The 224,779-nt window shown below is 34.6% G+C and carries 181 protein-coding genes, 1 tRNA gene and 1 pseudogene (1 of these 183 only partly in view); 75 read left to right on the plus strand and 108 right to left on the minus strand.

Features of this window, described 5'->3' with window-relative positions:
- Nucleotides 1–1,322, plus strand: partial view of a phosphoethanolamine transferase gene (locus BMY39_RS11890; protein WP_092579904.1) — the 3' portion only. It extends 226 nt beyond the left edge of the window; 1,322 of the gene's 1,548 nt are visible here — the last part of the coding sequence; its start codon lies off the left edge, out of view; its stop codon occupies nt 1,320–1,322.
- A complete protein-coding gene (locus BMY39_RS11895; protein ID WP_092579906.1) occupies nt 1,315–2,382 on the plus strand; it encodes a glycosyltransferase in 1,068 nt (355 codons plus the stop codon). Before BMY39_RS11890 ends, BMY39_RS11895 begins: the two co-directional genes overlap by 8 nt.
- Here BMY39_RS11895 and BMY39_RS11900 read toward each other — a convergent pair.
- Nucleotides 2,379–3,326 carry a glycosyltransferase family 2 protein gene (locus BMY39_RS11900; protein ID WP_092579908.1) on the minus strand — a complete coding sequence of 316 codons (948 nt, stop codon included), beginning with the start codon at nt 3,324–3,326 and terminating at the stop codon, nt 2,379–2,381. The genes BMY39_RS11895 and BMY39_RS11900 overlap by 4 nt on opposite strands.
- 801 nt (nt 3,327–4,127) lie before the next feature.
- On the opposite strand from BMY39_RS11900, the gene BMY39_RS11905 reads away from it, so the two are divergent.
- Nucleotides 4,128–4,871, plus strand: coding sequence for a glycosyltransferase (locus BMY39_RS11905; RefSeq protein WP_177176600.1), 744 nt, complete (start codon nt 4,128–4,130; stop codon nt 4,869–4,871).
- A 168-nt stretch (nt 4,872–5,039) separates the two neighbouring features.
- Here BMY39_RS11905 and BMY39_RS11910 read toward each other — a convergent pair whose 3' ends face one another.
- A complete protein-coding gene (locus BMY39_RS11910; RefSeq protein ID WP_092579912.1) occupies nt 5,040–5,723 on the minus strand; it encodes a cell division ATP-binding protein FtsE in 684 nt (227 codons plus the stop codon).
- 224 nt (nt 5,724–5,947) lie between these two features.
- Here BMY39_RS11910 and BMY39_RS11915 point away from each other — a divergent pair, with 224 nt between their 5' ends.
- Both BMY39_RS11915 and BMY39_RS11920 read left to right on the plus strand, forming a co-directional pair.
- Nucleotides 5,948–8,983, plus strand: a complete 3,036-nt coding sequence (locus BMY39_RS11915; RefSeq protein WP_092579914.1) for a tetratricopeptide repeat protein — start codon at nt 5,948–5,950, stop codon at nt 8,981–8,983.
- A 127-nt stretch (nt 8,984–9,110) separates the two neighbouring features.
- Nucleotides 9,111–10,841, plus strand: coding sequence for a TonB-dependent receptor (locus BMY39_RS11920; protein WP_092579916.1), 1,731 nt, complete (start codon nt 9,111–9,113; stop codon nt 10,839–10,841).
- A gap of 453 nt (nt 10,842–11,294) precedes the next feature.
- On the opposite strand, the gene BMY39_RS11925 is transcribed toward BMY39_RS11920, so the two are convergent.
- From BMY39_RS11925 to BMY39_RS11970, 10 genes are all read right to left on the minus strand, one after another.
- Nucleotides 11,295–12,587 carry an alginate lyase family protein gene (locus tag BMY39_RS11925; RefSeq protein ID WP_092579918.1) on the minus strand — a complete coding sequence of 431 codons (1,293 nt, stop codon included), beginning with the start codon at nt 12,585–12,587 and terminating at the stop codon, nt 11,295–11,297.
- Entirely contained in the window at nt 12,584–13,471 is an 888-nt protein-coding gene (locus BMY39_RS11930) for a VOC family protein (RefSeq protein ID WP_092579920.1), read from the minus strand. The genes BMY39_RS11925 and BMY39_RS11930 overlap by 4 nt, the downstream gene beginning before the upstream one ends.
- Nucleotides 13,472–13,867: 396 nt before the next feature.
- On the minus strand, nt 13,868–14,569 hold the full coding sequence (locus BMY39_RS11935; protein WP_092579922.1) for a class I SAM-dependent methyltransferase: 702 nt from the start codon (nt 14,567–14,569) through the stop codon (nt 13,868–13,870).
- Between the two features lie 72 nt (nt 14,570–14,641).
- Complete coding sequence (locus tag BMY39_RS11940) at nt 14,642–15,583, minus strand: LysR substrate-binding domain-containing protein (protein ID WP_092579924.1); 942 nt, start codon at nt 15,581–15,583, stop codon at nt 14,642–14,644.
- Between the two features lie 211 nt (nt 15,584–15,794).
- Nucleotides 15,795–16,226 (minus strand): DUF2141 domain-containing protein, encoded by a 432-nt coding sequence (locus tag BMY39_RS11945; RefSeq protein ID WP_092579926.1) that lies wholly within the window; start codon nt 16,224–16,226, stop codon nt 15,795–15,797.
- Nucleotides 16,227–16,478: 252 nt separating this feature from the next.
- Entirely contained in the window at nt 16,479–17,810 is a 1,332-nt protein-coding gene (locus tag BMY39_RS11950; RefSeq protein ID WP_177176601.1) for a DUF58 domain-containing protein, read from the minus strand.
- A 72-nt stretch (nt 17,811–17,882) separates the two neighbouring features.
- Nucleotides 17,883–18,962, minus strand: coding sequence for an AAA family ATPase (locus BMY39_RS11955; RefSeq protein ID WP_092579930.1), 1,080 nt, complete (start codon nt 18,960–18,962; stop codon nt 17,883–17,885).
- 2 nt (nt 18,963–18,964) lie between these two features.
- Complete coding sequence (locus BMY39_RS11960) at nt 18,965–20,170, minus strand: DUF4350 domain-containing protein (protein ID WP_092579932.1); 1,206 nt, start codon at nt 20,168–20,170, stop codon at nt 18,965–18,967.
- Complete coding sequence (locus BMY39_RS11965) at nt 20,170–20,895, minus strand: hypothetical protein (protein WP_092579934.1); 726 nt, start codon at nt 20,893–20,895, stop codon at nt 20,170–20,172. The genes BMY39_RS11960 and BMY39_RS11965 overlap by 1 nt, the downstream gene beginning before the upstream one ends.
- Nucleotides 20,895–21,878 (minus strand): stage II sporulation protein M, encoded by a 984-nt coding sequence (locus tag BMY39_RS11970; protein WP_092579936.1) that lies wholly within the window; start codon nt 21,876–21,878, stop codon nt 20,895–20,897. The genes BMY39_RS11965 and BMY39_RS11970 overlap by 1 nt, the downstream gene beginning before the upstream one ends.
- Nucleotides 21,879–21,902: 24 nt before the next feature.
- Here BMY39_RS11970 and BMY39_RS11975 point away from each other — a divergent pair, with 24 nt between their 5' ends.
- Both BMY39_RS11975 and BMY39_RS11980 read left to right on the plus strand, forming a co-directional pair.
- On the plus strand, nt 21,903–22,622 hold the full coding sequence (locus BMY39_RS11975; protein WP_092579938.1) for an RDD family protein: 720 nt from the start codon (nt 21,903–21,905) through the stop codon (nt 22,620–22,622).
- A 231-nt stretch (nt 22,623–22,853) separates the two neighbouring features.
- Nucleotides 22,854–23,456 carry a trimeric intracellular cation channel family protein gene (locus tag BMY39_RS11980; protein WP_092579940.1) on the plus strand — a complete coding sequence of 201 codons (603 nt, stop codon included), beginning with the start codon at nt 22,854–22,856 and terminating at the stop codon, nt 23,454–23,456.
- A 9-nt stretch (nt 23,457–23,465) separates the two neighbouring features.
- Here the strand turns inward: BMY39_RS11980 and BMY39_RS11985 are convergent, their stop codons facing one another.
- Nucleotides 23,466–24,176: a peptidylprolyl isomerase gene (locus BMY39_RS11985; RefSeq protein WP_092579942.1), complete on the minus strand. Its 711-nt coding sequence runs from the start codon at nt 24,174–24,176 to the stop codon at nt 23,466–23,468.
- A 5-nt stretch (nt 24,177–24,181) separates the two neighbouring features.
- Here BMY39_RS11985 and BMY39_RS11990 point away from each other — a divergent pair, with 5 nt between their 5' ends.
- Together BMY39_RS11990 and BMY39_RS11995 are read left to right on the plus strand one after the other, a co-directional pair.
- Entirely contained in the window at nt 24,182–24,823 is a 642-nt protein-coding gene (locus tag BMY39_RS11990; protein ID WP_092579944.1) for an NUDIX hydrolase, read from the plus strand.
- Nucleotides 24,824–24,872: 49 nt separating this feature from the next.
- Entirely contained in the window at nt 24,873–25,682 is an 810-nt protein-coding gene (locus BMY39_RS11995) for a lysophospholipid acyltransferase family protein (RefSeq protein ID WP_092579946.1), read from the plus strand.
- A 194-nt stretch (nt 25,683–25,876) separates the two neighbouring features.
- On the opposite strand, the gene BMY39_RS12000 is transcribed toward BMY39_RS11995, so the two are convergent.
- On the minus strand, nt 25,877–27,367 hold the full coding sequence (locus BMY39_RS12000) for a S10 family peptidase (RefSeq protein WP_092579948.1): 1,491 nt from the start codon (nt 27,365–27,367) through the stop codon (nt 25,877–25,879).
- Nucleotides 27,368–27,407: 40 nt separating this feature from the next.
- On the minus strand, nt 27,408–28,172 hold the full coding sequence (locus BMY39_RS12005; RefSeq protein ID WP_092579950.1) for a TIGR02757 family protein: 765 nt from the start codon (nt 28,170–28,172) through the stop codon (nt 27,408–27,410).
- Nucleotides 28,173–28,363: 191 nt separating this feature from the next.
- Here BMY39_RS12005 and BMY39_RS12010 point away from each other — a divergent pair, with 191 nt between their 5' ends.
- Complete coding sequence (locus tag BMY39_RS12010; RefSeq protein WP_143064774.1) at nt 28,364–29,173, plus strand: hypothetical protein; 810 nt, start codon at nt 28,364–28,366, stop codon at nt 29,171–29,173.
- A 41-nt stretch (nt 29,174–29,214) separates the two neighbouring features.
- Here the strand turns inward: BMY39_RS12010 and BMY39_RS12015 are convergent, their stop codons facing one another.
- Both BMY39_RS12015 and BMY39_RS12020 read right to left on the minus strand, forming a co-directional pair.
- Complete coding sequence (locus tag BMY39_RS12015) at nt 29,215–29,880, minus strand: ABC transporter ATP-binding protein (RefSeq protein WP_092579954.1); 666 nt, start codon at nt 29,878–29,880, stop codon at nt 29,215–29,217.
- A gap of 72 nt (nt 29,881–29,952) precedes the next feature.
- On the minus strand, nt 29,953–32,439 hold the full coding sequence (locus BMY39_RS12020; RefSeq protein ID WP_092579956.1) for a DUF5916 domain-containing protein: 2,487 nt from the start codon (nt 32,437–32,439) through the stop codon (nt 29,953–29,955).
- Between the two features lie 134 nt (nt 32,440–32,573).
- On the opposite strand from BMY39_RS12020, the gene folE reads away from it, so the two are divergent.
- Together folE and BMY39_RS12030 are read left to right on the plus strand one after the other, a co-directional pair.
- Nucleotides 32,574–33,161 (plus strand): GTP cyclohydrolase I FolE, encoded by a 588-nt coding sequence (folE, locus tag BMY39_RS12025; RefSeq protein ID WP_092579959.1) that lies wholly within the window; start codon nt 32,574–32,576, stop codon nt 33,159–33,161.
- A gap of 43 nt (nt 33,162–33,204) precedes the next feature.
- On the plus strand, nt 33,205–33,486 hold the full coding sequence (locus BMY39_RS12030; RefSeq protein ID WP_092579961.1) for a hypothetical protein: 282 nt from the start codon (nt 33,205–33,207) through the stop codon (nt 33,484–33,486).
- Nucleotides 33,487–33,551: 65 nt separating this feature from the next.
- Here BMY39_RS12030 and BMY39_RS12035 read toward each other — a convergent pair whose 3' ends face one another.
- The 8 genes from BMY39_RS12035 to BMY39_RS12075 form a co-directional block, all read right to left on the minus strand.
- Complete coding sequence (locus BMY39_RS12035; protein ID WP_092579963.1) at nt 33,552–34,115, minus strand: type 1 periplasmic binding fold superfamily protein; 564 nt, start codon at nt 34,113–34,115, stop codon at nt 33,552–33,554.
- Nucleotides 34,116–34,127: 12 nt separating this feature from the next.
- Complete coding sequence (locus BMY39_RS12040) at nt 34,128–36,563, minus strand: TonB-dependent receptor (protein ID WP_092579965.1); 2,436 nt, start codon at nt 36,561–36,563, stop codon at nt 34,128–34,130.
- Between the two features lie 362 nt (nt 36,564–36,925).
- Complete coding sequence (locus tag BMY39_RS12050; RefSeq protein WP_092579969.1) at nt 36,926–37,228, minus strand: DUF6787 family protein; 303 nt, start codon at nt 37,226–37,228, stop codon at nt 36,926–36,928.
- Nucleotides 37,229–37,263: 35 nt separating this feature from the next.
- Entirely contained in the window at nt 37,264–37,707 is a 444-nt protein-coding gene (locus BMY39_RS12055; protein WP_092579971.1) for a DUF6146 family protein, read from the minus strand.
- Nucleotides 37,708–37,926: 219 nt separating this feature from the next.
- Nucleotides 37,927–38,562, minus strand: a complete 636-nt coding sequence (locus BMY39_RS12060; protein WP_092579973.1) for a DUF937 domain-containing protein — start codon at nt 38,560–38,562, stop codon at nt 37,927–37,929.
- Nucleotides 38,563–38,678: 116 nt separating this feature from the next.
- Nucleotides 38,679–39,629 carry a D-2-hydroxyacid dehydrogenase gene (locus BMY39_RS12065; protein ID WP_092579975.1) on the minus strand — a complete coding sequence of 317 codons (951 nt, stop codon included), beginning with the start codon at nt 39,627–39,629 and terminating at the stop codon, nt 38,679–38,681.
- Nucleotides 39,630–39,756: 127 nt separating this feature from the next.
- A complete protein-coding gene (serC, locus tag BMY39_RS12070; protein ID WP_092579977.1) occupies nt 39,757–40,821 on the minus strand; it encodes a 3-phosphoserine/phosphohydroxythreonine transaminase in 1,065 nt (354 codons plus the stop codon).
- Between the two features lie 77 nt (nt 40,822–40,898).
- Nucleotides 40,899–41,957 (minus strand): acyl-CoA reductase, encoded by a 1,059-nt coding sequence (locus tag BMY39_RS12075; RefSeq protein WP_092579979.1) that lies wholly within the window; start codon nt 41,955–41,957, stop codon nt 40,899–40,901.
- Between the two features lie 68 nt (nt 41,958–42,025).
- Between BMY39_RS12075 and BMY39_RS12080 the strand changes: the two genes are divergently transcribed.
- Both BMY39_RS12080 and BMY39_RS12085 read left to right on the plus strand, forming a co-directional pair.
- Entirely contained in the window at nt 42,026–42,379 is a 354-nt protein-coding gene (locus tag BMY39_RS12080) for a 4Fe-4S dicluster domain-containing protein (RefSeq protein WP_092579981.1), read from the plus strand.
- 285 nt (nt 42,380–42,664) lie between these two features.
- A complete protein-coding gene (locus tag BMY39_RS12085) occupies nt 42,665–44,278 on the plus strand; it encodes a pyruvate kinase (RefSeq protein ID WP_092579983.1) in 1,614 nt (537 codons plus the stop codon).
- A 35-nt stretch (nt 44,279–44,313) separates the two neighbouring features.
- Here BMY39_RS12085 and BMY39_RS12090 read toward each other — a convergent pair whose 3' ends face one another.
- Complete coding sequence (locus tag BMY39_RS12090; protein ID WP_092579985.1) at nt 44,314–45,783, minus strand: carboxypeptidase-like regulatory domain-containing protein; 1,470 nt, start codon at nt 45,781–45,783, stop codon at nt 44,314–44,316.
- A 172-nt stretch (nt 45,784–45,955) separates the two neighbouring features.
- On the opposite strand from BMY39_RS12090, the gene ychF reads away from it, so the two are divergent.
- From ychF to BMY39_RS12110, 4 genes are all read left to right on the plus strand, one after another.
- Entirely contained in the window at nt 45,956–47,050 is a 1,095-nt protein-coding gene (ychF, locus tag BMY39_RS12095) for a redox-regulated ATPase YchF (protein WP_092579987.1), read from the plus strand.
- A 155-nt stretch (nt 47,051–47,205) separates the two neighbouring features.
- On the plus strand, nt 47,206–49,056 hold the full coding sequence (locus BMY39_RS12100) for a DNA topoisomerase IV subunit B (RefSeq protein WP_092579989.1): 1,851 nt from the start codon (nt 47,206–47,208) through the stop codon (nt 49,054–49,056).
- A gap of 244 nt (nt 49,057–49,300) precedes the next feature.
- Nucleotides 49,301–51,958 (plus strand): DNA gyrase/topoisomerase IV subunit A, encoded by a 2,658-nt coding sequence (locus tag BMY39_RS12105; protein WP_092579991.1) that lies wholly within the window; start codon nt 49,301–49,303, stop codon nt 51,956–51,958.
- Between the two features lie 31 nt (nt 51,959–51,989).
- Nucleotides 51,990–53,012 (plus strand): endonuclease/exonuclease/phosphatase family protein, encoded by a 1,023-nt coding sequence (locus BMY39_RS12110; RefSeq protein ID WP_092579993.1) that lies wholly within the window; start codon nt 51,990–51,992, stop codon nt 53,010–53,012.
- Nucleotides 53,013–53,024: 12 nt separating this feature from the next.
- On the opposite strand, the gene argE is transcribed toward BMY39_RS12110, so the two are convergent.
- The 7 genes from argE to BMY39_RS12145 all read right to left on the minus strand — a co-directional run bounded on the left by argE (nt 53,025) and on the right by BMY39_RS12145 (nt 60,241).
- Complete coding sequence (gene argE, locus BMY39_RS12115) at nt 53,025–54,200, minus strand: acetylornithine deacetylase (protein ID WP_092579995.1); 1,176 nt, start codon at nt 54,198–54,200, stop codon at nt 53,025–53,027.
- Nucleotides 54,197–55,111, minus strand: coding sequence for a tRNA (adenosine(37)-N6)-dimethylallyltransferase MiaA (miaA, locus tag BMY39_RS12120; protein ID WP_092580281.1), 915 nt, complete (start codon nt 55,109–55,111; stop codon nt 54,197–54,199). The genes argE and miaA overlap by 4 nt, the downstream gene beginning before the upstream one ends.
- 192 nt (nt 55,112–55,303) lie before the next feature.
- Nucleotides 55,304–56,152, minus strand: coding sequence for an ion transporter (locus tag BMY39_RS12125; protein WP_092579997.1), 849 nt, complete (start codon nt 56,150–56,152; stop codon nt 55,304–55,306).
- A gap of 26 nt (nt 56,153–56,178) precedes the next feature.
- Nucleotides 56,179–57,546 carry an exonuclease domain-containing protein gene (locus BMY39_RS12130; RefSeq protein ID WP_092579999.1) on the minus strand — a complete coding sequence of 456 codons (1,368 nt, stop codon included), beginning with the start codon at nt 57,544–57,546 and terminating at the stop codon, nt 56,179–56,181.
- 5 nt (nt 57,547–57,551) lie between these two features.
- The gene (locus tag BMY39_RS12135; RefSeq protein WP_092580001.1) at nt 57,552–58,223 is read right to left on the minus strand and encodes a YggS family pyridoxal phosphate-dependent enzyme; all 672 of its coding nucleotides are present in this window, start codon (nt 58,221–58,223) and stop codon (nt 57,552–57,554) included.
- A 69-nt stretch (nt 58,224–58,292) separates the two neighbouring features.
- Complete coding sequence (locus tag BMY39_RS12140; protein WP_092580003.1) at nt 58,293–59,183, minus strand: 3-hydroxyacyl-CoA dehydrogenase family protein; 891 nt, start codon at nt 59,181–59,183, stop codon at nt 58,293–58,295.
- A gap of 98 nt (nt 59,184–59,281) precedes the next feature.
- Nucleotides 59,282–60,241 carry a Gfo/Idh/MocA family protein gene (locus tag BMY39_RS12145; RefSeq protein WP_092580005.1) on the minus strand — a complete coding sequence of 320 codons (960 nt, stop codon included), beginning with the start codon at nt 60,239–60,241 and terminating at the stop codon, nt 59,282–59,284.
- A 175-nt stretch (nt 60,242–60,416) separates the two neighbouring features.
- Between BMY39_RS12145 and BMY39_RS12150 the strand changes: the two genes are divergently transcribed.
- Together BMY39_RS12150 and BMY39_RS12155 are read left to right on the plus strand one after the other, a co-directional pair.
- Nucleotides 60,417–61,061, plus strand: a complete 645-nt coding sequence (locus BMY39_RS12150) for a protein-L-isoaspartate(D-aspartate) O-methyltransferase (RefSeq protein WP_092580007.1) — start codon at nt 60,417–60,419, stop codon at nt 61,059–61,061.
- Nucleotides 61,062–61,080: 19 nt separating this feature from the next.
- A complete protein-coding gene (locus BMY39_RS12155; protein ID WP_092580009.1) occupies nt 61,081–61,608 on the plus strand; it encodes a hypothetical protein in 528 nt (175 codons plus the stop codon).
- A 27-nt stretch (nt 61,609–61,635) separates the two neighbouring features.
- Here the strand turns inward: BMY39_RS12155 and BMY39_RS12160 are convergent, their stop codons facing one another.
- The 5 genes from BMY39_RS12160 to smpB form a co-directional block, all read right to left on the minus strand.
- Nucleotides 61,636–62,241: a methyltransferase domain-containing protein gene (locus BMY39_RS12160; RefSeq protein WP_092580011.1), complete on the minus strand. Its 606-nt coding sequence runs from the start codon at nt 62,239–62,241 to the stop codon at nt 61,636–61,638.
- Nucleotides 62,242–62,790 carry a pyridoxamine 5'-phosphate oxidase family protein gene (locus BMY39_RS12165; protein ID WP_092580013.1) on the minus strand — a complete coding sequence of 183 codons (549 nt, stop codon included), beginning with the start codon at nt 62,788–62,790 and terminating at the stop codon, nt 62,242–62,244.
- 30 nt (nt 62,791–62,820) lie between these two features.
- The gene (locus BMY39_RS12170; protein WP_092580015.1) at nt 62,821–64,638 is read right to left on the minus strand and encodes a Xaa-Pro dipeptidyl-peptidase; all 1,818 of its coding nucleotides are present in this window, start codon (nt 64,636–64,638) and stop codon (nt 62,821–62,823) included.
- A gap of 1 nt (nt 64,639) precedes the next feature.
- Complete coding sequence (locus BMY39_RS12175; RefSeq protein ID WP_092580017.1) at nt 64,640–65,200, minus strand: hypothetical protein; 561 nt, start codon at nt 65,198–65,200, stop codon at nt 64,640–64,642.
- 69 nt (nt 65,201–65,269) lie between these two features.
- Nucleotides 65,270–65,728 carry an SsrA-binding protein SmpB gene (smpB, locus tag BMY39_RS12180; RefSeq protein ID WP_092580019.1) on the minus strand — a complete coding sequence of 153 codons (459 nt, stop codon included), beginning with the start codon at nt 65,726–65,728 and terminating at the stop codon, nt 65,270–65,272.
- 150 nt (nt 65,729–65,878) lie between these two features.
- On the opposite strand from smpB, the gene BMY39_RS12185 reads away from it, so the two are divergent.
- Nucleotides 65,879–67,477 carry a S41 family peptidase gene (locus BMY39_RS12185; protein ID WP_092580021.1) on the plus strand — a complete coding sequence of 533 codons (1,599 nt, stop codon included), beginning with the start codon at nt 65,879–65,881 and terminating at the stop codon, nt 67,475–67,477.
- A gap of 170 nt (nt 67,478–67,647) precedes the next feature.
- On the opposite strand, the gene BMY39_RS12190 is transcribed toward BMY39_RS12185, so the two are convergent.
- A complete protein-coding gene (locus tag BMY39_RS12190) occupies nt 67,648–70,023 on the minus strand; it encodes a heavy metal translocating P-type ATPase (protein WP_092580023.1) in 2,376 nt (791 codons plus the stop codon).
- Nucleotides 70,024–70,127: 104 nt separating this feature from the next.
- Here BMY39_RS12190 and BMY39_RS12195 point away from each other — a divergent pair, with 104 nt between their 5' ends.
- From BMY39_RS12195 to BMY39_RS12220, 6 genes are all read left to right on the plus strand, one after another.
- The gene (locus BMY39_RS12195) at nt 70,128–70,805 is read left to right on the plus strand and encodes a Crp/Fnr family transcriptional regulator (RefSeq protein WP_092580025.1); all 678 of its coding nucleotides are present in this window, start codon (nt 70,128–70,130) and stop codon (nt 70,803–70,805) included.
- Between the two features lie 88 nt (nt 70,806–70,893).
- Nucleotides 70,894–72,021: a vWA domain-containing protein gene (locus BMY39_RS12200; protein ID WP_092580027.1), complete on the plus strand. Its 1,128-nt coding sequence runs from the start codon at nt 70,894–70,896 to the stop codon at nt 72,019–72,021.
- Between the two features lie 96 nt (nt 72,022–72,117).
- Nucleotides 72,118–73,578 carry a magnesium chelatase gene (locus BMY39_RS12205; protein ID WP_092580029.1) on the plus strand — a complete coding sequence of 487 codons (1,461 nt, stop codon included), beginning with the start codon at nt 72,118–72,120 and terminating at the stop codon, nt 73,576–73,578.
- A gap of 260 nt (nt 73,579–73,838) precedes the next feature.
- Entirely contained in the window at nt 73,839–75,926 is a 2,088-nt protein-coding gene (locus BMY39_RS12210; RefSeq protein ID WP_092580031.1) for an HAD-IIB family hydrolase, read from the plus strand.
- A gap of 16 nt (nt 75,927–75,942) precedes the next feature.
- Nucleotides 75,943–77,217: a glycosyltransferase gene (locus tag BMY39_RS12215; RefSeq protein WP_092580033.1), complete on the plus strand. Its 1,275-nt coding sequence runs from the start codon at nt 75,943–75,945 to the stop codon at nt 77,215–77,217.
- A gap of 12 nt (nt 77,218–77,229) precedes the next feature.
- Nucleotides 77,230–78,114: a carbohydrate kinase family protein gene (locus tag BMY39_RS12220; protein ID WP_092580035.1), complete on the plus strand. Its 885-nt coding sequence runs from the start codon at nt 77,230–77,232 to the stop codon at nt 78,112–78,114.
- Between the two features lie 5 nt (nt 78,115–78,119).
- Here BMY39_RS12220 and BMY39_RS12225 read toward each other — a convergent pair whose 3' ends face one another.
- From BMY39_RS12225 to BMY39_RS12270, 10 genes are all read right to left on the minus strand, one after another.
- Entirely contained in the window at nt 78,120–78,611 is a 492-nt protein-coding gene (locus BMY39_RS12225; protein WP_245738272.1) for a YdeI/OmpD-associated family protein, read from the minus strand.
- Nucleotides 78,612–79,178, minus strand: a complete 567-nt coding sequence (locus tag BMY39_RS12230) for a YdeI/OmpD-associated family protein (RefSeq protein ID WP_092580037.1) — start codon at nt 79,176–79,178, stop codon at nt 78,612–78,614.
- A 2-nt stretch (nt 79,179–79,180) separates the two neighbouring features.
- Nucleotides 79,181–80,824, minus strand: coding sequence for a M1 family metallopeptidase (locus tag BMY39_RS12235; RefSeq protein WP_092580285.1), 1,644 nt, complete (start codon nt 80,822–80,824; stop codon nt 79,181–79,183).
- Between the two features lie 16 nt (nt 80,825–80,840).
- Nucleotides 80,841–82,172, minus strand: coding sequence for a M28 family metallopeptidase (locus BMY39_RS12240; protein WP_092580287.1), 1,332 nt, complete (start codon nt 82,170–82,172; stop codon nt 80,841–80,843).
- Nucleotides 82,173–82,274: 102 nt separating this feature from the next.
- Nucleotides 82,275–84,086, minus strand: a complete 1,812-nt coding sequence (locus BMY39_RS12245; protein WP_092580039.1) for an acyl-CoA dehydrogenase family protein — start codon at nt 84,084–84,086, stop codon at nt 82,275–82,277.
- A gap of 24 nt (nt 84,087–84,110) precedes the next feature.
- A complete protein-coding gene (locus BMY39_RS12250) occupies nt 84,111–85,301 on the minus strand; it encodes an acetyl-CoA C-acyltransferase (RefSeq protein ID WP_092580040.1) in 1,191 nt (396 codons plus the stop codon).
- Between the two features lie 132 nt (nt 85,302–85,433).
- Nucleotides 85,434–87,842 (minus strand): 3-hydroxyacyl-CoA dehydrogenase/enoyl-CoA hydratase family protein, encoded by a 2,409-nt coding sequence (locus BMY39_RS12255; protein WP_092580041.1) that lies wholly within the window; start codon nt 87,840–87,842, stop codon nt 85,434–85,436.
- An 18-nt stretch (nt 87,843–87,860) separates the two neighbouring features.
- Nucleotides 87,861–88,301, minus strand: coding sequence for a MarR family winged helix-turn-helix transcriptional regulator (locus BMY39_RS12260; RefSeq protein ID WP_092580043.1), 441 nt, complete (start codon nt 88,299–88,301; stop codon nt 87,861–87,863).
- A gap of 137 nt (nt 88,302–88,438) precedes the next feature.
- Complete coding sequence (locus BMY39_RS12265) at nt 88,439–88,831, minus strand: DUF1761 family protein (protein ID WP_143064775.1); 393 nt, start codon at nt 88,829–88,831, stop codon at nt 88,439–88,441.
- A gap of 125 nt (nt 88,832–88,956) precedes the next feature.
- A complete protein-coding gene (locus tag BMY39_RS12270; protein ID WP_092580047.1) occupies nt 88,957–90,732 on the minus strand; it encodes an AMP-dependent synthetase/ligase in 1,776 nt (591 codons plus the stop codon).
- 368 nt (nt 90,733–91,100) lie between these two features.
- Between BMY39_RS12270 and pflB the strand changes: the two genes are divergently transcribed.
- From pflB to ppdK, 4 genes are all read left to right on the plus strand, one after another.
- Entirely contained in the window at nt 91,101–93,326 is a 2,226-nt protein-coding gene (pflB, locus tag BMY39_RS12275; RefSeq protein WP_092580049.1) for a formate C-acetyltransferase, read from the plus strand.
- A 64-nt stretch (nt 93,327–93,390) separates the two neighbouring features.
- Nucleotides 93,391–94,164 carry a pyruvate formate-lyase-activating protein gene (gene pflA, locus BMY39_RS12280; protein ID WP_092580051.1) on the plus strand — a complete coding sequence of 258 codons (774 nt, stop codon included), beginning with the start codon at nt 93,391–93,393 and terminating at the stop codon, nt 94,162–94,164.
- 37 nt (nt 94,165–94,201) lie between these two features.
- Nucleotides 94,202–95,473 (plus strand): L-lactate MFS transporter, encoded by a 1,272-nt coding sequence (locus tag BMY39_RS12285; RefSeq protein WP_092580053.1) that lies wholly within the window; start codon nt 94,202–94,204, stop codon nt 95,471–95,473.
- A 254-nt stretch (nt 95,474–95,727) separates the two neighbouring features.
- A complete protein-coding gene (gene ppdK, locus BMY39_RS12290; protein WP_092580055.1) occupies nt 95,728–98,457 on the plus strand; it encodes a pyruvate, phosphate dikinase in 2,730 nt (909 codons plus the stop codon).
- Nucleotides 98,458–98,535: 78 nt separating this feature from the next.
- On the opposite strand, the gene BMY39_RS15375 is transcribed toward ppdK, so the two are convergent.
- The 3 genes from BMY39_RS15375 to htpG form a co-directional block, all read right to left on the minus strand.
- Nucleotides 98,536–98,706, minus strand: coding sequence for a T9SS type A sorting domain-containing protein (locus BMY39_RS15375; RefSeq protein ID WP_092580289.1), 171 nt, complete (start codon nt 98,704–98,706; stop codon nt 98,536–98,538).
- A gap of 122 nt (nt 98,707–98,828) precedes the next feature.
- The gene (locus tag BMY39_RS12300; RefSeq protein ID WP_092580057.1) at nt 98,829–99,287 is read right to left on the minus strand and encodes an FKBP-type peptidyl-prolyl cis-trans isomerase; all 459 of its coding nucleotides are present in this window, start codon (nt 99,285–99,287) and stop codon (nt 98,829–98,831) included.
- A 117-nt stretch (nt 99,288–99,404) separates the two neighbouring features.
- Nucleotides 99,405–101,315, minus strand: a complete 1,911-nt coding sequence (gene htpG, locus BMY39_RS12305) for a molecular chaperone HtpG (RefSeq protein WP_092580059.1) — start codon at nt 101,313–101,315, stop codon at nt 99,405–99,407.
- Between the two features lie 220 nt (nt 101,316–101,535).
- Here htpG and BMY39_RS12310 point away from each other — a divergent pair, with 220 nt between their 5' ends.
- A complete protein-coding gene (locus tag BMY39_RS12310) occupies nt 101,536–102,543 on the plus strand; it encodes a 3-oxoacyl-ACP synthase III family protein (RefSeq protein WP_092580061.1) in 1,008 nt (335 codons plus the stop codon).
- 483 nt (nt 102,544–103,026) lie between these two features.
- On the opposite strand, the gene BMY39_RS12315 is transcribed toward BMY39_RS12310, so the two are convergent.
- Nucleotides 103,027–105,516, minus strand: coding sequence for a TonB-dependent receptor (locus BMY39_RS12315; protein WP_092580063.1), 2,490 nt, complete (start codon nt 105,514–105,516; stop codon nt 103,027–103,029).
- A 105-nt stretch (nt 105,517–105,621) separates the two neighbouring features.
- On the opposite strand from BMY39_RS12315, the gene BMY39_RS12320 reads away from it, so the two are divergent.
- A complete protein-coding gene (locus BMY39_RS12320) occupies nt 105,622–105,984 on the plus strand; it encodes a CoA-binding protein (RefSeq protein WP_092580065.1) in 363 nt (120 codons plus the stop codon).
- Here BMY39_RS12320 and BMY39_RS12325 read toward each other — a convergent pair.
- Nucleotides 105,955–107,415, minus strand: a complete 1,461-nt coding sequence (locus BMY39_RS12325) for a sodium:solute symporter (RefSeq protein ID WP_092580067.1) — start codon at nt 107,413–107,415, stop codon at nt 105,955–105,957. The genes BMY39_RS12320 and BMY39_RS12325 overlap by 30 nt on opposite strands.
- Before the next feature lie 127 nt (nt 107,416–107,542).
- On the opposite strand from BMY39_RS12325, the gene recR reads away from it, so the two are divergent.
- The 4 genes from recR (at nt 107,543) to BMY39_RS12345 (ending at nt 111,544) form a co-directional block, all read left to right on the plus strand.
- Nucleotides 107,543–108,160 (plus strand): recombination mediator RecR, encoded by a 618-nt coding sequence (gene recR / locus BMY39_RS12330; RefSeq protein WP_092580069.1) that lies wholly within the window; start codon nt 107,543–107,545, stop codon nt 108,158–108,160.
- An 8-nt stretch (nt 108,161–108,168) separates the two neighbouring features.
- Complete coding sequence (locus BMY39_RS12335) at nt 108,169–109,266, plus strand: glycosyltransferase family 2 protein (protein WP_092580071.1); 1,098 nt, start codon at nt 108,169–108,171, stop codon at nt 109,264–109,266.
- A gap of 89 nt (nt 109,267–109,355) precedes the next feature.
- A complete protein-coding gene (locus tag BMY39_RS12340) occupies nt 109,356–110,684 on the plus strand; it encodes a dihydrolipoamide acetyltransferase family protein (protein WP_092580073.1) in 1,329 nt (442 codons plus the stop codon).
- A gap of 86 nt (nt 110,685–110,770) precedes the next feature.
- Nucleotides 110,771–111,544: a 3'-5' exonuclease gene (locus BMY39_RS12345; protein WP_092580075.1), complete on the plus strand. Its 774-nt coding sequence runs from the start codon at nt 110,771–110,773 to the stop codon at nt 111,542–111,544.
- 93 nt (nt 111,545–111,637) lie between these two features.
- On the opposite strand, the gene fahA is transcribed toward BMY39_RS12345, so the two are convergent.
- The gene (gene fahA / locus BMY39_RS12350) at nt 111,638–112,921 is read right to left on the minus strand and encodes a fumarylacetoacetase (RefSeq protein ID WP_092580077.1); all 1,284 of its coding nucleotides are present in this window, start codon (nt 112,919–112,921) and stop codon (nt 111,638–111,640) included.
- 193 nt (nt 112,922–113,114) lie between these two features.
- Here fahA and glyA point away from each other — a divergent pair, with 193 nt between their 5' ends.
- The 3 genes from glyA to BMY39_RS12365 all read left to right on the plus strand — a co-directional run bounded on the left by glyA (nt 113,115) and on the right by BMY39_RS12365 (nt 116,796).
- Nucleotides 113,115–114,386: a serine hydroxymethyltransferase gene (gene glyA, locus BMY39_RS12355; protein ID WP_092580079.1), complete on the plus strand. Its 1,272-nt coding sequence runs from the start codon at nt 113,115–113,117 to the stop codon at nt 114,384–114,386.
- 417 nt (nt 114,387–114,803) lie between these two features.
- On the plus strand, nt 114,804–116,210 hold the full coding sequence (locus tag BMY39_RS12360) for a M20/M25/M40 family metallo-hydrolase (RefSeq protein WP_092580081.1): 1,407 nt from the start codon (nt 114,804–114,806) through the stop codon (nt 116,208–116,210).
- A 31-nt stretch (nt 116,211–116,241) separates the two neighbouring features.
- Nucleotides 116,242–116,796, plus strand: a complete 555-nt coding sequence (locus BMY39_RS12365) for a hypothetical protein (protein WP_092580083.1) — start codon at nt 116,242–116,244, stop codon at nt 116,794–116,796.
- A 59-nt stretch (nt 116,797–116,855) separates the two neighbouring features.
- Here the strand turns inward: BMY39_RS12365 and BMY39_RS15115 are convergent, their stop codons facing one another.
- The 9 genes from BMY39_RS15115 to lysA form a co-directional block, all read right to left on the minus strand.
- Entirely contained in the window at nt 116,856–117,650 is a 795-nt protein-coding gene (locus BMY39_RS15115) for an ester cyclase (RefSeq protein WP_218141010.1), read from the minus strand.
- 184 nt (nt 117,651–117,834) lie between these two features.
- Complete coding sequence (locus BMY39_RS12375) at nt 117,835–118,563, minus strand: hypothetical protein (RefSeq protein WP_143064776.1); 729 nt, start codon at nt 118,561–118,563, stop codon at nt 117,835–117,837.
- 240 nt (nt 118,564–118,803) lie between these two features.
- Nucleotides 118,804–120,222, minus strand: a complete 1,419-nt coding sequence (locus BMY39_RS12380) for an amidohydrolase family protein (RefSeq protein ID WP_092580087.1) — start codon at nt 120,220–120,222, stop codon at nt 118,804–118,806.
- Nucleotides 120,223–120,235: 13 nt separating this feature from the next.
- Nucleotides 120,236–121,417 carry an acetyltransferase domain-containing protein gene (locus BMY39_RS12385; RefSeq protein WP_092580089.1) on the minus strand — a complete coding sequence of 394 codons (1,182 nt, stop codon included), beginning with the start codon at nt 121,415–121,417 and terminating at the stop codon, nt 120,236–120,238.
- Nucleotides 121,418–121,626: 209 nt separating this feature from the next.
- Nucleotides 121,627–122,985 (minus strand): MFS transporter, encoded by a 1,359-nt coding sequence (locus BMY39_RS12390; protein WP_092580091.1) that lies wholly within the window; start codon nt 122,983–122,985, stop codon nt 121,627–121,629.
- Between the two features lie 228 nt (nt 122,986–123,213).
- On the minus strand, nt 123,214–123,945 hold the full coding sequence (locus tag BMY39_RS12395) for a hypothetical protein (RefSeq protein WP_092580093.1): 732 nt from the start codon (nt 123,943–123,945) through the stop codon (nt 123,214–123,216).
- Between the two features lie 167 nt (nt 123,946–124,112).
- Nucleotides 124,113–124,856 carry a LytR/AlgR family response regulator transcription factor gene (locus BMY39_RS12400; RefSeq protein WP_092580095.1) on the minus strand — a complete coding sequence of 248 codons (744 nt, stop codon included), beginning with the start codon at nt 124,854–124,856 and terminating at the stop codon, nt 124,113–124,115.
- Complete coding sequence (locus tag BMY39_RS12405) at nt 124,856–126,745, minus strand: tetratricopeptide repeat-containing sensor histidine kinase (RefSeq protein WP_092580097.1); 1,890 nt, start codon at nt 126,743–126,745, stop codon at nt 124,856–124,858. The genes BMY39_RS12400 and BMY39_RS12405 overlap by 1 nt, the downstream gene beginning before the upstream one ends.
- A gap of 92 nt (nt 126,746–126,837) precedes the next feature.
- Complete coding sequence (gene lysA / locus BMY39_RS12410) at nt 126,838–128,073, minus strand: diaminopimelate decarboxylase (protein ID WP_092580099.1); 1,236 nt, start codon at nt 128,071–128,073, stop codon at nt 126,838–126,840.
- A 209-nt stretch (nt 128,074–128,282) separates the two neighbouring features.
- Here lysA and sucC point away from each other — a divergent pair, with 209 nt between their 5' ends.
- Nucleotides 128,283–129,473, plus strand: a complete 1,191-nt coding sequence (sucC, locus tag BMY39_RS12415) for an ADP-forming succinate--CoA ligase subunit beta (RefSeq protein ID WP_092580101.1) — start codon at nt 128,283–128,285, stop codon at nt 129,471–129,473.
- Nucleotides 129,474–129,537: 64 nt separating this feature from the next.
- Here sucC and BMY39_RS12420 read toward each other — a convergent pair whose 3' ends face one another.
- The gene (locus BMY39_RS12420) at nt 129,538–129,816 is read right to left on the minus strand and encodes a DUF1456 family protein (RefSeq protein ID WP_092580103.1); all 279 of its coding nucleotides are present in this window, start codon (nt 129,814–129,816) and stop codon (nt 129,538–129,540) included.
- Nucleotides 129,817–130,185: 369 nt separating this feature from the next.
- Between BMY39_RS12420 and BMY39_RS12425 the strand changes: the two genes are divergently transcribed.
- Nucleotides 130,186–130,599 (plus strand): hypothetical protein, encoded by a 414-nt coding sequence (locus tag BMY39_RS12425; protein ID WP_092580105.1) that lies wholly within the window; start codon nt 130,186–130,188, stop codon nt 130,597–130,599.
- 56 nt (nt 130,600–130,655) lie between these two features.
- Here BMY39_RS12425 and uvrB read toward each other — a convergent pair whose 3' ends face one another.
- The 8 genes from uvrB to BMY39_RS12465 all read right to left on the minus strand — a co-directional run bounded on the left by uvrB (nt 130,656) and on the right by BMY39_RS12465 (nt 156,281).
- On the minus strand, nt 130,656–132,659 hold the full coding sequence (uvrB, locus tag BMY39_RS12430; protein WP_092580107.1) for an excinuclease ABC subunit UvrB: 2,004 nt from the start codon (nt 132,657–132,659) through the stop codon (nt 130,656–130,658).
- A gap of 26 nt (nt 132,660–132,685) precedes the next feature.
- Nucleotides 132,686–138,409: a T9SS type B sorting domain-containing protein gene (locus BMY39_RS12435; RefSeq protein ID WP_092580109.1), complete on the minus strand. Its 5,724-nt coding sequence runs from the start codon at nt 138,407–138,409 to the stop codon at nt 132,686–132,688.
- Between the two features lie 145 nt (nt 138,410–138,554).
- The gene (locus tag BMY39_RS12440) at nt 138,555–144,227 is read right to left on the minus strand and encodes a T9SS type B sorting domain-containing protein (RefSeq protein WP_092580111.1); all 5,673 of its coding nucleotides are present in this window, start codon (nt 144,225–144,227) and stop codon (nt 138,555–138,557) included.
- A gap of 144 nt (nt 144,228–144,371) precedes the next feature.
- The gene (locus tag BMY39_RS12445) at nt 144,372–149,216 is read right to left on the minus strand and encodes a T9SS type B sorting domain-containing protein (RefSeq protein ID WP_245738273.1); all 4,845 of its coding nucleotides are present in this window, start codon (nt 149,214–149,216) and stop codon (nt 144,372–144,374) included.
- Nucleotides 149,217–149,335: 119 nt separating this feature from the next.
- Nucleotides 149,336–151,792: a T9SS type B sorting domain-containing protein gene (locus BMY39_RS12450; RefSeq protein WP_245738274.1), complete on the minus strand. Its 2,457-nt coding sequence runs from the start codon at nt 151,790–151,792 to the stop codon at nt 149,336–149,338.
- A 4-nt stretch (nt 151,793–151,796) separates the two neighbouring features.
- Nucleotides 151,797–154,517 (minus strand): T9SS type B sorting domain-containing protein, encoded by a 2,721-nt coding sequence (locus BMY39_RS12455; protein ID WP_092580115.1) that lies wholly within the window; start codon nt 154,515–154,517, stop codon nt 151,797–151,799.
- 29 nt (nt 154,518–154,546) lie between these two features.
- Nucleotides 154,547–155,374 (minus strand): ABC transporter permease, encoded by an 828-nt coding sequence (locus BMY39_RS12460; RefSeq protein WP_092580117.1) that lies wholly within the window; start codon nt 155,372–155,374, stop codon nt 154,547–154,549.
- A gap of 10 nt (nt 155,375–155,384) precedes the next feature.
- The gene (locus BMY39_RS12465; RefSeq protein WP_092580119.1) at nt 155,385–156,281 is read right to left on the minus strand and encodes an ABC transporter ATP-binding protein; all 897 of its coding nucleotides are present in this window, start codon (nt 156,279–156,281) and stop codon (nt 155,385–155,387) included.
- A gap of 190 nt (nt 156,282–156,471) precedes the next feature.
- Here BMY39_RS12465 and BMY39_RS12470 point away from each other — a divergent pair, with 190 nt between their 5' ends.
- The gene (locus tag BMY39_RS12470) at nt 156,472–157,545 is read left to right on the plus strand and encodes a hypothetical protein (RefSeq protein ID WP_092580121.1); all 1,074 of its coding nucleotides are present in this window, start codon (nt 156,472–156,474) and stop codon (nt 157,543–157,545) included.
- Here BMY39_RS12470 and BMY39_RS12475 read toward each other — a convergent pair.
- Nucleotides 157,542–158,054 carry an IS1096 element passenger TnpR family protein gene (locus BMY39_RS12475; RefSeq protein ID WP_092580123.1) on the minus strand — a complete coding sequence of 171 codons (513 nt, stop codon included), beginning with the start codon at nt 158,052–158,054 and terminating at the stop codon, nt 157,542–157,544. The two genes, BMY39_RS12470 and BMY39_RS12475, sit on opposite strands and share 4 nt — an antisense overlap.
- 135 nt (nt 158,055–158,189) lie before the next feature.
- Nucleotides 158,190–159,803, minus strand: coding sequence for a transcription termination factor Rho (gene rho / locus BMY39_RS12480; RefSeq protein WP_092580125.1), 1,614 nt, complete (start codon nt 159,801–159,803; stop codon nt 158,190–158,192).
- A 200-nt stretch (nt 159,804–160,003) separates the two neighbouring features.
- Between rho and BMY39_RS12485 the strand changes: the two genes are divergently transcribed.
- Entirely contained in the window at nt 160,004–160,414 is a 411-nt protein-coding gene (locus BMY39_RS12485; RefSeq protein ID WP_092580127.1) for a DUF4293 domain-containing protein, read from the plus strand.
- Between the two features lie 125 nt (nt 160,415–160,539).
- On the opposite strand, the gene BMY39_RS12490 is transcribed toward BMY39_RS12485, so the two are convergent.
- Nucleotides 160,540–160,968, minus strand: coding sequence for an FKBP-type peptidyl-prolyl cis-trans isomerase (locus tag BMY39_RS12490; RefSeq protein ID WP_092580129.1), 429 nt, complete (start codon nt 160,966–160,968; stop codon nt 160,540–160,542).
- A gap of 192 nt (nt 160,969–161,160) precedes the next feature.
- Complete coding sequence (locus tag BMY39_RS12495; RefSeq protein WP_092580131.1) at nt 161,161–161,655, minus strand: metallophosphoesterase family protein; 495 nt, start codon at nt 161,653–161,655, stop codon at nt 161,161–161,163.
- A 149-nt stretch (nt 161,656–161,804) separates the two neighbouring features.
- Between BMY39_RS12495 and BMY39_RS12500 the strand changes: the two genes are divergently transcribed.
- From BMY39_RS12500 to BMY39_RS12515, 6 genes and pseudogenes are all read left to right on the plus strand, one after another.
- Nucleotides 161,805–162,608, plus strand: coding sequence for a helix-turn-helix domain-containing protein (locus tag BMY39_RS12500; protein WP_092580133.1), 804 nt, complete (start codon nt 161,805–161,807; stop codon nt 162,606–162,608).
- An 84-nt stretch (nt 162,609–162,692) separates the two neighbouring features.
- A complete protein-coding gene (locus BMY39_RS15270; RefSeq protein ID WP_245738276.1) occupies nt 162,693–163,001 on the plus strand; it encodes a hypothetical protein in 309 nt (102 codons plus the stop codon).
- Nucleotides 162,986–163,075 (plus strand): annotated as a pseudogene (locus BMY39_RS15275) (cupin domain-containing protein); the annotation flags it as partial. The gene BMY39_RS15270 and the pseudogene BMY39_RS15275, both read left to right, overlap by 16 nt.
- Nucleotides 163,076–163,108: 33 nt before the next feature.
- The gene (locus BMY39_RS15325; RefSeq protein WP_262490333.1) at nt 163,109–163,237 is read left to right on the plus strand and encodes a hypothetical protein; all 129 of its coding nucleotides are present in this window, start codon (nt 163,109–163,111) and stop codon (nt 163,235–163,237) included.
- A gap of 147 nt (nt 163,238–163,384) precedes the next feature.
- Complete coding sequence (gene truA / locus BMY39_RS12510) at nt 163,385–164,128, plus strand: tRNA pseudouridine(38-40) synthase TruA (protein WP_092580135.1); 744 nt, start codon at nt 163,385–163,387, stop codon at nt 164,126–164,128.
- Nucleotides 164,129–165,898, plus strand: coding sequence for an ABC transporter ATP-binding protein (locus BMY39_RS12515; protein WP_092580137.1), 1,770 nt, complete (start codon nt 164,129–164,131; stop codon nt 165,896–165,898).
- Here BMY39_RS12515 and BMY39_RS12520 read toward each other — a convergent pair.
- The 4 genes from BMY39_RS12520 to folP all read right to left on the minus strand — a co-directional run bounded on the left by BMY39_RS12520 (nt 165,895) and on the right by folP (nt 169,072).
- Nucleotides 165,895–166,620 carry a DUF3667 domain-containing protein gene (locus BMY39_RS12520; RefSeq protein WP_218141011.1) on the minus strand — a complete coding sequence of 242 codons (726 nt, stop codon included), beginning with the start codon at nt 166,618–166,620 and terminating at the stop codon, nt 165,895–165,897. The two genes, BMY39_RS12515 and BMY39_RS12520, sit on opposite strands and share 4 nt — an antisense overlap.
- 98 nt (nt 166,621–166,718) lie before the next feature.
- On the minus strand, nt 166,719–167,504 hold the full coding sequence (locus BMY39_RS12525) for a diadenylate cyclase (protein ID WP_092580141.1): 786 nt from the start codon (nt 167,502–167,504) through the stop codon (nt 166,719–166,721).
- A gap of 36 nt (nt 167,505–167,540) precedes the next feature.
- Nucleotides 167,541–168,227 (minus strand): hypothetical protein, encoded by a 687-nt coding sequence (locus BMY39_RS12530; RefSeq protein WP_092580144.1) that lies wholly within the window; start codon nt 168,225–168,227, stop codon nt 167,541–167,543.
- A 20-nt stretch (nt 168,228–168,247) separates the two neighbouring features.
- Nucleotides 168,248–169,072: a dihydropteroate synthase gene (gene folP / locus BMY39_RS12535; RefSeq protein ID WP_092580146.1), complete on the minus strand. Its 825-nt coding sequence runs from the start codon at nt 169,070–169,072 to the stop codon at nt 168,248–168,250.
- A gap of 105 nt (nt 169,073–169,177) precedes the next feature.
- Here folP and BMY39_RS12540 point away from each other — a divergent pair, with 105 nt between their 5' ends.
- From BMY39_RS12540 to BMY39_RS12575, 8 genes are all read left to right on the plus strand, one after another.
- Nucleotides 169,178–169,717: a DUF1599 domain-containing protein gene (locus BMY39_RS12540; RefSeq protein WP_092580295.1), complete on the plus strand. Its 540-nt coding sequence runs from the start codon at nt 169,178–169,180 to the stop codon at nt 169,715–169,717.
- A 37-nt stretch (nt 169,718–169,754) separates the two neighbouring features.
- On the plus strand, nt 169,755–170,114 hold the full coding sequence (locus tag BMY39_RS12545) for a four helix bundle protein (RefSeq protein ID WP_092580148.1): 360 nt from the start codon (nt 169,755–169,757) through the stop codon (nt 170,112–170,114).
- A 166-nt stretch (nt 170,115–170,280) separates the two neighbouring features.
- Nucleotides 170,281–171,630 (plus strand): BT_3928 family protein, encoded by a 1,350-nt coding sequence (locus BMY39_RS12550; RefSeq protein WP_092580150.1) that lies wholly within the window; start codon nt 170,281–170,283, stop codon nt 171,628–171,630.
- Between the two features lie 10 nt (nt 171,631–171,640).
- Complete coding sequence (locus BMY39_RS12555; RefSeq protein WP_092580152.1) at nt 171,641–172,717, plus strand: ABC transporter permease; 1,077 nt, start codon at nt 171,641–171,643, stop codon at nt 172,715–172,717.
- A 7-nt stretch (nt 172,718–172,724) separates the two neighbouring features.
- On the plus strand, nt 172,725–173,213 hold the full coding sequence (locus tag BMY39_RS12560) for a TlpA family protein disulfide reductase (protein WP_092580154.1): 489 nt from the start codon (nt 172,725–172,727) through the stop codon (nt 173,211–173,213).
- Nucleotides 173,214–173,277: 64 nt separating this feature from the next.
- The gene (tpiA, locus tag BMY39_RS12565) at nt 173,278–174,030 is read left to right on the plus strand and encodes a triose-phosphate isomerase (protein ID WP_092580156.1); all 753 of its coding nucleotides are present in this window, start codon (nt 173,278–173,280) and stop codon (nt 174,028–174,030) included.
- Between the two features lie 133 nt (nt 174,031–174,163).
- The gene (gene prmA / locus BMY39_RS12570; protein ID WP_092580158.1) at nt 174,164–175,000 is read left to right on the plus strand and encodes a 50S ribosomal protein L11 methyltransferase; all 837 of its coding nucleotides are present in this window, start codon (nt 174,164–174,166) and stop codon (nt 174,998–175,000) included.
- A 30-nt stretch (nt 175,001–175,030) separates the two neighbouring features.
- Complete coding sequence (locus BMY39_RS12575; protein ID WP_092580160.1) at nt 175,031–175,306, plus strand: ATP-dependent Clp protease adaptor ClpS; 276 nt, start codon at nt 175,031–175,033, stop codon at nt 175,304–175,306.
- 55 nt (nt 175,307–175,361) lie between these two features.
- Here the strand turns inward: BMY39_RS12575 and BMY39_RS12580 are convergent, their stop codons facing one another.
- The 12 genes from BMY39_RS12580 to BMY39_RS12635 form a co-directional block, all read right to left on the minus strand.
- Nucleotides 175,362–175,631, minus strand: a complete 270-nt coding sequence (locus tag BMY39_RS12580; RefSeq protein WP_092580162.1) for a heavy-metal-associated domain-containing protein — start codon at nt 175,629–175,631, stop codon at nt 175,362–175,364.
- 3 nt (nt 175,632–175,634) lie between these two features.
- Nucleotides 175,635–177,047 (minus strand): MBL fold metallo-hydrolase, encoded by a 1,413-nt coding sequence (locus BMY39_RS12585; RefSeq protein WP_092580164.1) that lies wholly within the window; start codon nt 177,045–177,047, stop codon nt 175,635–175,637.
- Between the two features lie 68 nt (nt 177,048–177,115).
- Nucleotides 177,116–177,907, minus strand: a complete 792-nt coding sequence (locus BMY39_RS12590) for a sulfite exporter TauE/SafE family protein (protein ID WP_092580166.1) — start codon at nt 177,905–177,907, stop codon at nt 177,116–177,118.
- Nucleotides 177,908–178,321, minus strand: coding sequence for a DUF6691 family protein (locus BMY39_RS12595; RefSeq protein ID WP_092580168.1), 414 nt, complete (start codon nt 178,319–178,321; stop codon nt 177,908–177,910).
- 3 nt (nt 178,322–178,324) lie between these two features.
- On the minus strand, nt 178,325–178,882 hold the full coding sequence (locus BMY39_RS12600; RefSeq protein WP_092580170.1) for a YeeE/YedE family protein: 558 nt from the start codon (nt 178,880–178,882) through the stop codon (nt 178,325–178,327).
- A 105-nt stretch (nt 178,883–178,987) separates the two neighbouring features.
- Nucleotides 178,988–179,620: a Crp/Fnr family transcriptional regulator gene (locus BMY39_RS12605; protein ID WP_092580172.1), complete on the minus strand. Its 633-nt coding sequence runs from the start codon at nt 179,618–179,620 to the stop codon at nt 178,988–178,990.
- A gap of 80 nt (nt 179,621–179,700) precedes the next feature.
- The gene (locus tag BMY39_RS12610; RefSeq protein WP_092580174.1) at nt 179,701–179,886 is read right to left on the minus strand and encodes a YgaP family membrane protein; all 186 of its coding nucleotides are present in this window, start codon (nt 179,884–179,886) and stop codon (nt 179,701–179,703) included.
- A 19-nt stretch (nt 179,887–179,905) separates the two neighbouring features.
- Nucleotides 179,906–180,211: a hypothetical protein gene (locus tag BMY39_RS12615; RefSeq protein ID WP_092580176.1), complete on the minus strand. Its 306-nt coding sequence runs from the start codon at nt 180,209–180,211 to the stop codon at nt 179,906–179,908.
- A 6-nt stretch (nt 180,212–180,217) separates the two neighbouring features.
- Nucleotides 180,218–183,412 (minus strand): efflux RND transporter permease subunit, encoded by a 3,195-nt coding sequence (locus BMY39_RS12620; protein ID WP_092580178.1) that lies wholly within the window; start codon nt 183,410–183,412, stop codon nt 180,218–180,220.
- A gap of 50 nt (nt 183,413–183,462) precedes the next feature.
- Nucleotides 183,463–184,599: an efflux RND transporter periplasmic adaptor subunit gene (locus BMY39_RS12625; protein WP_092580180.1), complete on the minus strand. Its 1,137-nt coding sequence runs from the start codon at nt 184,597–184,599 to the stop codon at nt 183,463–183,465.
- A gap of 112 nt (nt 184,600–184,711) precedes the next feature.
- Nucleotides 184,712–186,022 (minus strand): TolC family protein, encoded by a 1,311-nt coding sequence (locus BMY39_RS12630; RefSeq protein WP_092580182.1) that lies wholly within the window; start codon nt 186,020–186,022, stop codon nt 184,712–184,714.
- A 141-nt stretch (nt 186,023–186,163) separates the two neighbouring features.
- Complete coding sequence (locus BMY39_RS12635) at nt 186,164–186,808, minus strand: DUF2202 domain-containing protein (RefSeq protein WP_092580184.1); 645 nt, start codon at nt 186,806–186,808, stop codon at nt 186,164–186,166.
- 190 nt (nt 186,809–186,998) lie between these two features.
- Between BMY39_RS12635 and BMY39_RS12640 the strand changes: the two genes are divergently transcribed.
- Both BMY39_RS12640 and BMY39_RS12645 read left to right on the plus strand, forming a co-directional pair.
- Nucleotides 186,999–187,376, plus strand: a complete 378-nt coding sequence (locus tag BMY39_RS12640; RefSeq protein WP_092580186.1) for a hypothetical protein — start codon at nt 186,999–187,001, stop codon at nt 187,374–187,376.
- 66 nt (nt 187,377–187,442) lie between these two features.
- Entirely contained in the window at nt 187,443–189,545 is a 2,103-nt protein-coding gene (locus BMY39_RS12645; protein ID WP_092580188.1) for a TonB-dependent receptor domain-containing protein, read from the plus strand.
- Nucleotides 189,546–189,617: 72 nt separating this feature from the next.
- Here the strand turns inward: BMY39_RS12645 and BMY39_RS15120 are convergent, their stop codons facing one another.
- Nucleotides 189,618–189,767: a hypothetical protein gene (locus tag BMY39_RS15120; RefSeq protein WP_177176603.1), complete on the minus strand. Its 150-nt coding sequence runs from the start codon at nt 189,765–189,767 to the stop codon at nt 189,618–189,620.
- 121 nt (nt 189,768–189,888) lie between these two features.
- Nucleotides 189,889–190,893 (minus strand): c-type heme family protein, encoded by a 1,005-nt coding sequence (locus BMY39_RS12650; RefSeq protein ID WP_092580190.1) that lies wholly within the window; start codon nt 190,891–190,893, stop codon nt 189,889–189,891.
- Between the two features lie 171 nt (nt 190,894–191,064).
- Here BMY39_RS12650 and BMY39_RS12655 point away from each other — a divergent pair.
- Nucleotides 191,065–191,138, plus strand: a tRNA-Arg gene (locus BMY39_RS12655).
- A gap of 42 nt (nt 191,139–191,180) precedes the next feature.
- Here the strand turns inward: BMY39_RS12655 and BMY39_RS12660 are convergent.
- From BMY39_RS12660 to BMY39_RS12670, 3 genes are all read right to left on the minus strand, one after another.
- Nucleotides 191,181–191,333 carry an SsrA-binding protein gene (locus tag BMY39_RS12660; RefSeq protein ID WP_092580297.1) on the minus strand — a complete coding sequence of 51 codons (153 nt, stop codon included), beginning with the start codon at nt 191,331–191,333 and terminating at the stop codon, nt 191,181–191,183.
- 492 nt (nt 191,334–191,825) lie between these two features.
- Nucleotides 191,826–193,520 carry a M56 family metallopeptidase gene (locus BMY39_RS12665; RefSeq protein ID WP_092580192.1) on the minus strand — a complete coding sequence of 565 codons (1,695 nt, stop codon included), beginning with the start codon at nt 193,518–193,520 and terminating at the stop codon, nt 191,826–191,828.
- Between the two features lie 2 nt (nt 193,521–193,522).
- Nucleotides 193,523–193,882 carry a BlaI/MecI/CopY family transcriptional regulator gene (locus BMY39_RS12670; protein WP_092580194.1) on the minus strand — a complete coding sequence of 120 codons (360 nt, stop codon included), beginning with the start codon at nt 193,880–193,882 and terminating at the stop codon, nt 193,523–193,525.
- A gap of 161 nt (nt 193,883–194,043) precedes the next feature.
- On the opposite strand from BMY39_RS12670, the gene BMY39_RS12675 reads away from it, so the two are divergent.
- Nucleotides 194,044–194,994 (plus strand): calcium/sodium antiporter, encoded by a 951-nt coding sequence (locus BMY39_RS12675; RefSeq protein ID WP_092580196.1) that lies wholly within the window; start codon nt 194,044–194,046, stop codon nt 194,992–194,994.
- Nucleotides 194,995–195,041: 47 nt separating this feature from the next.
- The gene (locus BMY39_RS12680; protein WP_245738278.1) at nt 195,042–195,782 is read left to right on the plus strand and encodes a DUF6503 family protein; all 741 of its coding nucleotides are present in this window, start codon (nt 195,042–195,044) and stop codon (nt 195,780–195,782) included.
- A 71-nt stretch (nt 195,783–195,853) separates the two neighbouring features.
- Here the strand turns inward: BMY39_RS12680 and BMY39_RS12685 are convergent, their stop codons facing one another.
- From BMY39_RS12685 to BMY39_RS12700, 4 genes are read right to left on the minus strand one after another with little or no spacing between them, the layout of a single operon-like run.
- Complete coding sequence (locus BMY39_RS12685; RefSeq protein WP_092580200.1) at nt 195,854–197,128, minus strand: adenylosuccinate synthase; 1,275 nt, start codon at nt 197,126–197,128, stop codon at nt 195,854–195,856.
- Between the two features lie 15 nt (nt 197,129–197,143).
- A complete protein-coding gene (locus tag BMY39_RS12690) occupies nt 197,144–197,611 on the minus strand; it encodes a Fur family transcriptional regulator (protein ID WP_092580202.1) in 468 nt (155 codons plus the stop codon).
- Between the two features lie 22 nt (nt 197,612–197,633).
- Nucleotides 197,634–199,853, minus strand: coding sequence for a RelA/SpoT family protein (locus BMY39_RS12695; protein ID WP_092580204.1), 2,220 nt, complete (start codon nt 199,851–199,853; stop codon nt 197,634–197,636).
- A 45-nt stretch (nt 199,854–199,898) separates the two neighbouring features.
- Nucleotides 199,899–200,486 (minus strand): non-canonical purine NTP diphosphatase, encoded by a 588-nt coding sequence (locus BMY39_RS12700; RefSeq protein WP_092580299.1) that lies wholly within the window; start codon nt 200,484–200,486, stop codon nt 199,899–199,901.
- 442 nt (nt 200,487–200,928) lie between these two features.
- Here BMY39_RS12700 and BMY39_RS12705 point away from each other — a divergent pair, with 442 nt between their 5' ends.
- Entirely contained in the window at nt 200,929–202,503 is a 1,575-nt protein-coding gene (locus BMY39_RS12705; protein WP_092580206.1) for a tetratricopeptide repeat protein, read from the plus strand.
- Here the strand turns inward: BMY39_RS12705 and BMY39_RS12710 are convergent.
- Nucleotides 202,500–202,883, minus strand: a complete 384-nt coding sequence (locus BMY39_RS12710) for a thiol-disulfide oxidoreductase DCC family protein (protein ID WP_092580208.1) — start codon at nt 202,881–202,883, stop codon at nt 202,500–202,502. The genes BMY39_RS12705 and BMY39_RS12710 overlap by 4 nt on opposite strands.
- Nucleotides 202,884–203,035: 152 nt before the next feature.
- On the opposite strand from BMY39_RS12710, the gene hpf reads away from it, so the two are divergent.
- Nucleotides 203,036–203,335 carry a ribosome hibernation-promoting factor, HPF/YfiA family gene (gene hpf / locus BMY39_RS12715; RefSeq protein WP_092580210.1) on the plus strand — a complete coding sequence of 100 codons (300 nt, stop codon included), beginning with the start codon at nt 203,036–203,038 and terminating at the stop codon, nt 203,333–203,335.
- Here the strand turns inward: hpf and rlmH are convergent, their stop codons facing one another.
- The gene (rlmH, locus tag BMY39_RS12720) at nt 203,336–203,809 is read right to left on the minus strand and encodes a 23S rRNA (pseudouridine(1915)-N(3))-methyltransferase RlmH (protein ID WP_092580212.1); all 474 of its coding nucleotides are present in this window, start codon (nt 203,807–203,809) and stop codon (nt 203,336–203,338) included. It lies immediately after the preceding gene.
- 110 nt (nt 203,810–203,919) lie between these two features.
- Here rlmH and nadC point away from each other — a divergent pair, with 110 nt between their 5' ends.
- The 4 genes from nadC to priA all read left to right on the plus strand — a co-directional run bounded on the left by nadC (nt 203,920) and on the right by priA (nt 208,723).
- Entirely contained in the window at nt 203,920–204,780 is an 861-nt protein-coding gene (gene nadC / locus BMY39_RS12725; protein WP_092580214.1) for a carboxylating nicotinate-nucleotide diphosphorylase, read from the plus strand.
- A 100-nt stretch (nt 204,781–204,880) separates the two neighbouring features.
- Nucleotides 204,881–205,834, plus strand: a complete 954-nt coding sequence (locus tag BMY39_RS12730) for a YihY/virulence factor BrkB family protein (protein ID WP_092580216.1) — start codon at nt 204,881–204,883, stop codon at nt 205,832–205,834.
- Complete coding sequence (locus BMY39_RS12735; RefSeq protein WP_092580218.1) at nt 205,824–206,252, plus strand: DUF2147 domain-containing protein; 429 nt, start codon at nt 205,824–205,826, stop codon at nt 206,250–206,252. Before BMY39_RS12730 ends, BMY39_RS12735 begins: the two co-directional genes overlap by 11 nt.
- A gap of 20 nt (nt 206,253–206,272) precedes the next feature.
- A complete protein-coding gene (gene priA / locus BMY39_RS12740) occupies nt 206,273–208,723 on the plus strand; it encodes a replication restart helicase PriA (RefSeq protein WP_092580220.1) in 2,451 nt (816 codons plus the stop codon).
- Between the two features lies 1 nt (nt 208,724).
- Here priA and BMY39_RS12745 read toward each other — a convergent pair whose 3' ends face one another.
- Entirely contained in the window at nt 208,725–209,420 is a 696-nt protein-coding gene (locus tag BMY39_RS12745) for a LytR/AlgR family response regulator transcription factor (RefSeq protein WP_092580221.1), read from the minus strand.
- Between the two features lie 200 nt (nt 209,421–209,620).
- Between BMY39_RS12745 and rpsF the strand changes: the two genes are divergently transcribed.
- The 6 genes from rpsF to hisS all read left to right on the plus strand — a co-directional run bounded on the left by rpsF (nt 209,621) and on the right by hisS (nt 213,727).
- Nucleotides 209,621–209,959, plus strand: coding sequence for a 30S ribosomal protein S6 (gene rpsF / locus BMY39_RS12750; protein WP_092580223.1), 339 nt, complete (start codon nt 209,621–209,623; stop codon nt 209,957–209,959).
- Nucleotides 209,960–209,961: 2 nt separating this feature from the next.
- Nucleotides 209,962–210,258, plus strand: a complete 297-nt coding sequence (rpsR, locus tag BMY39_RS12755; RefSeq protein ID WP_092580225.1) for a 30S ribosomal protein S18 — start codon at nt 209,962–209,964, stop codon at nt 210,256–210,258.
- Between the two features lie 13 nt (nt 210,259–210,271).
- Entirely contained in the window at nt 210,272–210,733 is a 462-nt protein-coding gene (rplI, locus tag BMY39_RS12760; protein WP_092580230.1) for a 50S ribosomal protein L9, read from the plus strand.
- 70 nt (nt 210,734–210,803) lie between these two features.
- Nucleotides 210,804–211,691, plus strand: coding sequence for a glycerophosphodiester phosphodiesterase family protein (locus tag BMY39_RS12765; RefSeq protein WP_092580231.1), 888 nt, complete (start codon nt 210,804–210,806; stop codon nt 211,689–211,691).
- Between the two features lie 59 nt (nt 211,692–211,750).
- A complete protein-coding gene (locus BMY39_RS12770; RefSeq protein ID WP_092580233.1) occupies nt 211,751–212,221 on the plus strand; it encodes a DUF6495 family protein in 471 nt (156 codons plus the stop codon).
- 126 nt (nt 212,222–212,347) lie between these two features.
- Complete coding sequence (hisS, locus tag BMY39_RS12775; RefSeq protein ID WP_092580235.1) at nt 212,348–213,727, plus strand: histidine--tRNA ligase; 1,380 nt, start codon at nt 212,348–212,350, stop codon at nt 213,725–213,727.
- 56 nt (nt 213,728–213,783) lie between these two features.
- Here hisS and BMY39_RS12780 read toward each other — a convergent pair whose 3' ends face one another.
- The 3 genes from BMY39_RS12780 to BMY39_RS12790 form a co-directional block, all read right to left on the minus strand.
- Nucleotides 213,784–216,987 (minus strand): LamG-like jellyroll fold domain-containing protein, encoded by a 3,204-nt coding sequence (locus tag BMY39_RS12780; RefSeq protein ID WP_092580237.1) that lies wholly within the window; start codon nt 216,985–216,987, stop codon nt 213,784–213,786.
- Between the two features lie 196 nt (nt 216,988–217,183).
- Entirely contained in the window at nt 217,184–223,828 is a 6,645-nt protein-coding gene (locus BMY39_RS12785) for a choice-of-anchor D domain-containing protein (protein ID WP_092580239.1), read from the minus strand.
- 222 nt (nt 223,829–224,050) lie between these two features.
- Nucleotides 224,051–224,779, minus strand: a 729-nt coding sequence (locus BMY39_RS12790; protein ID WP_143064777.1) for a MopE-related protein, incomplete at its 5' end; no start/stop codon positions are given.

The following is a 224,779-nucleotide window of genomic DNA, read 5'->3' on the forward strand; positions in this document are numbered from 1 at the left end:
CCACATCTTATATGGCGGTATCATCAAATTTTTCATCGTCATTTATGTATTTATTGTTAGAATCAAATCGTGATGAATTCAGGGAGTTTTCTTCATCTTACATAAACTTTCCTATTGTTCTATTTGTAATGGTAATGATAATTATGTTTTTTAAGATTAGAAAACTAAGCTTCAAAAGCTATTTTAAATATCGCAATATAATTGCGGTTTTAGGAGTTGTATTTATTGTTTTTACCTTAAAGGTTACTGGTCTTATCGAAAGTAATGCATACCATAATATTGTTAGAGGAACGTATGGCTATATAGATTTACAAAGCAGTATGAAATTTAGCAATGTTATTAAAAAGGAAGATATTCTAATAACATCCAATAACGAGATTCTTGTTGTTGTTTTAGGAGAATCTACTGCGAGAGGACATATGCAGATTTATGGATATCATAGAGAGACTACACCGAAGCTAAATACTATAAAAAACAATTTATACGCCTATAACAACGTCATTTCAACTGATGTTTTTACTTTAAAAGCAGTTCCAAAAATTATCACATCAATTGATATTGAATCAAATAACGAATCTGATATTCATTTAGTAGAATTATTTAATACAGCAGGCTATGACACCTATTGGTTATCTAATCAGAGACCAATAAGTTATCATGATAACGCTATTAGCAAAATAGCATCAGCTTCAAAATGGTTTAAGTTTTATAATCATCTAATAGACAAACATTCATCAGTACTAGATGAGACTTTACTGCCTGATTATAAAAATATTTTAGAAAAACCAGGTAATAAGGTAATCTTCGTTAGGCTAATGGGGACACATTTTGATTACAATAAACGCTATCCAGAGGCATACAATAAATTTGCATTGGATGATAAGGAAACTTCTAAAAAAGAAACTCTAAATAATCAATATGATAATGCAGTTCTATACAACGATTATATAATTTATAGATTAATAGAGTTACTAAATGAACAGCAACAAAAAAGTGCATTATTATATCTTTCTGATCATGGTGAAAATATTTATGATGGTACTGATTTTTTTGGACGTTCAGAAGAAGTACTCACTAAAAGCATGTTTGAAATCCCGTTTTTATTATGGACGTCAAAAGATTTTAATTACCCTGAGGATTTTGTTTATGAACCAAACCGTAAATTTATGGCAGACCATACTTTTGAAAGCATAGGTCATGTATTCGGTATTCAACATAAGGATATGGATTTAGGAAGAAGTATTTTTAGTAAAACCTTTGCGCCTCGCAAAAGAAAGGTTTTGGGGACTATTGATTTTGATACTTACTTTATCGATGAATAATAAAAAAATCTGCGTGCTGACCACCAGTTTAAGTTCTGGCGGTGCTGAAAAAATGGCGGCAAATATGTCTATATCTTTATGCAATAGGGGATATGATGTTGTTGTAGTGTCTATGAAAGATGAGATAGATTATGACTTTTCAGGGAAACTCTACAATTTTGGAAAAGTAAAAGCACAATACAGTAGATTGCAGGCTTTTTTTAAATTCCAGAGATTTTTTAAGAAGCACCAGTTTGATGTGATTATTGATCATAGGGTACGAGATAAATTTGTTAAGGAGTTTCTGTTCTCAAAGTTAGTTTTTGGTGGCTCCAAAGTAGTTTATTGTGTGCATCATTATATGTTGGGATTATATTTTTCTATGCAAAATATTCCCATGTTGTCAAGGTTAACACTGGTAAAGAATAGAAAGATCGTTGTTGTTAGTAAAGTTGCTAAACAGAAGATTAAGCAACAACTCCAGCTTGAAAGTAAGGTAATCTATAATTATACTTTAGAAAATAAAGAGGTAAAGGGCTTTAATTCAGTTAATACATATATTCTTGCAGTAGGTCGTCTAGAGAAAATTAAGCAATTTGACGTATTGATAAAAGCGTTTAGTAAATCCCAACTGCCCAAAAACAATATTAAACTCCTAATTTTAGGTAAAGGTATTGAACAGGCAAGTTTATCTCAACTTATTTTGAAATTAAACTTGAAGAACCATGTTGAGATCGTTGAATTTAAAAAAAATGTAGATGCCTATATAAAACAGTCTAAAGCATTGGTCATGTCGAGTGCATCAGAGGGGTTTCCCATGGTATTGATTGAAGCCTTGGCCTTAAAAACCCCAGTGATTTCTTTTGATTGTAAAAGTGGTCCCAATGAAATTATCCAGAGTGAGGTTAATGGACTTTTGGTGGAAGACCAAAATAGTGTAAAATTAACTGAAGCTTTAGACAGGTTGATTTTAAATGATGTATTTTATAACAAAATTAAAGGCAACCTAGAAAGGATGACTAATCCCTTTTCGGAAAAGCGTATTATTGAGCACTGGGTAAATCTCTTGGAAAATTTTTAATGTTCTTTTTTTGGTCTAAAAACCCTCAATGCATTCAATTTCAATTTAGTCTTCACGAAAAATAAAAATTTAACAATACTATTAGGTAATCTAATTAATAAACGTTGAAGATTATTTAGATTTTTAAAGTCCACATCCGCAATAAGCTGTTTAGCAAGGGTGTCATTTGAAGAGAGCTTAAAATAGATGATGGTCGAAAAACGGTTGTAATCTAAATAAGTTTTTAAGTGAGAGTTCTTAGCTTCCAAATGTTTATAAGTATATAATAGCTTTGGGATAGCTCTTTTTTGCGAAAAGTTAGACATGTTGTCGTCCATGGTTCTATTGTATATGGAACTTATAGAGGTGTTGTCTAGTGCCACATCATATTTAAGGGCAACTTTTATATACATGTCAGTATCTTGTTCAGAAAAGATGTCAAGATCAAAATACCCTACGTCATCCAAAACGTTCTTAGGGAAACAAACCGAGCCAACCCAAGCGATACAATTTTGTAAAGAATGCTTAAAAAAGTTGGGTACGATACCTCTAAAGTTATCAGGAAGACCATTGAATTTTGCTCTGTGGTAAATATGTTCAGATTTTTTTAAGGTATAACCAGTGGAATACAGGCCCGCATTTGGAAAGTCGATTATTAAATTATGGAGTTGTTTCAAGTGGTGGGGTAACCAAAAATCATCAGCGTCAATCAAAGCAATATAGTTTCCTGAAGCATTTTTTATGCCAGCATTTCTTGCTCTTGACAAACCTTGATTTTCTTGATCGATTAACTTAATTCTGCTATCAGAAAAATGGGTAACTACCTCACGGCTATTATCGGTACTACCATCATTAATAATTATTATTTCAAAATCATTAAAAGTTTGATTAACGATAGTTTGCAAAGTGGCTTTGATATAGTTCCCCTTGTTGTACAAGGGAATAACAACTGAAAAAAAAGGCATTATTTTTAGTTTAGAGTGATTGAGATGTTCTGTTTTAAACAGTGTTTAATATGGTTTTCATGAGTTTTTTTAGTGCTTCTTCTAAAGTCGTGTTATGTTTCCATCCTGATTTTTTGAGTTTATTAGGTCTCAAAAATAGTTAAAACTATACACTTTAGTGCATCTCTCTTTAGCTCCTCAAATTTTTATCCTTAGTTTGTGTGGAATCAAGGATTAGTCGGTTACAAAGTTTCAAGGTTTATTGTTCATGCAGTTTGAAGTACAAAATATAGGTATTCACTTTTAGAAGTTGATGTTCAGTGCAAATACATAAAAATTCTAATACAAGTTTGTGATGCATAAGGTATTAATATTTTGAAAGGCGTAGTAAGAAAGATCCATGTTTATATATATAGAATATCACCCATCACTTGGTATAAGTAGTATAGTTAAGAAATTGAAAGGGAGAAGATCAACATGATTACAATAGGGTATGACTAAATTGCACAAGAGATACTGGAGGCGTCATTTTTGGATGTTGGGGTGCTGGTAATATTACAGATGGTAAATGATGTTTAGAGCATCATCGCAAATGAAATATAAAACGCTAAAAAAAATCTACTTTTACTGGGAATTATGGTTGAGGCCTAAGATCTTCAATATTTTTCATAATATCTTTATATATTGCTCAACATAATTTCTTAAAATATTAATAGCACCGTATGTGATTTTAGACTGATTGTAATTCAGGCTAATATATGTTTTTTAATACATTGAAGGACCCTTTTTTAAACAAAACCAATTAACTTAAATCGAACATTTTTGAAGATATCCATAATTATACCCTCCTTTAATCAACTACAACTACTTGATGAATGTTTATCGGCACTTTCTATGCAGACCTTTACTTCTTTTGAAATTATTGTTGTGGATGGAGGGTCAAAGAACCTTGACCATTTTAGTTTAAGACAAAATTTCAAAACTGTTAAAATTATTTCTGAGCCTGATAAAAATGTTTACGATGCAATGAATAAAGGGATTGCTTTGTCCGAAGGTGATTGGCTCTATTTTATGGGGGTGGACGATAATTTTTGTGACTTTAATATTTTAAAATCTGTGGCGCCCTTTCTTGACGAAAAAAAAATCAAGATATTATCAGGACAAATAGTTTATAAGTTTAATGATGAAGATTCGTTCCTTATTAGAAGGGACAATGGTTTGGTTAAGCCAGTTTGGTCTTCTAAAATTTGGTTTAAAAATACGTTGCCTCACCAGGGTATGTTTTACCATAAGACTATTTTTTTAAAGCACCGATATGATATTAAATATGACGTTTTAGCAGATTACGCCTTGAACCTAAAACTATGGAAAAGCCGAACTCCCATATTAATTTTGGACAAAAAAATTGCTTTTTGTGGCACAAAAGGTTTATCAAAAAATTTCAATCTAAAATTGTATAAGGAAGAAATAGCCTTAAAAACTGAGGTGACTTCAATGTTATTAAAGCCATTTTTCACCATACTTGCCATGTTCAAATTTTGTTTGAAAAACTTTAGGATAGGCTAATACTCCGTACATTTGAGTGTGCAGAAATATGATTCAAAAGGAAATGCTATACTGTTTTTTAAGTTGTGAAAAGCCATATGAAGCAGAACTAGGATTTCATCTATTTATAAATTTGGTACAAGTTTTAGAAAAATTGCCAGACCTTTTATTACAACTGCACTATTATATCTAACCCTTACGTTGCACCACCTCATAAACCTGATTCTCATCGCACTTTAAAGTCTTACTTGGATACTTTAAAAGCAAAGCGTAATCATGTGTAGCCATTAGTATAGTGTTGCCATTTTTATTAATATCCTGCAATACTTCCATAACCTCTACACTTGTTTGAGGGTCTAAATTTCCAGTGGGTTCGTCAGCTAAAATTAATTCAGGATTATTTAATAAGGCTCTTGCAATCGCCACACGTTGCTGTTCTCCACCAGACAACTCATGTGGAAATTTAAAACCTTTGGTTTTCATACCTACTTTCGTGAGCACTTCTTCCACACGGGCATTCATTTTATCTTTGTCTTTCCAACCTGTAGCTTTTAAAACAAACAATAAATTATCATTTACGGTTCTGTCGATTAGCAACTTGAAATCTTGAAATACTACACCTAGTTTTCGCCTTAAAAAAGGAATATCCTTTTCCTTTAGTGTTTTTAAGTTGTAATCAACAATTGCTCCTTCGCCTTCTTTTAAGGGTAAATCCCCATAAAGCGTTTTCATAAAACTGCTTTTTCCGGTACCGGTTTTACCAATTAAATACACAAACTCTCCTTTGCTTATTTCAACATTAACATTGGAAAGCACCAAGCTTTCACCTTGATAAATAGAAGCATCTTTAAGTTGTAAAATGGTTTCAGGCATATAAAACGTATTTTAGTTTACAAGTTTAAAGTTTAAAGTTCAACGGCGCAAACCAATAACAAAATTTCTTTGGCTTTATTACTTTTCTTTGATCATTTTTAGCTCGTCTGTCATCGTTTTTTTTAACATTTAATAACTCCGTTTATAATTCTAGCACGATTGTTGCGTTATGGATATGATATTAAATTATCTTTGAATTTCATCAAACAAAAACTAAATACTAAATGAATCTCAAGCATAGTATTTCAATCCTTGTGTTTTGCTTCACGATGCACCTTTTTTCACAACAATCGGCTATTTATACCTATAGTTTGGCGGATTATCAAAAGGCATTGAGTCTTTACAATAATCAGCAATACCAAGCGGCTAAATCCCTGTTTTCTCAAATTAAAAAGTCTACAGAAAAAGAGAGTTTAAAAGGGGAGTGCGCATATTATATCGCTAATTGTGCGGTACGCTTAAATCAGCAAAATGCAGACCAATTAATTACAGATTTTGTGGAGGAATATCCAACAAGCACAAAACGGAATACAGCTTTTGTTGATGTGGCAGATTATTACTTCATAAATGGAAAATATGCCCATGCCCGCAAATGGTATAGTAAAGTGGACGAAAGTGCGTTATCACGAAAAGAGCGACAAAAATTTTACTTTAATAATGGTTACACAGCTTTTGTAACCAAACAATATAAAGATGCCAAAAAGTATCTGGGTAGGGTAGAAAGCTCACCAGAATACGGTTCTCAAGCCAAGTATTACATTGGTTTTATGGCATATGAAGGAGATGATTACGATAGGGCAAACGAATATTTCGAGCAGGTAGAAGACCAAGAACGTTACAAGGAAAAATTGTCCTATTATCAAGCGGATTTAAACTTTAAACTGGGAAAATTCGAAAAAGCCATAGAATTAGCAAAAGCGAGACTAGCTTCTAGTGATGACGATGAGGTTTCAGAATTATCAAAAATTATAGGGGAGAGTTATTTCAATTTAGAGCAGTATGCCGAGGCTATTCCATTTTTACAAGCTTATAAAGGAAAAAAGGGAAAACGCGATAATACTGGTAGATGGAATAATACCGATTTTTATCAGTTGGGGTATGCACATTACAAACAAGGCGATTACCAGAGTGCCATTTCAGAGTTTAATAAAATTATAGATGGCCGTAATAGCATTGCCCAAAATGCCTATTATCATTTGGGTGAAAGTTATATTAGTTTAGATAAAAAACAAGAAGCATTAAATGCCTTTAGAAATGCATCTCAAATGGATTTCGATTTAAAAATTCAAGAAGATGCGTGGTTAAATTATGCTAAAATTAGTTACGAGATAGGAAACCCTTATCAATCAGTACCACAAGTATTGGCAAGTTATTTAGATAAATATCCTAAAACGCAATATAAGGAAGAGGTTGAAACGCTTTTAATCGATTCCTATATCACTTCAAAAAATTATGAAGAGGCACTTCTTCTTTTAGAAAAGAAAAAAAGTTTTGAAAACAAGGCAGCATATCAAAAAGTGGCGTTTTATAGAGGCTTAGAGTTGTATAATGAAAACCAGTATTTAGAAGCTGAAAATTTGTTCGACAAATCTTTAAGTGAATCTATAGACGACAATTTTACGGCAAGAGCCACATTTTGGAAGGCTGAAGCTGATTATAATTTAACCAATTACGAAGATGCCTTGGTGGGCTTTAAGCAGTTCATCCAACAATCAACCGGGATGGATTTGCCAGAGCAAAATAATATTGATTACAATTTGGCTTATACCTATTTTAAGTTGAAGAATTACAATCAGGCGTCAAACTACTTCAATCAATTCATTTCAAAACGGAGCAGTGATAACCTACGTTTGAATGATGCGTATTTGCGTTTGGGTGATGGTTATTTTGTTACTAGTAATTACACACAAGCCATTAAGGCGTATGATAATGCGATTAGGCTGAATGAAGTAGAATCTGATTATGCGTTTTTTCAAAAAGCAATAAGTACTGGTTATGCTGGAAATGCCTCAAAAAAAATAACGGAACTGGAAACTTTTATTGATGAATATCCAAAATCAAAACTACGTGATGATGCATTGTACGAATTAGGAAATTCATATGTAAAAGCAAACCAAACTAATAAGGCAATGTCAAAATACGACCAATTGAACTCAGAATATAGGATGAGTTCTTTCGTGCCTAAATCGTTGTTGCGTCAAGGGTTAATTCATTATAACGCCAGTGAAAATGAAGCGGCATTAAGCAAATTTAAGAATGTTGCTAGTAATTATCCTGGTACGCCCGAAGCCGTACAAGCGGTTTCCACTGCACGATTGATTTATATTGATTTGGGTCGTGTTAATGAATACGCCGCTTGGGTAAAACAATTAGACTATGTTGAGGTTACCGATGCCGATTTAGATAATACATCTTACGAAGCCGCCGAAAAACAATATTTAGAAGGCAATACAGATGCAGCCATAAAGCAATTTAATAGCTATTTAAATAGTTTTCCTAATGGCATACATAGCTTGTCATCACATTTTTATTTGGCACAATTATATTACAAAAAGGATTTAATTGCGAATGCGGCGCCACATTATAAATTTGTAGTAGAAGCATCGCAAAGTGAGTTTACAGAGGAAGCACTATCAAGGTTAGCGCAATACCATTTAGAAAACAAAAGTTGGAATCAAGCCATTCCACTCTTAAAGCGCTTAGAGGTAGAGGCCAATTATCCTCAGAATATAGTTTTTGCGCAGTCTAATCTTATGAAGGCGAATTATCAACTAGAGAATTATGATGATGCCGTTACCTATGCTGAAAAAGTATTAGAGAGCTCTAAAATTGATAATAAAATTAAAAGTGATGCGCATATTATTATAGCACGATCTGCTATTAATACTGGCGATGAAGCCAAAGCAAAATCAGCATATAAACAAGTACAAAAAGTAGCCACAGGAGAAATGGCTGCAGAGGCACTGTATTACGATGCCTACTTTAAAAACAAAGAAGGTAATTACGAGGCATCCAATACATCAGCGCAGAAATTAGCTAAAGATTATTCGGGTTACAAATACTATGGTGCCAAAGGATTGGTAGTTATGGCAAAAAACTTTTATGCTTTAAAAGATGCATATCAAGCCACTTATATTTTAGAAAGTGTTATTGAAAATTTTGGTCAGTTTGATGATGTTATAGACGAAGCGCAAACCGAATTAAATCGTATAAAACAGGAAGAGTCTAAAACCAATGCCTCAATAATACCACAGGATTAAAGATAAGTATGGGATCTCAGTTAAAGTTTTCAGCAGTAAATTATTGTTATGCTGAGCGCAGTCGAAGCATATTATTTATAAAATTGGAAATCATCAATCATCAATAAAACATTTAAAATTTAAGTCCATGCGAAAGCACATTAAACATATTTTCTTAGTAATTGTTACACTAAATATCACACTATCATTTGCTCAAAAGAAAAAGAATGATACCATTAATACGGGCGTGATAGACGTTGTAAAGCCTTATACGCCATCTATATCTGATGCATTTAAAGTAAAAGAAACACCTTCAACAGATAATGACGAAGCCATTAAGAAAAAAGACATTAAATACAATATTTTTTCGTTTCCAGTAGCATCTACATTCACGCCAGCTAAGGGAAAAGCAGCCACGGTAGAAAAAGCAAAACCTGTAAAATTATTTGATAATTATGCTACCGTTGGCGTGGGAACTTACACTACATTTTTAGGTGAAGTATATTTAAATCACGCCATTAGTAGAACAGAAAGCGTCGGAGGATATTTTAGTCATAACTCCTCTGGAGGCGGTATTGAAGGTGTACAGTTCGACGATAATTTCTCTACCACAAAATTAAATGCCAATTATTCATCACAATTGCGTGATTTGGCGTGGACTGTAGAGGCAGGTTTTCAGCACCAGCGTTTCAATTGGTATGGCGTACCACAGTCTCAAATTACCGCTGCCCAAATTGATGGGATGAATCCAGAGCATACGTTTTCAAACGCACACTTTGGTGGCGATTTATCGTTTGAGAATACCTACATTAATTCTGGGAGTTTCTTTTTCAGACGATTTTTTGATGACCAAGGTTCTGGAGAAAACCGTTTTGTGGCAAAAGCTACCATTGATATCCCCGTGGATAGGGAAGAGATTTCAACAGATATTACACTTGATTATTTAGGTGGTACTTTTGATAGAAGCTATACGGCTACTAGCGAAGTTGAATATGGTAATTTTGTTGTTGGTTTATCGCCATCGTACCAATTAAGGCAGGATGATTTAACCGTAAATCTCGGGGTATCTCTTAATTATTTAAACGATAGGGCATCGGGTGATAACAAAATATACATCTACCCAAACGTAACGGCAACATACAGATTGGTAAGCGATATACTTATTGCTTTTGGGGGTATTAAAGGTGGATTGACTCAGAATTCTTATTACGATTTTGCTTCCGAAAATCCATTCGTGTCTCCAACACTTTTTATCATCCCCACCGATCAGCAATATAACGCATATGTGGGACTAAAAGGAAAGTTGTCCAGCAATATGAGCTATAGCGTTAACGGTTTGTATAAGGCAGATAGAAACCGAGCATTGTTTAGAAATAATGATATTACGCTAATGGCAGACCAACCATACTCTTATGGTAACTCTTACGGTATTGTGTACGATGATGTAAATACCTTTGGTGTTGCAGGAGAATTAAATGTTGATGTAAACAGAAACTTTACTTTAGGCATTAAAGCAGAATATTTTACGTATAACACCGATGATGAAGCCGAAGCATGGAATTTACCAGACATTTTAGGCTCGTTATTCTTAGATTATCAAATAAGCGAACACTGGTTTGCTGGTGCCAACTTAATTTACACAGGAGAGCGTAAAGACCGTTTCTTTTTAAACGATGGTATAACGGCAACCACGCCATTTACTGTAACCTTAGATAGCTTTTTTGATGCCAATGCACATGTGGGCTACCACATTAACGACCAAATTTCGGTATTTGCCAAAGCAAATAATATTGCCAATAATGCATACCAACGCTGGCAAAATTTCCCTGTACAAGGCATTCAATTTTTAGCAGGTGCTACGTTTAAGTTTGATTTTTAAATAAGGTTTTGGCATCCCTGTGAGGGTGGTAATCTTGTTGTGTTTTAATGTGTTTTATGATTTTATGAATTTGGGCGTTCCCCTATCGGGTCAGGCTTTCCGTTTCAAGTCCTCGCACCTCCTCTGTCGGGCTGTGGGCTTTCCACTACAATCCTTAACGCACATCCTTGCTAGTAAAATTTGTATTAAAAGTGAATTTATTTTCTGGAGGTTCGTTTACCTTTTCTTGTATAACCGTCAGTTACGGGTTCGTATGCGTTAGTTTTAGGTTCAGCACCTACTTTAGTAATTCCGAGCGGATTCGGACGTAGTCGAATCCACCATAATTGTTGCTATATTGTTAGCAGCTTTTTTTATTTTGTCGAAATAAATCCCATTACTTATACATCCTCAATGATATCAATATTTTCAGAAATAGGGTGGGCTAAAAGCACGACGAGCCATTCGCATTCCTCAAAATGAGCGTTTCGGATGCTTTAGCTGAAAGACTGATTCTCTGAAAACAGAGAAATGCGAAACAATCGCTTCGTATGCCTCATCTTGATATCCTATGCTCGCCATACGAAATGCGGGAGCGAGAATCTCTGGCAAAAAGGGAACAATTTGCTTGTAGTGCCAGAAACGAGGAGGCCAGCCTTCGGGCACTTTTTCAACATAAGGAACAAGAAACTCCAACGCTTGCCGGATGCTGCGCCCATCTACTGTCTCGTAGGTCCATAAATCCACCCCAACCCACTCGCCAAGAGTCGCTAGCTCCGTGAGCCCTGTCAAATTCATTACAGAGTAGTTGAACGACTTGGTACGGCGCAGCTCCATTGGCTGTGCGCCGTCCGGTTCTATTTGACGAGCGATACGGTTTTCTTTCACCGACTCTAACTTTTCACGAGCTAGATCTTGCTTGCCCAATGCGAGCGCTAAGCGCACAACTCTTGCGTCGAACATAGTGCCATGATTTTGTCGCATCTGTACCTCTTCGAGACCATATTCGCTATTCATAAACCAATCCAAGAAGTCTACTATCCAGATTTCTAAGGCTGCTCGATCATCTTCGTTCCAATACTTCGATCCATCTAATAAACCTGCCGCGTCCACCGCTTGAACCACGCCACCTGCCTCAATCATTCCAATATATCGCCCTTGGTTTTTACCAGGTACAGCCTGGGCATATTGTAGGTGCGGGTTCATTCGTGTCGCTGGGTCAGTAAACCAAACCCGGAGGCAACGAGCTGCATGGGCAGCGTAAGATTCCTCACCCGAAAGGTAATAAGCGAGAGCGAGTGTTTCCACCAAGTAGCCAATTTCTTTACCGCGCGAATAGTCCACAAAATCGGGGTTTCTAGATTCAGGATTGATAACGCCGTCCTTTGGCAGGTAGGGTAGACCGTCTGACTTCGAAGGATTAGGCCAAAGGTAGGGAGCTTGTGTGTAGTAGTCATTCAGATTGCCGGTGACGGGATGCCTTTTTTTGTCGGTTACTGTTGGGGGTTTTGTCGCTAAGGCTTTCTCCGCCGCCTTCAAGAGTGCATTGTAGGCTGGCATAAGCGAGGGCTCACCTAAGGCAATGCCTTGCTTCACCATTGGCAAGGCTCCGCGTCTAGCACCAAAGAAATTAGGACTCACTTTTCCAGCCCAATCATCAGCGGACTCGTTTTGTGCAAAACCCGCTTGCGGTAGAACAAATAGACTCACCACTAAAAACTGGATTCCCAGCAGATAAAAACGAGATGGTATTATTATATTCATCATTTAGTCACTGCTTCTTTTGATTCCATTAATTCACAACGTGTACCATCGAGATCGTGCACATTACACACCCAGCGATTGTTGCGGGCAATCAAGGGCTCGTAACGTTCAAGATCAGGCAAGGCATTAAATAACATATCGCGATGCGCTTTTCGAATATCATCAGTCAAAAGGCACATATGATGCATTGTTCCCATTTGTTTTCTATTCAGTTTCATATCGTTTATGAGAATATATTCTATATAGTCGCCCCTATCTCCTGGCGTCTGCATATTCACCCAAGCATCTATACCACCATCCTCACGCGATCCGCGCCAGATCTCCCGAAATCCTAAAGCGTCTCGATACAGTGCGTTGGCCACTTCTTCGTCTGCAATTGTGATGCCCACATGTAGCAAACGATCGGAAACCCGTCTAGACCCTAGATGCTTACCTCGCGCCAACGCCTGCTTGGAACCAGAAGTATATTCAACAAAAATCAAGTTATGTCCGTTCGGATCTACAAGAATACTAGCCATTGTGCCATCCGACCTTTTTTCCATAGGTGTCGGATCTAGCCCTCTTTCTCGGAGCATCTCAATAGTAGTTTCGATGTCCGAAACCTGAAATGCGACTTCCTCTAACCGATTGTCATCCGTCCCCTCCGGCTTTGAGATTAACTTCAAGAATTGGTCGTCGTTGATTTTCAAATACCAGGACTCTCGATTTTCATATGCCGCAAAGGCGAATTCGAATCCATAGAAAGCCGTATAGAAAGCACGTGATTGCTCTAAACTTGAGACTTGAAATGCTACATGGGCTATTCCTAGGATGGGAAGTGCTTTTTCAGCTTTCTTTCCCATTGATAAACAAGATAGTATTAGAATTAAAACGACTACTTTCTTCATGTTTTTTTGTTTACATTGCGATTAAAAATTTACAATAATTAAGTTAATTTACTAAATAATATTTAGATCTGTAGTAATGATTTAATTATTTCCATTCGCTTCTCCCTTTTTTTATAAAAATTGATTATTGCAAATTCGTTTGCAGTTCTTTCATCTTTAGAATATAATTACTCTAAAAGCAGTTAAATTTCATGTCTTGAAGGTAAAAGAACTAAAGAAGAGAAAATTAAAGTGTGTATAGTAGATCGTGTTATTTGAAGTGGTAATTGCTACTAACTGAGTCGGCGGATATACGTCGTTTTTAAATAAGATATATCCGATGGTAAACGAAGGTAGCGGAAAATTACTATAAAATCAAGTTTAGATATTTGGTAGTAATTTAAAAATATGTTCGAATTATTTGGATGTCAACCGCGCCAAATAATCAAAATGTTCGCCTTCCATAACCAATTCACAATCTAAACCAACAGTTTCGCAAGCGAAATGTAAAGTGTTAAAATCTAAATACAACCATTTCATAGGGAGTTCTTTTTCACCTTTATAACTTATGAAATAATCGAGTTCCCCGTAATAATTGGCATTGGTATCTATCCAATACCCGCCATCCTCATCTTCGTACATATATTTAATATCAGAGGAATCAATGAGAATTTGTCCATTAGGACGTAACAAGCGTTTTAAATGTCTTAAATATTTCACAACCTGCGATAGTTCCTGAAAAATGCCTGTACCATTCATCAACAACAAAATGGTATCAAACCTTTCGGTTTCATCTAGAATATTTAAAACTTCGGTATTCAAAACACCGCGTTTTTGCGCAACTTCAATAGCACCATTAGAAATATCAATTGCTTTAACATTAAAGTTCTTCTGCTGTAAATACAAGCTGTGGCTTCCTGTACCACAACCCACATCTAAAACCTTTCCTTTAGCCAATTGCAATGCCTTTTGTTCTAGTCTAGGCATCTCTTTAAAATCTCGAAATAAATAGGGAAGTGGCAGTACGTCTTCATCTGATATATTTGTAGAGGATATAATGTCTTCAATGTAATTACCGCTGTGATAATCTATTACTGCTTTTCCAATAATGTCCTTCATTACATATCATGTTTCATTGACTCTAAATCATGCGTTGTTTTGGGGTATGCGCATATGATAGGGTAGTTGCCTTTACTTTTTGGGTAACGGACTAATAATCTTTACATCTTGAAATTTAATGGCACCGCGTATAATTCCAGAAATAACCGTTTGCATCGCCTCAATAATTTGCATTTTCAATTCACTTTTATGATAGATAATACTTACTTCTCTTGCAGGTGATGGTTCCTCAAAATAATGTAGGTTTTCTTTAGCAGTATTATTCAAATCTAAAGTATGCAGATAGGGTAGAAGCGTCATGCCTAAACCTTCGTTAGACAACTTAATTAAAGTTTCTATACTACCGCTTTCCAGTTGAAATTTGTCGTCCTCATGATTTTTAAAGGCTTTGCACAAGTTAATCACACCATCCCTAAAGCAATGCCCATCCTCTAGAAGCAACATATCCTCTATAACCAAATCGTCAACTTTAATTTTACCCATTGTATGCATTTTATGTCCTTTTGGAATATAGGCAACAAAGGGTTCAAAATATAAAACGCGTTCTTTAATATTTTCGTTTTCCAACGGAGTTGCAGCTATAGCAGCATCTAAATGGCCTTCGTTAATACGGTTGATGATTTCTTCGGTATTAAGCTCTTCTATCTTTAATTTTATTTTTGGGTATTTTTTTATAAACGTTTTTAAGAACATTGGTAGAAGCGTAGGCATAATGGTTGGTATAATACCCAATTTAAACTCCCCGCCAATAAAACCTTTTTGCTGATCTACAATATCCTGTATGCGATAGGATTCGTTAACTATATTTTTTGCTTGGGTTACAATTTTTCTTCCAACGTCGGTAAGTTCGATAGGTTTTTTACTGCGGTCAAAAATTAAAATATCGAGCTCGTCTTCTAATTTTTGAATCTGCATACTCAAAGTAGGCTGCGTTACAAAACATTTTTCTGCTGCTTTTGTAAAATTTTGGTGCTCTGCAACCGCAAGAACATAGTATAACTGGGTGATTGTCATTTATATAGGTTTAGACTATAAAAATATAAAAACTATCAATTATATTTATTGAAATTTAGGAATATTATAAAGTAATTTTAAAAAGCAGAAACTTCAGAAAAGTAAGTTTGTTCACCTTTTTGAAGGAAATGTAGTTTGTTTAAGTTTAGTTTAGTTAAAAGAAAAAAAAGACGATCGCTCGGTCGTCTTTTTTGTTTCTAATTAATTAGGTTTAAAACCTGATGTCCATGGCTAAGTCTTCATAAGCAACATTAAACTTGGCTGTTGCAAATTGTGGAGGACCATAGCTCATTGGGTTGTTTGATATTCCGTAAGACTCTGTAGGCATGCCACTGTCGTCAAAATCCATAGCATTGTTATTATTTTCGTCATGTAAAGCCATAATAGCGTAAGTACCTGGAGTTACATTTTCAAACGTTACTTTAATTTTTCCGTCTACTATTTCGCTTTTAGCATTTTTTATTCCAGGTCCTCTCATAAAGGTTTCTTCGGTATGAAGCGCCAGTACAACACTTCCGCTGTTGTTTGTAATGTTTTCTATACTTACAGTTATTAAGTTTCCAGCGACTTCTGTTTCTGCTTGTGCATTAGTGGTGTTAACTGATAAAACTAACGCGATGAATAAAGTTGATAAAGTTCTCATGATTTATGGTTTTTAAGTGTTATTTGTTATTGAACACTCCAAAGATGCATCACGGGCAAAGGATTTTATAATGTAACCGACCGAATTGTAAAATTTTTATGATGAATTGTAGTTTTTCGTAAAAATTCGAGTTTTACTAATAATTTTTTGGGCGTTACCCACAATACTTCGACAAGCTCAGTGCAGGTGGGTCGGCTTTCCTCTGCAATCCCTAACGCGGGCAAGTTTGCTAACAAAGTGCTTGCCCAATTATTATAACAATCCTCTAGCTTTAATCTCTAAATACTTGTTAATAGTATCCACCGTTAAATTTTCAGGAGTCGTCAAAATAGAATAGATACCAAACTTTTTAAGTTCATTTACAATAAGGCGTTTTTCAAAATCAAACTTTTCAGCAATAACTTTATCGTACACCTGCTGAACAGTTTCCGCTTTGTTATTAATTAGTTTGTCAATTTCTGTATTCTTGAAGAAAATAACCACTAGTAAATGACTTTTAGCAATCGCTTTTAAATAGGGGAGTTGCCTGTTTAAACCATCTAAAGTTTCAAAATTAGTATACATTAAAAGTAAACTCCTGTGGGTTACATGTCGTTTTATATTGGCATACAGTCTCCCAAAATCGCTTTCAAAAAAATCGGTATTCACATTGTAAAGTGCTTCAAGAATCAATTGCATTTGTCCGCTTCTTCGTTCTGCAACAACTACATTATCAATCTTTTTTGAAAAGGATAACATGCCTGCCTTATCATGCTTTTTTAATACAATGTTGCTAATAACCAAAGTGGCATTGATAGCATAGTCTAGCAAGCTTAAACCATCAAAAGGCATTTTCATGATACGCCCTTTATCAATAATAGCATATACAGGTTGTGACTTTTCGTCTTGAAACTGATTTACCATTAACTGGTTTTTCTTGGCAGTAGCTTTCCAGTTTATGGTACGCAAATCATCACCTAAAACATAATCCTTTATTTGCTCAAATTCCATGGTGTGACCCAGTCGGCGGACTTTTTTAAGTCCATAATCCATTGCACTTTTATTGATATTTAAGAGTTCAAATTTCTTTAATTGTTTAAAACTAGGATAGGTAGGCACCATAACTTCGTTTTCAAACATAAAGCGTTTTGCCACGAGTTTTAAAGCAGAAGAGGCATAAATATTTAAACAACCAAAATGGTATTCGCCGCGTTCTTTCGGGGTTAAATTGTAGGTAATGGTTTTTTCTTTTCGTGGCTTTATGGCATCTTTTATCTTAAAATCTCTAATTTGAAATTGCTCTGGGATTTCATCAATAATTTCTAAATATGAGATAAAAGGATAATTGTTTCTAATTTGTATCTCAATTTGATTCTTATCACCATTTGAAAACTTGTCAGGAACAATGCGTTTGGCTTTAATTTTTTGAGTGCCGACAAAAATAATTATAACATCTAATAGAAAAAAGGCAACTAAAACCAAAATACATAGCTGTGCGATGTTGAATAGCAGGGGCACGAAGTAACTTAACGCAAAAAGCACTACTATACCAATGCCAGCATAAAAAAATCGAGGTTGTATGTAAAAGGGTTTAAGGAGTTTCAATAATTTCGTTATTCGTTATTCGTTATTCGTTATGCGTGAGCACTGCTTACTGCCACTGAAAACTGCGATTTATTATCGTGGAATCTCCACTGTTTCAATAATCTGATTAATAATTTGTTTACTCGTCACACCTTCCATTTCACGTTCTGGTGTTACAATTACCCTGTGGTGAAGCACAGGAACCACGGCGCGCTTAATATCTTCAGGTGTTACAAAATCACGTCCAGCCATGGCAGCAAAGGCTTTACTGGCTTTTAACACTGAAATTGAGGCTCTTGGTGAGGCGCCTAAATACAAAAAGCGGTTGCTCCTGGTAGCAACAATTAATTCTGCAATGTACTTTAGTAAATGTTGTTCAACAATCACTTTGCTTACCAAGCTTTGATAGTTTGCAATTTGTTTTGCCGTTAAAAAAGAGGTGATTTGTGCTGTTTTTGTGTTCTCCTTTAGCTCATGCTCTCTGGATAAAATTTCAATTTCTTCATCTAAATTTGGGTAATCCACGTCAATCTTAAACAAGAATCTATCCAACTGTGCTTCGGGCAAACGGTAGGTGCCTTCTTGTTCTACAGGGTTTTGTGTGGCCAACACCATAAACGGCGCATCTAGAATATACTTATGGCCATCTATAGTAATTTGCTGCTCTTCCATAACTTCAAACAATGCTGCTTGGGTTTTGGCTGGTGCGCGGTTTATTTCATCTATTAAGACCATATTCGAAAAAATAGGCCCTTTTTTAAAATCAAACTCCGTACTTTTTAAATTAAAAACCGATGTTCCCAAAATATCACTAGGCATTAAATCTGGCGTAAACTGAATTCTGCTAAAGTCCACACTTAAAGATTTTGCTAATAGTTTAGCGGTTACTGTTTTTGCAACCCCAGGCACACCTTCAATTAATGAATGTCCTTTTGCCAAAAGCGACGCAATGAGCATCTCTACCATATCTTTTTGGCCCACAATAACTTTACCTACTTCAGCTTTAATCTGCGCAACACTTTGTTGTAATTCCGATAAATCCAAGCGATTTTTAAATTCCAAATTCTTGGTATCATCACTCAAAGTGCCATCATCAATGGATGATACAACATCTTGTTTTGGCTTAGGTAAAAATTCCTCGTGGTTGGTAGTATGTTCTTTATTTTCGTCCATAATTATTGTGAATAAAACGCTTCTATAAATGTATTTAATTTTAAGAGACTTTCTTCGGAAAGTTCATCTTTGGTGCGTAACCATTTTATATAAGTAATTAATTGGGTAACGTCCTTATTTTTTTTACCAGCTTTTCTTGCTAATTTTTTTATGAAGGCATCATCAAGTGTAGATGTATCCATATTAAAATCGGTTCTCACTTTTTCTAAAAAATAGGTTATTTTCTTGTCTATCAGGTTTTTATAATCGTTTGTTTCAATGTATAAATTAGATATGGTTTTAACGAAAGCTAAGGTAGTGTTCTGCAAAGGTTTTATAATACGAATAATGCGTTGCCTGCGTTTCGCATTAAAAATCATAAACAATAACAAGAAAATTAAAGCGGTATACCACGCCCATCGAAATGATAATTGTTCTAAAAACCAACTTAAGTTAGATTCTTCTTCGGCATCGCCATATGCGGTTTGCCGTTTTGCATAAGAATCAAAGTATACATCATCGTCTGGTATGTACGAGAGCACATCTTCAACATAGCGATATCTGTTTCCTTTTAAAATATGATAATTTGTAAACGCTTTTGGTTCGGTATGCAGCAAAATTTGCCCATTTCCGAAGGGAATTTTTATAAAGTTAACCCGTTTTTTATCAGTTTCTGCATAGCCTAAAATAGTATGGTTGATACTATCAAAACGGGAAAAATAGTAATCGCCTTCATTTTTGTCAATGTTTACGGTGTTCAAATTTTTATTTTGAAAAGACAATGAGGTAATGCTGTCGTTTTTCAGATTGTATTCAAAATCTACATCAACACCTAGCGTATCATGAAGCCTTTGTGCATAGTAATAATCTGAGATAAATAAAGTGTTTCCAGCATCTACAAACCCTAAAAGTTTATCAACAGAAAACTCGGAGAGATAATCGGAATTTCCAATGATAATATAGTTGCCTTTCGCTTCATGATCGCCATATCCATACTCTGAATTTGCAGTGAGATAACTTGAAGGTTGGTGGTAAACCGTACGTACTTTATAGTTTTTGAAAAGATTAGGGAGTTCTTTGTAAAAAACGCTAGTGCCGTAAGGTTTGTTGCTTTTTTCGTTGAAGGACTCTTCCCAATCTACGGTTTTGGTACGTTTTATGCCAAACGTTAGTGCCGCTACTACAATGAGTGCAACTATAACTACTATTACAGGTAAAAGTTTCTTCATTAATTTACCTGTTTTAGAAGTGTGATGAAATTATTTTTGGCTTTCGCATATTGAGAAGCTTCTAACTCAAACCTGCCGTACCATATATAATTATACAAATACGAAACATATGAAAATGCACCGTTGAATGGTGTTTCACGGAGTTCATTTAAGTATTCTGTATTGGTTTTATCGTCTTCAAATTTTATGTAATTTTTTAAACTTAAAGTCTTTAAAACGAGTAGGTAATAATAGCGAATGGCGAGCCTGTAATCGTTATCATTTTCCGCTTGATTAATTAAGGTATGGATATCTGTGTTTTCAATATTTTCGGCTGTAATAGCGTCGTGTCTCTCAATGTTTTTGTTTTTGCTAGATGTAAATAGGCCTGTACCGCCTTCATTAAGTAAAGCGTATGCCAAATACACTACTGCCATGGCTAAAATGATATAAAACACAAATCTAAATGGCCCAAGATTTATAATAACTTCATCACCGTTGTTTTGTTCCTTTGTTCGGGCCTCCTTACTGTTATAGTCTTCATATTCACCAGAACCGCTTTTACTTCTATTAACCACTTTTTTTCCTTCATAATCAAATATGTCGCTTGAATAACGTTCCTTAAAACTACTATCAAAAACACGATTTACCTCTGGTTCTTGAACAGGTTCAGTTGCATCACACAAATGAGGATTCAATAACAAAAGCATAAAAACTAAAAGTATATGTTGTGGCTTTTTTATCATTAAGCAGCGATAGCTAGTGGGGTTTGGGTAATTTGTTTATGAACTTTATACGGATAGACTAAATAGTAGTAACTTATAATGGCCAAAGTGATTAATATGATACCAACTGATAACCAATTGGGCATGATGTTAGAATACCTTGTGATAAAGCCTTCTAAAAATCCTGCCGAAAACGTAAATGGGAAGGTGCTAATCAAAATTTTAATCCCCGTTTTTGCACCTTGCTTAAATGAAGTATACCTAGAATGTGTTGCTGGAAATAAGATGCTGGCGCCTAAAATTAAACCTGCTGCACATTCTATAACAATTGCAAAAATTTCCATAGCGCCGTGAATCCAAATACCACGAACGCTTTCCCAAAATACATCTTTCTCGTAAAAAAAATATTGGAAGGAACCTAACATGATACAGTTTTTAAACATCACATATAGCGTACCGATGCCTAAAAAAACACCTAATACAAAAGCTATAATCCCAACACGTAAATTATTAATGGTTATACCAATAAAACTCCCCCAATTGCTACCGCTTTTATATACTGCAACAGGGTCGCCCACTTCAATATTCGCAATAGTTTGGTCTACATAGCTATCACCTACAACCGACCGTAAAAATTCTGCATTATTAGCTGCTGAAACAACGCCAATTAACGTGAATACTGTAAAGATCACAAATGCCACATAAATAAATTTTCGATACTGATAACAAATTAGAGGGACCTCGGTCTTCCAAAAACTTATAATTCTGTTGGTGTCCTGTCGTTTGGTTTTATAAATCTTTTGAAATGCCTTGGCTGCAAGCTGATTAAGGTAGGCAATTACCTTACTTTTAGGGTAATAGGTTTGTGCGTAAGCCAGATCGTTTATAAGCTGAATATAATTTGAAGCCAGTTCATCAGGATCCTTAAAATCATTATTAAAAATAGCATTCTCAAAACTCAGCCATTTTTCTTTATTTTGCTTAATAAATGCAACTTCTCTCATACACGAGATAAATTAAAATATAAAATGTCAGAGTTACAAATTAACACGACGCAAAATGTAAAAATAAAGTTCACCGCTGCTGGCGTTGGGGAACGTTTAGTTGCATTTGTTATAGATACAGCTATTAAAATAGGTTATTTATTGATTTTAAATAAGGTATTTGGTGTATTTGAAGGTATGGACGAATGGTCTCAAATTGGCATAAATACCGTATTGAGCTTTCCTGTAATGTTCTATACATTAGCTTTAGAAACGTTTTTAGACGGACAAACTTTGGGTAAAAAGGCATTAAAGATTCGGGTTGTAAAAATTGATGGGTTTCAGGCAACGTTTTCAGATTATGTGGTACGTTGGTTTTTTAGAATTGTGGATGTTTGGATATTCGGTATTGGTTTTTTTGTGATTATTTTCAGCAAAAAACTACAGCGATTGGGCGATATGGCTGCCGGTACGGGTGTGATAAGCTTAAAGGATAAGGTGAGTATCAATCATACTATTTTGGAGCAACTAAAAACCGATTATAAACCTACCTATCCTAATGTGATAAAACTATCGGATAATGATGCGCGTATTATAAAAGAAACGTATACTAGAGCTAGGGCTTCAAAAGATTATGCAACATTAATAAAGTTAAGAAATAAACTAATTGAAGTAGTAGGAATTAAGGAAGTGAAACAAAGCAGCGATATAGAATTTATTGATGTTATTTTAAAAGATTATAATTTTTACACACAAGATATGTAAACAGAGAGCCGTATTTCAAGCCAACAAAGTTGGCTTGAAATACGTGCGAATTGCTTATCCCGTCGCAGGCGGGATCTCTAAGAAAAAAATTAACAAAAATTGAAGTTAGTTTAGTAAAATACTGATGCTAACAAACACATGCGTTAGGGATTGAGGCATTTGTTGAAGCTCCTCGCAGAGAGCGACTGCCGAAAGCCCGACCCAAAGGGGAACGCCATAAAAAAGATAAAAATGTTTTACACAATAGATATTTTAGGAACGATAGCCTTTGCCATTTCTGGTGTACTAGTTGCTTTTAATAAGAAAATGGATTTATTTGGTATTCTTATCATTGCCTTTGTAACAGCAGTTGGAGGCGGTACACTTCGCGATTTGCTTATTGGAAACACACCTGTGAGTTGGATGACCGATATGACTTATTCGTATGTTATTCTTGGGTCGGCTATTTTTGCAATTATTTTTAGGAGCAAAATAAATTATTTGCGTACCTCACTGTTTTTGTTCGATACTATTGGTATTGGCTTATATACTGTTGTAGGCATAGAAAAAGGCTTACAGGAAGAATTGCACCCTATAATTTGTATTGCTCTTGGTACTATGACTGCAAGTTTTGGAGGTGTAATTCGAGATATTTTGTGTAACGAAATTCCTGTGATTTTTAGAAAGGAAATATACGCTACAGCCTGCATTTTGGGTGGTGTGACTTATTTTGTTTTAAATGAATTCCCAATTAAGACCGATTATGTTTTTGTAATTTCGGGCGCTGTGGTAATTACGGTACGTTTACTCGCAGTAAAGTTTAAAATAGCGTTGCCAAATATTTACTCAGATTAAGTGTATGGTCTAATTTAAGATTTCAACCTTTCTTATATAAATATTTTTAAGAGGCCAGTCGGCTTCATCTGTTTTAACCGCAGCAATTTTGTCTACAACGTCCATACCTTTTATTACTTTACCAAAAACAGTGTAATCTCCATTTAAATGATGGGCGCCTCCTTTTTGTTGTACTATAAAAAATTGATAGGGAGATGCTAATTTATGCGGGTTTTCTATATCGCTACTGGGCATAGAAACAGTACCACGATCATGTTTAAAACCACGGTTAGTATCTCTAGGCAGCAAGTATTTACCAATTTTTCTGCGTTTAATGGCAGTAGCCATATCATCACCATTACCGCCTTGTATCATAAAATTATTGATAACTCTAAAGAATTGTGTACCGTTAAAATACTTACGTTTAGTTAAATAAATAAAGTTACAACGATGAAATTTGGTTTCATCGAATAGTAAGATGTCAATGTCTCCAAAATCAGTGGTGATTCTAACTTTATTTTCTTTGTGATGCTTATCATATTCTAAGTAGAATTCCATGGCGGTTGGACTATCCAAAATAGGAAATTCAGATGTAATATCCTTAATGGTGTCCTCTGGCTTTTCAACCTTTTTTACGACAGTAATAGTGTCTTTAGTTTTTAAGCTGTTCTTTTTATTAGAATGTTTATCTTCACAACTAAGAAACAGAAAAAAAATACTTAAAAACAATACAACACGCATAGATAATGGGTTTTGATGAATTTGTAAACTTGGTTTCAAAAATAAAAAATATAGAGTTACCTGCCGAATCATCTCATTTTAAAATGGTGCCCCCAACGCGAAAAGCTTTCGCTCAATATTCTGAAGCGCAATTGAAGCGTGCCAAACGTGCAGGTGTTTTGGCATTATTCTATCCAAATCAACACAAGCAAACACAATTGGTGCTCATATTGAGAAAAACTTATAAAGGGGTACATTCTGCACAAATATCTTTTCCTGGTGGAAAGATTGAACCAAATGACAAAAACTTAGAGGAAACTGCTGTAAGGGAAACTTTTGAGGAAATAGGGGTGCCAATTAATACTATAAGCGTAGAAAAAAAACTATCTCAAGTGTATATTCCTCCGAGTAATTTTTGTGTGCAGCCCTATTTAGGTATTTTAAGAGCGCCACCTAAATTTAACAAACAAGACAGCGAAGTAGAGCAAATTATAGAGGTAAAGTTAACCGATTTGATAGATGATGATAATCTTGTGAATAAAGAAGTTAAAACATCCTACAGTGTTGGTATAGAGGTGCCTGCATTTAAACTTAATGGATTTGCAGTATGGGGAGCAACTGCAATGATATTGAGTGAGGTGAAAGATATTATAAAGCAATTGGCATAGATAATAGATTTATTACCTTTGTGACCCAACCAAAACAAATTATAAAAATATGGGATTGTTTAAAACAAATCCATTCGGACATATACTTTTTATAAAAAAATGGCTCATTCGTATTTTAGGAGCGATGACGCACAGGCGTTTTCGTGGGTTTAATGAATTGCAGATAGACGGTTCAGAAATTATCAAGGATCTTCCTGATAAAAACGTGCTGTTTATTTCAAACCACCAAACTTATTTTGCAGATGTTGTTGCCATGTTTCATGTATTTAATGCTAGCCTAAGCGGGCGTACAGATTCTATAAAAAACATTGGGTATTTATGGAATCCGAAGCTAAATATATACTATGTGGCTGCCAAGGAAACCATGAAGGCAGGCTTGCTTCCAAAAATTCTTGCATACGTGGGTTCGGTAAGTATAGAGCGTACATGGAGGGCAGAAGGTAAAGATGTAAAAAGGCAAGTGCGTATGAGCGATATTTCCAATATAGGCACAGCGTTAAATGATGGTTGGGTGATTACTTTTCCACAGGGAACTACAACGCCATTTAAGCCTATACGAAAAGGTACCGCACACATTATAAAACGTTACAAGCCCGTTGTTGTTCCTATCGTTATCGATGGTTTTAGACGCTCTTTTGATAAAAAAGGACTGCGTGTTAAAAAGAAAAATATTCTTCAATCTATGGAGATAAAAAAACCTCTAGACATTGATTACGAGAATGAAACTACTGACGAAATTGTAAAAAAGATAGAATACGCGATAGAACAGCATCCTTCATTCTTAAAAGTTATTCCAGAAGCCGAACTTAAAGCGCAAGCAGAGCTTGATAAGTTGCGTCAATGGAAAATCAATGATTAATGCATTTTATTTTTTTTAATCTACATTTTTTTTGAGGTGCTTTTATGTTCCTCAGTTACTTGCTGTTCTTTCATGGCTTATATATGGTAGTCTACCTTAGAAAAAAACATACATTACCATTTAAAAGCGTTCTAGAAACAGTGATTACTAATTATTTTCTAGATTTTCAAAAAGAAAGCTAAAACTATTACATCTTAGTATTTAGCCGACTTACCATTGGATAAAGACGTTTTTATAAACGCTCGCAGATCATCATTGGCCTTAATTAAATCTTCGTTACGCAGATACATCATATGCCCGCTACGATACCCCTTAAATGTAAACCTATCTTTTAGTTTTCCGCTAGGATCTACCTGCCACATGGTATATTTAGCACCAAAATATGTGGTAGCACCATCGTAGTAACCAGATTGTATCAACACTTTTAGATACGGGTTTTGTGCCATAGCCTGTCGTAACCCTTCTCGAACATTATCATTGCGCCTGTCCCAAGGGTGTACGTCACCAAACATGCTATATTTTACATCTGTTTTAAAGTTAAGATGTTCTCTCAAGTAATAATTAATAGCAGGTGTAAATGAGTGCATCCATGAGGTTAATTCTGGATTGTAGTCTGGTCTCTCGCCACTTTCTTTTTTGTCAATCCCCAAATATCTAGAATCTAGACGACCAATAATTTGTCCAGTCTTATCCCGTAATAAATCCTTCCAGAAAAAACTTGTCGGTACATCAAGATTATTTTGTAAAATGGACTTTTTGCTCAACCCTGAATAGTATGCCATTTTTTCGGCAACGGCTTGCTTTTCATTATCTGAAACAAAACCGCCCTTAGCTAGAGTTGGCATTAAGGTATTTATGGCAAAATCTTCTGCTTCTGGTAAAATATCGAGTAAATCTTTTTGCTGTAAAGCGTTTGGAAGTGCTTTTTGGTACCAAGCAGCTGCCGTAAAATAAGGTAAATTTAGCGCGGAATATACAGGCTGATTCGTATTGTATAATTTGTAATCCGCAGGACTAACTAAAATCACACCATTTAAGTACATCCATTGATTATCTTGTAATTCTTTCGCGAGCCCCATCACACGAGTACCACCATAGCTTTCACCGATGATGTATTTAGGGGATTCCCAACGGTTTTTCCGGGTTACAAACGTATTTATCCATTCAGCCAAATATTTTATATCAGCATTAATACCAAAAAATGTTTTTCGCTCTGGCAATTTACCTTCTTTATCTTCAATCATTCTAGAGTAACCCGTATTCACAGGGTTTACGTACACAATATCTGCTACATCTAAAATAGAGTTTGGGTTATCTTTTATACCATATGGTTGAACTGGGTAACCTTCATCATCAATGTTTAAAACCTTAGGTCCTGTATAGGCTATATGCATCCACACAGAAGCCGAACCTGGGCCGCCATTAAAGGAAATCACTAAAGGTCTTTCAGCTTTATTTTTAATATTGTTACGTTCATAATATGTATAAAACAAGGTTGCAATGGGATCTCCTTTTGTGTTCCAAACGGGTTGTGTTCCTGTTGTGGCTTTATAAGAAATTTGCTCTCCTTTTATAGATACAGTATGAGTTGTAATTACGGTAGTATCAACCGGTATTTTTCTTGTTTGTGCAATTACGGTTATTGTCGCTAGTGAAAATAAAAGTAGAACTGTTAGTCTTTTCATGAGGTATTTTATTTTTGCATAAAGATAAAGAAAACAAAGATTAAAATCCTTCAAAAACGCCAAGACCGAAAAGTGCGAAATCGTACTTCACTGGATCGGTAGCATCTAGTTTTCTTAGGTTTTTATCTAATTGAGTTAAAGCTTTACCGTCGTTTTGATTTCGCTTGAGCAAGCCTAGTTTTCTAGCAACATTTCCAGAATGTACGTCAAGCGGACAGGATAATTGGCTAGGGGAGAGTTGCTTCCAAATTCCAAAATCTACGCCAGAGTTATCGTTACGTACCATCCAACGTAAATACATGTTTATACGTTTTGCTGCTGAATTTTTTAAAGGATCGCTAACATGTTTTTCGGTTCTTTTGAGATGTTCGATTTCGAAAAAAGTAGATTTAAATTTTGAAATAGAAGTTTGAAGCGAGTTTTTATCTGCATGTTTAGTAAATAAATCTTCTAAACCACCATAATTCGTATATATATGTTGTAGCGATTTTATAAACTGAATACAATCGTCTCCATTAAATGTTCGATGCACGAACGGCTGTAATTTTTCTAAATCTATATCTTGATGATTCGTAACAAAATCGAAAGGTGCATTATCTAGTAATTGCATTAAGCGGTTGGCATTGTTAATGATGCTTTTACGATTGCCCCAAGCAATTGTTGCCGTTAAAAATCCAGAAATTTCAATATCTTCTTTTTTTGAAAATTGGTGAGGTATTTGGATAGGATCGCTTTCAATAAATTTCGGGTTATTGTATTCATGGACTTTAGTATCCAAAAAGTCTTTTAATTCGGATTGTTTCAAATTAGAAAAAGTGTAAAAGTTTACGCTTAAATATCAGCAAAAATAATGTTTTATAACTTCGTATTTGAATTTTATATTGGTTAAAAAATCGACGAAACGCTTAAAAAAACTTTAAAATGTAATATTTTGTTCGTTTAGATAATAATAATCGGGCAAAAACCGTTATTTCGTGTATATTAAATATGATTATAATGAAAAAAATTTTAGTCCCAATCCTCTTTATTTTGTTAATGGGCTGTCAAGGAGACCAAACTAGCCAAGATACAAATCCCGTAACTGCTTTGGAAGCTATGACTGAGTATGTAACTATTAATAAGATATTTCAGGATGTTGGTAATAATAGTGGAGATGCTATTTTGGAATCAGAAAATTCAGCGTCAACTTCAAAATCAAATGCTATTAAAGGAGATTCCCCATTGATTACTGTAGATCCGTTAGACTTTACCACATTCCCTAAAACAATAACAATTGATTATCAATCTGGTGTGCTTTGTAAAGATGGTATTACTAGAAAGGGTATCGTAACAGTTGTTTCAACAGATTGGTATGGACAATCTGGTAGCGAACATACTACTACTTTTAATAACTATTATCATGAAGGTTATAAAGTGGAAGGAACCCACTATGTGAAAAATTTAGGCAAGAATGAGAATGAAAATTTAGAGTATAGTGTAACTATAGAAAATGGGAAAATTACTGCTAGTAATGGTAATAGTATTTTTTATTCAGAAAATTCGACTAGAACTTGGATCGCAGGTTCTAGCACACCTCTTAATATTTGGGATGATGAATATCTTTTGGATGGTACCCAAACTGGCGTTAGTTCAAAAGGTGTAACTTATAGTTTAAATGTTTTGGACCCATTACATTTTGTACTGCTTCCAAGAAATATAAAATCTGGAATTTTAGATGTTGAGATCGCTTCTTTTAGAGATATAGAATTGAATTATGCTAATAGGACCATTACGGTTTTTGGTAAATCTTATCCTTTTCGTAATTAGAATTTAAACGGAAAACACTTGCTGTTAACCACTAAGTTCGTTTAATTATTGGTGATATTCCCATCAACCATTACTAGTTTTCGGTCTGCCATATTCGCTAGTTCCTCGTTGTGCGTAACAATTACGAAGGTTTGTCCAAATTCATCTCTTAGTTGAAAAAATAGATTATGGAGGTTTTCGGCAGATTCGCTATCTAAATTACCAGAAGGTTCATCAGCAAAAATTAGGTCAGGTTTGTTTACCAAAGCTCTGGCTACAGCTACACGCTGTTGTTCGCCTCCTGAAAGTTCATTTGGTTTATGGTTATAGCGATGGGATAGCCCTAAAAAATCAAGCAAATCTTTAGCCCGTTTTTCCGCATCTGCTTTTTTAGTACCTTTTATAAACGCAGGTAAGCATACATTTTCTATTGCGGTAAATTCAGGTAACAATTGATGAAATTGAAAAATAAATCCAATATGCTCATTTCTAAATTTGGCCAAAGCTTTATCGTTTAAGCTTTTAATTTCAGCATCGTTTATTAAAAGGCTGTAGTCTTCTGTTTTAGAGGCTTTGTCTAGAGTGCCTAATATTTGTAATAGCGTTGTTTTTCCTGCACCTGAAGCTCCAACAATAGAAACCACTTCGCCTTTTTTTACCTCGATATTTACACCTTTTAATACATGTAAATCATCGTAATATTTATGTATGTTTTTTGCTTTTATCATAGGAAGCCGGTAAGAAACCGGAAATTTACTGTTTTAAGAACTATTGCGCAATTAATAATAGCTTAGTTGGACTTAAATGACTTGTTTTACAGTTTTCTTTAGATTGTTGTAATCTATAAAGTATTGAATTCTTAAAGAAAACGTATGTTGTATAGGTTGAGCAAATAAATTGTTTAAAGTATCAGAGAAACCTAATTCTGATGCATCATCTACATTAAACAATTGATTTCTATAAAGAGCCGTTAAAAAACTACCCGGTGCAAATTGCAATGAGTAGTTTAAATCTAAATTCCAAGTGCTAAAATTAATGTTGGGGTCGGTATCTAGATTTGAAATTAGAATACCACGTTCTTGAGTTAATCTGCCATTTTCTTGGAGGGTAAACATGGGGTCATCGTACTCTACATTAGACCAATAATGCCTAAACGTAAGCGTTAGTGCATTGAATGGGTTAAAATTGTAGCGGCCCGTTATTCTATTAATAACGGTAACCCTATCACGCTCACCAAAGATGCTTTCATCATTTAGTTTTGTAGCATATCCTCTGTCGTTTTTTCGTTTTTCTCTTTCAAAAGTATATCTAATTAGAAACTTGTCAGTAACTCTTACTCTAGGCGCTAGTTTAAAACCAAAATCTTTAGAATCCCTACCATCTTCAAAAAAAGTTCTGCCTTGTATCTCAGCATCAAAAGCAAATACGTTATTGTAATTTGTAGATAAAGATATCTCACCACGCAATCTATTTTCATAAATAAAAAACCTATTTTCTTGCCTTGGTTCAAAATAATCATATTGCTTACCGAAGTTAAAGTTTACAGAGCCTCCAAAATTGTGAAGTTTTTTAGTTGTAGCTCTATAGCTTATACCAGTATTGCCTCCTGTATATACATTTGGACTTGCCAATTTTCTAATGTTAAACCAAGAATTTATACGATAATTATTTAGTTTTTTTGTTGGTTCGAATATTCTGTAGGATACATCGATGTCAAAATTGTTAAAATTATTCCGGAGCAATAGCCCCATATCGTTTATATCATATTTTGTATCAGTATAACGGTGTTGCGCTCCATACCTAAAATTCCCATGTGTTTTTTCTATACTAGCCTCTGTACTATATCCTGTGGTTGCAGTACCATCTGTATTCGAAATATGGCTCATTTTTATCTGGCCTTCAATATTGTAGGTGTTTCTTTTGTTGGTAATATCAGCTAGCAAACCGGTAACGTTGGCATCCCTAAAAATGCCAGATCTACTCACATTGGTATTGACTAAGCTTACTGATGAGTTTTGGTTGAATTGTTTATCAATTACAACGATATTATAATTAGAAAATGGTTCAACAACTTCTTCTCTTAGTTTACCAGTTATAGTGTCTCTTAAACTGGCTGTTGTACGTTCAGTAAAAGCATTAAACACCCCTACGCCTAAACCTTTTTTTGTTCTGCCTGAAACTTTTACAGCATTTAATACTTTTACTACGTTCGGATCGTTTGTAATTATTTCATTTTCATTTGTATTCGCAGTTTCAGCAGGAGCATTTCCTATACGGCGAGAGAAAAATAGGTTTCCTTTATTAAAAAGATCTACACCTTCAGTGAAAAATTGACGTTGTTCAGAGAAAGTAAGTTCAAACGGTCCTAAATTAAGTTCTAAGTTATCAAAACCTGCTTGACTAAAATCAGGAATCAACGTAGCATCTAAAGTGAAATTTTCAGTAATTCCGTATTTTACATCTAATCCCAAAGTTAAGTTAGTATCGGTTTCACCATCAAAGCTATTTAATAGGCCAGTCGTAAATGGGTAAAAAATTAGTCGAGTAGGAGGGTTAATACCTTTTAAACCTTTAAGTTCTCCATGATACAAGCTAGAGTTTCCAACGGTAACGTCAATAGGGTTCCAAGAGTACTGAGAGCGGTATCTTCTATACTGCCTTTGAAATTGTAGCCCCCAAGTTTGTACTTTTCTATTTGAAAAGCGCAGTGTTCTATAAGGTATTCGCATTTCTACAACCCAACCATCGTCTTTAATTTTTACGGCGCTATCCCAAACAGCATTCCAACTAAAGTCGTTGTTTCCAGAACTAGCTAAAGCATCGGCTTGATTTCCAGAGCTAAAAACAATGAATTTCGTATCGTTAATGCCATCGTTATTAGGATTTAAAACAACTTCAAAAAAATCAGCTTGTCCAAAATTATCCCGTGTATTGAATTGACGCATGATAAGTTTTGGGTCGTCATAAAGGTAGGCAGCCACGTAGATGGCTTTGTTGTCGTAACTCATTTTAACTTCAGTACGCTCATTGTAAGGTACAGTATTGCCAATATCTGGTCTATACTGAATAAATCCAGTAGCTATTTGTGTATTTTTCCAGACTTCATCGTTTAAAACCCCATCAATAATAGGCGGTTTTGCTGTTCTGACTATTTCGTATGATTTTTTATTTTGTGCTGCAATAGTGGATAAAAAACATAAAAGTAACCCTAAAGTAATAGTATGTTTTATACTATTAGTATAGTTATCAGCCTTGTTTTTTAATAACGAAATTATACTTTGATACATAACGTTTTGCAAAAATAAATGCGTATTCGGGTTTTAAGTGCCAATAAAAAGTTAAAAATGCTTACATCTTTGTTTGTTATAAAGGGAATACATTAAAAATTAGTTAACTTTAAAACTTTAGAGGATAATACATTATGCCATATAAAAATTTAGAAGAATATAGTACAGAAGTAACTAAAGACATACAGGAACGCTATAAAGATATTATAGAAGACCTGGGCGAGGATACGAACCGCGATGGTTTATTAAAAACACCTGAACGTGCAGCTAAAGCAATGCAATTTTTAACACAGGGCTATGAACAAGACCCCGTTGAAATATTAACTGGAGCTATGTTTAAAGAGTCTTACGATGAAATGGTAATTGTTAAGGATATAGAGCTGTATTCTCTATGCGAGCATCATATATTACCTTTCTTTGGAAAGGTGCATATAGCCTATATACCTAATGGCTATATTGTCGGCTTAAGCAAGTTACCGCGTATCGTTGATGTTTTTGCAAGGCGCCTACAAGTGCAAGAGCGGTTAACAGAACAGATTTTAGATTGTATAAATAATACGTTAAAACCCCAAGGTGTTGCCGTTGTTATTGAAGCGTCTCATATGTGCATGATGATGCGTGGTGTACAAAAACAAAATTCAGTTACAACAACTTCTGGGTTTAGAGGTCAGTTTGAAAAAATTGAAACACGAAACGAGTTTTTAAAGCTAATTGGGAAATAAAATTTGGTATGTTTTTTGCAACTATACTGGTAAACGAATAACTATGACATTAGAAAATTTAAGTAAGAATAAAAAGTTGGCATTAAGTATTTTATTTGATGCTATAGGTATGATAACCTTTGTAGATATTATTTGGGCGCCGGCATCTGCATATTTAATGAGTAAGATGTACAAGGGTAATAAAGGAAAAATTGCTGGATTTGTTTCTTTTATAGAAGAAATTATTCCAGGATTTGACATTATACCAACATTTACAATTATGTGGTTTTTAACTTATGTGTTTCAAAAAGAAGAAAAACCAATTACAGTAGAAGTAGAGTCTTAAAATCTATAATTAAAAATCCCTTTCAAAACCTGAAAGGGATTTTTTATAGTGTATTACAGCAATGGTTATTGCACCACCACATTAAATGTTTGTGCTATATCTTCTTCACCACCAGCATTAGTAATATCGCCAGAACTAACGCCGTTTGCGTCTTTCATTGGTTCATGAATTAAAGTTACAGTAACGGTTCCAGTTCCTGCAGCTCCTGTTGTAAGTGTAAAGCTTAACCCAACAGGGTTGCCATTACCATCTTCATCATTATAAGCAAATGTTGCTATAGAATTTGTAGCAGAGAAAAAGAATTGATGTTCATCATCCTTTTCTTCAACCTCTTCAGTAATATCTTCAGCAGGAGATTCTAGCTCGTTTAATAACTCAATGCTTGCATTGTATGTAGTATTCGCTGCTAAGTTTACTGGGTTTGTAACAACAGGTGGATTAGGGCCATCACCATCAGTATCTCTAGTCTGCATAATTATTGGGGTACCACCGCCATTAGGAATTAAGGTGATTGTCATGGTTGTTACTACTTCTTCCTCAACGATTACTACTGGGTTGTCATCATCTGAACAAGAGGTAATTAAAACTAACGACATTACTAAAATTGATAATTCTTTTAAATATTTCATTTTTATAAATTTTTAATAGTTTAACTTTATTTGTAACATAACATTCCTTCCCAAATCATCGGCAAAATATCTTAATCGGTTTAAGTATTCTCTGTAGGAAGTGTTGAGTATGTTTGAGACATTAAGTCCAATATTCATATTTGTTTTATCTGATAACGACACCGTAATATCGCTCCTAAAATGTAATAAATGATATGCCTGCGGCGGGGTGCTTATATCTACTACAACCATTTGCTGTGTTGTAGGGTTTAAGGTTTCAAAATTAAAATCTGGAAAATCATTTTGCCTAAAAACCCATTCACTCTCTAAATTGGCATTAAAATTCAACCAGCTTTTATTAGTATAACCTATAACATTTGTGGTTCTAAACGAAGGTATGTCTATTAATGCTGTTTTAGCTTTTAAATCTCTACCTTTAATAAATGCAGACGTATTATTGATGTTCCAGTGTTTATTAATTTCATAACCAACATTAAGATCAACTCCAAATAGCAGTGCATTAGTTTGTGCATAATTCCAAACCGGGAAGGCCCCTCTAATGGTTTGCTCTGTTCCAAAAGGTGTTATTTGAATAAAATCCTTGATGTGGTTTAAAAAACCCTCTGCATTTAGCTTTAGCTTATTTGAATTTAATTGATATGTAACTCCAAATCTATTAGATGTTTCCTGATTCATCCTTAAATCACCCAATTCTATTCTGGCGGCAGAATGATGTAAACCATCACTAAACAATTCGGACGGATTTGGAGACCGTTGCGACAATGCATAATTGGCAAGAATGGACTGTGCTTTACTTATTTTATGAGATATCCCTGCAGAAATTGAAATGTTATGAAAATTATACACAGGATTTGTTAATAATTGAGATGCATTAAAATCTACAACACCATATTGAATGTCCTTGCCAAAAACAGAAGCTATAATGAGATTATTAAACCCGTCATCATAATTTCGCTCTAACCACCTAGAAGTGAGATAAAATTTCTGTGCATCAACTCTGTTATAATCATAACGCAAACCAAAATCAATATTGGTTTTATCCCCCCATTTGAAATTCGAAATGGCAAAAACACCAATATCATATCGGTCATAATCTGGAATTAATCGTCTCACACCAGTTTCAGGATTGGAACGATTATTCTGATACCTTGTATGAATGCCGAACGTATAAATACTGTTTGTATTCGCATCTAATTTCAATTCTGTTCTAAGAGCATGTGTATTTAAACTTAAATCTATGGCAGGTTTGCTATTATCAGTTCTTCTAACATCATATTCAAAACGTTGATTATTTTGAAAGTCGTACTGAATAAGAAACCTACCAAAGCGTTTAAAGCGTTTGTAAAATTCAGCTTTAAAGATTTGATGCGTTACTTCTTGACGTGGTGCATTGATGTCATAACTAAAATCTTCAATCACAACAGGATTGCCATTATTAATTGCATTAACTAAATCGTTAATACTACCAATATGCGCTGCTCTTAAAATACCAATGTCATTGCTTAAGTAACTGTAGTTAATGTTGAAACCTTTTTCGAAAGTCTTAAAACCAAGATTTAAATTCAACCCTTTAGAGTCCAAGCCAGTATTGGTTAAAGTGTAATCTGGTGCTTCAAAATCACCAAAACGTTTCATGGAGGCTTGCCCATTTACAAACCAGCCTTCTTTCCAAGTTTTTGTAAGCGAAGAAGCCATGTTATAACCTCTTCCGTTAGTTTGACCACCAAGAATGGTTTTTCCATAAAGTGAATCATTCAAACTAATTCTTTCTGGTTTTAAAACAACTACACCGCCAATAGCATCTCCACTGTAAGCTAAAGCGTTAGCCCCTTTAATAACATTTACAGTCCCTGCGGCATTCAAGTCGATATTAGGCGCATGTTCTATACCCCATTCTTGGTCTTGCAACAAAACACCATTTGTAATCACTGATATTCTACTACTATGCAACCCGTTTATCACAGGTTTTACAATAGAATTTCCTGTATTTATGGATGAAACACCACTTACTTCCTTAAGTGCATCACCAAGATTTAAGGCGCTAAATCGCTCAAGTGTTTCAGTATTTAATTGTGTTTCTTGGGCAGTTTTGGTAAGGCTTTTAGGCGCACTTCCTGATACTTTAACTTCATGAAGTTCTTCAATATGGTGCTCCATATCAATTTCCTTGAATGTGTCTCCGTTAATATCTACCTCAATGCGCTGAGTTTCACAACCAATGTGAGATATGACTAATACAAGCTTACCGTCACAAATATCTTTAATGGTGAATTTACCATTAATATCTGCCGTCGTATAAGTATTTAGCGTTTCAATATAAACGGTAGCTCCAGACATTGGGGTGCCGTCATGAAAATCCTTTATTTCTCCAATAAGAGTATGTGAACAGTTTTGAGTATGAACACTGTTTAATAAACAAATGGCCACAATCAACATATAATATTTCATTACATTGTATTTTAGTTTAAAAATGAGATTTTAAACTAAAACAGGTGGCCCTCTTAAAGAAAAAGATAATTGCCGATGATTATTAAGGAAATTATATGTTACTGTTGGAATTTGATAATAATGTGAAATATGAAAGTCACTATTATTTTCATCAGGTAATAAAAAGTGTGTATTTAATTGAAATTTGTAAAATTCACAATCTAGATCGACTTTGTGAATATGCGTTGAATGATCGTTAATACATACAATGTGCTGGTGATGCTCAAAAATATGAACAAACTTAGAGGCTGTTGGAGCAAAAAGTGACGCAACTAGTAAAAGCGTAAATAACCTAAAGGCGATATGTTGTTTTATGTTTTCCACTATTCTACAAAACGTCCTAGACCTAATCTTGAAAGCATTTTCTTTTCAAAAGCCCAAAAGAATTTAAATTGACCAAAAACCCAACCGAAAAACACTAATAAGAACTGGTACATTATAAATAGAATTAGAATTCTAACCACCCAATATCCAAATGTACTAAAAGATTCAGGCGTTATATCTAGGAAAGAAAGTATTGGTTTTCCTATATAAGAGGCAGTTGAACCCGTTACAGCAAATACAATAAGTATTAAAACGATTTGCAAATTAGATTCTATACCCCAACGTTCTTTTAACTTTTTCACATGTACAATTTACATGCAAAAATATTAATATAAAATTAAATTCGAGGAACGAAAGGGCCTAATCTTTGTTTATATTTTAATTGGAAATAAATAAAGTAGTTGTATAACATGTAATTTACTTCATAACCATAATTAATATTTGGTTCGTAATCAATCTGTAATTCATATAATTGCGGATTGAAACGCTGTGGTTGCAGCACGCGCTGGTTCCATTCTATAACATAAATTCTGTTTCTGTTTTCCATATATTGTTGCGAGTAAAACCCTCTTGGTCTTGCAGTGGCGGTTAACCAAAAGTTAAAGCCAGGATCAATGATAATTATTTCGTACTCTAACTCGTCATTTGTAATTCTTATGGTGTCGTTTTCTGTATTCGCAATTTCATTTAGGTCTTTTTTAGAAGTAGGAGTTTTTGATGTATTACAATTAAAAAGGAAAATGCTTAGCAATACGTATAAAATGTAAATACAATTTTTCATGGTTTAATATTTTAATGATGCCTCAAAAGTATGTTCAATAAACAACATAAAAAATTTAGAATGAGCAAACGCCGTATTTCAGTTAGTGTATTATCTCTTTTTTGTACTATGTTTAAAAATACAAAAATCATTCCGCAAGAATTTGTATTTATCTATTTTTAACAAAAAATGCCAAATCAACTGATTTGGCATTTAAATATGTATTTGTTGTGGAAAAACTTATTTCCCAAACAGCCCACCTAGCAAGCCTCCAAGCCCACCTTTTTTCTTACTACCTCCTAAAACCATACCCGCAACATCATCAACAATACTGCCATCACCATCTGCATCAAGTATAGATTCTAAGAAACTTTGTTCATTTTTTGCAGAACTTCCGCCCAATAAACCACCTAATAAGCCGCCTAGATCGTTTTGTGAACTTACATTATTTTGGCGTGCCTGTTTGCCTAAGACACCCATTAATATAGGTGCCGCTACTTTTAAAATGTTCGCAACAGAACCAGCATCAAGTCCAGATTTTTGACCTATAATTTGCTCTACACCCTGCCTTTTTTGTCCAAGTACGTGCCCGAGAATTTTATCACCGTCGGTTTTTACATTCTCGTCTACACCGCCACTAAACAATCCACCAAGATTGTCTAAAATGCTACCATCATGTTTACTGTTTAGTGCACCCATTAAGCCTTGTGCTCCTTGAGGTGTTGCTGCATTACGCTCCATAGCTTTCATCAAAACGGGAAGAGCCATTGTAAGTACGCTGCTTGTTTTGTTTTGATCTGTTCCTGCAGAGCCTGAAACACCGCTGATAATGGTCTTACCTAGGTCGCTGTTTAATAAATCTAAAATTCCTGACATTATAATATATTTTTTAATTAATAAGAGTTAAAATTTGGCAGTTGAATGTACAAAAAAAGTCCCAACCTTTAAAGTTAGGACTCAAATAATCTATCTAGGTCACAATTTATTAGATACTATCCAAGTATGTTTATAATCTGTGACGCTAATTCTGTACCAATTCTATCTTGTGCTTCATTTGTTGCAGCACCTGTATGAGGTGTTAATGATAATGAGGAATTCATCAACAGTTGAATTTCTGGTTTAGGTTCTTTTTCAAAAACATCAAGTGCTGCTCTTGCTACTTTACCACTTTCAATAGCTTTTACTAGTGCAACTTCATTTACCACACCTCCGCGAGCAGCATTAGCTAAAATTACACCATCTTTCATCATATTGAATTCAGCTTCATCTATCACGTAGTCTTTTTGGGCTGGAACGTGTAATGTGATAAAATCAGATTGTTTTAAAACATCTTCTTTAGAAATAGTTTCAATAGCAAAGTTTACTTTTTGTCCGTCAAAAAACTCTAATTCTAAATTGGCCTTTTCTAAGAAAGGATCAAATGCAACTACTTTCATTCCTGCACCAAGTGCTACTTTAGCTGTAGCCTGACCTATACGACCAAAACCTAGAACACCTAAAGTTTTCCCTTTTAACTCTGTACCTTTAGAATACGCTTTCTTTAATCCTTTAAAGTTGCTATCTCCTTCCAAAGGCATTTCTCTGTTAGAGTTATGCAGAAAACGGGCTAATCCATATAAATGGCCAAATACCAATTCTGCTACAGAATGAGATGATGCAGCAGGTGTATTTATAACATGTAATCCCTTTTCACGAGCGTATTCAACATCAATATTGTCCATACCTACACCACCACGACCGATAATTTTTAAATTTGGACATGCATCAATTAAATCTTTACGCACAGTTGTTGCACTTCTTACTAATAATACTGTAATATCTTTTTCGTTAATGTAATTTGCAAGTTGCTCTTGTGCTACAGTTGTTGTACTTACTTCGTAGCCTGCTTTTTCTAATGCATCGATACCAGTTTGAGAGATACCATCATTTGCTAATACTTTCATGATTAAGTTTAAAGTTATAAGTTTAAAGTTTCAAGTTGTTTCACTCATCCACTCTAAGCTTTCTGATTTTTTTTATTTTAAGGTTTCAGCAATTACTGTAAACTGTGGCTGTTTACTGCCTACTGAACTAAGCTTTACTTTCCAATTCACTCATTACTTCTACCAAGGCCTTCACGCTATCTATAGGTAATGCGTTGTACATAGATGCTCTATAACCACCAACACTTCTGTGTCCGTTCACTGCACTTATACCTGCTTCTTTTAGCATGGTCTCAAATGTTTCCTTTAGGTTTTCGTTCTCTAAAGTAAACGTAGCATTCATTAAAGAACGATCTTCTTTAGCGGCAAAACCTTTAAATAAAGGGTTTAAATCTATCTCAGAATACATCAAACGTGCTTTCTTTTCATTTTCTTTTTCAATTGCAGCAATTCCACCTTGTCCTTTCAACCACTCTAAGGTTAGCATAGACGTATAAACCGCGAAAACCGGAGGAGTATTAAACATACTTCCTTTTTCGATATGTAATTTATAATCCATCATCGATGGTATTTTGCGAGATACTTTTCCTAAAATATCCTCTTTTACCACAACTAATGTAGTTCCAGCGGGTCCCATATTTTTTTGTGCGCCTGCGTAGATTATTCCAAATTTTGAAAAATCTAAAGTTCGAGAAAAAATATCACTACTCATATCACAAACCATTGGTATAGGCGAGTTAGGGAACTCCTTCATTTGTGTACCATAAATGGTATTGTTTGAAGTACAATGGAAATAATCGTAATCCTCTGGAATTTCGTAACCTTTAGGAATGTAGTTATAGTTAGCATTTTTAGAAGAACCTACTTCATAAATGTCATCATAAATCTTAGCTTCTTTAATCGCTTTAGCAGCCCATGAACCTGAATTTAAATATCCTGCTCTTTTCTCCAATAAATTAAGGGCAACCATTAAAAACTGTGTACTGGCACCTCCTTGTAAAAACAAAGCTTTGTAACCTTTGCCTTCAAGCCCTAGCAACTCTAAAGCCAGTGCTCTCGCATTCTCCATAATGTCAACAAAAGCTTTACTTCTGTGTGATATTTCTAGAACAGATAATCCGCTTCCATCCAAATCTACCACACCTTGTGATGCTTTTAGTAATACTTCTGGGGGTAAAATACTTGGTCCTGCGCTAAAGTTGTGTTTTTTCATTTTTTGTAGTCAAATTTAAAGCTGCAAAGTTGCTAATTTATAAGCTAAATTTTATTAAGAATTCAATAATTTTTTCGTCAAATTGATAATAAAAATTTAACAGAATCTACACTATCCGCATAATCCCAAAGTTTGGGCTTTTGGGTTTGTCCAAAGTCAACTTCGTTTTCAATAAATCCGTTGGAAACTATACATTGAATTTGGTCACTATCCGTTTTTAATTGTTCCTTTAAAGCAGCACTATCTTCGTAGTATTCATAAAATGCCGTAGCAATGGGCGATGCGTAGCTTTTATCTTCTTTTATCATGAAAAAACCATTCTCCAAAATATCAAATTCGCTCATCAGGTAAACCGCCTTGTTATAATCGTAATTATTGGCATATTTTGCCTTTTCTATGATGGGGTGCCAGTGGTACATGGCCTCAAAAAACGAATTAAAATCATAACCATTAGGAACAAATAGTTTCGAAACGTTTCTACACCCAAGTCCGTAATATCTAAATATATCTTCAGATAGCTGTTTTAAATCTTCTTCAGATTCGTGCCCAGTTAAAACGGCGACTGAATTTCTATTATTTCTTATGATGGAAGGTTTGCCTTTAAAATAATACTCAAAATAGCGTGCTGTATTGTTGCTGCCTGTAGCTATAACGGCGTCAAAACCTTCTAATTTTTTATCAGTAAAATTTATTTTTCCTTTGAATTCAGGTGCAACATACTCCAGATATTTTGATAAAAAGGGTAAGATGTGTTTATCGTTTGAAGACTGTTTTACCAATACATCATGCCCTGTTATTAATACCGATAAAAAATCGTGAAAACCCACAAGCGGAATATTGCCAGCCATAATAACGGCAACCTGTTTTGGTTTTACAGATGCTATGTTATAAGGTTTTAACCATATTGAAATATTGCTAAGCGTTAACGCCTCTGACCATGAGTTTAGGGCAAACCTTATGTTTTCTGGCGTAAACCACCCATTGTACTCTTCGGCTAATTTTAGTTGATGCTTAAAGCCATCAAAAAAGATATCGTTATGTTCAACTTTATCATTTTTTTGGATAGCTTCGTTAGAAAATTGCCTGATAAAATCTCCTAATTTTACAAAAGCGTTAATTCTTTCTTGTAATTGCATCCTTAATTTGGTTATGAATGGTTTTGGCTTTATTTTTGCAACCGCAAAGTTAGAAAGAAAAAAACGCTATGGCAATTATAATAACAGACGAATGTATAAACTGTGGTGCTTGTGAACCTGAGTGCCCAAATACAGCGATATACGAAGGGGCCGACGATTGGCGCTATAAAGATGGTACTAGCTTAGAAGGTAAGGTTGTACTTACTAATGGTATGGAAGTTGACGCAGATGAAGCGCAAGAACCAATTAGCGATGAGCTATACTACATTGTACCAGATAAGTGTACCGAGTGCAAAGGGTTTCATGATGAGCCACAATGTGCTGCGGTATGTCCAGTAGATTGTTGTGTGCCAGATGAGGATGTTGTAGAGACCGAAGAGGAATTATTAGCGAAGCAAAAATTTATGCATCCCGATGGATAGTTGATTTATCGGATGTAAAATATATGGAAACCCTGAGTTTATGCTCGGGGTTTTTTGTTCAATGGCATAAATAATTAAATATTATTACGCCTTGGTATATTAATTTAAAATGCAAATTCTTCTTATTCATTTATACATTTTATTAAAATACGACTATATATAACAAGTAACTTTAATCCAGTTTATCTTCATAAAGTGTGATTTGTTCCATACAATTCGCAGTTGAAGCTACTTATAATATTTCATTATATGAGAATATAGACCCTTCTGTTTAAAGCGCCATAAATGCTACATTTTAGAACGCTTTATGAATGGAATAGCTTAAATTTGTCCTTACTTTCAGAAAGTAAGAAGACTAGGGTAATATTTAATGAATTGGTTGAAATGAAACAAGCAAAAGTTGAGCACGAACTCACAAATATTTTAAAGCATATAATTGAAAGTGAGCCAATTATTGAATCTAAGATTTCTGAAACTCACAACGACTATCACCCTAGTGCAAAAAATCTGTACCGTTATTTAATTCTAAGGAGTTTTGATTTGAGAGGATACCACGATACATTATCTGATTTGGGTATCTCCTCGATAAGAACTGGGGAAGGATATGTTTTTAGTAACCTTTACAACGTTGTGCGAAACCTTAGCCTTGTTCAGGGTAATGCGTTTAAAATGGATACCGATATTGAACTTATTGGCTACAAAAAGAGTAAGGCTTTATTAAAAAAACATGCCAATAGTTTGTTTAACGATGTTAAAAAACCACATTTTACCGAAATAATGGTTACCATACCTGAAGAAGCTGCTGAAAATGAGCAAATTATTAGAGATATGGTCATCCAAGGTATGGAAGTGGCAAGAATTAATTTAAGCCATGGCGATATTGCAATGTGGCAAAAAATGATTCGGACAATCCATAAAGTGAGGCAGGAATTGAATGAGGATGTGAAAATATATATGGATTTGTCAGGGCCAAAGATAAGGACAGCTCAAATTAAGATTAAAGGAAAAAAAGGGAATTTTAAAAAGGGTATTCCCGTTAGAAAAGGGGAGCGCATTATACTCACGAAAAACGAGACAAACGGGAGAAAATCTATTTTTAATAAAAATAATCAGCAAATCGCACTAGCTGAAATTGGGGTATTATTGCCTCAAATCATCGACGATGTTTCCATTGGAGAAGTGGTGCTTTTTGATGATGGTATGATAACTTCAGAAGTAATTGCAAAAAGAGACGATGAGGTAGAAGTAGTGGTTACAAATTGTTACAAGCAAAAATTATCTTCGTTTAAAGGTATTAATCTTCCTGATACGGTACTTAACCTACCAGCCTTAACAGAAAGGGATATTGAGCTGCTGCCATTTATATGTGAAAATGCTGATATAGTTGGTTATTCTTTTGTGAGAACTGCAAAGGATGTAAAATGCCTTTATAGCGAACTAGATAAGTACAATGCCAAAGATATAGGTGTGGTGTTTAAAATAGAAAACCGTGAGGCTTTTGAGAATTTACCAGAGATATTACTTGAAGGAATGAAACGCAATAAAATTGGGGTAATGATAGCTAGGGGTGATTTGGCAGTAGAAATTGGGTTTGATAGAATTTCAGAAGTTCAAAATCAAATTTTGTGGTTGTGTGAAGCAGCGCATGTACCTGTAATATGGGCAACGCAGGTATTAGAAAACCTTGCGAAAACAGGTATTCCAACACGAGCAGAAATTAGTGATGCTGCACAGGCAACCCAAGCAGAATGTGTTATGCTAAACAAAGGCCCACATATTAACGAGGCCATAAAAACTCTTAAGGAGGTCCTAACAAGAATGCAAGGTCATTTGTTTAAGAAAAAGAATGAGTTAAGGCCACTAAATGTAGCCAAAACATTTGTTAAGGAAAATGTATAATTGGGGTTTTTCCCACTATAGCAGAAACATCGCCGCTACTCCTCACTCGTAAATTGTTTCATTTCTAACGAAGGTTCTAAAACGCCTTCACTATCCCAAATAGTTTTTTCGTATTTAGCAAGTTTTATTACAGGCGCTTTTTCTGCTTGTCGTTCTGCCTGAAAATCTAAAAAGGTAAGGGGGTTATGTCCTGTAATTAAAAGTTCCTCTTTATTCGTGTTGTCGCCTTCAATCTTAAATTCAAAACTTACCTTGTAACGGTTACTACTGTTTTCAATAAATTTAAGCGGTCTACTTACATAAAAATAACTTCCAGAAGTGCGCTTTACATATTTGGGATGATACGAGTTACTGCTATCTTTTTCAAAAATAATGGTACCATTACTCACATTTTCAATGAATTTCACGCCTAGAAGTAAACGCAGGTTAACTTTCTGTCCGTGGCGTTTTTTATAATAACTGTAATCTGCCCGTGTAATGGCATAGGTGTCGTCGGCAACATAAAGTTTACCGGTATATTTAGCTTTTCCCTTGCGTGGTAAAAAGGAAATTACATAAGTAAGTTCTCCATTATTATAGCCAACATCTTCAAAAGTATAATCGTAGAAATCAGAATTTAAAATTTTGCTCAAAAAAGAGTTTTCATAAAATAGGGAGCGTCGTAATATCGATTTGGTTTCGTTATTTAAATGCGAAACACTATATTCATTCTTATTATTATCCTTAAAATCATCGTCATTTAAGGATAGAGAATCTTCAATTTTAAACAACCCTGTTTTTAGCTTATAGGTTTTTGTGGTATCTAAATACTGCAAAATAATATGTTGCATTTTCTCTTGAATATTGTCAATAGAAAAATCGTTTTTAGCATCCAGAAGTTCGGTGGCTTTTTCAACTTCAAGTTTTATACTGTCCTTATTTAGGGTGTAAACCTTTCCCTTAAAATCTGTAAACTGTACCATGTTGCTATGTTTTACCTGGTTTACCAAGGCGGTTAAGCTGTTATTCACCCCTTCAAGTTGTTTCTTTTTTACATGCGACGCTTTATCAATTTCAAACTCTAAACTTTTAAAATCCACATGGTCTGTAATGCGGTGGAAGATGTTGTATTGGTTTAAATCGTAATTATAATTGTTATCAAGGTTTGCCTTTACTCTAGCAATTATACTATCTACATTTGGCGCGCTGTTACTAACGTATACCTCATCAAGTTGGTTAATAGCTTGTTCTAGGGCAATCACTAAATTAAGGGATTTCATATCCTTTATGCTAAGGGTTTTATCTTTATATCCCATACAAGAAATGGTAATGGTTTTCACTTCACTTTTCGATGCAATCGTAAAATAACCTTCATCATTCGAAATAGTACCAGAATAGGCACCAGTTTTAATATTCGCGTACGGAATAGGTGCATTGGTAGTTTCATCTATAAGTTTTACAGTAATGCTTTGTGAAAGCACCGAAAAACTAACTAAAAACAATAAAAAGGTAATTTTTGATTTCATGAAATGATGATTGAAGATTTTGTACTTTAAACGAACCAAGGTAAATAATGTTACAGTTTGTAATTATGTTGCAAGTACGATTTAACGTTTATTTATCTGTTTTTGCCAAAACAATCTTAAAATCTTTAGGCTAAAAATAAGTACATTTGCACTCGCAAAAATCATTATAACTATGAAAGCTGGAATTGTAGGGTTGCCAAATGTTGGAAAATCAACATTATTCAATTGTTTGTCTAATGCAAAAGCACAAAGTGCGAACTTTCCGTTTTGTACTATTGAGCCCAATATTGGTGTGGTAAATGTACCAGATCCACGTTTAGAGAAATTAGAAAGTCTGGTAAATCCAGAACGCGTAATACCAGCAACTGTAGAGATTGTAGATATTGCAGGTTTGGTAAAAGGCGCAAGTAAAGGCGAAGGTCTAGGCAACCAGTTTTTAGGAAATATTCGCGAAACTGATGCTATTTTACATGTGTTGCGATGTTTTGATAATGATAATATTGTGCATGTTGATGGGAGTGTAGACCCTATCCGGGATAAGGAAACCATCGATATGGAGTTACAGTTAAAGGATTTAGAAACTGTAGAGAAAAAGCTGGACAAAGTAAAACGCGCAGCTAAAACAGGAAATAAAGAAGCCCAAAAAGAAGAAGCCGCTTTGCTTAAACTAAAAGAGGGTTTAGAATCTGGAACATCGGTTAGGGCAATTGAAGTTGGTGAAGACGATTATGACGAATTCGTAAAACCATTACAGCTAATTACCGATAAACCTGTTATGTACGTTTGCAATGTAGATGAAGGTTCGGCAGTGTCAGGAAACACCTACGTGGAGAACGTTAAGGAAGCCGTTAAAGATGAAAATGCTGAGGTTTTAGTGTTGGCTGTTGGTACAGAAGCTGATATCAACGAGTTGGACGATTACGAAGAACGTCAAATGTTTTTACAAGATATTGGTTTAGACGAACCAGGTTCGGCGAAATTAATTCGAGGTGCCTACAAACTGTTAAATCAACAAACTTATTTTACGGCAGGCGTTAAGGAAGTTCGTGCGTGGACTGTGGATATTGGTGCCACTGCCCCACAAGCTGCAGGTGTTATACATACCGATTTTGAAAAGGGCTTTATACGTGCTGAAGTAATTGCGTATGACGATTACGTATCCTACGGTAGCGAAGCCAAAGTAAAGGAAGCTGGTAAAATGAGAGTTGAGGGTAAAAACTACATTGTGAAAGATGGTGATGTAATGCACTTCTTGTTTAATGTTTAAATAACAGTCTTTTTGTTTTTTTCTTCTAAAAACTTAGGTAGCTAAGGTTCTCAACAACTTTGTGTTTTCTTTGTTAATTACTTTGTGTGCCTGTGGTTTCATATTTTGGTATGATGTGCTATATTAGCGTGCTATCACGAAATTCACCCTTATTTATGGCAGAACAAACCAAATACACTGAAGATAATATACGTTCATTAGATTGGAAGGAGCATATTCGTATGCGCCCAGGAATGTATATTGGCAAACTTGGTGATGGCTCTTCACCTGATGATGGTATTTATATTCTATTAAAAGAGGTTTTAGATAACTCCATTGATGAGTTTGTAATGGGGGCTGGTAAAACTATTGAAATTTCCATTCAAGGTACAAAAGTGATAGTTCGAGATTACGGACGTGGTATTCCTCTCGGAAAAGTTGTAGATGTAGTCTCTAAAATGAATACGGGTGGAAAGTACGATTCTAAAGCATTTAAAAAATCTGTCGGACTCAATGGAGTAGGTACAAAGGCAGTCAATGCACTTTCAAACTATTTTAGAGTAGAGTCCAATAGAGACGGTAAATCTGCTGCAGCTGAATTTGAGCAAGGGAACTTAATTAATCAAGAATTACTGGATGATACTACAAGGAGAAAAGGTACCAAAGTATCATTTGTGCCAGATGAAACTATATTTAAAAACTACAAATACCGAAGTGAATATGTAGTGAAGATGCTTAAGAACTATGTGTATCTTAATCCTGGATTAACCATAGTTTTTAACGGTGAAAAATATTTTAGCGAAAATGGATTAAAGGATTTGCTAGCTGAAAAGATTGCCGAATCAGATTTGTTATATCCAATAATTCACTTACGCGGTGATGATATAGAAATAGCACTAACACATAGCAAGACACAGTATAGTGAAGAGTATAACAGTTTTGTAAACGGACAAAATACTACACAAGGCGGAACACATTTAAATGCATTTAGAGAAGCCCTTGTTAAAACTATTCGAGAATTTTATGGTAAAAACTATGATGCTTCTGATGTTCGTAAATCTGTAGTAAGTGCTATTGCGATAAAAGTGATGGAGCCTGTTTTTGAAAGTCAAACAAAAACAAAGCTAGGGTCTACAGATATGGGTGGAGATTATCCAACCGTGAGAACCTATATTAACGATTTTGTAAAAACAAACCTTGACAATTATCTGCATAAAAATCCTGATGCAGCAGAGAAAATTCAACGTAAAATACTTCAGGCTGAACGGGAACGTAAAGAGCTGTCTGGAATTAGAAAATTAGCTAGAGATCGTGCGAAAAAGGCAAGTCTTCATAATAAGAAATTAAGAGATTGTCGCGTGCATTTTGGAGATACTAAAAACGAACGAAATTTAGAAACTACCTTGTTTATAACAGAGGGAGATTCAGCTTCTGGAAGTATCACAAAATCACGTGACGTAAATACGCAAGCGGTATTTAGCCTTAAAGGGAAACCTTTAAATTCTTACGGCTTGAGTAAAAAAATAGTTTACGAAAATGAAGAATTCAATTTATTGCAAGCCGCTTTAAATATCGAGGAATCTTTGGAGGATTTACGTTATAACAATGTGGTAATAGCAACCGATGCTGATGTTGATGGAATGCATATTAGACTGCTGCTAATTACATTTTTTCTACAATTTTTTCCTGAAATAATTAAAGAAGGGCATTTGTATATTTTGCAAACACCATTGTTTAGGGTTCGAAATAAAAAGGAAACCATTTATTGTTATTCAGAGCAAGAACGAATTGATGCCATCGAAAAATTAAAACCAAAACCAGAAATAACACGATTTAAAGGACTTGGTGAGATTTCCCCAGATGAGTTTAAACATTTTATTGGAGATGATATTCGATTAGATCCTGTGATGCTGGACGATAATATGTCTATTGAAGAATTATTATCCTTTTATATGGGTAAGAACACTCCAACCCGACAAGAATTTATTATTGATAATTTAAAGGTTGAATTGGATGTCATCGAATAATACTAATTTAAACCCGTTTGTATTTGTTTGAACCACGTAAGATTTTTAATTTTAATGGTGAATTTGAAATTGTAAAAACAACCAATAAACTATAAAGATGTTATATAATAAAAATAAGGAAGACAAAAAGAAAAAACGATCCTACAGCTATTTACATATTCATACAAGCAAAGAGCAAGTGCATAGATTGCAAAAGAAAGGTAGAGTGATGCTTAATGGAAAGCCTAAAAATTAAAGCTAATTAATGACTGAGGAAAACGACGATTTAACCAACGCCCATAACGACGAGCCCCAAGAAACCATTACCCGAGTTACGGGTATGTACAAAGATTGGTTTTTAGACTATGCTTCTTACGTAATTCTAGAACGTGCTGTACCAGCTATTGAGGATGGTTTTAAGCCCGTGCAGCGTCGTATCATGCACTCTATGAAAGATTTGGATGATGGGCGCTACAATAAAGTAGCAAATATAGTTGGACATACCATGCAGTACCACCCTCATGGTGACGCAAGTATTGCCGATGCTATGGTGCAAATCGGTCAAAAAGATTTGTTAATCGATACTCAAGGAAACTGGGGAAATATTTTAACAGGAGATAGTGCAGCTGCTTCTCGATATATAGAGGCGCGATTATCTAAGTTTGCCTTGGATGTTGTTTACAATCCTAAAATTACAGAATGGCAAGCTAGTTATGATGGACGAAGAAAAGAGCCAGTAAATTTGCCAGTAATGTTTCCATTACTCTTAGCTCAAGGCGGAGAAGGTATCGCCGTAGGACTGTCTACCAAAATACTACCACATAATTTTATTGAACTCATTGATGCTTCCATAAAGCATTTACAAGGCAAACGCTTCACCATTTTACCCGATTTTCCAACTGGAGGAATCGCTGATTTTTCAAATTATAACGACGGTAATCGAGGAGGAAAAGTACGTATTCGCGCAAAAATATCACAGTTAGACAAAAATACACTCGTCATTACCGAGTTGCCTTTTGGCACAACCACATCCTCTTTAATAGATTCTATTTTAAAAGCGAATGATAAGGGGAAAATTAAAGTTAAAAAAATAGAGGATAATACTGCTGCTGAGGTTGAAATTTTGGTGCATCTACCTTCAGGATTGTCTCCTGATAAAACTATTGATGCTTTGTTTGCTTTTACAAGTTGCGAATCGTCCATTTCTCCTTTAGGATGTGTCATTGAAGACAATAGGCCTTTATTTATTGGAGTGTCTGAAATGTTGCGTCGCTCAACTGATAATACCGTTCAGCTGTTAAAGCAAGAACTCGAAATTAAACTCAACGAACTTGAAGAGCAGTGGCATTTTGCATCCTTAGAGCGTATTTTCATTGAAAACAGAATTTATCGAGATATTGAAGAAGAAGAAACCTGGGAAGGTGTAATTTCTGCCATAGATAAAGGGCTGCAACCACATATTAAACATTTAAAGCGCGCAATAACCGAAGATGATATTGTACGTTTAACAGAAATAAGAATTAAGCGCATCTCTAAATTTGATATAGATAAGGCGCAACAAAAAATTGATGCTCTAGAAGCGCAAATAGCTGAAGTAAAACACCATTTAGCGCATTTAATTGATTATGCGATAGCTTTCTTTGCACGACTTAAAAAAGAATACGGAGAAGGGCGCGAGCGTAAAACAGAAATTAGAACCTTTGATGATGTAGATGCTACTAAGGTTGTTATTCGAAACACAAAACTTTATGTAAATCGCGAAGAAGGCTTTGTGGGAACATCATTGCGAAGAGACGAGTATGTTTGCGATTGTAGTGATATAGATGATATTATTGTGTTTACCAAAGAAGGTAAAATGATGGTTACTAAAGTAGATTCCAAAACTTTTATTGGTAAAGATATTATCCATGTCGCTGTATTTAAAAAGAAGGATAAGCGCACCATTTATAATATGATTTATCGTGATGGAAAAAAAGGACCATCATACATTAAACGATTTGCTGTTACCAGTATTACAAGAGACAGGGAGTACGATTTAACCAATGGTAATAAAGGATCTGTTGTCTTGTATTTTTCTGCTAATCCTAATGGTGAAGCCGAAATAGTTACCATTAATTTGAGACAAGCAGGCAGTATTAAAAAGCTAAAATGGGATATTGATTTTGCTGATATATTGATTAAGGGGCGCGCCTCAAAAGGAAATTTGGTAACAAAATTTCCCGTAAAGCGTGTAGAACTTAAAGAAAAAGGTGTTTCTACTCTAAAACCACGAAAAATATGGTTTGATGATACAGTGCAACGTTTGAATGTTGATGGTAGAGGCGAATTAATTGGTGAGTTCAGGGGAGAGGATAAATTACTAATAATTAATCAATCAGGAATACTTAAAACAGTCACTCCCGAGGTAACCATGCATTTTGATAATGACATGATTGTATTAGAAAAGTGGGTGCCTAAAAAACCTATTTCCGCCATTTATTACAATGGTGAAAAAGACCTCTACTATGTAAAGCGCTTTTTAATAGAAAACGAAGGCAAGGAGGAATCCTTTATTTCAGAACACCTTAATTCTCAGTTGGAAATAGTGACTACCGATTGGAGACCTATGGCAGAAGTGGTTTTTGCAAAGGAGCGAGGGAAAGACAGACGTGATAATCTTGAAATAAACCTCGAGGAATTCATTGACATCAAAGGTATAAATGCTCAAGGAAACCAACTTACTAAATACAAGGTGAATCAAATTAATCTGTTAGATGCCTTGCCTTACGAAGCGCCCGAAGAAGTGCATGCGGACGATTTAGAGGTTATTGACGAAAAAGAGGTGTCTTCTGAAGAGCCCAATACTGAAAACAGTTCAGGGTCAAACGATGCTTCCAAAAAGAATTTAGGTAAGGATGATGAAGGACAGATCACGTTGTTTTAGCTATTATAATATTTAAAATTATCAATGTTTAATGTTTTTAAATAAAATAATTTTATATGATAAATTTTGGTTAATTATTTCATATGCTTTTTCAGCACTTTTACTTGTAGGCTGTTTTATCTCTTATTATAAGTCAAACATATTTTCTTTTTTCTTTTCAGTAACAATTCCAATTTTATTTATTATAAATATTTTTATAGTGTTTTATTGGTTGCTGAAACGTAAAAAACATATTTATATCAGCTTATTATCTGTATGCATTCATTTTGTGTTTTTTACCACTCCTTTGCAATTAAATGGTAAAAGTGAAATTTTAGATGATGAAGATGTATTTAGTTTTATGACTTTTAATGCTAGAGATTTTGGTGTCTTAAATAACATAAGAAATATTGAAAGAACTAAAAAAATCATAGATTTTATTGAAAATAAAAATCCTGATATAACTTGTTTTCAAGAATTTTCAAAATTTGAGTTTCAAAGTTTTTCATATTACCCTCATACATTTGTTGGCTATAGACCTAATTTTGAAAAAACGCTACAAGTGATTTATTCTAAATATCCAATTATAAATAAAGGATTTGTAGATTTTCCTGATACCAGAAATCAAACTATTTATGCTGACATTAATATTAATGGTTCTATTGTAAGAGTATATAATATTCATTTGCAATCTTACAGATTAAGATTTGTTAAATCAATTTTAACATTTGATGGGGCTGAGATTATTATAAACAAGATTGCGGAAGCTCAAAAAAAGCAAGAGGTTCAAGTTGAAATTATCCTAAAACACGCAAGTGATTTCAAAGGTAAAATAATTTTTTGTGGTGATTTTAACAGTACAAATTATACTGAAAATTATAAAAAATTAAGCCAAAATAAAAAAGACACGTTTGTGAGTGCAGGATTTGGTTTTGGTATAACTTATTATTTATTAAAGTATCCCTTAAGACTAGATTATATATTAATAGATAAGGAAATAGACGTCTTATCTCACGAAAATTTTAATGTAAGTATTTCAGACCATGAACCTGTGTTAGCTAAATTAAAATTCTAGTTTATAATTTTTTTAAAATGCTTTATTCACTTTTTCAGAAGATAATAATTTAACTAATTTTTCAAGTATTTTACAGTAGTCTTTCAATTCATCTTTAGCAATAAACTCGTTGGCTCTATGTGCTTGTTCAATTGAACCAGGACCACATATAATGCTTTGAAAGCCCGCTTCATTGAATTGTCCAGCTTCTGATGCATAGGCTACTGTTGCAATATTTTTATTCTCGTTTATTTGAGCCATTAGCTTCACAATGGCACTATTTACATCACTGTCAAAAGGAGCTACTGGCGGATGTATTTCTGTGGTGTCTATTGTAAATTCTGGAAATATTGGCCTTAATTCGCACATGCGCTTTTCACAATGTTGCTCAAACTCCTTTACAATTTCTGAGAGGTTATCACTTGGAATCATTCTCGCATCCCATGAAAAATAAACGGTGTCAGCAATAACATTGGCCGCAATACCACCATGGATAATGCCTGTGTGCAATGAAGAATGCGGTGGTGAAAATCGCTCATCGGTATTTCCAGAATCGACTAAAAGTTTCATCTTGTTTTCTAACCATAAAACTAACCTTGCAGCTTCGTTAATGGCACTAACTTCTTGCAATATTCTACTACTATGGCCAGCAGAACCATTTACTGTTGTGGTATACAAACAAATACCTTTGTGTCCAATAATAGGCTGCAGTAAAGAAGGTTCACCAATAATGGCATATTTTGGCGTTTCAGGATAATGACCTTTTAGATGTTCTATTAATTCTGGAGCAGATAAACAGCCAATTTCTTCATCATATGAAAATGCAAAATATATTGGTTTTTTAAGATTTACATTTACTAAACTAGGAAGTGCATTTAAACAGCATGCCAAAAACCCTTTCATATCGCAAGCACCACGACCGTAAAGCTTTCCATCACCTTTATCAGTAAGAATAAAAGGGTCTGTATCCCAGTGCTGACCTTTTACCGGCACAACATCGGTATGTCCAGATAAAATGATACCACCATCAACCGAAGGGCCAATACGGCAATGCAATGATGCTTTTGTGCCTTCTTTATTTGGAACCAAAGTACACGTAATTCCAAAATCTTCAATATAATCTTTAATCCAGTGAATTATAGAAAGGTTAGACTCGCCACCTAAAACGGGAAATGCTACTAATTTTGAAAGTATGGTTTCAGTCGTCATTTAAGTTTATGTTCTATGGCATTAATAATTGTTGCAATATATTCCTGGTAATCGAACCAATGTATAGTTTCATCTTTTCTAAACCACGTTAATTGTCGTTTTGCAAAGCGTCTTGTATTCTTTTTTATTTCTGAAATAGCAAAATCTAGTGTCCATTTACCCTCTAAATAGTTAAATAACTCTTTGTAGCCAACGGTGTTTAAGGCGTTTAGATTTTTGTGCGGAAGCAATCCCTTTACTTCCTTAAGTAAACCATCTTCTATCATTAAATCAACACGTTGGTTAATTCGTGAATAAATTGTTGCTCTTTCTGCAGTTAGCCCAATGGTGATAGTTTTAAAATTGCGTTTAACTTTAGGTTTGTTTAAAAAAGTCGAGTAAGGTTTGCCGGTACCAATGCAAATTTCTAATGCTCTAATAACCCGATGAGGATTATCGATAGCGATGGTATTGTAGCTTTTTATATCTAACTTTTTAAGTTGTTTTTGTAATTCTTCTAGACCTTGTTGTTCTAATGTTTTATTAAGGTTTTCCCTAATTGATACATCTACATCAGGAAAATCATCCAATCCTTTAGTAACAGCATCCACATATAAACCTGAACCGCCTACCATAATTACGACGTTATATTTTTGAAATAAGGCATCTAGTGTGGCGATAGCATCTTTTTCGAATGCACCTACGCTATAATGGTCTTTTATGGATTTATGATGAATAAAATGATGTGGGACTGTATGTAACTCTTCTTGGGTTGGTGCCGCTGTGCCGATTTGCATTTCTTTAAAAAACTGACGAGAGTCTGCCGAAACAATTTCAGTGTTAAAATATTTTGCCAGTGCAATACTTAATGCTGTTTTACCTATTGCCGTTGGGCCAACGATGGAAATGAGATATGTATTTGAGGTTTTTATGGATGAATTTTTTAGAAAAAGTAAAGGTACTGTGAAAAAAGAAGAGACCAAAGTATGGTTTTAAAATAGTGATGGCAGAAAGGTGCGCAAGGGATTGAACGGTATGTGGAGCTCCCGACTTTTGGAGGAGCGACTAGTGAAAGCCCGACCTCCAGCCCTGAGGCTCTCGAAGGGTGTGGTTGCGCCCGAAACCTAAATATGTAATTTTTCGCCGCAATTATAGCAAAAATCGGCTTTGTCTCTATGGTCTTCGGCAAGACAGTTTTCGCAGGATTTTGAATTAAGTCTTAATCTATCTTCGGGCTTAACGTACTCTTTTTTGCCTTGGGCTGTGTACTCCGCTGATACAATACCCGTAGGTACGGCAATGATACCGTAACCTAAAATCATGATAAGTGCCGCAATAAATTGACCAAGAGGCGTTACAGGAGCAATGTCTCCAAAACCAACCGTAGTAAGGGTAACGATACACCAATAAACGCTTACAGGGATACTTTTAAAGCCGCTCTCCTCTCCTTCAACAAGGTACATTAACGTTCCGAAAATAACACATAGAATAAGCACCGCGAAAAGGAATACCAAAATTTTAGCACGACTCGCTTTAATAGCGGAGGTTAGTACTTTTGATGCACCTAAGTATCGCGCAAGTTTTAAAATTCGGAATATACGTAGTAATCGCAATGCACGAAGTGCCGCCAAGGCATGAACGCCCCCAAATAATAACGAAATATACTTTGGAAGTGTTGATAGCAAATCGATAATACCATAAAAACTAAAAATATATTTATATGGTTTTTTTACCGTAATGATGCGCGCAATATATTCTATAGAGAACAAAATGGTAATAATCCATTCTGAAATATTTAAAAAATTATGATACTTTTCATCGAAACTCTTTATACTTTCTAGCATTACAAAAATAATACTGGCTAGAATGGCTATTAGGAGAATAACGTCAAATATCTTACCCGCACGTGTATCGGCTTCATAAATGATATCATGAAGTTTTTTCCGCCAGTACCTATCTTTTTTAGTATTCATTCTTTAAATGTAATAAAAAGAAGCGGTTAGTTTTCAATGTGCAACGTTTTTACTTTCTTATTACGCCTTAAATAACTTTGAATAATATGTTGGGTATCTCTGTTATTTTGCATGGGAGTGATGATCGATTCCAAAACCTTTAAATTATTAATTTGGTAATTTAGGTTAAAAAAACCTAAGCCTTTAAATGCCCCATCTTTTATAAGGATGGCGCTTCTTTCATCTATATCGCGCCCTTTATCAATAACCACCATGTTTTTGTTGGCGTAACTATTTTTATCTATTAAGGCTGTTACGCGTTTATTATATTGTTCAGGCAATTCTTCGCCTATACAAGCACCATTACATTCCTTGATATCATAATTAAAGCAACTAGTTTTTGTTTTATATTCACCAGTTAGTTTTTGGCATAAACCGTAATCGACAATTGCTCTAGAAATAAAGCTTTTACCGCTTTGTAGATTATTGAATGTTGTAATAGGTTTTTTTCTATGATCCACCTTTCCAACACTTAAGTTTAAGTAGTTGTTTTCGTCGGTAAAGCTATAGAGGGCGTGCGAAAAACTATTGCGCTTTAAGGCACGGTTAAAAACGGGCTTGTTGCGTTTTATCTCTTCACTTTCTTTCAACAATGCAACTAGCTCACTTCCGGTAGCTTCGTAGGTAACAGCCGTAACCAAAGACTGTATTTTTTTTGATTTAGGATTTGTATTTGTAAAATGCTGGTTTATCCGCTTTTTTATATTATTACTTTTACCAATATAGATAATTTCCCCATCGTCTTTATGGATATAATATACACCGGTAATTGAGGGTAATTCTGCAATAATATCTAAATGTCGCGGTTCTAGTTGGTGTTTCGGATTGAGACGAACTGCATCTTTTATGATGTTTTTTTCAGTATCCTTATCCAAAAGCATTTTAAACAATTTAACAGTAGCTTGTGCATCTCCAGAAGCGCGGTGTCTGTCGGCCACAGGAATCCCAAGGGAACGTACTAGTTTCCCTAAACTATAAGAAGGCTGGTCTGGAATAAGATATTTTGAAAGTTCAACAGTGCAGAGCGATTTCCGTTCGTATTCAAAACCTAACCTCCTAAATTCAGTACAAAGAATGCGATAATCAAATTGGGCATTGTGGGCTACAAGAATACAGCCATCTGTAATTTCTACAATGCGTTTGGCGACTTCATAGAATTTAGGCGCATTTCGTAGCATATTACTATTAATTCCGGTAAGGTTAACCACGAAAGGTTGAATTTCTCGCTCAGGATTAACGAGACTAATAAATTGGTCTACAATTTTATGGCCATCAAATTTATAGATAGCTATTTCGGTAATACCCTCCTCATTGTACTTGCCACCCGTAGTTTCTATGTCTAATACTGCGTAAATATTGTTTAATTTGAATAATTTCTAGCTCCAAAAATACTGCTGCCAACGCGAATCATGGTGCTGCCACAATCAATCGCTAGTTTGTAATCACCACTCATGCCCATGCTAATAATTTCAGGTTTAAAGTTAAACTTTTCGTACGATTTTAAACTATCAAAAGTACTTTTTAAGGTGTTAAATTCTTTTTTTATTTGAGTTTCATTATCGGTAAAAGTAGCCATACCCATTACACCGGTAATGTTAATGTTTTTTAATGCTGAAAATGCTTCTGAAAATAAAATTTTTGAAGCGTCTTCGGCCGACATCCCAAATTTAGAATCTTCTTCGGCAATTTTTATTTGTAATAAGCAATCTATTATTCTGTTGTGCTTTTTAGCTTGTTTATTTATTTCCTTCAGTAATTTAAAATTATCTACACCGTGAATTAAACTCACAAAGCTTGCCATATATTTTACTTTGTTGCGCTGTACATGGCCAATCATATGCCATAAGATGTCTTTTGGCATTTGCTCATATTTCTCTACCATATCTTGGACTTTGTTTTCTCCAAAAATTTTATGTCCAGCATTATAAGCTTCCATAATATCGCTCACTGGTTTTGTTTTTGAAACAGCCACAAGCGTAATGTGTTCTGGTATAGAGGATTTTATGGTTTGAAGGTTTTGTTTTATACTCATGGTTTAAAATATATTACTGAAGGTCTTGGTATAATTTGAGAAAGATTAACTTTTAAATAGGATATTTGATTAATTCAAAAACTGTTTAGAAACGTTTTCAGCTTTTTTGTTTTCAGAATAATCATAGAAGCCTTCTCCAGATTTTACTCCTAATTTACCAGCATTTACCATGTTAACCAATAACGGGCAAGGTGCATATTTTGGATTTTTAAAGCCATTGTACATCACATTTAAAATAGAAAGGCATACATCTAAGCCTATAAAATCTGCCAGTTGTAAAGGCCCCATGGGGTGTACCATTCCTAATTTCATTACAGTATCAATTTCTTCAACGCCTGCCACACCATTGTAAAGCGTTTCAATTGATTCATTCAGCATTGGCATTAAAATGCGGTTTGCTACAAAACCAGGGTAATCGTTAACTTCAACAGGAATCTTGCCTAATGTTTTTGATAGTTGCATGATGGTTTTAGTAATAGCATCGCTAGTGTTGTAACCGCGAATAATTTCTACCAATTTCATGATAGGCACAGGATTCATAAAATGCATTCCAATAACACGTTCTGGTGCAGAAGTTACTGCAGCTATTTGCGTAATAGAAATAGAGGAGGTGTTGGTAGCCAAAATTGTTGAGTGTGCACAAGTGCTATCCAACTCTTTAAAAATTTTAAGTTTTAAATCTAGATTTTCTGTTGCTGCTTCAACCACTAAAGATGTGTCTTCAACCCCTTCTTTTATAGCTGTGAAGATTGAAATATTACCGAGTGTTTCATCTTTCTTTTCAGTAGAGATTTTTTCCTTTGCCACCATGCGGTCTAAATTATTGGTAATAGTTTGTAAACCTCTCTTTAGGGCTAATTCGTTAACGTCAATTAATTTAACTTTAAATCCGTTTTGTGCAAAAACATGGGCAATACCGTTTCCCATGGTGCCCGCTCCAATTACTGCTATATTTTTCATGCGTCTAATTTTATTATAAATTTTAACTTCTATACCCTAAGTTTTCAGGGTATGAGTAAAATTCCTCTCCTTCGGGTAGGTTAGGAGGGGCTTTTTTTCTAAAACTGATTGATAACCATATTTGCAACCCGTAGTGCTTCTGTACCATCATGTAAAGTTACAACTGGTGTTGTATCATTATTTATGGCATCAGCAAAGGTTTCTAGTTCCATTAGAATAGAATTTACATCTGAAATTTTTGGGTTATCAAAGTAGATTTGCTTTTTAATACCCTCTGCATTTTGTAAAATCATATCGAAATCGCCAGGGTTTTCTGGAGCATCTTTCATTTTAACCACTTCACAGTTCTTCTCTAAAAAGTCAACGGAAATATAGGCATCTTTTTGAAAGAATCTGGCCTTTCGCATCTTCTTCAAAGAAATTCTACTAGCTGTTAAATTGGCTACACAACCGTTTTTAAATTCAATACGCGCATTGGCAATATCTGGTGTGTCGCTAATTACGGCAACACCGCTGGCTGAAATATGCTTAACCTCAGATTTTACGATACTTAAAATAATATCAATGTCATGAATCATTAAATCCAATACCACAGGGACATCGGTTCCACGCGGATTAAACTCTGCCAAACGATGCGTTTCAATAAACATTGGTGTCTTAATATCTTCTTTAACCGCTAAAAACGCAGGATTAAACCGCTCTACATGTCCTACTTGTCCTTTTACTTTATGCAATGCAACCAAAGCTCTAATGTCCTCAGCCTCTGCAACTGTATTGGTAATAGGTTTTTCTATGAAAATATGTTTGCCTTTGGTAATGGCTCTTATAGCACAATCGTGATGTGAAAGTGTAGGTGTTACAATGTCTACAACATCAACAGCATTTATAAGTTCATCTATAGAATCGAACAATTTATACCCAAACTCATCTGCTACTTTTTGCGCGGTAGAGGTATCGGCATCGTAGAAGCCAAGAAGCTCATATTTTTCAGATTGTTTTAAAAGACGTAAATGAATTTTTCCCAAGTGGCCAGCACCAAGAACTCCAGCTTTTAGCATAATTTTAATTTTTCAACGAAGCTATTATTAGTTAAATAGTGTAAATGTAAGGTACGTTTTTAATACAAAACTGACCAAAATTTCAAAGCTTAAAGATACTAAATTTAAATTCTGTAAAAATTGTTTTTAGGTTAAAAATGTTTGAGTAAATTGTGCAGAAATAACCTCCCAAACATTGAAAGATACATTTAAACATCAAGGTTTACGCCAACAATTAGTTAACATCGTTAAAGCTAAAGGTATACAAGATGAAAAAGTTTTGAATGCCATAGGTAAAATACCGCGGCATTTATTTATGGATTCTGGATTTTTAGATCATGCTTATCAAGATAAGGCTTTCCCTATTGCAGCAGATCAAACAATTTCACAACCCTATACTGTGGCATTTCAAACAGAACTATTGCAGGTGTCGCCTGGAGATAAAGTATTAGAAATAGGTACAGGAAGCGGATACCAAACTGCTGTGTTGTGTGAGTTAGGTGCCAAAGTGTATAGTATTGAACGTCAGCAGGAATTGTTTAAAAAAACCAGTAAGTTTTTACCAAAATTGGGATATCGCGCCAAAAAACTCATTTTTGGTGATGGCTATAAAGGACTGCCTGAAGAGGCTCCTTTTGATAGTATTATCGTTACTGCTGGTGCGCCTTTTGTGCCAAAACCCTTATTGAGTCAGTTGAAGTTAGATGGCGGACGCCTAGTGATCCCCATTGGTGATGATGTACAGGTCATGAACTTGTTCATCAGGAAAGGACAGAAAGAATTTGAACAACATGAGTTGGGAGAGTTTCGTTTTGTGCCACTTTTGGAGGATAAGAATTAGGCTTTTATAGAGGTAGGTTATGGAAAAAGCAATTTTTCTTCTTTTCATTTTATTTTTAGGTTGTTCAAGAAATGATTTCTCGGAGACTAAATTTAATATTGAAACTGATAAAGAAACTTATTCTATTGGAGATAAATTTCAATTTAAACTTATCATTTCTCCATTTAAAGAAGAGCAAACTATTCGATTTTACAAAACTTTTAGTAATGTTGATTTTTCCTTTGTAATAACGGATTTAGAATATAATTCTAGTCAAGAATTAAAAAAATATTTTATAGAAGGTCCTAGTTTATTTGAAGATAACGATGAGTATATAGATGAATATACTATTACGACAGAAGAGCCATTTAAAAAAACGTTTTATGGAACGATTTCTGAACTTGAAAATAAAATTGTTTTTGAAATACCTGAATTGAAATTACGCAACCAAATAGAAAAATATCTTTTAAAAGAAAATGATGTAATTACTATTGAAGGAAGCTGCAGAACTGTTTATGGGTCAGGGGAAAAGGCTTTTACAAAAAAAGTTAGACTTTTATTAGAATAAAATTGTCTGATGCAGAATACTAAATAATTATAGCCATTTTTTAGGTTTCTCAAAAACCCCATACAGCTCATTGCCCATTCTAGGTGCAATAGAATTGTAACAGTTTTCAAAAGTTTTAATATTGAAATAAGGCTCAAAATAGCTGAGATATTCTTCTTTTGAACCACCAAACGGGGGGTTTTCCATGTCATTAGTTAAAGGAAAATTAAACCATAAACCTACGAGTTTACCATTCTCACGCAGTAATTTATGCGTTTTTATGGCATACTGTTTACGGGTTTCTGGTAATGGTGGAAAGGAACAGAAAAAGGTCTGTTCCAAAATTAAGTCATAGGTGCCCCGATGTTCAAAAAAATCATCGTCAATAATCTGTTCTGAAGGAAAATTGGGTACTCGTTTTTGAAATGCTTCTAAAGGGGCTTTAGCAATATCTAAAACATAAACATTTTTAAACCCTTTGTTAAATAGATATTCAGCTTCATAAGAATTACCAGCACCTGGAATTAGAATTTTTAAAGATTTATTTTCTAATTGATCGATGTAAACTTTTAAAGGTTTAGATGGTTCACCAATATCCCAACCAGTATTCTTCTCTTTGTAACGTTTGGACCAATAGGTTTTATTATCACTCATTTAATCTTCAAAAATATTGGTTTCCAATCCATCAATACTCTTGGTGTTTTTCTCCATCCAGTAGTTTTTAATATGTTCCTTACCTTGTTTTTCTGCCCAAGCATTCAATTGTTGACGCTCTTCTTTAAAATCCATAAAGGGTACGGCATAACCGCAAGAGGTTTGCACGCTTTCAATAATCATGTCCACAATTTGTCGCGTTCCTGGAATTTCAGGAAACAAATGTTTGTTATTTTGAAATTCTATATCTCTTTCATGGTACACTTTAGCGTTTCCGTAGAGTCTTAATATTAGTGGCTTGCCTTCAAATGAACAAAACATAATGGTCATTCTATCATTCTGTAAAATATGTGCCGCTGTTTCGTTACCACTTCCAGTTAAATTTAACCACAACACTCTATTTTTGTCAACTATTCTAAACGTATCTGCTAACCCTTTGGGTGATAGGTTTATTCTACCTTCAGTAGCAGCGGTAGCAACAAAAAATATGTGTTGTCCTTCGATAAAGGTTTTAAGTGCTGGTGTTATTTCGTTAAAAAAATTAGCCATTTTAGTACTAAATAATGTGAAGTTTGTTTATTAGAATTTTTCAATGCCACCAACAATAGGTAAAATCAGTTCTGTCTTGTTTAAATCTATGGTTAATTCAGTGCCAGGTTTTGGGTGTAGGGTGTAATCCTTATCACTTGAAAAAATCATCAGGCCAATTTGCTGACCCGCTTTAATAATTTGGTCGTCTGGTTGTAAATCAAAACTAAATGTATAGAATTTACCTGGTTTTAGTGGCTCACTTTCAGATAATGACGCGTGATTCTGTGGATCTGCCCAACCGCGGGTAATAATGTTATCTGTTGTTTTAGCTCTTCTGCTTTCATTCCACGGTAATGACACTAGCCACACCGATAAATTGGCAGCAGGTTTACTGCTTGCAAGTGATACCGTAATTCTAGGAACACCTGAAATGTGTAAGTCTTCTTTAAGTATTGGGCTAACGTAAAGTAACCTATGTTGTGTGATTTCAGCTTTGGCCAAGGCCTCACCGCTAAACGAGTAATTATCTACAAGTATTTCGTTTTTTTGTTTGTTAGGTTTAGACAGAACTAAACCGCCAGTTTCAGGGGCTCCACCCGTAAGATATAGTGATACGTCTTTAGATTTAGGATTTGGATAGTCTTTATAGGCAGTCGGTTTTTGCATGTCATCGCCTTCACGAACAATAAACGCTTTGTTGGTTTCTTTCTCGATGCCATTGTCTATACCATGCAAATAGTGCGTAAACCATTTGTTCATCATTGCTACTGGAGGCGGGCCACCATGCCCAAACTGATGATAATAAATAGCGGTTTCCAGTCCCATTTCCTTGGCTTTTTTATATATTCTATAACTGTGCTCAGGCATAACGTTCCAGTCGTTAAATCCATGAGACATTAGCAATGCAGCTGTCATGGGTTTCATGTCATTAAGGTAGTCTCTGCCGGCCCAAAAATCGTTATAATCTCCAGTAATTCTATCCATACCGTTTTTCATTTCGGTATCTCTTACTCTTTTATTATTTGTGGCACGTTTGGTTTCGTCTCCACTGTGAATATAATCATATAATACATCAATATCTTCACCAAGATAGCCCCCTGGAGACCGTACTAAACCGTTACTTCTGTAGTAATGATAGTAGGACGTATTTGGAGCAATAGGAATAATAACTTCCAAACCCTTAACACCAGTTGTTGCAGCGGCTAGCGGTATAGTACCATTATACGAGGTGCCAGTCATTCCTACTTTTCCGGTGGACCAGAATGCCTTAACCTCTTTTCCTCCATAGGGTTCGGTATATGCTCTCGTACGACCATTTAGCCAATCTATAACTGCTTTTGGTGCAAGGGATTCATTATCTCCACCAACGGTAGGTGAACCTTGAGATAACCCAGTTCCGGGAGATGATGAATGTACTACTATATAACCTCTAGGTACCCAGGTTTTAATTTGGGAATTTGAAATTATTGGCCGTTCACCAAGGCGAGCAACATCTGGGTGCACGCGTTCTGGTCCCATTTCTCCTAATTCGTGCTTCACATCCCAAAAAACGCCTTTAACATTTGGTGCAACACCCGCGTAGTACGGGCTAGACTCATAAATTACAGGTAGTTTTAATCCCTCGGTTTCGGTTTGGTAAGGTCGAGTAATATCGGCATGCATTCTGTCTAATTTTCCATCACCGTCAGAGTCAAACTCGGTTTCCACAAACACATCGTGTCTAATCCATTTTTCAGGCGTATTAAATGCTTCAACTACTTGTGCTTCTCCGTTTTCAAAAATTGGTTTTGCTTCATTTTGACTGCATAAACTGTACGATACCACCAAAGCTATGAGAACGTATATCTTTTTTAAAGTGCTCTTCATTTTACTTGTTTTTTCGAGGTAAGTGGGCTTTAGGAATTGGTTGTTCTTCGGTTTCTTGTGCCCAAAAAATATTTACTATCCACCATCTATCTTCATCATAAATTAATTGAATACTGTTGATGCCTCTCATAAACGGTTTTTCATCTTTCTTACTGTAAAAACTTTCATAAGTACTAAAAACATGAGCGATGTTTCCAAACGTATTTACGGTTCTATAAATTTCTTTTTCAATAAAACCATTCATTTTCAACCACTTTTGAGAGTTTTTAATATATTCTTGAGGCGTTAGATATTTAGCCTTATATACGTAGTCTTGATTCATCCCGGTTGGAATTAACTTTGCATCTGGATAGAACAAAAACTTAAATTGTTTCCAATTACGCTCTTCTTCTTTTTCAGCAGAAATAACGTCGTATAAGGTTTTAATAGTTTTGTCTAGAGTTAGCACTTTAGTGCTATCAACAACAAATTCTTTTTTCTCTGAGTTTTCCTCTTTTTTTTTGGCTTCCTGGGCATGAATTGCTATGGTGAAGCAGCTTAATAGAAATACTAATTTTTTCATATATACTAATGTAAACTAGGATGCAAAATAATGAATTAGTAACCTACCAACGGTTAATAACATCATAAATTATTTGTAGATTTTTTTAATTCTATCTAGATGGCGTTTATTGTCGCGATCTTTAATAGTTTCACGCTTATCGAAAAGTTTTTTACCTTTTGCTAGTGCAATATCTAGTTTTGCGTAACCTTTATCATTAATAAATAAACGAAGTGGAATAATTGTAAGCCCCGTATTTTGAACTTCTTTATTTAGTTTTTTAAGTTCTCTTTTGTTTAGTAGTAATTTACGCGTTGCTTTGGGCTTATGGTTGTAGTAAGTACCATAAAGGTATTCTTCAATTGTCATGTTTACCACAAACAACTCACCTTTCTCATTAAACTCGCAAAAACTTTCAGAAATAGATGCTTTACTATTTCTGATAGATTTTATTTCAGTACCAGTTAACACAATACCAGCAGTGTACTTATCCAATATCTCGTATTGAAAACGTGCCTTTTTATTTTGTATGTTAATGGTTTTTTGCATGGTTGCAAAACTACATAAATTTCCTTGATACCAATAGTTATAGGTACGAGAATATAGTTGAAAAATACTCCTTATTAAACGTTAAATAATGATTAATAGGTTTTAAGATATATGAAATACACCTATTTTAGCTTTCGAAATTTTCATGTTATGAAGCGATTTTTCTTCGGGATTATTAGTGCATTATTTTTGATTTCGTGCGGCAGTGTAAAAAAACATAATGAAAACATATCCAAATTACATTCGGTGGATGATCTTAGGAATGATGTAGATAAGCTATACCATCAACTAAAGAAGCATCACCCAAAGCTTTATCAATATACATCACAAGAGATTATGGAATTTAAGTTTGATAGCTTAAAACAATCCATAAGAACTCCAATGGACTCTCGTGATTTTTATAAAAAAGTAGCTCCGGTATTAACAAGTGTGCGGCAGGGGCACGTATCCATTCGCCCTTTAGGTAAGCGCTTCAAAAGAAAAGAAAGAAAAGCTCTAAAAGAAAAAAAATTCGAGTTTTACGATTTGGATTTTCAATACATTGACGGCAAACTTATAGTAGAGCGTACTATAGGAAAAGATTCCTCTTTTGTAGGTGCAGAAGTAGTAAGTATTGCAGGAGAATCTGCCTCTGAATTATTAGAGGTTTACAAAACCCGTTTTGCTTCCGATGGTTACAACGTAACATTGTATGACAGGTTTGTTAGTAAAGGTTTTAAATCTTTCTATGTAAGGGATAAAGGTTTTTTAGATAGTTTGAAGGTTACTTTTAAGGCCAATGATTCGGTGTTTTCTAAAACGTTCAAGCGTGTTCCTAAGAAAGAAAAAAAGCGTACCGATTCTGCCAAAGTTAAAAACGACAGTATTAAAAAGGTAAAGCGAAAAAAACTAACAAAACAAGAAAGAGATAGTATAAAAATAGCGGCAAAAAAGCGAAAAAAATACAATAGAAAACACGGTTATATTCCAAGAACTAAGTCGTACACGCGTAATTTTAGTTTTATTGGTAATGATAGTACAGTAGCTTACATGAAAATTAGAGGTTTTTCAAACGGCAACTATAAAAAGTTCTATGAAGAAAGTTTTAAGAAAATAGACTCTGCAAAATCAAAATACTTTATTCTAGATTTAAGAGATAATGGTGGCGGACGTATTGCCGAAATAGAACGCTTGTATTCCTATTTAACCGATAAAGAATTTCAGTTTATTACTGAAAGTGAGGTAAATAGTAGAATTCCCATTTTAAAATCTATAATGAGTAATACCACGCCTACGGGACTAAAAATTCTGTCTGGAATATTATCACCAATTTTGATTGTTCAAAATGTACTAAGAATAAAAAAGAAAGACGGAAAATTGTATTATAAGTTCAAATATGTAAAGCCAGAAGTACCAAATCCTTTAAATTTTAAAGGTAAGGTCTATGTGCTCATAAACGGCAACTCTTTTTCGGCGTCATCGATAATTTCTACCAATTTGCAGGCTACCAAACGTGCCACTTTTGTTGGTGAGGAAACCGGTGGTGCATATAACGGCACTGTGGCAGGGTTTTACAAGTTGTATCAACTACCCAATTCAAAATTAATTACCAGAATTGGTCTCATGCAAATTGAGGCCCCTTATAAACAAGAGCCCGACGGTTTTGGTGTGAAGCCCGATATTGAGATTGTACCCACGATTAAGGATATACAACAGCAAAAAGATCCAGAGTTAGAATGGATTTTAAACGATATCGATACGACAAACTAAGTAATAATTAGTGTTTTAAGGTATTGCTGTCGGGTCGCGCTCTCCACTAGATTTTTTTTAAAGCTTCGCTTTGGTGACTTCAACCAAAATATATTTTGGTCTTGATAGTCTCAAAAAAAGATACCGTTGCAATTCCTAACGCACTCATCCGCTAAATTCTGATTTAGTTCCTATTTCAGTTTTCGTCCTACAAGGTTGGTGCAAACTGTTGTAAATACCACAATACTAATAGAGCTTAATGGCATTAAAATGGCTGCTACCACAGGAGCTAATTGACCCGTAACAGCAAAATAAAGCCCAATGGTATTATAAATAAACGAAAGTACAAAACTCCATTTGATAATTGATATAGCTGATTTTGAAGCTTTTATGAAGTTGTTTAGCTTATTAAATTTCGAGGCATCTAAAATAGCGTCACAAGCAGGCGAAAATACGTTTACATCTTCTGAAATGGCTATACCAACATTGCTTTGTGCTAAGGCGCCGGCATCGTTCAACCCATCACCAATCATTAAAACCTTTGCACCAGAATCTTGATGGTGCTTTATGTATTCTAACTTGTCCTCTGGTTTCTGGTTAAAAAATAGTTTCGTTTTCGCAGGTAATAATTTAGTTAAGTTTTCTTTTTCACCAGCATTATCACCCGATAAAATCACTAAATCATAGTCTTTTTTAAGTGAATTGAATAATTTGGATAGTCCTTTTCTATACTTATTGTAAAAAGTAAATTTCCCTTTGTACTGGTTATTTGTACTTACATGAACTGCAGTATTTAAAGTTGTTGTTTCTGAAGCATAACCCACAAAAGGTGCGGAGCCTATTTTTATCGAATTAGTATTGTGTTTTGCTGCAATGCCTTTACCAACATGCTCTTGGTAGTCATCTAAAGTCACTATGGCATTGTCCTCTAACAGTGTATATAACGAACGACTTAAAGGATGGTTTGAATTTCGTAACGAACTTTTTAATAGCATTTCTTCAGCTTCTGAAAGCTTAGTACCTTCATAAGCTATAGCTGTTTCCTTATTGGCCGTTATGGTACCTGTTTTATCGAAGATTATAGTGTTTATAGCTGCTAGCTGTTCAATTACTGATGCATTTTTTACGTAAAATTTCAACTTGCCAAAAATGCGCAATAAATTTCCAAAAGTAAAAGGTGCAGCTAACGCAATTGCGCACGGGCAAGCTATAATTAAAACAGCGGTAAACACATTTAAAGCTTTTGAAGCATCAATAAATAACCAATATGAGGTAGCTACAACAGCTATGGTTAATAATGTTATGGTAAATTTTTTGCTAATAGCATTAGTAAGGTTGGTAAAACCATCTTCCTTGTTTTTGTTAAAAACATCATTGCTCCACAATTGCGTTAGGTAACTTTGCTCCACGGTATTTAAAACATCAACTTCAATACTGCCATTTAATTGCTTGCCACCAGCAAATAGTTTGTCGCCAGACTGTTTTGAAACCGCATCCGATTCTCCTGTTACGAAACTATAATCAATTCTGGCATTACCTTTTATCAAGATACAATCAACAGGAATTAACTCTTCATTTCTAATTAATAACCGATCGCCCTTTTTAATATCGTATACTTGTATAGACTCTTCGTTGCCTTCAGAAGTTATTTTTGTAATTCCAATAGGAAAGTACGATTTATAATCACGTTCAAACGATAAGAAATTGTAGGTTTTCTGCTGAAAAAATTTCCCAAGTAGTAAGAAGAATACAAGTCCTGATAAACTGTCGAAAAAACCTGTGCCTATATCAAAAACAATTTCTGCTGTACTTCTTAAAAATAATACCGTTACTCCTAGTGCAATCGGTACGTCAATATTTAACAGATTTGATTTTAAACCCTTATATGCAGAAATAAAATAATCTTGTGAACAATAGAACACCACAGGAAGCGAAAATGTAAACATGAGCCATCTAAAGGTATGTTTAAATTGTTCTAACCAATATTCACCCACTTCAAAATATTCTGGAAATGATAAAAACATAATGTTTCCAAAGGCAAAACCAGCAATTCCTAGTTTGTAAATTAGCGAGCGATCTACATTTTTTTTACCAACGCTGTAGTCATCCAAACTTATAAATGGTTCGTAACCAATACTGCTTAAAAGACGCACCAATGCCTTTAGCGAAAAATTCTCACTGTTGTAATTAACTCTAACGGTTTTCTTTCCAAAATTAACGACAGATGCGCTAATGGATGCATTTAGTTTATTTAAATTTTCTAAAATCCAAATGCACGAACTACAATGTATATGCGGAATATAAAGTGTAACTATTTGTGTTTTATCATCATTAAACTCCAGTAAGCTTTCAACAATCTTTTCGTTATCTAAAAAGTTGTATTTACCTTCAACTTCCTTTGGAGTAGCCCCGGGAGCTTGTTGTAAATCATAGTAACAAGTTAAATCGTTAGCAGAAAATATCTCGTACACAGTTTTGCAACCGTTACAACAAAACGACTTATTATCAAAGATGATTTCAGAAGATGTGGCGTCTAGCCCACAGTGGAAACATGTTTTTGCTCCCATAATATTTGCTCATTTATACCTGCTACAAATGTTGAAAGTTAAGTATAATTAAAATATGATATTAATCATGATTTATTTATTTTTACCTAATTATTAAATAAGGTATGAGTAAATGTGAACAATGTATCATTAAGCAATTTAACGCGCTTAAGTCTTTGACTAAGGATGAGTTAATTAGAATTTCTGGATGCAAAACCTCCAAAACAATTAAAAAAGGTGAAATTATTTTTGAAGAAGGTGATGCTATAAATGGTGTATATTGTATTAAGGATGGTATATGTAAATTATCAAAATTAAGTGAAAACGGAAAGGACCAAGTTGTAAAGATGGTAGTGAAAGGGCAGTTGATTGGACAACGATCTTTGGTCTCAAATGAAAGTTCTAATTTACAAGCCACGGCACTAAACGATATGGAGGTATGTTTTATTCCAAAAAGCGAAATTATTGCTGATTTAGAACGAAATCCAAAATTCACTTTAGATATGCTAAAGGATATGGCCCATGATTTAAAGGAGGCAGACGATGTAATAGTAGATATGGCTCAAAAATCTGTAAAGCAACGTTTAGCTGAAACATTAATTTATGTAGAAAAAAACTTTGGTACTAATCCTGACGGTACTATAAGCCTTGTGTTATCTCGTGAAGATTATGCAAATATTGTTGGTACAGCTACAGAATCCGCAATAAGGGTATTATCCCAATTTAAAAAAGAGGGCTTAATTTCTTTGGTAGGTAAGCAAATTAAAATAGAAGATTCTAACGGATTGCGACGTGTGGAATAGTTCGTATTGCATTTTCATGTTAAAGAATAGATAAATCTGATTGTTGTCCTAATAGTTTTATTTTGAAATGTAGTATTTTTATACTGCGATGAAAGAGAATAAAATTTTTAGAAAAGGGTTTGTTTTTAATACTTACGAAGCACCCTATAAATCACCTTTCGATACACTATTTGAGGTCTTCAAAGAATTAATAATACATACTTCAGGAGATTTTGACGAAGCTATTAGTTGGCTTAGGGAGCTGGATAAAGAGTATAAGCTTACCACGCCAGAATATACGATAGACGATTTTATTGAAGACTTAAAAAAGAAGGGCTATTTACGTGAGGAAATTGATCCTGATGGTAATGGTTTCTTGGCTATAACGGCTAAGACTGAAAGGGCCATTCGACAACAAGCCTTAGATCAAATTTTTGGAAAAATAAAACGTAGTGGTCAAGGTAATCATAAAAGTAAAAGCCCTGGTATTGGCGATGAACATACTGGAGATTTTAGAGGTTATCAATTTGGGGATGCCTTGGACAAAGTATCGATGACGGAAAGTTTAAAGAATGCCCAAATTAATCATGGAATTTCTGATTTTACATTATCGGAAGAGGATTTAGTAGTTGAGGAGACTTTGCATAAATCACAAATGAGTACAGTGTTGATGATAGACATCAGTCATAGTATGATTTTGTATGGTGAAGACCGTATTACCCCAGCAAAGCGTGTAGCCATGGCATTAGCAGAGTTAATCACAACAAGATATCCAAAAGACACCTTAGATATTATAGTGTTTGGAAATGATGCTTGGCGTATTGAGATTAAGGATTTACCATATTTAAAAGTAGGGCCTTATCACACAAATACCGTGGCCGGTTTAGAATTGGCTATGGATTTATTAAGGCGAAAACGAAATACCAACAAACAGATTTTTATGATTACCGATGGTAAACCAAGTTGTTTACGCTTGCCCGATGGTCAGTATTATAAAAATAGTATGGGCTTAGATACACATATCATTAATAAATGCTATATGATGGCACAACAAGCAAGACGTTTGCATATACCAATAACTACATTTATGATAGCTAAAGATAGTTATTTAATGCAATTTGTTCGTGAGTTTACATATGCAAACCAAGGAAAAGCATTTTACACAGGACTTAAAGGTTTAGGTGAAATGATTTTTGAAGATTACGAAACAAACAGAAAAAAACGGATTAGAGGTTAAATAATTAGTTGTTGGCTTTTAGGTATTGGGCTTTAGTTTACAATATTTTTTAAGACTCTTGCCAATAGCGAAAAGCAAACGGCCAAAAGCTAAGAAATGAAAAATATAAAAACACTAGGAGCACTAAAAAAAGAAGGATATCAATCCAAATCAATAAAAGATGAACTCAGGGATAACCTGATTCAAAAGATAAAACATAATGAGACGACTTTTGAAGGCGTTCATGGGTATGAGAATACTGTGATTCCAGAATTAGAGCGTGCCATTTTGTCCAGACATAATATCAATTTATTGGGATTAAGAGGACAGGCAAAAACACGTTTAGCACGCTTGATGTTGAATTTACTAGATGAATATATACCTGTAGTTGAAGGTTCTGATGTTAATGACGACCCCCTAAAACCTATTTCAAGATATGCGATTGAGCTAATAAAAGAAAAAGGGGATGATACACCTATTACTTGGATGCACCGAAGCGAGCGTTTTGCTGAAAAACTTGCAACACCAGACGTAACCGTTGCAGATATTATTGGTGATGTAGATCCTATAAAAGCAGCTAATTTAAAATTGAGTTATGCTGATGATCGTGTGATTCATTACGGTATGATACCACGGGCGAACCGTTGTATTTTTGTTATTAACGAATTACCCGATTTACAGGCTCGCATTCAAGTAGCTTTATTTAATATTTTACAAGAAGGAGATATCCAAATAAGAGGCTTTAAAGTACGATTGCCTTTAGATATTCAATTTTTATTTACTGCAAACCCTGAAGATTATACGAACAGAGGTAGTATCGTTACGCCTTTGAAAGATAGAATTGGTTCGCAAATTTTAACACATTACCCTGAGGATATTGAGACTGCACGTTTAATAACCGAACAAGAAGCTAATTTAGTTGAAGGCCAGAAAGAGAATGTACTGGTTCCAGATTTGGCAAAAGATTTATTAGAACAAATAGTTTTTGAAGCTCGGGAAAGCGAATATATCGATGCAAAATCCGGGGTAAGTGCAAGACTCAGTATCACTGCTTTTGAAAACTTATTAAGTACTGCTGAAAGAAGAGCGCTAATAACAGGTGACGAAAAAACCACCTTACGATTAAGCGATTTTATTGGCGTAATTCCATCTATTACTGGGAAAGTAGAATTGGTATATGAAGGAGAGCAGGAAGGTGCTGCTGTAGTGGCATACAATCTGATCGGTGAAGCTGTGAAGAATTTGTTTGTTGAGTTTTTTCCAAAGATTGAAAAACTAAAAAAGCAAGATGAAGAAACCCCTTATGACGATATTGTTTCGTGGTTTTTTAATCAAAAAGATGGTTTTGAATTATTGGATGACCTAAGAGATAAAGAATACAAAAGTATGCTCGATGCCATTGCTCCATTAGATGATTTATTAGGGCGGTACCAACCAAACCTTAAAAAAGAAGATAGTTATTTTGTGAAAGAATTTGTGCTTTGGGCCTTGGCAGAATACAAACAGTTAAGTAAAAATAGGTTTTCAGAAGGTATGCAGTTTAAAGATCCGTATGGAAGTTTTATAAGCGGTATTTAAGTCTGTTTTTAATACAATAATCAAATTAAAAGAGTCAATTTTTAAATCAAATTGGCTCTTTTTTTATTGAATTGAGTTCATTTTTAGATTGTGTAATCATTAAAATTGTTACGAGAACTTTTAATAATTCTTAATGTGAGACAATGAATTTATCACATTGTAAATACTAACGAAATTTGATGAATTTAGCTTGTTTTTAAGTGTTTAAAGCCTTATTTTCTCAAAAAACGAAATAAAAACACTAAATTTTAAACATATCTATGATTAATAAAAGTGCCGAAATTCCAGAAAAGATAAGTTTTCTTTCTTTCGATATAGACAATACATTAATAGATTTTGACACGTATAAAAGCAATTTTAAGAAAGTGTGGGAATCTTATACGCCAAAAGATGTTTTTTTGGCATATAATACAGGGCGCTTAATTGATGATGTTCTAAATTTAATAGACAATGGTATATTGCCAGAACCCCATTTTATAATTTCTGGTGTAGGCACCCATATTTACAATTTTACAGAAAAAAAAGTTGTAAAGGAGTTTAATGATGTTTTAGATGATGGTTGGGATATAAAAACGGTCGAGGATATCATTACCAGTATCAACTTTCCAATTAATGAGCAGCCTTCACGATTTCAGCATGCTTATAAAAGAAGCTATTTCTTTCACGACGCAACATTAGATGCAATTGAAGAGATTGAACGAAAATTTTTAGATAAAGAGATGCATATTAATGTGGTGTATTCACAGGATAAATACTTGGACATACTGCCAAAATTTGCAAACAAATCCAATGCTTTGCAATGGTTAATTAGAAAACTTGAATTAAAAACACAGCAAGTTTTGGTGGCAGGCGATAGCGGTAATGATTCTGCCATGTTCGACTTAAAAGATGTGCAAGGTATTGTGGTGTCAAACGCTCACGAAGAATTATATACATATACGAAACATAAAAAAGTTTATCACACAGAACAAGAAAAAAGTGATGGTGTTATAGAAGGTTTGGTGTATTTCGGGATTTTACCTGAAGAAGCTAAAATAATAAGCGATATAGATCACAGTGAAGATTTTTTTATTAAAAAGGAACTAGATACTATTGCAAAGGAAGATGAAGACGAAAAAATTGCCCTTATAAAAGAAGGTTACAAAAAAGCTATAGAAGCATTAAAAAAGAATATTACTCCCTTAGGATTTTCGGCATGTTCTATTGAAGACAACGTTGCGCACGGAACTGATGAAAATTATTATAGTGTTTGGGCTCGAGACGGCGCTATAACTGTTATTGGCGCATTGCCTTTGATACATAAAGATGAGGCAATTCATAATTGTGCTAGACAAACACTGGTTACGCTATTTGAGCATATTTCTAGAAACGGCCAAATACCTTCAAATGTACGTATCAAAAACAATATTCCAGATTACTCAGGAGTAGGAGGGATCTGTTCAATAGATAGCGGTATCTGGGTGGTTATTGCTTTTTACGAATATGTTAATATCACTAAAGACATTAAATTTCTTAGAGAATACATTTCCAGCTTAAAAGAGACCATGCGATGGTTGGGGGCACATGACAGTAATAATGATGCACTTTTAGAAATTCCAGAGGCAGGTGATTGGACGGATTTATTTGGAAGGAGTTATAATATTTTATATGATGAAATTTTATGGTACCGAGCCAATGTGTGTTTTGGTCGTATGCTAGAAATGCTCGGAGATCATGAACAGGCCGGAGAATATATACGGTGGTCTCAAGTGATAAAAAAGGAAATTGTACAAAACTTTTGGCCATCAACACAACAGCAATTATTTCAGTCAGTTTCTTTTGCCGAAAAACAATTTACACTTGGAGATACCTCGTATTTAATTGCTCAAACTACACCTTTTGATTTTAGTTGGCGTTGTGATACACTAGGAAATGTTCTTGCGTTTTTACACGGTACAATTGATGCTGAAAAAGCGCATCAAACTTTTAAATTCATGTTAGGCGTTGGTGTAAACGATCCTTTTCCTATAGCTAATGTGTATCCCGTTGTTAGCCCGGGAGATCCTGACTGGAGACCATATTACACAGTTAATTTATTGAATTTACCAAATCATTATCATAATGGTGGTATTTGGCCTTTTGTAGGAGGGTTTTGGGTAAAATTTATAAATAAATTAGGATTGAAGGATGTAGCAATTTCAGAATTACACAAATTGGCATTGATAAATAAGGAAGGTATAAATAACGAGTGGGAATTCACAGAATGGGCACATGGAACAACTGGAAAGCCAATGGGAAAAGCATACCAAGCATGGTCTGCGGCGCAGTATATTTCTGCTTGTCATGACCTAAAAATTACAAAAAAATAATAAAAACAAAATAATTATGAAATCAATTTTAATGATCTCTTTGCACGGATACGTAGCCGCTAGTCCAGAACTTGGAAAACCAGATACAGGCGGGCAAGTAGTTTACGTTTTAGAACTTGCCGAACGCTTTAGCCGTCTAGGGCGAAGGGTAGATTTGTTGACGCGTCAGTTTGAAGATCAACCTGAATACGATCATGTGAATGAAAACTATAATATATGGCGCATCCCTTTTGGCGGAAAGGAGTTTATTAGAAAAGAGGATATGCACGATTACTTAAAAAAGTTTGTTACCAATACTTTGGCAGCCATAAAAAAGGAAAATAAAAAGTATGACATTGTCTATTCGCATTACTGGGATGCAGGATGGGCTGGACAAAAAATTGCTGAAGAGCTAGGTATTTCCCACGTACATACCCCACATTCTCTAGGTTGGTGGAAACAACATACCATGGGAAGTGATATGGATGAAAAAGAGATGGAAAAGACATATCGATTTAAAGAGCGCATTCAAAAGGAGTATTTTGTATTTCAAATGTGTAACCATGTTATAGCTACTACAATTCCCCAAGTAGATTTACTAACACAGCAGTATGATCTTTTGCCTCGAAACTGTACTATGATACCCCCTGGAATTGATGAAAATCGATTTTATCCTGTCCCTTCAAAGGAAAATGATAAGATAAGGGCAAAGTATGATATACATCCTACCGATATATTGGCTTTAGGAAGAATGGCGCACAATAAAGGCTATGATTTATTAATCAAGGCATTACCTACCGTATTTGAATTGGTACCTGAAGCACGATTAGTGGCAGCCGTTGGTGGCGATTCTGCTCAAGATAAACAAGGCATAAAAAAGTTAAAAACATTAGCTAACAAACTTGGTGTGAACGACAAAATAAAATGGAAAAACTATATAGCCGATGAAGATTTAGCAAACGTTTATCGATCTGCTAATATTTTTGCTATGCCGTCTCGATACGAGCCTTTTGGAATGGTAGCTATAGAGGCTATGGCGTGCGGAACTCCTAGTGTAATTACTGTTCATGGTGGATTGAATGACTTAATTGATTTTGGAAACCAAGCTTTATTTGCTGATCCTCATAGACCAATAGAATTTGGTGCAATGATGTCGATGCCATTGCTTTATCCAAATTTAAGAAATGAACTCTCTGTTGAAGGGGCTAGATTTGCACGACGAAATTTTGGATGGACTGGGATTGCAAAACGTATGCTAAAGGTGTTTACAAATTCCATAAATCAGCGTACTATGGAGTCTAACATTTTTTAAGTTTCCTTAAGGATGACTAAAATTGTTTGTTTTGGAGAAGTATTATGGGATGTTTTTCCCAACGGAGACAAAAAAATTGGTGGAGCCCCACTAAATGTGGCTTTACGTTTAAGTGCCTTTCAAAACGAGGTCGCTATGGTGAGTGCCGTAGGGCAAGACGACAATGGTAAAATAATTCTTGATTATTTAGAAAAAAATAAAGTATCATCTTCTTTTATTCAAAAAAAAGAAGATTTTAATACGGGAGAAGTATCAGTAAAACTAAATAAGAAAGGATCTGCCACTTATGATATTGTTTACCCAAGTGCTTGGGACAAAATTGAATTAACTGAAGACCTAAAATCTTTAGTGACCTCTGCCGATGCATTGGTTTTTGGTAGTTTGGTGACACGAGATGAGATATCTAAAAACACCTTATGGTCTCTCTTACGGTTATCTTCGTTTAAGGTTTTTGATGTCAACTTACGTCCTCCACACTATTCAAAAGATATTTTGATAAAATTGATGGAGCAATCAGATTTTATAAAGTTTAATGACGAAGAACTTTACGAAATTGCAGGTTATTTAAAGTCAAAATACAACGCGTTAGAACAAAATCTTCTATTTATTGCGGAAAAAACTAATACGTCTCAAATTTGTGTTACCAAAGGAGAGCATGGTGCTGTTTTATTGATTAATGGTAAACTCTATTATAACAGCGGGTATAAAATAAAAGTTAAGGATACTGTTGGTGCGGGCGATTCGTTCTTAGGTACACTATTGAGTCAATTATTAAATGGAGTAAATCCGCAAAAAGCAATTGATGTCGCTTGTGGCGTTGGTGCACTCGTGGCGCAGAGCGAAGGGGCAAACCCCAAATTATCCAAAGATGAAATAAATGCATTTATCAACCCTTAAACCATTTAATGCAGTTTCAATATGGTGTAAGGATTTAAATGCCCTTTTCTTAAGTTTTCACAAACAATTAAAGCTTTGTCGATTTTCGTTTGACTGGTTTTATACCTTGCAATAGCGTAAATAATAGTTCGTTGTTTTCCGACAGTTAAAGTTTCAAAAACGTTAAAGGCTTCAGGATATAATTTAAAAACCTCTTGGAGTTCTTCTGGCATCTGAACACCGTATTTTGATGTGTTTTCAAAAATTTGAATTTCAAAATAATCGTTTTGCAAAACACCAAGTTCCTTTTGCAAACGCTTCCCGAACATGATGCGGTAATCCTCTTTATGTTTATCTCTTACAAACGCTGCATAAAAATCGATTAATTTATTATTGTAAGATGCTTTAATATATAAACGTTCCACTTTAGCATCTATAAATGGTTTCATGATACGTTTAGGAATGTAAATATGGTATCGGTCTAATAACCCGACTTCAAAAACATCACTTTTTATCATTTATCTACTTTTAATATTTGCTTCGCAAAGCTTAATGATTTCTGCAATTCGCTTTTGTCGAGTCGCTTCTCTTTTAGCACTATGCAACCACGATAAATAACTTTTCCTATAGCCTTTTGCAAAACTTTGATAATTTTCAAAGGCCCTTTTATTAGTATCAAATGCTTTTTGTAAATCTTCTGGAATTACGCCATTTTCAACATCATCCATAGCTGTCCATGTACCGGTTTGTTTTGCAAGTTGAATCATTTTGTATCCCGATTCGTGAATCAATCCAGTTTTCTCTAAAGCTTTAACGTGTCTTTTGTTTAGGGCGCTCCAATTGCTTTTAGGGTTTCTTGGGCAGAAATATTGTTTACGTTTGCCATTACCTAAACTTTTTACGGTAGAATCTATCCAGCCAAAACAAATGGCAACTTTCACGGCTTCTTCCCATCGCATCGTTGGAATATTCATTTCCAATTTGTAGAATATTAAATAAATACCTTTGAATTGGTTGTGATTATGCAATAACCAATCATACCAATCGGTGTCACGTTCAAAATGTATTTCCGGTAAGTTTTTCAAATTTAAAGTTGTTTTGAATAGATGTAAAAATCCTCATCTACTTCAAAGTTTTTAATTTTGGTATCCGTTTTTAATGTTTTCCACTCTGAACTTGGAAATAGCCACTCTTCAGCATCGTTTATTTTAACTTGAATAGGCATATCAAAACCATGCACAATATTAGTGTATCGATATTTTAAAGTCTTTGTATTAATTTTATATTCAAGTGTCGGTATTTTTGTGGTTCTTAAATATTGATTAAAAAACTCGGTTAGATCCTTTGCGAATTGTTTGCTAATAAAATTTTCAATTTGGGTTGTAGTCACGGTTTGATGATAAAACTTTCTGTTTAAACCTATCAGCATTTCCCGCCATTTATTATCATCCTCTATCAGTTGGCGCAAAGTATGTAGCATATTAGCGCCTTTATAATACATGTCGGTACCTTCACTGGATTTGTTAACATTATAAGTGCCTATAATTGGTACGTTATTAGTGATAAGTTTTCGAGTTCCTATTACATATTCCGCTGATGCTTCTTTTCCAAAATGATAGTCTAAATACAAATTTTCAGAATAAGCGGTAAAACTTTCATGTATCCACATATCAGCGACATCTTTATTGGTAATATTATTTGCAAACCATTCATGTCCTGATTCATGAACGAGTATAAAGTCAAATTTCAAACCCCAGCCAGTATCAGATAAATCGCTGCCTAAATACCCATTCATATATTTATTACCATAGGTTACAGAACTTTGATGCTCCATTCCCAAATAGGGTACTTCAACCAACTTAAAACTATCTGCATAAAACGGGTATTGCCCAAACCAATGCTCAAAAGCCTCCATCATCATTGGTGCTTGTTTAAACTGTTCTTTGGCTTTTTCTAAGTTGTAGCTTAACACATAATAATTCATATCAAGATTACCCGCCATACCATCATACACTTCAGAAAAATTCACGTAGTCTCCAATATTAATATTTACACCATAATTATTTATTGGATTCTTTACGACCCAATGAAATGTTTTGGTATCTCCAATACGCTCTACAAGTCGTAACCGTCCATTCGAAACATTAGTTAGTTTATAGGGTACATTTACACTTATCTGCATACTATCTACTTCATCGTACATATGGTCTTTACAAGGCCACCAAACACTGGCGCCCAAGCCTTGACAAGATGAGGCTATAAAGTGATTGCCGTTTTTGTCTTTTTTCCATGAAATACCGCCATCCCAAGGGGCTCTTATAGCTTCTCTTGGGTGTCCTTCATAATACACTTCAATACTATGTATATCTCCGATATTTTGAACTTCTCTTAAAGAAATAAAATGGGCGTTTCCATCATGTTTAATAGCCAGTTCTTTTCCGTTTTGAATGGCTTTTAGCAGTGTCATGGGCGGTTGCAAATCTATTTGCATCACAGCGTTTTCCTTTAACACTTTATATTGAATGGTGTTTTTCCCTGAAATGAATTTTTTATCAGGTTCAACTTTGATGTCTAAATGATAATAAGTTAAATCCCACCATTCACGCTCAGGAGTTATACTTCCACGAAGTGTATCTTGTCTTGTAAAGGTTTTTTTTTCGTGTAAAAGTTCTTGAGCATAACTTAGAAACGATAGAAGAATTAATAATCCTGTTATAGATAGTTTTGACATATTCATTTTTAAAAATTTATCGCATTACTTTATTAGGAAATACCACAGGACTCTCAAATCCGTTTTCGCCAACAGCAGCAATTCCGAAGAAATAATTATCAATAACAATACCATCCAAGGTAAATTCTGTTACATCACCTACATATCGACTGTTATCCCATGTCGGGGAGGTGGTATCTCGCCAATATATTTTATACCCATTTGCGCCTTCAATTTTATCCCATTTAAATTTAGCTGAGGGCTCAACAACACCGCCAATAGCAACTTCTTTAGGTGCAGGAGGTGCCCAACCTAAACTGGCTAAATTAATGGCGTTAACTGCTGTTAACTTTTTGGCATACCCAAAATTAACATGTTCGATGACGTCACCATACTTTATCCCGTTTTCCTCTCGAATATCTTGATGTTGTTGTGTGTAATTTTCATGAGCTTCCATAATGCGAACACCTGCAAATCCTAAATCGTTAAACGGACGATGGTGCCCACCGCGACCAAAACGATCTAATCGATATACCATCATCGGATTCATTTCAGGCATATAAGTTTTAGTGTTTTTATAGATGTAACGCGCTAACTGTCTTGAAATACCATCAACTTCGCCACCGTAAAAACGTCTCAAGGTTCTTTGGCGTTCCGTTTCATTAGCTGGAACAGGTTCTGAGAAAATTCTAAACGTGCGGTTATCAATAACACCATCCACACCTTTAATATTTCCAATCATATCGTTGTTTAAAACACCAATAATATCCCAATTGTTGTCTTTGGCATATTTTGCTAATCCAGCGCCACCAAACAAACCTTGTTCTTCACCTGATAAACCCACATAAACAATGCTACTTTCAAATTCGTATTTTGATAGTACTCTGGCTGCTTCTATAGTTCCTGCCATACCAGAAGCATTGTCGTTTGCTCCCGGTGCATCAATCGTAAAATTCATGGTATTGCTGGCTCTCGAATCAATATCACCGCTCATAATTACATACCGGTTTGGATATTTTGTACCTTTTTGAATAGCCACAACATTTACCACCCAAGCATCGTGCGGCACACGGCTGTTCCCTTCTTTACTTACAAAATCTTTTTGATAGAAAACCTCTAAGCAATTATCACAGTTTTTTGAGATGTTATCAAATTCACTCTTTATCCAACGTCTGGCAGCACCTATGCCACGCGTTTCTGATATAGTGTCACTAAAGGTGTTTCTTGTGCCAAAATCTACTAAAGTTTGTATGTCTTGTTGAATACGTTCTGCAGATACGTTATCAATAATGTTATAAATGTCTTGTTGGTTTTGAGAGAAATTGAAATTGTAAAATAATATTAGGGTAAGAACTAGAACTTTTTTCATGAAATTTATTTTCATCTAAAGTAATAAAAAAACGCCTCAAAATTGAATTTGAGACGCCTTTTACATTTGAATTAGTCACACGAAATTGTTAGAGTTTTACACTCAAAAACAATATTTATTTTCATTAATTACTTTTTCGGCAATTATATGTCTTAGTTCTATAATATTAGGCATGTTTACATATTTAATATAGCGTTTTAGCCCCATTAGCATCATGCGTTGTTCGTCGCCCGATGAGAACGAAATAATAGAATGTTTCCCAGCAGTTTCAATCACATCAATAGCATGAAATAAATTTAGTTTTGCCATAGCTATTTGCTCTTTTACATTCTCTTCACCTTCTTTCTTTGCCATTTTTTCAGCACGGAGTATGGCAGATTCGGCTAAATAAACTTGAATTAAAATATCAGAAGCAGCTAACATTAATTGCTGTTGTTTTTCAATAGCTTCACCATATTTTTGAAGTGCAGCACCAGCTACCATTAAAAATAATTTCTTAAGATTTTTGATGATATTTTTTTCTTCTGAAAATAACGCTGAATAATCAGGAACATCGAATGAAGGAATACCCATCAATTCTTCTTTTACTGCCATTGCGGGCTCTAAAACATTCACATGTCCTTTCATGGCCTTTTTTATCAGCATACCAATACTCAACATTCTGTTAATTTCATTGGTGCCTTCATAAATTCTAGCAATACGGGCATCTCTCCAAGCAGATTCAATAGGTGTTTCTTCTGAAAATCCCATACCTCCAAAAATTTGGATGCCTTCATCTGTACAATTTTGCACAAATTCTGAAACTGCAACTTTTAAAATAGAACATTCAATTGCATACTCTTCAACCCCTTTTAATTCGGCCTCTTGGTGCGTATCTTTACCGTTATTTTTTCTAAGTTCAATGCGATCTTCAATATTTTTTGCAGCACGGTAAGTGGCTGCTTCACCTACCCAACAATTGGTTGCCATTTCAGCAATTTTTTGACGGATAGCACCAAAACTTGAAATTGGGGTTTTAAACTGAATACGCTCGTTGGCATACTTTACCGATTCGGTTATAGTACGTCTTTGTGCATCTAAACATGCGGCAGCAAGTTTTATCCTTCCTACGTTTAGAGCATTCATAGCTATTTTAAAACCATTACCTCTTGTGGATAACATGTTTTCAACAGGAACAACAGTTTCGTTAAAAAACACTTGGCGAGTAGAGGACGCACGAATTCCTAATTTATGCTCTTCTTCACCCATGGTGATGCCATTTGGGTTTTCAGGATCGTATTCTACGATAAATCCTGTGATGTTTTTATCATCTTCTATACGTGCAAAAACTATCATCACACTACAAAATCCGGCATTAGAAATCCACATTTTCTGTCCTGTGATTTTATAGGTTTTGCCATCGTCTGATAATACAGCTTTGGTTCTTCCAGAATTCGCATCACTTCCCGCTGTTGGCTCAGTTAAGCAATAGGAACCAAACCATTCGCCAGAAGCTAATTTTGGTACATATTTTTGCTTTTGCGCTTCATTACCATATAATGTAATTGGCATAGTACCAATACCTGTATGGGCTCCAAAAGCAGTGCTAAACGATCCTGTGGCACCAGAGATGTAATCACAAACCAAACAAGTATCAACAAAGCCCATGCCCATGCCACCATATTCTTCAGGCACTGCAACACTTAAGAACCCAAGCTCTCCAGCTTGACGCATACATGATTCTGTTAATGCATAATCTTTTTTCTCAAATTGTGCTTTTTTTGCCCAAATTTCACGGTCTACAAATTCGGTAACAGCTTCTTTCATCATTAACTGATCCTCATTGAAATCCTCTGGGGTAAAAATATCATTGCAATCTGTTTCTTTAACGAGAAACTGACCACCTCTTAAAATATCTTTTTCTGTTGCTTCCATTTATTTTTCTTTTAATATCTTTTTTTAGTTTAAAAACTCAAAAATACCACAAGCACCTTGTCCTGTACCAACACACATAGTTACAGCGCCGTATTTACCGCTCATGTTGCGCTTTCGCATTTCATCAAATAACTGTACTGAAAGTTTAGCTCCTGTACATCCTAGTGGATGTCCTAATGCGATGGCACCCCCATTTACATTTACAATATCTGGGTTGAGTCCTAATTCTCTGATAACGGCTAAAGATTGAGAAGCGAATGCTTCATTTAATTCAATTAATTCTAGATCTGCTTGTCTCAATCCTGCTTGACTTAATGCTTTTGGAATAGCTTTCACAGGACCAATACCCATAATTCTAGGCTCTACGCCGGCAGCAGCGTAATTTACTAATCTTGCAATGGGTTCAAGGTTTAACTCTTTTACCATAGCTTCACTCATCACCATAACGAAGGCTGCGCCATCACTCATTTGCGACGAATTCCCTGCGGTAACGCTTCCACCTTGGGCAAAAACCGGACGCAATTTTGCTAATGCTTCTAAACTTGTACCTTTTCTAGGGCCTTCATCCTTGGTTACGGTATAGCTTTTCGTAGCTTTTTTACCGTTTTCATCTACATAAGTTTGTTCTACTTCAATAGGCACGATTTGATCTTGAAATCTATTTTCAGCTTGTGCTTTTAATGCTTTCATATGTGAATTATAGGCAAACTCGTCTTGGTCTTCTCGAGAGACTTTAAACTCGTTGGCGACAGCTTCAGCGGTATTTCCCATGCCCCAATAGTATTCCTCATGTCCTTGCTTTACAATATCGTAATTCAACTCGGTTTTAAAACCTGTCATAGGAACAGCACTCATGCTTTCTGCACCACCAGCGATAATACAATCTGCCATACCGGCTTGAATTTTAGCAGCGGCAATAGCAATAGTTTCTACGCCAGAGGAGCAAAAACGATTTACGGTAACTCCAGGAACATCTACGATGTCTAATCCCATTAAAGAAATTAAACGCGCCATATTTAAACCTTGTGAACCTTCTGGCATGGCATTACCTACAATAACATCATCAATACGTTTTTTGTCAAGTTGAGGTAACTCCTTCATTATATGCTGAATGGTTTCCGCAGCTAACTCATCTGTTCGTTTGAATCTAAATACTCCTTTTGGAGCTTTTCCAACCGCCGTCCTATATGCTTTAACTATATATGCTTGTTTCATAATGTGCCCCCTCTAACTCCCCCAAAAAGGGGGAGAAACTTACTCGGGGTATTTTATAATTATTTATTCAAAATATTTTTCATTTAGTTTTTCACTTTTCTCCCCTATGGGGAGGCTAGGTGGGGCTTTGTTTTAATTACGTAACGGTTTACCAGTTTTTAGCATGTGCTGAATACGTTCCAAAGTTTTACGCTCTGTACATAAGCTTAAGAAAGCCTCGCGTTCTAAATCCAGTAAATACTGTTCGGTTACAAAGGTTGGTTCAGATAAATCGCCTCCAGCCATTACATAGGCAAGTTTATTAGCTATTTTATGGTCATGCTCACTTATGTAGTTGCTAGCTTCCATAGCATCTGTTCCAACTAAGAACATTCCAAGTGCTTGTTTGCCTAATACTTTTACGTCTTTACGTTTTACTGGTTGTGTATAACCTGCGTCTGCCATTAGTCTTGCATGTGCTTTGGCGGTAGCAATTTGTCTGTCTTTATTCACTACAACTATATCTTTTCCCTTTTGAAGTATGCCTAAATCGTAAGCTTCATAAGCTGAAGTTGATACTTTAGCCATACCTATAGTTAAGAAATACTCTTGTAAAACATTCAATTCTACATCACCTTTTCTGAATGTGTCTGATGCTCGTAATGCCATTTCCTTAGAACCAGCACCACCTGGGATAACACCAACACCAAATTCAACTAAACCAATATACGTTTCTGCTGCTGCAACTACCTTATCAGCATGCATTGATAATTCACAAGCCCCACCCAAGGACATGCCATGAGGTGCAGAAACCGTTGGAATCGCAGAATAACGCATACGCATCATGGTATCTTGGAAATATTTTACTGCCGCATTTAATTCATCATATTCTTGTTCTACAGCCATCATGAAAATCATTCCGATATTTGCACCTACTGAGAAATTAGCACCTTGATTTCCAATAACTAAACCATCAAAATCTTTTTCAGCAATATCAACGGCTTTATTTAATCCAGCTAAAACATCACCGCCTATGGTATTCATTTTAGACTGAAATTCACAATTTAAAATACCATCTCCTAAATCTTCAATTACAACACCTGAGTTTTTAAAAACTTCATTAGATGTTCTGATGTTATCTAAAATGATAAAGGCATCTTGACCAGGTACTTTAGTTTGTGTTTTTGAAGGAATATCGTAATAATGGGTAGCACCATTTTGAACTGTGTAAAATGATTTGCTTCCTGAACTTATCATATCATTAACCCATTCGGCAGCTTCTAAACCCTCGGATTTAATCAATTCTAAACCTTTTTCAACACCAATGGCATCCCAAATTTGGAACGGACCGTGTTCCCACCCAAATCCAGCTTTCATTGCATCATCTATCTTGTATAATTCATCTGAGATTTCAGGAATTCTATAGGTTACATAAGCAAACAACTGTGCAAAGGATTTTCTGTAGAAATCACCAGCTTTATCTTTTCCAGAAACTAAAATTTTGAATCTGTCTACAACTTTATCGACAGTTTTGGTAAGCTCTAAAGTGGCAAATTTTGCGCTTTTTTTATTTCGGTATTCTAAAGTATTTAAATCTAAGGATAGAATTTCACTCTTTCCGTTTTCACCTTTAACTTTTTTATAAAATCCTTGTCCTGTTTTGCTGCCTAACCATTTATTTTCAACCATGGTTGATATAAAATCAGGAAGCTTAAACAATTCTAAACGTTCATCATCTTTACAGTTATCGGCAATACCGTTCGCCACATGTACTAAGGTATCTAAGCCTACAACATCAACAGTTCTGAAAGTGGCTGATTTCGGTCTCCCAATTACAGGGCCTGTTAATTTATCAACTTCCTCAATGGTCATATCCATGTCTTTTACAGTATGGAATAAACTCATGATACTAAAAATACCAATACGATTTCCAATAAAGGCTGGCGTATCTTTAGCTACTACGGAGGTTTTCCCTAAATACTGTTCTCCATATCCGTTTAAAAAATCTAAAACTGAAGCATCGGTTTTCGGCCCCGGAATAATTTCAAACAACTTTAAATATCTAGGAGGATTAAAGAAGTGTGTTCCACAAAAATGCTTTTGGAAATCTTCACTTCTGCCTTCACTCATAAATTGAATAGGAATTCCAGAGGTGTTACTCGTAATTAACGTTCCAGGAGTTCTGTGTTTTTCAAGATTTTCAAAAACTTGTTTTTTAATATCAAGACGTTCCACAACTACTTCAATAATCCAATCTACATTTTTTACCTTTGCAATATCATCTTCAAGATTTCCAGTGGTAATTCTACTGGCAAATTTTTGATGGTAAATAGGTGAGGGTTTCGATTTTAAAGATGTATTTAGTGCATCGTTCACCAATCGGTTTCTCACGGCTTTATCTTCTAGAGAAAGACCTTTCGCTTTTTCAATATCGGTTAATTCTCTCGGAATAATATCTAAAAGTAAAACTTCTACACCTATATTGGCAAAATGACAAGCAATACCGCTTCCCATAATTCCAGATCCAATAACAGCAACTTTTTTAATTATACGTTTGCTCATGTTTACTTAAACTATGATTTATTTATTGTTATAAATTTTTTTGTTTGAAACCAACTCATTTATGGTTTCGGCGACTTCATAAAAATGGTTGATTTTTTCCTCATCTACATTTTTTTTGATAGCTTCATTAAAACCAAGCACCTTAGCTTTCGATAGTTCTCGTTTTTCTTTTCCAAATTCAGTTAAATGAATTAAAACGCCTCTACCATCGTCGGGGTTGGGGTGACGTTCAATTAAACCACGTTTTTCCATTGATTTTAAAATGCGAGATAGACTTGTGGCTTCCATACCCATTTTAGGACCTAAAGCGGTGGAGGGTGTACCTTTTTCAGGATCTATACTTAATAAGGTAAAACCTGTAGCCATTGTACTTTCAAATTTTGCGGCCTCTTCGTTATACATTTTATTTACGGTTAGCCAAGTAGTTCTAAGTACATAGTCTATTGTTTTATCTTTCATTCTTTCTTAGGTTGGTTTGCCAAATATAATAAAAATTTATTATGCATGCATAATAAAAAAACAAAAATAGTTTAAGGTTTGGTCAAAAAAAATCACTCTACAATGAGAGTGATTTTATAAAACATGAATGATTTTTATTAGCCCAATTTGCCGTTAACCGCGCCAATTACCGCACCGATTATAGCAGTCATTACAATCGAAATTCCAACATCTAAAGCTGCAAGTTCAATTGTTGCCTCAGGTTGCATAGCTAAATTGAAAAAATTATAATAAATGCCTATTAACAAACCTATAATAGCGCCTGCTTTTGCTCCTGTTGCTGCCGTAGATATTTGCGCCCAACGTGTGTAAATGTAAGACACGAATAGTCCAAAGGTTAAGCAACCCAGAAATATAAAGAGCATTGTGGTGGAACTTTCTTCTGGTTGAGGAAAAGTGTTTATAAAAATAATTCCATAAAATAGCCACCCTAAAAGGAAGTCCACAATGCCTCCAACAATACCAGCAATTAAGAAGTTTTTTGTTTTCATTTTTTTAGTTTTTAATTGGTTATGTTGAATTAAATGTACTAAAAAAAACAATAACTTACTGATTATATATAAATTACGGAATTGTTTGGGTCGAAAACAAAGACTCTTTGTTAAATAAGATTAATTTATTTGGGACGATAAATGTTTTCAATTAAGTCTTCATACATTTTCTTTATAACGTCTCTTTTCATTTTCATTGTAGGTGTAAGATGTCCGTCATCAATCGACCAAATTTGTGGTGTAATTTCGAATTTTTTTATTTGTTCCCATTTCCCAAATTTCGTATTACACTTATCTACCTCTTTTTGAATTCTTTTTTTAACTATTTCAGAACTCGCCATGGCATCCATTGAATTTTCAATACCATGATTTTTACGTTCTATCCATTCATGTAAGAAATCAAAATTTGGTTGAATTAAGGCAGCTGGCATTTTTTCTCCCTCACCAATTACCATGACTTGTTCAATAAAACGAGACTGTTTTAATTGATTCTCCAATAGCGTTGGAATAATATATTTACCACCAGATGTTTTGAACATTTCTTTTTTACGCCCAGTAATTTTCAAGAATCCATCAGCATCAATTTCGCCTTTGTCTCCGGTATGAAAGTAATCGCCTGTCATAACAATTGCTGTTTTTTCAGGATCTTTATAGTAGCCCATCATTACGTTTGGGCCTTTAATGAGTATTTCGCCATCTTCGGCAATTTTAACTTCAACATTGGCAATAGGAATTCCGACGGTTCCCACTTTGTACATTTTATCAGCGTATTTGCCAACAGATACAACAGGAGATGTTTCTGTTAAACCATAGCCTTCCATAACCTGCATTTTTGCGGCCCCAAATATTCTGGCTAATCGCGGTTGTAGTGCAGCACTACCGGAAACCATAGTGCCTAAATTGCCACCAAGTGCAGCACGCCATTTACTAAAGATGAGTTTATTGGCTATTTTTAGTTTAAATTCGTACCACGCTCCATTTTCACCATAGGGCTTCCATTGCTCTCCTAAACTTACTGCCCAGAAGAATAGTGCTTTTTTTACACCAGATAAGTCTTCGGCTTTATCCATAATTTTATCATATACCTTTTCTAATAGTCTTGGAACAACGCTCATCATATCAGGTTTAATCTCTTTAGCGTTGTCGCCAATTTTATCTAAACCTTCGGCGTAATAAATAGAAGTACCTGCGTGTTGATATACATAAATAAGCACGCGTTCAAAAATATGACATATCGGTAAAAAGCTTAAAATTCTGGTCTCTCCTTCTTTCAAAGGTACTCTCGGGGCACTATCTAAAACGTTACTGGTAATATTCCAATGAGAGAGCATTACACCCTTTGGTTTTCCTGTTGTTCCAGATGTATAAATTATGGTAGCTAAATCATTAGGTTTTACGGCTTCTTTTCTAGCTTCAACTTCATTTTGAGTAGACGTATCTTTTCCTAACTCGAACAATTCGGAATAGTGCCTACAACCTTCAATATGATCAAAAGAATATACTTCTTTTATATTGGTGTTTTTTTTGACTTTGTTTACTTTTTCAAGCACCTCTTCATCAGAAACAAAGCAATAAATAGATTCACTATGATTGATTACATATTCATAATCTTCAGCACAAATTGTTGGATATATTGGTATGTTTTGAGCGCCTACTTGTAGTACACCAATATCAACAATATTCCATTCTGTTCTGTTAGTGGTGGAGATAACAGCAATCTTATCGTTTTTTTTAACGCCAAGTTTTAATAAAGCTCTACTTAGTGCATTGGCTTTATCTAGATATTCTTGGGTAGAGGTTTTTACCCATGTACCATCGTATTTTGTTACTAAAGCAGCATTATTGGGTTTATGCTTTAATTGGTAATACGGAAAATCAAAAAGTCTAGTAATCTCTTTCATAGTTGGTATAGAATATATTGATGCAAATTATGAAAATAAATATGACTAACAAATACTCTGAATTTTTTAAACATTCTAAAGCGCAATTGGTTTCTATTTTTAAGTAAATGCGTAAACAATTTAGGAAAACGATGTGTTTTCTATTCTATAATTGGCATTTTTTTAACGATAATATTTAGCATATTAATAACCACACTGGGTTTTTTTTGTCAAATTCTAGATATTTTTTATTGTTTTAATTGAAGTTGAGAAAAATATTCATTCTTAATATATAGCTGACATTTGTCATAATTTTCCATGAATCCTACTTCTAAATTTGTCTTGTCAAATAATGACAACATTTTACAAAATATAAATTATACATAGAGATGGAAGTAAAAGAGTTTAAGCCAGGAGTTTGGATTGATGAGATTAACGTTAGAGATTTCGTAATTAAAAATGTTACACCTTATCATGGTACAGATGAATTCTTAGTTGGACCTAGCGAAAGAACTGAACGCTTGTGGAATATTTGTAAAGCAGCCACTAAGGAAGAGCGCCAAAATAATGGTGTTCGTGCCTTAGATACTGAGACAATTTCAACGGTTAGTGCCTTTAATGCAGGTTATATAGATAAGGCAAACGAAGTAATAGTTGGGTTACAAACCGACGAGCTATTAAAGCGCACAATGAAACCGTTTGGTGGTTTTAAAGTGGTGCAAAAAGCCTTAGCTGAACAAGGTGTAAAACCTAATGATAACTTAACAGAGTTATTTTCTAAATATGTAAAAACACACAACGATGGTGTATTTTCAGCATATAATGCAGAGATTAAAAAGTTCCGTTCTTTAGGATTTTTAACAGGGTTACCAGACAATTATGCTAGAGGAAGAGTTATTGGAGATTATCGTCGTTTAGCGCTCTACGGTATTGACGCTTTAATTGAAGCTAAGAAAAAAGATTTGGCAAATATCACTGGGCCAATGACAGATGCTGTGATTCGTCTTCGAGAAGAGGTTTCGGATCAAATCAAGGCCTTAAAGGAAATGATTGTTTTAGGCGCTAAATACGATTTAGATCTAACACGTCCTGCAGAAAATGCAAGAGAAGCGGTACAATGGACCTATATGGGATACTTGGCAGCGGTAAAAGAGCAAGACGGTGCTGCAATGTCGCTTGGGAATGTATCTACTTTCTTAGATATATATATTGAAAACGATTTGCAAGAAGGTTTAATAACCGAAGAAGAAGCACAGGAATATATCGACCAGTTTGTTATGAAACTTAGAATGGTGCGCCATTTAAGAATGAGTGCATACGACGAGATTTTTGCTGGTGACCCTACTTGGGTAACAGAAGCTATTGGTGGTATGTTTGAAGATGGTAGAACTAAAGTTACTAAAACGTCATTTCGATTCTTAAATACACTTTACAACTTAGGAGCATCCCCTGAGCCAAATATGACGATTCTTTGGTCTAAGGACTTACCACAAAATTTTAAGGATTTTTGCGCTAAAGTAGCGATTGACACCTCTTCTATTCAGTTTGAAAATGATGAATTAATGCGTCTAAATAGAGGTTCTGACGATTATGGTATTGCATGTTGTGTGTCTTACCAAGCATTAGGTAAATCTATCCAATTCTTTGGTGCACGTACTAATTTGGCCAAAACATTATTATTAGCAATAAACGGTGGTCGTTGTGAAATGACAGGAACGCAAATGGTGGATGGTATTGAGCCATGCGATTGTGAGTATTTGGATTTTGATAAAGTAATGGCCAACTTCAAAATAGCAATGAAGGAAGTAGCTAGGGTTTATAATGACTCTATGAACATTATTCACTATATGCACGATAAATACTATTATGAAAAAGCCCAAATGGCCTTAATTGACACAAATCCGAGTATTAATATTGCTTATGGTATTGCAGGCTTATCAATAGTAGCAGATTCACTTTCAGCTATTAAATATGCGAAAGTAAAACCAATTAGAAATGAAGAAGGTTTAACGGTAGATTTTAAAATTGAAGGAGACTTCCCTTGCTACGGAAATGACGATGATAGAGTAGATGCATTAGCTGCAAATGCAGTTGCTGATTTTAATGATGAATTGAAAAAATTACCAGTATATAAAAATGCAGAACCAACAATGTCTGTATTAACCATTACATCCAATGTGGTTTATGGTAAGAAAACAGGTGCTACGCCAGATGGAAGATCGCAAGGTGTACCTTTTGCACCTGGTGCCAACCCAATGCACGGTAGAGACACCCATGGCGCAATAGCTTCATTAAACTCTGTAGCCAAAATAGATTACAAAGATTCTCAAGATGGTGTTTCAAATACCTTCTCAATCGTTCCAAAATCATTAGGAGCAAGTAAAGAAGAGCGAATAGAAAACCTTGCTTGTATCTTAGATGGCTATTTTTCTAAAAATGCACAACACGTTAACGTGAATGTTTTAGATAAAGAAACCTTACTAGATGCCATGGAGCATCCAGAAGAGTATCCACAGTTAACCATTAGAGTTTCTGGTTACGCGGTAAACTTCGTAAGATTAACCAAAGAACAACAAATGGAAGTGATAACGAGATCATTCCACGAATCAATTTAAAACCAAACTCTATTTTGTATTTTGTAAGCATCTGAAAAATGAAGTATAACAGCTTCTTTTTCAGATGCTAATTTTAAAACGACTAATTATCGAACATAAAGAAAACATATTAAGAGTACATTCTATTGAATCTTTCGGGACGCATGATGGGCCGGGGGTAAGAATGGTAATATTTTTACAAGGATGTAAGCTAAAATGTTTGTACTGTCATAATCCAGATACAATAGATACGCATGGGGGTAAAGCATACCAAATAGAGGACTTGGTACAAATGGCAATAAAAGAAAAGCCTTATTTCGGAAAAAAGGGAGGTGTTACCGTTTCAGGTGGTGAACCTTTATTGCAAGCTAAAGCTTTAGTGCCTTTTTTTAAAAGACTAAAAGAAGAAGGTATTCATACCAACATAGATACTAATGGTAGATTACTAAACCACTTTATTGAGGAGTTATTGGATGAATATGCAGACTTGGTGATGTTGGATATAAAGCATATGAATGAGGAAGGCTATGAGTATATCACAGGTCAAAAAAATAAGGAAACCACATTTAGTTTTGCAAAATACAGAGAAGCCTCAGGAAAAAAAATGTGGTTGCGTTATGTGTTAATTCCAGGGATTACAAACCAACCTGAATTATTGCATCAGATGGGAGGTTATTTTAAGGATTATAAAACAATTGAAAAAATAGAGATTCAGCCCTATCACAAATTAGGTGTACACAAATGGGATGCCTTAGGTTGGGAGTATCAGTTAAAAGATGCTAGAGAGAACACTATAGAAGAGATTGATACTGCTGTAGAAATTTTACAACAATATTTTAAAGAAGTTAGAGTAAATTAATGAGTGCTATTATAGAAGCAACTCGAATACAAATATTATGCAAACACAAAAACTAAAAAACCGTTGGTTAATAGCAGCTTCGGCGGTAGGAATACATATTTCAATAGGATCGGTATACGCGTATTCTGTAATGACCAATCCAGTAAAAGATATTTTTGATGTTGATGGAAGTGTAATAAAATGGGCATTTAAAATAGCCATTTTATTGCTAGGGCTATCAGCAGCATTTTTAGGAAGATGGGTAGAACGTGTTGGCCCAAAAATTAGTGGTACTGCTGCTGGTATTTTTTACGGTGTTGGTATTCTAGGTTCTGGACTTGCCGTTCAGTTGGAATCATTGTGGTTATTTTATTTATGCTACGGTGTTATTGGCGGTATTGGTTTGGGCTTAGGGTATATTACTCCCGTAAGTACTTTAGTAAAATGGTTTCCAGATAGGCGAGGTTTAGCGACAGGTATGGCAATTATGGGCTTTGGTTTTGCCGCCCTAATTTTTGGCCCTGTAATGCAATCATTGTTTGATGCAGTAGGTGTGTCCAATGCATTCTATGTATTAGGACTAATATATATGGTACTTATCTTATCTTCTGCTAGATATATTGAAAGACCACCAGAAGGCTATTTGCCTGATGGGTTTAAACCTGGAGAAGGAAAAACAATTAAGAAAGACATGGCAAACATAACGGCCAATGAAGCTTTAAAAACCCCACGATTTTATTATATCTGGATCATGATGTTTATTAATATTGCATGTGGTATTGCCATTATTTCTGCGGCAAGCCCGATGATGCAAGAAAAACTAAGCTACACACCCATGGAGGCTGCTGCAATAGTTGGTTTAATAGGTGTATTTAATGGGCTTGGTAGAATTATGTGGAGCACTTTATCCGATTATTTAGGACGTGCAAACACCTATATTGTTTTCTTTGGATTTCAAATTTTGGCCTTCTTCTTCCTTCCAAAAATAGGTGTAGAAATTATGTTTTTAGTAGTGCTCTTTACGGTAATCACCATGTACGGTGGAGGTTTTGCAACATTGCCGGCATTTTTAGGAGATTTATTTGGCACCAAACAGTTGGGGGCTATTCATGGTATGGTGCTTACTGCTTGGGCATTGGCAGGGGTTGTAGGGCCTACTGTTTATGATATGGTTAAAAACGCAACAGGTTCCTTAGATACTACATTAAAAGTATTTGCTGGGTTGTTTATTATTGCCTTAATCGTATCATTATTAATGAAACGTGTGGTTATGAACGCCTACCGAAAAGAGGAAAAAAAAACTAACAATAAACTTAAGTTCGCAGCATAACGAACTTTGAAGTTTTAGTTGAAACGAAAAGCGCCTTCAGTAAAATGAAGGCGCTTTTTTATTTAAATATAAATGCTCAAAAAACACAGTTTTGTGGTGAAAATGCATTTTCAATAAATAATCCATGAAAAAAGCTTTATTAAATGCTAATTCTTTAAAAGTCATAATATTTCTATGATTTTTGTCATAATTATTCACCTGTTTAAATTCTACTTTTACTTAAGTTTTTATTAAGAAATTAAACAACAAATATTATGGAAATACTTGAAAATGTAAAGGCGCGAGTTTTCAAATTTGGAAACAAGACCGCCGATGGAGACAGCTCTATGAAAAACCTCTTGGGAGGTAAAGGAGCAAATTTAGCAGAAATGAGTTCAATAGGAATACCTGTGCCTCCAGGGTTTACGATTACAACTGAAGTTTGCACGGAATATAATGCACTAGGGAAAGAGGCAGTAGTAGAGCTAATAAAAAAAGAGGTAGAAGATTCCATAGCGAGTATAGAAAAGCAAATGGGGACCGTTTTTGGAGATAAAGACAATCCTTTATTAGTTTCCGTGCGTTCTGGGGCGAGGGTGTCCATGCCTGGAATGATGGATACTGTATTGAATTTAGGGATGAATGACGAGGTGGTTTTAGGGCTAGCTAAAAAAACCAATAATGAGCAATTTGCTTGGGATTCTTACCGCCGTTTTATTCAAATGTACGGAGGTGTAGTTTTAGGTATGAAGCCAGCTTCAAAAGAAGATATAGATCCTTTTGAGGAAATTATGGAACACCTAAAGGAAAAAAGAGGTATTACTTTAGATACAGAGTTTACTGTTCAAGATTTACAAGATTTAGTTTATGATTTTAAAGACGCTGTTAAAAAGAGAACAGGTCATAATTTCCCAACAAATCCATGGGACCAACTTTGGGGAGCCGTTATAGCAGTATTCAATAGTTGGAACGGAGACCGCGCTGTGTACTACAGAAACATGAACGGTTACCCTGCATATTGGGGTACCGCTGTAAATGTACAAGCTATGGTTTACGGTAACATGGGTGAAAACTCTGGTACTGGTGTGTGCTTCACAAGAGATGCTGGAACAGGTGAAAATGTTTTTAATGGTGAGTATTTAATTAATGCACAAGGTGAAGATGTAGTGGCTGGTGTAAGAACACCACAACAAATTACCAAATTAGGTTCTGAAAGATGGGCAGAATTGGCAAAAATTGAAGAAGAAGATAGAGCGGAAAACTATCCGTCTTTAGAAGAGTTAATGCCTTCAATATTTAATGAATTAAATACATATCAGGACATTTTAGAAAAGCATTATCGAGATATGCAAGATATGGAGTTTACCATTCAAGATGGAAAACTTTGGATTTTGCAAACAAGAAACGGTAAGCGTACAGGTGCTGCAATGGTGAAAATTGCCATGGACCTACTAAAAGAAGGAATGATTAATGAAAAAGAGGCGTTATTGCTCATTGAGCCAAATAAATTGGATGAGTTGTTACACCCTGTTTTCGATCCTATCGCTTTAAAAAGAGCTCATGTGATAGCGCAAGGTTTACCGGCATCACCAGGTGCAGCTACTGGAAAAATAGTATTTTTTGCAGACGAAGCCAGTAAATATAAGAGCAGTATATTAGTAAGAATAGAAACCTCTCCAGAAGATTTAGAGGGGATGAATATTGCTAAGGGTATTTTAACCGCCCGCGGTGGTATGACGTCTCACGCGGCAGTTGTTGCGCGTGGTATGGGCAAATGTTGTATTTCTGGTGCTGGTGCATTAAAAATAAACTATAAGAAAAGAACACTTACTGTTGGAGACCACGAATACCATGAAGGTGATTGGATTTCATTAAACGGTTCTACTGGAAATATTATAGAAGGTAAGGTAGCCACAAAAGAGCCCGAATTGAGCGGTGAATTTGCTGAGGTTATGGCTCTTACGGATAAGTATAGCCAAATAAAAGTGAGAACGAATGCCGATAGTCCTAAAGATGCAAAAATTGCCCGCAGTTTTGGTGCGCAAGGTATTGGTTTAACAAGAACAGAACACATGTTTTTCGAGTTAGATAGAATAAAGGCAATGCGCGAAATGATTCTTGCTGACACCGTTAAAGGTAGAAAACAAGCACTTGAAGAGTTATTGCCAATGCAACGAGAGGATTTCGAAGGTATTTTTGAAGCTATGGAAGGACACTCTGTTACCATTCGATTACTAGACCCACCATTGCATGAGTTCGTACCACATCAATTAGCGACTCAAAAAGAGTTGGCTGAAGATATGCACATCTCTCTACAAGCCGTTAAAAATAAAGTAGCTGAGTTGGAAGAGTTCAATCCAATGTTAGGTCATAGAGGTTGTAGATTAGGAAATACTTATCCTGAAATTACAGAGATGCAAACTCGAGCTATTATTGAGGCTGCGCTTAACTTAAAGGAAAAGGGTATCAATTGTAAACCAGAAATTATGGTGCCATTGGTAGGAACTGTCGCAGAGTTTGAAGCTCAAGCTCAAGTTATTCGATCTACTGCAGATGTTATTTTTAAAGAACGAAATGATAGTGTTGAATATTTAGTAGGAACCATGATAGAAGTGCCGAGAGCAGCCTTAATGGCAGATTTAATTGCTGAGAAAGCAGATTTCTTCTCTTTTGGAACAAACGATTTAACACAAATGACTTTTGGTTACTCCAGAGATGATGCTGGTAAATTCTTGCCGTTATATATAGAAAAGGGTATTTTAAAAGTTGACCCGTTCGAGGTGATTGACCAAGAAGGAGTGGGACAACTTGTAAAACTAGGAACAGAACGCGGCAGAAGCACTAAGCCAAACTTGAAAGTTGGTGTTTGTGGCGAGCACGGTGGCGAACCAAGTTCAGTAGAGTTTTTCTACAATACAGGAATGGATTATGTAAGTTGTTCGCCTTATCGTGTACCTATTGCAAGACTAGTTTCTGCACAGGCTGCGATAAAAGCAACGCCGTAATATTATCTGTTTATAATTATTTTAAAGTCAAAAAAACCACCTTTTTTAAGGTGGTTTTTTAAGTAAATACTCTTAAAATTATTGTATGATTATTTTTTTAGTCCTACTAATACCGTTTATATATTCAACGTTTAGAATATAGATTCCTTGATTTAAAAAGTTTAATAATAATTCATTTTGAATTGTTTTAGATTCAAAAACTTTTTGAGATAGGATGTTGTAAATAGAAAGCTTTTTAATCTCTAAAATATCTTGTTTTTCATTAAAATATTTTAGAAATTATTTCGCGACAATGACCGGGGTCATTTTTCATAAAAAAACCACCTTGTTTTCACAAGATGGTTTTCAATATTTTAAGTTTAAGTTATAGTCTAATTAACCGAAATCAAATGCACATCAAAAATTAGTACAGCACCTCCAGGAATAGTTCCTCTGCCTGTACTTCCATAAGCTAAATGCGAAGGAATTAATAGAATACCACTACCGCCTTCTTTAAAATAGGTAATACCTTCTGTCCATCCAGCTATTACTTGTTGTAAGCCAAAAGAAACACCTTCTACATTACTTTCATCAAACACATTTTTGTTAGTAAAATAGCCTTTGTACGCTACGGTTACATTATCAGTAACTGTAGGTTGTGTGCCTGTTCCAGGTTCATCAATAACATAATACAAACCTGTATTGCTTTTTTCAGCATTTAAATTATTAGCTGTTATATAATCGTTGATTTCCTTGTCGTTGGCTTCTCTAAAATCCGCAATTGTTGGGGTGTCATCAGAAGAACAAGCTGTAAGAAACAAAACTAAAAAAGCTACTACTGTATATTTCATATAAATATTTTTGCTGCAAATATAAGTTCTAGTTTAAATTGCGCAATAAAAAACCACCTTGTTTTCACAAAGTGGTTTTAATCTATAATAGATTGCGGAATTGTTTCAGCGTGTCAACTATTTTATCATATCATAGCTACGCTTAATGAAGTTTGTTAATTCTTCACCTTTAAGCAAACCTTGAGATAAACGTGCCAAATCTAAACTTTGGTTAATTAAACGTTCTTGTTTCTTTTTAGTTTTAGTGTTTAAAATTTCACCGACTAAATCAGAGTTTGTATTAACCACAAGATTGTACATTTCTGGCATATTCCCCATACCAAACATACCGCCACCGCCAGTTTGCTGCATCTCTTTCATACGGCGCATAAACTCAGGTTGGGTGATGATAAACGGATTAGCATTACTATCCATAGCTTCTAGCTGTACCATGAATTTTTCAGAAGGAATTACCTCTTTCAACAATTCATCTAAAGCTTTCTTTTGGTCTTCATCTAGCTTAGAAATCTTAGTGTCATCTTTCTTGATAAGATTATCAATATGGTCACCATCGACGCGAGCAAAAGAGATCTTTTCTTTTGTTGTTTCTAGCTTTTGAATTAAATGCGACACAATTGGAGAATCTAACAGCAATACTTCGTAATCCTTTGCTTTTGCAGCTTCAATATAGCTATGTTGTGCATCTTTGTCGGATGCGTACAGAATTACTAATTTATCATCCTTATCGGTTTGGTTCGCTTTAATTTTATCATACAATTCTTGGTAGGTAAAATACTTGCCATCAACTGTTGGATATAGTGCGAATGCTTCAGCTTTTTCAAAGAATTTTTCTTCAGATAGCATACCGTATTCGATTACAATCTTAATGTCATTCCATTTTGCTTCAAAATCTTCACGATTATTGTTGAATAACGATTTTAATTTGTCAGCCACTTTTCTGGTGATATAGGAGGAAATCTTTTTTACAGCACCATCAGCCTGTAAGTATGAACGCGAAACGTTTAATGGAATATCAGGAGAATCAATAACACCACGAAGCATGGTTAAAAATTCAGGAACAATGCCTTCAACGTTATCTGTTACAAAAACCTGATTTTGATATAGTTGTATTTTATCCTTCTGAATCTGCATGTCGTTCGTCATCTTAGGGAAGTATAAAATACCAGTTAGATTGAATGGGTAATCTACGTTTAAATGAATATTGAACAACGGCTCCTCAAACTGCATCGGGTACAATTCTCTATAGAAGTTGCTATAATCTTCATCTTTTAAATCTGCTGGCTGTTTTGTCCATGCTGGGTTAGGATTGTTGATGATGTCATCAACAGTAATCTTCCTATGTGGTTCGGTAGTTTCTTTACCGTCCTTATCCTTAGTGGTTTTAGGCTCGTGCTCTGGATCGTTTATTTCCTTAGTGCCGAATTTAATCGGAATAGGCATAAACTTATTATATTTAGTTAGTAGTTCACGAATACGTGACTCCTCTAAAAATTCTTCTTCACCTTCAGATATGTGCAAGATAATTTCAGTGCCTCTTTCTGTTTTATCTGCTGTTTCTAAAGTAAATTCAGGCGAACCATCACAGGTCCAATGCGCAGCAGGTTCATCTTTGTAGGACTTCGTAATAATTTCAACTTTATCAGCCACCATAAACGCCGAGTAAAAACCAAGACCAAAATGTCCAATAATACCAGCATCCTTGGCAGAGTCTTTATACTTGTCTAAAAACTCCTCAGCTCCTGAAAACGCAACTTGGTTAATGTATTTTTCAACCTCTTCCGCTGTCATACCCAAACCTTGGTCGCTTATATGAAGTTTTTTACCATCCTTATCAATTTTAACCTCGATCTGTGGTTTGCCATATTCAACTTTTGCTTCACCAACATTTGTTAGATGCTTAAGTTTAAGTGTTGCATCTGTGGCATTACTAATCAGCTCACGTAAAAATATTTCGTGGTCGCTGTATAAGAATTTTTTAATTAACGGAAAGATATTCTCTACCGATACATTAATATTTCCTTTTGTCATGATATATCTATTTAATTCATTGTTTATTTCACTCCAGCATAAGGCAAAAAAAGTACCAAGACATAAAATATGACAAACTGACTGCTTTTTGAAAAACAATAATTTCTAAAACATGATATTTAAGTTGGTATTCCAATTAGTTTTTAGAATTTAGAGTTTGAATGATTGGAATTTATGAATGTTATTTTGTATTTTGGTTTAAGATAAAAATAGAGATAGCATGTATAATTCTAAAATAATAGGCCTTGGTAAGTATTTGCCGGATAATGTAGTGACAAACGATGATTTGTCTAAAATGATGGATACCAATGACGCCTGGATTCAAGAACGTACAGGAATAAAAGAGCGAAGATGGATAAAGGAAGGAACTGAGGACACATCTGCGGTTATGGGAGCTAAAGCGGCTAAAATTGCTATTGAGCGTGCTGGATTAACAAAGGACGATATTGATTTTATAGTATTTGCCACCTTAAGTCCCGACTACTACTTTCCTGGTTGTGGTGTGCAAATTCAACATTTATTAGAAATGCCGACAATTGGTGCTTTAGATATTAGAAATCAATGTACAGGTTTTGTATATGCCGTTTCGGTGGCCGACCAATTTATAAAAACAGGCATGTATAAAAATATATTGGTTATTGGCTCTGAATACCATTCTGGTGGTTTAGAAAAATCTACAAGAGGACGAGGAGTGACTGTAATATTTGGAGATGGTGCAGGTGCAGCTGTTTTAACTAGAGAGGAAGACAATACTAAAGGGATTTTATCCTCTCATTTACATTCTGAAGGAAAATATGCTGAAGAACTCACTGTTTTAGGTCCTAGTATAAAGCATTGGGTACCTGAAATTTTGGAAGCAAACGACCCCAATGACACCTCTTACTACCCGTATATGAATGGTACGTTTGTGTTTAAACATGCTGTAGTGCGATTTAGTGAAGCTATTATGGAGGGATTAAAAACCAATAATTTACAAAAAGAAGATATTGATATGTTAATTCCACATCAAGCAAACTTAAGGATATCACAATTTATCCAGAAGAAGTTTGGGTTGCGAGACGACCAAGTGTTTAACAATATTCAGAAATATGGAAATACCACGGCAGCATCAGTAATTATTGCGTTAACAGAAGCATGGGAAGAAGGTAAAATTAACGATGGCGACACGGTAGTTTTAGCAGCTTTTGGTAGTGGTTTTACTTGGGGAAGTGTTATCATGAAATGGTGATAAATTCTTGCTAAAAACGAAACAAAAAACAAAAACCCGAAACTAGTATTGTAGATAGTTTCGGGTTTTTTAATGCTATTAATCAACTGATTTCAATTAACACTAATTTTGAAAAGAGAAGCTCTTATTACTCAGTTAGATGACAATAGCAATTCAAAAATATTTTATTGGCTCATTCCCATCTAGTCCTTACTAAAACAAAACTCGAAATTTATTGTAATTCCGAGTTTGAAATGTGTCTAAAACACATTAACCGTTTAATAAAATGTTTTTAAAGCGACTAACTCAAATAATTACTAAATACGGTTTTTGGTTTTATATTAACGTTTTGTGGCAGGTTTTAGTATAACAATTTTCGAGTTTTAACATTTTTAACACATTTTACCAAAAAAGCAAACCCCCAAAGTATCAACTTTAGGGGTTCTATTTAATAATCTTAATATAACACTAACCATCAACTATTATCAGATTATTAAAATAATTTTATAGGAATCCACCACTACCTTCTTTTATATTATCATCTCTTTGTTTTCTTCGTAGAGCTCTGTATTTGCTGCCACCAAATCGGTAAGACAATGCAATATTCCAAGTATTGCTCTCCCAGTTAAACTGTCCGTTGCTTGGAAAGGGTGTAACGCCATCAAATTCAAAATTCATAGTATTTAAAATGTCGCTGTAATTAAAACTAAACGTGGCACGTTGATCTTCTAAGAATGAATAGCGCATTCCAGTATTCAACATAAACATCGGTTTTCTAGTAAATTGAATTCCTTTTTCTTCGCCTCGATACATCGTAAATAACGAAAAGTTTAATTTTTTAGAAGCTTTGAAATTGTTGAATAATCTTAAATTCCAAACTATATTATTCACATTAGTAGTTTGGGCAATAATATCATCTGCTGTTGCATTTTGTAAATCATCGGTCACAATAATTTCGGTAATACCTTTTTGTTCTTGAGAATATAAATCAAAGCTACCGTTTAAACTCCACCATGTGGTTGGTCTATAATTGCTTGATACTTCTACGCCGTAAGCTGTTGTGTTATCAAAGTTGTCAAAGGTTAAAATGGCATTTCCTGCAGGAATGTTATTTCTGTCTATGCGTACAAAACGGTTAATATTATCTTCAATTAATCTTCCGAAAACACCTGCGGTAACTGTACCTTTTTTAAGTTTACGGGTATAGTTTAATTCTATAGAATTAGTAAATTGAGGCAATAATTGCGGATTACCAAAAGACGAAACCCTGGGCGTGCTCCATTCCCTTATGGGGTTGATTTGTTGTAGTCCCGGTCTATCAACCCTACGACTTGCGCTCATCTGATATGTATTCTTATCAGAAGCCTTATAGCTTACAAAAATAGAAGGGTAAACTTGAAAATATTCATTATCAAAAGGTATTGCTTCCGTAGAGTTGTCATCAAAAAACTGAAGCGCATTGGCGTCTTCTATTACTTTTTCAAATCTAGCTCCTATTTGATAGTTCCATTTATCGTTTATCGTTTTTCCATAGGTAGCATATGCAGAAAATATATCCCTATTGTATTCAAAATCAGTACTCGGCGTTGGGATAATATTTCCTTCTCCATCAAAAGTCAGTCCGCTAGAGTTGTAGTCAATATCAGAATTAAAGAATCGCGCTTCTACACCTGCTTCTAACTTAGATTTTTCACTTAAGGGTTTAACATAATCTACATTAAAGAACGTTTGCTCTCTTTCTGTGTCAACCATGTCCACATAATCTGGTGGAAAGCTAAGATTCACAAAGTTGAAATTTGCTATTTCGTTATTATTAAATTTATTATGGTCTATTTCTATGTCTAATGTTTCATCTTCTTCTTCATTAAAATAGTGCTTAAAAGCAATGTTGTATTGGCTAGATAGATTGTCTGTTATATTATTAAACAGTTGCCCCTGATTAATAGGACCAGGAAATGTAAGATCTGTGTCTCCGAAGCCCTTACCCTTAAATGTATTTTGATTGGTAAATACAGATATGTTGTTTTTATCATTCAGATAGTAATCTACTCCAAATTTATAAAGATGAGATTTGTTATTATTACCAAATTTTAAGTCTTGACGTGAGTTGTCATCAAGTCTCTCTATGTATCCGAAATTGTCATAATTACCAATGTTATTACCATAATTACCGTAAAAATTTAACTTACCGTTACGATAATTCATATCTATAGAACTATTAAACTTTGCAAAAATTTCTTTTGTAACACCAACATTTAAATTACCATTAAAACCTAATTGAGTGTTTTTGTGCAGTTTAATATTAATGATACCACTCATGCCCTCGGGATTGTACTTTGCTGAGGGATTTGTAATAAGTTCAATAGATTTAATGGATGTGGAAGGAATTTGTCTTAAAAGTTGTGCAACGGGCACATTGCTTAATTTCCCATCGACCATTACGCGAACATTTTCGTTTCCTCTTAAACTAATGTTTCCTGTTTGCTGATCTACATTTACTGATGGTAAATTGTTCATAATATCGCTAGCGGTAGGGCCAGCGGTAGTAAGATCTTTACCAACCGTAATCACTTTTCTATCAACTTTTTGTTGAATGGTAGAAACTTCAGCTACTACCATTACAGCATCTAGCTCTTCCGTTGCTTCCTCTAAATAGATATTACCAAGGTTTACATTATAGTTACCACGTTTTAGGCTTATATCTTTGTTGTAGGTTTTGTAGCCAATATATTGGATGCTCACGGTGATATTGCTTTCTTCAATTCTTTCAATTTTAAACGTACCGTCGTCCAAGGTAATGCCGCCTGTTAAGATTTCGCTTTTGGAATTTTTAATGATTACGTTTACATATGGTAAGGGTTGCTTTAACTTTGCGTCTAATACTTTTCCTGATATGGTGCCTTTTTTGACATCGTTAGGTTCAGGAGAATAAGCGTGAGTTGAAAGTGAAAAAAAAGTGAATAAAAGTAAGCTTAATGAAATAGCCTTTTTCATTTGGTTTGATTAATTTGATTGATGATTAATATTTACAGTCAACAAAAAGACGTTTCATTTTTATTAATGTTACTTCTTTTAACAAAAAATTATTGTTTTTAACATATGAATAAGAAAACTTTGGTGCTTGGGGCATCTTTAAAACCTAATAGATATTCTAATTATGCTATACAGCGATTGGTAGCCAATAATATAGAAACGGTAGCCTTTGGTTTGAAGGAAGGAAAGGTTACTGGTATTAAGATTGATACTGAATTGAGGAACTATGAAAATATTTATTCGGTAACACTTTATTTAAACCCTAAACGGCAGACAGAATATTACGACTACATAGTATCTCTAAAACCAAAACGAGTAATTTTTAATCCAGGGACTGAGAATCCTGAGTTTTATGAAATTTTAAAAAAGAATAATATTGAATTTGAAGCAGCCTGTACTTTAGTGTTGCTTTCTACGAATCAGTATTAATCCAATAAACGTGATTAAGCCATTTAAAGGTAATATTTCCCAATGGAATTGATAGCTACCAATAATGTTTTCAGGTAATACGGTAATAGCAAAACTTATTACAATAGAAAGTAAAGCTACAAGCCACGCATACTTGTCTTTAATTTGATGTTTTGTTAGAATTCCAAAAGCAAATAAACCCAGTAAAGGCCCGTATGTGAATGTTGCAAATTTAAATAGGTTACTTACCACGTTTCCTTCTAGGTAATTAAAGATAATTACAACAATAATAAGTAATAGCGATACGGCTACATGTACTTTTTTCCGTAGGGGTTTTTGCGTTTCTTTTGGCTTATCGTGAATGTTTAAAAAATCTACTGAAAAGGATGTGGTTAAAGAGGTTAATGCACTATCTGCACTAGAATAAGCTGCTGCAATTAATCCAATAATAAAGGTAACTGCCAGTGCATTTCCAAGTCCTTGGTTCATAGCAATTTCGGGAAATAGCAAATCAGTTCTTGTTCTGCCATCTATTACAGGAATTTCTAAACCGAATTTTTCAGCATAAATAAATAATAAAGCGCCTAGAGAAAGAAAAATAAAATTAACCAGGACCAATAAACTAGCCATGGCAAACATATTTTTTTGCGATTCTCTATTATTTCTGCACGTTAAGTTCTTCTGCATCATATCTTGGTCTAGCCCTGTCATGGCAATGGCTATAAATATACCGCCGATAAAATATTTCCAAAAATAAGTGGTGCTGTTAACGTCATCAAAAAAGAAAATTTTACTTTTTTTAGCAAATACTTCAGAAGTTAAGGCTTCACTTAAAGACCAATCCAACCGGTCATTTATTAAAAAAATAGCCACTAAAACTGCGGTTAACATGGCTAAAGTTTGAATAGTATCTGTCCAAATAATAGTCTTTATGCCGCCTCGGTTTGTGTAAAGCCAAATGAGTAAAATGGATATCACTACTGTTATCCAAAAAGGAACACCAATACGTTCAAATACAATATACTGCATTGCAAGAGCAACTAAAAAGAGTCTAAATGAAGCACCGGTAACTCGTGATAGTAGAAAGAAAAAAGCACCGGTTTTGTAGCTTACTGTTCCAAAACGTTGTTCTAAATATTCATAAATTGACGTTACATTAAGTTTGTAATACAGCGGTAAAAGAATTGTTAAAATAAAAATATATCCAACAAAAAAACCAAATACCCCCTGCATGTAGGCAAATTGCTGCCCGCCAATCATTCCTGGCACGGAAATAAAAGTAACCCCAGAAAGCGATGCACCAATCATTCCAAAAGCAACTAAGTACCAAGGTGCAGATTTATTGGCTTTAAAAAATGCCTCGTTAGAATCTTCTTTTCCAGTGAAATATGAAATCAAAATTAAAACAACAAAATAAATTGCTACAAGAAGTAGAATTTGAGTGGCGCTCATAAAACTTATATTTTTCAGATTTTCAAAATACAACTATTCAATTTCAAAAACCAAATGGAATCCAGTCAATTTTAAATCTGCGTTTTAAAATTAGCGTAATTAAGGTGTAAATAGTATTTTCGCACCTATGGAGTTTTCTTCTAAATTATTGGAAAATGCAGTCAACGAAATGTCGCAATTACCAGGTATTGGTAAGCGAACCGCATTACGATTGGTATTGCACATGCTTAGGCAGCCTACAGCACAAACAACTGCGTTGTCTCAAGCTTTGCTTAACATGAGGACAAGCATTAAATTTTGTAAATCTTGCAATAATATTAGTGATGTAGAGTTATGTGAAATATGTGCTAATCCTAATCGTGATGACCGCGTAATTTGCGTTGTAGAGGATATTAGAGATGTTATGGCCATAGAGAACACAAGTTCCTTCAAAGGACTGTATCATGTCTTAGGTGGAAAAATTTCACCAATAGATGGTATAGGGCCTCACGATTTAAATATTAATGCATTGATTGAAAAAGTGAAATCTGGTAAAGTAGAAGAAATTATTTTTGCATTAAGCCCTACTATGGAAGGCGATACTACCAATTTTTATATTTTTAAACAAATACAGCAATATAATGTTGCAACGTCAACTATTGCCAGAGGTATATCGGTTGGTGATGAACTGGAATATACCGATGAGGTAACACTTGGTAGAAGCATCCTTAACCGTGTACCTTTTGAATCTTCTCTTAAACTATAACTATTTATTTGAAGCTTTCCGTAATAATACTAAACTATAATGTGCGCTACTTTCTAGAACTATGCCTAAAAAGTGTGCAAGCGGCTATTAAGGATATAGAGGCAGAAATTATCGTAGTAGATAATAATTCTAAGGATGATAGCTGTACTATGGTAAGTACATTATTTCCTAGTGTTAAACTTATTGAGAACAAGGAGAATTTTGGGTTTTCAAAAGGGAATAATATTGGTGTTACTCACGCTAAAGGTGAATACTTATGTATCTTGAACCCTGACACTGTCGTAGCTGAAGACACCTTTACGAGATTACTAAAGTTTTGTAGCGATAAGGAAGGGTTAGGAGCAGTAGGTTGCAAGCTTATAAATGGCATAGGGGAATATTTACCTGAAAGTAAGCGAAATATACCTTATGTTAGTGCTGCATTTAAGAAGTTGTTTGGAGCCCCTTCCGATTATTATGCTAACCATTTAAATGAAGATGCAACGGGTGAAATTGATATTTTAGTCGGAGCATTTATGTTCTTGAAAAAAGATGTTTATGATGCCGTGGGAGGTTTTGATGAAGATTACTTTATGTATGGCGAGGACATCGACTTATCCTATAAAATATTAAAAGCAGGTTATCAAAATTATTATTTGGGCGATATTAAAGCCATACATTTTAAAGGTGAGAGTACGTTAAGGGATAAAAACTATGCCAAACGTTTTTATGGTGCAATGCAAATTTTTTATCAAAAGCATTTTAAAAAGAACATATTGTTCGATATGTTGGTATGGTTGGGAATAAGGCTCGTTTATATTTTCAGGAGAGCAAAGGTTGAGGAACAAAAGGAGGTTTTTCAATATGTATTGATATCAAATACAAATCATAAATTATTAGAAACTGTATTACCAAAAACCCTGTTAAAAAGTAAAGAAATAAGTAACTTTGAAGAAGAAACCGAAGTTGTTTTAGACGCCAACTTTCTAAGTTACAAGGAAATTATTCAAATATTGAATGAGTATACTGGAACAAAAAGCTGGACTTATAAGATTTTACCTAATAATGCCAGCTTTATCTTAGGAAGCGACAATGCCATAAGTAGGGGTGAGGTTATTCGGTTTTAAGAGGTTTTGTTGTAGATAATTTAAAGAAATTGATGATTTTTAATTAATTTTGCAATCGAAATAAAAAATACTGACTTTAATTTAAGAAAATGGCAAAGTTTGAATTAACATTACCGAAAATGGGAGAAAGCGTAGCAGAAGCAACCATAACATCTTGGTTAAAGGATGTTGGTGATACTGTAGAGCTAGATGAGGCTGTTTTAGAAATTGCTACAGATAAGGTAGATAGCGAAGTGCCGTGTGAGGTTGAAGGTGTTTTGGTTGAGAAGTGTTTTGAAGTAGATGATGTGGTTCAAGTTGGTCAAGTATTAGCTATTATTGAAACCGATGATGATGACGTACCTGCTACTGAAGTTTTAGAAGAAACTACAACTGAAACTGCGGAGGAAGTTGTGAATCAACTTACTGAACGAGTGGAGAAAGCTCAGGAAGAAGTTAGCGCAACTGCGCCTACTATTTCCAGTAATGAGCGTTTTTATTCGCCATTGGTTAAAAATATTGCAAAACAAGAAGGTATTTCCCAACAGGAGTTGGACGCTATTACCGGAACAGGAAAAGAAGGTAGGGTTACCAAAAACGACATTCTGTCTTATATTGAGAATAGAGGAAAAGCACCAGCAAAACCAGAAAAAGGTACTAAGCCGGAAATCGCTAAACCGTCAGTCCAAGAAACTCCAAAACCACAGTCAAAACCTGTTGTGGTTAGTGGTGAAGATGAAATTATTGAAATGACGCGAATGGGGAAACTCATTTCCCAGCACATGACAGACTCTTTGCAAACTTCGGCCCATGTACAAAGCTTTATTGAGGCTGATGTCACAAAAATTTGGAATTGGAGAAACAAAGTTAAAAATGCTTTTGAAAACCGTGAAGGCGAAAAACTAACGTTCACGCCTATTTTTATGGAGGCTGTTGCCAAGGCTTTACGTGATTATCCAATGTTGAATATTTCAGTTGATGGTGACAAAATTATTAAGAAGAAAAATATAAATTTAGGTATGGCTACTGCTTTGCCAGATGGAAATTTAATTGTACCTGTAATAAAAAATGCCGACCAGTTAAATTTGGTGGGCATGACCAAACAGGTGAACGATTTGGCGAATAGGGCTAGAGTAAACCAATTAAATCCAGATGATATTAAAGGTGGTACATACACCGTTACCAATGTTGGTTCTTTTGGTAGCATTATGGGTACACCAATAATCAATCAGCCACAGGTTGGAATTTTAGCTTTAGGTGCCATTAGAAAAGTACCTGCAGTGATTGAAACTTCCGAAGGAGATTTTATCGGTATCCGTTACCGTATGTTCCTATCGCATTCTTACGACCATCGTGTGGTAAACGGTGCTATGGGCGGTATGTTTGTTAAAGCTGTAAAAGACTACTTGGAGGCCTGGGATAGTAATAGGGAAGTTTAATTTATTGACAAATAATTAAACCCGACCAAAGCGGTTGGGTTTTTCATTTTTTGCAAAATGAATAACGAAAAAATCAATCAAGATAAATGCAATTAAACCTTACAAAACCCATCTGTTTTTTCGATTTAGAAACTACAGGTATAAATATTACCCACGACCGAATTGTTGAAATTTCTATACTTAAGGTATATCCTAACGGAACTGAGGAGCGCAAAACATGGTTAGTAAATCCAGAAATACCAATTCCTAAAGAGGTAACTGCAATTCATGGTATTGATGATGCTAAAGTTGCAGACGCACCTACTTTTAAAGAGCTATCCAAGGAAATTTACAATATGATTAAGGATTCTGATTTGGGGGGATTTAATTCGAACAGATTCGACATACCGCTTTTAGCTGAAGAAATGTTACGTGCAGAGGTTGATTTTGATATGAAAAATCGTCAAGCTATAGATGTGCAAACCATTTTTCATAAAATGGAACAACGCACGCTAAGTGCTGCATACAAGTTTTATTGTGATAAAAATTTGGATGATGCACATAGTGCTGAAGCCGATACTAATGCCACATATGAAGTATTAAAAGCACAAATAGCAAAATATGAAGAGCTAGAAAACGACACCAAATTTTTGGCAGAGTTTAGTTCTCGAAAAAAGTTTGCCGATTTTGCAGGATTTATTACCTACAATAAAAAAGGAGAGGAATGTTTTTCTTTTGGAAAGCATAAAGGAAAACTAGTAACTGAGATATTAGAAAAAGAACCTGGATATTTTGGTTGGTTATTGAATGCAGATTTCCCATTGTACACCAAAAAGGTATTAACGGCGATTAAGTTGCGTAGTTTTAACAATAAGTTTTAATTCCTAATTACGCCCAAACATTTATGTAATTTGAATGGAATAATTTAGATTAAGTAAAGCAGTACACAGAGGTGTTTAAACCTTTATTTACGATTATTTTTTCTTGAATACCGGAAGCAATTGTGTTTTTACTTGTCCAAATCCTATACGCACATCGTCATTTTCACAATGGCCACGCATCACAACAGTGTCATAATCATTAATAAATTTTCTGTTAGTCCCGTCTTTAAGCTTTATAGGTTTAGTACCATTCCAAGTTAATTCTAACATAGAACCATAAGAATCTTCCGTTGGGCCAGAAATTGTACCACTGCCCATCATATCTCCAGAATTTACAGGGCAACCATTACTTGTATGATGTGCTAACTGCTGCGAGATATTCCAGTACATATATTTAAAATTAGATTTACAAACGGTGGTTTCTTTACCGCCCTTAGGAATAATGCCAGTTTCTAAATGGATATCAAAAGCATGTTTACCTTTAGTTTGTAAATAGGGTAGCGGCTTTGGGTTCTGCTTTGGGCTTTCAACTCTAAAAGGTTCTAAAGCATCTAAAGTCACAATCCAAGGTGATATCGAAGAAGCAAAGCTTTTTCCAAGAAAAGGGCCTAAAGGCGCGTATTCCCATTTTTGAATATCGCGCGCAGACCAATCATTAAAAAGGACTAACCCAAAAATATATTCTTCAGCTTCTTTAACAGGAATAGATTCTCCTAAGTCATTCGCATCAGTTGTAATAAAAGCCATTTCCAATTCAAAGTCAACCATTTTGCTAGGGCCGAACACGGGTTTTTTACCACTTTCTGGCATGGTTTGACCTTGGGGTCTGTGCACAGGAATGTGCGTGGTTATAATAGATGAGCTTCTACCGTGATATCCTACTGGTAAATGCAACCAATTTGGCATTAAAGCACTGTCTTTACCTCTAAACATGGTGCCAACATTAGTAGCGTGCTCTTTACTAGCATAAAAATCTGTATAATCTCCAACATACACGGGCATTTTCATTTCAATTTCATCCAAACGAAATAAAATACGTTCCTTGTGGGGTGTGTTGTTTTTTAAAGTAGTGTTTTCAGCATCAAAAATTTCAGCAACCCGATCTCTTACGGCACGCCATGTTTTACGGCCATCAGCAATAAAGTCGTTTAAGGTATCTTGCAGAAAAATATCGTCAGTTAATGGAATTCCGTCAAAATATCCTAATTGATGAAGCGCACCTAAATCGATTGCCGTATCACCAATACGTGTTCCAATAGTGATGATGTCATCTTTAGTTAAAAATACGCCAAATGGTATATTTTGAATAGGGAAATCTGAATTTTTATTTACGTACAACCATGAACTTCGGTTGGGATTATTTGCTGACAAAGGCATAGTTTTCTTTTTTTATTCGCTTATCAAACCTACATAATTTTTTTATTTAAAAAGAAAAAAATCAAGAAAATCTAAATTCGCTTGTAAGGTTAATAAATCGGTGTATAACTTGATAAGTAAATATATGTATTTTGATGTTTTTAAGTCCCGTATTTGTTATTTTTGCGCAATTATTTAACGACAATTTAATTTTATGCAACGCGACGAACAAATTTTTGAACTTATACAAGCTGAAAAAGAACGCCAGCTACACGGTATTGAACTTATTGCATCTGAGAATTTTGTAAGCGAACAGGTAATGGAAGCTGCAGGTTCTGTATTAACCAATAAATACGCCGAAGGGTATCCCGGAAAGCGTTATTATGGCGGTTGTGAAGTGGTTGATGAGGTAGAGCAAATTGCCATAGACCGAGCCAAAACCTTGTTTAATGCGGAATATGTAAATGTGCAACCACACTCTGGAAGTCAAGCTAATACTGCAGTGTACCACGCATGTATAAAACCAGGCGATACCATTTTAGGTTTTGATTTGTCTCACGGTGGGCATTTAACACATGGTTCTCCCGTAAACTTTTCAGGACGTTTATACAATCCTGTATTTTATGGTGTTGAAAAAGAAACTGGAGTGTTGAACTACGATAAAATTCAAGAGATTGCCACTAAAGAGCAACCAAAACTTATTATTGCCGGAGCGTCTGCATATTCAAGAGATATTGATTTTAAGCGCTTTAGAGAAATCGCCGATAGCGTTGGTGCTATTTTATTGGCTGATATTTCGCATCCTTCTGGATTGATTGCTAAAGGTATTTTGAATGATCCGCTTCCACATTGTCATGTGGTAACCACCACAACGCATAAAACCCTAAGAGGTCCAAGAGGCGGTATGATTATGATGGGGAAAGATTTTGATAACCCATTCGGACTAAAATTAAAGAACGGTAATCTTAGAAAAATGTCGTCGTTGTTAGATTCTGCGGTATTCCCAGGAAATCAAGGAGGACCTTTAGAGCATATTATTGCAGCAAAAGCTATTGCATTTGGCGAGGCGTTAACCGATGATTTCTTAAACTACCAATTGCAAGTAAAAAAGAATGCGTCAGCTATGGCCGAAGCATTGGTAGCTAAAGACTATCATATTATTTCTGGTGGAACAGACAACCACATGATGCTTATCGACCTCAGAAATAAAGACGTATCTGGAAAAGACGCAGAACAAGCTTTGGTAAAAGCAGATATTACTGCTAATAAAAATATGGTGCCTTTTGATGATAAATCCCCGTTTGTAACCTCTGGAATTCGCTTAGGTACAGCCGCCATCACTACGCGTGGATGTAAAGAAGACGATATGGTTGCCATTGTAGAGTTAATCGATGAAGTGATTACAAACTTTGATGACGAAACCGTTTTAGAATCAGTAAAAGCACGAGTAAATGCCATGATGAAGGACAAACCTTTGTTTGTATAATTTATAATAAAGTTGTCATGCTGAACTCGTTTCAGCATCTCAGTATCTCAGCATCTATAAAATTTGAAAATCCCGCCTTGTGTGGGATTTTTTATGGCGTTACCACAACACTTCGACAAGCTCAGTGCAAGTGGTCGGGCTTTCGGCAGTCGCTCCCTCCTGCGTCGGGGAGCTTCAACAAATGCCTCAATCCCTAACGCGCTTATTTGCTGGCTTATGTTTTAAAATTTAAAGAGGTTTTTTTTGAGAGGTTCGTTTAACTATTTTTATGGATATGCGTCGTTGTAACCACTTATATCCAACGTTAAACGAATTTATCCATTTTTCTGATAAACTCTATTAATTTCTAAATCTAAATTTTAAGATTTATTTTAGGATATCAAACTTCAATACTCCTATATTTAACCAAAAAATGATATGCGATTACTTACCATAGGTTTCCTAGTTTTTTTCACAGCATTACAGCTAAAAGCACAAACCGATGAAGCCATTATTAAAGACATTTACAAAACGTCCTTAACCAACGGTAATAGTTACCAATGGTTAGATTATTTATCCAATCAAATCGGTGGGCGTTTATCAGGCTCTTACAATGCGGAGCGCGCCGTTGAATATACGAAGGAGGAACTAGAAAAACTAGGGTTGACCAAAGTGTGGCTACAACCAGTTATGGTACCAAAATGGGTGAGAGGCTCAAAGGAGTATGGGTATATTGAAACTGCAGAAGGCACAACCACTACTGTAAATATTTGTGCCTTAGGTGGTTCTGTTGCTACTCCTGGATTAGGGGTCAAAGCGTCTGTTGTAGAAGTTCAAAATTTTGAAGAGTTAGCAGCTCTTGGTGAGGAGAATATAAAAGGTAAGATTGTGTTTTACAATCGACCCATGCAGGCAGATTTAATTCAAACCTTTCAAGCGTATGGCGGTTGTGTTAATCAACGTTATAAAGGTGCTGTAGAGGCGGCAAAATATGGAGCAGCGGGAGTTATTGTACGTTCTATGAATTTACGTTTAGACGATTTGCCGCATACTGGCAGCATGACGTATGACAATTTACCAAACGATAAACGTATTCCATCGGCAGCTATAAGTACCAACGATGCGGAGTTGTTAAGCAGTATGCTAAAATTGGATACAGATACTAAATTTTACTTTCGTCAACATTGTAAGCAACTAAAAGATGTACTATCTTATAATGTCATTGGGGAAATAAAAGGCAGTGAATTCCCAGATGAATACATCATAGTTGGTGGTCATTTAGATTCTTGGGATTTAGGCGATGGTTCGCACGACGATGGGGCAGGTGTGGTACAGTCTATGGAAGTACTACGTTTGCTGAAAGTAATGAATATTAAACCTAAGCGTACGATACGAGTAGTGCTGTTTATGAATGAGGAAAACGGATTACGAGGTGGTAAAAAATATGCAGCAGAAGCCAAAGCAAAAGGTGAGAATCATATTTTTGCTTTAGAGAGTGATGCTGGTGGATTTACACCTAGAGGATTTTCTTTTGATTGCAATGACGCGAATTTCAACCAGATTTTAGGATGGAAACATTTATTTAAACCCTATTTAATTCACTATTTTGAAAAGGGTGGCAGTGGCGCAGATGTTGGTCCGTTAAAAAGTACTGGAAATGTATTGGCAGGATTACGACCAGATTCGCAGCGATACTTTGACCATCACCATGCGAGCAACGATACTTTTGATGCTGTAAACAAAAGAGAACTAGAATTAGGTGCTGCGACGATGACCGCTTTGGTATACCTATACGATACGTATGGTGTAAATCCTATTAATAATCCAAACCGAATTAAGAATTAATTATAGTTGAACTTTAGAATAGAAATAGCATATGAGATTATTAACTTTAGTATTGATATTAAGTTTTAGTAAAACAATTATGGCTCAAGATACAGGCGAATTACCATACTACGAAATACCAGAAGCTGCTGAAAGCTATACAGCTGGAACGGTAGTATCTAGAATGATAGATGGCTTGGGCTTTCGATATTATTGGGCTACAGAGGGATTACGACCTGAGGATTTAGCATATAAAGCCAGTACCTCAGGTAGAACTTCTGAAGACACTATTGAGCATTTGTATGGTTTGTCAAACTTTATTTTAAGCTCAATTATCAAAGATTTTAAAGCCGTAGATGGTGAAGAAATGACTTTTGAGGAGAAACGCAAACAAACCTTATTGAATTTTAAAACAGCATCCGATATATTGAGAGCTACAGAGGATATTTCTAAGTTTGATAACAACAGATATCCATTTTGGAACGTTATTAATGGCCCAATTGCGGATGCACTATGGCACTGTGGACAAATCGTGATGCTGCGACGTGCTTCAGGAAATCCTTTTAATTCAAAGGTAAGTGTGTTTACTGGAAAATTGAGGGATTAGTTTTAAGCCCTCAATTCCTAAAACAAGTTAAAAAAATGGTATAAAGCGTAAAGCGGAAACTATTTCTTCATTACATCAGCAATACCTTTAGTGTCTGCAAATTGCTGAAATGATACTACTTTACCATCTTTAATAGTCCATAAATGTGCCATCTGTAAGTTCATTTTGGCTCCGTTCTTCTTGTATTTAGCATCATACCGTCCAGTAACCAAAACCTTGTTGTTAGTCATTTCATGGTATTCCAAATCGGAGAGTTTCCAATATTCCCAATCACTCATTATTCTTGAAAAAACACCTTCTAATACAGCTTTAAAGCCTTTATACGGATTGCCATCTGCGAAGGGAAAATTTTCGGCTTCATTCCAAATTAAATTTTCATCCATTATAGCTCCAACCGCATCTATATTACCCGCCGCAAAATCGGCATAAAGTTTTTGAATAATAGCCGTATTATCAGGATTTAAAAAAGGATCGATTCCTAGCTGTCCCATAAACTCTAGATTATCCATAAAATCTTGTTCTTGGGCAATTCTGCCATCCTTCATTTTAACTATGGTAACACCGGTAAGATCAACGTCTTTGTTTGTTGCTGGCATACCAAAAAATTCACCAGTATTTTTACCTTTAAAATGCCAGTGCTTAACCATATCATTGCCTTGGCCAAATATGTTTTCGATGGTAAATTCAACATCGGAAAAACCCGTTGTAAAATTAGAATAATAAGATTTAAAGTTTTCGATACCCACAACGTTTTCAGGGCTTGAAACAAGTGTGATATTCGGATCAAAATTAGTGTCGTTAATCAAATCAAGATCTCCGTTATTTATAATTTCATCCCAAACATTGGAATACATAGTTATGTTTTTTTCTAGTTGAGCGTCTTTACATGACATTGAACTAAGCAATAATAGCGACAGAAAAAATTTTAGAAAGCTTTTCATTGGTGTTTGGTTTTAGTGGTTAGTATTTTTATGCTGTATTTATGCGAAGAAGTCCGTCTTTGAAGACGGACTCTTTTATATCTTAATCTTTTAAATATTAATTAGACAGTTCTTTATTAAGTCTATACATGTAAGACCAATCCGAGGAAATAGATGCCTTCAATTTGGCTCTTAGTGCATCTGTTTTTTTCTTTCCATGGGTTTTTTCATATACATCCCAAACCCCCTCTTCATCTTTATCTAATTCAGCAAAATTTTTATAAGGAACGCTTATAAAATAATCGGCTACCTCTGGCGCTCCGCCTATTACACTGTACCAATAGCCTCGTCGGTCTCCTTCAGCTTTTTCAATGGTTGAGGATATTTCTTTAATACATTCTCTAAAATCTGAAGCGTAGTTAGTTTTTACGTTCCAAACCCAAACTAATTCAGTGTCTTCCGGGAAAGCAGCTTTTCTACTTACATTCGGGACAGATCTGGCAATGTTAAAATGGGAGCTTTTAACATGAGGCATTATTAGATTTACTACAATCATTCTACACTCTTTTCCAGCCTTATCACCATCTTCATCCATTTCGGCCCAATTGGCCATCCTGCCTGAAATTGTATAAACTGTTCCTTCTCCTTGAACACGACTCCACATGTTCCAATTGTCCTCACCTTCATTGTTTATGTAGCATTCTTTCCATGCTTTAACTCCCGCGATAAACTGTGAGTTATGACCTGGTTTTACGGTGATTTCTGAAAGTGTTAATAAAAACGAATCGTCATTTTGTGAAAAAATAAATAGGGGCATTAGTAAAAATAATAGCAATAGTTTTCTCATAATTGGTTGGTTTAAATTAATATATAAGATGTTGGAACTATTCCAACACAGGTTTAAAATATTAATTCAGGGCATTACTATTAAAATTCTTGCTACTTGAGAGAGATGAATTGATACGATTTTTTAAAATCTGCTTTTTAAATATAATGTTTTTTTTAGAATTACAAAGGTTTGTTGAATGTTTTCATGAATAGGACAACAATAGAAATCACTAAATTTGATAGAACACCTTAAATTGTTCTAGTTTAAACCTACTTTTCCTTTAACAGATTCAAATAATTTTTGAGAATTAAAACCTACCCCTTCCTTAAACACAATTTCCATATTTCGTATGTTTTTAATATCGGTTTTTAAATCGCCATCAATTAAAATAATATCAGCAAGCTTTCCCACTTCAATGGTGCCTATGGTATTTTGCTGTTCCAAATAAGTAGCACCGTTTAGCGTACAAATTTTTATGACATCTTCTAATGGAAAACCAGCCTCAACTAAAATTTCAATGGTACGTTGGTTGGCGTATCCAGCAACAGTTCTTCCTGCACCTGTAGGATCTGTTCCCGCGACTAGTTTGCCACCTTTATCATAAAAGCGTTTTAACCAAATAAGGTTTTTATTGAATCTTTCAAGCGTTAAGGAATCTTTTCCGATGCTTCTATCATAAATATATTTCACATCTTTTAAAACTTCAGGAGTTACCGCACTTTCACCACCGCCAGGAATTAACTCTCTGTTAGTATATGGTTCAAAAACATTTGGGGTGGTTGTAATTGTAGTACCATTTTTAATTAAAATATCAATTAATCGGTTTATTTTATCACTATCAACAGGTTCAGTAGTTAACGACGTTCTAGCATTAAACGGATCGCAAATATCTTCGTCTTTATCTTCATCAAAATCTGTGGATGCCATAAAACCATGTTCTAAATTATCTATTCCTAGGTTAGAAGCTTCTTCATAAGTAACAGAACATAAATGCCCTGTAACCTTAAACCCGCGTTTGTGGGCTTCTTCAAGACAGACCTTCATATCTTCTTTTGTAACATTATTATACAATTTAAAAGAGGTAACACCTCTGTTTGCCCAGTAGTTTACCATTTCAGAAACTTCTTTGGTATCTTTTATAAAACCTAATTCCGCAATTGGAGGGCCTTCACGTTCTATAAACGGACTGGTAACGTCCATTTTTGGTCCCGTCATTTTACCTTCAGAAATCCATTGTTTTACGTTTAAATCCGATTGTGGTTGTATGCTCCCTGCGGTTCGCATGGTAGTAACACCACCTGCCAAATAAAGCCTGGGAAAAGTAAAAGTCATTTGCCCTACACTAAACCAATTTTCAAAGAATTTTGTGTAAAATAAATGTTCGTGTAGCATCACTAATCCTGGAATAACTGTTTTTCCAGTGCCATCAATAATCAACGCATCTTTGGGGATTTTCAATTTTGAAACATCTCCAACATCAAGGATACTTTTATCCTTAATGATTAGGGTTTGGCGCTTTTTTATAGCGTTGCCTGTACCATCAATAACTGTAACGTTTTTAATGGCTACCGTAGAAGTATCAACACTAATAAATTGTTTCACCCGAGGAGAGAATTCTTGCGCCGTAATTCTTAAAACGCATAGTATTAGAGTTATAACTAAGATTAATTTTTTCATATTTAAAGAGTTTCTAAAGATAGCTTAACCACCATTTATCCTTGTTTTTAGCTTTATACGTCATGTAAGATTTACTAGGGAAATAAAGCAGTGTAATTACAAGTATCCAAACTAAATATACAATAAATAAGGAATAACCGTAGTTTAGGAGTTTAGCATTTCTGAAAACATCGCGCGTAAGAATCATGTTTGTCCAATCTCCCCCAAAAATTAAAATACCAATTATAGCTAATATGTGGATTATTATAATATGAAGAAAATAATAGAATAGGGGCACTCTTCCGAATACCAAGAGAAAATCTGTTATCCTGTTTTTTATACCTTCGATAGCATATAAAAATAATAAAGCAGGCCCCAATGTGATGAGTAGATAAGCTAAAGATGGCGGATATTTAGTCACCTTAAAAAATGAAAGCACTGTTTTTGTTACTGTATCTTGAGCGGACCATGGTACCAAATCTCCATAACTATTGATACCTCTAATAATAAAAAATAGTACGATGCATGATGCACCAAGCCAAATCAAATATTTTTTTCTTCTTTCAGCATTAAAGTCCTTTTTATAGAGTGTTCCGAAACAATAACCAAGAGCTATAAGTCCAAACCAAGGTATTATAGGGTAGGCGAAAACAATTGTTTGAGCACCAAATGAAATCCTCTCTCTTTGATGTAGGATATACCATATAATGGATTTAAAGCTTGAGCCTTGCAGTACGATACTATCAAGTAAATTATGACCTGCAACCAAAATAATACCCAAAGCCAAAATACCTTTAATCGGCATATAAATAGCAAAGGCTAATAGTATCATACATAAACCAATAGCCCAAATAACTTGTAAAACAATTAAGCTGTAGGTGATATCAAATTTCCAAACAAAATTATTTACAACTATAGCGAGAAAAACTAACCAAAATCCTCTGGTAATTAGAAATTTGAATAACTGTGTTTTCGTTTTTTTTGAGCCGTATAAATAAGCCGATGTACCAGCTAGAAAAATAAAAATGGGTGCACAATAATGGGTGATGAATCTGGTAAAAAATAAAATTGGCGTAGTGGTTTCTAAATCAGTTGGATCCGTTAAGAACGACCCGTAGTGAAAATAGTCTCTTGTATGATCTAAGGCCATTAATACCATAACTAAACCGCGGAGGATGTCTATGGATTCTATTCTTGTTGATTTTATTATCGACATAAATTATTTACGAATTATTGTGGGTTTGAAATCGTTTAAAGGTAAAAAAAGCATTGTCAAACAAGCTATGCGATTCACTTTAAATAGCAGGCATATCAGTAATAGTTTTTATCATTAACTAATTCAAATATCTTCAAACGTTATGTTTTAAGACTATTTATTTCTATTACTGATGCTGTTTTAGAGTAATGCCTGCATAACTATTGTTTTTAATCTTTAATAACTTGTGGTGTAACCAAAACATGGTCTAAAATACTAAAGCTATCTACCTTTTTCCTGTGGGTATCGAAACAGATAAATTTCATTAATAAGGCCATAATTAATGGTGGTATAGCTATAAAAAGGAATACATGTTCCCAAATAAAGTATGTTTTTAGTACACCTAGTAGCGTAGCCCCTGCAGCTCTTCCCATATTAGATAGTGCCATGTAGAGTGTAAATTGTGTAGCCGCAACTGTTTTCCAACACAATTGCATTGCAGATGCGAAAACAGCAATACATAAAAACGTGTATAATGTGTAATAGCCGACAATAAATACATAAATAAAAAGATTGTTGTTCCAAAAATTACTCACAAAACCAAAAGCAGCTATCAATATTGCCACTACAGTGAGGTATAATAGTAGCATTTTCATCTTTCCAAAGTAGTCTACTAAATAACCGCCAATAATCATTCCTAAAATACCGGCAACTATTGAGGAAATTGAAAATACTTGTGAAAATGCCGTATTGGTCCAACCTAATTCTTGAACAGAAAAAATAGGGAAAAGTGTGTCCATTAGCCCGTACATGACACCTATTATAAAGGATGCAATACCAAAAACTAAACTTGCCTTTAATTTTACAACTCGGTAAAGACTCTTTAAAATTTTTGACCAACTTCTAAGTTGTGTTTGTTTAGAGCTAATATTGGCTTCGCCTTTATTCCATGGCATCGTTTTTTCTCCTGGTCGCTCGGTAAAATAAATAGGTACTATCATAATCAAAGCTACTGCAATCGATAACGATGATATGGCAGTTGTAAATCCGAAAGCGTTGATTAAGGCCGTTCCTACAACTAATGACACTGAAGTACCAATGGTTTTAGAGCCCCACATTAAACCATTTGCTCTAGCTTGTTCTTTTTCTGGAATAACATCTACAGCCATTCCATCAGTTGCTACATCTTGAAATGCTCCAAAAAAACTAATTAGGAACCCAATGATGGAAAGCCCATATAAATTATCTACTGGGTTAGGGATAAAGCCAATACTTAAAAAACTTAAGATTAATCCAGATTGTCCTAAGATTACCCAAGGTCGTTTTCTACCCATAGGCAAATATGTAAACCTGTCCATTAAAGGCGCGAAAATAATTTTGAAACTCCATGGAATTCCTATTATCCCAATGAATGAAGCTATTTCTAATGGCGATTTTCCATTCATGGCTAACCACGCTGGTATTGCAAAAAATATAATGCCTTCTGGGATGCCTTGGGCGATGTATAACACAGAAAATGCGAAGTAGCGAAGTTTTGTATTTGACGTTAAGCTACGCTTTCTAGATATGTTTGTGTTTTGTGTTAGCATAATAAAGTACAACTATTGGAGCAATATATTTTTATCGCTCTCTACATTTGATATTAAAAAGTTTAAAACTGAATTTCGTTATGTTGCCTTAATTAATACTTTGGAAGTAAATTTGAAATCTCAAAAACACTAATCCAGTAACATATCATAATCTGAATATTAAGTTCATAGTGTTTCCGAAATTTCAGGTTGGTTGGTTGAGCGTTATTAAGTTTAGTTGTTCCTCGATTACATCATACTTAAATCTTTTTCTAAGGTGTATATATAACTTGAGTAACTATCCATTGATGCCCTAAACTTGTTTCTAAGTTCTTCTGTTTTAGATTTTCCATGAACACTTTCGTAAACTTTCCAAACACCATCGTTCTCCTTATCTAGTTCGGCATAACCTGCAAAAGGTGTAGATACAAAATAAGTTGAGCCTTCACCTGTAAGGTTACGATACCAAAAGGCGCGTTTATCACCTTCTTTACTGCTAATTGCAGAAGTTATACCCTTTATAACCTCATTAAAAAGCGTACTATTTTTAACTTTAAAGTTATACACCCAAACGAGAGCCATGTCTTCAGCAGGAGTTTTTCTGCTATATTCTGGGATAGATTCTGAAGTAGTGTATTCAACGCTTTCTACAAAAGGAATTACTGAGTTTAGAGCAATGGCTCTACAAGCCTTTCCAGCATCATCTGACACTTCCATTTCTGCCCAATTCTTGAGTCTTGAAGCCATAACGTATTCGTTGGTTTTTCCATGTTGGCGGTGCCATACATTCCATTTACCTTTCCCATCATTGTCTTTGTAGCACTTGTTCCATTTTTTAACACCGTCTACAAAATTGGAATTATGACCAAATTTTATGGTGAAGGTAGATAAATCCATTAAAAAGCTTTCGTCTTCTTGCGCTAATGCAGTTTGAAATATTAGCACTAAACAGGTTGCTAATAGGATGGTTGATTTTTTCATAATAAGAATATTTAAATGGTTAATGATAAATGAATTCTGGTTTAGAATTCTTTAACCAAGTAACTTATTACCAATCTAGAAAACTAGTAACATAGGACGAAAAGGCTCTTTTTTTATCCGAAGCATAGGATTTCCTTATCAAAAGAAAAGTAGTAATTGAAAACATTTTATATTGTTTGTAACCGTTTTAACAACTCTTCTTTTAAGGGTTTGCTGATTGGAATTGCTTTTTTTCCGATAACGACATGGCTATTGGCAACTTCATCTAGCTTAGAAATATTAATGATATAAGAACGATGTACACGAAGAAAATGTTTTGAAGGCAGTTTTTCATCCATATCCTTTAGCGTCATTACTAAAAGATACTCTCTATTTTTTGAGTGTATGCGACAATAGTTGCGTTCTGCTTCAATGTAAAGCACATCAGTAATACTTATTTTTACCATCGAATTTAGGTGCCTAACAAAAATACTGTCACTTAATATTAGAGAGTCGCCAGAAATAGTCTCAATTTTATTAGCTGGTTTTTCTTCAGATGAGATTTGACTTAGTGTTAATTCTATAGTACGTTGTAAATCAAGCTTTTTAAAAGGTTTAGCAATAAAGCCGTAGGGGTGTGTTGTTTTTGCCCTATTAAAGTGTTCATCATCAATATTGGCCGTTAAATAAATAATAGGGATATTATGGTTTTTTTGCATTGCCTTGGCGGTTTCTATCCCGTCTAGTGTGCCTTTTAAATTAATATCTAAAAGTAATATATCCGGCGTGTTTACCTCAATTTGTTTTAATGCGTCTTCTCCTCTCGGTACAATGCCAGTAATTTCATAGCCCAATTCAGTGAGCTGTAATGAAATATTTGCAGCAATTACCATTTCATCTTCAACAATTAGTATTTTGGTGTTTTCGCTCATTATGCTGCCGTATCTATTAGAAAATCAAATTCAACATAAGTACCTTTTTCTGTTTTTTCCGTCATTTTACCATTAAGTTGTTGGGTTAGTAATTGTACTAGTTGAGACCCAAATCCTGTACCTTTAGGCGCAATATCCTTTTGTTTTCCAATGCCATTATCGGATACTTTTAGTCTTAAGCGATTCCTATCAAATTTTTCTAAACTTATAGAAATTTCGCCTTTTTCATTTTCGGGAAATGCATATTTAAGAGCATTCGTCAATAACTCATTTACTATCAAACCTATAGGTACTGCAGTATCAACATCAAGGTTTAAATTGTCCATGGCACATTTAATTTTCACCTTATCCTCAGCATTAAATGTATCTAAAATCCCTTCGCTTAGATTTAAGAAATAATCTTTCATTTCTATACTGCCCAAGTTATCACCTTGATATAATTTTTGATGAATAATACCCATAGATTGTACTCTATTTTGACTGGCAATCATGGCTTCTCTAGTTGCCGAGTCCTCTATTTTGGCAGACTGTAATGCAATGAGACTTTTTACCATTTCTAAATTGTTCTTAACCCGATGATGAATTTCTTTAAGTAACAATTCGTTTTCTGCATTTTTAGCGCGTATAATTTTTGTTGCCTTTTTATTCTTATTAAAAAAGTATAATAGTGATAAAAGTAATAAACTTAATAGGAGAGCTACAGCAATGATTAAACTCTGTGTTTTTGTTTTTTGATCTAACAATAAAGCTTGAGATGCTAATGCTTCATCCTTTTTCTCGGTTTCATATTTTACAATTGTTTCGGCCTTAATGTTTTCAATTTTACCTTCAAGATTATTTACGGTATTGGTATGCGCTTTATTTTGATAAAGTAGTGCATTTTCAAAATCACCAAGTTTTTCATAACATTTAGCTAAATCCTCATATTGCGTAACAATAGATGTTTGCCCTTTACTTTCATAAGCTTCAACTCCAGCAGAAAGATGATTTAAGGCTTTTTTGTAGTCTTTTTGCAGTAAATATATCTGTCCTATTTCAGTTCTGTAGGTTGCGCAACGCTCCTCGCCAATATTAGCGGTACACAATTCCCAAGCCTTTATAAAATCTTTTAAGGCATTATTGTAATCTTTAGCTTTTACATAAACTTCGCCTCGGTATGAATGTGCCCTAACAGGAATGAATACTTCTTCAGCCGCTTTGGTTTTTACAATTTCTAAGCAGTAATCAGCTGCTTTATATGCTTTTTCGAACTCGCCCAATTCACCATATCCTTTAATTAAACTAAATTGGGCAATTGCTACCGATGCAAAGTTTTCAGTTTTTTCTAGTATTGGAATGGCTTTATTAATATATTCTATAGCCTTTTTAGGTTCTTCCATAACTTCGTATAGCACACCAAGAGTTCTGTATGCGCTGCCCAAACCAGCTTCATCTTCCAGTTCTTCATAAAGATGTATGGCCTTAAATAGAACATCTTGAGCTTTATCTAGTTTACGAACATTCATGTAGTCTATAGCTAATGTTCTGTAGGTACCCGCAATTTTCTTTTTATCTTCTATTTTGATATAGTTTTCCAGTGCTTTTTCTGAATGATGAACTATAGAATCTGGCGAAAACGTGCCGTTATAACCATGCCAATTTGCAATTTCTTCATGAACTTCTGCAATAAGCTTGGGGTTGTTGGTCTTTAAGCTACGGTTTAAGGTAAGCAGTGCTATGGAATGGAAGTTATCTAAATCTTTTCCAGTATATGCATTTTTGCGCATCCATGATAAACAAGAATCAATAGGTTGTAGGTTTGCACTTTCGAGATTGAGATTATTGGATTGAGAGTAAACAGCACATATTAAAAAAAATGCCACTAGAGTAGAAAGGGTAATCTTTATCATATAAGTCTTTAACGGTTAGGATTAAGAGACTCAGGGAGATTTTAAAGATATAAAAAAAAGTGTTACTATTTTGAGTAACACTTTTATTGTTTTTAAACTGCCGAAGCTTTTTCTTTTTTCTTTGAGAAATCAACTTCAACTTGATTATGGATAATATCATCAAAAGTTTCGCGCTTTCTTATTAAATGCGCTTTGTTGTTATACCATAACACTTCGGCTGGTCTATATCTAGAATTATAGTTGCTCGCCATAGAGAAACAGTAAGCACCTGCATTTTTAAATCTTAAAATATCACCTTCATTAATTTCGGTAATACGTCTATTGTTCCCAAACGTATCGGTCTCGCATATGTACCCTACAACAGAGTAGAAGCGCTCTCGACCGCTGGGGTTCGAAATATTATCAATCTCATGGTGCGAGCCATAAAACATTGGTCTAATTAAATGGTTAAAACCAGAATCTACTTGTGCAAAAACTGTTGAAGTGGTTTGTTTTACTGCATTTACCTTGGTTAAAAAATGACCAGACTCGCTCACTAAAAACTTACCAGGCTCAAATGCTAAGGTTAAATCCTTTCCATATGTTGCGCAGAAAGCGTTAAATTTAGACGATAATTTTTCGCCTAACTCTTCTATGTTGGTTTCAATATCACCAGATTTATATGGTACTTTAAAACCGGAACCAAAATCAATAAACTCTAAATTTTTGAAGTTTTTAGCAGTGTCAAACAGAATTTCGCTGGCGTATAAAAATACGTCGATATCTAAAATATCACTACCAGTATGCATGTGAATACCATTAATAGACATTTTGGTGTTTTCTACAATACGCAATAAATGAGGTATTTGATGAATAGAAATACCAAATTTAGAATCGATATGCCCCACAGAGATATTGGCGTTTCCACCCGCCATTACATGCGGGTTTATTCGTATACAAACAGGAGTGTTAGGGTGTTTAGTTCCAAACTGTTCTAAAATAGATAAATTATCAATATTTATTTTAACGCCAAGTTTTGCAGCTTTTTCAATCTCATCCAACGATACACCATTGGGTGTGTATATAATTTGTTCTGGCTCAAAACCTGCAGCTAAACCGAGCTGTACTTCCTGAATAGAAACGGTATCTATGCCCGCTCCCAGATTTTTAAAAAGTTTTAATATAGAAATATTGGATAATGCTTTAACCGCGTAATTCAACTTTAATTTTTTCACGGCTTTAAAAGCAGTAGTTAGTCTGTTATATTGCGATTCAATTTTATCGGCATCATATACATACAAGGGACTTCCAAACTCGTTTGCAATTTTTAATAATTGGGCGTTTTCCATCTGTTTTTTGATAATTTCGGACAAAGATATTTCTTTACTGCAAATAACATAATAATTACCACTAATTTATTACAAATTAAACATTGTGTTAATTATTTAACAATTAGAAAGAGGGATAAATTTTAAAATAAAGGCAATACTGCATTAATTATTAGAATTATTACATGTGATTATTTACTTTTGCTAATCTTAAAAAGAAAGCACAAATTATGAATTTACACGAATATCAAGGAAAAGAAATATTAAGCAATTTTGGTGTACGCATTCAACGTGGTATAGTTGCGCAAAATGCTCAGGAGGCTGTAACTGCTGCAAAACAGTTAACTTCAGAAACAGGAACAAGCTGGCACGTTATAAAAGCTCAAGTGCATGCTGGTGGACGTGGTAAAGGCGGTGGTGTAAAACTAGCAAAGAACCTAAATGAAGTAGAGGAGATTGCAGGACAAATTATAGGAATGAATCTTGTGACGCCCCAAACTTCAGCTGAAGGTAAAAAAGTGCATCAGGTATTGATAGCTGAAGATGTTTATTATCCTGGAGAAAGTGAGACAGATGAGTTTTATATGTCTGTACTTTTAAACCGTGGCACAGGTAGAAATATGATTATGTATTCTACCGAAGGTGGAATGGATATTGAAACCGTGGCAGAAGAAACGCCGCACTTAATTTTTACTGAAGAAATAGATCCTGCAGTTGGTTTGTTGCCTTTCCAAGCAAGACGTGTAGCTTTTAATTTAGGGCTTTCAGGCTTAGCATTTAAAGAAATGACAAAATTCGTTTCTGCTTTATATACTGCTTATGTAAAGTCTGATGCTTCTTTATTTGAAATTAATCCAGTGTTAAAAACAAGCGATAATAAGATTATGGCTGTTGATGCTAAAGTTACTATAGATGATAATGCGTTATACAGACACAAGGATTATGTAAATCTAAGGGATCTAAGAGAAGAAAACCCAATAGAAGTTGAAGCTAAGGAAGTTGGATTAAATTATGTTGACTTAGATGGTAATGTGGGCTGTATGGTGAATGGTGCAGGTTTAGCAATGGCTACTATGGATTTGATAAAGCAAGCAGGAGGAGAGCCAGCTAATTTTTTAGATGTTGGCGGAACTGCTGATGCTGCAAGGGTAGAGGCTGCGTTTAAAATTATTTTAAAAGACCCAGCTGTAAAAGCCATTTTGATAAATATTTTTGGAGGTATTGTACGTTGTGATCGTGTAGCGCAAGGTGTAATTGATGCTTATAAAAACATGGGTAATATAGAAGTGCCTATTATCGTAAGATTACAAGGTACCAATGCGGATATAGCTAAAGAATTAATAGATAATTCTGGGTTGGACGTTTTAAGCGCTACTGAATTTCAGGAAGCCGCTGATAAGGTTCAGGCGGTATTATCTTAACTTCATTCTGAAATACCGTAATAAATTCCGGAATTTTCAAATGATATAAATAAAAAGAGCAACTTTAATCGTTGCTCTTTTTTTGTTTTCTATTTTCCCCTCTCGGTGTCGATTTCTCTTTGGAAGGCATTGGTCCTCTCAAATGAATAACCAAGCCATTTAAAAAGTTCCTGAGGATTTGGTCACCACATTCCACATACTTCGGGTGGTCTTCGCGCCTAAAAAACGCACCTAATTCACTTTTAGAAATTCTAAAATCTACCAAGGAGAGAATCTTCACGATATCATCGTCCCTTAACTTCAAGGCTACTCTTAGTTTCTTTAAAATATCATTATTCGTCATACTTAAAAATTTGGAAGGTTGGTATTAATGCATTTCATCGATTCTACCTTGGCAAGAACCTATTTCTAGCGTTTTTTTTCTATTTCCAAAGATACCGTAAAAATTGACTTATAAAACTTTAATTTTTCACTGAAAAACTATATATAAATAACTAGTAATCAAACTTTTAAAATTGTTTTTAATTAAAATAGTCACGTTTTGTCTAATTGTTAACATGCATTTTTTTTAGACCAAAAAAAAGCACTGGTGATAAAACTGATAAAATAGCCGATAAATGACGATTGGTTTTTCGATAAGTGGTGCTATATCTACGATTAGTAAAATATCTTTCTGTGTAAATTTATACTATAAAATTATTACCCTCAACGAATGATTAATAGAATTGAAAAATTGAGTCTTTTATCTGAAATGATCGCTTTTGCGAAATATGATAAAGACATACAGGATATTGAATACAACTTCTTGCTTGGAGTAGCGAAACAATTAGATATTTCCCGCGAAGATTTTGATTATTTAATTAATCATCCTATAAACTATACACATTTAAAATCTCATAGCGAACGAATTGTTCAGTTCCATAGATTAGTGTTACTAATGAATATTGAGCAGGAACACGGAAGCAATGCAGCATCTGCAGGAGTAATAAAACTTTACAATTTTGGATTACGAATGGGCTTGAGCCATGAATCCATTTCTAAAGTATTATATTTAATGGAGAGTTTCCCAAATAAAATAGTACCACCAGATGTTTTAATAGATATTTTTAAAACACAGTATAACTAATTAATGTTGACAAAGGTAGGTCGTTAATCGGCTGATTTTTATGAAAAGCTAAAAGTTTAGACTTTTAGCTTTTCTAATTTATCTTGGTAGGATTTAATTTCGTCCCTGAGTTGCGCCGCTATTATAAAATCCAAAGCTTTTGCAGCTTCTTCCATAAGTTTGCGTTTTTCACGAATTTTCTTTTCCAGTTCAGGTTTAGTCAAATAATCACTTTCGGGTTCTGCAGCCCTTGCTGCTTCTAATTCATAACTATAAGTGCTAACTGAATTTTTTGCTAATGCATTATCTAAACTTTTATTTAAAGCCTTTGGTGTAACATTGTGTTCGGTATTATACGCAATTTGTTTTTCGCGTCTATAATTGGTCTCATCGATAGTTTTTTGCATGCTGTTTGTTATTTTATCAGCATACATAATGGCTTTGCCGTTTAGGTTTCTTGCAGCTCTACCCACGGTTTGGGTTAGCGAACGGTTAGAGCGTAAAAACCCTTCTTTATCGGCATCTAAAATAGCCACAAGAGAAACTTCTGGCAAATCTAAACCTTCACGAAGTAGGTTTACGCCAACCAACACATCAAAAAGGCCCTTACGTAGATCTTGCATGATCTCTACGCGTTCTAAAGTATCTACATCACTATGAATGTAGCGGCATCTTATTTGAATTCTATCCAAATATTTTGTTAATTCTTCTGCCATTCTTTTAGTAAGTGTGGTGACCAAAGTGCGTTCGTCTTTTTCAACCCTAACCTGTATTTCTTCAATCAAATCATCAATTTGATTTAAACTTGGGCGTACCTCAATAATCGGGTCTAGTAATCCTGTTGGCCGAATTACTTGTTCCACATAAATACCGTCCGTTTTTTGCATTTCGTAATCAGCAGGTGTTGCACTTACGTAAATCACTTGATTTTGTAATGCTTCAAACTCTTCAAACTTTAAAGGGCGGTTATCCATGGCAGCAGGCAATCGAAAGCCATACTCTACGAGATTTTCCTTCCTACTTCTATCGCCACCGTACATGGCATGGACTTGAGATATGGTTACGTGGCTTTCGTCAACAACCATTAAATAATCATCTGGGAAATAATCTAACAAACAGAAAGGTCGTGTTCCAGGTGCCCTACCATCTAAATATCTAGAATAATTTTCGATACCAGAACAATAGCCCAATTCTCGAATCATTTCTAAGTCAAACTCGGTACGCTCCTTTAGGCGTTTAGCTTCTAGATGTTTGCCAATCTCCTTAAAATAATCATGTTGTTTTACAAGGTCATCCTGTATTTCCTTAATGGCGCCTTGAAGAACTTCAGGCGATGTTACAAACATATTGGCAGGATATATATTAAGCCTATCGTATTTTTCAATAATTTCATTTGTTTGAATATCGAAGGACTCAATATCTTCAATCTCATCACCAAAAAAATGGATACGAAATGCGTCGTCGGCATAACTTGGAAAAATATCTACCGTATCACCTTTTATTCTGAAATTTCCATGGCGGAACTCTGCTTCAGTTCTAGAATATAAACTTTGCACTAACTGATGTAATAACTGTGTCCTAGAAATTTCTTGGTCTCTTATAAGCGTAATGACATTCTTTTGAAATTCAATAGGGTTACCGATACCGTACAAACAGGACACGGAAGCTACGACCAAAACATCGCGTCTTCCTGAAAGTAAAGATGATGTGGTGCTTAAACGCATCTTCTCGATTTCTTCATTTATCGAGAGGTCTTTTTCAATATAAACTCCAGATGTTGGAATGTAAGCTTCTGGTTGGTAATAATCATAGTATGATACAAAATACTCAACAGCATTATTAGGAAAGAATTGTTTAAATTCTGAGTACAACTGTGCTGCCAGCGTTTTGTTATGCGCTAAAACAAGGGTGGGACGTTGTACCTCTTGAATTACATTGGCCACCGTAAATGTTTTTCCGGAGCCAGTTACGCCTAAAAGCGTTTGATATTTTTCCCCTGAAGTTATACCTTCAGAAAGCTGTGTAATAGCTTCGGGTTGGTCTCCAGTAGGACTAAATTCTGATTGAATTTTGAATTTCATTCAGCAAAATTACGGAAAATATGTGGTTATCTTTTTAGTGTAAAGTGTCCCATAAACGTTCTTCCGTCTTCAAGATATACTTTAAACCAATAGTCATCGGTAGGCATAAGTTGCCCATTATACGTCCCGTTCCACCCGTTTGATGAGGTTAGTAGTTGTTTAATCAACTTTCCATAGCGGTCGTATATATAAACGGTGCTGTTGCCTTGTGTATTTGCATTAATGCCTTTTATATTCCAAGTGTCGTTAAAGCCATCTCCGTTAGGTGTAAAGAATCTAGAGTATCCAATTACAGAAATATCTAATGTAGAAATTCCACAAATAGGATCACGCACGTAAACGGTATAAAATCCAGGTTTTACTCTGTCAAAAAATGGGTCACTTTGATAATTAATGAAATTAGAATTTTCTTCTACTAAAGCATAATCATAATTTCCGTTTCCAAGATTTGTGGGATCTATAGTTACAGAATTATTTTCAGAGATATCAACTATGGTAACATCATTTAAGGTAATAGTGGCCTGTTCTGAGGCATCAACAAAAATTTCCCTTGATCGAGAGCAGCCTGTGCCATCAGTTTTTGTCAATCTTATGGTATATGTTCCAGGATTAGAAACATTTATGCTCCTATCATTAGATATGAACTGATTTGTACTGGTTCCGTCCAAACTTGTCCATAACCATTCATAATCAAATTGTTCAGAAGAATTAGCTTCAAAAGGTTCTAATGTAATTTCAAAAGTTGGATCGGAAGAACAGACTATTTGAGGCGATATAACTGAAAACTGGGGAAGTGGATTTACTATTAGTTCGATGGAAGTAGATGCAAAACACGTTGTGTTGGCTGGATTATAAACTTCTACAGTTATAGTTTGATTTCGAGAAACCAGTGGATTTGGTAGTGTTGGACTATTACTTACAGATGCGCCATTTTCGTCGATATAATTATAGTAAATCTCCATACCAGTTTGAGCACCTACTATGATATTTGTAAATGTTGTTGTATCAAATGGATAAAAACCATCATCATCGATATCTCCACTATTTCCATCACAAACTATTTGTGCAGAAATAGGGTTTGCTATAGGTTGTGTGTCAACTACAAATTGCACTGTCGTTTCATCATAACAAGCGCCATCAGGATCTAGGGTAGTGTTATTGGTAACTCTTACAGTAATCGTTTGGTTTTCGGAAATAAATATAGGCTGAATAGGGCTTGTTACGGGGGTGCCATCGTTGTATTCAAGTGGATTTCCAGCATTATCAAAGTATGAAATAGTAACACTAGAGGGGTTTTGACCATTAAGCACATCAGACTCTAAACTAGATGTATCAAACGGATGGCTTAACACAGCATCTGTAACATCAAAATCACATTGAGGTGCAATGATAACTGGATGCGCCACAGGCAATGCTTCAACATTTAGTAGGTTCGAAAACTCTTCTAATCCTAAACAATCGTTGCCTAAATCACTTTTCACCCTAACCCAAATGCTTTGCATATTAGGGGAATTAATATTTTCATGATTAGCTATATCTGTAATTTCGTTAGTCTCTAGCTCTGCATCTATTTGACTTTCATAAAAATGAACGCTTACATTTATAGTATTAAATATGGAGTTTGAAATTTCATCTCTTATAGAACTCATATTAAACGTTGCTATTCCATCGCGATTATCTATGCCGTCATCGCACTGATATAAAGGTGTTGGTGTATAGGAAGCTAAGGCAGCACTGCTAGGATTTACTTCTAAGGTTATAGGTGTTACTCTGTAACATCCATTTGGATTCTCTACTCGAATCCACTTAGTTTCAGCTGTAAATCCTAATGCATCTTGATATGCTTCAGGTGACACAATGGGCATAGATGCACTTTCTGCATCTACCTGCGTTTCATAATAGGTAAATGTTAAGTTTTCACTTAGATAGTTTGGATTTATTTCGGTTTTAATCTCATCTAAAGTAAGATTGAAAAAGGCTTGCCCGTCGTTACTATCGTCATCGCATTGGGCATAGGTGTTTGGCGCATTCACTTGAGGTAGACTAAATACTTCTATTTCGAAAGAAGTATCGGCAAAACAATCCGTAAATACATTATTTGTTACCCTTGCATAAATGGTTTGTAAGTTAGCATTTGTATTATTAAAAGCTGTAGGTGTTGCTATTTGATTCGTATATGCTGCATCCGTAAAATAGGTTATTGCAAAATCTGTTTGAGATTGTCCATTAAGTATTTCTGTTTCCCTTTGTGTAATATCAAAAGTTATAAAACCGTCTGTATCCGTTCCTACTGAAGTATCATCACATTCTTGAATTCTTGGAATATCAACTGAATTGGCTGGAAATGCTGAGTCGTATACTTCTAAATTGAAACTTGAGCTTGCATAACAGGTGGTATTAGTATTGTTTTCAACACGAACATAAATGGTCGTGCTTCCTGTTTCATAAGGGCTTGTAATTACATTTGCATTTGCGTTAGCATCAGCTTGTGAAATATGATATGTGATGGTTACGTTTGCTTGAGTACTAATGTTATTGTTTTGGCTTAATAAATCAAAAGGCATGGTACCGTTGTTGTCATCATCACACAATCGTATGTCAGGAGCGGTATTAGCTATAGGCATTTCTATTACCGTAAGTTGCATAATGTCAGAATATATGCCACAACTGTTGCCATTTCTATTTAAAAAAGCTCTATAAAAATTACCGTTAAATGTAAGTGGTGTATTGGTGATAAGCAAACTAGCTGTTTGCGAATCGCTGTAAACGGCATCATCTATAATTGTGGTCCAATTTATGCCATCGCTAGATATTTCCCACTGGATGGAATCGAAAGTAGCAGATATTAAGGAGATATTATTATCTGAGGTCTCACAAACTTCTAAATCAGTAGGCTGCGTTGTAATAATTATTGGAGCTGCATCTAAGTAATCACTATTAGGTATTGTGTAGCCATCCAAAGCATTATTCACTGTGCCATTCACATCAACCGTTGGGGTGTTATCGCCTAAATAATCATCACCATTGGCGTCTGAAAAACCAGCTTCGATAACATCGCTACAGTCATCACCATCACTATCAGCATCAATATATGAGAAAATAGAATCGTTGTCTAAATCGTTTAACGTATATCCAATTTCATTACTGTCTGGTGCTGTTTCTGCAGCATCGGCCCAACCATTTACTCCGAAGGTTGGTCCGTCCTCAACGCCATTTAAATCTGTATCAGAAAGCAGTCCTAATTGACCTGTCTCAATTAAATCTGTGATACCATCATTATCACTGTCCAAATCGTAAAAATCTAATATCCCATCGGCATCAGTATCTATAGGACTCAAGGCCATGTCATAAATATCATCCAAGCCATTAAAGTCATTATCAATGCCTGAAAGCGCCACTAAAGTCCCTTGGTTTTCAATAAAATCGGGAATACCATCATTATCACTATCTAAATCAAATTCATCTTTCACGCCATCATTATCATGGTCTTTTTTGAAGCAAGTAAGCCCGATAATTCCAGAAAACATTGATGTGTCAACCATGTTTTCTGATTTATGATAAAGCATAACACTATTAACTTGATTAGCAAAAAACTGAAAAGGCGTATTGCCTGTAGGTGTGTTGTTAACCCTAAAACGTATTTCAGACCCTGAAATTTGTGTGATTCCCGACTCATAAATGCCATCAAAATTTGAATCTACAAGTAGTCTGTCGTCTGGATCCACGAGTGTAACATTTTTATTTACAGGTGTTATTCTAAGTACATAATACTCAACATTTGAAGTAGTATTTGTAATAGAAAGATCTTCCTCAATTTTTACATTTACGGGTTCTGTAAAGTTTAAATCATAACTATTTTCTCCACTTGCAGTAGATGGAATACTACTGGTAAAGGCACCCGAGGCACTTCCAGCAAAAGTATTTGTAGCTCCAGAAACATTACTTTGTGTGAAGTTGCTACTTACAATAGAGTTATTAGTTGTGCCATCTTGAAACTCTAAAATGGGATTGTTAATGGCTATTAAATTGATATTTACATCACCTCTTGATTCATCACAGTTTACGATACCATCGTTATCATTGTCTATGTCTAAATTATCAATAATACCGTCGTTGTCTCTATCATCAGGACAAATGCTTACGGGGACTTCAACAGATTCTAAAGTTTCACCGGTGCAGGTTATGATACCAATTAATTTGTATCTAGCAGGCACAGTTGGTGTAATGGAAGGTACGTTCATTGCTAACGACTGAAACCCAGAACCATCATCATAAAACCATTCGTAGGTATCAAAATTTTGTGCATTTGCAGCTTCTAAAGTAACATTTGGTATGCAGTTGCCTAATGTGGCAAACTGCAAATCGAAATTTATCTCAGGTGCAGATGGAAAACCAGAATAAAAACTACCAGATGTTGCAGCACCATTTACATTAAAGTAAGCTACATAAAGTTCATCGTCTCCTTGTACAGAAACATTATTGGTTAGTCCGGTGATTTTATAAGTAACGTAATCAGGTTTGCCATTCACGGCACTTGGTCCAATAGCTGAGAAGTTAGATAATGGTAGATTATTTACTGTAACAGTTGCCCCTGTTTTAGTAACTATAGAAAGCCCTCCATTGTAAATGGTGCTTCCAATATTATCTATGTTCGCAATGTTATTGATGTTTCCTCTAGTTTCACAACTTAAAGGCGGAACAAAAAACATCCCTTGATTTGCTTCAGACGTAGAACCTACACCTTGATAAGCAAATACATCTTCCGATGCTTCTACATACATATTTCCGGCAGTATTAAACTGATCGCCTTCAATCAAATAATAATCGCCAGCATTAATAGTAGCAACAGGAGGGTTTCCATTAATACTTATAGTAGTACCATTAGAATGGGCAACAATTAACACATTTTCCCAGGCATCATTGCCTTCTCCTTTTACAAAGATGTATTCTTTTCCAACTTTTGATAGTCCTGCGATTTGGTCAATCCCATAATCTCGTCCTCCACCAGCAGCAAAACTACCGTTTGCAGAGCCACAATTTACAACTATAGGTTTGTTTGAACTTACTAATGTGCCAATTAAACCATCTCTATTAACTAAGGCATCAAAACTATTGGTGGCTACAGTGTAGCTTTCGCCCTCATCTAAAGTAACATTAATGGGCGTTGGCCCTGTGTAATTTTTAATAATTAAACCAACTGGTAAGTCGCTGAAATTTACTTGCGTGTCATCCTCAGTTGCCATTACCGAAACAAAATTTAAATAGTTACTTTGTGGATTGGCATTGGTGTATGAACCAACTCTAAAAGTTGTACCTAATGCTGATAATCCTTTACTAACCAATGCTCCGGCTTGTGCTCCGCCACCAGCATTCATACGTACGGAAACATAAATAGGTGCATCTGCCTCTATTATATAACCTTTATTGTTACTTACTGTACTTGTTTGTGGTGAGGGTATGAAAAGTTGACCATTACCACTACCTATTGAAATTTGTACAGGTGCGGCGTTTGATACTGCTCCCGTAATATAGTTAGCAGGAGGTTGCCCTACGGGAATAATGGTATATGGCACGTTGCCATTATTTGGCGTAGATAAATATATATATTGATCTTCAGGATTTGCATTACCAAATTCCGCACTCGTTAATGGCGGTATGTAGTGCTTTTTACTTAATTGAGCAAAGCCCTTTAAAGTTGCTAAAACGATTAAGCAAACAAGTAGTTTCCTTAAAATACGGCTATTAATCATCTAGTTCTTGGGACAATTATTTTTTATGCCTAAATATATTACTTTTAAATATATAAGACTTAAATAAACGGCTAAGGTTTAATTTTTAATGTTAAATAACCAGGTTTGTTAAAGTATTCAGATGTATCCATTAAAAATTTAAATTTTATCGCTTTAATGTAAAGTGTCCTTTAACGTCAAATTCATCACCTTTATAATACACATGGGCGGCAAACCAATAATCATTTGAAGGCATATGATGGCCATTATAGGTACCATCCCACCCGGGCGAGTTATGCGCTAGACTCTTTATTAATTTCCCGTACTGGTCATAAATATGAATTATGGTACCTTCCAGTTGCTCTACACCTGTTATATGCCATGTATCAAAATATCCATCATTATTTGGAGTTAGAAATTTTGGAGTATCGATCACAACAACTTCTTTTGATATTGACGTGCACCCATTGATGTCTATCACGGTAATTAGTCTAGGACCGATAGGTACATTCTGAAAAAAGTTTGAGATTTGTGGTTCTCTATCATCAAGTTGATATAAGTAGTCGCCAATACCGCTTACTGTAATTGTAATATTATTTGGATCTGAAAAATCTACGGTTTCAGTAAATTCTATATTAGCTTGTTCAGATTCAATGACATTAAATGTTTTAGTGGTGGAACAACCATATTTAGTGGTTACAGTAACGCTATATTCACCAATTTCTTCTATTACAATATCTGCGGTAGTTTGACCAAATGGTTCCCAAGCATAAGTATCTTCTTCAAAACCAGTGTCAATCGTTACCATTAACGGAAAGTTTTCTAAACAAATTACCTGATCACCAATATCATTTACAGGTTTTCTTCTCACGTAAGCCATAAAACTAGTAATGCTGTAACATCCAGTCTGGTTGTTTTCTACACGAGCGAATAGTTTTTCTTCAGTATCTATTTCATAAAAATTATCATGATTGTTTTCTTTTGAATTAGCATCTTCATCAGAAGCGTAGTAAGTAACAGTAAATTCATTTGGACTCTGAGCACCTAAAATTTGATGATTTTGATTTGATAGGTTGAATTTATATCTGTTATCGTAATCGTTGTCACAAACCTCCATATCTAATGGTTGATGGGCTACAGGTAAAGGGTTTACAACAAGTTGAAATGGATATACATAATGACACCCTCTAGTTGAAGATTCAATTCTTATATAAATAGTATCGTTAGTTGTGTTGTAGGTATAATCTGTACTTAAAGGGGTTTGTTTAGCCTCGGCGTCTACTGCATTGCTGTAGTAAGTGATTATGGCATCAGCATCGTTCGGTACTATAACCTGGTTGATATTGTTAAGGTTAAAATACCTTGAAGGATTATCACAAATCTCATAGGTTTGAAACTCTTCTATGGCAGGAGGCGATGTAACAATTAATTCTTGGTTGATAACATTATAGCAATTTGCTGAGACATTAAAAACCTTAACATAAATGGTCTGAGGGTTAGAGATATTGGTATAATGTTTAGGGTCTTTGATCGCAGCCGTATCATCGTTCAACAAATTCTCATCATCAAAATAGGATATGATAATATTGCTTGAAGGCGATGGGAATACGTTGTTTTGATTAGCAGAAATATCAAAAACTACAGTTTCATCGTAATCTACATCACACAAAGTAATGGGGTTGACTTGATTTGGGTAATTATGTACTATAGTAGAAAACTCGGTTGTACTAAAACATCCTGTAATTTTATTTTCAATTCTAACGTAGATATCTTGTCCATTTTGTGCATTATAGTTTTCATCTAGCGCATTGGTATCATTCAAGGCCTCCTCATTGGTTTCGTGAAAGGTGATATTGAAATCCTCTGCAAGTTGCCCACCAAGTATTGAGGGTTTCTGTAAGGATAAATCAAAGATTTCAAAACCATCCGCAATAACATCGTCACAGGCTTCCATATCTAATGGTTGATTTGCAATGGGCAAAGGATTTACAATAAGTTGAAACGGATAAACATAATGGCATCCTCTCGTTGCAGATTCAACCCGAATAAAAATGTTGTCGTTTGTTGTATTGTAGTTATAATTGGTACTTAATGGCATAATTCCTGCTTCGGCATTAGCTGCTGTACTGTAGTAGGTAATAATAGCATCAGCATCGTTAGGTACAATAACTTGGTTGATGTCGTTGAGGTTAAAATATTTTGAAGGATTATCACAAATTTCATAGGTTTCAAATTCTTCTATGGCCGGAGGTAAATCAACTTGAAGTTCAATAGGTAAGCTTACTGAACAATTTGAAATGGTATTATTGATTTTTATGTAAACTGTTTCAGGATTACTTGTATTTGTATAGTTTTCTGGATCAGTGATAATTTCGTTATGATTATCTACGCCTTCCTGCGATTTATGGTAAGAAATTACAAGATTGTTTTGTCTTACATCTAGAATTTGAAGTTCAGACTCCGTTATATCAAAAGTTACAACACCATCATAATCTACATCGCACAATACTAAAGGAGATGGTTGTGTAGTTACGGGAACCTGTACAATGCTAAGGGTAAAATCTGTAATACCATGACAGTAGGTGCCATTAGAAATACGGACATAAATAGGCTGAGGATTTACATAATTAGTAAATAAAGGGTCTATAGGGTTGTACCCAAATTCGGCGTCGTAAGCGCTTGTATGTAATGTAATGTTTAAATTGTCATTAATACCCTCTTTGATATGATCTATGGTACTGTTTAAATCAAAAAGTTCAACACCATCGTTAGAAATATCATCACATATAATAATATTTTCTGGTTCATTAAACAAGGGAATCGACCCTACTTCTAAGGCAAAAGATGAAGTGCCGTAACAGTCTGGATCGGTAAAACTTTCAACTCTTGTGTAAATAGTTTGTGGGTTTGATGTGTTTTGGTAAATGTTGTATTTATCTATTTCGTTGGTGCGATTTATTGCATCCTGTTCTGTTTCAAAATACAGTACTTGCTTACCCCATTGTCCGTTTAAAATTTCGTTATCTTTTTGGTAGAAATAAAAATCTGCAATATCATCTGTTCCAGATTCGCAGTTTTCAAAAATTGTAATTTCAGGAAATATTGGTAGTGTATTCACGTTAATGTACACGTACGATATATTAAAACAAGATGTGGTTTTACTCTCAACCCTAAAATAGGCATACTGATTTGTGGCGTTGAAACTCTCTGGGTTTTCGAGTGGTTCTTCACCATTAAAAGCCCTCCAGTAATTATCGTAATACGTGATTTCTACATCTGATAAATCTGTAACAATATCTGGAGCAACAGCAGTTAAATCTACTACAGAAAATGCGTCCTGGTCATCATCACAAACAATTATAGATTGGGGGTAATTAACAATGGGCGCTGTTATAATATTAATTTCAAGAGGTTTTATGGCAACACATCCACTTTGCGGATTAGAAATTCTAGTATAAATGGTTTGGGGGTTATAATAGTTGTAAAATGTAGGGGGTAATCTATTTTCATCATTTTGGGCGTCAACTTCATTAAGATAATATTCTATGGAAACGGGTGAGACACCTTCGGTTAAATCTGAGTTAAATGTATCGAGTATGATAGAAGTATAACCATCTGTATCTGTATCACAATAATCTACGCTATCAATATCTGGGAGTTCTAGTGCAGGATTTATAATTAAACTCACTAAAACATTAACTTTACAAATATCATCAATTACAGTTGTATAAAGTGTTTTTGGGCTTGAAGTTACGGTAATTGGGATACTTTCGTCCAGAGGATTTGTCTGATTATCCAAATCGTCTTGACTTTCATAAAACACCACATTAATATCTCCGTATTCCCCTTTTATATCCTCTTCAATGCTATTTAAATCAAAATCTTCAATACCATCATTGGATATGTCGTCACAAACCTCATAGCTGTTGTAGTCAATTCCAAATTCTACAAGGTTGGTTTGTAATTCTAAAGTAGTCATAGAAAAACAGCCAGTAGTTTCATCATATACCCTAACATAGAGTAGTTGATAAAATTCTGTAGTATTGGTAAAGGCGGTTTCATTGGTTATGGCGTTAACACCATTTAGTGCGTCTGCCTCATTAAGGTGAAACGTTGTTGTAGCACCAGTAACTCCATTTAATATGCTGTTTAAAGCAGTTGTTAAATCAAATTCTGCGATACCATCTGAGTTTTCTTCACAGGCATTTATCCAATGTCTATCGCTAATATTTATGTCAGGGTTAGGTTGTACCGTTACGTCTATAGTTGTAGTTGCGTGGCAGCCTGAAAAAGAATCGTAAACCCTTACAAATAAATTATCGGTAGGATTTATATTTGTATAAAACGAATAAATGGGAAAGAAGCCACTATCAGCGTCCTGCTGAGAATAATGATATGTTACTATTTTTGTATTATCACCTCCCGTTATCTCATTATTTGACTGGGATAAATCAATTTCCTTAAAACCATCATTGTCTAAATCGTCACAGACCAAAATGGGTTGAGGCTTTGTAACTGTTGGAGCTTCGTTTACAATTAAGTTGAAGGTAGGGTAGGCAATGCATCCATTATTAATGTCTTGAATTCTAACATAAATTAATTGTGGGTTGCTGGTGTTTGAATATGGAGATGTGATTGGGTTTGCGTTGTTTCTGGCATCGTCTTCAGATAAATGATAGGATATGTTATATGAACCTGATGGGACAGAATATAGAATCTCGTAGTATTTCAAGTCTAAATCAAAACTTTCTACACCATCATTACTATTGTCATCACATAGAATAAAATTGGTAATGTCTCCTGAAATTTGTTCTCCATTCAATGTTATTGCTATTTCGTCGTCTATCACACAACTGGAGTTATTTAGACCGATAGTTATTTCTACTTTATAGTTTCCAGATGTTGTAGCTGTAAGATTAGGAGTGTCTGCACCAGGAATTACAATTCCATCTAAATACCAAGCATAAGTGGCTAAGCTATTGTTAATATCTGCATTTAAGTCAACGTTATTTGCGCAAGTTGAAATATCATCACCAAGATTTACTGAGGCATTAAAACTATTACCTTCGATAAAAACAGCGGAGTCAAAATTTTGATCATCTTGATCTGCAATAACCAATTTAATATGATATTTCACATTAGGTATTATAGATGCGTTTGCGGTTAAAACAGTTGTTCTACCATTAAAATTGGTGTCACCTTGATTATTGCCTTGAAAATAGGCTTCATTTTGAGCTGGACAAAATCCTACGACTTCTTCCCTAATGGTTGTAGTGTTTACGGGAGTATTAGTGCCAGGTATTAAAGCGATATTTTCGTATGGATCTATAGTTCCAGCTTCTTTGATTAAAAAGGCAAAACCATCACTATAACTACATGGATTTGTTAAATAGTATTCTTCTGAAGCTAATAGGTAATTAAATTGTATTTGGTTTGAAAACGATACAAAATCAAACTCTATAGTTGTGGCATTTAGGGTATTAATAATGCCCAATGCATTCTCTAAATCCGCATCGGTACCCCAGTTTTCTTCACCTTCATTTAAAGTAGTTGTATTAATGGTGTTACCTGCTGAATTTACATTTCCGGTAGACAGTACTATGCCGTTTTCGAATGGGAAGGCAGAACTACCTTTCTCAAAATACCCATAACTTTCTAAATTATTTATACTACCATTTATGTTTGAAGAGATATTACTAATTTCTACACAGCCTTGTGCCAAATTGTTTAAAATTAGTTGCTCTAATGGGATAGAGCTATCTGTGGTGATTTGTTGAGGAAAAACGTTGGTGTTAAAAAATAGAGTAAAAATAATGGATAGAAAGTAAAAATTCTTCATACAGTTGATTGAACCAGTTAGCTAGGGGCGAACCAACTTATTTGTTAATAGCAAAGTAAATTTAGAATTTTATATGAAAAAATTAGTACTCAGTTAAGGGTATATTTAAGAAAAAAGACGAACTGTTAAAAAACTTGGATATAATTAGCGTTTCAAAGCAAAATGGCCTCTAATATTGAAACTTTCACCTTCATGAACGATATCCGCTGAGAACCAATAATCGTCTGCAGGCATATTAGCACCATTAAACGTGCCATCCCACCCAGGAGAATTATGGGGTAACATTTTTAAAAGTTTACCATGTCTGTTATAAATGTAAACAAGAGTTCCAGGTAATTGATCAGCTCCAGTTATATGCCATCTATCAAAAAAGCCATCGTTATTTGGAGTCACAAACTTTGGAATGTCAAAAATGAATACGGTGTCATATGCTGGTGAGCAACCATTTAAGTCTATCACTGTTATGTCGTGGCTTCCTATTGTAACATTATCAAAAACATTAGATGTTTGGGGTTCGCCATTATCTAATATAAACCTATAATCTCCAGTGGCATTTGCATCTATATTTACAGTAATGCTATTTGGGTCTGCAAAATTAACCGTTGTACTTGGGTTTAAAGGCGCCTGTTGCGATTCTATCACCTCAAAATCTTGAGTGTACATACAGCCATTAGATTTGGTAACCGTAACTGCGTAAGTACCGATCTGGCTTGCGTTAACTAAAGTTATTTCAGGAGTAGTTGCGCCATTAGACCACAGATATGTATCACCCGCGTTTCCAGTTTCAGCACTTATGGTAAGCGGAAGGTCATCTGTACACAGAGCTACAACATCGTTAATGGGAATAACAGGAAGGGGCAACACTTGTGTATTAAACTGAGTGATAGCGTAACAGCCAGTATTTCTGTTTTCCAATCTAGCGTATATAGTTTGATTTAGGTTTACTTCATGGAAAGTATCTAACGGATTTATGTCGTCTTGCGCATCAACCGATGAGCTATGATACGATATTTCATAATCAGATGCATTTTGAGTACCTAATATATCAGCGGCAGTTTCTACCAGATTAAATTGTAAAATACCATCAAAATCATCATCACAATAAATTAAATCTTGCGGCGGATTTGCTATTGGATTTTGATTGACTTGCAAAGTAAAGCTTCCGTAACCAATGCAACCGGTGGATAAGTCTTCCATACGAGTATAAATAACGTGACTGTTTGAAGTGTAATTAAAATTTGTACTAAGCGCATTGTTATTATTTTGAGCATCGGTTGGATTGCTGTAGTATGTAATGCCTACAGTGCTTAAATCTTCAACTATAATATCATCCATTATTGATAAATCGAATATATCTGCGTCGTTGTCACATATTTCGTAAGTTCCATTAAATTGGATAATGGGTAGAGGTGTTACTGCAAGTTGTAATGGTAATACTGTATAGCACGTTGTAAGCGTATTCGTTACTTTAATATATACGGTTTTAGAGTTTGAAACGTATGTATTGGGGTTGGTAATGGCCAAAGCATCGTTATCAACATCATCAATATTTTCGAAATAATTAACAACCGTGCCAGTTTGTATCCTATCAAAGTTTTCATATTGAGCATTATCTAAGTCAAACGTTACGAAACCATCATAGTCATCATCACATAAATCAAAAATATCGGCATCAGATAGGTCTGGAGCAGCTACAACGTTTATACCAAAATCTTCAACAACAAAACAGTCAGAATCTTGATTATCTATCCTTACATAAAGTTGCTGTGGATTAGTAGTATTAGTAAAAGCTAAAGGAATAGGGTTTATATTTTCTAAAGCATTAAATTCACTTAAAAAGAAATTGATATCTAAATTTGTTGTTGAACCTTGAGAGATTTCTTCTATTTTTTCATTTAAATCAAAAACACCAATACCGTCATTACTATTATCATCACAAATTAAGAAAGAAGAAGGAGGATTGTAATCTGGATTTGCTCCAACCTCTATAAAAAATGATGATGTGGCATTACAATTAGCATCAGTAATGTTTTCAACGCGAACATAAATTGTTTGTGGGCTCGATGTATTTGTGTAAAGGCTTGTTTTGTCTATTGGCGTTGTAAATGCGGCATCCTCAAAGTAAAATACTTCTTTTCCTGTTTGACCATTTAGTATTTCGGCATCCCAATCAGAAAACAAGAACTCGGTGCGCTCGTCATTATCATCCTCACAAAGTTGAAAATTACTGATAGTTCCAAAAACAGGAACGGTATTAACAATGATTTCTAGATTCGCTATTGCATAACAACCAGAAACTGTACTCTCTACCCTAACGTAAACAGTTTGTGTTCCAGTTTCAAAATTTGTAACATCTGTAATTGGATTTGTATTATTATTGGCTTCATCAAAAGCGGTAAAGAAATTTATATCTAAACCTGAGGTACTGGTAACAATTTCTGGTATTTTATCATTAAGGTTTAAAATAGTAAGTCCATCATCGTCATTATCACAAATTAGCCATGGAGACGGTTGAGATATTGGTGGTGCTGGCCGAACCTCTATTTCAAAAACTTCAACCGTATTACATCCGGTATCTATATTTTCAATTCTGGCGTAAATAGTTTCAGTAGGTGAAGTATTTGCGTAAAATGGCGGTAATGGATTTATGTTTGTATCGGCATCAGTTTGTGATCCAAAATAAGACACGGTAAAATCTATATTTCCGGCAGTAATTAGGTCGTCAAAAGTCGCTAGCTCTATACTAACCACACCATCGTCGTCGTCGTCACAATATGGAACAGGTGCAATAGGATTAAAAACTAAAACCGGATTTACTAGAAGATTGATATCCGAAACCTCCGTACAACTGCCATTACCAATGCTTATAATTAGATTTGTTGGATTCGAAGCAGCGTAAATTTGATTTTTATCTAAAGGATTGTTGTTGTCAAAATCTGTTTGAGTTTCATAAAAAGTTACCGTTACTCCTGGGAGTTCGTTAGCGATATATGTTTCAACCACGTATAAATTAAAATCTGCTATACCGTCATTTGATCCGTCATCGCATAAAGCAAAATCTCCTGTATCTGTACCGGTTAATAATAAGTTTGTATGAATTTCTAGAGGAACTACTGAGGCACAACCGGTAATGTTATCTTCTATACGAACAAAAACTGTTTGCACATCTGGTGTTATATTTTGGTAATTTGTTTCGTTAGCTATGGCATTTATACCTTCGTTGGCGTCGGCTAAACTTTCATGAAAAGTCGTGCTTACTCCTGTTAAACCTTGGAGAATATCGTTAATGGCTTGAGTTAAATCAAAAGTATCAGTGCCATCATGATCTGTATCACAACCATCTAAAGGGATAGGGTCTCTATTTACAATAGGGCTGTTTGTAATATCTACGGTTAATGTACTTGTGGTATAGCAACCAGTGGAAGCATTTACTACCCTAACAAATAAAGATTCAGTAGGCGTATTGCTATTGATGTACGGTATTGGTATAGGGTTGTTACCATTGTTTGCGTCTACAGTATTGTAATGATAGGTTACAACTAAATTGTTGTCTCCAGATGTAATTTCATCATTTTTTACGCTTAAATCTATGGTTGTAAAGCCATCACTTGGGTCGTTATCGCTATCGCAAATAGCCAAATTCGCTGGGGGTGTTATATTTGGTATAGTGTTTACAACAATATTAAACGAAGTGTAAGCCACACATCCAGAATCTAAATCGTCTATTCTTACAAAAATAGGTTGACTTAATGATGTGTTTTGTATTGGACTTGTTATTTGGTTATTCCCAGAACGGGCCTCAGCATCAGATAAATGATAACTAAAGGTAAAGTTTGTAAAGTTAATGATAGTTGCCAGTTCTGCATCTTTTGTGGAAAGGTCAAATGTTTCTACTTCATCGCCACTTAAGTCATCACATAGTTGATAATCTGAAATGCCATTTAGAGTGATTTCGTTTTGAATGTTTACTATAATTTCATCTTCTTCAATACAGCTTGATGAGCCTAAAGGTGTGGTAATTTCTACTCTGTAATTTCCACTTTGGGTAACATTTAGTGTTGTATTGGTTTCTCCAGAAATAGGCGTTGTACTGCCGTTTAAAAACCATTGATAGGTCGATGAAGGATTTTGAATATCGGCATCTAACGTTACTGAGCTTGCACATGTTGAAATATCTTCACCAAGGTCAAGTATTTTAAAACTATCTCCTTCAATAAAAACAGCCGAATCAAATCTTTGATCTGCTTGATCTGCAATTACTAACTTTATGTGGTATTGTACATAAGGTATTATCGTTGCCGTAGCTGTTAGCACTTCAGTTCTACCATTGTAATTGGTGTCACCAATATTATAGCCATCAAAATATTGTTCGTTTTGTGCAGGACAAACCCCTACGATTTCATCGTGCACAGTATTGGTGCTTACTGGCGTTGTTGTTCCAGGTACTACTGCAATATTTTGGTAGGGGCCGGTACTACTGGCTTCTCTAATTAAAAATGCAAAGCCGTCCGAGAATTGGCAAGGGTTGATGCCTGAGTATTCTTCTGATGCTAATAAATAATTAAATTGTACTTGGTTGGATATGGAAACAAAATCAAATTCAATTGAAGTAGCATTTAAAAAGTTGTTGCTGCCTAGAGCTGCTTCTAAATCTAGGTCTGTTCCCCAAGTGGTTGCCCCTTCGCTTAGGTCGGTAGTTATTAGTGTGTTTCCACCAGATTCTGCGTTTCCAGTAGAGAGCATAATACCACTTTCAAAAGGAAAATTGGAAGTGCCACGACTAAATTCTGCAAAACTTCTAAAACCATTACTATCTCCATTTACAAGTGATGTAACATTGGAAACCTCAACACAGCCATCTACCAAATTATCCTCGATAAGTTGGTTCACAGTAACGTTTCCATTAACGTTAATTTGTTGTGCAACAAGGGAATATGCACTAAATATAAGTGCGATAAGAATAATATTGAAATGTGGGGGCTGTTTCAATGTATCTAATTTGGGTAAAACTACAACTTTTTAAAGATGTATTGCAGTATCGAAAGTAAATATATTTTAGACGAAACGCAAAAAAATACGATAAAAAGCAATAAAAATAAGTTTTAGTATTAATTTTTTAGTGTGAAATGGTCTTTAAACAATCTTCCATCTTCCAACAGGACAGAGAACCAATAGTCATCACTAGGTAATAATTGTCCGTTAAAAACACCATCCCATCCTTCTTCTAAAGGCGATAGTTCTTTTAGTAATTTACCATACCTGTTGTAAATCAATATTTTAGCCTGTGATTGAAAGGTATTTGAAATTCCATATACTTGCCAAGTATCATTTTCTCCATCGTTATTAGGCGTAAAGAATTTAGGAAAACCAATTACAGAAACATCTTGTTGAATAGTGCCACAGTTGTTCTCAATATCTCTTACCAGAATGGTGTAAATACCCGGTTTTATATTCTCAAAAGTGTTATTCTCTTGATAATCGTAACTTATACCATCGGCATTAACTAGGCTATACTCGTAAATGCCTTCTCCAAGGGCGTTAACAGTTATAGTATTATTTTGGGCGGCATCCGTAATGTCTATGGATTCAATGTTTGCAATATTTGATGCCTCAACCACTATTTCTCTTTCTTTTGTACATCCTGTAATTCTATTTGTAACCGTAACAGAATAGTTACCTATTTCATTAACTTGAATGGTATAATCTTGCTCTCCTGACGACCAATTGTATAGGAAGTCTGAAATGTTGCCGCTATTTAGACTCGCATTTATTAGGATAGGTTGGGGAAATGAGTTTAGACAATATTTTGCAACTGCTTCGGTTTCTATATCTGGCAAAGGGTTTACAATTAGTTGAATCTCACTAATACCATAGCAGTCATTGTTATTTTCAACCCTGGCATAAATGGTTTGTGAATTAGCAATTGTATTTGTGTAGGTGTTGTTCAAACTATTTTGTTCAATAAGGGCATCTTCATAGCTTTCAAAATATGAAATATCTAAGCCGGTTGGAAGTCCGTTAACAATATCAGCATCGGCATCATTCAAATTAAACATGTAAAACCCATCTTCTGTACCGTCATCGTCACAGGTTGTAATACTGGTGTTAAAAGAATCTGTAAGACTCACATCAAGTGTTAATTCTGCATCTGTAACGCATGATGTGATATCATTTATAACTTCAACGTAAATAGTTTGTGGGTTTGTAGCATTTAAATATGTATCGGGATTAATAATTTCATCTGATCTGGCATTATCTACATAGAATTTTGTTGAAAGATTATCAACACCATTTGTTAAAATAGTATTGGCTTCATTTAGATTGAAAATGGTTAGACCATCTGTAACGCCATCCTCATCACATTGCAAAATATTGTGGTCTATTCTTGTTGCTGCTGGGTTCACAACCAATAGAAGGGGAGAGATGCTGAAGCAATTTGCGTTAAACGCATCTTCAATTCTCACGTAAATTTCTTCATTAAATGGGGTATTGTTGTAATAACTGTTTGGAACTATTGTAGCGGGCATGTTAAGCTCTGCTCCTATCTGCGTACTATGATAAGTTATGTTGATTTCGGATGGATTTTGTCCGTTTAAAATCTCATTAGTTTTGCTAGAAAGTGTAAATACCGCTCTTCCATTGGTATTATCGCCATCATTTAAATCATCACAAATTACATAATCTGATGGTGTTGCAAAATTAGGGCCTAAATTTACATTAAGATTAAACTGAGTAAGTTCAAAACACTCGGTATTATTATTCGTAATTCTTGCGTAGATTATTTGTGGATTTGCTATGTTAGTATAAGGGCTTGATAATGGATTTATACCAATGTTAGCATCACTTTCAGATATATGATAAGTAACGGTAACATCATTTTGTGTTCCCAAAATAGTATTGGTATTGTTTTCTAAATTAAAAGGCATAAAGCCATCATTGAATGGTGCCAAATTATCACAACTTTCTAGATTAATTGGTGTATTTGATATATCTGCGCTATTTACGGGAGGATCAGCGAAACTAGCCGAACCTGTCCAGTCTAAAAAAAAAGCGCTTCCTCCAATTGGTCTGTCGATAACTATATAATAGGTTTCACCTACTTGTACATCTAGCCATTGTACAAAACTATCTCCACTAGCTCCAGGACCTTCACTAAAGTCTGTAGATGATCCATTCATACCCGTAAAATTACTAGTTAAACCAGCCTGTACAGGATTTGTTGTAGAGCATCTAATAGCGGACCCTATATTACTACAAGATACATTGGGACCAAAAACGAAAAAATCATAATCCTCGTTAATATCAGCTACTGAAGGGCGTATGGTAAAACCCAATGTGCCAGCTGTTACAGTAGTAACCTTTAGCCATACACTGTTGTTTTCTTGACTAGAGCAATTAATGCCAAACCCTAACTCTTGGGTACCGATACCATTAACATCTAAATTTAATTGCGAGTTTCCACAGGCAATTACGGCTGCAATACAATCTGTAGGTTCTTGTCCTAATAAGAAACTAAAAGGTACTAGAAACGATAAAAAATAAATTAGTTTTTTATAAAATTTCAACTTACTAGTTTTTAAGCGTGAAATGGTCTTTAAATACCCTACCATCTTGAAGCTCTACTGAAAACCAATAATCATCTGCAGGTAGCACTTGCCCGTTTACTAAACCATCCCAGCCTTCTCCAATAGGGCTAATTTCTTTCATTAGTTTTCCGTATCTATTAAAGATCATTATTTTACTATCGGGCTGGAACATTCTTGAAACCCCATACACTTGCCAAGTATCGTTTTGACCGTCATTGTTTGGCGTAAAGAATTTAGGAAAACCTATTACCGAAACAGCACTTTCTACAATACCACAACTATTTTTAATGTCTTTAACTGATACTGTATATATACCAGGTTTTACATTATCAAAAATATTACTGTCTTGGTATGGTAGGGTTACACCGTTGTCTTGGTTAATAAGACTAAATTGATATATGCCATCTCCAGTAACGTTTACAGCTACGGTATTATTTTGTGCGGCGTCAACTACTTCAAATGGTGCAAAAGTAGCAAGACCAGATGGTTCCACCGTAACTACCCTTTCTGCGGCGCAACCAGTAGCTATATTGGTAACCGTTACAGTATACGTGCCAGCGGAATTAATGGCGATTTCATTGGTTTGTTCTCCTGTGGACCAACTATAGATAAAATCTGAATAATTGGTAGTATTTAAGCCAGCATCAATAGTTATGGTCTGTGGAAACGAATTTGTGCAGTAATAAAATAATTCCTCGGTTTGAATCTGTGGTGGCTGATCTACAATTAGTAAAACTTCGCTTATACCATAGCAGTTATTATTGTTTTCGGCCCTAGCGAAAATAATTTGATTGTAAGGTGTAGTATTTGTGTAAACATCACTTAGATTATTTTTTTCTAATAGTGCATCCTCGTATGTCTCATAATAGGAGATATTTACATTTGTAGAAAGTCCAGTAGTAATCGCAGTATTGGCATTAGTTAGATTAAATTCGTGAATACCATCCTCTAAACCATCATAATCGCAAACTGCTATTTCAGTATTTAAAACATCAGTAACACTAACTTCAAGGGTTAGTTCTACATCTACCATACATTCAGTTTTAATATTAAATACTTGTGCATATATTACTTGTATGGTGGTTGTATTCATGAAGTTGTCCGGTTCTGTTATTAGGTTGGTTCTTGCCTGATCTAGGTAAAATCTAGCAGACAAGCTGTCAATACCTCCAGTTAAGTTCACGGTGGCTTCTTCTAAATTGAAAAGGGTCAATCCGTCGTTTATGCCATCTTCATCACATTGTAAAATAGTATGGTCATAACCTATAGGATTTTCATTAAAATTCACAAATGCTTGTCCTTCAATTGCGCATTCACCATTGTTTGGGTCTATAAAAACCTCATAATGTCCAGCTTGATTTACTTCTAGATCAAATGTGTTTTCAGGTAATGGGATACCATCTCTCGACCAAGTATATGAGGCTCCGGGTATATTAATTGATGTTAACGTATACGAGTCGTTATCGCATAATTCGAGATTTACCTGACTTCTTCCATTTTTTATGATATCAATTTGAGAATTAAAAAACGAAGCTATAAATGGGGGTAAACCTTGCGAGGATAGTGAGGGGGATAAGTTTATGGAATTATGGTTGTAATTGCACAAGGCTCCAATTTTATTTGGCTCTTCGATAACACTTAATCCGCTTAATCCATCTAAATAAGATGCACTTAATGCCCTATAGATTTTACCATTGGGTCCAAGTTGTAATGCACCTCGATACAGTTGTCGTTCATCAATAATTATTTCGGTCGATTGTAAATCGTTTTGCCTTAAATCAAATTGATATAAAGCTGCAAAATGATTAGCAGGGTTATTAGCATTTTCTGGATTTTGGGAGTCAAAAAAATCATTTGAGGCATTTATGTAAAGTAGATTGCTATCAGGTGAAAATTCTACACCATATGGGAAAATGGCATTGTTAGCACCATTTAGGCTTAGCGGTTTTTGGTTTGAAACACTGCCGGTAGTAGTATCAAAATCGTAAACAAACATACCGTTTGAAGCATTGGCGCAGGCAACACGTTTTCCATCAGGAGAGAGTTTTAAATAACCTCTAGCATCTGATATAGAGAGAGGAAATGTAGATTTTACTGAGTTAGTGTTGACGCCAGAACCTGAAATTTCAAATGCATGAAATGTATTGTAAATGGGTATAGTACCGTCAACAGAAGCAAAGGTTAACAACCAAAAAGAACCATCTAAGCAATCCTTTATTACTGCCGTTATTTTCTCGGAACAGTTTAGTAGTAAGTTTACGTTTTTTGTTGTTACTTGTCCAAGTCCACCACTTAATCGCATATCTACAATCGAATAGTTGAGTCCAAAATTTACCTGATCAATAAAATTATCTACAGTGAATACATAATAGATATTTGAATCATCTGGGTTAGGAACAATTATTCCAGATTGTGTGCTGGAGGAATCTCCATGCAAGCCATTACCATTAACCATTATATTATGATTTCTATTCCAGATGGTAATTCCATCTGTGTAGAAAAGAAGGTTGCCCCTGTCATCGGAAATACTTGCACAACCTTCCCTGGTACTTAATCGTCCGTCGCGAACAACATTAACACTGTTGTTGTCCAGATTAAATTTAAGTCCTGCGTTTTCTCCAAAATACCAATTGGCCGCCTGTTTTTGAGCAGAAATGCTAAAAGTAATAATCCAGAAGATTATGAATAATATGGGGTTTTTCATCTTTTACATAGCAAATGCTTTCAAAGATATTATAAATCGCGCTTTTTTAATAATCTTAACGACAAAAAGACAAACAGCGCTGTCCAACCCAGTACTATTACTATTTCGTACCAATGCACGGCATAGTCGTAAACTAATTCTGATTTTTCTGGAAACTTGGTCATAGCAACACGTTGGAACGGTTGGTCAATAAGTTTATACATTGATTCTAAAGGCATAAAATTTTTGATTTTAAAAGCACTTTCTGCATTCCCAAAAATTTCATAAGCTCCCCAAAATACTATCCATTCAAAAATATAGAGTACAAATAAAAAAGCAAGAGCGAATGCAGAACGTTTCACCAACATACCCAAGAACAAACATAAACTGAAAAATCCAACTAGTTTTACAAAATATCCAACTAGATAATCCATCTCTTGGATGATGATTCCAAATTCGTTATAACTCGAATAATATAATCCTATACACAATGAAATTAGCCCAATTAAAATTGTGGAAATAAGCGAAAAGAATATTATAGTATAAAATTTAGATAAAATAAATTCCTTTTTACTCAAGCCATCTATCAAATTTTGTTTCAGGGTTTTATTGCTGTATTCATTTCCAATCATACTTACTACAACAATAGCAAAGAAAAATTTAAACTGAGATGCAAAGAATGTAGTTAAATGCCATATAATAGGGAAGTTGAATACTCCTAATTCTCCAAGCTCTAAAGTAAAAAAACCGAAAACATTTATTTTAAGTGATGACAATAAAATAACAAAAAATGGTAATATAAATGATATAAAAATTAGCACTTTACTCGTTTTGTTGAGCAGTAGCTTTTGTAATTCTAGTTGTAAAAGTCGTAACATTGGTAGCAGGTTAGTTGTTATCGGTTAATTGTAAAAATTGTTCTTCAAGACTTTCTTTACGCTGTACCAAATGGGTAAGTATAATACCTTTTTCAAAAAGTTGTTTATTAAAATCTTCAGAACTTAAGGGTTCATTTAAAAAAGCTGTGATTAAGTTATCTTCTATTTTAACTTGCCCAAATTTATCATGATTTTCCAGAAAATCTAAAAGCGCTTGTTGGTTATTACACTTTAGTTCAAAGAAACCATGGCTAGAAATCATTTCATCTACGCGGCCAGAATATAATTTTACACCTTTGCGCAACACCACAACATGCGAGCATACTTTTTCAACTTCATCTAGTAAATGAGATGCTAATAGAATGGTAGTGCCTTGATTGGCAATATCTTTTATAATTTGACGAATTTGGTGAATACCTTGAGGGTCTAGACCATTTGTAGGCTCGTCTAGAATAAGAATTTCAGGGTCGTTTAATAGTGCAGATGCAATAGCTAAGCGCTGTTTCATTCCCAATGAATAGGTTCTAAATTTACTATTCTTGCGCTCTAACAATCCAACTACTTCTAGCTTTTCATCAACTTTACTTACATCTACACCTTTAATTTTGCACACTAATTTTAAGTTTTCAGAGGCCGTCATGTAGGGGTAAAAATTTGGTCTTTCTATTATGGCGCCTACTTTTTTAAGTGCATCATGTGTAGTAGTGTTGCCATTAAACCATTTAAAATCGCCCGATGTTTTATTAACTACATTAAGCACAACACCCAAGGTTGTGGATTTACCGCTACCATTAGGTCCTAATATACCATATACATTACCTTTGTTAATAGTAAAGGAAAGATCTTTTACGGCGGTTAAATAGCCAAACTTCTTAGTAAGATTGTTGATTGTTAGAATAGGTTCCAAAAGCAAATATTTTATACTGAAAAATATTCAGTAGATGATTAGTTATATTTCTAAGACGAATATGTTCTCTTTTTGTTACAGTTCTTAAAAAAGAACTCCTCAATAAGCCAAACGAAGTTTACTTTAATTTATTAATCGCAAAACTAGAGAAATATAAAGAAAAGTTTAATTTTGAATAATAACAAACCCTATGGACGATTTAAAGATTTCAAAACGCAAACCTTCCTATCCTATTTCAGAAAAATTAAACGATTATCTTTCTGATTATAGTAGAAACATAACGTTACCTATATTTTATGAAGATCTTTTGAGGTTTCAAGGTGCCATTGAAGTATTGGATGAAGACGATGAGGATACGCTATGGGTGCGGGTGTATTATAGCGAATTTGATAGAAAGGAAATAGATGCGTCGTTAAAAAAAGTATATACAATTTTACATTCTGATGGTAACGAGGATATTTTTCCGTTTTTAAGTGTAGATGCCATAGACTACTGTACGTTTGGAAATTCCAAACCATTTCGAATAAAAGTTAGAAATATTTTAAACGATAACTATACTTATTTTTACGTAAAAACTGCCGATGCTTCGCGAATTTATGGATTAGAGTTAGAGCATATGCTTTCACCATACAATCTCAATTTTTTAGTGAGTAGCAATACCTTAATTGAAGAACATATTGCTGGAATACCTGGAGATGTATTTATAAAAGATATGCTACCCAATTGTACGAAACGTGAAAAAGCGCAAATTGCAAAGGAGTTTGTGAAGTTTAATGAGCGTTGTATGATTAGGCTTTTAGGTGATATGCGCTCCTATAATTACGTAATAGTACCAACACATGATTTTGACAAAGTAGTTTACAAAATAAGAGCGATTGATTTTGACCAACAATCCTATGAAGGAAAATTTAATATCTATCGTCCGCAGTTTTTTAAGGAGAATTTAGAAATGGTAAAAATAGTTTCAGATTCTTTCCAAAAAATGTCTATAGAACAATATAAAATTGAAGAACGTTCTATTTTGGTAAAACGCTTAAAGAGTTATTTTTCACGTATCTACGAGCTTTTGGATTGTATGATTGCAGATTCAATTTCAAAAAAAGAGCATATCGATCTATTGAAAATGAAAATTTTTGAATACACCCACGATGTTAGTTTCAAGCGGTGTAAGTCAATGGGTGAAATTTTAGAAAAAGCATTAGAGTTTTTGGTCAACAACTACGAAAACGTAAATCCTTTAAGCATTAGAAAAAAAAGAATTTAATTCCAGTTTTCATCAAAGTCTAAATTGTCATAATCTTCAATGTCGATACCGTCATCAAACTCATTGAAGTCGTCATTGTCGTCAGCTTCAAAAACACGATCTGGAGCAGTATCAGGAACTTGTCCTTGTACAAACATAAGGTTGGGGTAGTCGTGTCCTTCAATAACCTCTACAATTTCTGCTAGCTCAACATAAAACGTCCACATACTCAAAAAGTCATACACGTAAATCAGTTTAGTTTGTGCTTCATGAACCACGTCACTAATTTCTGTCTCATTCATCAAGCGTGCAGAACCGTCATCGCTTAAATCAAATAACAAAATTTCTTCACCTTGTTCCCACTGGTCATTGCTAAGGTAAAATGATGCCATTTCCGTGCCATCAAAACCAAATGATTGGGTAATGATGTTATGCAAATCCTCTAAAGAATCCGTTTCCCGAATTTCTAAATCACGAAAAACGTCTTCCTCTGTGTCGTTGTCTAAAATGACTCTAAACCTGTAAATCATAGTATGAAATTATAGTCAGCAAAGATAAATATTTTTAAATCAAATATAATTTAGAGTTAATAAATGATAGCGCACAAAAAAGCCTCAGCATTACTGTTGAGGCTAGTAGTTAATTTAAGTTAGTCAGCTTTCTAATTATCCATTCATGGATATTAAAAATTCTTCGTTGTTTCTAGTTTGTTTGAAACGGTCGTTGATGAACTCCATAGCTTCAACAGGGTTCATATCCGCAAGGTATTTGCGCATTACCCACATGCGTTGTACGGTATTTTCATCGAGCAATATATCATCACGACGTGTACTTGAAGAGGTAAGGTCGATAGCAGGGAAAATTCTGCGGTTGGATATTTTTCTATCCAACTGAAGTTCCATATTACCTGTACCTTTAAATTCTTCGAAAATTACTTCGTCCATTTTAGAACCAGTTTCGGTAAGCGCTGTAGCTATAATGGTTAAAGAACCACCATTTTCAATATTACGCGCTGCACCAAAGAAACGTTTTGGTTTATGTAAAGCATTAGCATCTACACCACCAGAAAGTATTTTACCAGAAGCTGGTTGTACGGTATTGTATGCTCTTGCTAAACGTGTAATAGAATCTAAAAGAATTACCACATCATGCCCACACTCTACCAAACGCTTTGCTTTTTCTAATACGATATCAGCAATTTTTACATGTTCATGCGCTTCTTTATCAAATGTAGAAGCAATTACCTCACCGCGAACATTACGTTGCATATCGGTAACTTCTTCAGGGCGCTCATCAATTAATAAAATCATTTGATATACTTCAGGATGATTAGCTGCAATAGCATTGGCCACATCCTTAAGTAACATGGTTTTACCAGTTTTAGGTTGCGATACAATCATACCACGTTGGCCTTTTCCAATAGGAGCGAACAAGTCCATAATTCTGGTAGAAATAGTACTTTGGCGTTCTGCAATATTGAATTTTTCTTGAGGGAACAAAGGTGTTAAATGCTCAAAAGCTACACGATCTCTCACCACATTAGGGTCCTGACCGTTAATTTTACTCACCTTGATTAAAGGGAAATATTTTTCACCTTCTTTTGGCGGACGTACGTGCCCTAGAACTGTATCACCTTTTTTTAGCCCAAATAATCTAATTTGAGATTGCGATACATAAATATCATCAGGCGATGATAGGTAGTTGTAATCTGAGGATCTCAAAAACCCATAGCCATCTTGCATAACATCTAAAACACCTTCACTTTCAATAATGGCATCAAATTCATAATCAGGCTCACGGTAACGGTTTCTATTGTCCTTATTGCCGTTATTACCATGGCTTTTTTGATTTTTATGTTGGTGGCTATTGTCGCGTCGTTGGTTTTGATTTCGTTGCTTATTATCGCGCGGTCCTCTATTTTGATTACCTGTGTTGGAAGATTTTGGATTGTTATCATTACCAGACGGTTTATTGCCACTTGTATCAGCAGCAGGTTTTTCCTTCGGAGTACTATTAGAAGGTTTGCTATCGTCCTTATTAGTGACAGGTTTTGCATCTTTTTGTAACCGTTGTCTAGGCTTTTTAGCTGGTTGCTGTTCTTTTTTAGAAGCAACAGGTGCGATTTCTTTGGCAGCGCTTGGATCAGCAGCTTGCTTGTCTAATATTTGATATACCAAATCCAGTTTTTTCATAGAACGGAATTTGGGAATGCTTAATTGTTTTGCAATGTCTTGTAAATCAGTAAGTTTCTTTTCTTTGAGTTGTGAAATTTCAAACATAAATGTTTAATTGAATGCTATTATATTGGATATAAAATTTAAGTTTTTCCGAAAAAAAATAGATTTTTTATTCTGAAGAGTTAACAATCTGTACTGGCGATTGTTGTGAATTAATGATGCAATAATACAACTTTATTTTAATTTAAGCTGTCAAATTAATAAAGAAACTACTATTTTTGCCTTCCAGAATATAAAATCAAATGTTACAACGCATTCAAACCGTATATTTAATACTAGCAGCAGGCAATGCACTTGGGCTTATATTTGTGTTTCACTTATGGATTACAAATGATGGTTCTACGGTTTTCGCAAAAGATGAATTACCTGTATTTGCAGCGTTTTTAGCATCGGGTATTTTGTCTATGATTACCATATTTTTATTTAAAAACAGGAAGCTCCAATTTGTTTTGGGGCGTCTTAACATCATATTAAACTTTTTTTTACTAGGATTTTTCGTGTATCAATCTCTAAATTTATCTGGAGAAACTGAGGTTTCAGAGAAAGGTATTGGGATGTTTCTTCCTATAATTTCTATCGTGTTTTTGGCCTTGGCCAATAAAGCCATTAAAAAGGATGAAGATCTTGTAAAATCTGTAGATCGATTACGTTAAACCTAACATCTTAGTAGTATTAGTGCGTAAGCCCAAGGTGAAGACCTTGGGCTTTTTTATTCATTTAAATCACAAAAAAAAGCCTGAATTGTTTTTCAGGCTTTTCAAATTATTAATCACAGTTTTTATTTTATTTCAATAAGTTCCAAATCAAAAGTTAGATCATGTCCAGCTAACGGATGGTTAGCATCCACAACAATATAATCTTCCTTAACTTCAGCGATTCTAAATTGCATCTCTCTGCCATCTTCACCTCTAGAAGCTAATCCCATACCAACCTCAGGTGTCATATCTTGTGGAAGTTGTTCCTTCTTTACATCATAGAACAATTCTTTTTGTACCTCTCCATAAGCCTCAGCAACTGGAATAGTAATTGTTTTTTTCTCGTTTACTTTCATAGTAACAATACCTTTTTCAAAACCAGGAATAAGTGCCCCTTGCCCAAGTGTAACCTCAAGTGGTTCCCTCTCTAGTGAGCTATCAAAAATCTGTCCATTGCTTAATTTTCCAGTATAATGAACTCTTACAGTATCATTTTCTTTTACTTGACTCATGCTAATATTATTTTCTGTTTTTAAATAAGTCTGCGAATTTACAACTAATCAATTGAAAATAAACACTTTTTTAGTTTTTGGTTGTTTACCTATTGGACAAACTGTACACATTGGTGCTCATTTTAAATTAATGGATAAGGGTATATAAATGTTTCACTACCCAAAAATTATTTATCGTTTTAATGAAGTAAATTACCGTCTCTTAAACTCTACCACTTCCAAATTATCAATAGTTTTCCCATCAATAGTAAACCTAAGCATGGTTCTTACTTTATGAAAACCATGTTTCCCTACTGCACCCGGATTCATGTGTATGAGGTTTAATTTCTTATCAGGCATTACCTTCAAAATATGCGAATGGCCACATATAAATAATCGTGGAGGATTTGCTTTTATAGCCTCTGCAACACGCATATTATACTTTGGCGGGTAACCCCCAATGTGCGTCATCCAAACATCGACCTCTTCACAGGTAAACCTATTATGTTCTGGGAACTCACTGCGTATCTCGGTACTATCAATGTTACCATACACACCTCGCAGCGGTTTTAAGGCTTTAATGGCATCAGTAACTTTTAAATCTCCAATATCGCCCGCATGCCACACTTCATCAGCTTGTTTTACGTATTTTAAGATGTCGTTATCTATGTAACCGTGGGTATCAGAAAGGAGGAGGATTTTTGTCATTATGTATTGCTGGTCTTTAGGGGTAAATTTATGTATTTAATTACTTTTATATTTCATAATGATACCAACAACATTTGAAATTGTTAGTAAATACCATAAATTCGTGATAATGTAGTTGCTTTTTTTAGTTGAACGAATAATAGTTTTTCATGAGTTCTGATTTTATCAATATATACAAAATATCAAAGCCTGTTACTAAAAAACCCAAGAATGGTATGCTTTATGTTTGTTGGATGCAAGACGGTATTGAGGGTTTAGAAATAGATGGGAAGTTCCATGAAAATGTTTCAAACTCGATTTCATTTATAAACTTAAATCATGATTGGAAAATATTTCGTAGTAATAAAGAGCAAAAATCTGGATATGTAATGTCTATGAACCCCGAGGTCTTGAATAATCCAGTACTGAGTAAATTACATATCAACGAATTGAGGCTTTTTAATCTTGATGACATACCCTTAATAAATTTAAGCCCGGGAATAGCTAAACGAACAGAAGCTATCCTGGAAATGATAGATGAGTTGTTAGGCTCTGAACTCAACCATAAAAACGAGGCAATTCTCTCTTTGCTAAATACTTTTTTTGTCTATTGCGATGGGCAATGCAATATAAAATCTAAAATTTCGGATAGTAGATCTAAAAACACAATAGTCTATAAGTTTAAAAAATTGGTCGATAAGTTTTGCTGTGAGTACCATGAGGTGGCAGATTATGCTCAGCTTTTAAGTATAACACCTAAATACTTAAACGAATGTGTAAAGGAAGTTTTGGGGTATACGGCCAAAGGAATTATTGCGGAACAGCTGCTTATGAGGTCTAGGCATAAACTGAAATTTTCTAATCAATCTATAAAGGAAATTAGCTACGATTTAGGTTTTTCTTCTCCAGATTATTTTAGTTCTTTTTTTAAAAATCACACTGGAACTACGCCATCCTCCTTAAGAAAATATTAGTTGTTCCGAATTTCTAAGGTATAACCGAACTATTCTAGACAATAAAGATTTTTGTATGCATACATTTGACTAAACATCAATGTTATGGACAGAAAAAAATTTATTAAATCAACTACTGCAACAATTGGATTAGCATGTACACCAATCATTTCATTTGGGAAAACTATCGTAGCAACTACTACGTCATTTTTAGAAAAACGTCCAAAAATAATAAAAGCTGCTGAAGGCAATATTTTAAACGTTATTGGGGATATTCAAACGCATAAAATATCAGGAAAAGATACCAATAATCAAATTGTTGAGTGGGTTAATAACGTGGCTCAAGAGTTGGCATACCACCGCACGTTCATACAAAAGAAGATGAAATTTTTAGGATTATTAAAGGGAGCGTAGAGCTATCTGTTGGAGAAAAAACGGTTATTTTAAAAGCGGGAGACATAGCCTTTGCACCAAGAAATGTTGCACATGCATGGAAAATAGTTGGCAATGAAAATGCTAGCATGAGTACTAGTGCTTTTCCTGCTGGAATTGAAATAATGTTTAAAGAATTAAGTGAATTACCTCCTGGACCTCCAGAATTCGATAAAGTTGCTGAAATTTGTTCAAAATACGGGATTTCATTTGTGTAACTATAACATCCCAAAAAGCTTGTGGCTATTTACATTTTTAGAAATTGGCTAGAGTAGTATTTACTTTTTATATTTTATTAAGAAGAGTCTTTTCTTTGAGTACTTAAATCTGTCTATCTTTGCAGTTTTTAAATACTAACAAAAGCATTGCGATATTTTATAGAACTTTCATACAATGGTAGTGGCTACCACGGGTGGCAAATACAACCAAAGGCATTAACGGTTCAGGAGGTTTTGGAAGATGCATTATCTACAGTACTAAATGATAAAATCTCCGTGGCGGGTGCTGGGAGAACTGACACTGGCGTACACGCTATCCAAATGTTTGCGCATTTTGATACAAACATGGAGTTGAATCCAAACGATTTAGTATACAAACTGAATTCGTTTTTACCGTTCAATATCGCTATTGCTGATGTGTTTAAGGTAAAACCTGATGCACATGCGAGGTTTGATGCTGTAAGGCGCAGTTATCTGTATCGCATTAGTTTAAGAAAAAACGTATTTACCCACCGAAATGCGTATTACATAAAACAGCCGTTAGATTTAGAAAAGATGAATGCAGCAGCCAAAATTTTATTTGAGTATAAAGATTTTCAATGCTTTTCTAAAACCCATACGGATGTAAAAACGTATTATTGTAATATTATGAAAGCCCGCTGGTTTACTAAGGATAACGAAATACAGTTTTCTATTACTGCCGACCGATTTTTACGCAATATGGTGCGTGCCATTGTAGGAACCATGATAAATGTAGGCTTGGGTAAAATTGAGGTGGCTGATTTACATAACATTATACAATCTAAAAGTAGGAGTGAAGCCGGTTATTCGGTGCCAGCGCACGGGCTATATTTAACAGATGTAGTGTACCCAGAAACGATAAAGTTATAGATGGCGAAACAAAAAGAGAATATATTTGATGTTACATTATTTAAACGTTTGTTTAGGTTTATAAAACCTTATAAAACGACGTTTGCGGTAGTTTTTATTTCAGTTATTATTATAGCCGTTTTGGGCGTTGCTACGCCATATTTGTTACAGCAAGCTATTGATGAAAACTTAACGAATAAAGTGGCTAAGGGCTTTTTGTTTTTTGTCCTCATCATGGTTGGCCTGTTGTTTTTGGAGTTTTTGTTTCAACTAGTCTTTATCTATTATTCGGGTTGGTTGGGGCAAAATGTGGTAAAAGATGTTCGGGTGAAACTGTTCAATCATTTGTTACGTTTTAAAATGAAGTATTATGATAACTCTTCAGTTGGTGTATTAATTACACGTTCGGTAACCGATATGGAGCGTATTGCAGATATTTTTGGACAAGGGTTGTTTCAAATATTTAAAGATTTATTGACAATGATTGTGGTTTCTGGTGCTATGTTTTACATGAACTGGAAACTAACATTGATTGTATTTGCCATGTTACCTGTGGTTTTGTACGCCACACGCTTGTTTCAAAAGTATATGAAAAAGGCGTTTGAGGAAGTACGGACTGAAGTTTCTAACTTAAATTCTTTTGTACAGGAGCGATTAACAGGCATGAAAATATTGCAACTGTTTGCGCGTGAAGACATCGAGAATGAAAAATTTAGACAAATAAACGAGCGCCATAAAAAAGGTTGGTTAAAAACGATTTGGTATAACTCCATTTTCTTTCCTATTGCGGAATTATCATCGTCTATTACCATAGGTTTGGTGGTGTATTTTGGAGGTTTGGGTAATGCGTTAAGCGATACGGCTTCTCAAGGAGTTTTAGTGGCGTTTATTATGTTTATCCCCAAGTTATTTAGACCATTACGACAGATTGCGGATAAGTTTAACACGCTACAAATGGGCATGGTTGCTGCCACAAGGGTATTTAAAGTGTTGGATACTACATCACAAATTGACGACCATGGCACCCATGAAGCGGCGCATTTTAAAGGTGATATCTCATTTAAAAACGTTTGGTTTAATTATGTGGATGACGAGCCTGTTTTAAAAGGCGTGTCTTTTGATGTGAAAGCGGGACAAACCATTGCAATAGTAGGCGCAACAGGTGCAGGAAAATCTACGATTATCAATTTATTGAATCGGTTTTATGAGATTAAAGATGGTGTTATAGCCATTGATGCTATTGATATTAAAGAAGTGACTTTAGCATCATTACGCACGCAAATAGCCGTAGTATTGCAGGATGTATTTTTGTTTGCAGATACTATTTTGAACAATATAACGCTTAATAATCCTGATGTGACTGAGGCCGAAGTTATAGAAGCCGCAAAATCCATCGGAGTTCATGAATTCATCAGTACATTGCCAAATGGCTATCATTATAACGTAAAAGAACGTGGCGTGATGTTATCCTCAGGTCAGCGCCAGTTAATTTCGTTTTTACGAGCTTATGTAACAAATCCAAGTATCTTGGTACTGGATGAAGCAACCTCTTCTGTAGATTCGTATTCTGAACAATTGATTCAGAATGCTACGGATAAAATAACAAAGGGCAGAACATCTATTGTAATAGCACATCGTTTAGCCACTGTAAAAAAGGCGGACAAAATTCTAGTAATGGATTCAGGAAAAATTGTAGAACAAGGCACGCACGACGAACTTCTTAAAAAGAAAGATGGCTACTACAAGAACTTATATGAAGTGCAGTTTTTAAAGGAGAAAGAATTAGTTTAACCACCTTTTGCAGCTTTTTGGGCTTCTATCATTTCTTGTAAGCTACCATCAAAGTAGGAAGTTATAAAAATAAAAATTGCCACTAGCATTGAAAATGCAACAAAAAGAAATGCTAAACAAATCAAGAATAGAAGAGTTTTAAGTAATAGTTCTCCAATGCTTAATTTAAAGAGACGCTTTAATAAAAAGCAATGATAAAATAATGCTACAACATACATAAACATCCCGAAAGCAAGGTAGAGATCTGGTTTAATTACTAATATTAGTAATCCAAAAATCACCGTAGATATGGAGTATAGAGACATGCTATACATGTATGTTACTAAATGCTCAGTATAGTTATAGCGTTTATTTAGAAATAGTACCCAAGACACGAGTGCGAATATTGGAATCATTACTGAGTAAATCAATGAACTATAATCTAATGAGAAGTCACTTGAAGACGCCATTATTTTTTGGGAAGCCTCATTAGAGTACATTTCGGAGTCTTGCATAAACTGTGAGGCGTCTAATACATTCTTATAAAATTTTCTGATAATGAAAATACTAAATCCAGTTAGCGTTAGAGATATCCCAAAGAAATTTATTGGGTTTATGTAGCGTTTTCGAATACCTTGTACGTAGCTATCTATTACTAGTTCTGGCCGTTTTAATAGGTCAATAATGGTTTTTAGGAGTTTGTTGTCATAATTAAAGAATGTTTCTCCTACGTGTTGTAGCAAGTTTTTTAGAGTTAGCCTTTTTCTAATAACTTTTGCACCACATGTACTGCAAAAATCACTTTCAGATCGTAATTGTTCTTTACAGTTTTTACATTCCATTAGGTTAAATCTTTCTTAATCATTCGTGCAAGTTCTGTAGTATCTTCAAACACCACAAATTCACCATCTTTAAAATAGGAAATATGCCCTGTTTCCTCACTAACGGCTAAAGCCAAGGCATCTGTTTTTTCAGTAACACCAATGGCGGCACGATGGCGCAAACCAAAACGCTGAGGAATATGTTTTTCATTATTTACAGGTAAAATAACTCGCGTTGCTTTTACTACGTTATTGCTTACAATAATGGCACCGTCATGTAATGGGCTGTTCTTAAAGAAGATACTTTCTATAATAGGTTGGGTTACTTTAATATTCATTTCATCCCCAGATTCCGATAGGAAATCCAGATTGTTATTGCGTTCAAAAACAATTAATGCTCCAGTTTTAGACATGCTCATTTTATTGCATGCAGAAATAATGGCATCAACATTGGTTTCATCGGTAGTCTCAGTTTTAAGGAATTTTAGCTGTTGGAAAAACCTGCGACGTCTTCCAATATTTGTAGAACCAATCATTAATAAAAACTTACGGATTTCAGGTTGAAACACTACGATTAATGCAATGATACCCACTTTCATGAAACCTCCAAAAATACCGTTCAGGAGTTCCATATTTAGAAAGCCCGTTAGTTTCCAAGCCCCATAGATAATAATGATCCCCAAAAAAATGTTGATGGCAACCGTACCTTTAACTAATTTATATAGGTAGTAGAGTAGGAGTGCAACAAGCACAACATCCAGATAATCTATAAAACGAAGATTTAAAATGTCATCAAAGATGTTCAATGGCTAATAGGTTTTGGTAAATTTAAGAAATTGCGGTTAATATATAAATTCGTGCTTAGAAATATCCACATTGGCTGAATGCATTTTATAAAGTTCAGATTTTACGGTGATATAATCTTGGAATGTCATTTTTTTATCAAAACTCAAAATAACATTAATTTTTTCTCGGAAACTACTTAGCTTAAAAGTAATATTATTTACTAACCCTTTTAAATTAGAATTCCAAGAATCAGTAGGTATATCCGAAAAGTAAAGTTCTATGTCGTTTTGTGAATAAATATTTACATGAAGTGCTTTTGAGTAATTAAAATTAGATTGTTTAGCAGTATATTCTAAATAAGTTCCTTCATAATATTCACAGTTGGTAAACTCCAGAAATCCCAAATTATTCTTACTCAAATCATGACAGGTAAAATAGTTTTTAGCTTTCTGGTTTTTATGACTCGAAGATTCTTTTTTGGATTGTAGAAACTTGATATGTGGGATAGCTTGTTTTAGTGTTAACCGTTTATCCACATTTACTAACCAATTTGTGGTACTTATCAAATTTTTTCGGTTAAGATCTACACTGTCAGGTTTTGTTTCATCATAAAACAAATAGGCAGCTGAGACATCTTGTAATTCGGAAACTGGTGCCTTCTCAATTTGTGGGAGTTGTAATTCTCTTTCGTTTCCGCAGGAAAACAGACAGATAATTGTAAATAAAACTAATATACTTCTCATAATTTAAGTGCTCTAAGCGGTTAACAATATAACGATTTAACCAATTTTACACATTCCACAGCTTCTTTAACATCATGCACACGTAAAATAGAAGCGCCTTTCTGTAAACCAATTGTATTTAAAACTGTAGTACCATTAAGTGCGTGTTTAGCTGTAGTTTCTAAGGTTTTATAAATCATAGACTTTCTCGAGACACCCACGAGTATAGGTTTTTCAATTATTTTAAATAATTCTAGTTTGTTCAGTAATTCAAAATTTTGATCTAAGGTTTTCGCAAAGCCAAAACCTGGGTCCACGATTATATCTATAATACCTAAATCTCTAGCTGCTGTAATCCTTTCAGAAAAATAAAATAAAATATCTTTTACTAAATCATCATACTCGGTTAAACTTTGCATAGTTTGAGGTGTTCCTCGCATATGCATCATTATGTAGGGTACTTGTAATTCTGCAATGGTCTCTAGCATATTGTCATCCAATTTGCCTGCAGAAATATCGTTTATCAACACAGCGCCAGCTTTAATACAAGCGTTTGCAATCTTGCTTCTAAATGTGTCAATAGAAATTAAAGTTTCGGGAAACTTATCTAAAATTAAGTGTATTATGGGTAAAATACGACGCAACTCTTCATCCTCCGAGACATGGTCGGCATTTGGTCTAGAACTGTACGCGCCAACATCAATAAAAGTAGCACCTTCACGAAGCATGCGTTCTACTTGTTTCAAAATAGAGCCCTCATTTGTATAGGTTCCACCATCATAAAATGAATCTGGAGTAACGTTCAAAACGCCCATAACTTTTGGGTTTGATAAATCAATAAGTTTGCCTTTGCAATTAATCGTCATTAATTAGGTTTTATAAGGTGTTTGTATGTGGTTTAAAACTTTAAACCTTAAACTTTGAACATTATGATTATTTATGCGAAATTTACGCAAAATTCAAATTTATTCATGCAAGATACTTCAAAACAATATGATGCCGTAATAGATACCTGTGAAAGTTTATTTATAAAAAAAATGAGCGATTATGGTAGTGCGTGGCGCATTTTACGATTACCGTCGCTTACCGATCAAATTTTTATAAAAGCGCAACGCATTAGAGGTTTACAGGAAAACGAAGTACAGAAAGTTGAGGAAGGACAGGAAAGTGAATTTATAGGTATTATCAATTACTGTATTATGGCATTAATTCAGTTGGAAAAAGGAGTTGTAGAGCAACCAGATATGTCCACTGAAGAAGCTACCGAATTGTACGAAAAACATGTTGCCATCACCAAAAAATTGATGGAAGATAAAAACCATGATTATGGTGAGGCATGGCGTGATATGCGGGTGAGTAGCCTAACAGATTTGATTTTACAGAAATTATTGCGTGTAAAACAAATAGAAGATAATCAAGGGAAAACTTTAGTAAGCGAAGGGATTGATGCGAATTATCAGGATATGATAAACTATGCGGTTTTCGCTTTAATTTTACTTAGTGAAAATTAAAGCAAAAACAATATCAAAAACCAAACTCTAAATCCCAATGGCTTCGGAAAAACAGAAAGTATATAATCTAGAAATTAGAACTTTTGAATTCGCCAGAGATTGTAGGTTTTTAGTCAAAGAATTAAAACGAACAATTTCAAATATTGAAGATGGAAAGCAATTAGTAAAATCTTCAGGTTCAGTAGGAGCCAATTACATTGAAGGCAATGAAAAGTTAGGTGACAAAGATTTGAAATTTAGACAAAAGATTTCAAGAAAAGAAGCAAAAGAAAGTGAGTATTGGTTAAAATTATTAAAAGAGCTGAATGAAGAACAAAAGGATAGAATTGAAAAACTACAATTCGAAGCCAATGAACTTAGAAAAATACTATCGGCCATAATTAATAAATTGAAATAGCAGTTTAAATTATTGAGCTTGAGTAAGTCTTGGAATTTAGTACTTGTAATTTGGTATATTAAGCATGGTTAAGTTTTTGGCATTTTAGTATTTGTAATTTGGAATTTTAAACATGAGTAATTTTTTGAAATTTAATATTTTGTTTTTTTTGGAAATTAAATAAGTTATGAAAGCATTAGTAGCAATAAGTAGAATATTAGTTGGTGTATTATTTATTTTCTCAGGGTTTATAAAGCTGAATGACCCCATCGGTTTTTCGTATAAACTACAAGAATATTTTAGCCCAGATGTATTAAACATTCCGTTTTTAGAACCCTATGCGCTTTTAATATCAGTGTTTGTAGTGGTGTTTGAAGTGGTTTTAGGGGTGTTTTTACTTATTGGCTATAAACCGAAATTCACAGTGTGGAGTTTACTGTTGATGATTGTATTCTTTACATTTTTAACATTCTACGCGGCATATTTTGAAAAGGTAAAAGATTGCGGCTGTTTTGGGGATTTTATAAAACTAAAACCTTGGGAAACCTTCTGGAAGGATGTTGCACTTCTCGTATTAATTTTAATATTATTTTTTGGCGTAAAATACATTAAACCCGTATTCACTAAACTACCTACAACTATATTGGCGTTGCTAGGTTTTATTTTGAGTTTATGGTTTGGGTATCATGTATTAATGCATTTACCCACCATAGATTTTAGAGCATATGCTATTGGAAAAAATATAAAAGAAGGTATGACTATTCCAGAGGATGCGCCAAAGCCTGTTCAAGAATATAGTTGGAAATTTATGGTAAATGGCGAGGAAAAGGTAATCACGACAAATGGTTCCTATCCTTCCGTTGAAGGTGAATTTGTGGGTGTTGATACTAAAGTTATTCAGGAGGGTTACACGCCGCCAGTAGTAGATTTTTCAATTGAAAGTGCAGATGAAGATTTAACCGATTACTTTTTAAATCAAGACAATCTAATCGTAGTGGTTTCCTATAGCTTAGAAAAGATTGAAGCCGATGGGGCATTGAAATTAAAATGGTTACAGGATGAAGCAAGAACGAATAATTATCAAATAATAGGGTTAACCGCATCCGGCGAATCTGCAAAAAAACGCATTAAGGATGCTTACAATATAGATTTTGAATGGTATTTGTGTGACGAAAAAGCTTTAAAGACGGTGGTGCGGTCAAATCCAGGAATCTTAGAATTAGATAAAGGAACGGTGATGCAAAAAGTACATTGGAATGATATTGACGATTTGGAGTTACCGGAGATTATAGGCAGAGATTTAAATGTGAAATTTGATGATACTTCAACTTTTGAGGAGAAAAATAAGGATAATATTCTTTATTTAATTGATGGTGAAGTCTCGAAAAAAGAAGATGTAGATCGTTTAGATAAAAGCAGTATAAGAGAGTTGAATTTTACCATAAGAAAGGAATTTTTAGATTCATTGAATAAAGCCAGAAGTAGTAATTACGTGGGTTTTGCAAAAGTTACTTTGAAAAAAGATACATTGAATTAAATAACTAAGTCTGATAAATTACTTCTTAAATAAAACCCTTTACGCAATACTCACACTATTTGGAGTAGTTACGGTTATTTTCTTTTTATTCAATGTGCTTCCGGGAGATCCTGCGCAAATGATGATGGGGCAGAACGAGGATAGTGAACAGTTGGCTAAGGTAAAAGCAAAATATGGTTTTGATAAACCAATTTTAACGCAATATGGGTATTACATCAACGATTTATTACCGATATCGTTTCACTCTAAAAACAAAGAAGATTATACCTTTTTATCAGAAAACAAGTATAGCGCAGCACCTTTATTTTCCATAGGAAATACAACAGCAGTTTTAAAGTTTCCCTATCTACGGGAATCCTTTACCAAACAAGGTAAAAAAGTAACACAAGTTTTAGGAGAAACCTTGCCTAATACATTTGCGTTAGCTGTTTCAGCAATTGTAATCGCTATGATTTTAGGTGTGTTATTGGGGATAGTTTCAGCCTTGTATAAAGACCGATGGTTAGATAAATCTATCCAAATTTTTAGTACCTTAGGCATGAGCGTTCCTTCATTTTTTAGTGCAATTCTATTCGCTTGGTTTTTTGGATATATATTACACGAATACACCAATTTAGAAATGACTGGGAGTCTGTACGAATTAGACGATTTTGGTGAGGATATACACATCAAATGGAAAAACCTCATTCTTCCAGCAATAGTTTTAGGCATTCGTCCGCTAGCGGTAGTCATACAGTTAATGCGAAATTCATTGTTAGAAGTTTTTAATCAAGATTATATCAGAACAGCGAGAGCAAAAGGTTTAAGCGAGTTTCAAATCATAAAAAGACATGCTGTAAAAAACGCATTAAATCCTGTAGTAACGGCCATTTCTGGGTGGTTTGCCTCTATGTTGGCCGGCGCAGTTTTTGTAGAATTTATCTTTGGCTGGAACGGACTAGGTAAAGAAATAGTAAACTCACTAAACACTTTAGATTTACCTGTAATTATGGGTTCGGTTTTAGTAATCGCCACCTTATTTGTAATGATTAATATTTTAGTCGACTTAATTTATGTTTGGTTAGATCCAAAAGTAAAATTACAATAAAAGAAGCATGAAAAAATTAAGTTATTTGTTGTTAGCCCTATTCGGTTTTTTTAGTTGTGCAGAACCACCAACACAGTTTAGTGAAGCCGCTTTAAGCGATACGTTTACAACTTTAGAGGGCAATACTATATCATTAAAATCAATTTTAGAACACCATCAAGGAAAAAACATTATTATAGATATTTGGGCCTCATGGTGTGGCGATTGTATAAAAGGAATGCCCAAGGTAAAAGCGCTTCAGCAGAAATATCCAGAAGTATCATATTTATTTTTCTCCTTAGATAGAAACGAAGCATCATGGAAACGCGGTATAGAAAAATACAATGTAGTAGGCGAGCATTTTTATTTACCTAAGGGCAAAAAAACGGCCTTTGGAGATTTTGTAGATATCGGTTGGATTCCTCGGTATATGGTGGTAAATGAAGCTGGCGAAATCGTTGTATTTGATGTTATTGAAGCTGATGATGAAAAGTTGATTGAAGCTCTAAAAAATTAAGTATTTTTGCACTACATAAATCAATACTAAATTCCTTCTTAAAATAGAAGCACAAATCAATCTTATGAGAAAACATATCGTAGCAGGAAACTGGAAGATGAATAACGATTTAGCGCAAACCGAAACGCTAATTTCAGAACTAAAACATCAAGTAAAAACATCAGATGCAGAGGTAATGATTGCGCCTACGGCAACTAACTTATGGCAAGCATATCAAACTCTAAAAGATAATACGGTTATAGAGGTAATAGCCCAAAACATGCATTTTGCTGAAAATGGAGCGTATACTGGCGAAATCAGCGCGTCTATGTTAAAAAGCGTAGGGGTAAAAACGGTAATTTTAGGCCATAGCGAACGTCGTGAGTATTTTAACGAAACCGATGCATCATTAGCCAAAAAAGTTGATACCGCTTTAGCACATAACATGCGTATTATTTTCTGTTTTGGAGAGGAATTGGCCGATAGAAAAGCAGGTAACGAAGAAACTGTAGTAGGAAATCAAATAAAAAACGCATTATTTCATTTAGATGCTTCTGCTTTTAAAAATATCGTTTTAGCATATGAGCCTGTTTGGGCCATTGGTACAGGTGAAACTGCAAGTCCGGAACAAGCACAGGATATGCATGCATTTATAAGAAAAACCTTGGCGAATAACTATGGTAATGCAGTGGCAGATGAAGTGTCAATTCTCTATGGAGGTAGTGTAAAACCAGCCAATGCACAAGAGATTTTCTCTAAGCCAGATGTAGATGGTGGCTTAATTGGCGGAGCGTCTTTAAACGCCGAAGATTTCTTTGCCATCGTAAACGCATTTTAAAATAATTATGGCGTTACCCCGCTTATGGCGGGGTCGCGCTTTACATTTCAAGTCCTCGCGTCGTGCCTCCGCTGCGGGCTTTCCTTTACAATCGCTAACGCGGGTATATGTGCCAATAACGTTTTAAAACTATATGTCTCATCTTATTTACCTAGGCTATTACTTCAAAGTGAGTCCGTTACAACCAGCAGTCGAAATTTTAATTGCAGAATTAGGATACGCCGGTTTTGAAAGTTTCGTAGAAACTGAAGATGGCGTAACCGCTTACATTCAAAAAGACGAATGGCGAGCAGATATTTTAGACGATATTCAAATTTTAAACCATAAGGAGTTTGAAATATCTTATACGTTTGAAGAGATAGCACAAACCAATTGGAATGCCGAATGGGAGAAAAATTTTAACCCTATTATTGTAGACGATATATGTGCCGTTAGGGCACCCTTTCATGAATCATTCAATACGCCATACGACATTATTATTGAACCAAAAATGAGTTTTGGCACAGGGCATCATGAAACCACACATATGATGATTCAGCATATTTTAAAAAATGATATTGAGGGAAAATCAGTTCTTGACATGGGTTGTGGTACAGGCGTTTTAGCAATTTTAGCCGAACTAAAAGGTGCAAAACCCATTGATGCCATAGATTACGATAATTGGTGCTATCTAAATAGTTTAGAAAACGTAGAACGTAACAACTGTAAGCATATTACGGTGATAGAAGGGGATGCCTCTGTTTTGGGTAATAAAAAGTACGATATAATTATCGCAAACATTAATCGTAATATTTTAATGCAGGATATGGCTACTTATATATCTTGCTTGAACAAAAGTGGTGTATTGTTTTTAAGTGGTTTTTATGCAGATGATATTCCAATGATACAGCAAGAATGTGAAAAATATCTGTTAAAATTTGAAGAAAAACTAGAACGAAATAATTGGGTTTCGTTAAAATTTTTAAATTAGTAAAAGAATTGCTCCCAAAAAGATTTAAAAATGAGTTCAAAAGAAAAACTTTCAGAAGAATTATTACTTAAGGAAGAGGTCTTAAAACAAAATGAAATTGTATTGTACAATGACGATGTTAATACGTTCGACCATGTAATAAATACGTTAATTAATGCTTGTGAACACACGGCAGAACAAGCAGAACAATGCTCTTTAATTGTGCATTACAAAGGGAAATGTACGGTAAAAACAGGAGAATATGACGATTTAAAACCGCGGTGCTCTAAGCTTTTAGAGGCAGGATTGAGTGCCGAAATTATTTAATAGATTTTATAAAAACTTGAAAAGCCTATAGGAATCAATGCTTATAGGCTTTTTTTTAACTATTAATCCTACCTATGGCGCAACTTACAAACGATTTAGCTTTGGTAGTAAGCGCATTTTTTTCTCCAACAACAGGGTAACCTATTTGGTTTAATACTGTTTTTACCTTCTCAAGAGCGTCATCACTTTCATATTTAAACGATACGGTATTATTATCGTTATTTACTTCTAACTGAGATATGTTTTCTACTTCAGAAACCTTTTTGGTTATCGTATTGGCACATCCACCACATTTAAGGTTTTGTATTTCAAGAGTTGCTTTCATAGTTTATAGGGTTGTTGGACAAACAAAGTCTGTAGTTGGTAAATCTGTTTTTTTAATTGCACCAAATCCTCCTGCAATATCTATTAAGTTATTAAAACCTCTTGCTTTTAAAATAGATGCTGCTATAACCGAACGATAACCACCTGCACAATGCAGAAAATAGGTTTCGTTTTTATCAATGGTGTTCATGTTATCATTAATATAATCTAATGCAAAGTGCTGTACATTATCGCCCTGTAGGTGCTCAGATTTATATTCTCCATCTTTCCTAACATCCAAAACCTTAATATTTTGCTCTTTAAAACGCTTTGAAAACTCATTAACAGGAATAGATGTAACCGTTTCAATATCTTTTCCAGCTTCTTTCCAAGCGTCTATACCGCCTTCCAAATAACCAAGTGTATTATCATAACCAACGCGCGACAATCGGGTAACGGTTTCTTCTTCACGACCTTTCGGTACGACAAGTAAAATAGGTTGCTTTAAATCTGTAATTAAAGCACCAACCCAAGGCGCAAATCCTCCATTTAATCCAATAAAAATAGAATTGGGAATATGCCCTTCAACAAATTCTTTTTCTGTACGTACATCAAGCACTAAAGCGCCTTCATTGTTCGCAATAGCTTCAAACGTTTCAGGATTTAATGGTGTATCTCCTTTTTTTAATACAGTTTCAAAAGCATCGTAACCCACTTTATTCATCATCGCATTTTTTGCAAAATATTGCGGCGGAGGTGTTATGCCATCCAACACTTCTTTAATAAACTCCTCTTTGGTCATGTCTTCACGCAATGCATAATTGGTTTTCTTCTGGTCTCCCAAAATCCCAACCGTTTCTTTACTTAAATTCTTACCACAAGCAGAACCTGCGCCATGAGCGGGATATACAATAACATCATCCGGCAATGTCATAATTTTATGTCGTAGCGAATCGTATAGCATACCAGCTAAATCTTCTTTGGTTAAGTCTGATTTTATGGCTAAATCTGGCCTGCCAACGTCACCTAAAAACAGTGTGTCTCCTGAGAAAATAGCATGTTCTTTACCAGTTTCATCAAGTAGTAAATATGTCGTAGACTCTAAAGTGTGTCCAGGTGTGTGCAATACTTTAATTGTAATATTTCCCAGTTTAAAAGTTTCATTATCTTTTGCTTCGTGAATATCATATTCTGTTTTTGCTCCAGGGCCAAACACGATGGTAGCACCTGTTTTTTTGGCTAAATCTACATGACCTGAAACAAAATCCGCATGAAAATGCGTTTCAAAAATGTACTTTATTGTAGCGTTTCCACTTTCAGCTTTGTCTATATATTGTTGCGTTTCGCGTAACGGATCTATAATTGCAACCTCACCATCAGATTCAATGTAGTAGGCACCTTGAGCAAGACATCCCGTATATATTTGTTCTATTTTCATAACCTATAAATTTTATCAAAATTACAAAACCTCTTCGGTATGGTTTGTAACTAACATAACTTTTAAAACTATTTTAACTCTTTATAAATGATATAAGTAGCCATTATTAAAATAAAGTAACCAAAGCTTTTCTTCAATTTTTTACCGCTTATAAATTTTGAAAGGAATACACCTAAAACAATGCCTAATATAGAAATACCTGTAAAAATTAAAAGGAACCTCCATTCAATGTCCAGAGTTTGCACATCTCCCAAAAATCCAATCAAAGAATTTATGGTTACTATGATTAACGATGTACCAACTGCTTTTTTCATGGGGATATTAGCCCATAACACAAGCGCGGGAACATACAAAAACCCGCCACCTGCACCGATAAGTCCAGTTACGGTTCCAATAATTAAACCTTGTACAAAGGTCTTATAATAAGGCTGGCTTTGAGATGTTTCAAGGTTTTCTCTTCTGTTTTTTATCATGGAGTAGGAGGCAACTATCATGATAATGGCAAAAAATATCATAATCCCCATAGCTTTAGTAAGGCTAAAACTACCAATACTAAAGAGTGTGTCTGGAATCCCTGGAACCAGGTAGCGTCGCGACAAGTACACAGCAACAAATGAAGGGAATGAAAATGCTAAACCTGTTTTAAAATCAACTAAGCCTTTTTTATATTTCTGGTATGTACCAACCATAGAGGATGTGCCAACAACAAATAGGGAATATGCTGTTGCAATTACTGGGTTATATCCTAAAAGATAAACCAAAAGCGGCACTGTTAGAATAGATCCCCCACCACCGATAAGGCCTAAGACTAAACCAACTATTAAAGCGCCAATATAGCCAAGTATCTCAATTGAATCCATTTAATGCGGCAACTTATTTTTTAGGAGTCCATAAATAAATGTTCCAAAAATAGCAGCAACTATAACAATAACCATGCTCCAAACACCGGTACCTAAAAGAATATACATTGGGCCTGGACAAACACCAACAAGCGCCCAACCAAGACCGAAAATTGTACCACCAATAATATATCGTATTAAACCATCTTCTTTCTTCGGAACATGTATTTTTGAACCGTTTACACTTTTTATTATACCTCTTTTTGCAAGTTGCACGAACAAAATACCCGAGGCTATAGCAGTACCTATGATACCATACATGTGAAAGGACTGAAAGCGAAACATCTCATAAATACGGTACCATGATACAGCTTCAGATTTCACTAAAACAATTCCAAAAAATATACCTACTAATAAAAATTTTAAAAACTTCATATCTTAAAAAATTAAGGGTAAAATGAAATTAGCCATGATAAGGCCACCAATAAAAAAGCCAATAACCGCTATTAAGGAAGGCTTTTGAAAACTACTTAAGCCTGTAATGGCATGACCAGATGTGCAACCACTAGCATAACGTGTACCAAAACCTACGAGTAATCCACCCACAACAAGGACTATCAAGGCCGTTGGTGATGCAAGAACGTCTAAACTAAAAATTTCGTTGGGCACCAATGTTTTCCCAGGATTGTTAAATCCTAAATTTTCAAGTTCGCTAACTGTGGTTGGATTTAAATTTGTTCCAGAATCATTAGATAAAAATTCAACTGCAAAAAATCCACCAATAATGGCACCGAGGACTACAGTTAAATTCCAAATTTGATCTCTCCATCTAAAATTGAAAAAGTCAACAAACTTTCCCGCGCCTGCAATAGTGCACATGGTTCTTAGGTTTGAAGACATGCCAAAGGTTTTACCAAAATAGAGTAAAATGGCCATTACTAAGGTTATTAGTGGGCCAGAAATGTACCAAGGCCAAGGGTCTAATATATGAGTCATACTTTATTTGCGAATTTAGTTTGAAGTTTATGTTTTAAATAAGATTTGCGAAACTAAAACTTTTTATAATTTCAAATGGAAAAAATAGTAAGGTTGATTTTACAACTATGATAATATTACAATTTTATTTCGTCCTAATTTTATTTTGCTTTCGTTTTCTAACTGTTTAAGAAGCCTAGATACAACCACGCGCGATGTATTTAAATCTTCAGCAATATCTTGATGTTTTATGGATATTGTATTGGTTTCATCGATCATAGCCATATTTTTTAAATATTTGTATAAGCGTTCATCCATTTTCATAAATGCCAGACTATCAATAGCTTCAAGCATTTCTTCAAAGCGAATTTGATAGCTTTGAAGTATAAAATTTCTCCAACTGGCATTATTATCAAACCATGTTTGCATGTATTGCACAGGAATCATAATTAAACTGGAGTCTTTTTCAGCAATAGCCCTTACTTTACTTTTTGCTATACCTAGGCAGCAAGTTAATGACATGGTACAGGTTTCCCCAGCTTCTAGAAAATATATCAATATTTCATGGCCATCGTCATCTTCTCTAATAATTTTAATGTCGCCAACTAATAATAGGGGAATAAAATTTAGAGGTTGATCGATATCAATAATTATATCGTCTTTCTTGAAGTTTTTGAATATACCGTTTTCTGAAATTTCAGCAATTAAATCCTCATCAAAAACATGGGAAAATTTTTGTTGTAATAGATTTTGATTCATACCCAAAAATAACAATTTAAAATGTATTAAATTATTATTTGGGTTTACTAACCTATTAAATTAGGTTTTGAAGTAAAACGTTATTTTTTTACGCCTAGTTTTTGCAATATAGTTTCTAACAAGCACCATTTTGTAAATGCCGATTGTATTAAGTTTACACCAATAAAAACGGTGAACCACATCCAATTTTGGTGCACGTAAAATGTGAGCACTACACTTAGTAATACCATCGTACCTACAATAACTCTGAAATATGTATTAAGCATATTATTTCAATTTTTAATATTATATAAATTTTTCAATAGGAACCATAATCGCTTTTACAGGATTATTGGTTTCAAGGTTTTTATTAAATTCTTTTATCAAGTCAAACAGTTTTTCAATATTTAAATCCTCAGCAAACGAAAAAAACATGCGAGACTCGTTACCGAATTTTTCACCAGGAAACCAACTTGAAGTCATTAGTAATGATGAGCTATTTTTATAACCATCAATATCCGAGCTACTAAAATTTTCAATATTGGCTTTTTTGAAGAGTTTTAAAACGTCTTTTTTAAATTCTTCTACAGCTGTGACTATTACTAATTTCATATAGTTTTATTTAAAATTCTTCTTTTCTATCATGTAATACACTAATGGTACAACGAGCAATGTTAATACCGTAGATACTATAGTTCCTCCCATTAACGAGATGGCTAATCCTTGGAATATAGGGTCGAATAAGATTACGAATGCGCCAATTACTACCGTACCTGCAGTAAGTAAAATAGGAGTGGTACGTACAGCACCGGCTTCAATAGCTGCTTGTTTTAACGGAACGCCTTCTGCAGTTCTTAAGTTGATAAAATCGATTAATAATACCGAATTCCTCACCATAATTCCTGCTAGTGCAATCATGCCTATAAAGGAAGTTGCTGTGAAAAAGGCTCCCATAATCCAATGGCCTAGAATAATCCCTATTAGCGATAAAGGTATGGCCACCATCATAACTACTGGTGCTTTAAAGTTTTGAAACCACCCCACAATTAAGATGTAAATTAAGATAATGGCTCCTAAAAAGGCAATACCTAAATCCCTGAACACTTCTAGGGTAATTTGCCATTCTCCATCCCATTTTACCGTATAGTCATCTTCAAATTCTGGCTGACCCAAGTACATTTCATTTATTTTAAAGCCTTTTGGTAACTGGATTTCTTTTAATTTTTCTTCCATACCAAGTATAGCGTAGGCAGGACTCTCTAACTCGCCGGCCATATCTGCCAAAACATAAACCACACGTTTTTGGTTTTTACGATAAATACTTTTAGCAGCTGTACTTTTATTAATGGTTACCACATCTGCGATAGGTACCATACTGCCTTGATTTGATTTTACTTTTAGCTGTGAAATATCTGTAATAGTAGATTTTTCTTGTTCATCCAATACCAATACCAGAGGGATTTGATTTACGGCATCTTCATCATAAAGATTTGTAATAGCTCTGTTGGAAAGTGCCATATTCATCGTGTACGCAATTTGTTGTGGTGCAACACCATACAGCATCGCTTTTTCTTTATTGATTTCAAATTGGTATTCGGTTTGGTCTGCTTCCACCATCCAGTCAATATCCACTACATCTGTAGTATGCTTTAAAATGGTTTGAATGTTGTTAGCAATACTCATCTGCTCATCATAATCTGGTCCGTAAACTTCAGCAACAATAGTAGATAATACTGGTGGTCCAGGTGGCACTTCTACAAGCTTTACGTTGGCGTTGTATTTTGAAGCTATCTTCTGAATATCTGGACGCAACAATTTTGCAATACCATGGCTCTGTATGGAGCGGTCTGATTTATCCAATAGGTTTACTTGAATGTCGGCCATATTACTTCCACCACGCAAATCGTAATGACGTACTAAGCCATTGAAGGTAATTGGCGCTGAGGTGCCAATGTAATTTTGGTAATTCACCACTTCTGGTCTAGTAGATAAGTACTGAGAAATTTCTTTAGTAACTACAGCAGTACGTTCTAGCGTAGTGCCTTCAGGCATGTCTATAACCACCTGAAATTCGTTTTTATTATCAAATGGTAACATTTTTACAGCTACCGATTTGGTAAAAAACAGCAGCGTCGTTCCTATTAAAAGTGCAAAAGTTCCTCCTAAAAACAACCAACGTTTTCCTCTATTTTCTAACAAAGGTCTTTCAAATTTGTTATAAACCTTATAAATCCTAGTGTCTTCAACGGCCTTCTCTGGTTTTTCTTTTGCTCCCTTTTTATCTTTTTCCCTTAAGAAAATATAGCCCAAATAAGGGGTAATGGTAAGAGCAACGAATAAGGATAATATCATGGCGATAGATGCTCCTATGGGCATTGGTGCCATATAGGGTCCCATTAACCCCGAGACGAAGGCCATAGGCAATACTGATGCAATTACGGTAAAGGTGGCTAAAATAGTGGGGTTTCCTACTTCGTTAATGGCGTAAAGAGCTGCCTGTTTAAAAGGCAAACGCTTCATTTTAAAATGCCTGTGCATATTTTCGGCAATAATAATAGAATCGTCTACCACAATTCCTGTTACAAACACTAAAGCAAATAATGTAATTCTGTTAAGTGTATAATCTAGCATAAAGTAGCTCAACAGCGTTAACGCAAAGGTGATTGGAACAGATAGAAATACTACCAAACCACCTCGCCAACCCATGGCAAGCATTACTACAATAGTTACGGCTATAATTGAGCCTATAAGGTGAAGAAGTAATTCTGAAACTTTATGAGATGCGGTTTCACCATAGTTTCTGGTAACTTCAACATGAACTTCATCTGGAATTAGAGAGGTTCGTAAATGCTCTATTTTATCGATGATAACTTCTGCTATTTTCATAGCATCTGCACCTTTTCTTTTAGCTACCGAAATGGTAACTGCAGGATATTCGGAATGGAATTCAGATGCTTTATCACTGCCTTTCCCAAAACCTAGACTCACATAATTTTGTGGCACTTCTGGTCCATCAATAATTTTAGCAACTTGCTTAAGGTATATAGGTTGGTTTTGTTGCACACCAACTACTAGATTTTCAACATCTGTTGCCGATTCTAAAAATTTACCGGTATTTACTAAAAACTCTGTATCGTTCTTATCAAAACTGCCAGAATTTAATTGACTATTGTTTGCTTTAATCATCTCAGAAACCGACAGGAAATCCAATCCGCTTGCTGCTAATTTGTCTTTATCTAAAACTACACGTAGTTGACGGTTTCTACCACCAATTTTTTTTGTGATTGCTACATCTTTTACTTTCTTAATCTCAGTCTCTAACTCTTGTGCCATTTGGCTTAACTGATAATCGTCATAACTTTCGCTCCATAAAGTTAAGCCTAGTATGGGTACATCATCAATAGCACGTGTTTTTACCAGCGGAAATGTAACACCTGCTGGCATTTGGTCCATATGTTTGTTTATTTCATTGTATAGTTTTACGAAACTTCGCTCAATATCTTCACCTACGTAAAATTGTACAATAACCATCCCTTGCTCTTTCATGGATGTGGAATACACATATTCTACACCTTTAATGTTGGAGATTAATTGCTCTAGGGGTTTAATAACACGAGATTCCACTTCGGTAGGACTTGCACCAGGATACCCTACAAAAATATCGGCTATAGGCACATCAATTTGCGGTTCTTCTTCTCTTGGAATTAAGAATGAACTATACACGCCAACTATCATAAATACAATCATTAACAACACAGTTAACTTAGATTGCATAAAGATTTTAGCAATTTTTCCTGCGATACCTTCTTTCATAATAAGCCCCCTTTAATTCCCCCAAAGGGGAAAAACTGAACGGGTAAATTTTAATTAGTACTTTTTTTTATGTTTGATTCCGTATTGGATTCTTCCCCTTTGAGAAGGATTGAGGATGGGCTTATCTTTGCACCATTATATAATTTTCCTTCTGCAGAAACTATGTAAGCTTCATCTGCATTTAAACCTGACAATACCTCTACTTGATCTCCAAAAGTTCTGCCTAAACGCAACCAGCGTAAAATGGCTGTGTTACTTTGGCTTACCGTATAAACTCCAGATAATTGACCATTGGTTACAATGGCTTCATGAGGAATTAGCACTATTGTTGATGCTCCATGTCTTTCCACTGGAAACTGAACCGTTGTAAACATACCAGATAGTATATTGGCATCAGTTTTTTCCAAATCTATTTTTACTAAATATTGTCCTCCCGTATGTTTAGCAGAAGTGCTTACTTCCTTAACTTTTCCTTTAATGGATGTGGTAAGGGATTTTACCAAAACATTAACCGTTGTTCCAGTTTCTATTTCTGAAATCTCGGTTTCAGGAACCATGGCCATTACCTCAAAATCGTTAGGAGACTCTAATGATATTAAGGGTTGCCCAGGATTCGCCATATCACCTTCTTTAACAGTTTTTGAAGTAATTATTCCTGAAAACGGTGCGGTAATATTCGAGTATGTGAATTGAGCCGCAATCTCATTTTTCATTTGTTTAACAGCTTCTAATCGGGCTTTAGTCATTTCATAATTGGCGGTCATATCATCCATTTCCTTTTGTGATGCACTGTTATCGGCAAATAAGTTTTTAAAACGATTATAATTCTTTTCAGCATTATTAAATGCTGCGGTGGCTTCTGTAATACTTGCATTAATCTGGGCCTGTTTTGCTTGTAAATCGCTATTGTTTATAGAGATTAATAATTGCCCTTTTTTTACCTTGTCGCCAACATTAACGTTTACCTTGCTAACGTGCCCCATTATTCTAGTGCTTAAGTCTGCACTATTTTTGGCTTGAACTTTTCCACTAACCGATAGTAATGTGTGGTTCCCATTAGTTTCTACCTGATTTACCTTTACAGAAACTATTGGCGCATTATCTGCTACAGTTTTTTTGCCTTCGCCGCCGCAACTTGCCAATAGTAATATCATAGAAATTGTTAGGATTGTATATTTATATTTCATGTTTATTAATTTGATGTTCTTATTTCATTATATATTTCAACAAGCAGTTTGTTTATTGCGTTCTTATTAGAAAGACATTTGCCGAATACTGCAGTTGCTTACTGTGTGCTATTTACTCCTTTGTTAAAAATTTTAAATGCGCTTGCGCATAGTTGTACTCAAAAATGGTTTGATAATACTCTAGTTGTTTTTGTGCGTATTGTGTTTCAGCGAGCAACAATTCTGATGTCTTTTCTAAACCTTCTTTAAATCTATTAGAACGTATTCTCAATGATTCTTCCGATTGTTCTAATGCCAAAGCGGTAAGTTTTAATTTATTTTCAGCATCTAATAAATTGCGTTTTGCTTTGTTTAATTCTAAATTGCTTTGTGATACATATTGGTCATATTCTAATTTAGATTTTTCAAATTCTGCTCTGCTTTTTTGGGCTTTCCCAAAGCGCTTGGACCCCTGAAAAATATTCCAGCTTAATTGTGCACCAAAAGTGTACCCATTGGCATCAGCTTGAAAAATCTGGTCGTCGTACAATTCATAGCTTCCAAATGCATTAAGCCTTGGTAAAAAAGCCATTTTATCAGCTTTATTGTTAGCTTCAAACGCATTTGTTGCCAATTGCATCGCCTTAATATCCGATCGGTTTTCTGATATTGCTGTATCTTCTAACGCAAAAGAGGAAACCGTCAGGTCATCCATTGGTTTGTACACCACATAGTTTTTGTCGTTCATTAAAAATGATATATAGTTTGATGCGTTTAACACATTACTTTTAGCCATTTGCAATTGGTTTTTTACTTCGGTTACTCTTACCTCAACACTTAGCACATCGGCACGTTGCAAATACCCTTGTTTAAAATTATCATCAGCTATATTTTTGTTGGCGTTTGCGGCCTCTAGTGCCGTTTCTAAAACAGCAACGCCTTTGTAGGCAAGTTGTAATTGCATGTAAGCTTTATCAATTTCAAAAACTAAAAAATCCTGTGTACGTTGTGTTTTTAAAGACATGGCCTCCATTTTAGATTTAGCAGCTCTACGTTGGTAAATGCCATCTATATTTATTAGAGGTTGCTGGATTTCTAGTTTGGTAGCGTAGTTTTCAATCTGCGAGGGATTGTTTAATAATGAAGGGTTGAAATCGTTTTGTGTTAAAATTTCCTGATTTAATTTAGCGCCAAACGCCATTAATGGGTTTGTTGTAGCCATAGCTGTATGGCTTGCAGTAATGTTTGGTAAGAATACCGCATTGGTTTGTCTATAATCTGCTCTTGCTAGTTTAAAGGCTTCTTCAGAAATTTTAATGCTTGTGTTATTTTCAAGTGCTCTAGATAAAACATCCGTTTTTGTAATGGGTTGTACTTCTTGCGCATTTAAGCATATATTTATTAATAGTAAAAGCAATATTGCAATGTGAAATTTGTTTTTCATAGACTAATAGTTTGTAGTACAAAAATACATCTAGCTACTATTGAAATTTGTAACCTATGTTACTTACCATAACAATAGTTATAATAAAAAAGCACTCCTTTTACAGAGTGCTTTTAATCAAACCAATTAATCCAACCAAAATTAATTACATTTTTCTTTATTTGCTATTATGATACTAGTGTAAGCTTCTTGAGATAAAAATTGAGGGGTATAGGAGCTCCCATTTTTTTCAATAGCGGTTACAAAACTTCTTAAATGATTTCGAGAACCACACTTTAAACTTTCAAAAACTGATATTATCCTTTCGTTAGAACTTGCGTCGATATACACTTGCAGATCTACAATATCTAAATCCTCAATGGTGGCTCCAATTTTAAGTGCGTTTACATCGCTAGTAGCTCCATCAATTATAAATTGATCATATAATGATTGTAATTCTTTATTTGCAAATTCGCCAGTGGGTAATATCTCGTATTCAATAGTGTATTGTTTTAGCAGGTTTTCTATTGCATTCATATGGGTTTGTTCGCTATTTTTAATATTAGCGAATTGATTAATAGACCATAAATTATTTAAATATATGTATGTGTCTCTTGCTAATTTTTCTTCCTCCAACATAAATAGTAAAGCAGCTTTGTCTTTTTCTACGAATGTTTCACTTATGAAATCATTATTTATACCGTTATTTTCCATATCGTCATTGTTATCACTACAGGTATTTAAAAATGTAAATGATACCGCTAATATTATAATAGTAACTAAGCGCTTTGTCAATAATTTTTTCATGTCATTTAGGTTTAATCACATATAAATGTACACAATAAGAATAGGGCTATCAGTAACTTATGTTACATATTAAAATAGAGAATGAGAACTTTTTAGACTAAATTAAAAGATTTGATTTGGTATGTTTTTTTTTTAAAACATGATAAAAGTTTGTAAATAAAATATCTGGCTATTTTATATTTGCACGGTAATGAAGATAAGCTCACATATAGCTCTTGTTTTATTAAGTGCTTTAATACTGGTTAATAGTATTAAAACATCCTTAACTTATGCTTATTTTGAATTAGACCCTATTGGTTTTATTGAGAACCTGTGTGAAAACAAAGACCAGCCGGAACTTGAGTGCAACGGTAAGTGTCATTTAAAAAAACTCGCACAATCGGAAGATAAAAAACAAAGAACCCCAGAAAGTATTATTGATTTCAAAGAAATCATCCTTTATCCAAATCAAGAAACAAACTTTTTGTTTTCCAAGCTAGCTTACAATAAAAAACTCGCTATTGTTGCTTATCAAAACTTATATTCTTTTGTGAATAGTTACGATTTTTTTCATCCCCCAAGAGCGTAATTAACTTCTATTACAGGTAGTAATCACTACATCAATTATTTAAGTTAAAAAATTAAAATACTATAAATGAAAATAATTTATAGTGTGCTTCTATGCATGCTAATTACCGCTGTATCTTATGGACAAAAAAACAAAGAAACCCAAAAGGATACCGCAAAACAAAAAACAATAGCGCTTAATGAGGTTATTGTAAAGGGAAATATAAAAACAGACCCAGTACTTACTGTTGTTGCCAATGAATACGAAGAAAAAATTGTGCAACCTAAAAACGTGGCCGATTTATTTAATAACATTAATGGCTTTTCGGTTATAAAAAGAGGAAATTATGCTATCGATCCTTCGTTTAGAGCCGCACAATATGAACAATTGAATATTCAGTATGATGGTGGCACCAAAGCAATGCATGCCTGCCCTAACAGAATGGACCCCATTACCACACATATTATTCCTGAAGAAATCTCGAAAATTGAAATTATTAAAGGCCCCTACACGGTAAGACATGGTGCCACGTTTGGAGGTATCGTTAATTTGGTAACTCAAAAGCCCGATTATGAAGATTATGGATTGCATGGAAAAGTTTCCGCTGGCTACGAAAGTAACGGCAACGCTTTGGTAAACTTAGCGCAAATACAGTACTTAGAGGAAAAATATGATATCGTAGCCAATGCAGGCTACAGGGATTTTGGAAACTACAAAGATGGTGATGGCGTGGAAATTCCTTCATCATTTAAAAGTACAGACTACGGTATTAAAATAGGCTATAATTTTTCTAGCGACCAACGTTTGCAAGCGCATTGGCGACAATCTTTTGGTCGCGATGTACTTCATGCTGCTTTGCCTATGGATACAGAATATGACAATAGCAGTATATTGGCATTAGATTACAAATTGGACAACATTGGCAAAACGCTAAAAACACTAACAGCAAAAGCGTATTATAGCTATGTAGATCATTTAATGACCAACAACAATAGGCCTTCTTTTAGAATGATGGAAGCCGCATCTGCCGTTGATGCCACAACTCTTGGAGGTAAATTGGAACTAAACTGGAAGCCAACAGAAAGATTAAATCTGTTTTCTGGTATAGACGCAATGCATATTGCTAGAGATGGAGGCCGAACACGATTGGTAAAAATAATGAATGGTAATCCTTTACCGATGCCAATGGTGTTTAATGATAAAGTTTGGCAAGACTCTTACATTACAGATATTGGTGTATTTACGGAAGCAAAATATAATCTGAGTTCTAAAACTATTTTTACTGCAGGGATACGTTATGATAATGTTATTTCAGACATACAAGATCCTGAAGATGACTTTGCCTCCTTGTACGATTTAAAAAAGCGTACAGAACATAATGTTAGTGGTACTGTGTCTATTAAAAAAATAGTTTCAGATAAATTTACTTTAGAAGCTGCTTATGGCCGCGGTGTACGTTCTGCTAATATGATAGAGCGTTTTATTAATCATTTTAATGTTGGTCAAGACCCTTTTGAGTATATTGGAAACCCTAATTTAAAAGCCGAAGTTAATAATCAGTTTGAAATTGGATTTAAAGGAAGAGAACCGCTTAAAAATGGCTTTAATAGCTTTAAGTATGAAATGGCTTTTTACTATTCGTTTTTTGAAAACTATATAGTTGGTGTAGTAGACAAAACATTGAGTAGAAAGTTTAATCCTATGGCGCAACCAAGAAACCCAAAAGTTTTTAGAAATCTTGATGAGGCTTATAAAACTGGTTTTGAAGCTACGGCGCAAGTTGACTTTTTAGATTATTATTATTTTAAAACTAAATGTTCTTACGTATATGCAAAAAACAAGGATTTAGCAGAATCACTGCCATTAACACCTCCGTTTACAACGCGACTTTCTTTAGGTATAGAAAGGGATAAATTTTGGGGGAATATTCAGTATAGTCTAGTCTCAAAACAAGACAATATTTCAAGAAGTTTTGGAGAAACTACAACGGATGGTTATCAAACTCTAGATGTGCGTTTAGGGGTAAAACCAATTAAAAATATTATGCTAGGTGTTGCTGTACTTAATGTTTTTGATGAAGCCTATAACAACCATTTAAACTTCTCCTTTACAAACCAAGCAAATTTTGGAAGAACGCCAATAACAGAACCTGGACGAAATATTTCGGCTTTTTTACAGTTTAAATTTTAATATAAATATAAGTTTATTACAACAAAGGAGCGCATTTTATGCGCTCCTTTGTTATTACGAATAAAGTTTTCATTACTTGTCTTTAGGTTCATCGCTACGCTTGCCGCCGCTGGCCATGAATTTTATTAAGAAGCCAATAAGGAATAAACAAGCTAGTGCAAAAACTCCAATCATTATTACACCATTGTTCCAATTGAATAATGCTATATTTTGAGTTATCATAATTATATATTTTTCCCGTTTTTAACCAGACTAAAAGTATTAATAGTAAGTATTATGAAATATGATATTTGTCAGTATGTAAAAACTTAGATAAAAGTTTATCTGAATTATCATTCATAATTTACTTTACAAAACTAATGCTCCATATTCCTCTTACTTCATTAATATCGTAACCAATTGCTTTATCATCTGGATATAACTTTCTCAACTTGTTAAGCGTAGCTGCTTCTAGAGTTTCGTTTGGTTTGCCATGACATTGTAAACACATAGTATTTGTTACTATCGGGTAATAAACATGTACATTTTCATCGCTTTCTTTAACTATAGGTTTTGGTTCTTCATTTTTTGCAATTGTTTCATTAAAAAACTTTATATGCTCTAGTTCTTCAATATTGGCCTTATTTTTCTTGTTTCGTGGTCTATCGGAAACTCGTTTAATTTTTGCATTATATACGTCAGCCATACTATCTGTTAACGGGTATGCCCGCTCATTACAGAATGCTATGGCTTCTAAAGTTCCTTTTTTTTGAATGGTACCTATTAAATTCTTACCAAGTACCACTTTTGTAGATAAGGCATATTTTAAACCGCGTTCTGCATATGGTAAATCCTGAAAGTTTGTTTGTGCACGTTTTTTGCCCCTACCGGTTCCCATGGCATTTCCTTTGCCTTTACGCTTTGCTTTTTCGTCGTTAAAGTGGGCTTTAAACCAATCCGGTTGCTCAATGTTATTATCATACATGTAATCTGCAATTTGTCTTATGGTTTCCTCAGGATATGGTGTTTTAGGCATGACACCAAATCGTCTTACAGCACCAAACATCTTAGCATCTTTTTCATTCGGGTTTTTTATCCAAGTTTGCATCGCCGTAATAAATTGGTCTTTAGTAGTAGCGTCATCAATGTAATGTTTCTTAATGGCTATCATTGGGGGTGCTATTCTGTTGTCATGGTCTGCCGAAGGGCTGTGGCATACATAGCAATTGGTTTCCATTAATTTTTTTCCCGGATGGTTGTTGTTATTGGTCTGTTTATCTTTAACAGAATAGTCTGATTTTTTAGAATTATTACAGCTTAAAAACAAAATAAGTGCGAGAAGGAGTAAAGGGAGTAAAAGATTTTTCATGCTTTCGTATTAAACCTTAAAATTACCTTGCAATCTGTAAATACATTGTAACTTAAGTTACTTATAATTTGGTTCATTTAAGAAATGAGGTTATCCAAAAATTTATTTAAATAGAAAGAAATTGTTTGGTGGAGTTTTAATAAAAAATGTATATTTGCACCCACTTAAAAAGGCCACGTGGCGCAACTGAATAGCGCACTTGATTACGGCTCAAGAGGTTGCAGGTTTGAATCCTGCCGTGGTCACTGAAAATAAGACTTCCTAAATGGAGGTCTTTTTTTTTAAAATTAATCTAGGGCATTTTTGGTAACATACCAGCGCCATCCAATAATTGCCATTTGCAGTTTACTGGCTTTTGATAAATCTAAATTTTGTTTAGAATAGCTTGGTAAAATACTTTTATTAACCTTCGCCAAAAATTTAAAAACTTGTTTTTTCAATGTTTTCATAATTAAAACAAAAATAGTAAAACTTATTCTAGACTAAGTTTTACGTTCCTTTTTGTTTAAATACTAGATATAATAAATAAAATTACATCAACTAGAAATTTGGCAAGCGTTATCATTTGTTTTGGTTTTTAAGGTTAATACTATCATTGTTTTTTCAATATATATATTAGCCATATAGTCTGCCAAACGTTTTTTTAAAAATCGATGAATTTGAATAGTGATTTGTAAGCAAAAAAATAGAATTGATTTCAGTATTTATGTGACCGTCTTCTGTTAAGTTAATGTTTGAAACTATATGATTTTATTTGTATTTCATTTTGAAACAAATCAAGGGGGTTTTTGAGGTATTTTTTCAAAGCCAAGGGAAGATTGATTAGTAGATGACCAATTTTCACCCATTTTATCATTTTATTAAATGAATTATTAAAAAAAAAAGACACTCAATCTTGAGTGTCTTAAATTATATTATGAGTTTGCTGTTTTCTATTTTTTCTTTTTGGTATGAATTTCTACAACTCCATTTTTTCCTTTGTCACCATATGCTTCAATAGCACCATCACCTTTAAGTACATTTATGCTTTCTATAGTGTTAGGATTTATTTTTTCTAACTTCTTTTGCTTTACTTCTTTGCCATCAATAATATATATTGGATTTTGAGTATCGGACGTTTTAATTATAACTTCGCTTTCTTCATTATTCTTAATTATTACTTTTTTATTTTCAGCAGCGTTAGTTTCTGTGATAGTGATAACCTCTTCAATTACATCGTCTTCAGAGTCGCCCTTTTCCTCTCTAATCTCTTCAACAATTACTAGATTTTTATTTTTCCCAGCAGAAATTACTTTCTTTTTCCCATCTGAAGACACAAAAGCATAATTATTAGAATATTTGGCATTTCCTATGGAGATAGAGTTGTCGTCAGAATCGTACTGAATTATAATGGATTTTATAGGATTATCACTATTAACGCTATAATTAGCGTTAGATGCTGCTGTTTTAGCTATAATGTTAATGGCTGTTATTTCTCCATCCTTATTACGTTGCACGCCGCTAATATTTAAGGTAATTCCATTTTCTTTTTGGGATGCAGCAATAGTATTGAGTTCATCATCGCTAGTATTTTTAGTTATAATTATAATCTCATCAGGTTTTTTATCTTGAGCAGTAATAGTTGCCTTAGGTTCTGCTTTTACAGCTACTTTTTTACTTACTAGTTTATTGGTAGCAGCTATTTTGGGAATAGACGTTTTTTCAGCAGGTTTAATAGCATCCATATTTGGTACATCAAGCTCTGCTTCTGTTGAAATGTTGTATACGGGAGTAGTCTCTTTTTGTATAAAAACTGCTTCAGTATTAAAGCTCATTAAAAAAATGGCTAAAACTGGCGCAATGAGTAAAAATTTTAAGTGATTTGTCTTTTTTGATTGTGATTTGTGTAACATAACGATTCGTTTTTTGATTAATGAATTATAAAAATTATTGCTCAGTACCAATTGATAGGTTGGAACGCTTGCTTTAAGCAATGTGTATTGATATGATGTTTTGCATTTGGATTGTTTAATAGCACTATGGTCTGCAAGAAATTCTAAATTTTGCTTTAAGCTTTTTGCATATAGCCATACAAAAGGATTAAACCAAAGCAGAATACAAAACATTTGGCTTAGTAACACATCAATAGAATGGTATTGGTCTGCATGCATCCTTTCATGTGTTAATATTTGCTCTAGTTCAGGATTGTTAAATCCGTTAGGGTTATAAACAATCCAATTAAAGAATGAAAAAGGCAAAACTTGTTTTTTTGTTTCTACATAAATATATTTCCCAATGCGTTTCTGTTTGCTATTCCAGATAATAGTCATAAGTGAAAAAAACTGAAATATAAAGTGAACAAGAAAGCATACAACACCACTTAAATATAGTAGAGCTAAAAATTCTTCCGTACCTAAACTTGGGTTAGTATTATTGATTTCTGAAGCCTCAAGAACAAAATTTGAAGTATCTATAGGTGTGTATTCCACATAAACAGGTATAATTATATCAGGTAATACTGCAGCCAATACTAAACCACCTATCAAGAAAAGTCTATTCCACTTAAAAAACGTTTCTTTTTTAAGAAACACTAAATAGAACAAGTAAAAAATAACAACTATACCGCAAGTTTTTAATAGATATTCCATGGCTATTTTTGTTTTTCTATAAGTGAAATTATTTCCTTTAAATCCTCAACACTTATTTTTTCTTCCTTTGCAAAAAACGACACTACGTTCTTGTAAGAGTTATTAAAATAGTTGTCAATTGCTACCGTCATAAACTTTTTTCTGTAATCTTCCTTTTTTACAATAGGGTAGTACTGGTGTGTTTTACCATAGGCATTATGAGCTACGTAACCTTTTTCTTCTAAATTTCTAATGATAGTAGAAAGTGTATTATAATGCGGTTTCTCTTCTTGAATTTCGTTGAGTACATCTTTTACGAAAGCTTTTTCAAGCTTCCATAAAATATGCATGATTTCTTCCTCTTTATTAGTTAACTTTTGCATTATTTAAATTTTGTACGATGTAAATATAACTATTTTTATAGTTATAAAACTATAATTGTAGTTATTTAACGAAATTTTTAGTTTTAAGGGCTGTTTATAATTCCTAAATCAAAAATTGTAAATCGTAAATTCTTAATATTATCTTCGCCAAAAAATAGTGTATGAGCATCCTTTGGGTAATTCTTGGTTTTACGTTATTAGTTATAGGAGGAGAGTATTTAGTGCGTTCATCCGTGGCGCTTTCTTTTAAGTTTAGTATTTCTAAAATGGTAATAGGTATGACGGTGGTATCTTTCGCAACCTCCGCTCCAGAACTATTGGTAAGCTTACAAGCTGCATTGTCAGGTTCGCCCGCTATAGCTATAAACAATGTAGTAGGCTCTAACATTGCCAATATTGGTTTGGTTTTGGGAGTAACGGCTTTGGTTGGTTCTATTGCTGTAGATGCATCGTTTTATAAGCTGAATTGGCCTGTTATGATGATGTTTTCGTTAGTGTTGTATTACTTCTTGAAAAATGATGGCGTATTAACAGCCATTGAAGGGGGGATCTTATTTTTAGGGCTAATAGCATTTTTGTTCATATTGATTAAAAACACTAAAAAGGAAGTTATTGCAGAAGAAGTTGATGGTACTTTAGCTACAGTTTCCAACTTTAAAATCATACTATGGCTATTTATTGGGGGCGTTGCATTATATTTTGGTAGCGAATGGTTAGTGGAGGGCTCAAAAGATATTGCCCGTTCCATTGGCGTTAGTGAAGCAGTTATTGGTGTATCATTAATAGCCATTGGTACCAGTGTGCCAGAATTGGCAGCTTCGGTTATTGCTGCTGCAAAACAAGAAAAAGCTATTTCTCTGGGAAATTTAATAGGGTCTAATATTTTTAATATTGGTTCTGTATTAGGTTTAACATCGCTAGTGAAACCCATTGCAGTTACCGAACCACAAATATTAAGCAGTGATATTTTTTGGATGCTTGGTTTTGCAGCGGTTTTATTGCCAATGATTTTTATTCCGAAGCGTATGCAAATTAGCAGATTTAAAGGCTTCTTTTTAGTGCTTGGTTATAGTATCTTTATGGTTTTTGTGTTTATGAATAGCAATGCCTAAATTCTATTAATAGGTATTTAAGGTATTTAAGGCATTTAAGACTTAATATGATGAGATTTTTTTTAGTTATAGCCTTTGGTTTACTTATTTCTTGTAATGCCTTCAACAAAGCGCTAACAGCACAAGATATTATTGATAAGGCAATAGCCGCACATTGTAGTGGTAATTGCGAAAAAAGCACTATTACATTCACTTTTAGAGGCAAAACCTATAAGTCTATTAAAAACGGTGGCACATATGAGTACGAGCGCATTATAACAAAAGGGGATAAAACAATCCGAGATGTTTTAAGTAATACTGGGTTTGAACGATACGTAAACGATTCATTGCAGAATATCAAAAAAAATATTGCTGTTAAAATTAGTAATAGTGTTAATAGCGTGCATTATTTTGCACAATTGCCATATGGGTTAAACTCCCCAGCTGTTAAAAAAGAGCTTTTGGGAGAGGCTAATATAAACGGAAAACCTTATTATGAAATTGGTGTAACATTTAAAAAAGATGGCGGAGGTACAGACTTTGAGGATAAATTTGTGTATTGGATTAATAAAAACGATTTTTCACTTGGTTATTTAGCATATAGTTATGCTGTTAATGGAGGAGGTATTCGTTTTAGGGAAGCTTATAATAAACGTATTATAAATGGTATTACCTTTTTAGACTACAATAATTATAAGCCTGAAATGCTTGATTTAGATTTGAAAGATTTGGATAAACTATTTCAAGAAGGTAAATTAGAGCTGCTGTCTAAAATTGAAACTGAAAATGTAGAGGTGATTTTAAATTAATACCTTTAATTATACTGAAAAAAAAGAGCTATCATCGATAGCTCTTTTTTTGTTTGAGATTGTAAAAACGTTTATTTCCTAAAAATAGTCTGCTTCCTATCAGGACCAACCGAAACTATAGTAATAGGTGTTTCTAGTTCTTTTTCTAAGAATTCTATGTAGTCATTTAGTTCCTTTGGAAGTTCTGAATCTTCAGACATTTCAGTTAAGTCTTCACTCCAGCCTTTAAACTCTGTGTAAATCGGTGTTACGTTTTCTGGCTCTATGTTATAAGGCAAATGTTTAATTACTTCACCTTTATAGTTGTAAGCGGTACATACTTTAAGGGTTTTAAACCCAGAAAGCACATCGCCTTTCATCATATTTAATTGTGTGACACCATTTACTTGAACAGCATATTTTAAAGCCACTAAATCTAACCAGCCACAACGTCTAGGACGACCTGTGGTTGCACCAAATTCGTGTCCTACACGTGCCATAGTTTCCCCATCCTCATCAAATAATTCTGTTGGAAACGGCCCCGAACCAACTCTCGTCGTATACGCCTTAAAAATTCCAAAAACCTCACCTATTTGATTTGGAGCAACACCTAATCCAGTACAGGCACCAGCAGCAGTAGTATTGCTTGAGGTAACAAATGGATACGTTCCAAAATCAATATCCAATAAAGAACCTTGTGCACCTTCTGCAAGTATCGTTTTGCCTTCTCTTTGTGCTTGATATACATATTCTTCAGAATCTATAAACTTTAAAGATTTTAAAACTTTTACAGCTTCAAAAAATTCAGTTTCTAATTCTGCTAAGTCATATTCTATAGAAGCATCGTAATAGTCAATCATAGATTCGTGCTTATCTGCTAGAGCTCTATAGCGTTCTTTCCAGTCGCTTAATTCTAAATCGCCAACACGAATACCGTTTCTTCCGGTTTTATCCATGTAAGTTGGCCCAATACCTTTTAAGGTTGAACCAATTTTAGCTTTTCCTTTTGAAGCTTCACTGGCAGCATCTAATAAACGATGTGTTGGCAGAATAATATGGGCTTTCCTTGAAATTAACAATGACTTTCTATAATCAATATTTTGCTCTTCAAGCTTATCTAACTCTTTTTTGAAAATAACAGGGTCTATAACTACGCCATTGCCTACTAAATTGGTGGCGTCATCATGAAAAATCCCAGATGGAATGGTATGCAATACATGTTTCTTACCATTAAACACCAAAGTATGTCCTGCATTTGGGCCACCTTGAAAACGTGCAATAATATTGTAGTTTTTAGTTAATACGTCAACAATTTTTCCTTTGCCTTCGTCTCCCCATTGTAATCCTAGTAGTAAATCTACTGCCATTGTAAAATAAATTAGTTAGTTATCCTGAGTATCTTCAGGGGTTTTTCTATTTCCGTAAAAATAAAGTGAGTGGTTATTAATTTCTATATTAAAAACTTCTTCAATAGTTTTTTTGATAGATTGAATTCTTGGATCGCAAAACTCTATGACTTCTCCCGTATCCGTTAATATAACATGGTCATGTTGTCTATCAAAATAGGACTTCTCGTAATGTGCTTGGTTCTGGCCAAATTGATGCTTTCTTACCAATTTACATTCCAGTAACAGTTCAATCGTGTTATATAGTGTAGCACGCGAAACCCGGTAATTTTTATTTTTCATATTGAGGTATAGGGACTCAATATCAAAATGCTCCTGGTTGTTATAAATTTCTTGAAGTATGGCGTATCGTTCAGGTGTTTTTCTATGCCCGTTTTCTTCGAGGAAGTTTGTAAAAACACTTTTTACAATTTCTTGATTTTTACTATCTGTATTCGAATTCATAATTGCGCTGCAAATTTACACTTTAAACTCTGGAAACCTTATCGATACCATTAATTTTTTTAAGATTATCCAATATTTTTTTCAACAATGCTTTGTTCTTAACTACAAGTTTTATTTTTCCCGAGAAAACACCGTCATCTGTCTCAAAGCTTAAACTTTTCATGTTCACATGTAGATTGTTGGAAATTACTTTTGTAATATCGTTTACCAACCCTAGGTGATCGATGCCTGAAACTCTGATTTCTGTGGCATATTCTTGTTGACTAGAATCTATCCATTTTGCGGGCATAATTCTATAGGCATAGTTGGATTGTAAACTAAGCGCATTTGGGCAATTGTGCTTATGTACTTTTATGCCTTCAGAAACGGTTAGAAATCCAAATACGTCATCTCCAGGAATAGGGTTACAGCAATTTGATAATTTATAATCTAGTTTTTCCCCTTCTTTTCCAAAAACCAAAGAATCATAGTTGGATGTAATTTCATCTTTTTCTATCTGCTCTTTTGAAATGCTCTGCTTGCGGGAAATTTTATTTTTAATAAAACTAACTAAAGCATTACTTCGTGAAGCAGCAAAGTCTTTAAGCATGCTATTATCAATAGATCCAATACCTACGCGATAAAACAAGTCTAAACTGGTTTTGAGGTTAAAATGACGCACCAAATCGTTAACCGAAGATTCATTGAGCGTTATTTTAAGCTGTTTAAGTTTACGCCTTAGTACTTCTTTGCCTTCTTCAGCTATAACTTTTCGGTCTTCTCTTAAGGCAGATTTTATTTTTGCTCTCGCTCTAGCAGTGCTAGTATAATTTAACCAGTTAGCATTTGGTTTTGAACTCTCTGAAGTAATTATTTCTACCTGGTCGCCACTTTTTAATTCATGGCTGAGAGGTACAAGCTTTCCATTAACGCGTGCGCCTCTCGTTTTCATTCCAACCTCTGTATGTATATGAAACGCAAAATCTAAAGAGGTAGCACCTTTTGGTAATGATTTTAATTCGCCAGCAGGCGTAAATACAAATATTTCTTGAGCATATAAATTCAATTTAAATTGCTCAACAAAATCAACAGCATTTAAACTAGGATTCTCTAGAGCTTCTTGTAATCTATTAATCCAATTCTCTAAGTTATCTTCTTTTTCACCTCCTTGCTTGTATTTATAATGGGCTGCATATCCTTTTTCGGCAATTTCATTCATGCGCTCACTGCGTATCTGAACTTCCACCCAATTCCCTTTTGGGCCCATAACTGTAATATGTAAGGCTTCATACCCAGTGCTTTTAGGAGACGAAATCCAATCACGTAGCCTAAGTGGGTTAGGTCTAAAATGATCGGTAACAATAGAGTAAATTTTCCAAGCTAAAAACTTTTCATTTTCCTCGTCACTTTTGTAGATAATTCTTATGGCAAATTTGTCGTAAACTTCTTCAAAAGCTACACCCTGTTTTACCATTTTCTTGCGAATGGAAAATATAGATTTTGGTCTGCCCTTGATCGTGTACTCAAAATTTTCTTTATCCAAAGATTTTTTAATAACAGCGCTAAACTGCTCAATATATTTATCTTGTTCTTCTTTGCTCTCTTTTATTTTATTGAGAATGTCATTATATACTTCTGGTTCGGTATACTTAAGAGCTAAATCCTCTAATTCAGTTTTTACATTATATAACCCAATTCTATGTGCCAGTGGCGCGTAAATGTAAAGCGTTTCAGAAGCAATTTTCACCTGTTTATCGGGTCGCATAGAATCCATGGTTTGCATATTGTGCAAACGATCTGCTATTTTAATAATGATGACACGAACATCATCATTTAATGTCAATAGCATTTTCCTAAAATTTTCTGCTTGTAAGGAAACATCCATGTCCTGTTCCTTACTTAAAGAGGATATCTTGGTAAGCCCATCAACAATTCGGGCAATGGTTTCGCCAAACAATTGTTCTATATCGTCAATGGAGTAGTCATCGGAATCTTCTACAACATCATGAAGAAGCGCAGCAGCAATAGATGTAGCGTCCAAACCAATTTCTTGAGCTACAATGCGTGCCACGGCTAGTGGATGAAAAATATAGGCTTCACCAGATTTTCTCCGCTGATCTTTATGGCCATCCAAAGCTATCTCAAAAGCTTTTCTGATAAGTTTCTTGTCCTCATCAGACAAGGTAGTGTAACTTACCTTTAAAAGCTTTTTATAGGCTTTAGTGATTTCCTTGTTTTCTTTTTCGATCTCTTCTTCAGACATCGAATAAAAATAGTATAATCAAGCCGAATAGCCAATAATGATTTTCTATTTTTTTAAAGAAATTTTACCTAAAAACTCTACCAACTGCTTGGTAGCCTTTCCACGGTGTCCTATTTGGTTTTTCAACGATAAATCCATTTCAGCGAATGTTTGTTCATAACCGTTTGGTTTAAAAATGGGGTCGTAGCCAAAACCTTTATGGCCATATTTTGCAGTAGTAACTTCTCCTTTGCAAACCCCTTCAAACGTAGTAAGTGCGTTGTTTAGGTGCAGCGCAATAATCGTTTTAAACTGGGCACTTCTGTTAGATTTAGATTCTAGATTTTGAAGCAGCAAATTCGTATTATCATTGGCATTTCGTTGAGGGCCAGCGTACCGTGCAGAAAATACCCCGGGTTCACCGTTTAAAGCCTCTACTTCTAAACCTGTATCGTCTGCAAAACAATCATAGCCATAATTATTTTTTACATATTCTGCCTTTTGAATGGCATTGCCCTCTATTGTTTTCTGATTTTCAGGAATATCTTCAAAACATCCAATATCTTTTAAGCTTAAAAGCTTTATGTTTTTAGGAATTAAAACTTGTACTTCCCTCAATTTGTTATGGTTGTTCGTTGCAAATACTAAATGTATCATTATTTTCAGTAGCTTTATAAGCAATAAAACAAATCAAAATTTATTAGATATAAAAAAAAATGTTGTTAACTATTCAGCATAGTTTTGCTTTGTTTTTCATTCGCTCAAAGTCAAACTGTTAAGTTATAGGCGAGTAAGTTTAAATGTAAAAATATAATTTGTAGAACTCTTATGGGAAACTACATCTTCTTTTCTAGTGGACAGAATAGTTATTCCAAAAGAAGCAAAGCTAAGGGATGTGCAAAGTATACCTGTGGAAAGGTTTAAGGAAAACAAGTAGATAATACCGCCGAGTTTCCTCAGGAATTTAATAACCATTGAAGAACATTTAGAACAGATTGTAAGATAGATATTGATTGAAAAAATTACTATAATGTCGGTGGAAAGCAGTACTACCATGTCTTCAACGGAATTGCGCACTAATAAAATCATAATATAAATGAAAAAATTACTATGTATTATATGTTCAATATTAGTTTTTGGGTGTAAATCTGATAAAACTAAAGTTGACTATTTAGGTATTGTAAATCTTGATGTTACTGGGCACAAGGATGCTATCCCTATGTTTGAAAAAGGCCTATTGCTCCTGCATAGTTTTGAATATGACGATGCTAGAGAAGCTTTTAAGGAAGCTCAAAAAATTGACCCTAATATGCCGATGGCCTATTGGGGTGAAGCCATGACATACAATCATAGCTTATGGAGAAATCAAAATTATGAAGAAGGGTTTGCTGCAATTCAAAAAACGAAGTACTTAAATAGATTGAAGGATATAACACCGTTAGAAAATGATTTATTAAAAGCGGCAGAGGTTCTCTATAAACCTAAAACACCCAAGAACCACAGAGACTATGATTATATGGAATATTTGCAGAGTCTGAACGAAAAATATCCTGATAATCATGAGGTTGGTGCATTTTATGCGTTATCGTTATTAGGTTCTGTTTCTGAAGGTAGAAATGATTCCATATATGGTTTGGGAGCAAAAATTGCCGAAAAGATTTTAAAGGAAAATGCTAAGCATCCAGGAGCTTTACATTATTTAATTCATTCTTATGATGATGCGAACCATGCGGAATTAGCTTTTGAAGCTGCAAATTCTTATGCTAAGGTTGCACCAGACGCAAGCCACGCTTTACATATGCCATCTCATATTTTTGTGGCTCTAGGCATGTGGGATAGGGTTATTGCATCTAATATAGATTCTTATGAAGCAAGTATAAATAGAATGCACGAAAAAGGATTGGATAATGATGCACGTGGTTACCATGCCTATCATTGGCTTGAGTATGGATACCTTCAAAAACAAGAGCTAGAGAAAGCTGAAAAAATGGTTTGGGATATGCAGAAATATTGTACGGAAACACCTTCTAAAAGGGCTAGGGGGCATCTCTTGTTTTTAAAGGGAACGTTTTTGGTAGAGACGGATAATTGGAATCATGATATTGCAAATATTGATGTTGATGTTTCTGATTTAAATGTATCACTAAAAGCTCAGAATTATTTTGTGAATGGTATGAAAGCTTTTAAACATAAAAATGAAGAGGAGCTTAAAACTATTATTAAAGATTTTGATGAAGAACTGAAAAAAGAAGCTCTTTTGGTACAAAACCTTAGTAATGGTTTTTCGGTTTGTGCATCGGTGAACAGGTCTATGCCCGATCAAACAGATTTAGATGAATCTGACGTCATGAAAACACAATTAAATGCAATGCTGTCCTGGTTAAATAATGATATAGAAACCACAGAAGCACTATTAAAAGAATCTGTAAAACTAGAAGATAAATTGAGCTACAGTTATGGGCCACCTTTTATAAAGAAACCTACTAAAGAGTTATATGCCTCTTTTTTAGTATCCCAAAAGCGTTATTATGAGGCCGTTGCCATGTACAGAAGCGCTTTAAAAAGAGGGCCCAAAAGGTTGGTTGCTCTTAAGGGAATAAAAGAATCGGCTATTTTAATGAATGACAATAACTTATTGAAAGAAATTAATAGAGTTTTAAGTGATATTTAAAAATTAATAGTGCAAGTTTTAGATCTACCAAACCATTTTATTCTATTTCTAGATGCGATTTTGTAAATGCCGTCACGAATCAATTTTGGAATAAAGGCTAACACTGCTGCGACATACCGATACTTAGGGATTTTAGAAACAATTTTTAAGAACCCATCAGAATGCGTTTTAGGGCCATCAGCATCAATGAGAATTACAGTATCTAATTCCGATGTAGGAAAACCATATGCTTTCAAAAGTTGTTGCCCAATTGGTGATTGAAACGGTGTAAAATGAAACAAATTTTGAGGTGCAAATTTCAAAAGCCAACCCACAACACCATTACATAAATTACATTCGCCATCAAAAATTATAATATCTGTAATTGTCTCTTTTTCCATAAATTATTGATTTATATAGTTATAGACGCAATGTGGTAGTTTAACTTTCAAGAAAATGAGATTTTTAGATTTTTTTTATGATTTTAGTCATTCATGATGCTGGTTAAAATTTGTATATTAGATAAGAATTAACCGATAAAAGCAAACGGATTATGACAGTAAATTTTCAGTATGTAGATGTGGATGTAAGTGAAACACTTTCAAAATTCACAGAGGAGAAATTGGATAAATTATTTAATAAGTATGAGTTTTTAATTAGTGCTATGGTGTATTTTAAGCAAGATGAAAAAGACCATAATGCGGGTAAAATTTGCAACATAGAGTTAAGTTTACCCGGGCCAAGACTTTATGCAACATCTAATGAGCATAATTTTGAAGTTGCGGTGAGAGAAACTATTAGTGATTTGGAACGCCAATTGAAAAAGCGAAAGCAAGTTTTTAAAACACACTAATTAACGATGGTGATAAGGCTCATTTTTTAGTATAGTGAAGCCGCGATACAATTGTTCAATAAAAAATAAGCGTACCATTTGATGGGAAAATGTCATTTTAGATAATGATATTTTCCCATTAGCTTTTTTATACAAATCCTGAGAAAAACCATAAGGTCCACCAATAACAAATACTAACTGTTTAATGCCCGAGTTCATATGCTTCTGCAGATAATCTGAAAACGCTACAGAATTAAATTGTTTACCATTTTCATCTAATAGTATTAAGGCATCAGTTGGGATTAACTTATTTAGAATTAGCTCGCCTTCTTTTTGTTTCTGCTCGTTTTCACTAAGGTGTTTTACTTTCTTTAAGTCGGGAATTACTTCAAATTCAAACTTAATATAATGTTTTAGTCTATTGCTATAAATGTCTATTAAAGCGTTAAGGTCTTCGTTATCAGTTTTGCCAATGGCGAGTAGTTTTATTGTCATGTTTCTAAATTACATATTCTTAATATTTATCATATTAATATTTTACAGCAATAAAACTAAAAAATTCGTAATTTCATATTCCATTTATTATTTTTGTCCAAATTCCTAATATGATCACAAAAGAGTATTTTGAAAAAGAGGTAGCATACATTATAGAAAATGCTATTAGAGAAGACGTTGGCGATGGCGACCACAGCTCGTTAGCTTGCATTCCAGAAAACGCAAGAGGTAGAGCAAAACTTTTGGTTAAAGATAAAGGGGTGATTGCTGGTGTAAACTTTGCAAAACGCGTTTTTGAGTATGTAGATAAGCGTCTTAGGGTTGAAGTAAAAATTGAAGATGGTACGCCCGTATCATTTGGTGATATCGTACTTTATGTTGAAGGGCCTTCACAATCTATTTTAAAAGCAGAACGTACACTTTTAAATGCTATGCAGCGCATGAGCGCCATTGCAACAAAAACTAGAAGTTTTGTGGAATTGCTTAAAGGGACAAAAACCCAAATTTTAGATACACGTAAAACTACTCCTGGTATTAGGGTTTTGGAAAAATGGGCAGTTCAAATTGGTGGAGGAAAAAACCATAGGTTTGCACTTTATGATATGATTATGCTAAAAGATAATCATATAGATTTTGCCGGTGGAATTACGAAAGCCATTGATATGACTAAGGCTTATTTAGCCGAAACTGGTAAAAATCTACAAATTATGGTCGAGGCAAGAGATTTAACAGAGGTTAAGGAAATTTTACAGAGCGATGGCATTTATCGTATTTTATTAGATAATTTTGATTACGAAGATACTAGGAAAGCTGTTGAAATGATAGGGGACAAGTGCCTTACAGAATCTTCTGGTAATATTAATGAAACAACTATTAGGCATTATGCAGAATGCGGCGTAGATTATATTTCTTGTGGTGCATTGACACATTCTGTACATAATATGGATTTAAGCTTGAAAGCAGTTAAGTAGTTTAAATTTTCTTTTTATTTCTGAAACAATCATTAAGGTTAGTGCTGCTATTTTTTTAACTTGCATCAAAAGTAAGTTATGCTTAAAATAATGGTGATTAATGACGAAACTTATTGAGGACAAACTAGATAAAATTCCAGTAATAAATATCTTAGTTAAGTTTTTAAAACAAATTAAACTTCCAGGTTTTGAAGGGTTGTCTATTTACGACCTATTGGAGCTTTATATGATGGGTATAGTGAAAGGGGCACTTACAACAAGAGCTAGTGCAATCGCTTTTAGTTTTTTCACTGCTATTTTCCCTTTTCTGCTCTTTGTTATTATTCTTATTCCTTATGTACCTATTGATAATTTTCAAAATGAATTTTTAGATTTCTTAAATTCATTTCTACCACCACAAACTTCCGATTTCTTTTTTTCAAATATTTTTGAAAATATAAGTGGAGGAAGCGCTGGGGCGGGCTTAATATCTTCGGTGTTTTTACTTTCAATGCTCTTAATGGCAAATGGTGTTAATGCTGTTTTTTCTGGTTTTGAAAATTCCTATCATGAACAATTAACTCGAAATGTATTTCAGCAGTATATGTACGCATTGGGTATTGCATTAATACTGGCCGTTCTAGTGATGCTTACTGTAGCTGTTTTTGGTTATTTTCAGATTTATATATTAGGGCCTATTTATGAAAGTTTTAGTGGTGAAGTATTAGCTGATGAAAAAGGTTTGGGATGGATTATCTTTGCAAAGTACATGTTCTTTATTATCATGGTGTATCTCGCAACCGCAACACTTTACTATTTTGGAACCAAAGAGGGTAAGAATGCACGTTTCTTTTCTATTGGAGCCTTACTCACCACATTGTTAATTATTCTAACCTCTTATTTGTTCGGTATTTATATCGATAATTTTTCAAAATATAATGAACTATATGGTTCTATAGGCGCCTTGTTAATTCTTTTATTATATCTATGGCTAAATGCAAATATTTTATTATTAGGTTATGAATTAAATGCCTCTTTAATTTTTTTAAGAAAATTTAGAAATAATGAAGAATAGATTATTTATCATGGTATTGTTTTTAGTGTGTTACAGTGTTGATGCTCAAGACATTTTTGGCAAATGGAAAACCATTGATGATGAAACAGGAGAGGCAAAATCCATCGTTAATATTTATAAAGAAAATGGTAAGGTGTTCGGTAAAATAGTTGATATTGTAAATCCTGAACGTAAAGATGCCATTTGCGATAAATGTGAAGGCGAGGATAAAAACAAGCCCATTATCGGTTTTGTGTTAATTAGAAACTTACAGAAAGATGGTCGCTATTATGAAGGCGGTACTATTTTCGATCCTCAAAAAGGAAAACAATATAAATGCCGAATAGGTCTAGATGCTGATAATGAAGATTTACTTCAAGTTAGAGGTTATGTGGCCTTTTTCTATGCTACGCAATATTGGGAACGTATTAAAGGATAACTAAAACATAACGCCTCAATTTGTCGCACTTTATCGATGTCATATTACCAATTCCACTTCAGAAACTATTCACGTATAGTATAACTTCTGCTGAAGCTGAGTTTCTGAAAGCCGGAATGCGCGTTTCTGTACCTTTTGGAAAAACAAAAATATATACAGGAATTGTTTATAGGATTCATAATGAAAACCCATTGATCTATGAGGCCAAAGACATTCATCAAATTTTAGATGAAGCGCCTCTGGTAACCTCTATTCAGTTGAAATTTTGGGAATGGCTTGCTAAGTATTATATGTGCACCTTAGGAGACGTCATGCGAGCGGCGCTGCCAAATGCGTTTATTTTGGAAAGTGAAACTATATTGACCAAAACAACTCAACAACTTAATGATGAAGATTTAAAGGATGATGAGTTTTTAGTATATGAGGCGTTGCACCATCAATCTTCTTTAAAGGTGCAGGATGTGATAAGTATTTTGGACAAGAAAAGCGTGCTTCCGGTTATTAAACGATTAATTGATAAAAATGCTATTTCAGTTCAAGAAGAGGTTTTTGAAAAGTATAAACCAAAGTTGGTGCGTTATGTAAAATTGAATTCAAACTATACTTCAGAAGAGCGTTTACAACATCTATTGGAAGATTTGAGCAGAGCACCAAAACAGCGGCAAGTGGTGATGACCTTGTTCATGCTATCCTCAAAACATAAAAAACCTATAAAAGTTTCAGAATTACAATCGGAAAGTGATGCGTCTTCGCCTATTATAAAAGCTTTAATTGATAAGGAGATTTTAGAAGAATACCATATTCAAACAGATAGGGTAGTGTATTCAGGTGCAGCGAATGAAGCTTCAAAACGGTTAAATGAGTATCAAGACAAAGCGCTTTCAGAAATAAAATCAGAATTTAAAACCCATCATACTACTTTATTGCATGGGGTGACATCCTCCGGAAAAACAGAAATTTACGTAAAGCTTATTGAAGATGCGCTAGATAAGGGAAAACAAGTGCTTTATTTGTTGCCTGAGATTGCTTTAACCACACAATTAGTTTCTAGGTTGCAAAATTACTTCGGGGAAAAAGTGTCTATATTCCATTCCAAATATTCCTCTCATGAGCGCGTTGAGGTATGGAATAATGTTTTGAACAACTCCCATAAAGCCCAAATTGTACTTGGGGCTCGTTCTTCAGTGTTGTTGCCATTTACAAACCTTGGATTAATTATTGTCGACGAAGAGCACGAACAGTCCTTCAAACAATTTGATCCTGCCCCGCGGTATCATGCAAGAGACGCTGCAATTGTTTTGGCGCACATGCATAATGCTAAGACGTTACTAGGTTCTGCTACACCTAGTTTAGAAAGCTATTTTAATGCACAACAACATCGCTATGGTTTTGTAGAATTAAAGCATAGGTACAATAATGTATTAATGCCAGAAATTGAGTTGGTAGATATAAAGGATAAGCACAAGCGCAAACATATGAAAGGCCATTTTAGCGACAGATTAATCGAGGAAATGGAAGAGACACTTTCAGAAGGACATCAAATTATATTGTTTCAAAACCGACGCGGATTTTCGCCGATTATCGAGTGTAATACGTGTGGGCATGCACCGCAGTGTCCTAATTGCGATGTCAGCTTAACGTACCATCAATATAGAAATCAGTTGCGCTGTCATTATTGTGGTTACAATACGGCGATGCATAAAACATGTAATGCTTGCGGAAGTCCAGAGTTAGATAATAAGGGTTTTGGTACAGAGCAAATAGAAGAGGAGGTAAAAGTATTGTTCCCAGAGCATAATGTAGCGCGTATGGATTTGGATACTACCCGTGGGAAATATGGTTACGAAAAAATAATTACGGCCTTAGAACAACAAGAGATTGATATTTTGGTGGGTACACAAATGCTTACAAAAGGACTAGACTTTAGAAATGTAAAATTGGTAGGGGTAATGAATGCGGACAATATGCTGAATTTCCCAGATTTTAGAGCACACGAACGTAGTTTTCAATTAATTATGCAAGTTTCTGGTAGAGCAGGAAGAACGGATAAGCGCGGAAAGGTTTTGGTACAAACCTATAATCCGTATCATAATATTTTGCAGCAAGTATCTTCTAACAATTATGAAGCGATGTTTAAAGAGCAAATGGATGAACGGTTTAATTATAAATATCCGCCAGTTTACAAACAGATAAAAATCACCTTAAAACACAAGGATTATAATAGGGTAGAGCAGGCTTCTATTTGGTTAGGCAAGTCATTACGGCAAGTGTTTGCACATAATGTCTTAGGACCAGAGTCGCCACCTGTATCAAGAATTCGTAATCAGTTTTATAAAAATATCTTGGTAAAAATCCCTAAGAAGCAATCCTTATCAAAAACAAAAGAAGCTATCATTAAAATAAACAATAGCTTCTATAGTATAAAAGATTTTCGGTCGGTTAAAATAATTTTAAATGTCGATAATTATTAGTTTAAATGTTATTTAACGCATCTACCAATTGTGTCTTTTTGTTTCGGCTTAACGGAATTTCGTAAGCACCAACCTCCACATTCTTACTGTTAAATCTGTCAATTTTATCAAGATTTACAATATACGATTTATGGATTCTTAAAAATTTGTTTTCTGGCAATTCTGCCTCAAAAGCTTTCATTGTAGATAATACAACCAAGCTTGTTTCTTCGGTAACTAATTTTACATAATCACCAAGAGCTTCTATCCACTTAATGTCCTTAATGTAAACTTTACGTTTTTTAAGATTACTCTTTACAAAAATATGCTCACCTTCTTCCTCATGGAAATCTAGTGTTAATTTATGTTGTTCTAGAGCTTTTTCAACAGAAGTGTTAAAACGTTCTTTGGTAATTGGTTTGTGTAAATAATCGGTAGCATCGTAATTAAATGCTTTAAAAGCATATTCGGTTTTACCGGTTACAAAAATAATTTGGGGTTTTTTGTTCAATACGTCTAGAAGTTCAAAACCATTTAGCACTGGCATTTCAATGTCTAAAAAGATTAAGTCTACTTGATGCGTATTTAAACCATTTTTTGTTTCGAGTGCGCTACTGTACTCAGCTATTAAGTTTAGTGAAGGGTGATTTTCTACTAACTTAACAATGGAGAGACGTTGTATCGCTGAATCGTCTACTACTACACAGTTTAAAGTCATAACATTTTATATTATTTCGGTTAAGATATCGACAATAGTACGATAAATTCCGCTAAAAACCAAAAATCATCGGTAAAATACATATTTTAACACAATATTAACAACTTGAACTTACTGTTAATTTAATCTTGAGAAAGTGTTGTAATATAGTAAAAAATGGTTATTTTTGCAGCCAATTTTTAACAATAAAATAGATTTTTATGAATCATTATGAAACTGTTTTCATCTTAAATCCCGTTTTATCTGATGATCAGATAAAGGAAACAGTAAAGAAGTACGAAGATTTTCTCGTTTCTAACGGTGCTAAGATGATATCCAAAGAAGATTGGGGGCTTAAGAAATTGGCATACCCTATCCAAAACAAAAAAAGTGGTTTTTATCACTTATTTGAGTACCAAGTTGCCGGTGAGGTAATTGATGCACTAGAAGTTGAGTTTAGACGTGATGAGCGTTTTATGCGTTACTTAACTGTGAAATTAGACAAGCACGCTGTTGCTTGGGCTGAAAGAAGAAGAGAAAAACTTAAAGCAAAAGCATAATTATGGCAACTATTGAACAACAATCAAAAGGCAAAAAAGACGGAGAAATCAGGTATTTAACTCCGCTTAATATAGAGACAAATAAGCAAAAGAAATATTGCCGTTTTAAAAAGTCTGGTATCAAGTATGTAGATTATAAAGATCCAGATTGGTTATTGAGTTTCGTCAACGAGCAAGGTAAAATTTTACCAAGACGTTTAACTGGTACATCTTTAAAGTACCAACGTAAGGTGTCTGTTGCTGTAAAAAGAGCACGTCACTTAGCTTTAATGCCATACGTAGCAGATTTATTAAAATAAAACAATCATAACAATGGAACTTATATTAAAACAAGACGTTGAAAATTTAGGATTTAAAGACGATGTTGTAACGGTTAAGAACGGTTATGGTAGAAATTATTTAATTCCTCAAGGCCATGCAGTTATTGCTACGCCTTCAGCTAAAAAGGTATTGGCAGAAAACCTAAGACAAAGAGCATTTAAAGATAAAAAATTAATTGAAGATGCTAATAAAACTGCTGAGGCTATAAAAGCTTTAGATATTAAAATAACAGCTAAGGCTACAGAAGGTGCTTCGGCTGGCGATAAATTATTTGGTTCTGTAACTAAGTTAGATTTAATTGAAGCTTTTGAAAAAGAAGGACACTCAATTGATAAAAAGTTTGTAACAATAGTTGGTGGAAACATTAAGCGTTTAGGACAGTATAATGCTGTTGTACGTTTGCATCGTGAAGTAACTTTCGAATTTCCTTTTGAAGTTATAGCACAGGCTTAAATAAGTTATCACAATAGTTTTATAAACCGTTTAGATATTTTCTAAACGGTTTTTTAATTTAACACGCACTATGCAAAAGCTACTTTTAGTTCTAATGTTGTTTATTTCCGTTTCTTGTAAACAGAACGATAAACAAGATGCTCGAAACGAGTTAAAAATAGAAGAAACAAAAACTTCTGCACTTATAGAACGTTTTAAGTACAACCCTAACGACATGCCTTTAATTAGTGTGCATAGGGGAGGAAAAGGATTAAAGGGTTATCCAGAAAATTGTTTGGAGACCTTAAAGTATATCAACGATAGTATTGATGCTATTTTTGAAATAGATATTGCAAAAACTAAAGACGATGTTTTGGTATTGATGCACGACAATACTTTAGAAAGAACATCAACAGGTGAGGGTAAAATTACTGATTATACGTTTGAAGAATTGCAAATCTTTAACTTGGAAGATGATTTCGGCAACGTAACCAAGTTCAAAATTCCGCTCTTTAAGGATGTTTTAGTTTGGGCAAAAAAGAATGCTGTTGTTTTAACACTAGATATTAAACGCGGGGTTGATGTTGAGCGTATTGTAGAGCTGATTAGAGCTGTGGAAGCTGAAGATGTTTCAGTAATTATAACTTACGATTTAAAGCAGGCGGAACACGCCAATGCTATTGCACCAGAATTATTATTATCGGTTTCTGCCAGAAACAACCAAGAATTTGAATGGTTGCTGCATTCTGGGATTCCAACAGAAAATATGATAGCATTTACAGGTACACGGCTGTCCGCAGATTCGCTTTATACAAAAATACATGGTTACGGTGTAAAAACGATGTTAGGCGCTTTAGGTAACCTAGATAAACAGGCTGAAGCCAAAAGTGATTCACTTTACAGAGTTTGGGTGAATAAAGGTATAGACGTAATTGCTACCGACAGACCTTTTGCAGTGGCAGCGGCTATTCATAATTAAAACATTATTTTTACGAGGCAATTAATTTAAAAAGATTCCCGCTTTCATGGGAAGTTGGCATGAAATATTCAAGACTTACAAAGGAGCAATTTGAAGAATTACATCAAGAATTTATTAACTTTTTAGCAACACAATCCATTACTGCTGATGAGTGGACAAACTTAAAAGCAAACAAACCTGAAGTCGCTGAAATGGAATTGGATGTATTTAGCGATTTAATTTGGGAAGGCGTGTTGAACAAAGCAGAATATTTAGAGCACTTTGCACCACAGCACATGTACCTGTTTCACTTAGATGAAGACAACATGCATGCCATTGTGGTAAACGTAAAGTACGAAGAGGTAGATATCACCACAAAAGAAGGCTATAACTGGCTTCGTGAAAATTTAATGGATGAACGTGTGGAATTTTTACAAGCAGATAAAGCATATACGGAAGATAAAAACCTAGACAAATTTAAGATGATTGAGCAAGGTGCTTCTATTACTAAAGGAGACTTATATCGTTATTTTTATAATTTAATAAATTAAGTACGTTCATTCCTGCGTAGACAGGAATCTATTTTAGTAATAATCCTTTATTTTTGTTATTCCCAAATTAATGCGGAATCCATTATTTCAAACTAAAAATAACCTCTGCGTTGGCAGGTATATAATATGGCTCAAAAACCAAGCACACCAAAAGGTACAAGAGATTTTAACCCAGAACAGGTAGCAAAACGTAACTACATTTTTAATACCATTCGCAATACGTTTGATACTTTTGGCTTTCAACCCATTGAAACTCCAAGTTTTGAAAATTCCGAAACGTTAATAGGAAAATATGGTGATGAAGGTGACCGTTTGATTTTTAAGATTTTAAATTCTGGTGATTATTTAGCTAAAGCAAATCAACAAGCGTATTCTGAAAAAGACTCAAATAAGTTAACTTCAAGTATTTCAGAAAAAGCGCTTCGTTACGACCTTACTGTACCATTTGCAAGATACGTAGTACAGCACCAAAATGAGATAGAATTCCCTTTTAAGCGTTACCAGATACAACCGGTTTGGCGTGCTGATAGACCCCAAAAAGGACGTTTTAGAGAGTTTTATCAGTGCGATGCCGATGTGGTTGGAAGTGATTCGCTATGGCAAGAAGTAGAATTTATTCAATTGTACGACAATGTATTTTCAGCTTTAAAACTAGATGGTATTACTATTAAAATAAACAATCGTAAAATATTGTCTGGAATAGCTGAAGTGATTGGTGCAAGTGATAAATTGATTGATTTTACAGTAGCGCTTGATAAATTAGATAAAATAGGAGAGGAGAAGGTGAAACAGGAAATGCTAGATAAAGGTATTCCACAATCAGGTATCGAAAAATTACAACCTTTATTTTCATTATCTGGTAATTTTGAATCCCAAATTGAAAGTTTAAAAACCATTTTATCTACTTCTGATGAAGGACAAAAGGGTATTGAGGAATTGAGCTTTATAAATAATGCAATTTCAGAATTAGGTTTATCTACTACAAAACTACAGTTGGATGTAACTTTGGCTCGAGGTTTAAACTATTACACGGGTGCTATATTTGAAGTTGCTGCTCCTGAAAATGTGAAGATAGGTTCTATTGGTGGTGGCGGTCGTTACGACGATTTAACAGGCATTTTTGGCATGAAAAATATGAGCGGTGTTGGCATTAGTTTTGGTTTGGACCGTATTTATTTAGTACTTGAAGAATTAGATTTATTCCCAGAAACTGTTTCAAAAAACATTGAAGTGCTATTTATTAATTTTGGTGATAAAGAAGCATTATTTAGCTTAAAAGCTATTAAAAAATTAAGAACAGCAGGCATTAATGCGGAACTTTATCCAGATGCTGCTAAAATGAAAAAACAGATGACACATGCTGACAGACGCAATATTCCATTTGTAGTTTTGGTAGGTGAACATGAAATTAGTTCAAATACCTATACTTTAAAGCACATGAAAACTGGAATGCAGGAAAATGTTACGCTAGAGTCCTTAATATCTGAAATAAAAAAGAAGTCCTGAAGATCAATTCAGGACTTGAAATAGTAGATTTGCGATATTGTGACTAACTCAAATAACTATTGTATCGATACTTTTTTTGCTATTTCCCCTAATTCGGTTTCTAGCTTTATGATATAATTTCCAGTAATATTTCTCGGTACTTTGTATGCAATTGTTTGTTTTGAAGAATTCGTCTGTAGCTTAAACAATGATTGCCCCAGAATGTTAAATAATTCAACGGACTTAACGGTTTGCAATGATTCGTTTTTAATAATAATGCTATGCTTTTCATTGGAAAAGAATACATCTAAATCATTGATAGACCTTTGGTTTTTATTACTTAGCGTTTGGGGTTTGGAAAACGTAATTTCAAATCTATCTGTATATTCTCCAGCTTCTAGGTATGCTTCGTATTTCGATTGTTTTAGGTCGTGATAGCGATTTAATTCTTTATCATGTAAATAAATTTTTAGATTTTGGGTAGGGTTTTCTATTTCATCAATACAAATGCTATTTAAACCTGTTTTGTCAGTATGTAAGCCCAAGGGTATTGTTGTAGTCTCATTTATAGTTTCAACAGCTTGAATTAAGTATTTCTCATTGTTAAGCATCCAGTACATATCGTCAATTTGAGTGTCAATGTATTTGGAATCGTACCCCCAATCTATTCCAGAAGTTGCATTTTCATCGACAGTTATAAGCAGTTGCCTCTTTAGTGCGTTTACAGAATTAAAACCAATTCTAAGTTTCATTCTAGTATCTTGGTCGGTAACAATCTTACTTTTATCATAAGTATTATTCTTACTGATTTGTGTACTTTTAGTTGAACTATCTAAATGGAAAATACGCTGCCCATTATTAAAGTTTATAATACCATCGGTTTCTGAAGTTATATAAAAGCCTTGACCTGCTGGGATATATCTATTTGGTATTTCTATTGAGTTTTCATTTGGGAATATATCAATATTATCGTTCCCTTGGGTTGCTGCAGGTAATCCGCCAGATAGCGAGAAGGTAGCATAACCGCCTTGATAATCACTAGCTACATGCGAACCGCCGCCCCAATGTTTCCAAAAATATAATGTGCCATTGGTTACACCTAAACCGTCTGTTCCTGATTTGTTGTCTAAAAGAAATTGTACAGCATCAATGGCGGACGGATATGGGTTTCCTAACAAATAGTCGTTTCCAGCGTTTACTGTTAAGTTTATCTCTCCATTATTTGGTTTCCCTTTTAGAACGTAATTTTGTTTGTCATTAATATTACCAGTTCCTGGACCTTTCATGGTGAAGCCTTCTCCTGGAGAAATCTCTCCTGTACTTCTTATATGTTGCCATGACGCATAATTATCACTTAATTTATTACTGAATTTCCATATCCAATAATCGGCTATTCCTAATGGTATTTCTGATCCATCATAGCCACTTGTTAAAAACGCAATATCCGCAAACACATCATTAACAGTATAATTATTGTTATTTGAAATATTATTTTGTGTACTCACTGGAGACGACCAGTAATCATAGGTGTATTTATCGGCAGTACCGGTTACATCTTTTTCTAAAACCCCTGTACTATGTGCGTCTAAGGTGCTGTTTTTGGTCTGTATAAGCTGGGAATCTCCTTCTAATTTTAATTTTCCATCAAGTTTGAGGTAATAGGTATTGACCAATGCAGAACTATTTTTTACTGTTAGTGCTTTACCTTCATTTATAATAAGACCAACAATATTCGTGCTCTGTTCTACTTCTAAATTACCCTGAACATCTACTATGGCATAGTCTGAATTTGTACTGGGGATATCCCAAATGTTACCATATTTCCAACTGGTAGGGTTATTCCAATTCCCATTGGTTGTATTAGTAATGTAAGGTAACGGTGCCGTAGTTTCCTGATAAGTATTCGCAATCATATTATGCAATACACCATCTCTGTTATACTTTGAACTATCAGGGGTATGACCTGTATTATTAATATCCATTTTGTAATACAGTAATACATCTTCCCATAGTAAATCGCTTATAGTTTTGGGAATTAGGGCGCCTTTTATAGTTCCATTATCATTCTCAATTTGTTGATTTATTTGAGCATATATTTGCTCTAGATTAAGTGCTTTATTAAAAACCCTAACTTCATTTATGGAGCCTTTATAATAATTGTTTTTATATTGTGCATTTCTGCCTATTTGAAAACTATAATTGTCATTCCATTCAGAAGTATTGATAATAGTCGTATTAGAGATTGAATCGTCATTAAAACTCCAAATTTTATTTCCGTTTAAATACAATTCACATACTCCTATTTTACCATTGTAAAGAAATGCTATGTGTTGCCAAATTTCTTTTTTTATTTTACTTTCATCGGTATTTGGAGTGACAATACTTAAGCCTGTATTGGTTTTTAAGAATCCTGTAAGTCTATTGTTTTCGTCAATAGAAAGCTTAAAATTGGGTTGCCCCATAATGTCTCCGCCTGCAAAGTTCTCATCAATCTTAATCCAAGACATCATAGTCACTTCATTTCTGCCTCCAAGAAAAGAAGGAGTGCTTATGTAATCGTCTTCACCATCAAAATCTAATGTTTGCGGTGTACAAAAGCTAAAATCACCTATTCCTGTAGCATGTGGCTTATTTGGTTCGCAAGCTTCACAATCTTCCCAAAGAATTGTGATACTGGTAATAAAATTATCGTCTAAAAAATTAACGCCAACTATTGGGTTTTCTTCAGAGGTTAAATTAGAAACCGCATTCACAGTTCCTGTTGTATTATCTGTGGTGTAAGACGGTGAAGGAGAATTTGTAAAATTAGGATAAATAGTATTTCCTAAAGTGTTTTTAGCGGTAATTAAATATTTATCACCGTTTTCATTATACATGTTTACATGATGAATATCAAAGGATAAAGCATATATAGGTTTGCTGAATGTTACGGTGCATGTAATTCCTTCGTTAGTAAATCCATTGGTTAATAAGTCTATACCTTTATAGAGATAACTTGATTGTGTACCTATTTTAGGAGTTTGTCCAGCCCAAAACCCTAAAGTACTAGTCTCTCCAGTAAATGCAATGCTAATATCTACATCAGAGTTGTCTACATTCGTGAATGTGTTTGAAAGGGATCCTGCAGTCCAGCCATATTCGTTTGTAGTTTGAGGGTAAGTAGACCATTTTAAAACGAAATTATTGCCGCACTCGGGTGTATTATGAAGTTGAGCAAACGCTTTTGTGGTATAAAAGCTGAGAGAGGATACCATCAAAAGAATAAGAGCAAAATGCTTCATGGTTTGGTTGTTTCGTTGGGTATATACCTTTTGTAAATTAATACTATCCTTGACTTAATAGCGGTGTTTATTTTATTTTTAACGATGAAACGTATAAAAAATCGATAAAAAACACTAGAGCAATACGTTTTATTAAAAAAAGTTGGAACAGTTTTGCCATATGCTCCAACTTTTATGTTTTTCAATAATAGCTTTATTACTCAACTATAATTTTATGAGATATTGATTTTTCGTCATTCAAATAAGTTTTTACCACATATACTCCAGTGGAAAAGTTTTCTATTTTGTGCTTAATTACGCTGTCGTTAGCATTAATATCGAAACTTTTTAATGACTGACTTAACAAATTGAAGATTTCAATTTTCCTTACAAATCGTTGTTTAGGATTTTTAATTACCACGTCACTGTCGTTGTTGTGGTAAACTACCTGCACATCTTCAAATTCAACATCTTCTGTACTTAGTATTGCACTAGTGCCAAATGTAATTTCAAATCTATCTTTATACGCTCCGGGTTGTAGGTTGATTGAATAATCACTTTGTTTTAAATCATGATAAGTATTTAATATTTTATCGTGTAAATAAATGTTTGTTTCGTTATCAATATTTATTAGTTCATTAATTCTGATAGTTGCATCGCCTGCTTTAGAGACTTTTACTCCTAAAGGTAATACTTGGTTCTCGTCAAAATTAGTAATTGCTTGAATTATAAGTGGAACGTCATTAAAATTCCAGTACATATCTTCAGAACCAACATCAAGTAGGAGCGCATCGTATCCTAGATCAAAGTTACTCGACGCATTAGTATCAGCACCTAGAAGTAATTCGCGATGATACCCATCTGGAGAATCAAACATCAACCTTACTTTCTGTCTCTCATCCTTTGTTTCAGAAGTATTATTTTTTGCTTTTGAACTTGCGTTTTTCATGAAAATGGAGCCTGTATTGGTACCAGTAACAGCTTCACGTTGAAAAACTCTTTGACTATTTTTAAATAGTATATCTCCACCAATAATTGGTTGTGATAAACCAGTTAAACCCGGATCATTCACTGCAGAAACAAAGAAACCTTGCCCAACAGGAATGTAGCGCTCTGGTCGTTTAGTACCCGACACATAAGTTGCATTAATTCTGGCATCACTTGATATTGCTAGAGTACCACCAAGTAAAGTATATACTGCATAACCACCTTCATATTGCCCTAAATTATGGGTATTATCAGAGAAATGATCCCAAAAATAAAGAGCACCATTTATTACATTGCCGTTTGTGTTTCTTCCGCCTGCACCCAATTCAAGATTACTTAAGTTATCTCGGATGAATTCATCTGCATCAATAGCTGATGGATAAGGATTACCTATTAAATAATCATTATCCACAGATATTTCTAAACTAAAATCTCCATTATTTGGTTGTCCAACAAACTCATAGTTTTGTTCTGTAGTGGCAACACCTGGACCTTTCATCGTAAATCCTTCACCTACTGATATCATCGTTGTACTTCTAGCATGTTGCCATTGCGAATAATCGTCGTCCGGTAAATCTGTGTATGTCCAAATCCAGTAATCTGCATTTTGAACTGGAGATGCGGTACCATTGTAGCCAGAGGTTATAAAACCGACGTTATTGAATATGCTTGCTACTGCATAATCGGCATTACTAGTAGTTGATACTGGCGAACTCCAATAATTATAAATATAAGTACTTGCTACACCTTGTTGGTCACGTTCTAGTGTTCCTGCACTAGTATTATCAAAATCACTTCTGTCAGTTTGTACTAATTGCGACTCACCTTCTAAATCTAGTGTACCATCAATTTTCAAGTAGTGCGTTACGGTTAACCCTATACCTTCGTTAGCAGCTGTATCTCCATTTACTTGTAAATCACCGCTATTAATTATTAGTGCTTCTACAGCACAATCTCTAGTTCTTGCTGCTGTAGGGGAGGCTCCAAGGTAAGTATCATGATTAATTTCTACAATATTCCAGTCTATCGGTGTAGTGCCATCTACTATAGATAAGGCATTTGGTAAGTCTATAACCGCATTGTTTAACCAAGTACCAGCAGCGTCCCATGATCCTGAAGCCTGAGTTCTGTAGGGTAGAGGGGCAGTTTGAAAGTCTACTGTATTTAGGTTTCTAAGTGCGCCTTGAATGTTGTTACCAGACATATCATCGGTGTTAGTGTAAGTATAAACAGACATCGGGTAATATCCTGCTAAATCTGTCCATGGAATAGCGCTAATTTCATTATTTGTTATTGTAGTAGGAATAACGTCTCCGTATTCTAACGCCAAGGTGCTATCGTCAATAATTTCTTGGTTCATAATATACCTTAATTGCGATACTGAAAGAGCCGTATTCCAAACTCTTACTTCGTCTATGTTTCCAGCAAAATAGTCGGTTGTATTTGGATCAAAACCATCTGCAGCAGCAACTAGAAACTTTTGTGATGTTGCCACTGGTGCAGGTAATGCAGCTGAAGTGTCTTCAACACCGTCAATATACAGAGTTGCAGTGCCTCCGGAATAAATTATTGCTACATGGTGCCATTTGTTTTCTGGTATTGCAACTGACGATGTTACCGTCGCTGCAGCACCATTAACTGTAAATGCTAATCGCCCTGAGCCGTTAATTCGTAAATCATACCCTTCGGTATTTGCCGCATTTCTTTTTGATATGATAGAAGCATTTGTAGTACCCGCATCTCTTTTAATCCAAGCAGACATGGTAAACTCAGTAGGATTTAAGTCTAAATTATTTTCCATATCCATATAATCCACAACACCATCAAAATATACTGAGCGTTCTACCACAATTTGTGGGGCATAGCCAAATGTTATGTATTTTGTACCATTAAAGTTATAGTCTGTTTCAAGATTACCACTACCATCTGGAGTCATTACTCGGTAGTCTGCAGTGGGGTCGAAAACGCCCGTATTAGAGATAAACATGTAGTAACTTCCTGGAGGAGTTATATTTCTTATGGCATTTTGAGGAATTCTCACTTTGCATGAAGGAATATCACCACCAGTTTCAACTACCTTCCAAGTACGTTGCATTGAAACAAATGATACCGGCGTTGATAAACCGCTAATTCCTGAACTCATATCTACAGCAATAGCAGTGGCTGCTAAGTTTAAATCAGCCCCATTACTACCCCACATTAAAAATTCTCTATCATTAAAATTGGTGGCATTGCTCGTTATATTATCACTATTGGTATCGTAAATATCTGTTAAACCAATAGTTAACACGCCTTCAATTGGCCCTGTACCATCTGTGGCATCGTTACTGCTACTAGATTGTTTCTGGGTTAATTCTGATGCGTCATCTCTTCCAATTCCCGCTACATCGTAATTGTAACCACTATTAGCGCTAGTGTCCCATATTACGGTATTTTGAGAATCAATGTAATCTCTGTCGTTTAGGTTTACCGCTGTAGCACTACCAGTATCATGAAGTGTGATGCCGTATTTTATACAAAGTGCTGATAAAATTTTATGTTGATCTACTGAAGAATTAGCCTGAGAATAACTTAATACTTCAGCTATTTTTCCATCAAAGAAAGTATCAAAAGGATGTCCGTTGATTGAAATTCTACCACTTCCTAAACAGAAATAAGAATTTAGATATTCTATAAATGGAAGTGGATCATATGGGGAACTTGATACTTCACCGGTAGCATTATCAATTCTAATACCATTTTTATAAATTTCTGTTGAAGTGTTAGTTGCATTGTTTTTTATATTGAATATAATAACTTCATTATCATAAGAGTCTGTCGCACTAGAGTATGTTCTACCCCAAGACCCATCCGTACCTAAACCAGCTAAACTTGTAGGTACAGTACTTACCATATGGTTAACCATAGAATTATAATTCTGAAATCTTTGTGATCCAGCACCAAAATAAAGACCACTACCATCACTATGCATCGTTTGAGTGGCATGTCTTCCTGAAATTGGGGATTGAGTATTAGATACTTGATAATCAATTACGCCATCAGTTTGTATTACGATAAAATATTCTCTAGCGTAATAACCACCCTTACCCTTCATTACATCTTGATTTGCTTTAACAAAATCTACGTAAGGGTTAAAGTTGATATTATTTGTAGTACTATTGTAAAAAACAGGACTATTTGTAGTAACACTCTCCGCGTGGTTATCTTGTGCCTGATCTGTCCATGTAGCAATATCAGCACCATCAGCAGTTGTTCCAATTTCTGAATCTGCTTTTAACCATAGTTTTAAATTGTTTGTTACACCACCAGGCGCATAAGTTGGATCTGCAAATGGCGTGTAGGGGTCACCCTGAATAAATACGTTATCAAAACAAAATCCATCTCCGTTTGATGTTTGGGATGCAAAATACACTCTAAATTGAACAGTTGGTTGGTTGTCTAAGGCAGAAGGTAGAGCAATACTACCTTGATAGAAGTTGTTTCTTCCAGCTACAGCAGTAGTAATATCACCATTTCCACTCCATCCATCAACACTTCCTAAGGCATTAACACCCGTTGCATTATACCAGTTATAACCAGAACCTGACGCTCCTAAGGTTGTCCAAGTTGAACCATTGGTAGAATACTGAATTAAGGCACCGTCATTGCTATCTGTATTAAATCTTACATCAATTTTAAACTCGAGGTTATAGTATCCTGTAAGGTCGATTACTGGACTCGTTGCGTAAGTTGCTGTATTATTAGCGTAATTATTATAACTGTTAGTATACCAATAATTGGCTTCTCCCACTTCCGTAGCATTAGTGCCATATGCAAAAGTAGAACCACTGCCAGCATTACTCATTGTCCAACCTCCATTGTCATTATCAAAGTTCTCATAATAAATGGTGTACGTTGGTGGACCAGTTATACCAGTTCCTTGAATATCAAACGTATATGGGTTTTCATCACTATCGTTATTAGCAATACTTACAGTTGCAGTTCTAAGTCCAAGTGCTGTAGGGTCAAATGTGATTTCAAAACTTGTACTACTGCTTCCTGCGATAGTAGATGAAGGAATTGCAGTTAATGTGAAATCCCCTGGATGAGCCCCACCAATTGTTACGTATGGAGAAGCTCCCGTAAGGCTTAAACTGGATACTGTACCTAAGTTTTGAATGGTAAACGTATTTACATTATTACCACTAGCAACTAAAACACTACCAAAATCTGTATCATCACTTATGTCAGGTGTAGTGTCACCATCCGCAATATCTACTCCGTTTCCTTGAATATTTATCTCTTGTAGAGTTGTAATTCCCGTACCCTGAATATTAAAATTGTACGGGTTTTCGTCTGAGTCATCATTAGCTATACTTACGGTAGCGGTTCTTAAACCTGTTGCACTTGGGTTAAACGTTATGGTAAATGTAGTCGTTCCAGATGCGGTTACTGTCGCTGAAGGATTTGCGGTTAATGTAAAATCAGCTGCGTGGGTACCCCCTATAGTAATATAAGGAGAAGGATCGGTTAAATTTAATGTACCTGTGCCTGTATTTTGAATAGTGAACGTATTAGCGTTTGTGCCAACTGTTACATCAACATTACCAAAGTCAGTATCGTCCAAGGTACTTGGTGTTATATCATCATCAATAATAGTATTACTGTTTCCAACAATATTAATTTCAGGTGCAGCTAAAGTTGTTGTAAGCCCACTTAAATCTACAATTTGAATTTCATGAGACATAGTATTGTTATTCCTATGTGCCCAATGGGCTGCTTGAGTAGTCGAATTTAAATAATAGTTTCTCCATCCTCTACCGTATGCTGTTCCACCACCACTTGATATTGAAGAACCAATAATTAAGGCTTCATTTATACTGGAGAGACCTGCACTGGATATGTCAATAGTTGTTTCATTAGCAGAATTACTTGTATTTTGAAAACGTGTTACATTAAGACCAGTATTAGATAGAACATGCACAAAATGCCTATTTGTACCATCAGAATCATGATTGCCATCAAAAGTCCAGTCAACACTTTGATTATTAGAGCCAGGATCTATTAATGGCCAATTATCTGCAATGGCGTCATTGGTTCCACTGGCACCAGTATCTCCTATGTGATGACTAAAAATAACGGCATCGTTCCAAGAGCTTACATTAGTAGCACTTCCAGTGCCATCAGAGCCGTTTCTTAAAGTGATAGTTCCAGTATCTGAGGCGTTACTGCCCGAATCGCCATGAAGTACTGTCCAATTAGTACCTGTAAACTCGACTAAAGTTATATAAACGGTAACGTTATTATCATTTGAGCCTTTTAATACCCTCATGGTTGTGGCGTTTTCTAAATAGGCTATTGCGGTACCAGAATCAGCATCGTCAGTAGTGGCATTATTCAGTATACCAGTAATAAATGGAATACAATCATTAGCATTGGTTACTCCTGCTATAGCTTGTGTAACACTATTGGTTGTTCCGTTTAATGATACCGCATAGCGCCCTCTTACGATCATTTCATTATCTCCCGAAGCTGGTCCAACGTATTCCCAGATAGATGTATTGAATCTTGTATTTGAGGCAATGGACCCAGATTCCCTGTAATATGTTAGAGTTCCAGTGCCAGTTAATCTTCTGGCTCCAGATAAGTCATCGCCCTCCAAATTACCAGGACCACCATTAACGCCTGCATGTGTTTTTCTGTTGTTGTTTGCTAAAGCTACAGCATTACTTAATGCAGACACCGCTGTAAAACTAGTGTTGGTTCCACCGCCATTGGCAACATCATCTTGAATGTGCTGTACATTAAAGTCTGCGGTTTGAGAGATCAGACTGGGTGAAAATAGAATACCTACGATAAGTATACTAAACCTTAATAGAAAAGTAATTTTTTTCATAAGAGGTTAAATTTTAGTTTGGGGACTAATTATTTAAGCACCAAATGTAACCTATAACTCCATGAAATACAAAAATAATCGATGAAATACAATAATAAAATGTAAATTATTGATTGTCAAATAGTTGAAATTTTTAAGTTTTAAAGTGATTTTTATAAGGATTTTATAAAAAATGAGGTTGAATTTTATAAAATTCAACCTCATTTTAAGTTCTAATTTTATTTAGAATTTAATAAGCTGTTTCATCATTGAGAATCCAGTTTCTGTATTTATAATTTTTATTATATAAGGAGCTTGATCTAATTTATCTAAGCCATCTACCCTTATTTTATTATTAGAACTTGAGTATTTTCTATTTATAACTAGCCTACCATTTATATCGAATATCTGAATACTAAATTCGGTATTACTAAAACTTAAAGGTAAAGTGATATTGATATTATTACCAAATGGATTAGGCGTTACATCTATATCTTGGAATTCCAATTCTTCTTTTTCTAATGTGATATCATCTTCACTACCTCCGCCATCTCCACCGTCGTTACTGTCTTCACTGTCTACGCCATCGCAATCTTGATCAATACCATCATTCGATATTTCTGATGCACCTGGATAGATTGTGTTATCATTATCATCACAATCCGGAGTAGCAGGCGCTACAAGCGAATACCCAACAGGCTGCTCACAGGCGGTTACAGAACTTACACTTCCGAAGTAGGTATCAGAATCATTATCCACACCGATGTACCAAGTTTGACCAGGGAACTCATCGGCATCATTATCATCACAATCCGGAGTAGCAGGCGCTACAAGCGAATACCCAACAGGCTGCTCACAAGCGGTCACCGAACTTACACTACCGAAGTAGGTATCGTTATCATTATCCACACCGATGTACCATATTTGACCAGGGAACTCGTCGGCATCATTATCGTCACAATCCGGAGTAGC

This window comes from Hyunsoonleella jejuensis (assembly GCF_900111025.1).
In the GTDB taxonomy this organism is placed as follows: Bacteria; Bacteroidota; Bacteroidia; order Flavobacteriales; family Flavobacteriaceae; genus Jejuia; species Jejuia jejuensis.

What these genes read in the sequence shown, in the direction of transcription:
- BMY39_RS11895 (WP_092579906.1), top strand. Translation starts at nt 1,315, where the DNA reads ATGAATAATAAAAAAATCTGCGTGCTGACCACCAGTTTAAGTTCTGGC.
- BMY39_RS11900 (WP_092579908.1), bottom strand. Translation starts at nt 3,326, where the DNA reads ATGCCTTTTTTTTCAGTTGTTATTCCCTTGTACAACAAGGGGAACTAT.
- BMY39_RS11910 (WP_092579912.1), bottom strand. Translation starts at nt 5,723, where the DNA reads ATGCCTGAAACCATTTTACAACTTAAAGATGCTTCTATTTATCAAGGT.
- BMY39_RS11915 (WP_092579914.1), top strand. Translation starts at nt 5,948, where the DNA reads ATGAATCTCAAGCATAGTATTTCAATCCTTGTGTTTTGCTTCACGATG.
- BMY39_RS11920 (WP_092579916.1), top strand. Translation starts at nt 9,111, where the DNA reads ATGCGAAAGCACATTAAACATATTTTCTTAGTAATTGTTACACTAAAT.
- BMY39_RS11925 (WP_092579918.1), bottom strand. Translation starts at nt 12,587, where the DNA reads ATGATGAATATAATAATACCATCTCGTTTTTATCTGCTGGGAATCCAG.
- BMY39_RS11930 (WP_092579920.1), bottom strand. Translation starts at nt 13,471, where the DNA reads ATGAAGAAAGTAGTCGTTTTAATTCTAATACTATCTTGTTTATCAATG.
- BMY39_RS11935 (WP_092579922.1), bottom strand. Translation starts at nt 14,569, where the DNA reads ATGAAGGACATTATTGGAAAAGCAGTAATAGATTATCACAGCGGTAAT.
- BMY39_RS11940 (WP_092579924.1), bottom strand. Translation starts at nt 15,583, where the DNA reads ATGACAATCACCCAGTTATACTATGTTCTTGCGGTTGCAGAGCACCAA.
- BMY39_RS11945 (WP_092579926.1), bottom strand. Translation starts at nt 16,226, where the DNA reads ATGAGAACTTTATCAACTTTATTCATCGCGTTAGTTTTATCAGTTAAC.
- BMY39_RS11955 (WP_092579930.1), bottom strand. Translation starts at nt 18,962, where the DNA reads ATGGACGAAAATAAAGAACATACTACCAACCACGAGGAATTTTTACCT.
- BMY39_RS11960 (WP_092579932.1), bottom strand. Translation starts at nt 20,170, where the DNA reads ATGAAGAAACTTTTACCTGTAATAGTAGTTATAGTTGCACTCATTGTA.
- BMY39_RS11965 (WP_092579934.1), bottom strand. Translation starts at nt 20,895, where the DNA reads ATGATAAAAAAGCCACAACATATACTTTTAGTTTTTATGCTTTTGTTA.
- BMY39_RS11970 (WP_092579936.1), bottom strand. Translation starts at nt 21,878, where the DNA reads ATGAGAGAAGTTGCATTTATTAAGCAAAATAAAGAAAAATGGCTGAGT.
- BMY39_RS11975 (WP_092579938.1), top strand. Translation starts at nt 21,903, where the DNA reads ATGTCAGAGTTACAAATTAACACGACGCAAAATGTAAAAATAAAGTTC.
- BMY39_RS11980 (WP_092579940.1), top strand. Translation starts at nt 22,854, where the DNA reads ATGTTTTACACAATAGATATTTTAGGAACGATAGCCTTTGCCATTTCT.
- BMY39_RS11985 (WP_092579942.1), bottom strand. Translation starts at nt 24,176, where the DNA reads ATGCGTGTTGTATTGTTTTTAAGTATTTTTTTTCTGTTTCTTAGTTGT.
- BMY39_RS11990 (WP_092579944.1), top strand. Translation starts at nt 24,182, where the DNA reads ATGGGTTTTGATGAATTTGTAAACTTGGTTTCAAAAATAAAAAATATA.
- BMY39_RS11995 (WP_092579946.1), top strand. Translation starts at nt 24,873, where the DNA reads ATGGGATTGTTTAAAACAAATCCATTCGGACATATACTTTTTATAAAA.
- BMY39_RS12000 (WP_092579948.1), bottom strand. Translation starts at nt 27,367, where the DNA reads ATGAAAAGACTAACAGTTCTACTTTTATTTTCACTAGCGACAATAACC.
- BMY39_RS12010 (WP_143064774.1), top strand. Translation starts at nt 28,364, where the DNA reads ATGAAAAAAATTTTAGTCCCAATCCTCTTTATTTTGTTAATGGGCTGT.
- BMY39_RS12015 (WP_092579954.1), bottom strand. Translation starts at nt 29,880, where the DNA reads ATGATAAAAGCAAAAAACATACATAAATATTACGATGATTTACATGTA.
- BMY39_RS12020 (WP_092579956.1), bottom strand. Translation starts at nt 32,439, where the DNA reads ATGTATCAAAGTATAATTTCGTTATTAAAAAACAAGGCTGATAACTAT.
- folE (WP_092579959.1), top strand. Translation starts at nt 32,574, where the DNA reads ATGCCATATAAAAATTTAGAAGAATATAGTACAGAAGTAACTAAAGAC.
- BMY39_RS12030 (WP_092579961.1), top strand. Translation starts at nt 33,205, where the DNA reads ATGACATTAGAAAATTTAAGTAAGAATAAAAAGTTGGCATTAAGTATT.
- BMY39_RS12035 (WP_092579963.1), bottom strand. Translation starts at nt 34,115, where the DNA reads ATGAAATATTTAAAAGAATTATCAATTTTAGTAATGTCGTTAGTTTTA.
- BMY39_RS12040 (WP_092579965.1), bottom strand. Translation starts at nt 36,563, where the DNA reads ATGAAATATTATATGTTGATTGTGGCCATTTGTTTATTAAACAGTGTT.
- BMY39_RS12055 (WP_092579971.1), bottom strand. Translation starts at nt 37,707, where the DNA reads ATGAAAAATTGTATTTACATTTTATACGTATTGCTAAGCATTTTCCTT.
- BMY39_RS12060 (WP_092579973.1), bottom strand. Translation starts at nt 38,562, where the DNA reads ATGTCAGGAATTTTAGATTTATTAAACAGCGACCTAGGTAAGACCATT.
- BMY39_RS12065 (WP_092579975.1), bottom strand. Translation starts at nt 39,629, where the DNA reads ATGAAAGTATTAGCAAATGATGGTATCTCTCAAACTGGTATCGATGCA.
- serC (WP_092579977.1), bottom strand. Translation starts at nt 40,821, where the DNA reads ATGAAAAAACACAACTTTAGCGCAGGACCAAGTATTTTACCCCCAGAA.
- BMY39_RS12075 (WP_092579979.1), bottom strand. Translation starts at nt 41,957, where the DNA reads ATGCAATTACAAGAAAGAATTAACGCTTTTGTAAAATTAGGAGATTTT.
- BMY39_RS12080 (WP_092579981.1), top strand. Translation starts at nt 42,026, where the DNA reads ATGGCAATTATAATAACAGACGAATGTATAAACTGTGGTGCTTGTGAA.
- BMY39_RS12085 (WP_092579983.1), top strand. Translation starts at nt 42,665, where the DNA reads ATGCTACATTTTAGAACGCTTTATGAATGGAATAGCTTAAATTTGTCC.
- BMY39_RS12090 (WP_092579985.1), bottom strand. Translation starts at nt 45,783, where the DNA reads ATGAAATCAAAAATTACCTTTTTATTGTTTTTAGTTAGTTTTTCGGTG.
- ychF (WP_092579987.1), top strand. Translation starts at nt 45,956, where the DNA reads ATGAAAGCTGGAATTGTAGGGTTGCCAAATGTTGGAAAATCAACATTA.
- BMY39_RS12100 (WP_092579989.1), top strand. Translation starts at nt 47,206, where the DNA reads ATGGCAGAACAAACCAAATACACTGAAGATAATATACGTTCATTAGAT.
- BMY39_RS12105 (WP_092579991.1), top strand. Translation starts at nt 49,301, where the DNA reads ATGACTGAGGAAAACGACGATTTAACCAACGCCCATAACGACGAGCCC.
- BMY39_RS12110 (WP_092579993.1), top strand. Translation starts at nt 51,990, where the DNA reads ATGTTTTTAAATAAAATAATTTTATATGATAAATTTTGGTTAATTATT.
- argE (WP_092579995.1), bottom strand. Translation starts at nt 54,200, where the DNA reads ATGACGACTGAAACCATACTTTCAAAATTAGTAGCATTTCCCGTTTTA.
- BMY39_RS12125 (WP_092579997.1), bottom strand. Translation starts at nt 56,152, where the DNA reads ATGAATACTAAAAAAGATAGGTACTGGCGGAAAAAACTTCATGATATC.
- BMY39_RS12135 (WP_092580001.1), bottom strand. Translation starts at nt 58,223, where the DNA reads ATGAGTATAAAACAAAACCTTCAAACCATAAAATCCTCTATACCAGAA.
- BMY39_RS12140 (WP_092580003.1), bottom strand. Translation starts at nt 59,183, where the DNA reads ATGAAAAATATAGCAGTAATTGGAGCGGGCACCATGGGAAACGGTATT.
- BMY39_RS12145 (WP_092580005.1), bottom strand. Translation starts at nt 60,241, where the DNA reads ATGCTAAAAGCTGGAGTTCTTGGTGCTGGCCACTTGGGAAAAATTCAT.
- BMY39_RS12155 (WP_092580009.1), top strand. Translation starts at nt 61,081, where the DNA reads ATGGAAAAAGCAATTTTTCTTCTTTTCATTTTATTTTTAGGTTGTTCA.
- BMY39_RS12160 (WP_092580011.1), bottom strand. Translation starts at nt 62,241, where the DNA reads ATGAGTGATAATAAAACCTATTGGTCCAAACGTTACAAAGAGAAGAAT.
- BMY39_RS12165 (WP_092580013.1), bottom strand. Translation starts at nt 62,790, where the DNA reads ATGGCTAATTTTTTTAACGAAATAACACCAGCACTTAAAACCTTTATC.
- BMY39_RS12170 (WP_092580015.1), bottom strand. Translation starts at nt 64,638, where the DNA reads ATGAAGAGCACTTTAAAAAAGATATACGTTCTCATAGCTTTGGTGGTA.
- BMY39_RS12175 (WP_092580017.1), bottom strand. Translation starts at nt 65,200, where the DNA reads ATGAAAAAATTAGTATTTCTATTAAGCTGCTTCACCATAGCAATTCAT.
- smpB (WP_092580019.1), bottom strand. Translation starts at nt 65,728, where the DNA reads ATGCAAAAAACCATTAACATACAAAATAAAAAGGCACGTTTTCAATAC.
- BMY39_RS12185 (WP_092580021.1), top strand. Translation starts at nt 65,879, where the DNA reads ATGAAGCGATTTTTCTTCGGGATTATTAGTGCATTATTTTTGATTTCG.
- BMY39_RS12190 (WP_092580023.1), bottom strand. Translation starts at nt 70,023, where the DNA reads ATGGGAGCAAAAACATGTTTCCACTGTGGGCTAGACGCCACATCTTCT.
- BMY39_RS12195 (WP_092580025.1), top strand. Translation starts at nt 70,128, where the DNA reads ATGAGTAAATGTGAACAATGTATCATTAAGCAATTTAACGCGCTTAAG.
- BMY39_RS12200 (WP_092580027.1), top strand. Translation starts at nt 70,894, where the DNA reads ATGAAAGAGAATAAAATTTTTAGAAAAGGGTTTGTTTTTAATACTTAC.
- BMY39_RS12205 (WP_092580029.1), top strand. Translation starts at nt 72,118, where the DNA reads ATGAAAAATATAAAAACACTAGGAGCACTAAAAAAAGAAGGATATCAA.
- BMY39_RS12210 (WP_092580031.1), top strand. Translation starts at nt 73,839, where the DNA reads ATGATTAATAAAAGTGCCGAAATTCCAGAAAAGATAAGTTTTCTTTCT.
- BMY39_RS12215 (WP_092580033.1), top strand. Translation starts at nt 75,943, where the DNA reads ATGAAATCAATTTTAATGATCTCTTTGCACGGATACGTAGCCGCTAGT.
- BMY39_RS12220 (WP_092580035.1), top strand. Translation starts at nt 77,230, where the DNA reads ATGACTAAAATTGTTTGTTTTGGAGAAGTATTATGGGATGTTTTTCCC.
- BMY39_RS12225 (WP_245738272.1), bottom strand. Translation starts at nt 78,611, where the DNA reads ATGATAAAAAGTGATGTTTTTGAAGTCGGGTTATTAGACCGATACCAT.
- BMY39_RS12235 (WP_092580285.1), bottom strand. Translation starts at nt 80,824, where the DNA reads ATGTCAAAACTATCTATAACAGGATTATTAATTCTTCTATCGTTTCTA.
- BMY39_RS12240 (WP_092580287.1), bottom strand. Translation starts at nt 82,172, where the DNA reads ATGAAAAAAGTTCTAGTTCTTACCCTAATATTATTTTACAATTTCAAT.
- BMY39_RS12245 (WP_092580039.1), bottom strand. Translation starts at nt 84,086, where the DNA reads ATGGAAGCAACAGAAAAAGATATTTTAAGAGGTGGTCAGTTTCTCGTT.
- BMY39_RS12250 (WP_092580040.1), bottom strand. Translation starts at nt 85,301, where the DNA reads ATGAAACAAGCATATATAGTTAAAGCATATAGGACGGCGGTTGGAAAA.
- BMY39_RS12255 (WP_092580041.1), bottom strand. Translation starts at nt 87,842, where the DNA reads ATGAGCAAACGTATAATTAAAAAAGTTGCTGTTATTGGATCTGGAATT.
- BMY39_RS12260 (WP_092580043.1), bottom strand. Translation starts at nt 88,301, where the DNA reads ATGAAAGATAAAACAATAGACTATGTACTTAGAACTACTTGGCTAACC.
- BMY39_RS12265 (WP_143064775.1), bottom strand. Translation starts at nt 88,831, where the DNA reads ATGAAAACAAAAAACTTCTTAATTGCTGGTATTGTTGGAGGCATTGTG.
- BMY39_RS12270 (WP_092580047.1), bottom strand. Translation starts at nt 90,732, where the DNA reads ATGAAAGAGATTACTAGACTTTTTGATTTTCCGTATTACCAATTAAAG.
- pflB (WP_092580049.1), top strand. Translation starts at nt 91,101, where the DNA reads ATGGAAGTAAAAGAGTTTAAGCCAGGAGTTTGGATTGATGAGATTAAC.
- pflA (WP_092580051.1), top strand. Translation starts at nt 93,391, where the DNA reads ATGCTAATTTTAAAACGACTAATTATCGAACATAAAGAAAACATATTA.
- BMY39_RS12285 (WP_092580053.1), top strand. Translation starts at nt 94,202, where the DNA reads ATGCAAACACAAAAACTAAAAAACCGTTGGTTAATAGCAGCTTCGGCG.
- ppdK (WP_092580055.1), top strand. Translation starts at nt 95,728, where the DNA reads ATGGAAATACTTGAAAATGTAAAGGCGCGAGTTTTCAAATTTGGAAAC.
- BMY39_RS12300 (WP_092580057.1), bottom strand. Translation starts at nt 99,287, where the DNA reads ATGAAATATACAGTAGTAGCTTTTTTAGTTTTGTTTCTTACAGCTTGT.
- htpG (WP_092580059.1), bottom strand. Translation starts at nt 101,315, where the DNA reads ATGACAAAAGGAAATATTAATGTATCGGTAGAGAATATCTTTCCGTTA.
- BMY39_RS12310 (WP_092580061.1), top strand. Translation starts at nt 101,536, where the DNA reads ATGTATAATTCTAAAATAATAGGCCTTGGTAAGTATTTGCCGGATAAT.
- BMY39_RS12315 (WP_092580063.1), bottom strand. Translation starts at nt 105,516, where the DNA reads ATGAAAAAGGCTATTTCATTAAGCTTACTTTTATTCACTTTTTTTTCA.
- BMY39_RS12320 (WP_092580065.1), top strand. Translation starts at nt 105,622, where the DNA reads ATGAATAAGAAAACTTTGGTGCTTGGGGCATCTTTAAAACCTAATAGA.
- BMY39_RS12325 (WP_092580067.1), bottom strand. Translation starts at nt 107,415, where the DNA reads ATGAGCGCCACTCAAATTCTACTTCTTGTAGCAATTTATTTTGTTGTT.
- recR (WP_092580069.1), top strand. Translation starts at nt 107,543, where the DNA reads ATGGAGTTTTCTTCTAAATTATTGGAAAATGCAGTCAACGAAATGTCG.
- BMY39_RS12340 (WP_092580073.1), top strand. Translation starts at nt 109,356, where the DNA reads ATGGCAAAGTTTGAATTAACATTACCGAAAATGGGAGAAAGCGTAGCA.
- BMY39_RS12345 (WP_092580075.1), top strand. Translation starts at nt 110,771, where the DNA reads ATGCAATTAAACCTTACAAAACCCATCTGTTTTTTCGATTTAGAAACT.
- fahA (WP_092580077.1), bottom strand. Translation starts at nt 112,921, where the DNA reads ATGCCTTTGTCAGCAAATAATCCCAACCGAAGTTCATGGTTGTACGTA.
- glyA (WP_092580079.1), top strand. Translation starts at nt 113,115, where the DNA reads ATGCAACGCGACGAACAAATTTTTGAACTTATACAAGCTGAAAAAGAA.
- BMY39_RS12360 (WP_092580081.1), top strand. Translation starts at nt 114,804, where the DNA reads ATGCGATTACTTACCATAGGTTTCCTAGTTTTTTTCACAGCATTACAG.
- BMY39_RS12365 (WP_092580083.1), top strand. Translation starts at nt 116,242, where the DNA reads ATGAGATTATTAACTTTAGTATTGATATTAAGTTTTAGTAAAACAATT.
- BMY39_RS15115 (WP_218141010.1), bottom strand. Translation starts at nt 117,650, where the DNA reads ATGTATTCCAATGTTTGGGATGAAATTATAAATAACGGAGATCTTGAT.
- BMY39_RS12375 (WP_143064776.1), bottom strand. Translation starts at nt 118,563, where the DNA reads ATGAGAAAACTATTGCTATTATTTTTACTAATGCCCCTATTTATTTTT.
- BMY39_RS12380 (WP_092580087.1), bottom strand. Translation starts at nt 120,222, where the DNA reads ATGAAAAAATTAATCTTAGTTATAACTCTAATACTATGCGTTTTAAGA.
- BMY39_RS12385 (WP_092580089.1), bottom strand. Translation starts at nt 121,417, where the DNA reads ATGTCGATAATAAAATCAACAAGAATAGAATCCATAGACATCCTCCGC.
- BMY39_RS12390 (WP_092580091.1), bottom strand. Translation starts at nt 122,985, where the DNA reads ATGCTAACACAAAACACAAACATATCTAGAAAGCGTAGCTTAACGTCA.
- BMY39_RS12395 (WP_092580093.1), bottom strand. Translation starts at nt 123,945, where the DNA reads ATGAAAAAATCAACCATCCTATTAGCAACCTGTTTAGTGCTAATATTT.
- BMY39_RS12400 (WP_092580095.1), bottom strand. Translation starts at nt 124,856, where the DNA reads ATGAGCGAAAACACCAAAATACTAATTGTTGAAGATGAAATGGTAATT.
- BMY39_RS12405 (WP_092580097.1), bottom strand. Translation starts at nt 126,745, where the DNA reads ATGATAAAGATTACCCTTTCTACTCTAGTGGCATTTTTTTTAATATGT.
- lysA (WP_092580099.1), bottom strand. Translation starts at nt 128,073, where the DNA reads ATGGAAAACGCCCAATTATTAAAAATTGCAAACGAGTTTGGAAGTCCC.
- sucC (WP_092580101.1), top strand. Translation starts at nt 128,283, where the DNA reads ATGAATTTACACGAATATCAAGGAAAAGAAATATTAAGCAATTTTGGT.
- BMY39_RS12420 (WP_092580103.1), bottom strand. Translation starts at nt 129,816, where the DNA reads ATGACGAATAATGATATTTTAAAGAAACTAAGAGTAGCCTTGAAGTTA.
- BMY39_RS12425 (WP_092580105.1), top strand. Translation starts at nt 130,186, where the DNA reads ATGATTAATAGAATTGAAAAATTGAGTCTTTTATCTGAAATGATCGCT.
- uvrB (WP_092580107.1), bottom strand. Translation starts at nt 132,659, where the DNA reads ATGAAATTCAAAATTCAATCAGAATTTAGTCCTACTGGAGACCAACCC.
- BMY39_RS12435 (WP_092580109.1), bottom strand. Translation starts at nt 138,409, where the DNA reads ATGATTAATAGCCGTATTTTAAGGAAACTACTTGTTTGCTTAATCGTT.
- BMY39_RS12440 (WP_092580111.1), bottom strand. Translation starts at nt 144,227, where the DNA reads ATGAAGAATTTTTACTTTCTATCCATTATTTTTACTCTATTTTTTAAC.
- BMY39_RS12455 (WP_092580115.1), bottom strand. Translation starts at nt 154,517, where the DNA reads ATGAAAAACCCCATATTATTCATAATCTTCTGGATTATTACTTTTAGC.
- BMY39_RS12460 (WP_092580117.1), bottom strand. Translation starts at nt 155,374, where the DNA reads ATGTTACGACTTTTACAACTAGAATTACAAAAGCTACTGCTCAACAAA.
- BMY39_RS12470 (WP_092580121.1), top strand. Translation starts at nt 156,472, where the DNA reads ATGGACGATTTAAAGATTTCAAAACGCAAACCTTCCTATCCTATTTCA.
- BMY39_RS12475 (WP_092580123.1), bottom strand. Translation starts at nt 158,054, where the DNA reads ATGATTTACAGGTTTAGAGTCATTTTAGACAACGACACAGAGGAAGAC.
- rho (WP_092580125.1), bottom strand. Translation starts at nt 159,803, where the DNA reads ATGTTTGAAATTTCACAACTCAAAGAAAAGAAACTTACTGATTTACAA.
- BMY39_RS12485 (WP_092580127.1), top strand. Translation starts at nt 160,004, where the DNA reads ATGTTACAACGCATTCAAACCGTATATTTAATACTAGCAGCAGGCAAT.
- BMY39_RS12490 (WP_092580129.1), bottom strand. Translation starts at nt 160,968, where the DNA reads ATGAGTCAAGTAAAAGAAAATGATACTGTAAGAGTTCATTATACTGGA.
- BMY39_RS12495 (WP_092580131.1), bottom strand. Translation starts at nt 161,655, where the DNA reads ATGACAAAAATCCTCCTCCTTTCTGATACCCACGGTTACATAGATAAC.
- BMY39_RS12500 (WP_092580133.1), top strand. Translation starts at nt 161,805, where the DNA reads ATGAGTTCTGATTTTATCAATATATACAAAATATCAAAGCCTGTTACT.
- BMY39_RS15270 (WP_245738276.1), top strand. Translation starts at nt 162,693, where the DNA reads ATGGACAGAAAAAAATTTATTAAATCAACTACTGCAACAATTGGATTA.
- BMY39_RS15325 (WP_262490333.1), top strand. Translation starts at nt 163,109, where the DNA reads ATGAGTACTAGTGCTTTTCCTGCTGGAATTGAAATAATGTTTAAAGAA.
- BMY39_RS12515 (WP_092580137.1), top strand. Translation starts at nt 164,129, where the DNA reads ATGGCGAAACAAAAAGAGAATATATTTGATGTTACATTATTTAAACGT.
- BMY39_RS12530 (WP_092580144.1), bottom strand. Translation starts at nt 168,227, where the DNA reads ATGAGAAGTATATTAGTTTTATTTACAATTATCTGTCTGTTTTCCTGC.
- folP (WP_092580146.1), bottom strand. Translation starts at nt 169,072, where the DNA reads ATGACGATTAATTGCAAAGGCAAACTTATTGATTTATCAAACCCAAAA.
- BMY39_RS12540 (WP_092580295.1), top strand. Translation starts at nt 169,178, where the DNA reads ATGCAAGATACTTCAAAACAATATGATGCCGTAATAGATACCTGTGAA.
- BMY39_RS12545 (WP_092580148.1), top strand. Translation starts at nt 169,755, where the DNA reads ATGGCTTCGGAAAAACAGAAAGTATATAATCTAGAAATTAGAACTTTT.
- BMY39_RS12550 (WP_092580150.1), top strand. Translation starts at nt 170,281, where the DNA reads ATGAAAGCATTAGTAGCAATAAGTAGAATATTAGTTGGTGTATTATTT.
- BMY39_RS12560 (WP_092580154.1), top strand. Translation starts at nt 172,725, where the DNA reads ATGAAAAAATTAAGTTATTTGTTGTTAGCCCTATTCGGTTTTTTTAGT.
- tpiA (WP_092580156.1), top strand. Translation starts at nt 173,278, where the DNA reads ATGAGAAAACATATCGTAGCAGGAAACTGGAAGATGAATAACGATTTA.
- prmA (WP_092580158.1), top strand. Translation starts at nt 174,164, where the DNA reads ATGTCTCATCTTATTTACCTAGGCTATTACTTCAAAGTGAGTCCGTTA.
- BMY39_RS12575 (WP_092580160.1), top strand. Translation starts at nt 175,031, where the DNA reads ATGAGTTCAAAAGAAAAACTTTCAGAAGAATTATTACTTAAGGAAGAG.
- BMY39_RS12580 (WP_092580162.1), bottom strand. Translation starts at nt 175,631, where the DNA reads ATGAAAGCAACTCTTGAAATACAAAACCTTAAATGTGGTGGATGTGCC.
- BMY39_RS12585 (WP_092580164.1), bottom strand. Translation starts at nt 177,047, where the DNA reads ATGAAAATAGAACAAATATATACGGGATGTCTTGCTCAAGGTGCCTAC.
- BMY39_RS12590 (WP_092580166.1), bottom strand. Translation starts at nt 177,907, where the DNA reads ATGGATTCAATTGAGATACTTGGCTATATTGGCGCTTTAATAGTTGGT.
- BMY39_RS12595 (WP_092580168.1), bottom strand. Translation starts at nt 178,321, where the DNA reads ATGAAGTTTTTAAAATTTTTATTAGTAGGTATATTTTTTGGAATTGTT.
- BMY39_RS12600 (WP_092580170.1), bottom strand. Translation starts at nt 178,882, where the DNA reads ATGACTCATATATTAGACCCTTGGCCTTGGTACATTTCTGGCCCACTA.
- BMY39_RS12605 (WP_092580172.1), bottom strand. Translation starts at nt 179,620, where the DNA reads ATGAATCAAAATCTATTACAACAAAAATTTTCCCATGTTTTTGATGAG.
- BMY39_RS12610 (WP_092580174.1), bottom strand. Translation starts at nt 179,886, where the DNA reads ATGCTTAATACATATTTCAGAGTTATTGTAGGTACGATGGTATTACTA.
- BMY39_RS12615 (WP_092580176.1), bottom strand. Translation starts at nt 180,211, where the DNA reads ATGAAATTAGTAATAGTCACAGCTGTAGAAGAATTTAAAAAAGACGTT.
- BMY39_RS12620 (WP_092580178.1), bottom strand. Translation starts at nt 183,412, where the DNA reads ATGAAAGAAGGTATCGCAGGAAAAATTGCTAAAATCTTTATGCAATCT.
- BMY39_RS12625 (WP_092580180.1), bottom strand. Translation starts at nt 184,599, where the DNA reads ATGAAATATAAATATACAATCCTAACAATTTCTATGATATTACTATTG.
- BMY39_RS12630 (WP_092580182.1), bottom strand. Translation starts at nt 186,022, where the DNA reads ATGAAAAACAAATTTCACATTGCAATATTGCTTTTACTATTAATAAAT.
- BMY39_RS12635 (WP_092580184.1), bottom strand. Translation starts at nt 186,808, where the DNA reads ATGAAAAAATTATTGACAAAGCGCTTAGTTACTATTATAATATTAGCG.
- BMY39_RS12640 (WP_092580186.1), top strand. Translation starts at nt 186,999, where the DNA reads ATGAAGATAAGCTCACATATAGCTCTTGTTTTATTAAGTGCTTTAATA.
- BMY39_RS12645 (WP_092580188.1), top strand. Translation starts at nt 187,443, where the DNA reads ATGAAAATAATTTATAGTGTGCTTCTATGCATGCTAATTACCGCTGTA.
- BMY39_RS15120 (WP_177176603.1), bottom strand. Translation starts at nt 189,767, where the DNA reads ATGATAACTCAAAATATAGCATTATTCAATTGGAACAATGGTGTAATA.
- BMY39_RS12650 (WP_092580190.1), bottom strand. Translation starts at nt 190,893, where the DNA reads ATGAAAAATCTTTTACTCCCTTTACTCCTTCTCGCACTTATTTTGTTT.
- BMY39_RS12665 (WP_092580192.1), bottom strand. Translation starts at nt 193,520, where the DNA reads ATGGAATATCTATTAAAAACTTGCGGTATAGTTGTTATTTTTTACTTG.
- BMY39_RS12670 (WP_092580194.1), bottom strand. Translation starts at nt 193,882, where the DNA reads ATGCAAAAGTTAACTAATAAAGAGGAAGAAATCATGCATATTTTATGG.
- BMY39_RS12675 (WP_092580196.1), top strand. Translation starts at nt 194,044, where the DNA reads ATGAGCATCCTTTGGGTAATTCTTGGTTTTACGTTATTAGTTATAGGA.
- BMY39_RS12680 (WP_245738278.1), top strand. Translation starts at nt 195,042, where the DNA reads ATGATGAGATTTTTTTTAGTTATAGCCTTTGGTTTACTTATTTCTTGT.
- BMY39_RS12685 (WP_092580200.1), bottom strand. Translation starts at nt 197,128, where the DNA reads ATGGCAGTAGATTTACTACTAGGATTACAATGGGGAGACGAAGGCAAA.
- BMY39_RS12690 (WP_092580202.1), bottom strand. Translation starts at nt 197,611, where the DNA reads ATGAATTCGAATACAGATAGTAAAAATCAAGAAATTGTAAAAAGTGTT.
- BMY39_RS12695 (WP_092580204.1), bottom strand. Translation starts at nt 199,853, where the DNA reads ATGTCTGAAGAAGAGATCGAAAAAGAAAACAAGGAAATCACTAAAGCC.
- BMY39_RS12705 (WP_092580206.1), top strand. Translation starts at nt 200,929, where the DNA reads ATGAAAAAATTACTATGTATTATATGTTCAATATTAGTTTTTGGGTGT.
- BMY39_RS12710 (WP_092580208.1), bottom strand. Translation starts at nt 202,883, where the DNA reads ATGGAAAAAGAGACAATTACAGATATTATAATTTTTGATGGCGAATGT.
- hpf (WP_092580210.1), top strand. Translation starts at nt 203,036, where the DNA reads ATGACAGTAAATTTTCAGTATGTAGATGTGGATGTAAGTGAAACACTT.
- rlmH (WP_092580212.1), bottom strand. Translation starts at nt 203,809, where the DNA reads ATGACAATAAAACTACTCGCCATTGGCAAAACTGATAACGAAGACCTT.
- nadC (WP_092580214.1), top strand. Translation starts at nt 203,920, where the DNA reads ATGATCACAAAAGAGTATTTTGAAAAAGAGGTAGCATACATTATAGAA.
- BMY39_RS12730 (WP_092580216.1), top strand. Translation starts at nt 204,881, where the DNA reads ATGACGAAACTTATTGAGGACAAACTAGATAAAATTCCAGTAATAAAT.
- BMY39_RS12735 (WP_092580218.1), top strand. Translation starts at nt 205,824, where the DNA reads ATGAAGAATAGATTATTTATCATGGTATTGTTTTTAGTGTGTTACAGT.
- BMY39_RS12745 (WP_092580221.1), bottom strand. Translation starts at nt 209,420, where the DNA reads ATGACTTTAAACTGTGTAGTAGTAGACGATTCAGCGATACAACGTCTC.
- rpsF (WP_092580223.1), top strand. Translation starts at nt 209,621, where the DNA reads ATGAATCATTATGAAACTGTTTTCATCTTAAATCCCGTTTTATCTGAT.
- rpsR (WP_092580225.1), top strand. Translation starts at nt 209,962, where the DNA reads ATGGCAACTATTGAACAACAATCAAAAGGCAAAAAAGACGGAGAAATC.
- rplI (WP_092580230.1), top strand. Translation starts at nt 210,272, where the DNA reads ATGGAACTTATATTAAAACAAGACGTTGAAAATTTAGGATTTAAAGAC.
- BMY39_RS12765 (WP_092580231.1), top strand. Translation starts at nt 210,804, where the DNA reads ATGCAAAAGCTACTTTTAGTTCTAATGTTGTTTATTTCCGTTTCTTGT.
- BMY39_RS12770 (WP_092580233.1), top strand. Translation starts at nt 211,751, where the DNA reads ATGAAATATTCAAGACTTACAAAGGAGCAATTTGAAGAATTACATCAA.
- hisS (WP_092580235.1), top strand. Translation starts at nt 212,348, where the DNA reads ATGGCTCAAAAACCAAGCACACCAAAAGGTACAAGAGATTTTAACCCA.
- BMY39_RS12780 (WP_092580237.1), bottom strand. Translation starts at nt 216,987, where the DNA reads ATGAAGCATTTTGCTCTTATTCTTTTGATGGTATCCTCTCTCAGCTTT.
- BMY39_RS12785 (WP_092580239.1), bottom strand. Translation starts at nt 223,828, where the DNA reads ATGAAAAAAATTACTTTTCTATTAAGGTTTAGTATACTTATCGTAGGT.